Genomic DNA, 230,686 nt, shown 5'->3' on the forward strand with positions numbered 1-230,686 from the left:
AATACCGAATCGGCAGCTATTTTAAATGTGGCGCTATCACCTTCGCCCAACAATGCTAAGCCAGAAACAATATCACCCTTCGTCTGGGGTTTAGGCATCAGCGTTGGTATAGGCTGTCCGTTATCATAAGAGTTATTGATAATTGAATCCTTATCGGTTTTGAGGATCATGTTCAGTGTCAAAAAGTCACCTTCTTTGATTTTAGGATTGCCTTTTGAAGTGTGGATATTATAAAGCAAGCCGCCTTCGCCCTGCTTAAACCCACCGTTGCAACTTGCAAATCCAATAGCCGCAAGTGACAGAAACATCAGTTTTCTTTTCATCATTACTTTTTTACTGTATTAATAGTTTTTTATATTCAGGTAAAATTTGTTTAAATTGTTGTATAACCTGTTCAAGGCTATCCTCAGAATGGCCGCCGGCCGCATTGCGGTGACCGCCGCCATTAAAGTATTTTTTGCAAATCTCGTTGGCCGGGAACTCACCTTTTGAGCGTAACGAAAGTTTTACCCTGTCGCTACGTTCAACTATAAAAGCTGCCAAACGGATGCTTGCCATTGATAAAGCGTAATTCACCACACCTTCCGTATCACCGGTTTCAACGTCAAACCGTTCCAGGTCATGTTTGCTAACGGCAATGATAGCTGTATTAAATTCGGGCAATACCTCCAGGCAATTAGCCAGGCAATGTCCTAAAAAGCGCAACCTGTTTTCAGATGCGCTATTATACACCAGCTCATGAATGCGCCAGTTAACCGCACCGGCATCAATTAAGTCGGCTACTATGCGGTGAACTCCGGATGTAGTGTTGGGAAGCCTGAATGAAGCCGAATCGGTCATGATGCCTGTGTAAAGGCAGGTTGCCACATCCTTATTTACAAGTTCTTTGTGGTGAAGCTCGTTTACTATAAAATCATATACCAGCTGCGCAGTAGCACAGGCATTGATATCCCAGTGCCTGTAATCGTCAAAATCGGCAGGCTCCAGGTGATGATCGATCATGATCTTGTAGGCATTACTCTCGCCAACCAGCTCACCCATGTCATTGATACGGCTCAGCGCATTAAAGTCGAGGCAAAATATAAGTTTCGCTTCGGCTATCAGAGTAGCAGCTTCTTCGCGGTGCTCGGTATAAATAATAACATTCTCATTACCCGGCAGCCAGCTTAAAAAGTCAGGATAATCTGTAGGGGCAATAACCCTGGCGTGATGGCCCTGCTGTATCAAATAATTATATAAGCCCAATGACGACCCCATAGCATCACCATCAGGTTTATGATGGGTAGTGATCACTATTTTTTGAGGTTTCGTTAAAAGGTCAGTAAGCGAAGCTAAATCTAACATCAATTCTTAAAAAAGAGTTGCAAAGCTAAATAAATAAATGAAATACAAACCATCTAATTTAATTCAAAAAGCTTTATCTTACAGTTACAAAAGCCTATTTTTGCCGCAAATTTTAAATGTTATCATAAGCATCAGTAAGCTTATATTTTAAAACCAACGTAACAAAGGCATTTAATCTATTAATAACCCAAAAAAGAAACAATTATTTCAATGAAAAACAACAGAACATTTACCATGATAAAGCCTGATGCCGTTGCAGACGGGCATATCGGTGCTATTTTAGACATTATTACCAAAAACGGCTTTAAAATCGTGGCGCTTAAATACACTAAATTATCTGCCGAAAAAGCGGGTCAGTTTTATGAAGTGCACAAAGAGCGTCCTTTTTATAACGGACTGGTTGAATTTATGTCATCGGGCCCTATCGTAGCGGCTATTCTTGAAAAAGACAACGCTATAGCCGAATTCCGTAAACTGATCGGCGCTACTAACCCGGCCGATGCCGCTGAAGGTACCATCCGTAACCTGTATGCAAGATCAATTGGTGAAAATGCCGTGCATGGCTCAGACTCTGACGAGAATGCCGACATTGAAGGAAACTTCTTTTTCTCGGCTTTTGAAAGGTTTTAAGTAACCTATTTCGGGTGTAATTATATAAACCAAAAGTTACACCCGAAATTTTTACGTTTTTTTTGTAATTATGGTTACGTTTTTTGTAACTTTACAATATCCACCTAAACAATATTACATATTTTAATCAACCAATAATATCACAAAACATGAAACCATTATTCAAATACATATTTTACGTACTTATATTGGTAATGTTGGTTATTGGATCACTAATGCTTTACAGAACACACCCCGAAGCCCAGCTTGCGCTTACCATTCCCGGCCTGTTCATTCTTGCTTATTCAAAGCTTACAGATGATATCAAATTAAAGCATAACAGCTTACGCATGCTTAGAGGAAGATAATTTCCTCAACAAGCACACTTTTAGCTTCGTTATTTATCTTTTCAATTATCTGGCTGCGCATCAGCATCAATTCATTTTTTATTACTGATGATTCTATCCGCAGGAATAATTTCTTATCGCGCACAAATAACTCTTTGGTGCGATTGGCTACTGACTTGCCTACCAGGTCGGGCCAGGCAGTAATAACACCGGTTTCGTCAAAACGCCGCTTAATCTTATACACATTAAGCATTTGCTCAATAGCTTCCTTAAGTGTTTTGTCGTTGGTTTTACGCATCAATCGCTCCTCCCTTTACTTTAAATAGTTTAACAGGTACCCCTATTTTATTAAAAACGCTTTCAACCCGCTCAACCCCGGTATCGGTTATAAAAACCTGGCCAAAATCGTTGTTTGATACCATCTGCATTAATTTGGTAACCCGTCCGTCGTCAAGCTTATCAAAAACATCATCAAGCAAAAGCAAGGGTTTAAATCCTTTTTGTTGGTATAAAAATGTATATTGAGCAAGCTTAAGTGCGATTAAAAATGACTTTTGCTGCCCCTGCGACCCAAACTTTTTCATGGCCATACCATGGATATTGAATTGCAGATCATCTTTGTGAATGCCCGCCGTGGTACGCTCCAACACTCTATCCCGGTCAAAACTCTTTTTTAATAAACTATCTAAACCATCGGCAAGCAGTTGCGATTCATACACGAGGTCGACATGCTCGGCATTATCGCTCAAAAAACTGTAATGCTTATTAAATATAGTAACAAAACCCTCCATAAAGGCCCGGCGCCTTTCAAAAATGCGGTTGCCCGAAGCACTCAATTGCTCATCAATCACTTCAAACAAGCCTGCATCATATCGCCCAGTATCCGCTACCTGCTTTAAAAGCGCGTTACGGTTGGTAAGGATTTTATTATAGGCGATCAACTCATCTAAATAATGGTTATCTGTTTGCGATATTACATTATCAATAAACTTGCGGCGTTCTTCGCTCCCTTCGATTATGATACTGGTATCATTTGGTGATATCATTACCAGCGGTAACAGTCCGATATGATCGGCCAGGCGCTGATAATCTTTTTTATTGCGCTTAAACTGTTTCTTTTGATTACGCTTTACAGAACAGGCAACAGCTTCGGGCTGATTGTTTTTATTAAAGATACCGGTAATGATAAAAAAATCGGCACCCTGCTTAATCTGCTGGCTGTCTATCGGGTTAAAATAGCTTTTGCATAAGGACAGGTAATGAATAGCATCAAGCAAATTGGTTTTGCCGGCGCCATTATTACCTGTAAAAGCATTAACCCCCTCGCTGAAAACCAGTTCGGCCTCATCGTAATTTTTAAAGTTAATAACTGACAGCTGTTGCAGGTGCATGGGATGGCAAATTTAGCTATTTCCGTTCATTTGTTCACTGGTTCATTTGTTCATTAGTAGGTTAGCGGCTACTTTATCAAACCCTTTGTCGCATTTTTGACTTTAAGAAGGCTTGATATCCAACATAAAAGCACCAATGAACGAATGAACCAGTGAACCAATGAACCTCTTTAAAGATTTAATACAAAAGGTATTGCCAGTAAATTTGAAAACCGTATTTTTGCAAACTTAATTTTAGAACAACAATGTCAAAAACCCAGGCGAACACCAAAGTTGCAGCACCAGAAAACAATTTTGGTCAGAGTGGCAAATTTGTACGCGAGAACCAGAAAAGCTTACTATTTATCGTAGGGGCCATTATTGCCCTTATTGCTATCTACTTCATTTACATTAAATTATACTTAGGTCCACGTGAAGTTACTGCCGCTAACCAAATGTACAAAGCGCAGGATTTTTGGCAGCAAAAAAACTGGGACAAAGCCATTAAAGGCGATGCCGGTTTCCCTGGTTTTGAAAAGATCATCAGCGATTACAGCAATACAAAAGCTGCTAACCTTGCTTATTTTTATCTGGGCACTGCTTATTTAAATAAAGGTGACTACCGCAAAGCCATTGATAACCTAACCAACTACCGCGGCGACGACAACATGGTAGCAGCTGAAGCTTTTGGCAGCACAGGCGACGCTTATGTTGAATTAAAAGATTACGAAAAAGCAGAAACTTATTTCAGCAAAGCCGCTGATAAAGCAAAGAATAAATTTTTATCGCCGCTTTATCTTAAAAAGTTAGGTTTAACTTATGAAGCTCAAAAAAACAATAAAGAAGCTGCTGAAGCTTATAAAAGAATAAAAACCGAATATCCTGAAAGCGCTGAAGCTCAAAATATAGACGAATATATAGCCCGCGCCGAAGCGAAACAATAATTTTAATATCGGATTTGAGAATTTCGATTTCGGATTTATCTGGTTTTAAATACCTTTAAATTCGGAATCGATTTTTTTTATAGGCAGATTTTGATCGTCAATCACAAGGCTTAACAAATCCGAAATCGAACCTTCGAAATAAAAAATATCCGAAATCGAAATTCCCAAATCCGAAATCAAATGGCTACCCATCTTAAAAACCTTTCCGATTTTTCGAATACCGAAATACCATCAGCAGCACCATACCGCTTCGGTATAGTTGTGGCCGAATGGAATGCCGAAATTACCAATGCACTTTACCAGGGTGCATACCAAAGCCTGGTAAGCAATGGCGCACTGGCCGAAAACATTTTCTCATACCAGGTGCCGGGAAGTTTTGAGCTTACATCGGGAGCAGAGCTGTTATTAAAAAAAGGCAGCCTTGATGCGGTAATTTGCCTGGGCTGTGTAATCCAGGGCGAAACAAGGCATTTTGATTTTATTTGCAACGCAGTAGCAAACGGAGTAAGTAATGTTGCCATAAAATACTCAAAACCTGTTATATTTGGGGTATTAACTACTGATAATCAGCAACAGGCTATTGACAGGGCCGGCGGTAAACATGGTAATAAAGGCGATGAAGCGGCTATCACCGCCATTAAAATGGCAGCCCTTGCTGAAACATTAAACAGTTAAAATCCGTTAAAGCAATTAATTTTAGCTCAACATGAAAAAATTAGTTTACATAGCACTTTTAGCCACGGCAGTTGCAACAGCATCATCCTGTTCAAATAAATTATGCCCGGCATACGGTTCATATCCTAAAACAGGCCGTTAACAGTTAATTGTCATTTTTAAACCTGTTTAAACACACTACACAGTTTTTGTGTTATAATTACGTTATAGCATTTTAACTATTAATAATATGAACTGGATTTCGTTGGAGACGGCCGATCAGCTAATGGCGATCAAACAACAAGAAGGCTATAGCCTTATATTTAAACATAGCACGCGCTGCTCCATCAGCATGATGGCCAAAAGGCGTTTTGAGCTTGACTGGGATAATCTCCCTGAAAATATGCCCCTTTACTTTTTAGACCTGATCAAATACCGCGACCTGTCAAACCAGGTTGCACAATTATTCCAGGTACACCACGAATCGCCCCAACTGTTACTCATTAAAAATGGCGAATGCATCCTTGACCAGTCTCACAGCGGCATCTCTGTTGATGAAACTTTAGAGGTGCTGAATTAGATTTGATGACGATGGTCCATAGACCATGGTCGATGGTTTCATCCTGGCGTATAGATATTCATCTTTTTTATCAAGAATATATCATATCTTCTATAGACTATGGACCATCGTCCATGGACTAACAACTATAATAAGTTTTTAACTACATTTGTACCATGATTGAATTGCCGGTAGTTCCTGCTGTTAGCCAGCCTGTACGTAAGCCTGATTGGCTTAGGGTTAAGCTTCCTACAGGAAAAGAATATGCTCACGTACGCAGCCTTGTTGATACACATAAACTGCATACTATATGCGAAAGCGGTAACTGCCCTAATATGGGCGAGTGCTGGGGCGCCGGCACAGCCACTTTCATGATCCTTGGTAATATTTGCACCCGTTCGTGTTCGTTTTGTGCAGTTGCAACCGGCAGGCCTTTAGCTGTTGATGTTGATGAGCCCAACCGCGTAGCAACTTCTGTAAAACTAATGCAGGTAAAACATTGCGTTATTACCTCTGTCGATCGTGATGACTTGAAAGACGGTGGTTCCATCATTTGGGCCGAAACTATCAACGCCATTCGCCGTCAAAGCCCCGACACTACTTTAGAAACCCTGCTGCCCGATTTTAAAGGTAACTGGGATAACCTTGCCCGCGTTTTAGAAACCAGGCCCGAAGTAGTTTCGCATAACCTGGAAACTGTAAGGCGCCTTACCAAAGAGGTGCGGATCCAGGCAAAATATGACCGGAGTCTTGAAGCCCTGAAACACATTTCGGAAGCGGGTTTGCGTACAAAATCGGGCATTATGCTTGGCCTGGGCGAAACCGAGGAGGATGTTTTGGAAGCAATGGATGATTTGCTGGCGGCAGGGGTTCATATACTTACCCTGGGGCAATATTTACAGCCTACACGTAACCATCATCCGGTAATTGACTGGATCCATCCCGATCAATTTGCACGTTATAAGGAGTTTGGCCTTCAAAAAGGGTTCAGGTATGTTGAAAGCGGGCCGCTGGTACGCTCATCTTATCATGCAGAAAAACACTTGTTTGAAATGTAATAATTCCTTTATATCTTCATCGGGTTGAGTAAAAAACGAAAAATATCGATGTCGGAAGAAGAACTGGTGTTATCATTGCGACACCGGGAAAAAATCGCCGTCGAAGCTTTATATGATATGTATTCGGCCTCGTTATTCGGGGTAATATCACGCATTATAAATGACACCAATATAGCCGAAGATGTTTTACAGGAAACTTTTGTGAAAATCTGGCATTCCTTTTCAAGCTACAGTACTGAAAAAGGCCGTTTATTTACCTGGATGGTTAATATCGCGCGCAACCTTGCGATAGATAAGATCAGATCGAAAGATTTTAAGAATCAGAATAAAAACCAGGATATTGAAAATAACGTAACTTTCATTGACGAGCAAAGAAACACGGTTTACAAACCTGAGTTAATGGGTATTAAAAATTTAGTGCAAACACTGAAACCCGAGCAAAAGCAAATCATCGAGCTGGTGTATTTTAAAGGCTATACCCATGTGGAAGCTGCCGAACAATTGGGCATTCCGTTAGGTACCATTAAAACCCGGTTAAGAATGGCTATCCAGGAACTCAGAAAACATTTTAATTGAAGTGGAAGATTTAAAAGCATATATTGAAACAGGGATACTGGAGCTTTACGTATTGGGGGATGTTACCCATGCCGAAAAGCTACAGGTTGAAGAACTGGCTTCAAAGCACCCCGCTATTAGGGCTGAGCTTGACCAAATTGAACGCTCAATGGAACTGTATGCCGGAGAAAACGCGATTGAACCATCTGAACATTTACGCAGCCGCATATTAGGAAGCTTACTTACCAATTTTGGCGACGATAATGACTTTCCTACACAAACCCATACAGAACGGGAAAAAGTTGTGGTTACACAGCCCGATAAAGAAATCAATTTTTATAAATATGCGTTTGCGGCATGCCTTGTTTTATTGTTAGCAAGCGCGGTGGTTTTGTATAATCTTTACAACCGCCTTAATGATATCAATAGCCGGCTAAATGCCATGCAGTTGCAAAACCAGCATTTTAGCACTACGGTTAGCGCAAAGGACAATGAACTGAACCTTTTAAGGGATACCTCATTTAAATTGATCCGCCTGAAAGGAACTAAAAAATCGCCTGAGTCGGTGATGACCGTAGCCTTTAGCCCATCCAAACAAAAAGTGGTGATTGACATGGAAGGCCTTAAACTACCTGCAAATGATCAAACTCACCAATACCAGCTTTGGGCACTGGTGGACGGCAAACCTGTTGATCTGGGTGTATTTGACGCTACAGCAGATTCAAGCGGATTCAAAAATATGAAAGCAATAGCCTCGGCCGATGCCTTCGCGGTAACGCTTGAACCAAGAGGCGGTAGTGCAAGTCCAACACTATCACAAATGGTGGTAATGGGCAAATATTAAAGCCAAAAAGGCCTCCCAGGGCTCAATAATGATTAAAAGCTTACATTTTTTCGGATTTATTCCGAAATGATGTAAGCTTTTCGATTTTTATACGTTAATTACTTGTATTTTGTGTAAACCTAAACTACACTGGGTTAATAATTTAACATTTTTTTAACGAAAACCAAAACCAATTATTAGTTTTTTTGTAACTAATAGGAACGTGTAAACGTCTTATGATTAGTTGGGACATAAACGAGAAACAGTGAACCTGATAACCCTAACTCCCGGATTTGAGTATTTAGTTCTTTATAAGATCAGTTAATAGTTAATTAAAACGGCTGTATGATACTTGCAGCCGTTTTTTTTATGCCCTTAACTTTGCCATAGTAACAGGCAATTGTGCAACAAGCTTACCGGGTAAAACAACATGCATCCGGTTTGGCAATGCGAGTTCATCGCCGGCCTTACCGTGAATATAGGCACCAATGACACAGGCTTGATCTGGCGGATACTTTTGCCCAAGCAAAGCAGCTATTACACCGGTAAGTACATCGCCCATACCTCCGCTTGCCATAGCAGCATTTCCTGATGAGTTAAAATAAGCTTTGCCATTGGGTGTAGCGATGATGGTATAATCATTTTTCAGCAAGATACACAGGTTTAACTCCTTTGCCTTTTTTATAGCGGTTTGCAGCCGCTGCCACCAGTTGGTATGTTCGCCAAAAAGCCTGTCAAACTCTTTCATGTGCGGGGTTAAGATACTCCCCGCGGGTAGCCGGGTTAATAATGCTTTATTTTCTGCAAGCAGGTTCAACGCGTCGGCATCAATAACCAACGGTTGTTTATAGTTTTTGATAATTGCTTTTAATAATGTTAAAGCATCTGCGTCTTTGCCTAAACCAGGCCCCACAGCTATCGAGCTAAATTTATCCCATTCAATATCAGGCAGTTCATCACCGTTCCTGACTATGGCCATAATCTCGGGCTGATAACTGTTTAGTGCGGTTAAACCACTTTCGGGGATGCAGGCAGTTGTCAGGCCCGCCCCGGCATGTACTGCAGCTGATGAGCTTAATAACGCCGCCCCCATGGTTTTTGCCTGCCCTGCAATAATCAGCACATGACCAAATGTGCCTTTATTACTGAAACGATGACGCGGTTTTAATACGTGCCTCACATCTTTTTCTTCAACAAGCTGGTATGTTGAATTTAACGACTGGATAAACTTTTCATTAATGCCAATATTCACGGCTTCCCAGCAATTGATATAAGGTGCCGATTCCGGCAACAGGAAATTGATTTTAGGCTGCTGAAAAGTAATTACAAGGTCGGCTTTTATAGCAACGGTATCCCTGGCTACTTCCCCTTCCGAAAAAAAACCTGTGGGTACATCAACAGCAACAACTGTTCGGCCCAAATCATTAATGAACTTAACCAGCCGTTCATAATCGCCGGTGAGCGGTTTGTTCAAGCCGCTGCCAAGCAGGGCGTCAATAATTATCGGGCTGCTATTCGCCGGGATCTTTTCATCTTTGGCAAGTTCTTTTATAGATACGCAAGTTTGTTTTAGCCTTTCAAAATTGATGTTAAAATCCTCCGATGCCTTATCAGAAAACCGGGCTATTACAACGTTGAGCTTATTATAATGATGATCACATAAAATACGCGCAATGGCAAGCCCGTCGCCGCCGTTATTCCCTGTACCACAGTAAAAAGTTATCGGCTCGTTTTTATCGGGGAAACGGTTAACGAACCAACCCACAAAAGCTTTTGAGGCGCGTTCCATCAAATCAATAGAAGCAACAGGTTCATTAGCGATAGTATAAGCATCGCCTTCGCGAATTTGTTCGGCAATTAATAAAGGAAGCATATATCCTAAAGTAAGGATTTAATGGTTTTGTTTTAAGAGAAATTATTGGCAGATCAACCGAACTGCAGAACAAATAACAATATCCAAAAATCCGGCAGCGAAATTTATTTTAACAGACGGACAGGCAAGCTGTTTTACAATATTAAAGTGGCCGTTTCACGGGATTTTAGTTATTAGAATGCAGGTATTTAACGTTTTTTTTTGTTTGTTTTCATATTAGTTGCTTTTATAATTCAGACCCTGCGAAATATTTGAATAGATAAAATCAATATTTATTACCTTTGCATAGCATTTATCTATATTACATGACTATCACACAACTGGAGTATATTGTGGCTGTTGATACCTATCGCAGCTTTGTTTTGGCAGCCGAGAAATGTTTTGTTACCCAGCCAACATTAAGCATGCAGGTACAAAAACTGGAGGATACGCTTGGCGTTAAGATCTTCGACCGCAGCAAACAGCCCGTTGTGCCTACCGAAATAGGGATCGAAATAATTACCCAGGCACGTGTAATGCTGTCTGAGAGCGAAAAGATCAGGGAAATTATATCCGACAGGCAAAAGGAACTTTCGGGAGAATTACGGGTAGGCATCATCCCTACCGTTTCGCCCTATATATTACCCAAAATCATCCATGGCTTTATTGAAAAATATCCGCAGGTAAAATTGATTGTATGGGAACAAACTACCGAAGAGATCATTCAACAGCTAAAACTTGGTATGCTTGACTGCGGCATCCTTTCTACTCCGCTTCATGAAAACAACCTTACCGAGATTCCTGTATTTTATGAAAATTTTGTAGCCTACGTATCCAAAAACAGCAAACTTTCTAAAAAGAAGAATATTGTTCCGGATGATATAGATATGGAGGAGATCTGGATCCTGAACGAAGGCCATTGTATGCGTGAGCAGGTTTTGAATATTTGCCAGCGACGTAAATCAACCCGTGGCTTTCAGCATTTTGAATACAATACCGGCAGCGTTGAAACCCTAAAACGCATGGTCGACCAAAATAACGGGGCAACCATCCTCCCCGAGTTGGCCCTGTCTGAGCTTAGCGAGAAACAACTGGATAAGGTACGCTATTTTAAATCGCCCGAACCCGCCCGTGAGGTAAGCATTGTGATACAGCGTAACTTTTTAAAACGCCGTATGATTGAAGCGCTGAAAGCTGAAATACTGGAATTTGTGCCCAAGCGGATGAAAAGCAAAAAGAAAAAAGAAGTGATGGATATTTAGTTCTTTTTTATACTTTTTACTCTTTTATTTATTTATCCGAAATTGAGTGGCCTGGAAACTGTTAACGCGGTAACCGACAGCGATGATAGCATCTAAACTGTAAAATGCAGTTACATAATTCTTACCATCATTTGCAGTTGTTTCCATTTTGGAAACAACTGAAGTTTCGTCAAGTTCAGCGCTCTCAAAAATATTTCTCAGATGCTTGCTAATAGCAGGCACTTCTACTCCAAACAATCCTGCCATGCGCTTTTGAGTGAGCCAAAAAGTTTCGCCATTGAACATAACCTCCACTTTCACATTACCCGAAGGTGTGCTATAATTATAATATCGTTGTGCTTAGTGCTTTCGCTCATGATAACTACAGATTAATAAATCCATCCTTGCTAAGTTAATAAAGCCATTATAAAAACGATCATATAACTTTAACTCTCTGAATAACAGAAACAACTATCACTCTATTTAGATTTATTATAAATAATTTGCATTATAACACTTGCCTGACTATTTTTGCGCAGTTATTTATATTTAGTCTAAATAAAATGAATCGCGCCCAACCATCTTTCCCAAAAATCTTTTCTTTTTCATTTGTTGCACTACTATTACTTATCGGCACCATCCCGGCCCTTGCCCAGCAAGCCAGGGGCATCCTTAAGGGTAAAATTGTCACTATAAAAAATGGCCCGGCCGAAAACGTTTCGGCAGTACTTAAAGGCACCAGGTATGGTACCATAACTGATGAAAACGGCTTATTTGAAATTAAAGCCCCGCAGGGAGATTACACCCTTGTAGTATCCGAAGTTGGCGCAAAAGGACAGGAAAAATCAGTAACCGTAACAGCCGGGCAAACAACTGTGCTGCCTGTTATTACTGTTGATAATACTATTCATGGTTTGCAGGAGGTAAATATCAATGCTAATAAAACCAATAAATTTAAACGCTCACGCAGCGAGGACGTTGCCAAAATGCCTTTAGGCAACCTCGAAAACCCACAGGTTTATAATACCATAAGCAGCCAGCTGATGCAGGAACAATTGATATTTTCTGTTGATGACGCTATCAAAAATGCTCCTGGTATCCAAAAAATGTGGGAAGCTACCGGTCGTGGCGGCGATGGCGGCGCCTATTATAACAGCAGGGGCTTTATTGTGCAAAGTACCATACGTAACGGCATTGCAGGTATTATAACCAATGGCATTGACGCGGCTAACATCGACAGGATTGAGGTTATTAAAGGCCCCTCTGCTACTTTATTCGGGAGTTCTTTAACCTCATACGGCGGCCTGATCAACCGTGTTACTAAGAAACCTTATGATACATTTGGCGGAGAAGTAAGCTTATCTGGCGGCAATTTTGGTTTTTACCGTGGCAGCGCCGATATTAACACTCCGCTCGATAAAGATAAAAAGGTACTCTTCCGTTTAAACACCGCTTTTAATCATGACGGCAGTTTCCAAAACAACGGCTTTTCGCGCAATGTGGTTATTGACCCAAGCATTGTTTATAAGGCTTCCGACAGGTTAACCATTAGTGCCGATGCTGAATTGTCATATGGTACCAATATCGGAAAATCTATTTTCTTTTTCCCTTACGGACAAACCATCGATGCCCTGGGCTACAGTCGTGCCGATCAGCTCAAGCTCGACTACAAACAAAGCTATCATGGAGACGACCTGACTCAAACGTCACAAAACAGGAATTTTTATGGCGAAGTAAAATACAAGATCTCCAACGCATGGACAACCCGTACCAACTTGAGCCTTACCCATAGCTATTCGGACGGTTTTGGCCCTTACTACTACCTGTTGCCAGGTGACTCAATTTCCCGAAACGATCAGTCAACCCGCAAAAGTAAAGATGACATGATCGAGATTCAGCAGAACTTTAACGGCGATTTCAAAATAGGTAAATTCCGTAACCGGTTTGTAGGCGGCCTGGATTTCTTCAGGGAAAACTCGCAGCAATATTTTTTTGGCAGTACGCTCGATACTGTATCTGCAACAGGCAATCAAAACTATAGCAATTTCAACAAAGCGGCGATGGATGCCCTTTATGCTACCGGCATTTATGGTTTTACCTACCCTTCCATGTTTAAACGGAATACCTACAGCGCTTATATCTCTGATGTGTTTAATATTACGGATCAACTGATAGCATCGGCAGGTTTACGCGTAGACAGGTTTGACAACAAAGGCAACTACGACCCAACAACTAAAACCACTTCAGGGGCATACAAACAAACCGCATTTTCGCCAAAATTCGGTTTGGTTTACCAACCCGTTAAAGACCACATATCGCTGTTTGCCAATTATCAAAATAGCTTTAACAACAAAACCGGTACTACCGAAAACAACCAACCGCTTAAGCCTGAGCAAGCCAATCAAATTGAAGGTGGCGTAAAACTTGATCTCTTCGATGGTAAATTGAGCGGTACGGTAAGTTACTATGATATCAAAGTGAAAAATATCGTACGCCCTTCCACCATAAACCCTATTCTTTCGGTACAGGACGGAACCCAATACAGCAAAGGCTTTGAAGCCGAAGTAATAGCCAACCCAATAATCGGCCTTAACATCGTAGCAGGTTTTTCATATAATGATTCAAAGCTTACCAAAAGCGCCGACGCCGGTGTTGAAGGTCTTCGGCCCGCAACCGCCTCGTCGCCATACCTGGCTAATTTTTGGGTAAGCTACAAGTTTCATCAAGGTGCAGTAAAAGGTTTTGGTTTGGGTTTCGGCGGCAACTATGCCAGCGATAATAAGATCGTAAACAGCCGGACCATTGGGGTATTTACCCTGCCGGCTTACACTGTATTAGGAGCATCAGCATTTTATGATACTAATAAATACCGGTTTGGTGCTAAGCTTGACAACCTTACCAATGAAAAATACTGGATAGGTTACACCACCATTAACCCTCAAAAACTAAGAAGTTTTGCATTAAGCGCAACCTATAAATTTTAAAACAGCCATTAAATAAAAAGCAGGAGTGTATTACAGTTCCTGCTTTAAGTTAACAACCGTATCATTCCTGTTAATCCTGAATAAAATGTCCAAATCCATACACTCTTTCTGTAAACTTCCTTTTCTTTTATTATGGGCAGTTTTGCTGCTCTTCAATATAAAACCCGCGCTGGCCGAGGTAAAGCCCGGCACCATTACCGGTACCATCACAACGGCCGATGGTCAAACCGTTCCCGGTGTAACCGTAAGCCTTAAAGGTAACGGCTTATCTGCAGGGACGGTTACCGGCGAAAGCGGAAGGTTTACCTTTAACAAAGTAAAACCGGGCAGCTACACCATCAAAGTAACATTTGTGGGCCTGGCTTCTGAAGAAAAAGCAGTTGAACTGGCCGATGGACAACGTACTACCGTAAACTTTATGCTGCGCGAAAACGCCAACCAGATTGGCGAGGTCTTAATCTCGGGCAGGAAACAAAAGTATAAGATTGATGACCCCTCACCCAGCCTGAGGCTAAACGAGCCTTTACTTGAAGTGGCACAAAATATCCAGGTGGTATCTTCCGATCAGATCAAGGACCAGCAGATCTTTAACATGCTCGAAGGCGTATCGCGCAATGTGAGCGGCTTAACCATGCAGGAGCATTGGGGTAATTATGCCCGTGTAAATGCCCGCGGCGACAGGCTGGCACCATTTCGCAATGGTATGAACATTGAAGCAACCTGGGGCCCGCTAACCGAGGATATGTCATTTGTTGACAGGATTGAATTTGTAAAAGGCCCTGCCGCATTTATGCTGGCCAACGGTAACCCATCGGGCTTTTACAACGTAGTTACCAAAAAGCCTACCGGCACTACCAGCCAGGCATTTAATTTTACCGCCGGCAGCTTTAACAGCTACCGCGCCACTGCCGATTTTGACGGCGTACTTACTAAAAATGGTAAACTGCAATACCGCCTCAACCTGATGGGCCAGCTTTCAAAGTCATGGCGCCCGTATGATTTTACCAACCGCACAGCTATCGCTCCTGTATTACGCTACAAATTCAACAGCAAAAATACCCTCACTGCCGAGTATACCTACCAGTACCAGCGCATGAATGCCTTTGGTACCGCGTACCTGTTCTCCACTGATGGCTATGCAACACTACCACGCAACTTTACTAACGCGCCTTCAAATTCACCATCATCGGGCATACAAGACCAAAGCGCGTTTTTAACTTATGAGCACGCCTTTAACAGCAAGTGGAAAGTTACCGCGCAGGGTGCTTATTTTTATTATAAGCAAACGGCATACAGCTATTGGATAAACAGCATCAGCAGCAACGGCGATGTTGACCGTAACCTTGGTTTATGGGATGCCGTTAACAAAAACAAATTTGCCCAGGCTTTTTTAAACGGCGAATTTAATACAGGCAAAGTTATTCACCGCCTGTTAAGTGGGGTTGATATCGGCGACAAGTATTACATCCCGGATTATTTTCAATCAGGTTCACTTGATCCTGATCCTGCAAACCCTTTCAATATCCACAATCCAAACAACGGGCCTGTTACCTTACCTGTGTTTGACAGGTCGGTCCCGCTTAGCGAGCGCGGTAAAAACGCTGTAAATACCGAAAAATATCAATCATTTTATGTACAGGATGAGTTGGGCTTTTTTGATCAGAAATTGCGTTTAACTGTAGCCGGTCGTTACACACATGCCACTACTACCGATCCTTATGCCGGCGATACCAAAGGGCATAAATTTACGCCCCGTTTTGGGTTAAGTGTCAACGTTGATCCTACTACAACTGCTTATGCGGTATATGATCAATCTTTTGTGCCGCAAACAGGTAAAATATACAGCGGTCAAAAAGTTAAGCCTATTACAGGCAACAACATGGAGCTCGGTTTAAAACGCGACTGGTTTGATGGAAAGTGGAATACCACCTTATCTGCTTACCAGATTCTTAAAAACAACCAGTTGGTAACCGACCCCGACAAACATGATGAATCTGCCGCAAATTACGTTTTGCAATTAGGTCAAACTAAAACCAAAGGTATTGAATTTGATGCCCGCGGCGAAATCATAACCGGCCTGAGCCTGATGGTTAACTATGCTTATACCGATTCGAAGATCTCTAAAGATACCGACCCCGCAAATGTTGGCAACCCTGTTCCCGGCTTTGCAAAACATGTTACCAATGCCTGGTTAACATACCGTTTGCAGCATGGCAGCTTAAAAGGTTTGGGCTTTTCAACCGGCTATCAGTGGCAGCTTGACCGCCTGCCATGGAGCCTCGGCACCGGCACATCAGATCTGCCAAACTATTTCCGTTTAGATGCAGGCGCATCCTACCAGGCCAAGAAGATGAGTTTTGCGTTAAATGTAAATAACGTACTTAACAAATACCTTTACTCAGGTGGTCATGAGGGGTTGAGCACCGACGGCAAAACTGTTTACAGCTGGCAGGCAGAGGCACCAACAAACGTACGTTTAAGTATCGGTTACAAATTTTAGTGAATGACACCTTTTAAAAAAACACTATTGTTTATACATCGCTGGCTCGGATTTATATCCGGGCTGGTAGTATTTATAGTTAGTATTACCGGCTGTATTTTTTGCTTCCAGGACGAGATCCAGGATGCCATACACAGTTACCGTAAGGTTGAAGTACAAGAGAAACCCTACATAGCACCATCAATACTTAAGGCCGAAGCACTGAAAGGCCGCAAAGGCGCTACGGCCAGTTATATTTACTATTACGGTATCGGTCGTCCTGCGGGGGTGTTGGTAACGGACAAAAAAGAGGGCCTCCTTTTTGTATATCTGAATCCTTATACAGGTAAGATCACCCATACCGAAAGCCCCACCACAAACTTTTTTATTATTGTTGAATATATTCACCTGTACCTGTTGCTTCCAGCTAATATCGGCACTCTGGTAGTAGGCATATCGGTAATAATTTTTGTGGTGCTGATGATCACCGGCATAATACTCTGGTGGCCCAAACGTAAAAGCGACCGTAAACGCAGCTTCACTATTAAGTGGGGTGGCCGCTGGCGCCGTGTTAATTACGACTTGCATAATGTTTTGGGCTTTTACGCCACCAGCGTGGCTATCATATTGGCCATAACAGGTCTGTCAATATCATTTGACTGGATGCGTGAAGCTATTTACGCAGCCGCTAATTTGGGCAAAGCGCATCCCGAAGAAAAGGTAGTTTTCAAGTCCGATTCGTTGTTGAACGGCAAAATGGATACTACCCAGGTTATCAACAAGGCATATTTATCAGCCAAAGCCGCCTCGCCAAATGCCGAAATGTTTTTAATTTATGACGATGCTGCTAAAGCCAGTGCCATAGGCATAACCGCATATGCGCAAGCTTTACACTACTATAAAAGTGATAGCTATTCCTTCGATAAATACACCGGCAAATTATTGAACCGCACCGCGCATGAGCAAAAAAGTGCCGGCATGAAAATGAATAACATGAACTATGATATTCACGTAGGCCAAATATTAGGCCTTCCCGGTAAGATCATCGCATTCCTGGCCAGCCTTATTTGCGCAAGTTTACCCGTCACCGGCTTTATCATCTGGCTCGGCAAACGCAAAAAATCCAAATCAAAAAAGGTAAAATCGGTGGTGCATAGAAGGACGGTAAGGCAGCATTTGCCAACCGACCGTTGATTTTTTTGATACACTGATTATTCTTTCGCTTCCCGGTATAACTCCCCCTTTTAGGGGGCTGGGGGGCCAACCACCACCTCATCATCCAACGGATGCCCGGTGCAGGTCAAAATCCATCCCTGTGCAAGGTCCGCTTCAGTAAGGACATCATTTTTCACCATTTCAACTTTACCACCGGTGCATTTAACCATGCAGGTAGAGCATATTCCTCCCCGGCAGCTATAAGGTAAAGGGATATTGTTTTGCAGGGCGGCCTGCAGTATGGATTGGTTTTCGCCCACCACAATATCATGTAGCTCGCCACGGTATTTTATTTTGATGTTTTTAGGTGGAAAGTTAGTAAAGCTGCTTGTTACGGCAACTGTTTCGAGCACAAAATTTTCGCGGCGGATCTTTGCCTGATCAATCCCCATATACACCAGGTCGAACCGGATCATTCGCATAAAAGCAAACGGGCCGCAAAGGTAAAACTCAGCATTTGCCAGGTTAAAACTGGTGTATTGCTTCACCAGCTTTTCTACCTTATCGGGGTTGAGGCGGTTACCTTCGCTGCTAAGCAGGTAAATGATCGTCAACCTTTCGGGGTGTTCGGCTGCCAGTTTATCCAGCTCGTTTTTGAATAAAATGGAAGCGGCATTTTGATTACTATAAATGAGGGTTAGCCGGCTTTTACCCTCCCGGTTTAAAATATATTTTAGTTGCGAAAATATAGGGGTAATGCCGCTGCCGCCCGCAAATAAAAACAGATCCTTTTCCTGCTGATGGTCATTGATGATAAAACGACCGGCAGGGGCTAATGCTGTTAACTCATCGCCCTCCTTTATTTTGGTGAGCATAAAACGCGAGATTTCACCATTGGTAATGCGCTTGATAGTTATTGCAAGGTATGGTTCATCGGGCGATGAGCTTAACGAATACGAGCGCCTGATCTCTTCCTGCCTGTGGTTAAATATCAGTGTGATGAACTGTCCTGCGGTATAAGGGATAAGATTACCATCAATACTGCTCAAATAAAAAGTAGCAGTATCTGAGGTTTCCCATTTTATGCGTTCAACTTTTAGTTTTAAAATCTCTTCGGTCATCAATTGATGGCGTTATTGTTTATCTGCAAGCATTTTGCGGATAACGCTGTTCTTTTTGCCGTAAGTATAGTAGATAACCAAACCAATTGCAAGCCATACGACCAAACGCAACCAGGTATCGCTGGGTAGAAACGTCATCATGGCAAAACAGGTCAGGATACCCAGCACCGGCACCAATGGCACAAGGGGTGTTTTAAACGGCCGGTGAATATCAGGTTGCTGCTTCCGTAAAATAAGTACACCGCCACAAACCATAACAAATGCCAGCAGGGTACCAATGCTGGTCATTTCACCAACCACGCGTATCGGAACAAATGCGGCAAAGAGGGCTATAAAGGCGCAAAGCATAATATTCGATTTCCAGGGTGTGCGAAATTTGGGATGCACTTCTGAAAAAACCTTCGGCAGCAAACCATCTTTCGACATAGAGAAAAACACACGCGATTGGCCTAACAGGTCCACCAAAATCACCGAGGTATAACCTATTAAAATAGCCAGCACAATAGCTTTGCTCAACCACTGGTAATGCGTTTTTTCAATGGCGATGGCAACCGGTGCGCCCGAGCCTATAAATTCCTTATAATTGGCCATGCCGGTCATTACGTGTGCAAATACAATAAAGAGTACCGTACAGATCAGTAGCGAGCCGATGATCCCGACAGGCATATTGCGCTGTGGGTTTTTGGCCTCCTGCGCCGCAGTTGATACCGCATCGAAACCTATAAATACGAAAAACACTAACCCTGCGCCTCTCAATATGCCCGACCAGCCATAATCGCCCCAAACACCCGTATTTTGCGGAATATAGGGGTGATAGTTTTGCGGGTTAATAAATGACCACCCAACCGCGATAAACACCAGCACCACGCCCACTTTCAAAGTTACAATAATGGCATTAACCAATGCCGAACCCTTTGTACCCCGGATAATGATACTGGTAACCAAAATCACAATGAGCGCAGCAGGCAAATTAATGATCCCGTTAATGATATCGCCATTGGCAGCCTTAGCTGTTTCAAAAGGCGAAAGCGTAAGCTGTGGAGGCAAATACAGGTCAAACCACGACAAAAACTTAGTAAGGTATTGCGACCAGCTGATGGCCACTGTTGCTGCGCCCACGGCATATTCAAGCGCAAGGTCCCAGCCTATGATCCATGCAAAAAGCTCGCCCATGGTAGCATACGAATAGGTGTAAGCGCTCCCCGCAACAGGTATCATAGCCGAAAACTCGGCATAGCAAAGGGCAGCGAAAGCACAGCCAATAGCAGCAATTAAAAAAGAAATGGTTACCGCTGGCCCCGAATGCTGTCCCGCCGCTATACCGGTTAAGGAAAATAAACCAGCCCCTATAATGATGCCTATCCCAATTAAAATAAGGTTAACGGGCCCAAGCGAGCGTTTTAATGAATGTTCCCCCTCCTCCTTCGATTCGCGGAGCAGGGTTTCTATGGGCTTTTTGATCATGATATAAAAAAGTCCACAAAGTTAGTAGATTATTAGAGGGATTAAACGTGGGTGTATAATTGGGAGGTAAATAAATAAATTTCTTGCGCTCGTTTACAACCTACCGTGTACCCATATTAAGCACTCGTTGCAAACGAGCGCAAGAGATGAATTTTTGAGTCTGTTACCAATAAAAAAGCGGCAGGACCATCAGATCCTGCCGCTTTTGTTTATGAGCTTAAATAATATTAAGCGGTTGCTTTTGCGTAAAGCTCGGCAACGTGGTTCCAGTTGATCACATTCCAGATAGCTGCTAAGTAATCCGGACGACGGTTTTGATATTTCAGGTAGTAAGCATGCTCCCAAACATCGATACCTAAAATTGGGGTACCTTTAACTTCAGCGATGTCCATTAATGGGTTGTCCTGGTTAGGAGTTGAAGTTATAGCTAATTTTTTATCAGCAGTAACAATTAACCATGCCCAGCCAGAACCAAAACGGGTTGCACCTGCTTCAGATACTTTAGTTTTGAAATCGGCAAATGAACCGAAAGTGCTTTTGATAGCATCAGCTAAAGCGCCTGTAGGCTCGCCGCCACCGTTTGGTGATAACAAGGTCCAGAACAAAGTATGGTTGTAGTGGCCACCGCCATTGTTACGCACAGCAGCAGGGAATTTAGAGATATTTTTAATGATATCGTCGATATTGCTTTCAGCCTCAGGCTTACCTTCCAAAGCTTTGTTTAAGTTGGTAACATAAGCCTGGTGGTGTTTGCCATGGTGAATTTCCATGGTCAGTTTATCAATGTGCGGTTCCAGAGCATCGGTAGCGTAGGATAACGCCGGTAGGGTAAATGCCATAATTTTAGTTGTTTATTTTAAAGTTTACTGTTTGTTGTGACGTAACAAATATAAGCGTTGATTGAAGTTTTTGTTCTAAATAATTGTCATGTTTTCTTTAGTTCATAGTTAATGGTTCATGGATCATAGCTTATATAGCTATTTTTATTATTATGAACTATGATCCATGAACCATCAACCCTACTTCCGCTTACTTTTAAAAAAATCCTTCACCAGCTGGCTGCATTCAGCTTCGCGGATACCGCCGGTGATCACTGTTTTGGGATGGGTTATTTTTTGGTTGATGCGGCCGAACCCGAGTTTGTTATCATAGGCCCCAAAAACGATCTTACTTACCTGGAACCAGTACGAAGCCCCGGCACACATTACACAGGGTTCCATAGTAACGTACAGCGTACAGCCTTGCAGGTATTTGCCTCCAATTAAATTAGCGGCCGCAGTAAGGGCCTGCATTTCGGCATGGGCCGATACATCGTTAAGCCGTTCGGTAAGATTGTGCCCTTTTCCTATAATGCGGCCATTGTAAACCACAATTGCCCCAATCGGGATCTCATCCTCCTCCAATGCATAGCGGGCTTCTTTTAACGCTTCGCCCATAAAATATTCATCGGGCGATATAGAGGCCTCATCCTCGAAACTGATATATCTCATTTAAATAAGTTTGCTGCCGTTTGGCACAGGCTTTTCAACAGCGGTTAATACAATGTCTCCGTTCTCGTCGGCGAAACCAGTAACCAGGAACTCCGACATAAAATTGGCAATCTGCTTTTTAGGAAAGTTGACCACACCTACAATTTGCCTACCCACCAGCTCTTCTTTGGTATAATGCTTCGTGATTTGCGCGCTCGACCACCGGATGCCGAAAGCGCCAAAATCAACCTTCACTTTAAAAGCCGGCTTACGGGCCCCGGGGAAATCAATTGCCTCCAATACAGTGCCTACACGTAGTTCTACTTTTTCAAAATCATGCCAGGTGATGGTTTCCATAGGGGCAAAGGTAAAAAAATATGTCTCTCCCTCTTCTTCAAAAGCTACCCTTGCCTCAATTTTAAGTAAAGGGTTTGATATGGACATTAGTAAACAAAATCAATGCGTCATGTATCATGAACTAATGAGTTATAACAATGAAACGCGACAACTCTGCCCTTGAGGCCGGATGTAAAAGCGTTGTTCCAAACCGCTTAGCCATTGCCTCTAACTCGTCAATTAATATTCGTCCCGTCCTTCACCTCATCGCTGGCATTTTTAAGAATGATATCGTTGGCCTTCAGGTTTCCAAACACTTCGGTTGAGTCATGTCTGGATAATCCTTCCTTTATATCAATTAATGCTGCCTTGCCGTCTTTTACAGCTATTACATATTCCCTCTCGGTTGACCGGATGATGGCATTGTTGGGCACTAACAACGATTTGGCGCCCGAAAGCATCGGGATCTTTACTTCGGCATACATCCCCGGTTTTAGTATTCCATTTTGGTTTTGTACGTCTATTTCAATAGCTTCAGAACGCATACTCCCTAAAGCATTGGCCGAGCGACTGATTTTGGCTGTTTGTTCCTGCCCCGGCATAGCATTAAAAGTGAATTTTACCTGCTGCTTTAAGTCAACTTTGTCTACGAAATCTTCGGGGATGTAAACCTCTAAACGCAGCTTGCGGGTATCCTGCAAAATAAGCATAGGCAGGTCTGTACCTTTACCCGGGGCTACCAAAGCTCCCGGAGATACGTTACGCTGAATGATCATGCCATCAAAAGGAGCACGAATGTTCAGGTAATCCTGCATGGTGCGTACAGATGCCACGATCGAGCTTTCTGAACGGGCCATTGCGTCATCAGCTTTCATTTTTGCTAAAGCGTTATCCAATTCAAGCGGAGAAACTGATCCAGGTTCTTTTGCAGCCTCTTTTAAACGCTGATACTTTTCCTTACTGGCAACTGCGTTCTCTTTGGCCTGCATGTAGCGGGAATCGGCAGCCTGCAATTGCGATTCCATTTCCGGCGCTTCTAAGGTTACCAGTAATTGTCCTTTTTTTACCAAGGTACCACGGTCAACAAAAACGGTTTTTACAAACCCGTTTACTTTCGGAAACAGGTTTACCTCGTTATAGGGTTTTAACTGGCCTGGAAGGCGGGCTTCGCTTGACAGTGCTTTTTCCGACACTTTGCCGGTTTCATATCCGCTTGCTTTTTGGGTGGTTTTTTTGGTTTCTGTAAGGTCCACCGGCTTTTGATTGCCTGCACATGCGGCCATCAGGCTGATACTGCTTAGCAGTACAATATATTTTAGTTTCATAATATTAGCTATTGGAGGTTTCAAGTTGTTGAGGTTCATTAACATTTACGTCCTTCATTAAGGACGGTGAATCATAAGTGGTTTTTTGCTGTACCCAGGCAAATACTTGCGGTAGTATAAACAGGGCAGCTAATGTTGAGGCAAATAAGCCGCCTATCACTGCGCGGCCCAATGGCGCGGTTTGCTCGCCGGCTTCCCCCATCCCGGATGCCATCGGGATCATACCTGCCATCATGGCCAAACTGGTCATGAGGATTGGCCTTAACCTGATGGACGCACTGGTAATGGCTGCCCTTGCAGAGTCTTTATAATCTAGTCTCAGGGTTTCAGCATTGGTTACGATCAGGATGGCGTTTGCCACCGATACCCCTGTCGACATGATCATGCCCATGTAACTTTGCAGGTTAAGTGTTGAACCGGTAAGCAGTAATGCTGTTAGCGATCCCAATATTACTGCCGGTACGGTAGATAGTACTGTAAGGGATAATTTAAACGACTGGTAATTGGCGGCCAGCAATAAAAAGATCACCAAAATGGCAAACATCAAACCGTTCTGCAAGCTGTCGAGCGTTTCTGTCAATAAGCTCGACATACCCTTAACTTCAGCAATCAGGCCTTTAGGTGGTGCTCCGACAGATTTGATCACCTGCTGCACCGCGGCAGTAGCAGTGCCCAAATCCTTCTTGTAAATATTGGCGCTCACGGTTAAGAAGCGGCGCGGACCGGTACGGTCATATTCACCAGGAACGTAATTAACTTTAAAGCTGGCGATATCACCCAGTACAGGTGTACTTTGGCCTTTCACCAGTGGAATCTCTTTCAACTCATCCATTGTATTCATCACATACTCTGGAATTTGCACCTGTACCTGGTAGGTATAGGCCGATTTATTATCCAACCAAAGGTTTTTCTCGGTAAAACGGCTTGATGATGTACTTGCGGTAACCGAGCGGGCAACATCTTTAATATCCAGGCCTAATTGAGCAGCTTTCAACCTGTCGAGCGTTATTGCCACCACAGGAAACTTTAAAGGCTGACTGATCTGTACATCCCGCAGATAGCTGATCTTTTTAAGTCCGGCCAAAACTTTGTTCGAGTAACCTTCTATCTGCATCATATCCTTACCCGCCACCCTTATTTCGATAGGTGTAGATGCACCCTGGCTCATGATCTTTTCGGTCATGTCGATAGGTTCAAAAGTGATGCGGAGATCGGGCATGCGCGATGCTATGTTTTTACGGAGCACATCTTTAAGCTCATCCATATTGATGTGGTAATCCTCATCGAGATTAACCTGTAATACCGCTTCATGTGTACCTGTATTAAATACATAAAGGTTGCTGGTGCCATAGCTGCTTGGCACAATGCCTACGTAAGCTGATGTAATAGCTACATGATGGTTCACCGTGCTGTCAATGATTTGCAAAACCTGTTTCAGCCCGTCTTCCGTACGTTCAAGCCTTGTGCCATCCGGTTCTTTGATCCTGATCTGAAACTGGCCGTTGTTGAGCTTCGGCATCATATCTTTTCCAATGGTAACAAAGCAAACACCGGCCAACCCCAAAACAACCACGAGATAAACAGGCACTATTAATTTTTTGTTAGGCATCCAGCGTTCAATGATATGCATAAAACGGATTTTTATCCGTTCAAACAGATCATTCTTTTCGGGATGTTTCTGCTCCTGTTGCAGGTGATGATTTACCTGCCCTTCTTCGGGCCGGTCTAAAGCTTCGCCGGCATGGGCATGCAATTTCCCATGTTCATAATGCTGATAGGTTTCGGCTTTGATAAGCCAGTTTGATAAAATAGGCACCAGTGTTTGCGCTATGATGTACGATACGATCATCGTTAAGCCAATAGATAGCGACAGGGGTAAAAACATCGCCTTAGGTACACCGTTCATCATAAACGATGGCGCGAATACAGCAAGGATACACAGCAGGATGAGCAATAGGGGGAACGAGATTTCCTGGCAGGCATCATAAATAGCCTGGGCTTTGCTTTTGCCCATCTCCAGGTGCTGGTGAATATTTTCGATGGTTACTGTAGCCTGGTCAACCAAAATGCCTATGGCGAGGGCAAGCCCACTCAATGTCATGATATTGATGGTTTGGCCGAATAAGCCTAAAAGTAACACACCTAACAAAATAGATACCGGGATAGTGATCACCACGATCAAACTACTTCGCCAGTCGCGCAAAAACAACAATACCATCAGGCCGGTGAGCAATGCGCCCAGACCGCCTTCTGTCATAAGGCTCTTTACCGCGTTTATCACAAATATGGATTGATCAAACTCATACGAGATTTTAACGTCATCGGGTAAAAGGCCCTGAATTTCCGGAATCTTCTTTTTCAAAGCCTGTACCACGCTCCAGGTACTGGCATCGGCGGTTTTTACTACCGGTAAATAAACAGAGCGTTTACCATTAATCAGCGCATAATCAACCGTAACGTCGGTAGCATCGGCAACACGGGCAACATCTTTTACCAAAATGGGTACGCCGTTTTTGGTAACTACGGGGATATTGCCAAATTCATCTGTTTGGTTAATCAACGTGTTAACCGTAGTTACAAACATCGTGTTGCCTAACCTTAAATTACCCGAAGGCGACATCACATTGAACTTAGCCAACGCACTTACTACCTCATCGGGCGTCAAGCCGTAACTTCTTAATTTGTTTGGATCAACGTTTAAGGTAATGGACCTGGCGTTTGAACCAAACGGCGGCGGGGCCGATAAGCCGGGAACAGTAGCAAACATAGGCCTCACTTTAGTAGCAGCCATATCATAAATATCCTTCAGGCTGCGATTGGGGGCGGATAGTACCAATTGCCCAACGGGCAACGATGAAGCATCAAACCTTACAACCTGCGGCGGCAGCGCTCCCGGCGGGAAAAAGCTCATTACGCGGCTTACCTGCAAAGCCACCTGGGCCTGTGCTTCGGCCATGTCTGTACTCTCGTAAAAACTCAGCTTAACCATAGTTAAACCCTGGATGTTTTTACTGGTAACGCTTTTGATACCGTTCACGTACAGAAACTGGTCTTGCAAACGGGTTGAAAAGAAACCCTCCATTTGCTGCGGTGACATACCGCCATATGATTCAATAACATAAATGGTGGGGAGGTTTAATTTCGGGAAAATATCTATCGGTATTTTTATAGCACTAAGCACTGCAAAGATGAGCAGGCTCAAGGTAACCACCACCGTTGTGATGGGCCGTTTAAGTGCGGATGTGACCATTGACATAGCTAAATTATTTTAAAAGGTTTAATACAGTATTTACCTGGTTGCCGGTAACGGCCTGCTGGAACAGGGCATTTGAATAGGCATATTTAGCCTGTACATAGTCAGTTTCGGCGCGGTAAAGGATATTGAGCGCGGCGTTAAGCTCAATGATATCGGTTAGCCCATTTTTGTATAATGACAGCTTTTGCCGGTACCCATCAGAAGCTGCTTTAAGCTGATTGGGGATCTCAACCAGGCGTTCGCGGGCGGTTTGCAGCTCTACGCCCGACTGGTTGGCATTGATGGCCAGCATTTGTTTTTGCTCATCCAGCTTCCGGAGTGTATAATCTGTATTGGCGCGTTGCGTTCTTAGTTTCAGTTGCCTGCGGCGCAGATCAAACAGGTTGTAAGAAATGCCTATACCTACCAGGTAATTATTCCTGTCGAACCCCCATCCGCTGCTGAGGCTGTTAAAATGGTCGTTAGCATCAACACTTGATCCCCTGCCCCAAACGGCGCCTTCCAATAATATTTTAGGATTGTAGCTTTTTTTAACGAGCGTTTCCCGCTGCAAACTGTTTTGATATACCGATTTATAATAATTGATCAATGGATGATCGGTGGTGTCGATGACCAAAGGGTCGAGGCCGGTTGCGGTATTGATAAGATTTGTTTCGGCAGCAGTATCGGGTACTATTGTCTGATAGGGTAAGCCGCTGACAGCCGAAAGCTGTAACTGTACCTGCTTCACCTGGTTGTTCAGTTCGATATAGTTCAAACGGGCTTTTGACAGTTCGGCCTCGGCAATGCTGGTATCAACGCCTGCCCTTACCCCACTTTTGGCGAGCGACTGTACCGACCGGCGGATCTCCTGATTGCGTTTTATGTTCCGCGCCTGGATGGTGAGGAAGTTTTCCAGTTCCGTTAGGAGCAGGTAATTGCCAATGGCATAAGCCTGCAACTGATATTTGGAATCAGCAAACTGGTTTTGCTGTACCTGAATATCAGAGTTGGCTACTTTATTTTGAGCACCATAGGCACCAAAATTGTAGATCTCCCAGTCGAGCGCGGCTACCCCAACGTTGGCTGAAACGGTGGTGGTATTGCTTTCGGGCCGTACCCCCCTGGAGTTGGAAGGAATGATACCAAAGCCAAAATACGGGCCGGCAACATTGTTGTTAGTGCCATAATCTGCCTGGTAATTTAGTTTCAGGTTAGGGAGCCAGCTGCTCCTGGTTTCAGCGGCCTGCGCTTGCCTTACTGCAATAGCTGCCGAATCGGTTAGCAATGTGGGTGCGTTTCGGTTTACGCTGTTGAGCAGCGTTTTTAAGCTAACCGGCGTGTTACCTTGTTGCTGCGCATAAGTACAGGCTGTTATTAGCAGGCCTAAAAACAGGCAGCAGAACTTCTTTGAAATTCGCATATCTTGATGTACGGAATATGCTTACCGGGAAATGCCCGCACACTGATCGCTACAGATCAGTAAGTACTGCAAAAATGCCGGTAAACGATGGATAATTAATTGAAAAAATGATCGATGATGTATCTAAAGGCAGAGCGCCTTTAATCATTCAAATCAAATGCGAAAAGTGCAAAGGGAAAGATAAGAGTATCGATACCCGGGTATAATCCTGAAGTTTCGGATTAATTGCTTCGGATTTAATTTCCATAGCTGCAATGCAAAAAACAGCAGGATAAAACTGCCTACAACAGCGCTGATCAAATCGGTAACAGATTTCTTCTCCTCAAGGGTTGATTTGTCTGGTCTTTGAACGTAGCTTGATTCGCTGAAGCTGCTGTGCAGGTTCTCCATCTTTCGTTTAAAAACCGAATTGAATCCAGTTGAACGTGTACGGCCCGGTTGCGTTAAGCGGGGAAGGAAAAAAACATGACTGCTCGCGATAACCAAATAAAAGGCCATTACCGATAATATCCGCAACGATCTCAAAAATTCAGTATTTCGCTTATTCAACATATTGCTTATGCTGTACAAAAATGAAAAAAATAACCTAATTGTTTTGCAAAAGTATTGTTGCATTTATATTCTGTACACCAGGATGAGAGAGCTCCACTACTATTAAGTCGAGGCAGCCCCCGCCAGGTAATTATCCTACCCTTGATGGCGACCAAGCCTCAAACTTATTGCAGGAATGCGGTTGCATCAACCTTGACGAACTGCGGTTTTATTAACTGTAGTGTGCCATTTCGAAAGCTTATTCATCAGTTCATCAAGCTTTACAGGCTTGCTCAGGTAATCATTCATACCGGCCTGCAAACAATCCTGTTCATCGCCGGCCATAGCGTTGGCTGTTAGTGCAATGATAACAGGCTGCTTAATATCGTCTTTACGGATTACACGGGTTGCTTCAAGCCCATCCATAACAGGCATCTGCATATCCATTAAAATAAGCTCGTAATCGTTTTTGTACAGGGCCTCTATTGCTTCGAGCCCGTTTTGGGCCATACCCGGCTTATAGCCCATTTTGTTTAAAATGTGTTTAATAACGTGCTGGTTAACCTCGTTATCTTCGGCAATAAGGATATTGAAGGGATATTTATCGCTAAAGTCAACCGAAAGTTTGCTCTTAATTTGTTTATCATCGTTTTGGACCGATTTATTCCTGAGCGCCATAAAAACCTGTTTGCCCAGCACCTGTTGTTTTATCGGCTTGCTCATAACGGAGGTAAACAGCATTCGCTGATCTTTTATAAATTCTTCACCAACCGAGCTTAGCAGTATAATAGGAATGTGGCTATACCCCTCCCTGATGATGCGGGCCAGCATAACCCCATCCATTACGGGCATGTTCATGTCGGTAATAACCAGGTCAATGTCTTTGTTTCTCTGCAGGATCACTAAAGCCTCGGCGGCAGACTCCGCCGGTACCGATTTAAGGTTCCAGTTTTCAAACTGGCGGTTTAAAATAGACAGGTTGGTGTGGTTATCATCAACTATAAGTATCTTTTTGCCGCGCAGTTCCTCAAGATCAAAACTGGCAGGCTGCTGGTGGGAAATCTCGCCGGGATAGGCGTTTATGGTAAAGAAAAACCTGGTACCGGCACCGGGCTCGCTTTCAACGCCTATACTGCCGCCCATTAGCGCTACAAGCTTTTGGCAAATGGCCAAACCTAAACCGGTACCTCCGTATTTGCGTGTAGTAGATGAATCGACCTGCGAAAATGCCTTGAACAGACGGTGCAGCTTATCATGCGGAATGCCTATGCCGGTATCCCAAACATCAAATCTTAATTTCAGCAAGCCATCGGATTGTTTGTCAACACAGCTAACCTTAATGCCCACTTCACCTTTCTCCGTAAATTTTATGGCGTTGCTTACCAGGTTTATAAGCACCTGTTTAAGCCGCAGCGGATCGCCGATGATACCCGGCGATATATCTTCAGCAATTTCATAAACCAGGTCGAGCCCCATTTGTCCGCCTTTAATGGCAAACATATCCATCACATCTTCAATACACTGTCGCAGGTTAAAATCATCCTGTTCAAGATCAAGGCTGCCCGCCTCTATCTTTGAAAAATCAAGAATGTTATTGATCACATGGATGAGCGTTTCGCCGCAACTGATGATGGTTTCGTTAAACATACGCTGCTCATCATTAAGTTCAGTTTCATTCAATAAAGCCGACATCCCGATAACCCCATTCATAGGCGTACGGATTTCGTGGCTCATGGTAGCCAGGAAAATACTTTTTTCCTGATTAGCCTGATCGGCCGCGAGGCGTGCCTTTTGAAGTTCCTGGTTTGAATAGTTTAGTTCCTGGTTTGCAGCTGCCAAAACCTCCTCATTGTGTTTGCGCTCAAGCGATAACTGGGCTTCCCGCTGCAGATCGGCCATTTGCAGGGTTTGTACTATTCTAAGTTCATTATACTTGCGCAACTGGTAGGCCCAAAGCCCGCAAATGAACATGATAACCCCGGTAAGCAATACATGTATGATAAACGTTTGCAGGTCAAAGTAATTGAGTTGGGTAAAAAATATGTTGCCATAGCCAATATCCTGCAGGTAGCTGAAAACAGCATGGTGTACAATAACAACTAAAAGCAACGGCAATTGTAGCCTCCAGTTTTGGTAGGTAATAAGCAGCACGCTTGAAATAAAAGCAAAAAAGTGCATCTCAAACAAGCCGTGCATCTGGTAAATATACTGGGCCATAAAAATGCCTAATACAGCTGCCAGCACATATTGGTATAAAGAAGAATTAGGCAGGGCTATTTTAGCGGTATAGTATGCCAGCAGGCAAAGGCCGCCAACGCCAAAGGCTATAAGCCAGGTATCATAAAAAAAAGCAAGTGCTAAACCAACTACAAAATGTACAGGCAGGAAATAATCCATCAACCTGTCTGAGCGGTCTTTGATCTCGGTTTGAAAATTAATGTTTTGAGCTATGTCTGCAGTCACTATGATTGATATTTAGGGGATAATATTAATTATGACAGTCGGGCAGTCGACAGCCGTATGAGGTTAATGCAAGTTTATTAAATGTTAGGCGTGTATTGTCGTTCAGTAAACCTTTAATAGCTACTTTGGCGAAGCTTGTTTTTTCATCGGTACAGTAACGGCTTACGTTATAATTGCCGCGGTAGTACAGCTTGCTGCCTGTATCAATAAGGGCAGCCTGGGGTGTTGAGTAAACCCCGCAGGCCTCAGCAACCGATGGATCAAATATCACCGGGAGTTTCATCCCAAACTTGTCCTGGATTTCGCTTTCGGTGAAGTGTTTGCTGCTCATGATCACAATGGCAAAATTCACCTGCCTGCTATATTGCCGGGCAATAGCCTTAAACTGTTTGATATTAAATCTTGAACATGGACAATCTGGGTTGAAAAAGTGCAGGAACAGCGGTTTACTACGATCCGGGTAGTGCCTGGGATTGATGGATACTACCGTACCCTGCTTTACTGCTTTATAGTTTTTCGGTACAGGAGTAGGCAACTGGTATTGCAGCTCATTATACCAAAATAAAGCGCCAACAGCGATTAAAAGTATCACAAGCCAACCAATAACTAACGTTTTTTTCATGTACCAAAGGCTGGCATACTTCAACAGAACAACTGGGAATCAGCACAACACCACCAGTAAAAATACTGTTTTATGTGTATAAAAAACACTTTTTCAGTATTTTAAACATACAGGTTTTAAATTTAACCGTGGACTAAACCCTTTCTTAATCTTTAATTAAGCTAACGAATAGGCTATTCAGTTTATTTAATAGCCTGTTTTTTTCTTCTTTCGGTTAGGTAATGGCGTAATGGGATATCGTAACCTACCATAACCAGGTAAGCAAATGTTACCAGTACAATTAATCCGGGCATAATGATATATGCCAGGTGAACAGCATCGGGTTTATTCGTTGCATAGTAGCTACCAAACATCCACATCACAAAGTAATGCGTCATATACAAGGGATAAGAAATACTGCCCGAAAAAACACATATTTTACGTAAGCCGTTATGAAGAACAGCACCTGCCCCCAATGCTACCAGCAATGGGAAATAAATAATAACTACAAAAGGCTCAGTAAGCCAGTTCCATGATGAAAATGGCATCAGGAAAGCCAGCATTAATAAAACCGAAAGACCAATAAAACCGATCTTGTTTTTGATAATCAGGTTATAACGGTAAACCAGCAAACCCGCAGTAAAAGAATAGGCTATGCGCACACCTCCATCCCAAAAAGTGTCGCCGCTCCAGCCGCCCATTAAATTACCCGAACGACCGGCCACGCAGCAAATCGCTATCGCCGAAATTATAACAAGTATTATCAGGTAACGCCGTGTAAAACGGTAAAGCACAAGCGCATAAACAATATTGGCCACATATTCCCAAAACAATGACCACGCCGGAGCATTGAAGCTAAATAAGTTGAAATATCGCTCGGTCATAGTAGCGTTAGGGATCATTAATATCGAGCTAAGAAATAAAAGGAATATACTGCCCGCACTACGGGTTATGGGCTGGGCATTAAATGGATCAAATATAAACCCTAATAAACCCAATACCGAACCAAAAACAACAAGCGGGTGCAACCTGATCAACCTCGATTTGAAAAATTCCTTTATACCCATTTTGCCAATCCTGTCGTCATAAGCATAGCCAATTACGAAGCCTGACAGGCAAAAGAAAAAATCCACCGCCAAAAAACCGTGACCTATAAAATCCTTACTGTAATCGGAATAAGCAATCTCCATAAAATGGAAAGTAACAACTGCTATAGCAGCTACACCCCGCAGGCCGTCAAGAATTTCAAAATGCTGTTTGGTTTTAAGGATGGTGGGGTTTAGTTTTTCCATGCGCTATATCGATTTACCAGTATGTCGGTAAAGAAAGGAAAATTTAGCCGTATGTTCAAACTATGCGCTTAACAGCCAAACTGGGTGAGGTGATGGTCAATATGTTTATAAAACATATTGCTCCATTCGGTAATGGTTAAGGAGCCAAACGAATGCGACTCGCGGCCGTCAAAAGCTTTTTCGCCCAGCTGCTGTGTTTTTTGAATATAGGCTATCAACCGGGCTTTTTCGGTAATGAAATCCCTTTCGCCGGTAATAAGAAATGCAGGCGCTGTAGGGTTGTTGTGTTTATATGGAATTTCGCTCACCACCTTGTTTTTAACCAGCATTTTCAGGATCAGTTTCATGAACAAGCCGGGTTTGGGGTGCTTATCTTCATACACCATTTCGTACGTTACACAGCAGTGTGCCAACATTTGTGCTACGTTCATTTTACCCCACCCCGGTGAGGTTTGAGGCGTGAGCTTGTTGATCCGGCTGATTACATCATCAGCTACCTGTGCAGTGAAAATATTGGGTAAGGCCATGAGGGAAAGATAGGTATTTTTATACAGAGACGTATTACATGTATATGTAGTTAAACCGGAAAATCTGCGAAGCGGGCGGTGCATTAGATGCCGCCCAACACAAATTCCCGATTTGAATTCCGATCTTAAAAAAAATAAAAAATATTTTTTTCATTTTGTCCAATCTGCCAGGCACGGTTGTCATTGGGTTTTAACAACATAAATTTAAAACAAAATGGAACAGAGAATCAGCATGTGGGAAAAAGGCCAAAATGCCTTAAAACCATTATTCGGTATCAATACTTATCTTAAAAAGTCGCCCCTTGAGTTATCCCTTCGTGAGTTGGTAAATTTCAGGGTATCGCAGATCAATAAATGCGCTTATTGTCTTGACATGCACTATAAGGATGCACGTGCCAAAGGTGAAACCGAACAACGTTTATATGGCCTGAGCGCCTGGGAAGAATCACCTTATTATACCGATCGTGAAAGGGCCGCCTTCGCCTGGGCCGAAGCCGTTACCGCCTGCCATGTAACCGACGAAGTGTACAACATAGCCAAGGCGCAGTTCAGTGATGAAGAACTGATAGACCTTACGCTGTCCGTTACCACCATTAACACCTGGAACCGCATCAACCTATCGTTCCCAAATACGCCCGGCACATACCAGGTTGGCCAGTTTGCATAAACAGCTTATATTAACGCCATTAAAACATAGCCTTATGAATGAATTTTTGTTAGTAATCCACAGGGATCTGAAAAGTAAAGATGCCAGTCCCTCGCCCGGACAAATGCAGGCAGCTATAAAACCTTTCCAGGATTGGATAGGCGGCATCGCGGCCCAAAACAAACTGGTTGGTGCTCCCAAACGCTGGGATGGCGATGGCCGGACAATTAAGCAAAATACCGTGATCAATGGTCCTTATGCCGAAATTAAGGAATCGATAGGAGGGTTGTTTATAATCAGGGCCGAAGATTACGATGAGGCCGTTGAAATTGCCAAAGGCTGCCCGATATTGCAATGGGGGGCCACCGTTGAAGTACGAATGGCTGTGCCTGCCGTATAAAATAAAATGCCTTTGTACTTTTGCAAAGGCATTTTTATTTTAACCTATGCAAGCCCAAGAACTTTTACCTCACCTGTTCCGCACCGAGTACCGGAAAATTGCAGCAGTGCTTTGCCGCCTTTTTGGTATTGAACATATTGAAATTGCCGAAGATATTGTGAGCGACACCTTCCTTTCAGCCACTGAAAATTGGAGCCTGAAAGGTTTACCTGATAATCCGACGGCATGGCTTTATACCGTTGCAAAAAATAAAACCAAAAATTACCTGAAACGGGATACGATTTTTAAGCAAAAGCTTTTGCCCGAAATAAAATATACTACCGACAGCACAGGCGAAATAGAGATCGACCTGTCTGCCAAAAACATAGCTGATAGCCAGTTGGCCATGATCTTTACGGTTTGCAACCCGGTTATTTCGGCCGAGTCGCAGGTAGCGCTTGCCCTTAACCTGCTTTGCGGTTTTGGCGTACAGGAAATTACCGATGCTTTTTTAGCAAACAAGGAGGTGATATACAAGCGGATAAACCGCGCAAAGGAAAAACTGAAAGAGGCGGAGATCCAGATTCAGCAGCCAAGCCCGAGCGAGATCGGCAACCGGCTGGAAACTGTTTTAACAACCATTTACCTGCTGTTTTCTGAGGGATATTACTCAATCTCCCAAAACGTCACCCTCCGCCGTGATCTTTGTACTGAAGCTATGCGGCTTAATTACCTGCTTATTGAAAATCCGGCCACCAACACTCCTGCCGTAAATGCACTTTTTGCGCTGATGTGTTTCCACGCGTCGCGGTTTGAGGCCCGCACCAATGATCATGATGAAATGATCCTTTATGATGATCAGGATGAATCACTTTGGGACAGGGACCTGATCAACAAAGGTATCCATTACCTGAACCAGGCTTCAACCGGAACTTCAATAACTAAATATCACCTCGAAGCCGGCATTGCTTATTGGCATACCTTTAAGGAAGATGCTGCCGAAAAATGGGAAAATATATTACAGCTATACAATAGCCTCCTCATGCTGGAGTATTCGCCCATCGCCGCGCTGAACCGTACTTTCGCCCTTGCCAAAGCCAATGGAAAACCGGCAGCTATAGCCGAAGCCGAAAAACTGAACCTGAGCAATAACCACTTTTATTATTCGCTGCTGGGCAACCTGTATACCGGCATAGATAATCAAAAAGCCTTAGGGCATTACGAAACAGCTATGAACCTGGCTACTTCTGCAAATGATAAGGCAACTATGGCGGGAAATGTTGAGCGGTTAAAAAATTTGCAGGAATAGCCTCTTTACAATAGTTGAAAGGGTATTGGTTCATGCATACCGCAAAGCTGCTGGCATATTTACAACGATAGTGCATTTAAAACCAACCGGACACCGACTGAATAATTGGTGTCATTTATGAGCTTTTAAAACCGCACAATCCTTTTACAAAACAAACTTTGGTAAAATTCAATTAATCACCTATTTTTGCTGCAATCATATACATAACATCATGGGACAACATAAAGAAGAAAAAGAAAACTTTGATTACATATACTATTTGGCAGGATTAATCTCTGGCTTATTTGTAGGCGGTATTATTGAAAAAGGCTTTACCTGGATTTTTGTAGGTGGTGTTTTAGGTTTGTTAACTGCTGCTGCATATATCGCCGTGTTAGTTCGTGGCCGTAATGAAGAGGCCTGATCCTGACCTCCCTTCATTTATAAAAAATTGGAACCAGTTTTACGGCATTGTTGCCGCATGGCTGGTTTTTTTAGTTTTAGTATTCTGGCTCATTACCAAATTCTTTGAATGAGTTTAACCGACTGGATTGTTTTAGGCCTTACCATATTTTCTATAGTGCTTTATGGCATATGGAAAAGCGGCAATAATAAAAATATCGACCAGTTTTTGATGGGCAGCCGCTCATTGCCCTGGTACCATGTGGGCTTATCGGTAATGGCTACCCAGGCAAGTGCTATTACCTTTCTTTCGGCACCGGGCCAGGCTTATTCAGACGGGATGCGTTTTGTGCAGTTCTACTTCGGGCTGCCCCTGGCCATGATCGTACTTTGTATCACCTTTGTCCCCATTTTCCATCGCCTTAAGGTTTATACTGCTTACGAATTTTTGGAACAGCGTTTTGATCTGAAAACCCGTGCGCTTACATCGTTCCTCTTTCTGGTACAGCGTGGCCTTTCAACCGGCATTACCATTTATGCCCCGTCTATCATCCTCTCAACCATATTAAATATTAATACGGTTTACACTACACTGTTTATAGGCGGGCTGGTAATTGTTTATACTGTTTATGGCGGTAGTAAGGCTGTGTCATATACCCAGCTATTGCAAATGAGCATTATTTTTACGGGGATGTTTTTGGCAGGAGTACTGGTTGTTTACCTGTTGCCCGGCAATGTAAGCTTCATGAGCTCGCTCAAAATGGCCGGTAAAATGGGCCGTATGAACGTGATAGACTGGAAATTCGACCCCAATAACCGTTATACCGTTTGGAGCGGATTGATCGGGGGCTTCTTTTTACAGCTTTCCTATTTTGGTACAGATCAAAGCCAGGTTGGCCGTTATTTAACCGGCAGCTCGGTAGGGCAAAGCCGCCTCGGGCTAATCATGAATGGCCTGATCAAGATCCCGATGCAATTCCTGATCCTGCTGATAGGGGTACTGGTTTTTGCGTTTTACCAGTTTAACCGCCCGCCAATGTTTTTTAACCAGTATGAGGTTAAACAAATTCGAAAAAGCGTTTACGCTGCGGAATACGACCATCTCAATCAGCAATATGGCCAGGCTTTTGAGCAAAAAAAGATCAAGGCTAACGAGTTGATAAAAGCCATCGACAGCAAAAATGAAGACCGGATCAGTTATGCCAAAGATCAATTAAAGGTGGCCGACAGTAAGGCCCGCCTCATCAGGCAAAACGCCATTGAACTGATGAAAAAAAATAACCCCAAGGCCGATGATAACGATACCAACTACGTATTCCTTAGCTTTGTTACCCAGTATCTGCCCAAAGGTTTGATAGGATTACTGATGGCCATTATTTTTCTGGCCTCTATGGGCTCAACCGCGAGTGCTTTAAATTCATTAGCATCAACCAGTGTGGTTGATATTTACAAACGCATTGTTAATCCCAACGCCACAGATCAGAATTATTTAAATGCATCGCGCCTGGCAACGGTGTTCTGGGGCCTGGTTTGCATTGGGATGGCCCTTTACGCCAGCCGCATAGGTAATCTGTTAGAAGCCGTGAATCAATTGGGCTCTTATATTTACGGAACCATCCTTGGAGTGTTCATAGTGGCCTTCTATCTCAAAAAAATAAAAGGAACTGCGGTATTTATAGCGGCAGTTATAACGGAAGCAATTATTTGTATCCTGGGCTATTTTGATGCAATCGCTTATTTGTGGCTCAATGCTATCGGTGCTCTTTTGCTCATCGTAATCGCATGGGTTATCAGCGTAATGGTGCCTCCTAAATCAGCATCTACTCAGGAAATCTCAAATTAGCCGAATCATTTATCTGCAAATTGTTTGTTTTGCCCCTCTGGGCAATTTGTTATTCTTTATATAAATGCTACAGACCTTAAGCCCCTCTGGGGCATTTTTTAGTTTAAATGCAAATAAAAAGGCCCGTTTCTCATACGGAAACGGGCCTTTTGTATTTTAGAGCCCTCTCCTTTGGAGAGGGTTGGGTGAGGCTTTTACCGCTTAGCCTGATCCAGTGCTTCCTGGTTTAAGCGTGCATATTCTTCATCTTTATCAGCTTTGGCTAAAGCGATACCGGCTTCGGCAGCGGCAATTGCACCGGCTTTATCCCCTTTACGTAATAACAAACGCGATTCCCATAGCTTATACCACGGACCTTTAGGCTCAATTTTTTCGGCTTCGTAAACCCAGCCAAGGGCTTTATCAACATCTTTATGGTTTTCGTAGTAGTACTGTATGGCGTTGAAGTAATATGGCTTGCGGTCGCCTTTCATCAACTCGTCAATATTGGCCGTGATTTTGGCATCGTCGTCGGTTTCCATGTGGATATAGGCCGCGGTTTTGTCCCAAACCAAAACCAGGTCGGTTGATTTGGTAGTTGAATTGACAAAAGCCATAGTAAAAGTTTCGCGTTTTTCACTCACGCGGATAGGCTTGATGTTAAAACGCAGAAAATCCTGGTCTTGCTTATAGCTGTAAGCGCCCCATTGTTTTACCACTTTATTAAGGATGATGGTCCACTCGCCTTTATTGGGGATACTGAACAGGGAATAAGTACCCGCAGGCACAGGGTTACCTTCAATAACAACTTTTTCGGTAAAAGTGATAGTTGTTGCCGCGTTGGCGCCGGTGCGCCAAACTTCGCCGTAAGGGATAATGCCCCCGAATATTTTGCGGTCTTTAACATTTGGACGGGAATAAGTGATGGTTATTTTCCCTAATCCGAAATCCTGGATGATGGTTTGAGTTGAGCTGGCCTCAGGTATGCGGGGTATCTGAGCGTATGATTTTGAGCTAAAACAACAGCATGCTATCAGCATACTGAACAGGAGTACGTAGGTTTTTTTCATGATTATAGTTTTCGAATCTAAGATACCAAATGTTTTAATGCGGATATTATTGTGTATGACCTAAAAATATTTTCAAGGTTTAGAAGCCTTAATACAAATACGTAATAAATGAAGGCATCGTTGCTGTAAAGCTAAAATTGGCAGCGCTTTATTACCTTTGCACCCATGATTGACGTTATATTAAAGAAGGGTAAAGAAAAAGCCGTACTGCAAAGGCATCCCTGGGTATTTTCGGGGGCGATTGAAAAAGTAAAAGGCAAACCCGCCAATGGCGATGTAGTGCGCCTGGCGAATACGCAAGGCGAATTTATGGCCTATGGCTTTTATAACGATCAGTCGAGGGTTACTTTGCGCTTACTGGAGTGGAACAAGGATGTACAAATAAACGAAGCATGGTTTCGCGAAAAAGTAGCAACCGCAGTTAAAAGCCGTGATAACATATTGGCTAACGGTACCAATACCTGTCGTTTAATTTTTAGTGAATCGGATTATTTGCCAGGCCTTATTGTTGATAAATATGCCGGTCATTTGGCAGTGCAGGTACTTACATCGGGCATCCAGAATGTAATGCCCGTTATTATTGATGAACTAAAAAAACTGCTCAATCCCGAAAGTATTTCAGATAAAAGTGATAATGCTTCCCGTGCCCACGAAGGGTTGGCCGAAGCCGAGAATAAAGTACTTGCTGGCAGTCCGCCGCCTGAGCTGGTTGAGGTATTAGAAAACAACGTTATTTACGGTATCAATATCACCGAAGGCCAAAAATCCGGCTTTTATTGCGATCAGCGCGATAATCGCCATGTGTTGGCTGTACATACTAAAGATAAAAAGGTACTGGACTGCTTTTGTTATACCGGTGGTTTTACATTAAACAGTCTTAAAGAAGGCGCGACATCAGTAACCAGCGTGGATAGCTCAGCGCTGGCTATTGAAACTTTGGCCGAAAATATCAGGCTAAATAAACTGGATGCAACCAAACATAGAGCCATTAAATCCGACGTGAATGTGCAGTTACGCAAATTCAGAGATGAGGGCGAGAAGTTTGATGTAATCGTACTCGATCCGCCTAAATATGCGCCATCACGCTCGGCGCTCACCCGTGCATCACGTGCTTATAAAGATTTGAACCGTTTGGGTATGCTGCTGCTTAATGAGGGCGGCTTGCTGGCAACCTATTCCTGCTCGGGTGCTATGGATATGGAAACCTTTAAACAGGTAATTGCCTGGGCCGCGCTTGATGCGGGTAAACAGGTTCAGTTTATCTACCAGTTCCATCAACCCGAAGACCATCCGGTACGAGCTTCCTTCCCCGAAGGCGAGTATCTGAAAGGTTTGCTTTGCAGGGTGTTTTAGCCCCCTAACCCCCTAAAGGGGGAACGTTAGCCGAAGGCCTGTTTTGCTGCGCAAAACAGGCCTTCGGCATTTAACGCTGTCGCGGGCTTTTAAGTGCGAATAATAAACCATGTCATTGCGAGGCGCGGAACGGGAATGAGCGAGGGTGCGACGTGGCAATCGCATGCTATACAGGGCGGCCTTGCTTTCGTGCGATTGCCGCGCTATCGCTCGCAATGGCATGTTTTTTGTTCATTTCATAAACCGGTCATTATGTGCACCACAGGTTACGCTGCCGCTAAACCTGCGGCAGTTTTTAAATTACACCTTCCATTCGCTTAAAAAAGCGGTTAATTTTTGAGCGGTTAATAAAATTTTAGCCCAATTAACCCCTTTTTTAACCCCCGTTTTAATACCACCCGCTATATCATTGCTGTGCCAAATGGAAAACATGATATGTATTAAGCGGGTTTAACCATCCCTGTTTAATGTTTTTTGCTTCCCTTTTGGCAAGAGTTATAAACCCATTAACCAATTATTTATGTACGAAAATTTTACCAATTATGATGGATGCCATCGCATCCGTTATCGTGCTAAAATTAAAGGGATGCTTCAATGCTGCATAACCGCCCTTTTATTTTTAGCCATGTGTACTTCGGCTTTTGCTCAGGGCAGCAAAATAACCGGTGTAGTAAATGACGAGCATGGGCAGCCCCTGCCTGGCGTTAGCGTTAAGCTTAAAGGTACGCCCAATGGTACAACTACTAATGTTAACGGCCAGTTTAACATCAACGCCGAACCAAGCCAAACGCTGGTATTTACTTTTCTGGGGTACGTTGCACAGGAAGTAAACGTAGGCAGCCAGAAATCGATCACCATTAAGCTTCAGCCAAACGCCACCAACATGAACGAGGTGGTAGTGGTAGGTTACGGTACCCAGCGTAAAGCAACGGTGACCGGATCGGTTGCATCGGTTACCAACAGCGAGATTGTGACTACTAAAAACGAGAACGTGCTGAATATGCTTGCCGGTAAAGTGGCTGGTGTTCGTATTACTCAGAACACGTCTGAGCCGGGATCATTCAGCAATGCATTTGATATCCGTGGTTTTGGTAACCCATTGGTAGTTATTGATGGAATCCCCCGCGATAACATCAGCCGCCTTGATCCCAATGATATCGAAAGTGTTTCGGTATTGAAGGATGCATCGGCTGCTATTTACGGTGTACGTGCTGCAAACGGTGTTGTTATCGTAACTACCAAGAAAGGCAAAAAAGGTACCGTTGACCTTAACTACTCTGGTACTTATGGATGGCAGATCCCATCATACATGCCAAAACCTGTTGGCGCTGTTGATTTCATGACCCTGGTTAACGAGCAACTGCTGCATAACGTTAACGGCGGGCAAGTAAAATATACCGATGCCGACTTTGCTGCTTACAAAAACGGCTCAAAGACAAGTACGGATTGGTATAGCCCTGTTTTTGCTAATAGTGCTCCTCAGCAACAACATAACCTGAATGCAACAGGCGGCAGCGAAAATACCAGTTATTTTGTGAGTATGGGTATTACCGATCAGGACGGCTTTTTCAAAAGTGGCGACCTGAACTACAAGAAATATAACCTGCGCTCAAATCTTACTACCAAAATCAATAAAAACCTCACCATTGATGTAAATCTGAGCGGTACGCTTGAACAAAAAAATCAGCCTTACCAGGATGCCTGGTGGATCATCCGCTCGTTCTGGAGGCAGGTACCTACGCAAAGCATCTATGCCAATAATAATCCGGCATACCTGAACAATGGCCAGGTTGATGGTTCAAACCCTGTTGCTATGGCGGATGCTGACGTGAATGGGTACAAACTCATCGCCAATAAATGGTTACAATCTTCGGTAGCCGCAACCTACAATGTACCGTTTGTACCTGGTTTAAGTGCAAAGGGCTTATATAACTATGATTACTATTTTTCAAGCAACAAGATCTATCAGCGTTCATACAACCAGTATAACTATGATGCCAACAGTAATACCTATCAGGCCATAGCTAATCAAACGCCTGGTTCACTTACCCGTCAGTTTTATGAAAAGCCAAGCAGCTTAATGCAGCTTTCATTAAACTATGCCAAACAGTTTAAAGGCGGGCATAACGTTACAGCACTGGCGCTTTATGAAGAAAGCGAGCAAAAAGGGGATAACTTTAACGCGCAGCGTCAGCTTTCACTGCCTGTTGATCAGTTGTCGGCAGGTAATGCTTTAAATCAAACGGCTACGGTTGATGGTGGCTGGCCTTATGATTTTGTAACCAAATCATTTGTTGGTCGTGTAAACTATGACTATAAATCGAAATACCTCGTTGAGTTTAGCTTCCGGGACGATGCAAACTCTAAAAACTCACCGCTTAAACGTTGGGGCTTTTTCCCGGGTGCATCTGCCGGTTGGAGAATTTCACAGGAAGGTTTCTGGAAAAATGCCAAAGCGCTTTCGTTTATTGATGACCTGAAGATCCGTTTATCATATGCCAAACTGGGTGACGATGCCGGCCTTAACGCTTACCAATACCTTACCGGTTATAACTATCCTGCTACCGGCGACAATAATAGGTTGCCCCCTGGTTCGGTATTTGACGGCACTTTTGTTAATGGCGCACAAAGCCGTGGTATAGCCAACCCTTACATTTTCTGGTATGTTGCTAAAACCTATAACGCCGGTATCGACTTGCAGGCCTGGAACGGTTTGTTAGGCTTAACTGTCGATGCCTTCAGACGCGACAGGAGCGGATTGCTTGATACCCGGGCCGATAATCTCCCGGGAGTGGTAGGTGCAGGTTTACCGCAGGAAAATCTTAACAGCGACCGTGCCCAGGGTTTCGATATCGAGATAAACCATCGTTACCATATTGGCAGCTTTAACTACTTCATTAAAGGTACATTCGGCTATACCCGTACCCAATGGATCAGCAAGGTGCATTCGGCTTATGGCAACTCGCAGCTTAACTGGCATAACAATAACGACAACCGTTACAACAACATATTCTGGGGTTACGGTGCCAATGGCCAGTTCCAGAATTATCAGCAGATCCTGAACAGCCCGCAGTTTGTATCACGTAACGCGGTAGTTGGTGATTACATTTTGCAGGATTGGAACGGCGACGGCGTGATCAACGATCAGGACGTGCACCCAATAGCACAAAACGTAAGTAACAATAACTACAGCACGCCTTCAACCACATTTGGGTTAACATTGGGTGGTTCATACAAAGGTTTTGATATCAATACCGTATGGCAGGGTGCTGCAGGTATCAACGTATCATATATCGAACAGTTGAATATCCCGTTATGGGGTGGCGGCAGCGCGTTGTCTATGTTCATGGACAGGTATCACCCAACCGATCCTAAAGCCGATCCTTATGATCCGAACACCGTTTGGACTCCGGGTACTTTTGCCCTTACCGGTACAACAGCCAACACCAATTCACTGTCAAATATCCACAGTGCAGCATATGTAAGGTTGAAATCTGCTGAGATTGGCTACAGCATTCCTGCCGGAGCAGCTAAAAAGGTGGGTATTAAAGGCGCAAGGATCTTTGTAAACGGGTATAACATTTTAACCATTACAGGCCTGAAATACCTTGACCCTGAACACCCATCGGCCAATTATGGCTATTTATACCCCTTAGATAAAATTTATTCAATCGGTGTAAATGTTAAACTATAATCCATTACAGATCATGAAAAAATACACATATACGATATTGGCTTTTTTACTTTGCTGGACAACGGCATGTAAAAAGCTGGATACCCTGCCCCCAAGTATTGTTAAGGACGATGACGTTTTCGCTACCGCCGCGGGAATTCAGGCCTACATGTCAAGGCTGTACAGTGAATTACCTATTGAAGATTTCAGGTATTCGCCCGAAAGAGGTTTAAATATGTTCTGGATCATTGCACCAACAAGCGCCACAACCGGCGAGGCCCTGAGCCGTGACCAGAATGGATCAATGCAGGAAAATACAGGCCTTTCAACCTGGGGCGATTGCTACAGGGTTATCAGGGATGCCAACTATTTTGCCGAAACGCTGCCCAAATACGCAAGCAACTTCACCAACGACCAAGTAAACAACTGGTTAGGTGAGGCAAGATTTGTGCGTGCTGCTACTTACTTTGCATTGGTTAAACGTTACGGTGGTGTGCCACTTGTTGATAAAGTGCTTAACTATCCGGAGCAAAGCATCGAGGAATTAAAAATACCACGTTCATCTGAAGAAAAGATCTATGATTTTATCGGCACCGATCTGGATTATGCTTATACCAATCTACCTGAAACCAACCAGGCAGGCAGGGCCAGCAAATATGCGGCTGCCGGTTTCAAATCAAGGGCAATGCTTTATGCAGGTACGGTAGCTAAATACAACCAGATATCGTTGGTTGATGGCAGCGGTAACAGGCTTTGCGGCATCCCGGCAGCAAAAGCGGTTACTTACTTTAAAGCAGCTTATGATGCAGCGGCATTACTTGACGGTAAATACAGCTTATACAAAAAAGCGTGGGCCGCGGGCGATAAAAATGCACAATATCAAAACTATGTGAACCTGTTTTTTGATGCATCGAGCCCCGAAAACATATTTGTACGCCAATACCACTACCCTGAATCGGTGCATGGTTATGATGCCTACAATGTGCCACGCCAGTTAATGGGCGCTAATGGCTACTCGTCAGAAGTTAACCCTACGCTTGATTTTGTGGAGCTGTTTGACGGTTTTCCTAAAAATGCTGATGGTACCATCAAAACTACAACCGGTGGTAAATACGATCTGTACACCAACACTATGGATATATTTGCCAATGCCGAGCCAAGGTTAAGGGCAACCGTAGTTTTGCCGGGTGATGTAATGAAGGGTGTAAGCATTGAAATTCGCAGGGGTATTTATACAGGTTCTTCAGCTGGTGGAATCAATCCGCTGTTGCCTGCAGGTTCAACTGCTCATTATCCAACTGATAACATTGTTCAATCGGCCAACGCCAGCCAAACGCCATACAAATTGCCAAACGGTACAACCATGAACCCTGCCGGTTTAAGCGGTTATTTCACTGGCGACGGTACCTGTTCGGTTTCAGGTTTCTCTATCCGTAAATACATCGTACCGGATAAACCAACATCTGAGGTGTTGGAAAACCGTGCCGATCAAACATGGATCGAGTTACGCTATGCTGAAGTATTGCTTAACCGCGCCGAGGCGGCGATAGAGTTGAACTCATTGGGCCAGTCAGACAAGAGCTATGTACAGGATGCCTTTACGCAAATTAACGCCATCCGTGAGCGTGCCGGGGCCGACCTGTTAACCGGTACAACCGACGTAACTATCGATGTAGTACGTAAAGAACGTAAGAAGGAGCTTGGCTTTGAAAACAAACAATACTGGGATATGCGCCGCTGGAGGGTTGCCGATAAGGAGCAAAACAGCACCATTTATCGTACGCTGATGCCTTTTTATTCGGCTAATGATGGTAAGTACTTCTTTGATGCCCGTTTAGACGAGCGTAATTCAAGGTACACTTTTGATGTGCGCTGGTACTACGAGCAGATTCCACAGGGCGAGATTCAGAAAAGCCAGAATTTAATTCAAAATCCGGGTTATTAATTTTAATTGAGAGATGAAAAAACTATTTTATAGCATAGCATTAAGTGTATTGGTTGCCGCAGGCAGCTCATGCAAAAAGGTTGATAATTATGCCGCCCCCGATGTTACCTTAAAAGGTACAGTAACTGATGCCGGGAATGGCAAAAGCCTGCAAACAGAACAAGGTTCAGGCACCCGCATTAAATTATTGGAGATAAGCTGGAGCGACAACCCAACCCCGTTTTATATATCCTCATTCCAGGATGGTACTTATCAAAATACCAAACTGTTTGCAGGCAAAAATGTAATTTCGGCAGAGGGTGCTTTTGTGCCATTGGTGCAGGTTGATAATACCGGCAAAACCATTGTTGATAAAAGCCAGACCGTTGATGTTAAAAGTGTGACCACCGTAAACTTTTCGGTTGAACCATTTTTAAGAATAGAATGGGCAGGCGATCCGGTTTTAAACGCTGATGGCACCATTACCACCAGCTTTAAAGTTACCCGGGGTACTGCCGATCCTAATTTTCAGCAAAACGTGAGCGATGTGGCTGTATTTGTTAATTCAAACAACTACGTAGGCAATAATAACTACGATAACCGCTACACACCTAAGCTGAGCGGTAATGATGCAAATAACTCGGTTGGTAAAACTCTTAGTCTTACCACGCTTGGTGGCGCATTGCCGGGTAAAAGGAGCTATTTCATCCGCGTAGGTGCAAGGGTTTCCTATGGCCTTAATTACTATAATTATACCGACGTTAAAGAGGTAAAGGTTCCGTAAAAACAAATAATACCTGTGTGAGGGAGGGGCCGTGGGAGTGGTTCCTTCCAACACAGTTTTATAAAATATAACTATGAAGAATACGCTGCTTTTTTGTTGCGGACTTGCATTTGCTGCCGGGGCTTTTGCACAGGATACTAACCCGAAACCGGCATCCCTGAAAGAGAAAACGGCTTTCCAAACCAGCAGTCCCTGGAGGCCCGAAATTGATGTGCGATCAGATATTGCCATTGTTTACGGCACTAACGATCACCCTAATATGACCTTTGAGCAACGCGTTAAATCATGGCGCGACCGTGGCTATGACGTAAATTTCATGACCGGTATTGCCTGGGGCGACTACAAAGATTACTTTTTGGGTAAATGGGATGGTAAAAACCACCTTGGCGTAGGGCAGGTAACCCAAAGAGGCGATACAATTTTCCACGGGAAGGATATGCCTTATGTAGTGCCCGATGATTCGTTTATCGAATACATGAAAACTGCCGTAGTCAAACGGGTAATAGATGTGGGTATCACCAACATCTTTTTAGAAGAACCTGAGTTTTGGGCCCGCGCAGGTTATAGCGCAGGCTTTAAAAACCAATGGCAAAAATATTACGGCTTCCCATGGAAACCACAGAATGCATCTCCTGAAAATACTTACTTATCAAACAAGCTAAAATATAACCTGTACTATGAAACCATCAAACAGGTATCATCATACGCCAAGGAGTATGGCAAAAGCAAAGGGATGAACATTAAGGTGTTTATTGCTACACACTCGCTGGTAAATTATTCGTCATGGCAAATCGTTAGTCCGGAGGCAAGTCTGGCATCACTACCGGGTATTGATGGTTACATCGCCCAGGTTTGGACGGGTACCTCGCGCGAGCCTACTTATTTTAATGGCTTAGAAAAGGAGCGTGTATTTGAGAACGCGTTTTTGGAATATGGTTCGGTAGTATCCATGACAGCGCCGACAGGTCGTAAGGTGTTTTTCCTGACCGACCCGATTGAAGACCGTGTGCATGACTGGAGCGATTACAAACGCAACTATCAGGCTACTTTTACCGCCAAACTGTTGTACCCGATGGTTGCCGATTACGAGGTAATGCCATGGCCCGAAAGGATCTATACACACCCCTACCCGGTATTGGGGACTAATGAAAAAACACTGATCCCTCAGTTTTACTCCACCCAGATGCAGATCATGGTAAACGCGCTGAATGATATGCCTGTTTCAACCAACAAAGTATCTGGTGTTAACGGAATCGGTGTGCTAATGAGCAATACCCTGATGTTCCAGCGTTTCCCTACACATAACGGCTTTGAAGATCCGCAGTTCTCTAACTTCTATGGTCAAACACTGCCACTGGTAAAGCGCGGCGTTCCGGTACAAACCGTACACATGGAAAACCTGGGTTATGCGGCATCGCTTAAGGATATCAAAGTTTTGGTGATGAGCTACTCCAACATGAAACCGGTATCAGCAGAAGTTCATGAGCATTTGGCCGAATGGATTAAAAATGGCGGTGTACTGATCTACACCGGTCGCGATGATGATCCCTATCAATCGGTAATGGAATGGTGGGATACCAAAGGCAATAATTTTAAAGCGCCATCACAGCACCTGTTTAAACTGCTGGGTATAAACCCAACCGGGAATGATCAGCGTTTTGCTGTTGGTAAAGGAGCGGTTTATGTGTTGAGGCAAAACCCGAAAGAGTATGTAATGCAGGCTAATAGTGATGATAATTTCATCAAAACTGTAAAACAAGCTTATGAAAAAGATGCCGATGGCGGTAAGCTAAAATTTAAAAATAGCATGTACCTGGAGCGCGGCCCGTATGATATTATTTCGGTAATGGACGAAAACACTGACAGCAAATCATACACTGTTAAAGGCCCCGTTATCGACCTTTTTGATCCGCAGTTACCTGTGTTGGATAAAAAAATCATCAATCCTAATGAGCAGGCCTTGTTATACGTAGTTAAACGTGTTGCGGATAAGAAACAGCCAAAAGTATTGGCATCGGCCTCAAGGATTTATGATGAAGCTATAACAGAAAACAGCTACAGTTTTGTAGCCAAAAGCCCGATTAATACATTAAACAGCGCCCGGATCTTATTGCCGGCGCAACCGAAAGAAACAGTAGTTACCGATAATACAGGAAAAACCATTGCTGATGTAAAATCCTCGTGGGATAAATCATCAAAAACCCTGTACCTGGGCTTTGCCAACAGTCCCGATGGTATTAAGGTGAGCATTAAATGGTAAAAGAGTCTTTTGAGAGAGAGTTGATTTATGCTTCCGTACGTGAAATTTCACGTGCGGAAGTTTTTTTGAAAAGAGATTCCGTAATTCGCTCAAAAAATTTGTCCTTGTATTGATAACGGCTATTCGGAAGATTTTTTAATTCCCTCCCTTGGAAGGGGTGCGGTGGAAAGTGTTGTGGCGGGGAGGGGTTTGTAGGCTTTGCTAATGAATATGCATGGTGATTAACCCCTCCCTACACCCTCCCGAGGGAGGGAATCGCGCGATCCCCGTTTTAAATTTCTTTGAGTACCGATAATACTGTATTGATTTGAAAATAAAGTCCCCAAATAATAAATGAAAAAATTACTTCTCCTGGCGTTTGCCTTTTTACCGGCAGCACTTTCGGCACAAGAAAAGGTGCCGTCACCTGTCGATCTGATCAACCCGCTTATGGGCACGCAATCAAAGCCATCGCTCTCCAATGGGAATACTTACCCGGCAGTAGCACTGCCATGGGGTATGAATTTCTGGACACCGCAAACCGGTAAAATGGGCGATGGGTGGCAGTACACTTATGATGCCGATAAGATCCTCGGTTTTAAACAAACCCATCAACCATCGCCCTGGATGAATGATTATGGCATGTTCTCGGTTTTCCCGGAAACCGGTAAATTAAAGCTTGATGAAAAAGAGCGCGCCAGCTGGTTCTCGCATAAAGCCGAAACCGCAAAACCATATTACTACAGCGTTTACCTGGCCGATTATGATGTAACAACCGAAATTACACCAACAGAGCGCGCTGCAAGTTTCCAGTTCACTTTTCCTAAAAGTGATAGCTCGCACATTGTGATCGATGCTTTCGATAAAGGTTCTTATATAAAAATCATCCCTGGTGAGCAAAAAATTGTTGGTTACAGTACCAAAAACAGTGGCGCCGTACCTGCCAACTTCAAAAACTACTTTGTTATTTATGTAGATAAACCATTCGCGCTGGCCTCTGCATGGCATGACTGGAAACAAGATGCCGGTCAACTGGAATATACCGGCGATCATGCAGGAGCGGTAATCACCCTAAAAACTGCTAAAGGTGAAAAAGTTCATTTGAAAGTAGCTTCATCCTTTATCAGCATTGAGCAAGCCGAACTTAACCTGAAACGCGAGTTGGGCAACGATGATTTTGCAGCAACCTGCCAAAAAGCAAAAGATACCTGGAACAAAACCCTGAGCCGCCTTAACGTTGAAGGCGGAACTATCGACCAAACCCGCACTTTTTACAGCAGCCTTTACCGTATGCTGTTTTTCCCTAACAAAATGTATGAGGTTGATGCTAACGGACAAAATGTGCATTACAGCCCTTTCAATGGTAAAGTTGCACCGGGATACCTTTTTGCAGGTACCGGTTTCTGGGATACTTTCAGGGCACTTTATCCTTTCCTGAATTTGGTTTACCCGTCTATCAACAAAGAAATGCAGGAAGGCCTGATCAATGATTACAAAGAAGGTGGCTGGCTGCCAGAATGGTCGAGCCCGGGCTACGCTGATTGTATGATCGGTAACAACTCAGCATCGGTAGTTTCTGAAGCTTACCTGAAAGGCCTGCGCGGTTACGATATCGAAACCTTATACCAGGCGCTTAAACATGGTGCCAACAACGAAGGGCCTAATGCTACCGGCCGTCGTGGTGTACGGTATTATAACACTTTAGGCTATGTGCCATACAACGTAAAGATCAACGAAAATGCTGCCCGTACCCTCGAGTACGCTTATGACGATTTTGCTATTTACCAGTTGGGTAAGGCTTTGGGCAAACCTAAAAAGGAAATAGAGATCTACAAAAAACGCAGCCAGAACTACCGCAATATTTTTGATCCGCAAACTAAACTGATGCGCGGTAAAAACCAGGACGGTACTTTTGAAAAGCCTTTTAATCCGTTTAAATGGGGCGATGCCTTTACCGAAGGTAACAGCTGGCACTATAGCTGGGGCGTGTTCCACGATATTCAGGGTTTAATAAACCTGATGGGCGGCAAGCAGCAATTTGCAGCCAAGTTGGATTCGGTGTTTGAAATGCCGCCGGTATTTGATGATAGCTACTACGGCGGCGTGATCCACGAGATTCGCGAAATGCAGATTGCAGGTATGGGCCAATACGCGCACGGGAACCAGCCTATCCAGCACATGATCTATCTTTACAATCACGCAAATCAACCATGGAAAACTCAGTACTGGGTTCGTGAAGCAATGAACAGGCTTTACCGGGCAGCTCCTGATGGTTACTGCGGCGACGAGGATAACGGTCAAACATCTGCCTGGTACATCTTCTCGGCCATGGGTTTTTACCCGGTTACCCCGGCCAGCGACCAGTATGTTTTAGGTGCTCCGCTGTTTAAAAAAGTAACTGTTAATTTAGAGAACGGCAAAACCATCACCATTAACGCACCTAAAAACAGCGACGAAAACAGGTACGTAAATACGCTTACTGTTGATGGCAAACCATATACCAACAACTGGTTAAGCCACAAAGGTTTGTTAAACGGTGCAGTGCTTGATTTTGATATGCAGGCCACTCCGAATAAAGATCGCGGTACAAAAGATGCCGATGTGCCTTATTCAATGAGCAACGAGAAATAAACACCCCTCCCAACCCTCCCCAATAGGGAGGGCTTTTTTGTAGGGACGCATCACATGCGTCTCCCGCCATGCTGATCAATTAGCTATGATAGGAGATACGGGTGATGCGTTTCTTGTTTAATGAGAATTATACTATCCGAAAAGCTTTACTTTTATCTTTTTTGTAACTTGCCTTATCAATGAAAGGGCAAAAAACACATCATTCAGTACTACTCATATGTCTTTTGGTACTGCCTATAGTCTTTGCTTTTTCCATGCGTCCTTCAGGCAAATACAATCTTGATTTTTTTACTACCCATAACCAATTTTACCTCTGCGATTCGGCCTTTACCGGTACCACCGGTGATACTACCTTTTGGAACACCGACGCCCAAAATGCGCGCTTAGGGACTACCGAAGATATCATCGGCATAAAAATAGCCAGCTATGGCCACGTACGGGCCGAACTTAATGTGCTCAACACAGCCGACGCAGAAAAAGATTTCAGCAAATACGACCATGTTGTTGAGGGCAGTGTAAAACTAAGTTCGGGCATTATGGAAGTCCTGAATTTTCCGGATACCAAAATTATCTTAAAAGCCATTGTTACCCCGGCAAGATATCGCATACGCATTTATTCGTATGCTGTAAAAAACGTAAATCCCGATGAGGATGAAGGTACCGATCACTATAAGATTACCCTTTGGCCCGGAGAAGGTAGGGAAAGGAAAGTATTGAAAGCCTACAGGGCGGACTAATCCATTTATGCCCGCCCGAAACAAAGGTACATTAATCACGCACTATTTATCGCTGATCATTATCGGGTTGCCTCCCTTTCCGCCGCCAATAATAATCACCTTGGCATTGGGCGAAAGCGCTATTTCCTTTTGTGCTTTTATGGCTTCGTATTGCAGTTGCTTATCCGATAACCCGGTTGAAAGGATACGCTGATAATCGGCAATACCCTGCGCTTCCACCCGCTTACGTTCGGCTTCCTGGCGTTCCTTTTGCAGTACGAACTCCATCTTCTGGGCATCCTGCTCGGCATTGATCTTTGATTCGATGCTGGCGCGTACCGAGGCTGGCAGGGTAATGTTGCGCACCAGGATCTGCTGCAGTTCAAGTCCGCGTTTTTCAAAACTGGCGGTAATGTAACGGTTTATTTTATCCTGGAACTCCTGCCGCTTGGTCGAATACAGATCGACAGCAGCATAAGCAACCGCGTTATCGCGGATGGCCGTGCGCGAAACCGGGCGAACGATCTTATCCACATAGTTTTCCCCTATGTTCTGCATAATGTAAGGGGCTTTATCGGGTTTTACTTTATACAGCACGGAAAGATCAATGGTAACTTCCAATCCATCTGATGAAAGCACACGGATAGCATCATCCCCCTCCTTCTGGCCCTCGTTATTTACCGCGCTCATGGTATAGGTCTGGGTCTGGACATCAAAAGTGGTGATCTCCACTACGGGGTTTACGATATGCAAACCGCTTTCAAGTACCTGGTCCTGCACCTTACCAAACAGGGCCTGCACCCCAACCTTGCCTGGTTCAATTACCTTAAATATATTGAGCAACAGGCCAAGTACAACCATGGCTATACCTACCGCGGTTACCACGCCACTAAAGCGGCCGGCCGGTTCGGGCGAACGTTTGAGCACTATACCCACAATGAGTACAATAACTCCTAATACTGCTATAAACATGCAATGAAGTTAAGCTTTTTTTGCATGCTGCAAGCTTATTATAAAAGAATGTTTTTTAGTGGGATGGCGATTGTAAAATGCCGGGGATCGATGGTCGGCTTAGCATGATCGGCACAAGTTAGCCGGCGCTTGTTCCCTTTACACAAAACTTGCGCCATTAGATATTTTTTTTGCCGACTTAGCATAACGGCACAAGTTAGCCGGCGCTTGTTCCCTTTATACAAAACTTGCGCCATTAGAGCGCCATTAGAAGTAGAGAAGACTTACGAAGTTTTAAAAACTTCGTAAGTCTGGAGCCTAATTAATATCGGGTTACTTAGCCCCTTTGCCTTTTTTATTTTGCGGGGCTTGCTGGGTCTCTTTAACTTGTTTCAAAAGCCTCAGCTTCATGAAAATCACAACTACGCCAACAACCATGGCACCGGCCATGATCAGGTAGTTTTTTTCGGTGAACATTTTATAAGCAACAATAAAGCACAAAGCTACACCCATGGTGTAAAGCACATTGAGCACCAGTTTAAAGCCCATTATTAGTATACGTTTAATTCAGGGTCAATTTCGGCCTGCCATGCAAGGATCCCTCCTCTTAGGTTTGACAGATTGGTAAAACCCTGCTGCTCCAGCTGCATAATAGCAGCCGCGCTGCGTTTACCGCTGCGGCACATTACTACTACCGGCTTGTCTTTACTTATCTTGTCCGATTCTATCAGCACTCCGCCAAGCGGTATAAGCTGCCCGCCAAGGTTTGAAGTTTCGTATTCAAAATCTTCCCTAACATCAATCAGTTGAAAATCTTCGCCTTTATCAATTTTCTCTTTTAATTCCTGTACGGTTATCTCGTTCATGTTAAATGTAATTATAATTCAAAGGTAGTTTTTTTCTTAATCAAATATTTAGGCTTGTTATTTGTAACAATCAAAGTATATAAGCGTTTCATATATGTTTACACAATAATTACTTAATGAAAAAAGTTACCCGCTTTTTCTGGTTCTGTTCAGGAGCACATATCGATACCTTAAAAAAGTACCCAATTGAGCATAATAAGTATGTTGGTATTGGGGCTACCATATTTTTCACGGCACTGTTTGCCGCGTTATCCGGCGGTTATGCCATGTACTTTGTTTTTAATGGCGATGCCTTTGCTGTAGGTTTTGCTATACTATTTGGTTTACTGTGGGGAACGGCCATTTTTAACATGGACCGCTACATTGTATCCAGTATCAACAAAGAAGGCACAACCAACCAGCAGATCCTGCAGGCGTCGCCCCGTATTTTGCTGGCTATTATGATAGGTATCGTAATCTCGCGCCCGCTTGAACTCAAGATCTTTGATAAAGAAATTCGCCAGAAGTTGAAAACCGCTTACCTTAAAGGCCAGCGCAGCAAAATTGATACCCTTGAAAAAACCTACATGCAGAAATACGCCATGGAGCTGGGTAAAAATACCGATTTGAAAAAGGAAAAAGATTCGTTAGAGCGGGATATCAACCGCTCACGTTACCAGCTTAACCAGGAAGTTTTCGGCGATAAAACCAACCAAACATCGGGCATTACCGGTTATGGCACTTATGCAAAGCAAAAGCAGGCCATACTGGAAGAAAAGGAAGCCCGCCTTAAAACCGTTACCGATAATTTAGGGCAAATGGACCAGTACCTTGGGGCCCGGAAAGATTATGAAGGCTTAAATAGTACCCGTCTGTTTACGGAGCATCAACTGGATAGCCTGGCCAGCATAGCCGGCTTCTCGGACCGTAACTGGGCATTAGGCCAGCTCACCTACACTGAAAACGGCAAGCGCGACCTCGATACTTATCTCGCTATTTCGTTTATCGGCTACCTTTTCATTTTGTTTGAATGTTTGCCGGTATTTGTAAAACTGATGTCGCCCAAAGGGCCTTATGATACGGCTATCGCCAAAACAGCCGAAGCCAATATTCATCTGGCCGAACGGGATAAGGAACGTGATATAGCGGTTACGGATAATATTTACGACCACAACCTGGATACGGATGTCGAGCGGCGAAAAAAGATCATTACCTCACAATCTGATTATGATTTTGAGCGGCATAGTTATGAGTAAGTGTTTTTTTGTAAAGACGCTTAATTAATAAGTTAAAAGCATGGGTTTGTGCGATTCCCCTCTTGAGAGCATAGCCGTCAATTTAAGCAGCCATTTCCAAAATCCCCTCTCGAGAGGGGATTTTGGAAATCCTGTCAGCTGATAGCTTAGAGCTATATTCATAATTTGCAATTTCCAACCTAATCCCTCATCTTGCGCAACAGATCATCAACCTATGTTTGAGCAATTTTCCCATTCAAACTTCCATACTATTTGCGATAAGCTCGCCGCGGGCGATCCGGATCTGGCCCTGATCATCCAAAATCATGGTTATCCGCCTTTATGGTCACGCCCAAATAGCTTTGAAACGCTGGTTCATATTATACTGGAACAGCAGGTGTCCCTGGCTTCGGCACTATCGGCCTTAAATAAATTGCGCGAACGGGTACAGCAGATTAGCCCGGCACGGGTTTTACTGCTTACCGATGAAGAATTCAGGGCATGCTATGTAAGCCGACAAAAAACCATCTATATAAAATACCTGGCCGAAGCCATTGTAAACGGGCAGATCAACCTCGCCGAAATGGAACAAATGCCCGATGATATTATCCGTACCAAACTAACCGCCCTCAAAGGCATTGGCAACTGGACGGTTGATGTTTACCTGATGTTTGTACTGCAGCACACCGATGTTTTTCCTATCGGGGATCTGGCCGCGGTGAATGCCCTTAAACGGGTAAAAAATCTGCCAAAAGATATTACCAAAGAAGAATTGTTAACGGTGACCGAACAATGGAAACCATACCGCACGGTAGCTGCGATGATTCTGTGGCATTATTATCTGAGCCAAAGAGTACCAGCCCCACCCAAACCCTCCAGGCAAGGCGTTAAAAAATAAAGATATTCGGAGGCTTAAATGATAACACAGAATACAAGCCGGATATTTTTATCAGATCCTTCGCGTAACCCCTCTGTTTTATTAAATAATTGATATTCAAATAATTATATAAAAAAATTCGAAATTGTGTTAACCCTGTTAACCCCCTGTTGGTGCTGTCCATGGTCGGTGTTGTTACACGTGAACCTGCAAAAGCATATAAACAAAAAATGCGCTGGCTTAGCCAACGCATTAAAAATATGCTTATCAAAGGCACCCCCTTTAGGGGGCGGGGGGGGCATTAAATAGCCCATTCCTTTCCTGCTCCTGGTAATCCTGTACGGTTTCGATCGCATTATCAACCACATCGCTCAGGGCGGTAATGAATGTTCCGGGGCGGGCCAGGCTCATGGCGTGTTTAATAGCGTCAACTTCTTTAGGCACTACTTCAACCTGCTTGTTAGGATCAACTGATTCAATTCCCTCCCTGAGTAAACCAATAATATTTTCGGCGGTGCGGCCGCGCAGGTGTTTTTCCTGGCGCAGGATGATATAATCAAACATTTCGGCCGATATTTTACCCAGTTCGCGGATATCGTCATCCCTCCTGTCGCCTGTGCCGGCTATGATACCAATTTTAAGCGGCGAATCGATATGTCTTAAAAACTCCTTGATGCCGGTGTACCCATCTGGGTTGTGGGCAAAATCTATCATGAAACGGAAATCCTTAAACTCAAAAATATTCATGCGGCCAGGCGTTTGTGAGGCCGATGGAATGAACGTTTCGAGCGAGATCTTGATATCTTCGGTTTTAAATCCCCATAAAAAGGTAGCCAGTGTAGCGGCCAGCACGTTCTCGATCATGAACGGTACGGTACCACCAAACGTAAGCGGGATCAGGATAGTACGCTGTACGCGGATCTTCCAGTCGCCTTTTAAAATGGTGATAAAACCGTTTTCGCAAATGGCGGCAATACCTCCTTTTTTGCAATGCGATTTGATGATCGGGTTATTCTCATTCCGACTGAAATAAGCGATGTTGCATTCGGCCTTTTTGCCAATGCGTACGCAATACTCGTTATCGGCATTTAAAACGCCCCAGCCATCCTTCTTAACTGAGTTAAGCACTACGCTTTTCACGCGTGAAAGGTCTTCCAATGAATGAATGTCCGACAAACCCAGGTGATCTTCCTGGATGTTGGTAACTACCCCTATATCGCAAAAGCCAAAACCGAGGCCCGAGCGCAGGATCCCCCCGCGGGCTGTTTCCAATACCGCGAAATCAACCGTTGGATCTTTTAGTATGAACTCCGAGCTTACCGGGCCGGTTGTATCGCCCTTCAGCATCATATTGTTTTGTACATAGATCCCATCCGAGGTGGTGAAACCTACCCGGTGACCGTTATTTTTAACAATGTGTGCTATCAAACGGGTGGTAGTGGTTTTACCGTTAGTCCCGGTAATAGCTATGATAGGGATGCGGGCCGATTTACCGGCAGGGTAAAGCATATCAATCACATGTCCGGCTACGTTGCGGGGCAGGCCTTCGCTCGGAGCAATATGCATCCTGAAGCCCGGTGCGGCATTAACTTCCAGTATCACTCCACCTGTATCGGTAAGCGGCTCGGTAAGGTTTTGCGCCATGATGTCGATGCCGCAAATATCCAGACCAATGATTTTAGAGATGCGCTCACAAATGAAAATATTTTGCGGGTGTACATGGTCGGTAACATCAACAGAGGTGCCGCCGGTGCTCAGGTTAGCAGTTGACTTTACATAAACCACCTCATCTTTTTCCGGAACGGTTTCAAGCGTGTAGTCTTTTTTTGCCAACAGATCGAGGGTGTCACGGTCGACCGTTATCTCGGTAAGCACATTTTCATGTCCATAGCCCCTCCGTGGGTCGGTATTTTCCAGGTCTATCAATTCCTGGATATTCAGCCTGCCATCGCCGGTAACGTGGGCCGGTTTGCGGAGGGCAGCAGCCACCATTTTATTGTCAATCACCAGTACTCTGAAGTCGAAGCCGGTAACATAACGCTCCACAATTACACGGCGTGAGATTTTTGCCGCATGCTCATAGGCTTCAATAGCCTCTTCTTCAGTTTTTATGTTGATAGAAATGCCGCGGCCGTGGTTACCATCAAGCGGTTTAAAAACCAGCGGGAAGCCCACTTTGCGGATAGCATCCGGCACAGCCGATGCCGATGAAATAGTTATGCCTTTAGCAACGGGGATGGCCTGCTCCTGTAAAAGCCGTTTGGTTTCTTCCTTGTTGCTGGCTATATCAACGGCAATGCTGCTGGTTTTTTCGGTCATGGTAGCGCGGAAACGCACCTGGTTTTTGCCGTAGCCTAACTGCACCAACGATTGGTTGTTGAGCCTGATCCATGGGATATCCCTCGCGATCGCTTCTTCTACAATTGACCCGGTACTTGGCCCCAGGCGGGTATTTTCCCTGATCTCGCGCATTTGCTGAATATCGGCATCCAGGTTGTAATCCTCGCCTTTTATCAGCGCTTCGGTTATTCGCACTGCCGATTCGGCGGCAAAAACGCCAACTTTTTCTTCCAGGTAAGCGAATACTACATTGTATACGCCTTTAGTTTTAGTTTCGCGGGTGCGGCCAAAGCCGGTATCCATACCTGCAAGGGTCTGGATCTCTAAGGCAATGTGCTCAACAACGTGCCCCATCCAGGTGCCGGCAATCACCCGCTGAAAAAAGCCGCCGGGTACACCGGGCGAGCAGCGGTGGCTGTATAACGATGGCAACAGCTTTTCAAGCCGTTCGTAAAATCCATCTATTTCGTTGGAGGGGCGGTGCTCCATCTCCTGCAGATCAAGCCGCATTTGTATTAATTTTTTGCGCCTGATGCTCCAAATGTTGGGGCCGCGTAGTACCTGGATATTCTCGATCTTCATTATGTAGGATGCTATTTTTTTGTCAGTCTGATTTTCCCCTTAAAACTATAAAACATAACACGGGAATAAAATTTTTGATGGCGAAAAGCCATTATTTATTATTAGTTCCTGTGTTTGTGCATGTTTTTGTCTTAATTTGTATATAGTTGTATTAAGATATTGTGAAATAATCATGATTGTCCCGAAAGGTAAACTAATAATTATAGGTGGCGCGGTTGATATGGGGAGTAATGTTACTCTTCAAGAGCACATTTTGCAACCAGATTATATCAAATTTTTTGAACAAGGCATATTAAGGCGCATAATTAACGAATCTGCTAAGCACGAAGGCTCACAAATTGAAGTGATCACGACAGCTTCACAGATTCCGGAACTTGTTGGCCAGGAATATATGAAAGCCTTCGGCCAGCTCAATGTTACCAATGTTAACGTATTGCACATCAAAAGCCGTGAAGATGCAGGGAACAAGGCATACTTGGACAGGATCCGTAAAGCCGATGTAGTGATGTTCAGCGGCGGCGACCAGCTCAGGCTAACAGCCATTTTTGGCGGCACCGAATTTTTACAGATCCTTAAACAGCGTTACCAAAAAGAGAATTTCGTTATTGCCGGAACATCGGCAGGTGCTGCGGCAGCTTCAACACATATGATCTACCGCGGGCAAAGTAACGAAGCCCTCGTAAAAGGCGAGGTGCAGATAACCGCCGGCCTGGGTTTTATCGACTCGGTGATTGTTGACACTCACTTTGTACAGCGTGGCCGCATAGGCCGGTTAATGTATGCCGTGGCAACTAATCCCGGTATTTTAGGGATAGGTTTGGGCGAGGATACAGGTTTGCTTATTACCGAAGGTTATATGATGGAAGCTATTGGCTCGGGCCTCATCATTTTGGTTGACGGACGCAACATCGTATCAACCAATATTTATGATGTGGAGCTTGGTTCACCGATATCTATCGAAAACCTGCGGGTGCATGTCATGTCGATATTTGATAAGTACGATCTGGTGCAGCACCGTTTAATCATAAAAAAGAGCGTAAAAGTTGAAGAAGGTGTTTTTATACATGCACCGGGCAGCAATCTTTTACAATAATTTAAACTGCATAAAGTTCTTATAAATACCCTGGCCTTATTTATGCAGGTACATCTACTTTAATTTATAATTATGAAAATAATTATTCACGGCGGTTTTTTCAGCGAATCGCATACCAACCAGGAAGTAAAGCTGGCCAAACAGGAAGCCCTGAACGGCATAGTGCAGTTAGGATACAAACACCTGCAACATCACACTGCTGCCGAAACGGCCGTTTATACCGTAAGGCTGCTTGAAGATTGCGAGCTTTTTAACGCAGGTACCGGCTCACAGATCCAGAGCGATGGCAAGATCCGCCTCAGCGCCTCTCTGATGGATGGCAAAACCCAACGCTTTTCCGGCGTTATCAACATTGAAGACGTTAAAAACCCTATCTGCGTAGCCGAAAAACTGCAAGCCTATGATGATCGTGTATTGAGCGGTAAAGGAGCATGCGATTTTGCTATAGAAAACGGTCATAAATATTTTAACCCCGAAATCCCGCAGCGCCGCCACGAATACGAACAGAAACTAAGCGATTCCATCAGGCTTGGTACCGTGGGCTGCGTTGCATTGGATGTACATGGCAACCTGGCTGCCGCTACCAGCACCGGGGGCAAAGGTTTTGAAATCCCCGGCCGTGTTAGTGATTCGGCCACTACTGCAGGAAATTATGCCAACGAGTTTGCCGGCGTTTCATGTACCGGCGTAGGTGAAGATATTGTAAGCGGCTCGGTAGCTGTTAAAATTGTTACACGCGTAACCGATGGAATGTCCCTTATGGCCGCCACCGAAAAAACCCTCGATGAAATGAAACCTTACGATGGCTTTGCCGGTGTGATAGGCATTACTACTGATGGGCAGATCTATCACTCAGATACACACCCTTACATGGTTTGGGCCCTGCACGATGGCGATATTGAAGTTTTTAACTAAAACCTAAATTTATTTTTTTTCGTAGAAAGGCATAAGTTCAGCACCTGTAAAATAACGGTGGCATTTAGCCGTTTATGTACTTGCTGCTTTTTTACAGGTATTGTTTTCCCGTTAACAAATAATTACATTTGTTAAGCTGATTAATTTAAAATAAACAGTTTAAACCCAGGAAAAAGATTAAATGAGATATTTCCTACTTATTATTTTATGCGCTGTTGGGTTCGATGCATCAGCGCAATGGTATTACAAGCCTTTCAATAAGCGTACCCGGTCTCCGCAAATGGCTTATGCACAAAGCCATTCTATTAAAAGACTGCCCGCTCCTATAATGGCTAAAGTAAAGATCCGCCCGTTTACTATTGAACATACCCCATATGTACTGGCCATGATCGAGGAATCGGTTATGAAAACCGCGCAGCACAACATGCGTTTTCATGTGTACAATGCCGCCAGCTACAACTTTAGCGACCTGGCCCAAATGTATATGAAGCAAAACCGCCTGGCCGAGGCCAAATGGTTCCTGCTGCAAAGTATTTCCATATCGCGTCAGCAAAATGACGACAGGCATACCATAGCTAACCTGCTTGACCTTGCAACCGTAAAAGCTGATTACGGCGATTATGCACAGGCCAAACAGGACCTGGCCGAAGCCCGCCAACTGGCCGTTACGCGCGGTTTGACTTTTGACCTGGCTACTGTAGAGAAAAAAACGCGCTATTTACAGGACAATAAATTTAACACGCTGCACACCGAAACCCACTTTGCCGAAACCGCCGACGCTGGTACAAAAACAGTTAACAAATAATATTTTTTTGTAACAAAAACGTAAAATGGTGCTGCCTGCATACTATTAGTAAAACATAATCGTATTATTGTTATTAGTAATTAAGAGACAGCATATTGACTGTCTCTTTTTTATTTTACATTAGCAAACTAATAATAGGCACAAGTATTGATGTTTTACACCAACCCCGATTTAACTACAGTAAAAGATATGTTTAAGAAAGTATATTTGTTATTGGTGCTGGGCGCAGCCCTCGCCTGTAAAGCATCACCATCCAAACCTGTTAAAGTATCAGGTTCAAATGATTTACAGCCCGATGAACAGCAAAGCCTTGTTTGTAAGCAGGTAGCATCATTAATCTCCAACTACAACTATAAAAAAGTTCCGTTAAACGATTCCGTATCCGCAATCATTTATGACCGGTATATCAAATCACTCGACGAAAACCACAGCTATTTTTTAGCATCAGATATCAAGGATTTTGAAAAATATAAAACCGTACTTGATGATGATATTAAAGCAGGCAACCTGGCCGACGCTTTTTACATCTTCAACGTTTTTCAGAAAAGGTATATTGAACACGTAAAATATTCAATTGAGCAGATCAGTAAAAACTTCGATTTCAACAAAACCGAAACCTTTATTTATGATCGCGACAAACTACCATGGATCGCTACGCAAAGTGATATGGACGCCATGTGGACCAAGCGGGTTAAATACGATTTGCTGAACCTAAAGCTGGCCAGTTCAGATATGGCTAAAAACAAGGAAACGCTTAAAAAACGTTACGAAAACCTGTTAACCCAAAGCAACAAGCTATCAAACCAGGATGTTTTCCAGTATTTTATGGATGCCTTTACCGAGGCTATCGACCCGCACACCAACTACTTTAACCCATCAAACGCTGCTAATTTCAACATAGAAATGTCGCGCCAGGTTGAAGGGATCGGTGCTTCATTGCTGGTGGAAAATGAGTATGTAACTATTAAAACCATTGTACCTGGCGGGCCGGCAGATAAAAGCCACCAGATAAGTGTCGACGACCGCATTGTTGCCGTAGCGCAAGGTAAAACCGGCGAATTCCAAAATGTGGTGGGATGGCGCGTTGATAATGCTATCGCCATCATCCGCGGCACTAAAGGCACCACGGTAAGGCTTGAAATATTGCCTGCCGGTGCAAACGCGTCTGCAAAGCCCAAAGTAGTTGAAATGGTACGCGAAAAAATCATCCTGAAAGATCAATCAGCCAAAAAGGAGATCCGTACTTATAATAGCAATGGTAAAACAGTTAGGATAGGTGTGATATCTATCCCTGCATTTTACATTGATTTTAATGATTACAAGGCAGGCAACCCCAATTACAAAAGCACCACGCATGATGTTAAGGCGATCCTTGACTCGCTAAAGAAAGAAAATGTTGACGGCCTGGTGATCGACCTGCGTGAAAACGGCGGTGGTTCGTTGATGGAAGCCATCGAACTTACAGGCTTATTCATTAAAACGGGACCGGTGGTACAAGTGCGTGATACAAAAGACCAGGTTGAAATTGATAAAGATGAAGACCCAGATATCACCTACAGTGGCCCTATGGCGGTACTGGTTGACCGTTTCAGCGCCTCGGCATCGGAAATTTTCTCAGGTGCAATACAGGATTACGGTCGCGGGTTAATATTGGGTACCCAAACTTATGGTAAAGGCTCGGTACAAAGCGCTATCGATCTTGACAGGGTGATTGGCTCTTCGCTTCGCGACAAAATCGCGGGCGTAGTTGGCGGCGCTAAAAAAACAACCTCAACAGGCAGCCAAAGCACTTACGGGCAGCTTAACCTTACCATAGCTAAATTCTATCGTATCAGTGGTAATTCAACCCAGCACAAAGGGGTAACACCTGATATTACCTTCCCATCGGTTATTCCGTTGGATAAATATGGTGAAGATACAGAGCCATCAGCAATGCCTTTTGACATCATCGCTAAAACAGATTATACTAAAACCGGTGATTTTACCGGTGTATTGCCGCAGCTTAAAAAACTGCATGATCAGCGCATGAGCAACAGCGATAGCTACAAATATTTATTGGAAGATATTGCCGATTTCAAAAAGCACGATGCTGATGACAGCGTATCGTTAAAAGAGTCGGATTTGAAGAAACAGCGTGACGACGATGAAACAAAAACATTTGAGCGTAACAATCTGCGGCGCGTAGCCTTAGGTTTGCCGGCCCTTAAAAAAGGTCAAACCAAACCTAAAAATGAAGACCTTGACTTTGTAAAACGCGAAGCCGGCCAAATCATGACCGATTATATCAGCCTTGATAATAAATATACAAACGTATCGCAACCGGCTAACTAAGCAAATTATTAATAATATTTAGCGCCCGGTATTGAAAGATGCCGGGCGTTTTTATTTAGGCACGAATGCTTTGCACTTTGATGATAATTTTATCAAATTACGCGAATTTGCATACTTAGAACCTTACGTCGAAAATAAAATTCATGTAATTAGATTTAATTCGAGGGATTAGTGTCATATTATAAAACCCTATCGGCTAATATTCTGGCATTTTGTAAATTTGGCCTCTTATAAAAAATCGATACAACGTTGAAAAATAATATTCTTATTGTTGATGATGTGCATGCCATATTTATTCAACATGCCGAAGCCAAAGGTTACGCCTGCGATTACCGCCCCCTGATTAAGCCTGACGAAGCCATGCAAATCATAGGCGACTATGCAGGGTTGGTGATCCGATCAAAATTCAGGGTGGATAAGGCGGTGCTTGATGCCGCCGCCAATCTGCAGTTTATAGCCCGGGCCGGTGCGGGTATGGATAATATTGATGAAGATTATGCCATTCAAAAAGGAATAAAACTCATTAACGCACCCGAAGGCAACTCGGATGCCGTTGGTGAACATGCCATAGGTTTACTGCTGTCATTAATGAACAACCTCAACCGCGGCGATGCCGAAATTCGCGGGGGCAAGTGGCAGCGCGAGGCTAACCGGGGTTACGAGTTAAAAGGTAAAACAATAGGTATTATTGGCTACGGCCACATGGGCAGCAGCTTTGCCCGGAAGCTTTCGGGTTTCCAGGTAAATGTTATTGCTTACGATAAATATAAAACCGGCTTCAGTGATAAATATGCGCGTGAGGTAAGTATGGAAGAAATTGTAAAGCACAGCGATGTATTGAGCCTGCATATCCCACTAACTCCAGAAACCAACGGATTGGTTGATGATGAATACTTGTTCCACTTTAAAAAGCCTATATTTTTCTTAAACACCTCACGCGGCAAAACTGCTAAAGTAAGTGCCGTGCTGAACGCCATACGCGAAGGCAAAATTTTAGGGGCAGGGTTGGATGTATTGGAGGTTGAAAAATTCCCGGCCCTTGCCGAACAACAATGGTTTGAAGAATTAAAACAAAGCGGCAAAGTGTTGCTAAGCCCTCACGTTGCCGGCTGGACATTTGATTCATACCGGAAGATCAGCGAGGTAATGGCTGAAAAGTTGGCCGATTTGAAAGGATAGGTAGGTTATCGGGGCCGCCTATTCTTAATAATTCGACAGCGTAAGGAACGTCCCTGTGACATGGTAGAGAAATCTCCTACATCATGCTTACTTTATAATGCATAGTGTAAGAGATTTCCGTTTAGATATATTTCCGGGCCGGTTCGTAGAAATGATAACTGTATTATTTGAGATGATCGTTACGTTGTTTCCTTGTACAATACCATGCCGGCATGGTAAAACACACCATCTCTGAAATCGCCTTCGGCGGTAAAGCCTGTATCATCAAGATATTCAACGTGGTTCCCCAATACACTGTAGTAACCTGTGTAGGCATTTTGTTTGTCGCCGCGGGCCTCGGTATAACGGCCATTAGACAAAAATTCGTGACGGATAAACCCATCGCGGGTTACCCATACACCTATATAATGATAAGCATTTATTGTTGTATTGCTGTTGAAAGCGTTAGTTCTTTCCATGTTTCTAATTCGTTTTTAACGAATGTCAGCTTTTGTTCTGCCAGGCCATAAGCATCCTCACCCAAAAACAAATTAAGCGGCGGGTTAGCTTCAGTAGTTATGCTGATCATAGCCGCGGCTGCTTTTTCAGGGTCGCCGGCCTGTTGCTGGTCCATGTCGTTCTGGTGAAAGTTAATTGCATCGCGTACATTCTGATAGTCGGCTATCTGGTTTTGAGGCACTGCCAATGAACCGGTTGAAAGGAAATTAGTCCTGAAATAACCCGGCTGTACAATGGTAACCTTAATACCGAATGGCGCCACTTCTGCTGATAATGTTTCGGAGAAACCATTAACGGCAAATTTGGTGGCACAGTAAATACCGGCGCCTGCAAACGCACCTGTAAATCCACCTATCGATGACACATTTAAAATATGACCTGATTTTTGAGCACGCAAATAAGGCAACACCATGCGGATCACATTCAATGATCCAAATACGTTAACCTCAAAGTTATCACGGGCCTCGCGGTCGGTCAATTCTTCAATACCGCCCAATAAGCCGTAACCGGCGTTATTGACAATAACGTCAATTTTTCCGAAGGTTTTTACAGTAAGTTCAACGGCTTCCTGCACACTGTCTTCGTTGGTTAAGTTAACGGCGAGGGGCAAAAACTGCTCGTTTTGCATGTTAACTGCTTTGGTCAAATCGCTTAAATTGCGCGATGTAGCGGCTACTTTATAGCCTTCATTCAATAGTTTTTTTACTAAGGCAAGTCCCAGTCCTTTTGAGGCACCGGTTACAAACCATACTTTGTTGTTTTCCATATGTTGTATTTGATAGATTTTGATTTTACTTGTTACGATTTCAGTGATCGTTTATGATTTTCACCTATTTCGTCTGTTTTGATTTCACCGATTTTATGGTGGTATTATCTTTGTCAATCGCGTTTGCCCCACAGTGGCTGTACTACTACTTCGTTAACTGTAATGCTGGCTTTCTTTAACACTCTTTCCATTTATTGTTTATATAGGTAGATATAGGGTAAACGGAATAAAATTTAGAAATCAGTTGAGCAGGTTACATCCTCCCACTGCCTGATTTCATTGTGTAAAGTATCAAGCTTTGCCAAAGCGCGATTATATGCATCGCCACCTAATAAAAGGTACAATGGCGGGTTTTCTTCATAAACTGTGTTGATAATAGCAGTAGCCGCTTTTTCCGGGTCGCCGGCTTGCTTGCCGTCCATTTTGAGGTATTTGTTATGAATGGCACGTACTTCTGTATAATCATCAATTTGGTTGTCAGTAATTGAAAGCGATCCTGCAGTAAGAAAGCTGGTGCGGAAAGCGCCGGGAGCAACCACGGTTACCTTGATGCCCAATTCTTTAACATCCGCAGCAAGTACTTCCGAAATACCGATCACGGCATATTTGGCCCCTGCATAAATTGCCCAGCCGGTATTAGCTGTAATACCTGCGATAGATGAAATATTGATGATATGGCCCGAGCGCTGTTTGCGCAGGTAAGGCATTGCCGCACGGATTACGTTCAGCGTACCAAATACGTTTACATCAAATGCCATACGAGTTTCGGCATCACTAAGTTCTTCAATAGCACCACCGATGCCATAACCGGCGTTGTTGATCACTACATCGATACGGCCAAAAGCCTCATAAGTGTGTTGCAATGCAAGCGATACACTGCTATCGTTTACCAGATCGACCTGTAGGGGTAAAAAATTATTGCTTGTTGTATTAACCGCAGTGGTTAATTCCTGTAAATTTCTGGAAGTAGCGGCAACAAGCTGTCCTGCATCCAGTAGTTGTTTTACTAAGCTGAGGCCAAAACCCTTCGAAGCCCCGGTAATAAACCATACTTTGTTGTTGTCCATAAAAATTGTTTGCTTTGTTTGTTTGAGATAAAACAAAGTTACAGCAGCAACAAAGGGGGCACATTACATTAATCAAACCAAAGGTTACAAAATTCAAACATTTCGAAACGAGCTTGGCGTTTGTTGGGTTTGTTTCTTGAAAAAGTTATTAAAATGTGTAGGCTCCTCAAAGCCCAGGCAATAACCAATTTCAGAAATGTTCCAGTCTGTATGCCTTAATAATGATTTGGCTTCGCTCAGCAGCCTGTCGGCAATATGATCGGTAGTGGTTTTGCCAGTAGTTTCGCGGATTGCCCTGTTCAGATGGTTTACATGCACCGAAAGCCGTTGTGCAAAATCATTGGCCGATCGCAATGCAAACCGCTGTGAAGGGGTTTCAATAGGGAACTGCCTTTCAAGCAGCTCGGTAAATACCGATGTTATGCGTGATTTGGCATCAACATGCTTATAAACATTTTCGGATGGTTCCGTTTTAAGCGCATAATAAATTACTTCCGTAACATAATTACGGAGCAGATCATATTTAAAAGCATACTCGGTATTGATCTCGGATAGCATTTTCTGAAAAAGAGCGGTTACATAAGCGTCCTGTTCATCATTTAAGGCATAAACTGGCTTGGCATTAAGGCCAAACATCGGAAACTCGCTTAAGCCGGTTCTGAATTTCTCCAGAAAAAACTCCTCGGTAAATATGCAGAAGAAACCTGTGCGGTCATCAGACATGTGCTCAAATGTATAAGGCACCATGGCGCTGAAGAACATCAGTGTTGAGCCCGAAAGCTTGATACTTTTATCGGCGTAATGAATGATGTTATCGCCGCGCATCAGGCTGATCTTATAAAAGGTACGGCGGCTGTAGGTTACCTGCTTCGCGTTGGGGCCAATACAATCTTCAATCCTGAACACATTAAAGTGACCGATGCTTTGCTGAAGGTTACCGGGCAGCCAGTTAACCTTTCTTTGATAAAAATCTTGAAGTGTTTCTGCTTTCGACATAAAACAAAGTTACAAAAATCAAACCGATGGGTCAAAATAGGGGTAATTTAATATTTTGAGATAAACAAAAAATTCTGTAAATCGAAGACTTACAGGATTTTAGTTGTTCTTGACTTTCGTCTTAGCGGAATGAACGGACTGTACATCACACTGGAATAGCTTCATTTAGAGATATATTAAGTTGCATAACATCAATAGTACCTGATTTGATAAACACTTCTAATTAAAAGAGTTTGGAAAGAACTTATGCAACTTTTATTGTCATTTTAAAAAATCTTCTTCTATAATAGCGTTATTTAAAAATACTCCTGAATTACTCCCTGTTGATACAGCATATGGTACAGAACGAAGAGGATTGGTGCTGTCTCCACAAGCGAATATATTGTCTACTGTTGTCTTCTGAAATGCATCTACTTTGACAAGTCCCTGTTCTGTCAATTCACAACCCAATAATTCGGGGATTTTACAGTGTTGTTCAAAAGGTGGTCTTGAATAGATAACTTTTAATTGAAAAGTTGAATTGTCTGAAAAAATTATTTCTTCAACTACTCCGTCTTTGTGTTTTAATGAGGTGATTTCCTTTTCAATTATTGAAATATTGTGTCTTTTGATTTCATCGGTTTGCTCTTGTGTCAATTCCGATTTACCATTGGTAAATATCGTTAAATCCTTTGTCCAGTTATTAATAAGTCGGGACAAGTGAAATGCACCATATCCATTTGCGAAAATCCCTGTTTTTTCATTCTTTACTTCATACCCATGACAATAGGGACAATGGAGTACCGTAATTCCCCAACATTCAGAAAATCCCTTAATGTTTGGCATTGTATCTTTTAGTCCTGTTGCAAAAACTAATTTTTTAGCCGAAAATATTTTTCCTGATTGAGTTGAAATCTCAAAGCCTTTATCAGTTTTTGTTCCGCTAACGGCAAGGTCAATTAAGAATTTTACCGTGTCATATTTCAACACTTGTTGTTTTGCTTTTTCCGCAATAACGCCTGGTTTTTCTCCATCTTGCGTAATGAAGTTATGTGAATGGGGTGTTTGCCGGTTACAGGGCAAACCGCTGTCAATGATTAGAACATTTCTTAATGCTCGTCCCAAAGACATTGCTGCCGAAAGTCCTGCATAGCTTCCGCCAACTATGATTACGTCGAAATTTTTGTTATCTTTCATTTCGTTAAAATTTAAAAATGCTGTTAATGGAAAAGGCAAAGTTAAAACTGATAAAACAAGTCCCCCTTGTTTAATTAGCTCCCGTCTTGATATTTTTTCATTTCAGATTATACTTTTATTGTTCTCCGTCGCTCTCCAAATACGGCGGAATCAATTTGTACATTACAGGGGTTACTATTCGCGACAGTATAGTTGAACTGATCAGTCCGCCGATCAATACAATCGCTAATGGCGCTATAAGCGGATTGGGGTTCAGTGCAATTGGAAGCAAGCCGCAAATGGCAGTGATGGATGTCAATACCACCGGCAGGAAGCGGGTTTCGCCTGCCATCGCAATTGCTTCATCAATGCTATGGCCATCCAAGCGCAATTGGTTGGTAAAATCAACCAGCAAAAGTGAGTTTTTAACCTGTATACCTGACAGACCTATAAAACCGATGATGGATACCATTGACATTGGGTTGCCTGTCATGAGTAACAGCACCACACCGCCTAATATGCCCAGGGGAATGATCGATAACACGATAATGATCCCTTTAAACGTTTTGAATTGCAACAGCAGCACGCCGACGAAAAGGAATGTACTTAGTATGATTACCGACAGAAAGTTACCGCCCAAAGCATCGCCTTCCGATTCTGCTTCTCCCGAAAGTTTGTAATAATAGCCCGGCGGCATTTTTAATTTATTCAATTCTGGAACAACCTCCTTTAGGATATCATTGGCCAGGACGTGCTCTTTGGTTAAGGAAGTTACCTTTGCGAAGCGTGATTTGTTGAAATGATTGATCGCTGTGGGCGATGTTTCAAATGAAATGGTGGCGATCTGATCAACCAGTACCGGCGTACCCTGAACGTTATTCACATAGAGGTTTTTTAAAGCATCCAGGTTAGAAAACTTATCCCTTGGCAGTGTGATCACAACATTGCGCGAATCGCCCCGGTCATCGATATAGTCCCCAACTGTCAATCCGGCAACGGCCATCCTAATCACTTTATCCACATCGCTGGTAAGCACACCTAAGGTGCGGGCCTTCTCTTTGTCAATTTTTATTTTAACATCCGATTTGTAGGTATTCAGTTCGTTGTTGACAAAAAAAGTTCCAGGATTTTTTTTCAGGATCTCTTCAACTTTAAACGAAAGTGATCGCAAGGTATCCTGGTTTTCTCCAAATACCCTGACAACGATATTGGCTTCTATCGGCGTGCCTTGTTCAAAATCTTTCACTTCAATCCGCGCATAAGGAAAGTCTTTAAATTTCTGCCTGAGTTGTTTGATCAGATCTGTTTTCGATTTTGGACTTGCCTCTTCGTCCAGTTGAACAAATACCTGGGCAAAATCAGGCTTTACATCCTGCTGGTGTACATTGTAATAGATCTGGGGATTACCTTTACCTACATTTGAGGTATAATAAACGATCTCCTTGTGTTTCTTCAATTCACCTTCTACCAGCCTGGTCACCCGGTCGCTTTCGGGAATATCCGCTTGCAGGGGCAGTTTGATATTGATCAAAAACATTGGCTTTTCAGAAGTAGGGAAAAGCTTGAATCCGGTTAGGGTAAACAGGAAAAAGGCAAGTCCGCTTAAAGCTAATGATATCCCGATGGTGGCTTTAGGCCACTTTAAGGCAACAGGCATCACCCGGGCATAAGATACGGTCAGAAAACGTTGCAGGTGCTTTAAGAAGAAATTGCCATCGCCATGGGTATGCGTTTTGAGCATGCGGCTTCCTAAAAAAGGTACAAGCGTCAAAGCCACGATCATAGATGCCAAAACGCTGGTCATCACGGCCATTGGAAGGCTGCGAATAAATTCACCCGCTGCATCCGGCAAAAAAGCAAGTGGCAAAAATGCGATAACCAACGTGGCCGTACAGCCAACTACGGCCACACCGATCTGTTTAGTGCCTTTCAGGATAGCGTCCTTTCGTGAATGGCCTTCCCTGAGCCAGCGCTCGATGTTTTCTACTACAACAATACTGTCATCCACCAGCAGTCCCAACGCCACAACCAATCCTACAATGCTCAGTTGATTTAACGAATACCCCAATAAATTCATGGCAATGAGGCCCAGCGCCAAAGAAAGCGGTATAGAGATCATCACGATCAGGGAGGCCCTGAAGCCTAATGGTAATAATGTGATCACCACTAAAAGTATTGCCAGTCCAAAGTCGAAGCCCAGGTGCCCTAAACGCTCGGATACCATATTGGCCTGATCGAAGTTTTTGACCAAACGGATATTTTCAGGTAGTGTTTTGCCGAATTCATCCAATACCGGAAGGAACTCTCCTTGTACGCTGGCAATGTTCACGTTGTCTTTCATTGCTGCCGTAACCAGGATAGAACGGTGCCCGTTCAAACGGGTAATGTGATTTACAACGCCATCCTTATAACTCACATTGGCTACATCTTTCAGGTATATGATTTTTCCGTTAGCATTATAAATAACGGTATTGGCAACGTCATCAACATTCTTAAACTTACCGCTGGTTTTTACGTTGAAGATCTTACTGTCCAGGTTGATACTGCCACCGGGAATATCCGCGGCCTCGCTTTGCAAACTGCCGATCACCACATTGAGCGGTATTTTCAACTGGGCCAGTTTATCCAGTTGCATATCAATACGGATCTCCTGTTCGGGCATGCCGAAATATTTTACTTCTTTCAGGTTGGTGATCTTTTCTAATCGTGTTTTCAGCATATCCGCCTGATCGCGGAGTAATTTACCGGATGCGTTATCTGAAACCAAAGCAACCTGCAATACTTTTACATCAGAAGAGGCAACCTTTTCTGTTTTGATCAGATAAATATCCCTGGGCAGTTCGCTATTCTTTAAAGCGTTGATCTCGGTAGAGATCTCCTGATACTTGTTGTCTACATCCACGCCGTATTTAAACTTTGGCTGGATAACCGCAACTCCATCTTCTACTGTAGTGAGGATCTTTTCAATGTTTTCCAGTCCGTAGATTTTATTCTCGATGGGTTTTACCACCTGTTCTTCCATATCCTTGGGGCTGGTACCTGGATAAATAACGGTAATGATATACTGCGGAGGATGCGTAGTTGGATCTTCCGAGCGGGGCATGGTAAACAGCGTTAATACGCCTACTACGGCAACCAGCAAAAATATGATCAGAGTGAACTGGTAGTTCTTAACTGCGAAATTTGTGATTTTCATAACTGATAGCCTTATTTGATGATTTTAATAATGGACTGTTCGTTGAGGTACGCACTGTTGGATACCACGATCTGATCAATACCTTCGAGTTTATCTTTGAGGTATACATTGTCGTTGTCGAACTTCAGGATAGTAACCGGTATCCTTTTTACCCTGCTGGTGCCGACAGTGGTAAACACGAAGCCTTTATTGCCGTCGGCTTCCACCAGTGAGTTGTAGGGAATCACCATAACATTTTCGTCCTGGTGGGTGGCTATTTCTGCTTTGCCAAACATACCTACTGCAGGCTTTATGCCATTTAAATTCAGCTTTAACTCTACCTGGAAAGAACCAAGCTCGCGATCCGCGGCCTGCGATTTGCGAAATACCACGGCATGAAACTTTTGGCCAACGTACCCATCGAGCGTTACTTTGGCTGTTTGTCCCGATTTAATGATGGCCCATTCTCGGTCAGTTACCCCAACCTTTAGGGAATAGCTGTTGTGCTGTTCGGTAGAGTTGATGAGCAACACCGGCATCCCTTCGGCAATCACTTCGCCTTCGTTTGCTATCTTTTTGCTTACAAAGCCATCAGATGCCGCGTATATTTTGGAATAACGATCATTAAAGGCAACCGCTTCCCTTGCTTTTTGAGCAACATCCAAAGCGGTTTTGGTATTCTGCAATTGCTCTAATGTGTAAACACTGTCTTTGTAAAGGTTCATTGCACGACTGTAATCACGTTGTGCCTTTTCCACAGCCAAGCTTGATTGCGCCAAACCTGCAGATATTTCTGTAGCATTGAGGGTTGCCAGCAATTGGCCTTTTTTAAAGAACTGGCCTTCCTGTACCAGGATCCGGCTGATCACGCCGCCTATTTTAAAGGCATATTTGGCTTCGTCCTCTGTACTTACCAGACCTGTGGCCGTGATTTGGTCGGGTACGCCTAATGTTGCCACCGAGGCGATTTTAACCGGTATGATATCCGGCTCGCCTATTGGATTTTCTTCCTTGTGTTTTTCTTTACAAGAAGCGATTAAGGTAAATGCTGCTATTAAAATGCTGAATAATTGTATATTTTTCATGATATTTTATTGTTGAATAGTGAAACTGGCATTGGCGCGTTCGATGGCCGTATAGGCTATCCAGGTGTCGTAAAGAGCAATATTGGCGTTAAGCTGGGCATCTATCCACTGGTTTTGAGCGTCCAGCAGTTCGATGTAAATAGCCATTCCCTGCTTGTATAACTTCACCATATCATTGTAGTAGGTCTGGCTGGTTTTCAATTGGGATTGGGCTGCCTCATACTGCGCAATGGCGGTTTGCATACCAGCCTGCTTAACTTTAAGCTCGGTAAGCAATTGCTGCTGTACATAATCGGTTTGTGATGCCAAGGCCTCGCGATCGGCGAGTGCCTGCTTTACCCGATAATTGTTTTTTCCTGAAGAGAACAGGTTCCATTCAAGGGATACACCGAATAGATAATAGCGGCTTTGGTTATTGAACTTCCAGTCAAAAGCCTGCGAGCCAAGGTCAATAAAAGTCCCTAATTTAGGGATGATATAAGATTTCGCCATCCCAGTAAGGTTGCCATTAATGTCTTTAGCGATCTTGAGTTTAGCCAATTCCTCTCTGCCGTTAATGCTGTTTCCCAACAATTGTTCCCTGGCGGGTAGCGTGTTAATATCCTCTAAAAGGATGCTATCTGTAAGTGGGCGGTTTATCAGGAAGTTAAAATAGTAGCGTGCCGATTCGGCTGTTTTCTTCGCTCCGGTGAGTGAAGCGTTGATCCGGGATACTTCATTCTGGCTCCTGAGCACAACGGTCCGGTTTACTTTGCTGTTGTCGTACAGCTTTGTATTAATCCTTTGACCTTCTACAACCAGCCTGAGCGAGGATTCATAGATCATGGTAGCATAAACGGCTTTAGAGTAATTGTAGTAGGCCGTTTTGATTTCTTTAACCAGTTCGCGTTTATAAAGCAGTACTTCTGTTTTTTGCAGATCGACCTGCTGCGCTTTGATCCGTTTATTATAAACCAGCTCCGCGTTTAATATGGGGAGGGTTGTACGGAATTTGGCATCATAAAAATTGTCTGGATTGAGCAAAATGCGCTGGTTTTGCAGCTGAGGAAAGGCATTGCTGCCGGTCAATTTGTTTAGCGTGGAATAAACTCCGTTAAACAGGTCACCTGTCGGAAAATCGATCGTTCGTCCACCGTCGGCTTTAGTATAAGTGGTTGAAAAAGTCACATCCGGCCCAAACATGCTTTTCGCTTCCTTGAGGGCATATATATTTTGTTCGAGCACAAAGCCCTGTTGTTTTATGCTTTGATTGGAACTGAGCCCCTCGCGGATGTAATCATCCAGCTTGCTTTGGGCTTTTACTGATGGGGCGGGTAAAAAGGCTGTTGCCAACAGGACAAAACCGTATATTTTTTTGTTTTTAGTTTTCATTTTTATACATTGTTATAAATTTAAACACAGTTCAACATGTGATCAAAAAAAGGGTTATCCTTTTTCAAGCAGCGCAACGAAACACTCGTAACCCCTTTCCATTAATTCTTCATTCGTTTTGCCGACAAAATTTACCGTCCGGTCTTTACAGAAAAGCGCACAGATGCCATGCATGGCCGAAAGGATCATAAAGGTGAGATCTTCCGTATCCATGTCTTTGAACTTGCCCTTCTGCTGGCAGTCTTTTATCACAGTGGCCAGGCTATCGATAGCTTCCTGTGCGATCTTAAAGCCACTCTCTTCAGACGATTTTGCCGGTTCTTCAACGAGAAACATCAGGTTATAATAATCCTTATTTTCTTGCGCAAATTGGATAACGATGCGACCCATCGCTTTCAGGCGCTCAAAAGGATCACCCACTTTGTCCAAAACTTTGAACTGGTTGAGCAGTAGTTGAAACCCTTCTTTATGTAACTCCTGGAAAATCTCACTTTTATCTTTGAAATAAAAATAAAGCGAACCAGGGCTGTAATTGATCTCATTGGCAATACTACGCATGCTGGCTTGCTCATAGCCTTTTTCAAGGAATATCTTACGCGCACCATTTAAGATCCGTTTATGCATTTCCTGCTTCTCTTCTAATTTTCTTTCTGCTATGCTCATTTCAAGTAATTATAAAGTACAAATATAGGAGTGCCGGCCTGCCGGCCAAATCTCGCTTCAGTTTCGCCGTTTAGTTTTGCATTCCGGGACTGATTTGCCCCATGATGTTTACAGCGGCTTTGCGGTTCAATAACTTAAATCCAAATAACATAAGCCTGTTTTTCCAGCCTTGTACAACTCTTGGTTTCCTCTTCTTTTCCAAAGCTTTAACGAGCTCTTTCGCAACATCCTCAACAGAAGACATTACAAATTTTGGAAAATCGCTGATATGCCCGCCGGCGTTTGCGTGAAAGTCGGAATTTGTGGCACCCGGGTTAAAACCCATTACGAAAATATCTTTTTTCTTAAACTCGAACCACAAGGATTCTGAGAAACTGGCAACAAAGCTCTTGGTAGCTGCATAAACAGCGCCTCCTGGTAAGGAAGAATGAGCAAGCAGAGAACCTATATTTACCAAAGTATCTCCTGATTTGGCATTTTGCAAAAAGCCATAAGACAAGGTCACCAATGCATCCATATTGAGCTGCATACCGGCCAGTTGATCTGCTAAGGGAATTTCGGTGAATTTTCCGTACATACCTGCCCCTGCGTTGTTAATCAGGATATCGTATTTTTCAGTTTTTAAATGGGTTACCAATTTTTGCAGGTCGTCTTTGTTCGTCAGGTCCGCAACCAAAATGGTATGGCCGGTGCCACCCAGATCTTTTACTGCCTTATTTAATTTTTCCTCGCTACGGGCTACCAGCGTTATCCGGTAGTTTTGAGAAGCCAGGCGTCTGGCTGTTTCCAGCCCTATGCCGCCGCTTGCTCCTGTGATCAATGCTTTTTTCATGATTATTTCGATTAGTTTTTTAAACACTACAAAATTACTGAACACTGTTCAAATTTTCAAGATTAATTTTTTCTCTTACATGAAAATGATAAAGGCATATAAACATATACAGCTTCAAGACATTAAATACGGTTAGTCTGTAATCTTTCCCCGTGATTCAAGGCTCCACCCTTAGGAGTATATATTATTGAAGTTAGTCTGTCTACATAAGTTCCGCAAGGTCCCATCGGGTCCAAGAAAGCAACCCTTACTGTAATTAAGCGTGTTAAAGCAGCCTCTGCGGCCAAAAATGACCGGCTTTCTACCCAATCATTTTTCGACATCCTGAATGCCTACTGAGATGGGAAGATCATTATTGTTAGGTTTTTTAGTTGTCTACTCCTATCAACTTTTGTAAATTAGCCAAAGGCTACCTGAACAAAAAATGCTCGGATATTTACAATTCAATTCTAATGCTGCTTTGCAGGCAATAAATAAGGAATTTTTTAAAATTATTTATCTGAAAAAAAATGCAAAAGTGGTTGTTGATTTTGCAGAAATTGAGTGCAAAAGCAATACGCTTTTTTTTATCAATGGAAATCGGTTTTTTAAAATTATCGATGGAAATTCGTTTGTTGAAGGGCTTATGTTGCACTACGATGCTGATTTTTATTGCGTGAAAATTCACGACAAAGAAGTTTCTTGTGATGGTATACTTTTCAATAATGTTTTCGAAATTCCTTATATCCCTTTATCAGAGGTAGATAGCATTGTTATAGAAAATATTTTTTCCGAAGTAAAGGCTGAAATTCAAAATGGCGGTCTTGCTTCCGAGGAAATGCACAGGATATTATTGGTGAACCTCATTATAAAATCTACCCGGATTTTCACCAAAGAAAATACCGGAAAATGGGAAGAAAAATATAAGGACAACGTAAACTTTCTTAGAAATTTCAGCCAATTGGTAGAACAACATTTCTATTCCAAGGAATCAGTTTCAGATTACGCTGAATTATTAAACATTTCGCCTAAAAATTTAAATAAAAAGATAGTTGCATTGAGCAACAAACCGCCCAATCAAATCATAAAAGACAGGATTGTATTAGAAGCCAAACGTTTACTCGCTCATACCGATTTAACTTCAAAAGAAATCGCCTATAAATTAGGGTACGAAGACGACGCTTATTTTACACGGTTTTTCTCAAATCAGGTTGCATTATCACCTATACAATTTAGAAAATCTTACCAAATTTAGTTACGGGAAAAAAGTGCAATTCAAAGTGTAGAACGTCCATTTTTAAGCTTATGTTTTTGTTTGACCTTCGTGCTACAGTTTTCAAACAGTAACAGCAATTTAAAAAAATGGAAAAGATTACAATTATTTTAGTACATGGTGCCTGGAGCGACGGTGCACATTGGAAATACGTAATATCAAAACTTGTAAAGGCAGGATATAAAGTTCGAGCAGCACAAAACCCATTAACCTCATTAACTGATGATGTACAGAAAACGACCGACTTGATTAATCTACAAGAGGGAAAGGTTTTATTGGTAGGCTATTCTTACGGTGGAGCAGTAATTACTAATGCCGGGAATAATGATAAAGTAGCCGGATTGGTATATGTTGCCGCTTACGTGGACGCGTGTTGATTATTATATCCACAAAGCAAACACTTTTTTTTCTCCCCCACAATTTTTCTGCTTGATCCCGGAAATCCGCTTTGGTCAACGTATTAAACGAAAAAAGCCTCACTAAGTGAGGCTTTTCGCGGACCGGACGGGTCTCTTAGCGGAATGGACGGGACATGAACTTTGTTCATTGATCGCTCATTGTCAATATTTTACCAACTGTTATAAAAGTGACTCTCTTAAAACTCACTTTTATTTTAAGCCGTTTGATTTCAAATGACAAATACAAAAGTAAGGAATGAGGAGGTTATTACAAAGGAAATCCACCTTAAAATCCTTTAATTTAAACCTTATTTGTCGATTAACAGATAGATAACGTTCCGTTATCCTTTATGATACAAGAAATGTAAAATTAGAAACAGAGCGGAAATTGAACCATCCTTATAAGTCCTTAAATTATAATTGGTTATAAATTCTTAAAAGATTATTCAACAATCAGTGCAAAACTGTATTTGACCATTGATCGTTGTGTTGCAAACATACTTATAAGCTTAGGAAAAGAAAATTCCTGAATAAGTTATTTGTTGTCTTACACCGTAGTGACCAAAGATAGTGCCATTTGAGGATTCGTTGTAATTTTCTTGTGCCGAGTGTAGTGAATCATGAGAGATTTTAGTGTTTCGTGAAACGGTTTTCGTCTGACCAAAACATGACTTGCTTAGATGATGATTTTGTTCAATATAATGATCTAACCTTCACGCCAACACCGCCTCTGCGAAAAAAACTGTTTCCAAACCGCCTATTAGCCCGAGCTCCATCTTCTACAAAAAAGCTACAAGAACACCGCTATCTCCAAACCTTTATCAAAAACGCTTGAAGAGTTTAGCATTGCCAGGCAGTTGCCAAGCCTCTTTACAAGTGCAGAACAGCCCAAGGAAACCGTCAGCAACATGAAGGGGTACCGGATGACGGTACGACATGACGAGCGCAGGCAGCAAGCGGACTTGGAAGACATCCTGAAGCGTATTGTTAACGCGAAAAACAACGATAAGTAATTATTTCTTAAAAGGATTTAATACAGATTGGTTTTAAATTTCATGCATAGCAAACAACGCTATGTACATTTCGGCACAGAAAACAGCCTAAATGTATTACGACTAACGCATTTCAAAAGAGAAAACTTTACAATTTTATCAAAAATCTTACTAACGAAAAAAGAAAATAAATATCTTTGAACCAATTAAATACAGTTAAAATAGGATAATGCATTTATCCGCTTATATAGTTAATTAAAACCGATAATCTTATCACTAACGATTGATGCCACACTTTAAAGCAAAGAAGGTTCAGCTTGTTTTTGCGCTGTTAATTTTAAACTCCTCCTCATTATTTGCACAAACTCAGCCTTATTCTATTATTGACAATTTACACCCTGTCACACCGACGGCGTTTCAGTTTACCAAGTATACAGAAATGCCCGTGAGTGAATATACGGGTATTCCAGAAATTTCTGTTCCTCTCTACAACGTCACTGTGGATGATGTCACCTTGCCCCTCAATCTGACGTATCACGCGGCTGGAAACCGTGTGAACCAGGAGGCAAGTTGGGTTGGATTGGGCTGGGACTTACAGGTCGGAAGCATTGTCCAACAAATTAACGATCAAGATGACTACGCAAGTACTGACGTAAGTAAGAGGCGTCTACCAGATTTCTACAACAACGGCATACCGTATGAATTTCCGTTCAGATTTAGATATTGCGATTTAAATGGAACTGGAAATACTGTTTGTAATTTCGGCTGTTCCGGTCCGATTTCTATCAATGCACCCACTACCCAACATGGTTTTGTTATCTATACAGACAGTTATGCGCCATTTAAAGGTTACTACAATACTACGAGTGATTTTTTTGGAGATCACAACAGTTTAGGTATTGATTCAGAACCGGATATTTTTACCGCTTCCTTTTTTGGACACTCGATCAAGTTCATAGATGACTGGACTGCGACTGGCCATGTTCCCGTTGTTCTAAATAAAAAAGGTTATGTGATTAACAGAGTCAATGACACATGGCAAATAATTGTCCCGAATGGCGATCAATTCTTTTTCGAGGTTAAAAGTACTGTTCAAACGAAAAGCTCTTCTGAACTTCCAACGAGGGGTACGGTTTCTTATTATCCATTGCCTTCATCAAACATGTGGCTATTGACTAAAATCATTACAAGGAACAAAAAACAAATACTATTTAATTACTCACAAACCACGCCGAACAATTGTTATCCTACTTTTACACAAAAAAAGATAATCGCAGCTTTAAGCAGTACCTATTTAACAAGCAGTCAATATGAACTTGAATCTGCCTGTGTACGAGGGGTGATTAGCAACGATTTACCATCAACCGGCATTTGCAGTTCCTGGGTTGAATCTACTGAACCGACAACGACCCTAAGTTCAATAGTGTTTCCGAATGGTAACATAAGTTTTTCTACTTCTAACCGCGACGACGTCTTGGGTGGAAAAAAGCTTGACCGAATCACGGTGAACTCTGCCAGCCAAGTAATAAAGTCATTCGACTTCAATTACGATTATTTCAACTCTTCTGGTGTCGGTGGAAATGTTTATAATGGCGTGGCGATGTCCGGCTATGGAAATTGCCCATTTTTGCGCCTTAAGCTTAATTCGTTGCGAGACAACAGCGGTGCAGCTTATTTATTCAATTACAACACAACACTATTGCCAGCCAAAAACAGCTATGCCATTGATTATTGGGGCTTTTATAATGGGCAAGGCACCAACACGTCGGCAGTTCCAAATCCTACGCAATTTAACCGTGCCGATCTCGGAGATAATGGAGATAACCACTCCGCGAATGTCAATTTTTGTCAAGCAAGTATTTTGCAGCAAATTGTGTATCCGACAGGAGGAAAGCTGAATTACACTTATGAGCTGAATCAGTTTGATAATTATATTGTTCCTGATTTTACCACTAATACCAATACGGTTTCTTCCGGGTTAGGGTTAAGAATCAAATCGACTCAATTGGTTAACAAAAATAACGTACAACTAAAAAAGACTACATACTCATATGAAGGAGGTAAGGCTATGTTGCCACTTCAGTTCTTTAGGCATTATAACTACACAGTAGTTCCTCCAGGAAACCTTCCCACTTATGGACAGGCTCTGATATCACGCACTTTTTCGATGGATGAGATTAATATGAACGGTTTCTTCTCTTCGAGTCCATTGATGACCGTAAATGGGGTTGGCTATTACAAGGTGACCAAAACAGATGTTGATGGAAATAATATCGCAAAAGGCTCGACCGTTACCATTTTCTCAAATCACCCGGAAACCATATATACCGGCGTCAATTCATTTAACCAGCTCTCTGCGACTCTTCCATCGATAAAAAGCACTGTTTATGCAGACAATGGATCTGTAAATGCAATGTTTGTCTATGACAGTAACAACACGCTTTTAAAGAAAATTAGCAACTCATATACAAACATCAATTCCGCGCTTTATTATGGTGCCCGCCTCTTTGGGTACGGTCAATTAGTACGATGGTCTAGCTACTCAGGTACTGAATATCAAAATGGAAAATTGCAGTCATTAGTAGGTTATTTCCCTCTGTATGATTTCGAATCGCTTTTGTCTTCCAGTACCGAGACAGATTATTTTGGCACAGACAGCCTAAAGATTACCAGCACTAAATATTATGATAGCAATAATCTGTTAGCTACTGAACGAACTACTTCGTCAGATGGCAAGGATGACGAAACTGACTATGTACGACCATTTACTGCCAGCATTGATCTTTCCTATACTCCGCACGCCGACATAGTTGCCCTTCGAAATGCCAATAGACTCAATGAGCTGCTTGTTGTATTAAAGATGAGAATTGATCCTATCAAAGGGCCAAGATTTACCTCTCGATTGGATCGTAAATTTAAATCATTTGGCAGTCTAATCTTGCCGATCAGAGACAGCCTCGATACGCATCCCGGCCTTGGGTTACCGTCCGTTACTAAATATGATCAATACGATCTCGGCAACGGAAATATTTTGCAATTCACGGATAAGCAACAGACCAATAGTGTCATTTGGGACTATAACAAAGAATATGTTATCGGGCAGATTAAGAATTCAGATTATGCTTCTGTTGCCTACACATCATTTGAGTCAGACGGTACAGGAAGGTGGAAGTATGCCGGATTTCCACTTAAGGACATTTTAGCCCCTGCTGGTAAAAGTGTGTATAGCTTATCAACAGGCGCTGTATATCGCGACAGTTTGAGCACTTCAAAAACGTATATTGTTTCCTATTGGAGCAAGAATGGCCAACAAACGGTTAGCAACTCAACTTCAGTTACTCAAGGCTATACATATAACGGTTATACATATTACGAACACGCTGTTACTTATCCGACAGGAGGAACAGTGACAATTTCGGGAACGGGGACAATTGATGAGCTTCGCTTATATCCTACTGATTCGCAAATGAGTACGTTTGTGTATGAACCTTTACTTGGAATAACAAGCCAAACCGACGTTACCGGTAAAATCACCTATTACGAATACGATGCATCTAAGCGCCTGATGAACATCAAAGATCAAGCAGGAAATATCGTCAAACATATAGACTATCACGTTATCGCCCAGTGATACAAATTTAAACTTAACCTTATCTAAGCCATGCCATTCAAAAATAAATATATGTGGACAGCAATCGTCATGCTGTCGTTTTTCTTCGTCGTTGGAAGGAGTTATGCACAAGCTCCCGTAATCAGTTATACTCCACGCAACAGAACACTTACAGCAGGGGTATCGATCAGCTTTAGTCCAACGAATACCGGCGGAGCAACTTCGACCGGGCAAACTACGACCCTTGCCGGAACCGGTTCCGCAGGATCAACTGACGGAGTAGGAACGGCTGCAAGCTTCAATCAGCCGCTAGGCGCAACGGTTGATCCTTCTGGCAACATATATATTGCAGAGGGCGGAACTCACATAATTCGCAAAATTACACCAAATGGTACTGTAAGTCTTTTCGCGGGCAGATATTATACTGGAGATGCTGACGGACAAGGAACATCGGCTGCATTTTGGCATCCGGTAGGTCTTGCGGCTGACCAAGTGGGAAATATATATGTTGCAGATGAAGACAATAACAAGATAAAAAAAATAACCCCTTTTGGCATGGTTACCACGTTTGCTGGCAGTGGCTCACAGGGTGGCGCAAACGGCACTGGAGCTGCGGCAAGCTTTTATTATCCATGCGGGGTTGCTGTTGATGCCTCCGGGAATGTATACGTTGCAGATACATTTAACAATAAAATTCGAAAGATTACCCCGGCCGGTGTTGTAAGTGACTTAGCGGGAAGTGGATCGGCGGGGACGGCTGACGGCCAGGGGGCAGCCGCAGCGTTCAGTCAGCCTTTTAGTATCGTCGTTGACGCATCAGGAAATTTGTTTGTAACAGACCGTGTAAACGCTCGAATAAGAAAAATTACCCCATCCGGATTCGTTAGCACCCTGGCTGGTAGCACAAGTGGCTATTTAGACGGCACTGGTGCCGCTGCAAAATTTAACGCTCCGACGGGGCTTGCTATCGATAAACAGGGAAACTTGTTTGTCACCGATGAGGCCAATAATAGAATTAGAAAAATCACCGCTGCCGGTGTAGTAACTACGGTTGCCGGGACAGGAACAGCTGGTGCAAACAATGGCGCAGGAAACGTAGCAACCTTTAATCTCCCGTTTGGTCTCGCTGTTGACGGTTCTGGTTTTTTATACGTTGGTGATTTTACGACGAACCTTATTCGAAAAGTCGTTTCTTCTGCCTTTACTATTTCTCCTTCCCTATCGCCAGGGTTGGCATTCGATGGTAGCAATGGTGCGATCAGTGGCACTCCTACCGCATCCGCGCCAACCAATTATACTGTAACTGCCTACAACGCTTATGGAACAGGAGCCGCCCCGCTTTCGATCACGGTGGTCAATAACGGCGCGCCCAGTCCTAGCGCGGATATGAACTATATCGCAACGATGGTCCCCAAGCTTGCAGGTATTACTACCAACGACGCGCTATACGCCATTAGTAATGATGTGACTATGGTCGAAACAAACATAGAATACCTCGATGATTTGGGCCGTCCGATCCAAGAGGTGCAGGTTAAAGGAAGTCCGTCACAGCGCGACATCATACAGCCTATTGCTTACGATGGCTATGGGAGAGAAACGATTAAGTACTTACCATACCCGGTTAAACCGACCGCCACAAGCGACGGGCGGTATAACGCCACAGCGATTTCCGATCAGGCTTCGTTTTACGCGAATCCAAGTAGTGCAACTTGGAATGCTCCTGGTGTTGCTAGCACTAACTTCCCAACTTCTGAAACCAAAATTGAGACATCGCCTCTTGATCGTCCTTTGGAGCAGGGAGCTCCGGGTGATAATTGGCAATTGACTGGCAAATCGGGAACAACAAATGCCGGGCACACTACCAAATTTGCATATGCAACCAATAACGCATCCGGCGTTTCATCCGGTACCGGCTTTTGGGCAAAATTATATGGCGTGGATTACCCAGCTCCGGGTCAATTTAAAACAGCGTTGAAAGACCTCGGTGGATATCAACTTAACCAGTTATTTGTAACAGTTACGAAGAATGAAAACTGGTTGCCATCGCAGACAAATCAAAAATGGAACACTACTGAAGAATACCAGGACAAAGCGGGAAAAGTTGTTCTACGACGGGTTTTTAATCACAATGATAATACTAATCAAGACGAAATTTTATCTACCTACTATGTATATGACGATTATTCTAATTTAACCTACGTCTTGCCCCCAAATGCTGACCCTGATGCGGGGAACATTACTCAGGATAAATTGGATGCGTTTTGTTATCAATACAGGTACGACGGACGTAACAGAATGGTGGAAAAAAAGATTCCGGGCCAAGGTTGGCTGCTGATGCTTTATAACAAAATGGATCAATTGGTCGGATTGCAAGACTCCGTGCAAAGGATGAAAAACCCTCAAGAGTGGAATTTTGTTAAATACGATGGTTTCCAGCGAACAGTGATCTCCGGCTTCTATACCTTGCCGGGAAGCACTGTTGGTGTAGATTACCGTGCTCAACAGCAAGCTCTTGTTGACGCTCAAACAAGCGAATGGGAAACAAAATTGCCTGGCGCTGACTATACCACGCGTACTTATCCCACTATTGGTTTTTCAACCCTATCAGCGAATTACTTCGATAATTACGATATTCCTGGCAGACCAGGAATTTATACGCCTTCCAGTTATAACAAAATGACTCGAGGACTTCCGACAGGGTCAAAAGTTGCTTTGTTAACGAGTTCGCTACCGCTCTTATTAAAAACTCAGTACTACGATCAGAACTGGAATATCGGACAAAACTATGTTCAACACTTTAAAGGAGCGAATGTTACAATAAGAAATTATGACAGCTTCGATAATACTTACGATTTTTTAAGACAGCAGACCAATTCTGTACGTAATCATTATATATACGTGAGTGGGCAGACAAATGCTGTAATCAAATACAATATTGCCAAGGAATCAATTTACGATCATGTTGGCAGGCAAAAAGAAAGTTGGCAGCAGATTACGAATCAAGACGGGACATCGGCACCGGTTTCGGATACCAAAGTACAGCTCTCAAAATTAGACTATAACGAAATAGGGCAATTGCTAACAAAACATTTGCACAGCACCAATGGCACCAGTTATTTACAAGATGTTGGGTTTCAGTATAACGAACGGGGTTGGCTTTTAAAAAGCACCGCTCCATTATTTGAAGAACAATTGCAATATAACGTTGTAAATGGCATTAGTGGCATTTCGCCAACAGCGCAATATAACGGAAATATTGCGAGCCAAAGTTGGGGCACTGCGTCTGCACAAAACGTGAATAGTTATACCTATTCGTACGACAAATTAAATCGACTAATTAGTGGTACATCAACGGAAGGAAATACCGAGATCGCGGCCTATGACCGAATGGGTAATATTCGTGCGCTGAATCGGTATAATACTGGCGGAGTATTGGTTGATCAGTTAACTTATAATTATACCGTAGGAAGCTCTAATACGAACATATTACAAACCATTACCGATGGGACGCTAAACGATAGCGGTGTTAAGCACGGTACTTCAAACTATAACTACGACGGCAATGGTAATATGCTTGTAGATCAAAGCCGAATTTCCGGAACAGTGAATTTCTCATATAACAGGCTTAATTTACCGCAAAACGTTACCGGAGCGAAGACCATAACCTATACATATGATGCGTCAGGCCAAAAACTTAGAAGAGTAAGTGCAGCGACCAGTAATACAGATTACGTTGCCGGCATTCAATACGATGGTGCAACATCTGCGCTTTCGTTTATTCGAAACGACGAAGGAGAGTCGCTTCCCATTGACGCGGTATCTTATAACTATGAATATTACTTATTCGATCATTTAGGGAATATACGAGTATCCTTCGATTCTAGAACCGGCGTTGCACGAAAAGTCCAAGAAGACAATTACTATCCTTATGGACAGGAGATCAACTATAGTGTATCGGGAACTAAAAACGAGTATTTATATAACAAGAAAGAATTAGAGGAGGAGATAGGCGATTACGATTATGGTGCAAGGTTCTATGACCCACTAGTGGCAAGATGGACGTCCATTGACCCAATGTCTGAAAGTGGTCACCAATTCAGTCCCTATAGTTACGTTGAGGGCAATCCTATGGGGAATACCGACCCTAACGGGATGGAGACAGACATTGGTACCGGTTGGAGTTTAGAAAAACTTCAAGAAATATTTGGATCAAATTCGGTACAAATAGGATACTTGGAAAGCGAACAGGCAACTTCGTCGAGTAAGCCTCCGGGCACAGACAAATCACCTAATGCGCAACGAACAAGAGGATATTGGCGAACCCTGTGGGACGACATGTCAAATTACGATGATGCAACTAGCATTACGCAAAATTGGAATAGAATCATAGATAAGCCCCAAACGGCTCTTTTGTATGCGGGTGATGCTTATTATAATGCGATCCAAGTATTTACCACAGATTTTTGGGTGAACCAATATCATGGCATGGTAAATTACTTCAATGCACCTGCCGAAGTAAGGGCAAAAATAGACTCGAGGGGGCTTCACGGACAAATCGTCGGATTTGGAACCTTTGCACCAATTAGTGAGTTTGCGAGCTTTAAGAACACTCCGTTTGTGGATGTCGGCCCCACATTCAGTGAATATAAGGCTTCTCGTGGCGGCACTAAAACATTGGCTAAAATAAAAGTTGAGGAAGGTTACCAACTTATTAGCGACGAATTTCATCACGCTTTCATAACTCAACGTATGCAAAAAGCGTATAATATTCCAAACTATTTTGTTAACAATCGGTTTAATGTGATAAAGTTAAACACCGTTCAACATGCGCTCATAGATCCATATAGATATCAGTTTCTTAGAGCGAGTTTCAAGCCCCGTCTAGGACTCTTTACGGGCGAATATAATTGGTTTACAAAATTTAAATAAACATTATGTTTAACTTATTCAAATCGAAGAAGAAACGCCTCCCTGTTGAAACTTGGGAAATGGTGTTGATTAAAAATGCATTAAAGAAGCTTCCCAAAGAATTTGAGTCGTTGATTAACCAAATTGATGAAAAACTATTTCTTTATTCTTTGGTGGGTTACAGTTCAGCTTTCCCGGATTATGTTGCTTTTTCCTTTGCCCCTACGTTAATTAACAAATTTGAGAAGAAAAAAGAAGCTGATTATGAAATAACCGATATACGGGTCTTCGACAGCCACACCTCTCATTTTAAGACACTAACTATCCACGTTTCTGAAGGAGTAATCTGTGGCTACACCTTGTCTGGTCCAAAGGATGTTAAAATTGATGCTGCTAATGTCGACGTTAGTAGATATGTTAAAAAGCGAAATGACAACGTTTATTACGACAATGCAAAAAAACTCTTGGCTGCTCAAGATCTTGAGCTTGTTAGCCAAGGAAATGTGTATGAAGTTATATTGAACGGTAAATTATATTATCACATCAAAGAACTTGAAGATGGAGATTTTATAGGCGTTGATTCCGACGGAATATTATATAACGTTACTCATGATCCATTCGAGATTACACCGCTTAATAAGAGTCTAAAAGAATTTTTAGGCGCTTAGTTTGCTGTGACTATCGCCTGAAAGAAGCCGTCTCATAAGTCAATTACGAGGCGTTTTTTTTATTTAAGTCACTTTAGATAAGTTATTATGGAATCCGGACAGCGTCGGCTTACTTTCTGACTGTAGAGTTGGTTTGCAGTAATTTGGGGGGATAAAAGCCTTTTTTCTCAGGCTTTCCATTTTCTGACATTATGAGCAATGGAAAGTAAGCCGATTTCGACATCGATTTTGGACATGCCTTTCAGCAAAATGCGACTGAAGCCGTGATTATGCTTCAGGTTGGCGAATACCGGTTCTACATCGGTGGTCCGTCGTTTTCGGTATTTGATGCCTTGCTCTGTGTTCAATCTTTCTTTGGCTGACTGCTTGTGTTTTCTCAGGCGGTGGTTGATCTCAACAACTCTGTCTCCGGAAGCTTTATGACATACGCCCCGCATCGGACAGCCGTCACAGTTCCGGGCCTGGTAACGGCTGATGAATTGGATGTAGCCGGATGTGGTTATTCGCTGCCCGGTGCTGACGTGCTGCATTCGCTGGCCCATGGGGCATACCAAGTAGTTCTCCTGTTCGTTGTCGTACAGGCTGTCATTGCTGAACGCTTTGATGCCTTCTTTCTGCTCTTTATCAAAGGTGTTATACTTGATGTAGGCTTCAATACCTTTCCCGTCCAGCACCCCATAGTTCTCATCCGAGCCATAACCGGCATCGGCTACTACCGCTTTTGGCTTTTCGTTATATAAGGCTTCGTACCGTTCGATGCGGGATGGCAGGGTCTGGTAATCTATTGACGTTTGGTGAAGTGAGTAATGGAGAATGAACGCTGCTGGGTACTGATCTGCAGGTTGTAAGCCGGTTTGTGCCGCCCGTTCAGCATATGGTCTTCCTTCATCCGCATAAACGTGGCGTCCGGGTCGGTCTTGCTGTAGCTGTTACGACCGGCTAACAGCTTTTCCTGCTCATTGTATTTCCGAAGGTTCTACGGCCAGTGCTTTTAGCGTAGTTCAGCTTTTGCCTTACTTTCCCCGATACCTCCTCCTGGTCATCCAGTGCCGCGTTGATCCTTGGCGATAGTTTCCTTTACCTTCTGCGGGTTGATATCGCTGTATTCAAGCGGGACGGTATCTTTAAGCTCTTCTACTGCCACGCTTTGGGCATAACTCCATAACTTAACTCATCCAGCTGGGATTTCATCTTTTCTTTATTGGATTTGATGCTTTTGCCCTATACAAAAGTGTACTTGCTTGCTGCCGATTTGATCTTGGTCCCATCTGTAAATACGGTTTCTTTCAGCCATACGATCCCTTCCTCCTGCAACAACAATACGATCTGCGAGAATATCTACTTGAGAACGTCCAACAGCTTCTCGCTGGGGAAACGGTTGATGGTATTATGATCGAGCTTCTTCATCCCCAAAAGCCACATGAAGTGGACGTTCTGTGCCGCCTGCTCTTCCAGCTTGCGTGAGGAATAGGTGTTGGTCAGGTAACCGTAGACCAATAGCTTCAGCATCAGCCGGGGATGAAAACTCAAGGCACCGCCACCTTTGTACTTCCGGTTGATCGGTTTGACATCCACCGCATCAACCACTTGTTTAACGATACGTACCGGATGACCTGACGGTATCAACTCTTCCAGTTATACGGTAAGGACGTTAACTGGTCAGGGTCATATTCCTTAAAAACTGCTTTGCCTCCCATGTCCTTAAGTTACTAAAAATATCACGTCAAACAAAAAGGGGCTGCCCTTCCTTTTGAGACAGCCTCTTTTTGTGGTTTTCGACAACCAAATAGAATTTCCAAATTGGGAACAATTCGCATTAAGTCCAAATCCTCTTGAAATGGAACCATGTTAACATATTGGTTGGTCAGATTATTTCGGTATTATTTGTATTCTAAAACGCAATATTAAAGTATTAACTTTAGATTAAAGTCTAACTTATGCGAGAACAATATTTTAAACACCGGGCGCCATTCGATTTTAACAAGGATTCTAATGATATAGGCCGCCCATTTTTCTGGAATAAAAAAGTTGAAGATAACCACTTTCTTAACTTGCTTTACCGAAAGAGTGAACAAGAATTCGATGAACTGTATAAATACCAACTGCAATTCTTTCTATCTGAATACGATGATGCAACTGAGCAGGAGTTCTTCAGGTATGTGTGGGATGTCACACAAGATTCTATTGCACAGTTAAGGCAAAAAGACAGGTATACTTCAAGTCATGCCCAAAACTTCCGATACAAGTTTCACCTTAACCGATTTAAAGAATATCTTCAAAGCATCGATGAGTGGAACCTTGGCCGTACCCATGCTGAGATCATTGCAGAGAAGGAAGGCCAGATCAAAATACTCAAAGAACAAATGCAACGCCTGATGGATGAGCGCAGGAAGGCTGAGAAGTTGGATACCGACTACCCGATCAATATTGCCAGCGGTCATTTCCTGACTGTGGTTGACCTGTTCAAAAAGATCGAGACACTAAAGGTGGGTGATAAGGAATTGGTATTTTCACAGATGCCCATCACCTGGGCCAAACTGATCTGCCGGTACTTCCAGGAAGACGGCGAACCGATAAAATTAGAGCGCGTGCGGCGCTACTACCCGCGCGACGCAAGCAATCCGAGTGGCAGGTCATCTGCTGTCCCCTCCGAAAACCAGCATTTTAACATCGTTCCAGCAAAACGCAGGTTAAATTAAGTTCGGATTTTAGGTTTGCTTTTCTTTTGCAGGCAAAAGTTAACAATTGCCTCGAAATTATTCAGCATGCTCTTTTTCAGCACGATGCTTTGGCTGCCATTACCATAGCTTGGTTTATGGTAATGAATGATATCGCTTTGCTAACATCTTTGCTTCGTACCCGGTACCGGCGGTACAAGTATGAAGTAACGATTTAACGAAGGAGGCTATTATGCAAGCAAGTGAACTGATCACTAAAGGAGATCTGAATGAATTTAAAAGCGAACTGTTAACAGAAATCAGGAAACTGGTTCAACTGGACGGACAGGGGCAGTCAAAAAAATGGCTTAAAAGTAACGAAGTACGGAAGCTGCTGAAAATATCACCGGGCACCTTACAGAACCTGCGCATCAACGGGACATTGAGTTATACCCGTATCGGCAGCATCATGTATTACAAGCTCGATGACATCAACAAGCTACTGGAAGGGGGGCTGCAATGAGTAATCCTAAAATTGCGGCCAGTGAACTTGCCGGTTATAGTAAGCTGCTCAAACGCATGAGCATGGACGGGCGGCTGAATACTACACACATCAGCTTGTTCAGCGCATTATTTGTCCAATGGCAGCGCGCTGGCTTTAAAAGCCCGTTTCCTGTTACCAGAAAGACGCTTATGGCCTTTAGCCGGATAGCGTCGATTGCAACCTATCACAAATGTATCAAAGAACTCGATGAATATGGTTACATCAGCTATGAACCGTCTTATCATCCCAAACTTGGCAGCCAGGTTTACTGGCCTGCCGGTTGGGAAGGGAGCGAGCGGAAGTCGGGCACACCCGACTTTTCCGCTCGCCCTGCGGGGCTAACGCGGTTTTGCGTATACCTGTGGTATACTTTTCCCCCGCTTTTATGCTTCAGATACCGAAAACAGTATACCTGGAGGTATACTCAATTATTGCAATACGAAAGATCTTATGAGCAAGGATGAAAATATAAAAACGATCCGGTTCCCGGTGAAGACAGATGAAAAGCTGGTCATCATCGCTAATAAATGCGGCCTGTCAAAGCTTAACCTGTTCATGTTCATGGTAGATTATTTTTATAAGACCAAGAAAGATCCGAGGGATTTGAACGATGAGCTATTGAAAAATGCGATCAACAGGAAGACGGACAATATCGTTGCGTTTATCAGGACACAGGAGCAGGAACTTTTGATGCCCTTAAAAAAAGATTCGGAGCGTATGATCAATTCACAATTGAAGATCGTGGATTATTTTAACCAATATATCATCGCGCATAATAAGGAGCAGAAAGAAGCTCATGCAGTCCAAAGAAAAGCAATAGAAGAGATCGTGAAATATCTCCAAACTATGGACAGGCTGCAATTGGAAAAAAGAAATCTGAAAGTCCGTTTCAAAACAATCCTGGAGCATTATGTTTCCCATCGGGAGAATTTAAATGTATTTGCGAAGCAGGCAGATAAGGATGAGCTGGTACGTTTTGCCAGGGAACAGTTAGAAAACCTGTGACAGCGATCATGAAGCAGCCTGTAAATGGGTATGTTATTTAAACTTAACCAAGAAAAAAATGCACATCAATATTACAACCAGTGAAACCGGGAACAATAAAGGCAGCAGCAGCCAGTTGGTAGCCTACCTCGAAAGAGAGAACCGTATCGCCGAAGCGCAGGATAAACAATATAAGCTGGAGTATTGGTTCAACCACGAACGGAATAATAGCCAGCCCTATGAAGTAAGGTCAGGCATCGATAATAATATAGCGAAGCTTTCAAAGGACGATGCCAAGTTTTTCCTGGTGAACATCAGCCCGAGTGAAAAAGAGTTATTATACCTGAAAGAGAAGTTTGGAAAGGAGGGTGCGAAAGATTATTTAAAAGCTTACGCCAATGAGGTAATGGATGCTTATGCTAAAAACTTTAAGCGTGACCGGGTAGAAGGTAACCAGGACCTGGTTTATTATGCCAAGCTGGAAAACAAAAGGTATTACACTTATAAAGATCTGGAAGTGAGGAAAGGCATGGCCAGCCGAGGAGATGTCAAGCCGGGCGAGCAGATGCATGTACAGGTCATTGTCAGCAGGAAGGATGCCAGTAACACCATCAAGTTAAGCCCGCTGAATAATTCAAAAGGGACGAATGCTGAACATAGTAAAATCGTCGGGCAGTTTGACCGGGTAGCTTTTAAGCAGTCGGCGGAGCAGATCTTTGACCGGATGTTTAATTATGAAAGGGAGATCAAAGAATCGTTTGGATATGCGAATGCTATGAAAAATGGAAGCTACGAACAAAAGGTTGAGTTCAGGGAAAAACAGAGGGTTCAGGAGTCCGGTAACCTGTTCCAGCAAAGCCATAGCAAAGGGATCCTGGAGGTGTTGCTTGATGGTGCCGCCAAAAACTATGGTCCGCCGACAGTAGACGACGGAAAAAGGCGCAAAAAGAAAAAACGACCGGGACAGGATTATGATCGGGGACAACAGCTATCACGGTAAGTAAGGATCATGTGGCCATACGGCTGCGGCAGGCGGCTCCATTACACCACGAGCTTCGCTCCGGGTTTCATTGCGCCGCCAGCCTTGCCGCCGCGCGTGCAGGAGTGTATTCGTTCCTCATACACACCTGCCTGTCCCGCCCGCTGATTATTGGTTAGTCACAGCACCGCAGTCACAAAGTTAGCTACGCAGGAAAACAGTCAAGGCTATATAAACCGGCTATCGCCGGGCCTTGACAGTTTTCCTGCTAACAGCTCCCGTTGTTTAAGCGGTGATATGACTGGGTGTGTTTGTGATTATCTGGCCAGTCGGCTATGGTGTAGAGGTAAATCTAATTCTGAAAATGTCTGCTGTAAACGTCGATAACAGCTTTCTTAAGTTCAATAGGTAAGTCCCATTGCGTTTTCCAAATGAGTTTGGCTGTATTATTACCACCGGAATCGGATTGAATAACATCAAACAGATCAAAAATTCCTTCAATCTTATGAAGTTCAAAGTAAGGTTTAAATCGCTGATCTATTGTAGCAAATTCTTTATCGTTGATAAATGCAAATACCCTATCCTGGTAATTGTTTTCACCAGCATGCTCTTCCATTAACCCTTGTTCTTTAAGATTTCTACTTTTTCACGTTCACTTTGTAGGAGGCGTTCATAAAGCTTTTTGTTTTCTTCGATAACTTCAAGCCATTTATCTATTGGATTAAAAGTGCAATAATTTGCATGAAAAGTACCATTGCTATTACTGAAACTGTTGTCATTAAAAGTGTTGAAATATGTCACAGCGGCCTGCTCATCGAAATTTTTGATGGCCTCTTCAGGTACTTTCAACACTTTAGCTACCTGTGACAATAATTCTGGCTCCAACACCTCCTTAGATTCCAAAAGAGATATTCTCTTTTGACTCCAATCATCACCCAATTCAATAGCAAGTGCTTCCTGCTTTAATCCGAGCATTTCTCGGAAGCGTTTAACGTTTCGACCTTGATGGATATTCTTTGGTATGTCGGTAGTATTCATAAGTGAGTAGTAGAGTTCGTTCAAAATTAAACAAAATAATAAAAAAGGAAGATTTATCTAATATAGAAATAATACCGGGTTAAATATGACCTTGTTTGTATCAGATAGAAAGCCGCAGAATGGTTTAGCAATTTTCCGTTGATGATATTTGTGCTATTAGAGAAACATAATATTAACGAACGCTGAAGATTAGCTACGCGATTTCTAATGAAAATAATATAAGGTTGACAGCCAGAGAGGCCACGGCGAAAGTCGGGCCTTTTCTTTTTTAACCACTTCTTCATTAGAAGATCTTTCAACCAGGTCTGTGAAATAGATGCTGCAAATAAGGTATTCGATCATTGAGGATTCTTTAGAACTTCAAAGAATAGGTTAGCACTTTTTTCCTTTGGAGATTTGTATCGTCGGCCAATCAAGACCGGTATAAAGGAATTGAGTATGTATTGCGGTAAATATGCCCCGTGGGAACACTACCCCAAAAATCTTCGCTTTTCTGAAGTACAATATCCATTAACTGTCGTCAATCAGTTTTTTGATCTTGATTGGCCCAAAGGACATTTCGAAGACCTTAAAACCTGGCGATATTATGTGATAAATTACGAAAGCTTTAAAAATGAAAGATTTGGGCCAGGTAAATTATTTGACACCTATGAGGCTACACTCAAACTACTTGAAGCCCTCCATTTATTATATCTTGATAACGAGGATGACGACCGTTCGGTTGCAACCACTGATAAGCAAGTAAATGAAGAAAAACAGCTATGGTATTGGTTCGCGGAAAAGCTGTCACCGGAAGAATTGATGAATCCTTATATAGCAGTGAAGCGCGTTTTTAAGGAAATCAAGCCTCAACAATTCAGAGATTACCTGAATGAATGGATACACTTTGCTCTTTCCACGCATGCCGTTGAGGATAGTATGTCAATGAACGAAATTATTCTCGTTTACAAATCTGTGAAAAGACTGTACTCCGCCGCGTGGATCATCAGGCAACGCGAAAGCGATAACCCAACTTTGAAAAAAGGGCCGGTCAATGAAGCGGACATCCGTCAAGGAGGTGGGATAATGATCGTAAAAAAAACAGAAGAGGGCATCATTCGTATAGAACAAACCGTGGCGGAAAAACTGGCATTGAAAGAAGTAGCTGATGCCATACGAAAAGCAGTCCCATCCATAAAAGCCGTCATCCATATCAACAGCTTTAAGGATACTGACACCTTCATGCTTTACATTTTAATAGATGATACCGGAACGCCCATAAGCGAGGATCTTAATAAAGCAATTGAAAAAGCTGCCGAGCCGCTCATTCATATTCTTACAGTAATCCAAAGCGAATCAATTCTACGGTCGCAAAATGATGACGACAAAGCCTTTTTAAAATATGTTTTGGCCAGGGGTATTATCGTCCAGGAAAGTGAAGATCTAAAATTGAAAGAACAATTAACGGTAAATCTTAGGCAAACTGAGGACGCAGGCACACCTTACTATGAGCAAAAATTTTCAGAGTCGAAAATGCTTTATGATAAAATCGACGATGAAATAGAAAAGGAGAATTTACGTGAGGCCCTCAGGTTAATAGCCAGCTCTTTAACTGCATTACTTGAAGCGTTATTATTCTATAAAACCGGGTACAAAACAGCAAATCCCGACATTGATCGATTATCCTGGTTAACCCAACTTTTTACTAACGAAATTGAAAGACGCTTTGACCATCTGGCTAATGCAGAACCTGAATTGTATGAGTTAATAATAAGTAGCCAATCAGATTATTTGGATGCGCCGCCTAATGCGACCCTTGCTGAAGTGCTCAAACTAAAAATTGAACTGGTCAACCAGCGTATGATCGTGCGTACCTTAATGTCTGGAATAAAAGCAAATGATGCATTGAAAAAAAGTAAATGATTGCAAAATGAATACTATACAAATCAAACTTACCGATACACAGCACAAGGAATTGCAGGAGATAGCGAAAGCCTTAACCAATCAATATCAAATTAAGAAGATCATTTGTTTTGCTGCAATAAACAGATCAAGCGAGGAAGCTACTGTTTTTGATCATTCAAAAGTTGTTTCTGAAACCAATTACTATTTACTGGTAATGACTACCGATATCACCCGTATAGAGCATGCAATGCAGGATTATATCAGTAAATTATTCCCTGGTACATTCGTCGTCGCACATGGGCTTGAAACAGTGATGAACCTTGTTTACAAATACGACACTTTCTTTTTAAATGTCTGTTTAAACGGCGCACTAATTTATACTTCCGACGGCTTTACGATGATTCCTGATTTTGACGAAGCCAAAGTGGAAGATGCCATTTTAAAAGACCGAGAAGCTTTCAAAAGGATCTACAACCTTGCATTGGGCTTCTTAGAAAGTGCATGGAATTGCCTGGAAAACGACTTCGACAATAATGTTATCTTTTTACTTCATCAGGCAGTTGAGCAAGGATGCAGGGCATTGATAAGGCTGTTTACAGGATACCGGTCTGACATCCATAATATCGGCCGGTTAATTGATTTCTGCAATTGCTTTTCACCGGAACCGTCAGCGTTATTCCGGCGACATTTTGCAAAAGAGAAGCATCTGTTTAAGGTACTTTCCGCAAGCTACTCGGATGTCCGATATAAAGATAACTACCAGGTAGTTGACCATGAAGCTGATTTATTATGCACACAAGTGCAAGCCTTTCTTGATCTAATAGAAGAACTGGCAAAAAAAGAGACCGCACCGGGTACTGCTAGGACCACAGTTGAGGCATCGGCAGAGGTCGTGGATTATTCCCCGGCCCTGCCAGCTTCGCTGTGATTATCGTTTTGCCTTTCGGTGAAAGATTTTTGTCCGATGAACGAAAAAATTAAAAATGATTCAATTGGCATGCTGTTTCAGCAGGCATTGGATAAAAGCTTGCATCTGATCTGAGCAAGAATCATAAAACAATTTGCGCTATACTTTTAATCATTTCATTGAGTTTCTCGGAGAGAGCGAGCGTGAAATGTCGATCCGGGAATTAACTACTTCCCGGATTGAATAGTTCCTGCAACTTTTCGGTTCATCTACAACGGATTAAAGGAATTGACATAGGAGATTTTTTGAACACCTACATAATTGGCATTTGGAATAATTTTTTGCCCGCCTCTTACCGATATTGCCGTGTGTACATCGAACCAGTTAACATTCGTTTGTCGTAAGTTCTTGATTGATAGTATATGCTTTCGATTTTACTAAATCCGCCGGTGAGTATTGATCCTGATCAGAATTTAATTTAAATATAAGTTGGTTTGTTATGTAAGTGTGTATTGATTTTGCTTTCAATAGTTTTTTGCATAAACTAATCTGCAATACTGCCAGTTTCAGACCATTACTAATTTAAGTGCTAAGAACTTAGGGAATTTATCCAATTTTCTTATTTACGATGAGCTATCAATAGTTCAATGCCAAATGCTAATCAGACTGGCAACTGTCCATTTCGCTCTGTGTAATAGCGCCTCCTGGTCAAACGCTGGAGATAAATGTAAATGATCATTTCATGCATTCGCTGATCAGTTTCAAACATCCGGTTTACATGCATATGAAAAAGGTCGGCAATCATTCTTTCCATTAGGTGCTGTGGGGTGACCCGGACGCAGGCGTTAAAGGCATTTCTCAACTCTTTCCATCGTTTTGCCCCTGCAAGTTTTTCTATTACCAGTACTTTGGTATGTTCGCTAAAGGCGGCGAAACCGTCATTTATTTTCCTAAAAGCTGCCGGTATAATACCGAATTCAGAAGCAAAGGATTTTTCCATTTCGGCATAGAAAGCGAGTCTGGCAGCATATTCGTAACCGTTTTCCAGCAATATTGAATCCAGAAGACGAATGGACCAGTAATACCGATGTTCAGCGGATACATTTCTGGCCATCAGCCGAAGTGTGCCCGTACTGTCTCTAAAAAAAAACTTTTCAGCGAGATCGATCCGTTCCGTCCCGTAGCGCTCCACTTCTCGGAGATAAGGTTTTAGAAGAAACTCCTTAACCTGGCCGGAAAGAATAGAGGCTTCCAGTATGAGCGACAGGGCGTTCATCAGCAAGTATCCCTCTCTTGGATGCTCTAGCTTCACACGTAACCTGATATGGTGGCTGGGGCTGTTATAGCGAATAAAAAACCATTGCACGATCTTCTGTCTATTTTCAGTGATAAAACGGGCTATATGGTTAGTTAACAAAAGATTGGCAAAGATATGATGACAATATATCTCAAAATAAAGCCATTCCTGTCCAGGTAGGAAATATTTTTTTACGCCGGCCGGCTCCGGGGAATGCCCTGCAACTGTTATAGGCGCGTAAATCTGCTCCGTGTGGTAAAAGCTGTAAATGAATTCCGAATTATAAGCTTTACCCATTTTATCGCCGACGATCCCTTTGCGCAATGGTATATATTCCGTAATATATATTCCGGTTTTGTTTTTGATAACCGCGAGGAATGCTTCGAGGTCTGTATCGCTATGTGCGCGGAATGTCAGCTTTTGGTCACTGTTGCCGTAACTAAACATGCCGATACCTTGTTCATGAAGCCACTGCCTCAGCTTTTCAGTACTATTTGAAACACCTCCAGGGCGAAATATATCCGGAACCAGCCACCTGGCGGGTGAAAGGATGACCTTTTTAAATTGTACCCGAGGGTAGCGACTCAAACCGGGGAAAATAGCCCGAAGATCCAATCTGAGCGAGGACCTGATCTGCTGCTGCTGCAGGTCGGCGAGGAACCTGAACAATGACAAGTCGGAGCGGACGTAGTTATAGGCCGATGCGATCCTGGGCACAACCCGCCGGTTTAACTTTTTGGACCTCAAGATAATCTCGCCTTGGCGGACGGCAATCTGTAGGTCATCCAATTCAATATTCTTATCACCTGTCGAATAGGAAAGAATGCAAAACTCGAAAGGATAAAGTCTGCCGCGCCGGTTTACATTATCTATTTTATCTTCCGCCCTGTAAGCAACATCGAAGAAGATAACCCCAGGATTTGCTGCCTCCTCCGTCTCAGCGATGTTCCTGCCAAAAGCCTCAAATCCGCCACCAAGCAGTGAGAACCTGCCCAGCATGGCATTGGCCGTATTGCCGCCGATGTGTTCACAAACCAGCAAGTCATCAGCGAAGCTTGTCACAGCGCTCAGGGTATTTGGCAAAGCCGGTGCCTTCTGCGTTCCGGGTTGAAATGATTCTAACCGTATGCATGGCCTTTCCTGCCAGGAAGAGAGCAAGAATTGCTGAAGTTCGCCGTAGGAAATCCTGTCTGTCCCGTTCGTGTTTTGCAGCAATGCTTTAATTTCGTTTATCATAGTTTCGTGCGTATGGAAGCCGGATTCCAGGCCTCCATAGCCCGGGCCAGTCTCTGGATCCAGTGCGGCGGATAAGGGTACTTCTCTGTCTCCGAACCTTTCCAGAAATCCATCCCTGAATTTTTTGACGTCATTGTTTTCCTGTAAGGGAAGTATAGCGTTAAGAAAGCCGATGGCTTCATTAAGCTGTTGAGCCGCCTCGGCTCCCGGTTCTCCGGATATCCATTGTCGTTCCGCAATGGTGTAGGCTGTTCCCATAACCTGTGCCGGAAGCCTGTGCCGTTTGAAATAGTCCGGCCCGGTTATGTTCGGGCTATAGTCGTCGAGGATAAGCTGGATGCTGATCAGTTCCGCGATTAGCTTTTTCGCCGCTGTTTTGCCGTCGCCCTTGTGATTTTTGATAAAAGAGAGGAGTTCAGGTTTACCGCGGGGTTCCCGGACGAAAAGCAGCAGGTCATAAAGAAACGGGTTGTATGGGACGGAACTGAGTTCGAAAGTGAAGCCGTTAAAGAAAATATATTTAATCTCCGTCCCTGAAAGATAGATAGTTCGGTTAGCCTGGAACTGACTCGCGATATTGCCCGATGCCCTCAGCCCGGCTTCCCAAGTGGCATGGAAGCTCCAGTCGACGAACGTATGATAAACGGGAGGTGCAAGGATGATAGGTGTGCCGGTGCGGCTGCTACGTCCGTGCGGCACCAGTGTTAGCGAAGCGAACCGCCCGAAAGGCGTTGCCCGATACCTGGCACGGTTGAAATATTTATAAATGGTAAGCTGCTCTTTTGGCGCAAGCAGGGGAAGGTCTGTAGCCTGGCAGTCTTTGATGATAAGGTAAAATTCCGGAGAAGCTTCAGCGATCATGATTTTAAGTTCCTCCCAAACCTCCTCCAGTTGCGTGTTTTCCGGGAAGGCGGGGACCCTGCAAATGCTAAAGGAAAGGGGACGGAGACTGGTCATAATGGCAATACGCAAGGGGTCAATACCTGATGGATAAGTTTACGACAAATAACCTGTTGTTGAGCCCGTAGGAAAGCTCATGCCTGTCAGGATAATAGATAGCAAGCCTGGACGCTATATTTTTTAGTCCTTGGTGGCCTTTTTCAGGATGCAGGCTTGAAAAAGAAGGAATATTACTGCTAAAAAAAGACAAACCTTCCGCGTCAGAGCAGATTCTGATAATGGCTGGGTTATCCCCGTCCAGTAGATCGCCGTGTTTGAATATGTTTTCCGTGAGTGTAATAAGGACAATGGGTATAATCGGTATATACTCGTCCGAAATCGTGGTCTCCAGGCTGATCTGTAAGCGGTTGTTAAAGCGGAGTTGGTTCAGTTTGATAACATTCCTGATCTGTTTGATCTCTTCACCGAGAACCAGGAACTCGCTGTTTTTTTCATCCAAAGAAAATGACATGATCTCCGAGAGGGTCATAATGGCATCCTCAAATGCTTCAGGTTGTTTTTTTGCCGCGAACCTGATAAAACTCAGTGTATTGAACAGCAGGTGCGGATTGATCTGCGCGCGTAAAAAGTCCTTTTCTGTCCGCAGTAGCTCACTGTTTAGTTTCTCGACGCGGAGTTCCTCTGCGTGCACTTTGGTCTTATTGTCCAGGTAACTGATTAGAAAATAATAGCCGGTGCCGTATAACATGAAATAAATACCCCGCCATACAGTACCGGCGACGAACTTCCAGTCGAGGGGGCGTCCGCCTAGTCCGGTGAACAGGTAAACCACTTTTTCTGAAAGGGTTATCAGCAGGATATAAACGGCAAGCTCTCCCATAAGTAATAAAGGTATACGCCAAAGAGATTTCACAGAGTGGGCGAGTCCGAATGGCAATACGATAAGGGCGTGCAGGTAAAACAGGGATACATTGATCGAGTAAAAAAGGATATAAGTGGGAAGAGGTCTGAAATGACCCAGCAACACACCAGTGATCACCACTTCATAAAATATAAATATGGCCCAGCACAAAAGGTGAAGTCTCCCGTGCCTGATCTTAAACACTTGCCTATTATATAATATTTCCTGCATCTACTATAATAAAATCAAAATAATAACCCTTTAAAAATATTATTGAGCGTCAAAAAAAAACATAATGAAAGCTCAAAAAAAGAAAATTGATCTGAGGAGAAAAAAACATTTCACGTTTTCAAGAGAACAAGCCCTCGCCTCTCTCCTGACCACCCGACCGATCCTACAACTGCCACGGCCACCACCGTAACCACGACGATGCAATAACTTTAGCCGTCATTCAGTGTGCGTTTCGCGATATAGTCGCGAAACGCGTCCCTGAAAGTCTTGCCTATGGTGAAACTCATTTTATTATCGAGAAAAACGACATGTCCATCAAGATGACTGATATGATTAAGTGATATGATCACTGATTTGTTAATCCGCATGAACTGTGTCAAATGAGCAAGTTTTTCCAGGATGTCCTTTAGCCCCATATAGGTGACATACTTTTCTCCTTCCGTATGTATCACTACATAATTCAGCATACCTTCGATAAATATGATCTTTCCGGGCGCAACTTTTATAAAACTGTTTTTTGAGTTGCCCTTGATAAATAATACCTGTTCAGCTTCAGGAGCGGCCGCGGGTTTTTCCACGGTGGTAAGTTCATATATTTTTTCCATGAACAAGGCTCTGCTGACAGGTTTTACCAGGTAAGCATTCGCACTAACACCGAATGCTTCTAGGGCGAACTCACGGTGGGCAGATACAAAAACCAGGAAACGACAGTATTTTCTAAGCAATTTGGCCGAATCTATTCCGCTGATGCCTGGCAGGTTAATGTCGGAGAAGACGATGTCAACACCGCCGTTCTGCCGCAGGTAGGCTATTGCCTGGCGAGCGTCAGCGAATGTTTCCGCGATATGCAGTCCGGGTACATCACGTACCAGGTCGGCCAGTTCCGATACCGCGTGCGGTTCGTCGTCGATGATAATACAATGAAGGTCCACTCCTGCCAAATTAACATAAATATCACGAAGTATATAATATATAATAAAATAGATACTTGATATAATTTTTTTCAGTAGGAATCGCTGAGCTGAAGATATTCATATTGTTATAGTCACCATGTTTTTTTTGGTACATCAGCGCATTATGAAGTACATCTATACCTTATTCTTTTTAATGTTTTTTAAGTTTTCATACGGGCAGTTCTCCATCTCGGGGGTTGTAGCCTCCGGGCGGGGTGGTGTACTTGCGAAGTCTACTATCCGATTGTACCGTGACACTGTTTTGAAACAGGCTTTCTTATCAGATGCATCAGGGGCTTTCACTTTCGGGGCGCTGCCTGCAGGACATTATCGTATTACCGCATCCTTCACCGGGTTCCGGATGGCCGATACGACCCTTAATCTAACAAGCAATGCTAGGTTAAGGCTTCAACTCCAGGCGCAAACCACGCAGCTCGACAGTGTAAATGTGACCGCCGGAAAGAACTTTATGGAAAAAAAAGTGGACCGGATCGTTTACCATATTGACGGCCTGCCCATCTACGCGAACAAAACAGTGAGCGATGTTTTAAAGAGCATCCCCCGGCTGAATGTAACCCGGAATGCCATTGAGATCAGGGGGAGCGGACCGGCGGCCGTGATGATCGACAACCGCATGATCTACCTATCCAGCCGCGACCTGCTGGAGTACCTGAACATATACAAAGACGATATCGCCAGTGTAGAGGTGATCACCAACCCGCCCGCCAAATATGACGCTCAGGGAGCGGGCTTGATCAATATTGTTACCAAAAAGAAGAAAGGTTACGGCCTTTTTGGTTATATTGAATCGTCGGTGACCAAAAATACTTACTGGGAAAACGATGAAACCCTGAATTCAGGTTTCCGTGATAAAAACTTCAGCCTGGTTACTTCCCTGGGCGGCTCCTTTGGTTCGTATAGGGAAACCACGAACGCGACCACTACTTTCTCTACTCCCGGAAAAACCGACTGGAGCGACGATGCAGCCAACAAGAACAAATACGATAACAAACGTTTTAATGTGGTGGCCGAATGGTTGCTTAGTAGACGTTCCAAACTATATGCTTCTTATAGCCTCACCAGCCTGAACAGCAGAAGCTTTCAGGGGCATACGCTGGGGTATAAGACAGGGGGGCAACCAGACTCGACCGGATATACCTCTGGTCTGAGTACCAATAAAGGGGTTACCCATGTTGCCAACCTGGGACTAAATAGTTTTTTTGGAAAAAATAACAATAATCTCGATGCATCTTTTGACTATGTGCATAAGACAAGCCGGTTGCTGACCGCTACCTCGACCATAAACTACTTTGACGCTGACCGGGTAACGCCTACAGGAAATGTTTATGATCTTTTTAGTTCGGGTGATACCCCAAAAATGTGTTTAGTGGCAAGGCAGACCTGTCATTCCCCAAGCTTTTCAGCGGTGTGAACCTGGAAACGGGCCTGAAGTACACCAAGTTCGGTAATGATAGCCAAACCGATTATGACCAACTAATCAATGGCCGGTCCATTTATGAAGGGATAGTGACAGAAAACGGTTTTCACTACCAGGAACAGGATATCGCCGGGTATTTTTCAATGAATAAAGATTTTAAAAAATGGAGCGCGAAAGCAGGCCTTCGTTATGAAGAAACACTTACTGATGGGTATTCCGTCACTGAACGGAACAAGCGGAATTTTGGTAATTTTTTCCCGAGCGCTTTCCTGCAATATAAGATAGCTGACGGTTCTTCCGCTGATCTCTCTTACACCAGGAGAATAGTACGGCCCTCGTTGTTTGATGTTAATCCCTTTAAGTTTTACACCAGTATCTATTCGGATTATGTGGGCAATCCATTGCTCAACCCCAGCCTGCAGGATAACCTGAACCTAAATGTCATGGTCAGGAGTATCTTCCTATTCAGCATGTTTTACAATATCACGTATGCGCCCGTGGTTTCCTTCCCTTTCAATACGGACCAAAACACGATCGAGACAAGGAAGATCAATAGCGGCAAGCTCGACAGCTATGGCTTTAATTTCGATGTCAGCCTGAATCCGAAGTCCTGGTGGCAAAGTAATTTCAGCGCCAGCTTGGGTAGCTACCGATACCGTTCGGATTTTAATTATGACCTGGACGGTACTCCTGTAAATATCACCATTTCGACGAGGCAATCCGCTCAATTTCCAAAGGGTTTGTCTGCAGACTTGGGCTTTTCGGCGACTTTACCGGGAGGTGGTTACAATATCGCCAGGCAAAAAGGTTATTCGAGCCTGGACCTGGGCCTGAGCAAGACGCTGCTGCGTAACCGGCTGATTTTATCACTCTCCGCTCAGGATATCCTCAAGTCATCCACACAACGGTCAACTGTCCTAACGTCTGAGTTCCGTTCGATCAACAGCAATTATTATGATTTCAGGCAGGTTATGCTTTCCGTTCGATTCAAGTTTGGCAGGGAGCTGAAGGTTGTCCGAAAAAAAAGCGCGCCTCAGGAGCTGAACAGGCTAAAATAGTATAACCTATGCAGATAAAACGGTAAACAGAGAACACAGAAAACCTGCAGTGCATAATTGCATTGGACCAGATGGCCATCTGATCCGAGCCCTGACAGGAACCGTCATTTTATAAGAACAACAAACGATCAAGGGTTGAGTAACATCGTTAAACTTTCTCAGAGTGTTTCATTTTTTATATATCACCCATGTTAAAGCAAAAACTAACATCGCTTGTAGAAAAGAACAAACTTGGTGAAGCGGGAAGCTTTGAGGTCATCACCGACTCCAGTGCCGCCCAGCTTGTCGGAGGCGTTCTTTCCTGCCCGAGCCTGTCAACCTGCGGTACGTACAATGGTGATTGCAGTAACCTGACCGCATGCGGAACGTACAACACGCCTCCGCCGTGCTCAGCCCTGCAATCAGCCTAATCCATCGGAACGATCAAGGGTTGAGTAACATCGTTAAACTTTCTCAGAAACTAACTTATTTATTCATTTACCATGTTGAAGCAGAAAATCAAATTATTGGTAGCCCAAAACAAGCTCGGACAGCTACAGGGGTTCGAGGTGATTCATGATCAAAGCGCTGTTCAGATCATAGGCGGTGTGGTGTCATGTCCAAACCTGAGCACCTGCGTTACCTACACAGGTGATTGCCCTAGCCTTGTTAAATGCGGCTCCTTTACCGATGCAAGCTAGCACCGGGAAAACCTTCTGAATCGCCTGCGGAGTGCGTACTCTCAAAGGGTGCGTTCCGCAGGTAAATCACAATACTTAAAACTTTATTCAATTATGTTAAAGAAAAAACTTCAGAGCCTGGTTGCCAAAAATAACCTGGGCGCGCAAAACAATTTTGAGATCATCCACGATCAGAACGCCGCGCAGATCATAGGCGGTGTACTGGCCTGCCCGATGTTGAGCACCTGTGGTACTTACACCGGAGATTGCCCTAACCTGACACAGTGCGGTACGTATAGTGACAGCACTCCGGCTGCATAAAGTTAGGAACAGACAAATTAACCAAACTAACATGTGTGCAGAAAACAGCACACATGTTTTAACCAACCTGACCCATGAAATTATCTAATTATATATTGGCCACCGATGTGCTTGATGATGTCAGCCTCGATAATAAACGTATCATTTTTTCAACCCGGACAGCGACATCTATCCTGGTAGAAGAAAGTATCTACACCAATCTTAATGCCGGCAAGTTTGAGGCGATCAGTCCAGAGATGCGCAGTGTCCTGGAAGAGAAAGAGTTCATTGTTCCTGAGGAACAGGATGAGTTTGAATATATAATGGCCGTTAACTCGAAGGTAAAGGAAGAAGGGACTTTCCTGAGCATGACCATCCAGCCTTCAGCTAACTGCCAGTTGGGTTGCCATTATTGCGGGCAGACCCATTCCAAGCATTATGCCAGCGATGCGGTGATCGATAAATATTATGAACGCATTGTTTACCTTCTTTCGCAGAAATCCTATGATGGCATCGCTATTACCTGGTATGGCGGGGAGCCGCTGACCGGTTATTCGTCGATCAAAAAAACTTCAGCCCGTTTGATCAGGCTTGCCGAAGAACGTGGCATACGCTATACCGCGGATATGATTACCAATGGCCTGAGCCTAAAACCCGCATTGTTCAAGGAACTAGTTGAAGACTGCAGGGTCATGAACTACCAGATCACGCTGGATGGCACTGCGGAGTCACACGACCAGCGACGGATAACAAAGACAGGTGACGCCACATTTGATATCATTTTCAAAAACATAAAGGACGTAACCGATCTGCCAGAATTTAAAGAGAAAGGTTGTGGCATTTCGATCCGTGTCAATATCGATAAAACAAATTACCAATACGTAGAGCCCTTGATCGATTATGTCAATGAGCACCGGCTCCAAGGAAAAGTTAGCATGTATTTTGCGACCATCGTTGATTTCGGTGGAAACGACGCCGGTAAAGCGAGTCTGGGCAAAGATTTCTTCGCGGAAAAGGAAATAGAATGGCTGCTGAAATGCTACGAGTACAATATCGCGGTTAACGTGATGCCGAAAAGGACCTATTCCGTGTGCATGGCCGAAAAGCAGGATTCTGAGGTTTATGATGCTTTTGGCAATATCTATGCCTGCTGGGAATTTCCATATTCGGAAACTTACGGACAGGGTGATAGCCTGATCGGAAACCTGTTCTTTCCGCATGAAACCTATAACACCAATGCAACCCTGCGAAACTGGAACGAAATGCTGACCTCGGGCCAAACCTGGTGTAAAACTTGTAAACACCTGCCGATCTGCGGTGGTGGCTGCCCTAAATCCTGGTTCGAGGGTACCCCGGCCTGCCCGCCATTCAAGTCCAACTATAAAGACAGGCTGCTGCTTGATTATTTTATCCAGAAAAAGAAAGAAGAAAGCCGGTTAGCGGTCAGCTAAACCCGGTACGGGCAACAGTTAAATATTTAAGATTGGGGATGTATGAGATTTCCGTTTACAAAGCAACTGGACACTTTTGACTGTGGCCCTACCTGCCTTCAGATGGTGTCGGAATTTTATGGAAAAAAGATCGACCTTGATTTTCTCCGGGAGCAGTGTTATATTACCCGGGAGGGCGTGAGCCTGCTCGGGATTAGCCAGGCGGCAGAGAGGATCGGTTTCCGGACGCTGATGGTAAAGATTGGTCTTGATTCGCTGGCAGAAGATGTGCCGATGCCGGTGATCCTGCACTGGAACCAGGAGCACTTTGTTGTCTTATACAAGATCAGGAATAAAGGCCCCAAAAAAGTGGGAACTGCCGGACTGGAATTTATAATTGCAGATCCGGCACATGGCCTGACCCGTATAAAATCCGAGGATTTTCTTAAGTTTTGGCAAACTTCTGAAGGCAATAAAGGCATCGCGCTGCTGCTGGAACCGACGGCCGCGTTTTACGACCGGCACAATTATGAGTCGGTGGATAAAAGCGACCTCAGATTCTTACTGAGCTATCTGAAGCCCTTTCGAAAATCAGTCCTGCTGCTCGCATTATGCATGATGGCCTCTGTCGGCATAACCATTTGCCTGCCATATTTGACGCAGGGGCTTATCGATAAAGGGATCGTTGGTAAAAACTATGCTTTCATCGTTTTGTTCGTTTTGTCCCAGTTTATCTTGTATACAGGCGGCACAGCACTTGACGTCTTCAGGGGATGGATCCTGCTCCATATGAACGCAAAGATCAGCCTGAACATCATATCGGACTTTTTAAAAAAGCTTATGCGCCTACCGATCCGGTTTTTTGACAGCAAATCGGTTGGGGATGTTTCCCAGCGGATCAATGATCATCACAAGATCGAAACGTTCTTAACATCGGATATTATCAGTACGTTATTCTCCAGTTTGCAGATCATCGTACTTTCATCCATGTTGTTCACCTATAAATTTTCGATATGGGCAACTTTCATTTGTTTTAGCGCTTCGGCAGTGCTGTGGATGTTCCTGTTCCAGAAAAAACGGAAGCAGCTGGATTACGTGCGGTTTACACAAAGCAAAGCCACCCAAGAAAAACTTTTTGAGTTGATAGTGGGCATGCAGGAGATCAAGCTTTATAACGGAGAACAGGAAAAACGCTGGGAATGGGAGTTTCTGCAGGTGCGCCAGTATCGTTTGAATATCAAGGGGCTTAAACTGGAACAGTACCAGCAAACAGGCTTTTTCTTTCTTTCCCACATCAAGAATGTGGTGATTTCCTTCCTCTCTGCGGTCGCCGTAATGCATGGGGAACTGACTATCGGCGTGATGCTAAGCATCTCTTTCATCATCGGTCAGACAAATGGCCCCCTACAGCAACTTATCCAGTTTTTCAAATCCGCTCAGGATGCGAATTTAAGTTTTAGCAGGTTACAGGAAGTACATCATAAGGATGACGAAGAACAGGGTAGCCTGCCTGAATCGGAGCTGGGTACATTCGCCCCATTGCATGACGGAATCTATTTAAAGCGTCTGAACTTCCAATATCAGGGCCCGCGTTCCCCTTTTGTTCTGAGGGATCTTGACGTCCTGATACCAAAAGGGAAGATCACGGCGATTGTTGGAGCGAGCGGAAGCGGTAAAACAACCCTGATGAAGTTGCTGCTGGGCTTTTATCAGCCAACCGATGGTGCCGTTATGATAGGGGATCAGGAGTTAAGCGAATTGTCCCCAAAATTGTGGCGTAGTCATTGCGGGACGGTTATGCAGGACGGCTACCTATTCAATGATACGATTGCCAGGAACATCGTCGTTGATGGGTCATTTCCGGACACTGAGCGGTTTAACCGCGCGGTTTATGTCAGTAATATCGATGAATTTGTGAATCAGCTCCCGTTGGGGTATAATACGAAGATTGGCCCCAGTGGTGTTGGCCTGAGCGGAGGCCAGAAACAAAGAATCCTGATTGCCAGGGCTGTTTATAAAGACCCCGCTTATCTTTTCTTCGACGAGGCGACCAGCAGCCTGGACGCCGGCAATGAAACCGCCATCATGGACCGCCTGGACACCTTCTTTATTGGTAAGACTGTGGTCGTTATCGCCCACCGTTTGAGTACCGTGCGCCATGCCGATCAAATCATCGTACTGGAAAAGGGGATGGTCGTAGAGACTGGCAACCATGAATCCCTGACTACAAACCGGGGGGCCTATTATGACTTGGTCAAAAATCAACTGGAACTGGGGGCCTGAAAAACAGCATCACCCAGTTGAGGCTCACCTGGCCTCCGGTACCTTGATCTCTGGCAACACCACCCGTGGCTCGGGTACGGATAGGCAAGACCCACTCGGCTGACCAGCTTTATCATGGACACCTTTAACAGGCATTCTGTACTTTCCTTCACTGCGGTACACCGGCATCCGGTCATCCTGCTTTAGTACTGCTACAGGCATTTTGCTTCCAACTATAGTAGTTTCGTTATTATTATTATTATTATTATTATCATTCAGAAAATCATTCGAATTGCTTTTCGATATGTTAGCCGGGTGAAGGGTAACCTGGTTTTCTATAAAATTACGATAATCAGACAGTCCAGGCAGCTTCACCTGTTGACCCATCGCGGAAGTTGCCGCCGTTCCTGTCAATAAGATGGCAATTGTTAATTGTTTCATTAGATGTCGTTTAAAGACTCTAATATAACTATCTGAAAAGAAAAGAGGAAGAGTAAAACCGTTTAATTTCGTACAGGATAGAACAATAAGGATAAGTTCCAATGCTGTAGACTTTAATTCATTTAGATTGCGTTATGTTTTGATAGGTTAATCAGTTGTATTTTTGATTTAAACAAAGGATAGTGAATTCACCATAAATATTCTGTATATCATTGTAAGACAAATCAATAAAGGTGCAATCTTCAGGCATGTAGGTGAAAGTGATATCTGCAGAAATGCACTGGTTTGTATTTCCAAGCCAGTGCTACTTAATAAAATGAAAACACTTAAAAGTATAAACGTACTCAGTATTTTATTTAATCAGTGTCTGGCATATAACCTATTCTCTTTTTTGGTTGCTTTTCAGATTCGGAATTATCTAAGCGCTTCGATAGTTCATCTAAATAAGAGAACACAACTTCGATATTCTTATCCTGGACGTCAAGCTTTGTTCTGATACGTTCTATCTCCTGCTTCAACTCTGTATTGTCTATAAGTATTAGGCGCAAACGAATAAAAATTCGCATGATCCTGATATTTACTTGAATCGCTGATGCGCTGTTTAAAACACTTGAAAGCATACTGATGCCTAATTCAGTGAAAACCATCGGCGCATATTTAATATTATAACCTTGTTTCAAGGTGCCATTTTGGCTCCTTGAAATTAGCGCATATTCATCCGGTGTTAGTTCAAACATAAAGTCTTCACCAGGAAACCTTTCTATATTCCTCCTGACTTGTCTCTTCAATTGTTTAGTCTCTACTTGATAAAGCGCCGCCAAGTCGCTGTCCAGCATTACTTTTTGACCTCTTATGTAGTAAATCTGTTTTACTACGATCTCCTCGGATATTAATTCACTATTTACCATTGTCATCTTTAAATTATCAAAACCTTATTATGAGTTAAGAAACACGGGATAGCAGACTATCCCATATTCGATCATAGATCAACTTGCAGCTAACTTTTGTTTCAGCAGGCTCATATCTTCACTGATCTTATGATCCATCACCTTAGCATAGATCTGTGTGGTTTTGATATTGGTATGCCCCATCATCTTAGCAACGCTTTCTATCGGCACTCCATTATTCAGCGTGATGGTAGTAGCAAACGTGTGCCTGGCAATATGGAAAGTGAGTACTTTACTTATACCGGATAAATCAGCTATTTCCTTGAGATAGGCGTTCATCTTTTGATTGCTTAATACCGGCAATACCTTGTCATCGCATTGACATTGCGGGTTTTCGTGGTAGCGTTCCATAATTTCGAGTGCGGAAGGAAGCAAGGGAATCCGGGATAGCGTATCGGTTTTTTTGCGATTTGTGTAAATCCAACTTTCGCCATCAATTCCCCTTAACACTTCAGAACGTTTAAGCTTACTTACATCTACATAGGCAAGGCCGGTATAACAACTAAACAGGAAAATATCCTTCACCAATTTTAGCCGCTCCATAGGCATCTCCTTTTCCGAGAGGGCTTTCAGCTCGTCTTTTGTTAGCGCTATTCGGTTAACCTTAGAAGTCTTCGGTTTATAGTTGAGATAAGGATCGACGGTCAACCATCCGTTGCCGAGGCATATTCTTACGATCTTTCCAAAATTTTTGATGTATTTGATCGCAGAGTTATTACCGCATTTGCGGATACTTCTCAGATAGTATTCAAAATCATTTAAGAAGGAAAAGCTAATTTTGGTAACAGGCAGGTCCGTTACGTTGAATTGCCATTGCATAAAATCTTTGATATGCATCAGACAAGTTGCATAGCGCTGCAAAGTGCTTTTCTCAAATTCCTGTCCTACCAGGTTTTGCATCTTTTGATTATGATCTGCGAATACTGCTATAATTGTTCTTACCTTATCGACCTTTCCGATAAACTTGTTTCTCAAAGTTTCAGCAGTGATTAATTCATCGTGCAGGGTCATGATCCGGTGGCAATCAAAGGCCTTGGATTGTAATCCATCGAGATAATTGTTTAAGGCACGGGCATCTTCTTTCGTTCCTGCAAGTCTTCCGGCTTTATTGTTCCAGCGGGACGGATCACAGATTCTCCCGGTAGTGGCTTCTGATCGTTTACCGTCAACAGTAAACCGGAGATAAACGGGCATTGGGCCTGATTGATAATTCTTTGGCTTTTTCAAATAGAAAAGCAGATTAACGTTTGTTCTCATGGAAATGAGGATTAATAGTGAAACAAAATTAATTTTCTCATCACTTGAGCGCAAGATGTTCATTTATAGAACATGCTGCATATCAAACAGTTGTAGAATAGTTGGTGAGTCGTTGAGCCGCTTTGATTGACTCACCGAATTACGGATCAAGCAGAAAAATTGTGGGGGAGAAAAAAAGTGTTTGCTTTGTGGATATAATAATCAACACGCGTCCACTTGTCATCAACATACGAAACCCTTGTCCATTTAATCTTACCAAAAGGCCTTTTAGACTATTTTGAACTTACCGATGTCCGTTCATCAGAGAATGGAGCGTTGAACATTTATCTGGAGGAGAAGAACCTTGCTCCATCCGGTTATGATAAGTCACAGTTAGAGTCAAAAGGCTTTTTACCAGAGACAGCTATTCAGGATTTTCCTATCCGCGGCCATAAAGTAGCCTTGTGTATAAAAAGACGCAGATGGGAAGTAAAGGCGAGCGGGGAGATCATCTCAAGAGATTGGGATTTAGTAAGAAAAGGGGCGCGAATGACAACTGAATTCGGCACTTTTTTAAAAGGAATATTTGGATAATCACCCGATCAGCAGCCATTTATTAGGCCGGTTATACCAGGTAGATGGCAAGCAGCTCGGTCAGCAATACAAAGATCACCTAAGTGATTTTCATAGCTGGAGCCAAAAGGATCATGCGGAAGACTGGATGTTGTTTGCAGATAACACAGGCCCTTATCTGAGTATAGATGAAACTGCGTTAAGCAATGGGGAACTCTATACCATTGTTACCAACAAACAAGCCAAAGGGAATAAAAAAGCCATAGTGGCGATGATCAAAGGCACACAGTCTGAACAAATCATCGCTGTACTGGAGAAAATACCCTTAAGGTCAAGGAATAAAGTAAAGGAGGTAACGATGGACATGGCGGCAAACATGATCAAAGCTATACGCAGATGTTTTAGCAATGCTGTGCGGGTCGTGGATCGATTCCATGTACAAAAGCTGGCTTATGACGCTGTTCAGGAAGCAAGAATAAAATATCGCTGGGAAGCTCTTGATGCGGAAAGTAAGCTGATTGAACAGGCCCGGAAAAACAAACAATCCTATCAGCCCGAAGTGCTCAGTAATGGCGATACTTTAAAACAATTACTCGCCCGAAGCAGATACTTGCTGTTCAAGCATCGATCTAAATGGACGCTATCACAAAAGGAAAGGGCTGATCTGCTTTTTTCAAGATATCCGGAACTGCTCAAAGCTTATAATCTTGCTATCAGCTTAGGTAATATATTCACTAATTGTAAAACCAAAGTGATCGCCTTTAAAAAACTGGCTATATGGTATAATGAGGTGGAAGACTCTGGTATTAATGCTTTTAAAACCGTTGCAAGGTCCGTTCAGCAACATTATGAATCTATCTTGAACTTCTTCGATAACAGAAGTACAAACGCATCTGCAGAATCTTTCAATGCTAAAGTTAAAGCTTTCAGAGCTACTCTCAGAGGTGTAAGAGATACTTCATTCTTTCTATTCAGACTTGCTAAAATCTATGCTTAAACTTTCATCCCCCCAACTTTTCGGTCTGAGCCATTACTCACCAAGATTATGATTCCAGATGAATAATTTGGTTAGGCCTGAAAACAAAAAACCCCTCAAATGATATCATTTGAAGGGTTTTGCTCAATTTTAATATTGATTTTGCGGAATGGACGGGACTCGAACCCGCGACCCCATGCGTGACAGGCATGTATTCTAACCGGCTGAACTACCACTCCTCCGTTTGGGTGTGCAAATATACAAACCATTTTAATTTACACAAATTGTTTTTTCAAAAAAGTTGGCTTAATACAAATTCAGCAGTGTTTTTTGATTAACATACCTCCTTCCAACAATTAGTAATTCATTGGTTTTCAGATTTAAATAGCGAAAATATTAAAGGAGGCTGCTCTTTAATTTTTTTTGAAAAAAATATTCTATTGCACGTCAAAGTTAAAATATTGACTTGCGATATCGCCCTCTGCCGTAATTCCTTGTACAATTCCTATATATTTCCCTGTTTGATCAGACGTATAAAACGACAACTGATTTTTATCTTTGGCTGAAGTATTGATATCCGGCCCCCAATAAAGCAGGTTTCTGAAATCGGGCAACCGGTTTTTAGCTCCCTGTTCAGTGTCATATACCGGAGAATAGAACTCACGCTGCAATTGCAGACCTTCATAATCGAGCACTACTGCCTTTGGGTCTATTTCAACACCGCCAAGATCGCCCTTATAAGTTGTAAAGCTTAAGATTCCTTCGTAAACAGATGGTCCCCAATAATACCGGTACGGAACATCTTCCAGCTTACGAACTTTCAACGGGTCAATACCCATAACCTTATCTATGTTAAAAACAGGCACGTCGTCAAGCATCACTAAGGGGTCGCCATCTAAAAATCCATTACCATTTAATACTTTGATGTGATACCGTTTTTGCGACCTGTTAACCCAAACCTCCCTTACATACTCTCTCAATACCTCTTCCATTGTAGTAAAGCGGGTATAGTTATCCAAAAGGTAGGTTTTATAGGGGGTTGTATAAAAACCCGAACTATCAACCTGCGGCTCATAAAAGTGCTTGATCTTATTGCCTAAATAAATATTTTGAACCTGCGTGCCCAGGCTTCGTTCTTCAATGGCACTTTGCATGCCCCGGGTTAGGTTAAATTTTAATATTGGGGATTTTGCGAATTGTTCAGAAAAAGGGCTTAAAATATCAATATGATAGGTGGTATCCCGTTCTGAATTGGTTTGAACTACTATTTCGCCGGGACCATAAAGTTGTCTTGTATTAAAAATCAACCTGCCTGCAGAATCGCTTTTTGCGGCATACAGCTGTACCCGTTTTCCCGGGACACTTAAATAAGCTACTACATCTTTGGCAATACCACCGGTTTGCGTATTGGTTATTTTACCGGTAATCAGGTGCCCGTCATACTCTGGCAAAAAACTAAATGCCGCCTGTTTATTACCAAATACATTATCCCATTGAAACCTTCGCCACCCTTGTGTTAGCATGAGGTTATCAAGGGCCGTGTCGGCTTCAGCATCGGAATTTTTGAAATAGTAGCCTGGCGATTCAATATTTCCACGTAAATCTGACTTGAGCCACAGATAGCTGAATATTTCGCCGGCATCAATATTTTGTAATGAGTCAATCTTATAAACCGACATTGACAGGTTAGCAGGTTTTACGCGCCCCGAAAAATCTTTGGCAGCGATGTCCACACTTACCTTTTTACGGCGGGTATATGAAGGCTGATCAGCGGAGGCCTCGATAATGAGGTTTTGTTTGGGACGTTTAAAATAAAGCCTTTCGCACACGGGTTGTCTGGCGCTATTGAAAACTGTTAAGTGCGACACTCCTTCGCCCAATTTAGCTTTATCAAGCGTAAAAATGGCACTGCCGTTGTTAAAAGGTGCTGTCATGCCGGCTTTAACCGATTGGCCTGTATGAGCAAACAGATATAATTCGCCAGCTTCAACGCCGGCGCCTTTTACTGTGATCTCCACCCGTGTGCTACCTGCATCTTTTACAGCCATTACATAACCCCGACTTTCAACGGCAGGTAACTCTTTGGTAACAGCCGGGGTATTGCCCGATTTAATAACAGCCGTATAAACATTCCCGGCTATCGGGGTGAATAAAAAGCTGCCAATACCAAATTTCAATGGCCGGAAGCGCGCTACCGTATCGTGCTTCTGATCAACAATAAAACCTCTGCATTCACTTAAGCCTGTACCGTCTGATGCCGTAACCTTAAAAGCAACTTTACTGTTAATACCCGCAACAAGGTTCCCTCCTTCCGGGAAAAACTGAGCATCATAGTTTGATGGCAACGTCTTAGCCTCGGCTTCGGGAGATTTTAACGGATTGATAATGACTATAGCCTTTTCAAAATAATAATCAGGACTAAAATTTTTCATCCAGTTGGTATAGGCTCTTAACTTATAATTACCATTGCTTGCCGATACTGGTATATAAACAGAGCCACTCCCGAGGCCGTTTTTCATTTCTATTTTAGTTTGGATTATGGCATTTTGCTTGTTGTCCAATACATCAACATATACAACTTTGCTAAGAGCAAGCGGCTTATGATAAGTAGCATCAACGTTATATATTTTAAACCATAAAATTTCGCCGGTCATATAGGCGCTTTTGTCAGTATGTACAAAAATCTTTTCCTGTACGGTAGCCTGGCTGTATTTGGTAAAGCTCTCGGAAATTTGATTTATAGTTTGTGCTAACCCGTTTAACGATAAGAGCAGCATGCCTAAAAGCACTGGAACGACAGCAAGTTTTTTAATTTCTTTCATAGCCAAACCTTATTGATTTATTTTCATGGCATCATTCATAAACTTTTTTATCTCTCTTTCCAAAATGAGGGAGTTTGTACCCGGCCCCTGATCCTGCAATCGGTACATTCAATTGATGAATAAGTATATCCTATTACGTTCATTTTGTCGGTTATATCAGCTACGGGTATCCCGCTACCATTAATAATCATGTTTAATACGTCATTTTGCTGCGTTTTAGGGTTGGAAAAAAGTGCAGTATCAGGCGGACCGCAATCATACGGGTACGTTGCCACCCACTCGCGAGGGAGATCGGCATTATCAATAAATACCCGTTTTGATTGAACATTAGTTACACTTATATATCCAATAACAGGTTCGGCCGGATCTTTAAGGTTGTGAATATTACCCGTTAGCTGTGATGGTTGCGCATCGAATATACTCCCCAATTGCTCGGTGTTTTTCTTCATATTTTCCCAAAACTGATAAGCCTCTTTTGTTAAAGCGTACTGCTTCAGCAAAATAGAATAACGCATTTCAATTTTTTCAGATGTTGAGGCTATGGTTGTTACCGGTTGCTGGTATATTACATCTTGTGATAGCTTAGCTGATGAGCCTATAACTATGGTACTGGATTTGGCCCCCGCAAAGCAGTAATAACTGCTTTCACTGGGTGGCCGAAAAACAACTGCTTTAGCCACAGGATCAACCATATAGGCCGATTGATATTTAGCATGAAAGCGCCATGTTTCTTCATAACTCCACCTGTAATATCGGGAGCTATTGGAGGCATCGTGCGTATTTGCATAAACCTGCACGTTACCATTTTTAATATTAAACCCTATGCTATCAATTGGCTGTGTCTTTTTTACTTCAACATAGTCAGACGCATATTCTTTATTATCGTTAGTGACAATATGCACACGGTACTTTTTTGACACATCCAGGTTAAGCGCAGGTATAAAATAAGTCCCATTTCCCCGGGATGTAAGTGAATATGCTGTTCCCCCTTCGGCTTCAACAGATACCGCGCAATTATCAACTCCGTTTGTGCTTACATTGCCCGAAATCTTAACCGTTCTGCTTAATTTTATTATAGTTGAATCGCTGCCATTGTTTATCACCCCTTCAACAACCAAGTACTGATTGGGAGAGTCAACAAGTTTAGGGTTATAAGGCTTTTTACAGGCATTATATATGCCTCCCAGCAATAATAAAATCAATATATATCGTTTTCCTTTCATCGCTTTCAATTAAAACCTGATATTGTAATTAATAAATGGAATAGGTTTTGCAAATATGGACAGCTTATACCCGTTAATGACCCCGCCCTGCTCTGTAAAGAATGTTGAATACGCGTTTTGCCTGCCGGTTAAGTTATACACCCCTATTGTAAATGAGTTATGGGTTAATTGGTGCACTTTATGGTTGCCCTCTATGTTCATTGAAAAATCCGACCTGAAATAATCCGGGATGCGGTATTGGTTCCTGTCCGAATAAAATACCCGCTCGGAGCCACCATACTCATACTTGGCAATAGGCAGGGTAATAGGCCGGCCCGTGCTGTAAGTAAGATTTAAAGAAACACTGAACCTATGTGAAAACCTGTAGTTACCAATAAAATTAAAAGCATGTGGCTTATCAAAATTTGCAGGATAATAAGCCCCTCCATTAATCAAATCGCCGGCGTTAGGATCATTTTGCCTTAAAAACGTGCGCGAATAAGTATAGCTGATCCACCCATTGGCTTTCCCGGTGGCTTTTTTTACTAAAAACTCAATTCCATATGCTTTGCCTTTTGTACCTACCACATCCGTTTCAATATGATGGTTTAATACGAGGTTAGCACCGCTCTTATAGTCGAGATAATCCCTTAATCGCTTATAATAAACCTCAACCGAAGTTTCGATAGTATTTGATTTTAAATTATGATAAACACCTAATGATACCTGATCACCATATTGAGGTTTGATATTGGGATCACTCAGTTGCCAAACATCAGTGGGAGATATGGCTGTTGTGTTTGATAACAGGTGAATATACTGCCTGAGTGTGTTATAGCCGCCCTTGATCGATAGATTATCGCCCAGTTGATATCTGGCCGAAAGCCTGATTTCGGGCCCCGAATAAGTTTTAATAAACTTACCACTTGCGTAATAGGTACTATCCAACAGGTTGGCGCTTGTTTTGGGCAGGTTAGGCGCATAGTTATACACTGTTTGCGGCCCCAGAAAATTGTAGATCGAATACCTTACACCACCGCTTATCGACAGATCGTCGGTCACGTCAAACTTATCGCCGAGGTATAAGGCGCTTTCCAGGGCCTGTTGTGTGGAAACGACATCAGGAGCTACCAATGATTGGGCGCCAAGAGGCTGAAAGCTGCCCGGATGGAGCTTATAATAAATGGAACTTAACCCAAAATCCACAGTGTTTTTGCGGTTAAGGTAATAGGTAAAATCCGTTTTAAAATTACTTTGGTTGATATCAAAATTCAGCTTATAAGCATTTACCGGGTTATCGGCGCTTGAAACATCATATTGGTACTTGTCTATTCCGGCCGTAATAACACTGAATAATTTGTTATTAAAATTATGCTTCCATTTTAGGTTGATATTCCTGTTGCTGTAACTATAAGCAGTATCGCTATTAAGCCTGAATTTATCCCTGCTTACATAGCTGGTTAGATACAGGTTGTTTTTATCATCAATCTGGTGGCTTATATCCAGGTTAACATCATAAAATGAAGCCGAACTGTGCTTGTAGGCATCGGGCAGGAGTTTAAGGAGCCAGTCGGAGTAAGTGGTACGACCTCCGAATGAAAACGAGGTTTTTTCTTTAATAATTGGGCCTTCTACGTTAAGCCTGCTGGTGATTAAACCAATGCCTGCCGAGCCGGTAAATTTCTTTTTATTACCCTCACGATTGGTAACATCCAACACCGATGATAAACGCCCGCCGAACCTTTCGGGGATACTGCTTTTATATAGTTCGATATCTTTAACTATGTCGGGGTTAAATGATGAAAAGAAGCCGAAAAAATGCGAGGGGTTATAAATGGTGGCGTCATTCATCAGGATCAGGTTCTGATCGGCCGAGCCCCCGCGTACATTGAAACCCGTCGTTGCCTCTCCTACCGACTGAACTCCGGGCAGGGTAAGTACCACCCTTAATATATCGGCCTCGCCAAATACGGTGGGCACCTGTTTAATACTCTTAATATCGAGCCGGTTCACCCCCAACTGCACGTTGCGTACGTTGGCTACTTTTTCGGCGGAGATCTTTACCTCTTTAAGGCTGGTTACCTGCTCCTGCATTTCAATGATGATCTTCCCATCCGAGTAAAGGATGATCTGCCTGCGGGTATCGCGCATGCCAATGCCCCTAACGCTTAAAACCTGCCTGCCTTTGGGTAATTTGATAGTGAAATAGCCAAACTGGTCGGTAGCTACACCCGTTTTGGTATTGGTTACATAAATGCTGGCTCCTGTTACAGATTCGCCTGATTTGGCTTCCTTTACATACCCCGAAAGCGTTGCCGTACCCGTCTCAATAGTGTTGGTTTTGACTCCTATTTCGTATAGCTTATTTTCGGTTGTTGCTTCGGGTATCTTTTTATCTTTATCAAGATCAGCATTAGCCGGTGACACACTCATATTTGCTGCAGTTGCGTTGGCAGCTGTAATGCCAAAATAACCTACCGCCAGCCCGGTCTGTATTTCGCGCCCTTTAGTTAAAAACACCTGCTGCTGTTTGGTTATAGCGAAACTAAAACCAGTGTTTTTAAAAGCCTGGCTCAATATAGTTTCAATAGGTTTATTGGTTGCCTGCAGAGTTACTTTCAAACTGTCAAACTGCGTGGCGTCGTAAAAAAAATGAAAGCCTGATTTTGCTTCCAGTTCTGTTACAAACTGCTCAATAGTAGCTTGCTGAAAGTTTACGCTGATTGATTTTACCGGGCCCTGCTGGGCCTGGCACAGTTTAATTAAAATCAAAAAACAGAAACTTAGAAAGTAAATTTTTTTCATCCGGTTATTTTATTTTCCTGCCGTATACATTAATGCTATACCATTTTTTGCCCTGTTATAAATAATAAGGCACACCGCATTAATTAGTTAAATGATCATAATAAGTAGTTACATCCACTATAGCCTGTTCCTGATTTTCGCGAAAGTCGATATGATTTGCTTTTATATATTGCCGCAACTCCTTCTTTTTATCCTTCAAAATATCTAACAGTCCGCCCTTTCCGCTAAAACTGAAATAGCTATCCCCTTTTTTAACGTAATAATCTTTTGTTTCGCTAAAAAAAGATTCAACAGTGTTATTTCCGGTATTGGTTTGGATGCTCTTGGCCCTTTTTACAATGATACCGATCTTTTTCCCCTGGTATAATTGATCGTAAAAACCGGTAGCAAGGCGGGCCTGGCCTGTCGAGTCGGTAACAATGCGTATAAAATGGTGGTTAAGCAGCCAAAACTCCGGCACACGTTCGCTTAGCAATGAAATTTTTGTAAAGTGGTTATAAAGCAGTATAGCTACCAAATCTTTATTCAAATCATATAACATCGGAACATCGCGATAAACCGCTGCCCCGTATTTTACATCCCCAGGTGTAAATGTCTTATTGTCAAAAACATATGCATTACCTTTTATTATAGGATCGTAAAACTCATATTCGGGCCCGTTATACAGGTGCGATTGTTGCCCTATAGCAGTGTGATAATTAGCAATTACGAGGCCTAAACCCGTGCTATCGGTACCCGTTTGTGCAGAAACATGACCGTTTGCCATTATGCCCCAGGTGATAACTAAGGCCAGGAGTGATTTTTTTACCATTTAGGTTTTTATAAAAACGGAATTTACATGACTTTCACTTAATTACCAAACCCCTCTCCCTTAATGCGCTAAAGCAAGTGTATTAATTGTGTTACATAAAAAGGCGACTGGGGGGCTACAACGTACTATTACGAATGGTTAAAACAGATGCAACAACCATTGTTAAATAATTGCGTATTACGCAACTAAATTATCTCCCCGCTTCTGTAACAACCGCCCCCTGTCATCGTCTTATTTTTGTGTAGACAATTTTACAATATCACCTCAATAAAACATCTACCTTAGATTAAGCGTTTAATTGCCGGTTTGTCTCCGGCTCAATACCTGCAGCGCCGCGCAAAACCCAATAGGCTACACAGGTTTTACCTAAAAATAACACATACTAAAATGGCTATTAACTTACAAAAAGGGCAGAAAATTGATATCGGCCTTTCAAAAATGACAGTTGGCTTGGGCTGGAACCCAAACGAAGGCACAGGTTATGACTTCGACCTTGACGTATCGGCTATCATGATCGATGCTAACCGACTGGTACCCCAGGATGAATTTTTTGTATTCTATAATAATGTCGACTCGCCCGAGCAATCTGTACATCATACCGGCGATGACCCAACAGGCGGCAACAGCGATGGCGGCGATGATGAATCGATCACTGTTGACCTGACTAAAGTAGATGCCCGCATCCAGGAGATCCTGTTTGTGGTAACTATTCACGAAGCACAGGCACGTCGCCAGAATTTTGGACAGGTGCGTGACTCGTACATCCGCATACTTGATAATCAAACAGGCGCTGAAGTTTGTAAATACGAACTGGGCGAGGATTTTTCTATCGAAACAGCTATTGAGTTTGGCCGGCTTTATAAACGCAATGGTGCCTGGAAGTTTGAAGCATCGGGCGTAGGCTATAAAGAAGACCTGGCCTTCTTTTTAAGTAAATATTTCAAAGGACAAATAATCAAATAAGGCAATGGCTATAAATTTGGTAAAGGGTCAAACAATTGACCTGCGTAAAAATGATAAAGGCGAAAGTTTTGACTTGTCGTCGGTAACTATAGGTTTAGGCTGGGATGTTAGGAAAACCCACGGTGGCGGCTTTTTGGGCAAGCTGTTTGGCGGTGCCGAAGAAGCTGAATATGACTTGGATGCAATAGCGTTTTTGTTAGATAAAAACGGCAAAGTGGCCAATCGTGGCTATGCCAAACAAACCGCTAATGGGCGTACTATCAATATGTTCGAGGGAGATGTGATTTACTTTAACTCGATGCGCCACCCGTCGGGGCACATCTGGCTTACCGGCGATAACCGCACCGGGGCCGGCGAGGGCGATGACGAGCAAATCATCGTAAAGCTTGATTCGCTCGATCCGAAATATGACCGCATCCTTTTCCTGGTAGCCATTTATCAGGGCCGTAAAAACAATCAACACTTTGGCATGGTGGAGAATGCTTTCATCCGCGCGGTTGACAGCCATGGTAAAGAGATCGCTAAGTTCAGTCTTTCCGGCGATTCAACCTATAACGGTATGTGTTCGATGACCTTTGCGGAAGTATACCGCAAAGACGGCACCTGGAAATTCCGTGCCATCGGCGAGCCGCATAGTACTGATAGTCTTTCGGAATTGCTTCGAAACTATTAATATAAAAACATGTCATTGCGAGGGGGAACGACGAAGCAATCGCACGTAAGCATAGCCGCTCTGTATAGCAAGCGATTGCCACGCTACGCTCGCAATGACATTTTGGTTAAGTTTAATTCTACCTAAACATAAATGTACCAGCACTATTCATTTGATCTGTGGCTCACGCTGATCAAGTCAAACCCGTACTTTAAGATAGAACGCACTAAAATCTTTCACCGGGATTTTAATCCCGGCGGTAAAAGCATCGACGATGTGGCAAGGGCTTTCAGGCAGGTTGACCTCATGTGCAATGCCGTGAACGAACGTACTGGTAAAAACATTGACGCGGATGAAATGTACCTGATGGTGATCAGCACAATCAATGACAACCAGTATCCGCTTGCCGATGTTAATATCGATAAGCTGTATGCCGACATGGAAACCCTGCTGTTTTACTATCTGCCAGTGCTTTACTCACCTGTAACAATTGAGGTGCTGCAGCATCTAAAACAAAAAGGTGATTGCTCATTGAGTATTTTAAGTAATACAGGCTTTATAAAAGGACAAACGCTCCGCAAGGTAATGGTTAAATTGGGGTTGGATACGTTCTTTAACTTTCAGATCTATTCGGACGAGGAGGGGATGTCGAAACCAAACGGGGATTTATTTAAGCTGATGGTGCAAAAAGTTAAAGAGTGTAATAAACCAAAGCAGATAGACCGATCAGGTATCATACATATAGGCGATAACCCGGCGGCAGATATAGCGGGGGCTAAAGATGCAGGCCTTGATAGCCTGCTCATCAATTCAAACAACTTATCCATTTTAACCTTATTAAGTTTATGAAAGCTACCTACTCATTACATCATATAAACAGCGCAACACATTTTGGTTTCGATGCCGATGATTACAGTCGCTTTAAATTTGGCGATGGCGAGGTATCCCGCTACTTCGGCACCGATCTGGCCGATGGCTTTATCAGCGAAATCTTAACTAAACAGCCAATAGAAAAACAGATCGTAGTTATATCAAGCCCATACTCATTTATTCCGACGGCTACTTTTGCAATGAAAAACCACTTTGTGTGCAGGCTTAACCGCTGGCTGGCCCATCATGGTTACCCGGTTGTACAGGAAACGAAGGTTCATCGCACCATAACTTATAAGGAAGATTATGGCGAGCTGGACGCCGAGCAAAGGATTAATTTAATAGGTAACGATTCGTTTCATATTGATAAGGATTTTCTTAAAGACAAAACCCTGCTTTTTTTAGATGACATCAAGATCACTGGCAGTCATGAGCGTATGATCATGAAAATGGTAAATGAATACGGTTTACAGAACGATATTTACATGCTGTACTTTGCCGAACTGGTGAACAAAAACATCCACCCCAATATTGAGAATTATCTTAACTATCATCATGTTAAAAACATTTACCATTTAAATGATATCATTAAGGGCACTAATTTTTGCATCAACACCCGCATAGTAAAATATATTTTAAATTACGATCACGAAAGTTTTTGCATCTTTATACAAGATCAAGGCAGCAATTTCATAAACTTGCTGTATGATATGGCTTTGGGTAATGGGTATCATACCATTGAAGCCTATACACCTAACTTAAACTTTATTAAACAGAACCTATTAATAAACAATAATAAACTAATTCAGCATGGCAATTAACTTGCAAAAAGGCCAAAGGGAAACCATTGGTGCCCCCAAATTTACTATAGGCCTTGGTTGGGATACAAACAGCTCATCAACAGGCTCGGCCTTTGACCTGGACGCTTCGGTGTTCATCATGGGCGATAACAAGAAAATACTGGCCGACGAATTTTTCGTTTTCTATAATAACTCAAAATCTCCGGATGGCGCTGTTGAGCATACTGGCGATAACCTGACCGGTGCCGGCGATGGTGATGATGAGCAGATCATTGTCGATCTTTCAAAGATCGATCCGCGCGCTACTGAGATCTGCATTGTGGTAACCATTCATGAGGCCGAAAGCCGCCGCCAAAACTTTGGTCAGGTACGCAACTCTTTTGTCCGCATTTTTGACTCGGCTACTAACGTCGATATTTTGAAATACGAACTGGAAGAAGATTTTTCGATAGAAACCGCGGTTGAATTTGGCCGTATCTACAAAAAAGATAACAACTGGAAATTTGAAGCTGTGGGTGCCGGTATGAAGGGCGGCTTACAGGATTATTTAAACAAATACAACTAAAATTATGGCTATCAATCTTCAAAAAGGGCAGCGGATCAGCCTGGAAAAAAGTAACGGCAGCAAATTGCAAAATGTATGTGTTGGGATAAACTGGGGCGCGATAGAAAGAAAAGGCCTGTTTGGCTTTGGCACTACCAAAGAGGCCGTTGACCTTGATGCCAGCTGCATTTTATATGATGAAAGCAAACGTTTGGTTGATGTAATCTACTTCGGCAACCTGCGTTCAAAAGACCACGCTGTAAGGCACAGCGGTGATGACCTAACCGGCGATATGGCCGGCAACGACGGCCTGGACAATGAAGTGATCACCGTTGATTTTGCTACGCTGAGCCCAACCATAAGCTATGTAGCCTTTGTGTTAAACAGCTTCCGCGGTCAGGATTTTGGCACCATCCCGTTTGCCTCTATCCGTATTTATGAAGGTACGCCAACCCGTGTTAACGAAATCTTCGCTACTTATGATATTGCGCACAGCAAGGATTTTGCAGGCCATGTATCCATGGTGATGGGCGTATTTTACAAAAAGAATGGCGAGTGGAAATTTAATGCCATTGGCGAACCAACCCGCGACCGTAAATTGGAAGAAACGGTGAAAACTGTAACCGCAACTTACTTGTAAAAGTTTAATTCATTGATCTTAAGTATTAAGCCGAATGGCGCTTAAGATCAGCTAATAAAGTACTACTAAATCATTAATAATAAGATTATGGAAAGTGCACCAAACAATGATGAACTAAATCTGAATATACCACCGCTGATCACTCCAACCAATCTGGATCTTCCGGCGGCAGCCGCACCAACCGGCAATGTGCCTATGAAGGTGGATAAACAAGGTAATGTCAACCTTGACGCTATACCAAACCAGGACCTCCAAAAATATGGCGAGATGGGTAAGGATATTAATCCGGCGGATGTTAACTCGATACTGAATTATGGGGTTGAGGTGCAAAACTCCATGGAGAAATACAGCAACAACTTTCTTACTTCAGTACGCACCTATAACTCTGGCGAGGTAGGCGGGCTTATTAATGAATTACTTACCGAGCTCAATTACATTGACGTTGATGAGCTTAACCAAAACGCGTTCACCTCATTTATATCACATATCCCCTTCATGAAAAAGCTGGTGGTTGATACCAAAAAGCTTTTCCAGAAATACGATACCGTGGTTAATAACATCGATAAGATCACCAATAAGATCAAGGCAGGCCGCGTTAATTCATTAAAGGATAACAGCTCGCTGCAAACCATGTTTGACAGCAACGTTACTTATATCAAGCAAATGGAAGACCTGATCATTGCCGGGCAGCTCAAATACAATGAGCTTAACGAAAAGCTGGCTGTGATGGACGGCAACCCAACAGCTTATCAGGATTATGAAATTGCCGATCTGCGCGATTTTGTGAACCGTTTGGATAAACGCCTTGCCGACCTGAAGGTAGTTCGTTTTATCATGCTGCAGTCGCTGGCGCAGATCCGCGTGGTACAGAATAACAATACCACCATTGCCGAAAAGGCGCAATCTATTGTATCAACCACAATCCCGGTTTGGAAAAACCAGCTCACCATAGCTGTTGCCCTCAACCGTCAGAAAGAGAATGTGGAGATGCAGAAAAAGATCTCGGATACCACCAATACCATTTTACAAAAGAATGCCGAAATGCTGAAACAAAACAGTATTGATGTAGCCCGCGAAAATGAAAAAACGGTAGTATCGTTAGATACACTGAAAAAGACCACTTCATCTCTTATTGAAACCCTTACTGAGGTAAAACGGATCCACGATGAAGGCACGGCCAATCGCCGCACGTTAAATACCGAGCTTCAAAACCTGGAAACAGAACTGAAGAAAACGGTAACGAGTGTGAGTTAACCCCACCCTAACCCTCCCCTGAAGGGGAGGACTTTAAATCATAAGTGTTAACTGAAAGAGAGCATGACACCTCCACGCAGTCATGCTGAACTTGTTTCAGCACCCCATAAGAAAGGTAGTCCATTTGCTTAGCATCGAGGCTTAGCGAGTGAGGTGTTGAAACAAGTAATCAACATGACCATATTTTTAATTACGTTATAATGAACCTGTCAAAACATGGCGGACAGGCCTTTATGCGCAAGTCTTCGACAGGTTCAGACTAACTGGCCTTTTCCATCACCCAATCACAACTGGTCTCCTCCCATACCTGTTTATAACCTCGACCAAAATCAGATTAGGTACCCAGCTTAAAAAGGCAATGATGAGGTAATTGTTATGAAAGTTTACGCCATTACCCAAAACGGTAAATAGCCAGATATAAAAACGCAGAGTAACCGCGCCGAAGGCGAGGGCATAGCTCCGGTTCATCATTTTGATGTGAAATCACCTCAAAAAGTGTTCAAGTATTAAATGAGGATAGGTAAGAAATTTTCACACAAATTTTTCCAAATTAATCGAACCACACGAATTGCAAACCGACATCAAAAATTCGTGTAATTCGATTAATTGTCGTCGATTTTAAAATCAATTCGTGTAAAAATTTTCACTCCCGTTTATCACACGTTTAATCCTCTTAAAGAGGATTTTCCTGGCTAAAACTCTTAAAATTAAGACAATAAATATCACCTATAGTATATAACAAACTATATAGTTAAAATCTATAATACATAAATTATAAGTATTCGGGCGGCAGCTTTTAATTTCTATATTTGCATAAACATTAAAAGAAATATCAAAATATGTTAACGATAGGACAAAAATTCCCCGAATTTTCTAAAACAGCGGTAGTAAGCCTTGAAAAAGGTAAAGAGTTTGAAACCCTTACTTCTGAGTATTTAACCAACGATGATAACGTTTGGACTGTAATGTTCTGGTGGCCAAAAGACTTTACTTTTGTTTGCCCTACTGAAATTGCTGAATTCAACAAAAACTTTGGCGAATTCCGCGACCGCGAAACCCGTTTGATCGGTGCTTCTACAGATTCTGAATTCGTTCACGCTGCCTGGAGAAGAGATCATGACGATCTGCGCGATTTGAAATTCCCTATGCTTGCTGATACGTCAAAATCATTAGCTGAAGACCTTGGTATTTTAGAGCCAACCGAAAAAATTGCTTACCGTGCTACTTTCATCATCGACCCTCAAGGTATCATCCGCTGGGTATCAGTTAACGACCTGAGCGTTGGCCGTAATGTGAAAGAAGTATTACGCGTACTTGACGGTTTACAAACTGACGAACTTTGCCCTTGCAACTGGGAAAAAGGTCAGGAAACTTTAACTGTATAATTTAAGCAGAAAGCCGAAGGCTGAAAGCTTAAAGCGAAAGGCTCAAAGCAAAGGAAGCAAAAGCTTTCCGCTTTGGGCCTTTTCTTTAAACGCCAAGCATCATTCTAATTTCTGCTAATTAATTCAACTAACAAAAAGCTTTGGGCTTTATGCCTTTAGCATTCCGCTACAAACAACAGCTTTAGGCCTTCTGCCTTCAGCTTTAAGCTCAAAAAAATGAACGAAAGTACCGAAGTGATCCAGGAGATACTTGAAAGTATCGGATTAGATAAAAATTACCGCACAGCCAGCCTGAGCCTTTTAGAAACCGGCGAATCACGCTACCTGCGCGATCTTAAACTAAATTTTGTCAGCACCCTTACCTCAGCACATTTAAGCAATAAGGAATGCGCCCTGCTTGGTTTGGCTACTGCAGTAAACAACAATAATCTGCCGCTTACCAACTTCTTTACCAAATACGCTAAAGAAAGTGACGCTACCGATGCTGAAATTGGCGAAGCTGTTGGCTGTGCTTCATTACTGGCATCAAACAATGTGTTTTACCGTTTCAGGCATTTTACTCAAAAAGAAAAGTACACCCAGATCCCTGCCCGTATCCGCATGCAGTTAATGGTGAAACCTGTTACCGGTAAAGAGTTTTTTGAACTGGCCAGTTTAGCAGTATCAGCAATTAATGGCTGCGAGATGTGCGTGAATGCACATGAGGATTCGCTTATAAAATTAGGCACCACCGAGGAGCGTATTTTTGATGCAGTGCGTATAGCATCATTGATCACCGCTACAGGTAAAGTTATATTTTAACAAGCTTAACTTATTTTAACAATGAAAAAGGCATGAAATAATAAAATTTCATGCCTTTTTCATAAATAGTATTTTATTGCCCAATAAAATTTGCGTTTATTAATTAAAATCCAGTAAATTTATACCTTAAGATTAAACAAACCCCGGTCGCAATATTCAAATATGTTGTTTATGCGGGAGGAGTTACTTAAATTTTAATTGTTAATTTTTTTTGGGGAAAGCCGTTCCGGTAATAGTGGAACGGCTTTTATTGTTTTAGTGCGAATCCGCAACAGCTTTCAGCTTTTTGAACGGCTGCAGGTAAAGCAACGGTATCGAAAATAACATCACCAGTCCCGATATCCAATAAGCATCATCATACGTTAACAACAATGTTTGCCTGGTAACCATCCCTTCAATAGCCTGGTATGCCATATGGGTAGCGTCAATCATTGATTTGCCTTTGGCCATAAATCCCTGGGTTAGCATATGCAAACGGTCATTAAACGGATTGTTATACGGATTGATATTCACCAGCAGGTTATTGCGGTGCACGCCCTGACGTATATGAATAATGGTAGTAAGCGTAGCAATCCCGAACGAACCGCCCAACTGGCGCATCATATTGTTCAAGCCCGATCCCTGGCCCAGTTCAGGGCCCTTCAGATCGGCCATAGCCAGTGTCGTAAGCGGTACGAACAATAAAGCCATGCCCACCCCACGGATTAACAAGGGCACTAACACGTCTTTTTCGCCGGTAGCCAATGTTGAGCTGCTCAGCATATGTGTAAATACATAAAACAAAAACATCCCTGCTGTAGCCATAAACTGGGCCGGTATGCCTTTATTGAGCATCTTACCTATGAATGGCATCATCACAATGGTACACAAACCACCGGGGAACAACAGCTCACCGGTTTGCTGGGCGTTAAAGCCAAGCAGGTTTTGACAAAATACCGGGAATACGAACACCGATCCATACAAACCAAACCCGAGTATAAAGGATGTGAACATCCCCACAGCAAAACTTCGGTGCCGCAGGATGCTGAAATTTACAATCGGGTGCTCGGTACTCATCTCGCGCCAGATAAACAATATGGTGCCTAATACAGCCGATATGGTTAGTATCAGGATATACGGTTTAGCAAACCAGTCCTCGCTTTCGCCTTTTTCAAGTACCGTTTGTAAACTGCCCACGGCAATGGCCAGCAGGATAATACCCCACCAGTCAACAGGTTTGCCTTTGGCATCCTTAGGTGTTTCCCGCACAAAGGTGTAGGTACAAAACGCAGCCAGCGCTCCTACCGGGATGTTTACATAAAAGATCCATGGCCATGAGTAATTTTCAACTATCCAGCCACCAATGGTTGGGCCCACAGTTGGACCTACTACGGCTCCCAAACCAAATAGCGCGGTTGCAGTACCTATCTGCTCACGAGGCCAGGTTTCAAGTAATATGGCCTGGGCTGTCGAAATCAAACCACCGCCGGCAATACCCTGAATAATCCTGAATAATACCAGCTCATCCATACTGTGCGCGTTACCACATAAAAATGATACGATGGTAAACACTATGATAGATGCCATGAAATAATTTTTACGCCCAAAACGGCCGCCCAGCCAACCCGACATGGGCAATATGATCACGTTTGCTACCGCATACCCGGTAACTACCCAGGCCACATCCTCAAGGGTTGCGCCAAGGTTACCTTGTATGTGAGGCAACGCTACGTTAACGATAGTGGTATCAATCAGCTCCAGTAATGAAGCTGTGATCACCGTAATGGTGATGATCCACTTTTTAAAGCCAGTTTCAGCCATAATGTTATTCTTTAATTACAGATACGTTTACGCTCATACCAGGGCGTAATTTTGCAAGCTCCTCTTTGGTGCCGTTAATTTTGATTTTCACAGGCACACGCTGTACAACTTTTACGAAGTTACCGGTAGCATTATCCGGTGGCAATAGGGAGAATTTAGCACCTGTTGCAGGCGAAAAATTGTAAACCTGGCCTTCCAGCTTCATGTCTGGATAAGCGTCAACTTCAATTTCAACTTTTAAACCGTTTTTGATATTGGTAAGCTGAGTTTCTTTGTAGTTAGCGGTAATGTAAAGGCTGTTATCATTCACAATTGAAAACAAAGTTTGACCAGCCTGTACCAGCTGACCTAACTGTACATTCTTTTTAGAGGCTAAGCCACTTGCCGGAGATTTTACCAGCGTGTAGCTCAATTGCAGCTTTGCATAATCAATATCAACCTGCCTTTGCGATACACCTGTGTGGGTAACCGCTAACTGGCTGCGGGTTGTACCAATTTGCTGAACAGCAGCTTTGTACTGATCCTGCGATGCCCTGTAATTAGCTTTTGCAACATCCAAATCGGCCTTAGCCTGGTCAAATTGTTGCTGGGTTACCGACCCGTCTTTTACCAGGTTGGCGTAACGGTCGTAATCTTTCTGTACTTTTTCTAAATGGGCCAGGTTTGATGAAACCTGGGCTTTTGCACTTGCAGAGTTTGCTTCGTTAGCGAAAATTTGCGATTGATTTACATTAATGCCTGCGCTTGCGCCAACTTGTGCCGCCTGAGCCTGCTCTAATTTTACCTTATAATCGCGGTCATCAATTTTAACCAGCGGCTGACCTACGTTTACATGGGTGTTTTCTTCAAAATAAATTGAATCAACATATCCGCCAACGCGGGCAACTACAGGGCTAATATCGCCGTCAATCTGGGCGTCGTCAGTATCGATGTGCTTGCTGAAATAGATGTATTCTTTTATACCGAAAATTACGCCGCCAATAAGTACAATGCCTAATATGATGGGGATAACTTTGTTTTTCTTTTTCGGTTGTTCCGGTGTTTCTTGTTCCTTTGCCATTTTATTTAAAGGTTTGGTATTATTATTTGTTGATTTTTCCTGTTGATTTTTGTAGCGTGTAATAAGCCAGACCAGCATCGGCTTTAGCCAATTCTAAGTTGATCTGTGCCTGGTAAAGCAATGTTTCGGCATCGGCCCTGTCTGTAGCTGAAGCGATATTGCTTTTGTATTTTGACTCGAGGATCTTGTTGTTTTCACCAGCCTGATCAATAGAGGTTTGTAAAAGTTTAACCTTTTCAAGTGCCTGGGTGTAGCTTTGGTAGCTTTGGTTAACCTCGTTTTTCACACGATCTGTGGTGATACTTTTGTTAATATCAACCTGCTGGCTCTGAATCTGAGCTTCTTTTACCTTATTCTTGTTAGTCCACAACGAGCCGAAGTTCCATGACAGCGTTAAGCCGGCCGATAGCGGGGTAATAAAATTACCGCTTTTAGGTATAGGGTTGGAGCTAACATCTACGTAGTAGCCTGCAACCGAAGCGCCTAAAGTTGGCAGCTCATTAGCTTTAATGCTTTTGATATTGGTTTCGGCAACGCGGCTGCGTAATGCGAATTGCTTAAATTCAGGGCGTACAGCCATTGCTGTATCAAGGTAAGCTGCCAGCGGCGCTACCTGCCTGTCGGCCTCGTTGATCTGGTCGATATTTAGCTGTGTACCTTCGGGTAAGCCTAACAACACATTAAGGTTATAGTTAATGATACGACGGTTAGTTTCCAGGTCAACACCGTTAACTTCAATGTTTGAGCGTTGTAATTGAAAGCGCAGTACATCATTTTTGGTAACTAACCCCTGCTCAAAAAAGCGTTGAGCCTGTTTAATCTGGGCATCAACAGTAGTTAAATTTTGTGCTACTACTTTTTTACTTTGCAATACTTTGTATAAATTGTAGTATGAGCTGATGATGTCATAAGTGATCTGATCTTTATCATTCTCCACATCCAAACGGGCAACCTGTGTAAGCAGGTCGGTTGATTGGCGGGCGTACTTCAATTTGCCACCGGCAAATATGGTTTGGTTTAAAGTAAGGATCCCCAGATAGGCATCAGCGCGATTAGGCAGGTTAAAACTTTCCGAACCTAAAGCCAGCCTGTTCGCCGGAATTTCGGCGTGGTTATAACCGTAGCTTACTTTACCTGTTGGCAGGGCCTCATCTTTAGCCTGATTATATTCAGAAACAGCCTGTTCAACCTTCGAGTTTGATAGCTTTAAGGTTTTGCTGTTTTCGAGGCCAAGTTTAATAGCCTCGTCAAGTGTGATTGTCCTGTCTTGTGCATTTACAGCAAAAGGCAGGCTTAAAACTATGAGGGCGATACTGCCGCGAAAAACGGGCCGTAACACCTGCTTTAATAGCTTAAGGTGATTGGTTTTGTTATTTTGAGTTGTCATGTTCTTTTACTAAATAAGCTTTTAAAAGTCTTTTCATGTATGTTTTAACACGTGGTTTCAGTTCATTTTCCATAAACTTTTCATCACGAATATCATGTCCCAGTATTAATGATGATATCTGCGGCATGTTAACTATATAATTTTTGGTGCCGAAGAGGGTGGCAATTACGAGGGGGATATCAACATCTTTATAAAACAGGCCGTTGTTTACGCCCTCTTCCATAATCCTTTTTACCTCATAAACATTTACCATCAGTATTTCGATGATCTTATCCGTAAGATCTTCGCGTTTGTTCATGGATACTTCCCTGTTGATGAGCTTTTGAAAGCAATTGTTGGCGATAATACGCTCAACGTAATTGTCAATACATTTATCCAGTTTATCCCAGGCCGACATGCTTTCATCATTACCGATGTTTTGCAGCAGCGTGCGGAACGAATTGATTTTGCGTTGAAAAATTGCCAGGAATAGCCCTTCTTTTGATCCAAAATAGTAATTGAGCATAGCCATGTTTACACCGGCTTCGCCCGATATGGTACGGGTGGAGGCACCGTCATAACCCAAATCCGCAAACACCTTTTCGGCTACGTCGAGGATGTGGTCTTTTTTATCTATTTTATCTTTTTCCATTGTTTTAACGGCACAAAATTAATCAAACGATTGATTAAGCGTATCGCTTCGGGGCAGAAAAAGTTAATCGGTTGATTAAGATTACCATCGAATGACAGATTTGTTTGACAGCCGGTTAATAAAACTGCAAAAAATAAAAGTGTTTGTTGAAACATTTAATATGAATCATTAAAAACCTTAACAGATTGATGGTCACGGTAATCGTTTTGTTATATTGTTGATACAGGAAATACAGAATATCTATCTTTCAATATATTTGTTGCTATGAAGCGTATCCACCTCATTGCAGTATTCCTGTTTACAACTGCATTTTCAAAAGCCCAAACCAACCCGCCTACCGATCTCGGTACCATTCAGCAAAACCTTAGAAAGCTTGATGTGCTTGGCAGCGTATTGTATGTTGCGGCGCATCCCGATGATGAAAATACCCGGCTGCTGGCTTACCTGGCCCAGGAAAAGCATTATCGTACCGGCTACCTGTCGCTAACCCGCGGCGATGGTGGGCAAAACCTGATAGGCAATGAACAAAGCGAATTACTTGGTTTGATCCGTACGCAGGAATTGCTGGCTGCCCGCCGGATTGATGGCGCCGAACAATTTTTTACCCGTGCTAATGATTTCGGCTTTTCAAAAGGACCGGAAGAAACGCTTAAAATCTGGGATAAGGAAAAGGTACTGGGTGATGTAGTTTGGGTGATCCGCAAATTCAGGCCGGATGTGATCATTTGCCGCTTCCCAACAACCGGCGAGGGGGGCCATGGGCATCATACCTCTTCGGCTATATTAGCGCAGGAAGCTTTTACAGCCGCAGCCGATCCAAACCGTTATCCTGAGCAATTAAAATATGTAAAGCCATGGCAGGCCAAACGCCTTATGTGGAACACCTTCAGCTTTGGCAGCGTTAATACCACTGCTCCCGATCAATTTAAAATTGATGTAGGTGTTTATAACCCAATCTTAGGTAAAAGTTATGGCGAAATTGCTGCTGAAAGTCGCAGTAATCATAAAACCCAGGGCTTTGGCTCGGCCAAACAACGCGGCGAATCATACGAGTTTTTTAAAACTATTTTGGGCGATGCCCCTCAAAACGATTTGATGGATGGTGTTAATACTTCCTGGAAACGGGTTAAGGATGGCGATGCAATTGCGGCCCTGGCAAGCGTGATCAGCCGTAACTTTATCAGCGAAGCGCCCGAAAAATCAGTACCTGCATTGGTGCAATTACTGGCAAAAGTGGAGAAAGTACCAGACATCTACTGGCGCGAACAGAAAACTAAAGAACTAAGCAGCCTCATTGCCGCATGTGCAGGTTTATGGTTTGAGGCTTATGCTACCGAACCAACTTACTCACTGGGCGATAAGATTGGCGTACGGGCACAGGTGGTTAACCGTTTTAATTATCGCGTTAAAATAAACAACATTGATGCCAATGATAGCTCTTTGGCTTTGCAAAGCACGGAGATCCCATTTAATCAACTGCAAACGTTTGAAACTACTGCCGCTGCTTCCATGCTAACGCAGCCTTACTGGCTGGCTGCACCCCATCCAATAGGTGTTTACACGTTGCCGGATAACACGCTTGCCGGTAACCCCGAAAACCCTGACCTGCCAAAAGTTACTTTCCAATTTATTATTGAGGGTAAGCCCATCAATATCGACCGCCGAATTGTATATAAATACGTTGACCCGGTTAGGGGCGAGGTTTATCAGCCTATTGAAATAACACCGCCTGTAACCGCTAACGTTGAAGACAAGGATTATATTTTCAGTACGCAACAAGCACAAACAATACTGGTAAAGTTGAAAAGTTTTACCAAAGCAAGCGGTACCATCAGCCTGAAACCCGCTGCCGGCTGGAAAATAAATCCCGAAAAAATTGACTTCACCGATAAGGACAAAAATGAGGAATGGTCGGTAGCATTTACAGTTAGTCCAACCGATACCAAAACCAAAACAACCGATCTGGAAGCGGTGGTTAACGCCAATGGCAAACCATTTTCACTTAGTCTTCACCGGATCAGGTATGACCACGTGCCGGCCATTACTTTGTTTCCGACTGCGCAAACAAAGCTTGTTTACCTCGACCTGAAAAACAACGGCAAAAGAATAGGCTACATTGCCGGTGCCGGCGACCAAATGCCCGAAGCTTTGCGCCAGGTAGGCTACGAAGTACACATGCTAAGCGAAAACGAAGTAATGAACGGTGATCTTTCAGGCTACGACGCCATCGTAACCGGCGTACGTGCATACAATGTGAAAGAGCGACTTGCTTATCAGCAATCGAAGTTAATGGCATATGTTAAGAACGGCGGCAACCTGGTAGTGCAATACAATAACAACAATGGCATCGTGGTAAAACAGATAGGCCCATATCCGTTTACCGTAGTGAACAGGAGGGTTACTGATGAAAATGCGGAGATAACTGTCTTAGATCCGCAAAACCCGGTGCTGAATTACCCTAACAAAATAACTAATGACGATTTCAACGGATGGATCCAGGAACGCGGTTTATATTATGTAAGCAATATCGATCCGCAATATAAGCCCATTCTCCAAATGCACGATAAAGGCGAAGAACCACTTAACGGGTCACTTATAGTTGGCGATTATGGTAAGGGCAGGTTTATATACACTTCCCTGGCATTTTTCAGGGAGCTACCTGCCGGTGTGCCCGGAGCTTACAGGTTGTTCATTAACTTGCTGAGCAAGCCAAAGTAAAAGAATAAACGCGTATTGCCGGGCGAAGACATCAGGGTCCTCTATGAGAGACCCTGATGGAACGTTAAAAAATCATGATGACGTATAAAAATATTTTAGCGATAGTGCGTGGGCCGCGTTAGTGATAGTAGCGGATACCGGCCATGTGGCTAATGCCTGTGCAGTATGAGCGGATAGCACGGCCGCAGGCAACGCCCATATTTATGATATTGATCAAAAAACACATTTAAAAATCAACAACTTACAATAACGAAGACAACCGACCGGAGGGAACTCATTAATACCTATATAATTATGAATAATCCCAAACTGTACAAGCAGCCACACAGAACTGCTCTTCTAAGCGGAGATTGCTTCGTACCTCGCTATTAAGGCTATCTTTATCTTTTCCTTTATTAAACGCGACTATTCGGCAAAAAACACTTTATGTTATCAACAGGATGTCAATTTCATCATGTTAACAATTTTTTAATATAAAACTCTTTCAATTACAGTAAATTCTATTTACGTTTGAATTTTTTCTTGATGTAGCTTCAAATAATTTTTACCCTGAAGCACATGTTACGCGTCGACAGTTCCAAACCATGCCAAATTATTTATGCCATTGCCAGGCATGACTACCTGTCGTATGTTATTGAACCACACATTGTTCAGCTTAATCCCAATGGTGAATTTTCATTAACACACCAGCGTTTATTTTCCAATACAGCCAAAGAGTTTTGCGAGTTTCTGGATGATACTGATATCAGATTGATCAAATTGCTGGAGGAGATGGAGCAGGGTAACGTGATCAAAAGGTATTATAAAAAGCCAATCCGCCCGTTCGAGTTTTTCTCCAAGATCTTCAATGAGCAGATGTTCGATATGATCCGCCCCAAACTGGAGAAACGCATTGCCGAGGCCTTATCGTTACTTTGCGGCAAGCAGGTATACCAGATGAGCAAGGAAGGTTATCCCGGCGAGCGTAAGCTTCAGCTGGCTACCGAGGCGGCATCAGTGTTATTTCATTTCAGGCGCAGTGAAGAAGAGATCAGGTATTTCCCTACCATCAAATACCAGGGCATGCGCATTGAGTTCATGTTTAAAAATGCTGAGATCATTTGCAACCACCCGGCCTGGATGCTGCTTGACGATACCCTGTATTATTTTGATAAGGAGATTGAGGGTAAAAAGCTGCAGCCGTTCCTGAATAAGCGCTTCATTGCCATCCCTAAATCATCGGAACAATCATACTTTGAAAAGTTTGTTGCCCCGCTTATCGAAAAGCATAATGTTTACGCTGAGGGTTTCATCATTAATACCGAAAAGTATGATGCCTGCCCTATACTGAAACCTATTTATATTGAAGGCGGCACTTCACAGCTGCAACTTTCTTTTAAGTATGCCGGCTATGTATTTCCTTATGGCGATGGCAGGCACATTTCTGTGCGGATGGAAAAAACGGGCGATGATTACCTGTTTCACCGTATTAAACGTTCAACCACCTGGGAAAAAGGCAAAATGCACCAATTGGAGCAATTGGGGCTTAAAATAGCTTCCTCATTGTTCCAAAACCTTGAAGTTGCCGGCCACGATGAAGATGATGATCGCTCGTTCTCGGTTTTTGAATGGCTTAACCAGCATCATGGTCAGCTTATTGAACAGGGTTTTGAGCTGGAACAGCCCGAAGGGCAAAAACGCTATGTATTTGGCAGTAGTAAAATTGAGCTTGAAGTAACAGAAAATAACGACTGGTTTGATATTAACGCCATGGTGAGCTTCGGCCCCTACCGCATTCCTTTTATCCAGCTTAAAAATCATATCCTCAATCATAAAAAGGAATTTACATTACCATCGGGCGAGATAGCCGTGATTCCCGAAAAATGGTTTTCACAATACGGCAACCTGCTGCACTTTACCGAAGGCAGCAATGATTTAAAACTTCGCCGTCATCATATTGGCCTCATCACAGACCTTGCCGAAGGCGAAATGGCCAACGTCACCATGACCCGCAAGCTGCAAAAGCTTACTAATTTTGATGAGCTTGAGGATGCGCCAATGCCTGTTAATTTTGAAGGTAATTTGAGGCCGTACCAAAAAGCGGGCTATAACTGGTTTCACTTTTTAAAACAATACCACTTTGGCGGCTGCCTTGCCGATGATATGGGTTTGGGTAAAACCATCCAAACTTTATCGCTGCTGCAAAAGCACAAGGAAGATACTGAAGAGGCTGGAGGAAAAGCCACTTCGCTGGTGATCATGCCAACCTCGCTGATCTATAACTGGCTTAATGAGGCCCGCAAATTTGCCCCGCAGTTAAAGCTTATGGTACATACAGGCACCATGCGCTACCGCAGTGCCGAAGTGTTTGCCAATTACGATGTGGTGATCACCACCTATGGTATCAGCCGCATTGATATTGAAATGTTTAAGGGTTTCTTTTTTGATTACGTGATCCTGGATGAAAGCCAGAATATTAAAAATCCGTCGTCAAAATCATACCAGGCGGTTAAACAGCTCAAATCGCGCTTTAAACTGATCTTGAGCGGGACCCCGGTCGAAAATTCGGTTAACGATTTGTGGACACAAATGTCGTTCATTAACCCTGGTTTATTGGGCGCGCAACAATTTTTCCAAAACGAGTTTGTGGCTCCTATAGAAAAGAAAAAGGATGAAGATAAGGCCCGCAAACTTCAGGCTCTGATCAAGCCATTTGTGTTACGCCGCACCAAAGAGCAGGTAGCAACAGAATTGCCACCCAAAACTGAAAATCTTTTCTACTGTCAGATGACCGAAGAACAATCCTCGGTTTATGAAGAGGTAAAATCCGAATACCGGAATGAGTTGCTGAAAAGCCTGGAGGATGGCACGTTCGCTAAAACACAGATCCAGGTATTACAGGGCTTGATCAAGCTAAGGCAAATTGCTAACCACCCTATCATGATTGACAAGGATTATGAAGGCGACAGCGGTAAATTTGAAGATGTGGTGCATACCTTAGGCAACGTGCTTGATGGCGGCCACAAAGTGCTCATATTTTCGCAGTTTGTAAAACAGCTTAGCATTTACCGCGAACATTTTGAGCGGGTTGGCATTCCTTACGTTTATCTGGATGGTGCTACGCAAAACCGGGGCGATGTGGTTAAGCAATTTCAGGAGGATGAAAAAACGCGTGTGTTCCTGATCTCGATAAAAGCGGGGGGCGTAGGCCTTAATCTTACCGAAGCCGATTATGTGTTCATCCTTGATCCATGGTGGAACCCGGCTGTTGAGCAGCAGGCTATCGACCGTACGCACCGCATTGGCCAAACCAAAAACGTGTTCATCTATAAATTCATCACCAAAGATTCGGTTGAAGAAAAGATTTTGGCCCTGCAGCAACGTAAGCTCAGCCTGTCAAGAGCATTAATCACTACCGAAGAAAGCTTTATTAAATCGCTTACCGCCGAGGATATTAAAGAGATATTGGGGTAACCGCCCCCCTAAAGCAACAGGGCTTTAAAGAAAAAGCGATGAGTAATTGGGGCTCATCGCTTTTTTTAGTCATGTTAACTTGCGATCGTTTGCAACGAGCGCTTAATGTGGTTTAGCGTTTAAAACGCGAATCGGGCGATACAATCGCAAGACCATGTTAAGCACTCGTTGTAAACGAGCGCAATATACGATTTAGAGGGGGCTTATTTTAACTTACTCAACGCCGCTTTCACTCTTGGTATCAGCCCTTCAATTTCATGAAGTGGGGTGGCACCTACCGATGCACGGAACCAGTTAACCTCGTCGCCAGTGCCAAAAGCAGAGAATGGAACAAATGCAGCTCCTGCTTCTTTAATCAAATAAAAGTTTATATCTGCCGAATCTTTCAGCACTTTACCGTCCGGAGTGGTTTTGCCGCTGTAATCTATTTTCAGGGTAAGGTAGATAGCGCCCATCGGTTCAATCGAGTCTACATTTAAACCGCTGGCTTTCATCTCCTGGAAACCTTCGTGCAGGGCAGTTAAGCTTGCCTGGATCTTTCCTTTTAAATCGGCAAGGTAACTGTTTACATCAGCCCCATCGGTTAAAAATTTGGCCATAGCCATTTGCTCGGGCTTTGGCGACCAGGCACCCATATGCCCTACTATGGCTTTCATATTTTCTATAACCAATGCCGGACCAAAACCCCAGCCCACGCGTACACCTGTTGCTGCAAAGCATTTTGAACCGCCATCTACAAAAATGGCGTAGTCCTTTAATTCAGGACGAAGGGTTACCGGATCGTAATGTTTATGCTCACCAAAAGTTAACTGCGAGTAGATTTGATCGTATAATAAATACAGTGGTTTCTCACCCGCTGCACGGCTCTTGTTTTCGGCAATTACAAGGTCGCAGATCTCTTCCAGGTCCTTTTTGCTGAACATAGTACCGGTAGGATTTAAAGGCGAACACAACGCCAGCAAAGCCGCTCCTTTTAAATGCGGGCGAATATCATCTGCCGTAGGCATAAAATTATTTTCAGGAGCGGTAGGGATAATCACTGCATCGGCATTCAGCAGATCGCTGTAATGGTTATTGTTCCATGACGGTGCAGGGAAAACCACTTTTTCGCCGGGGTTAACTACCGCCAAAAATATAGAATAGATCAGCGGGCGCGAACCTCCGGAAATCAGGATTTGATTTGGCGCATAATCAAGCCCTAAGCTTCTTTTTAAAAACCCGCTTACGCTTTGGCGCAGATCAAGCATGCCATCAGCAGCCGGGTAGTTGGTTTGATTATGATTATAGGCGTCAATAATCTTTTCCTTTAGAGGAGTTGGAATAGGATAAATATTGGAATCGAAATCGCCGATGGTAAGGTTGGCGATATTCTGGCCTTGTCGTTTTAATTCGTTGATCTCGCCCGCAATCTTGATGATCTCCGAGCCATGCAAATTTTGAGCTAATAAGGAAACACTCATGGATTTATGTATTTATGAGCGGCAAAGATAGGAAGAAAGCTAAAAGCAAAAGGCCTAAAGCTGAAAGCTTTTTTGCTTCCGGCTTTAGGCCTTTTGTTAATCTTATCGCTTTCAGCTTTTAGCCTTCGGCTTTAAGCTCTCTATAAATACGCTTTACGCAATTTAATTATCCGCATCCAGTGCATGAGTTTCATTACGGGGTAAACCGGGTCTATCTCAAACCATTTGGCGCCAAAATTGGCTTTGTTGGGGTGTTTGTGGTGATTATTCTGAAACAGCTCGCCCAGCATTAAAAAATCAAATGGAGTTGTGTTTTTTGATTTATCGCCATTATCAAAGTTTTGATAACCGTATTTATGACCACACCAGTTTACGATAGCGCCATGGATTGGGCCCATTAAAAAGTGAATAGGGATCAGCAGGTACATCCACCAGGCGGTAGCGAACTCCACATAAAATAAAACATACAAAATACCGAACGAGATACGGGATACAATTGATGAACCAATTAAATCGACAAAACGCCATTCAGGAATATTACCTTTAAAACGCTCCTCCGGATCCTTCAGTTTCCTTACATGCAGGCTGTAGCTTTTAGCAGTATAAACCATCATCTGGAAAACATCTCTAAAAAAATGAGGCGAATGCGGATCCTTTTCGGTATCGCTATATGCATGGTGCTCACGGTGCATAATGGCATAGGCCCTTGGGTTTAAAAATGACGATCCCTGGCAAACATAAGTGAGCAGGTAAAACATTCCTTCGTAAAATTTATTGGTAGTGAACATTTTGTGAGATGCATACCTGTGCAGGAAGAACGTTTGAAAGAATAGCGACAGAAACCAGTGCGCTATGAAGAATATGATAATAACCATTGAATTGTAGAAAATAGACTTATTTATAATCTTTCCAAAGATACAATTTAAAGCCTTATAAAGTTTTTAATATGTGAATAATGATATCAGCGTCAATAAAAAATGCCGTTCCTGGCATAGAAACGGCATTTGTTTAAAAAAGTTGTTTTACCGGGATTATAATAATTCAAACTGTTCGGCCAATAAGCGGTACGATTCCAGCCTATCCTCAAAATTTTCAGTTATTGTAACAGCCATAATTTCATCCACCTCATAATCATTGGCAAGCCAGCTTAATTTGAGCTTTAGCTCAGTAGGCGAACCCGCAATTACCCGGTAACGGTTATAACGGATGCGCTCCTGTTCGGTTGGGGTATACTCCACATCTTTTACATCCTCATAGCTTAGCGGCACTATTGGCCCACCTTTTTCAAACTGCAGAAAGCGATGGTCCATCACGGCCTGGTGCTGCCTAACCTTTTCCTCATCTTCAGAACAAAAGATAAACACAGCCACGTTGGCTTGTGACTGTTGTAAGTCATCCGACGGTTGAAAACGTTCCTTGTACATTTTAACACTTTCGGGGCCACCGTTAGGGTTAATAAAATGAGCGAAGGAAAAACCCATGCCAAAATGTGCCGCAAACAAGCCGCTTTGCCCGCTTGAGCTTAGCAACCACATGTTAGGCACGGTTTTAATCTGCGGGATAGCCCTGATACGCGCTTGTATGGTTCCCGGTTCGTAAGTATCATGAAAGTAATTCTGCAGATCGGCCAGTTGCTCAACAAAGTCCTGCTCCCTGAACTGATTTGAAGGATTCAGCGCGGCGGCTGTAATCCTGTCGGTACCCGGCGCGCGGCCCATTCCAAGGTCAATCCGGCCGGGAAACAGCGCTTCCAGCATCCGAAAGTTTTCGGCAACTTTTAGTGTACTGTGGTTAGGCATCATAATACCACCCGAACCCATGCGCATGTTTTTAGTTTCACCTGCCAAATGGGCTAATAACACTTCGGGCGTTGAGCCTGCTATAATACCCATATTATGATGTTCTGAAATCCAAAAGCGGGTATAGCCAAGGGTATCGGTATATTTTGCCAGTTGTATGGTTTCCTGTATGGCCTGCTCGGCAGTAGCCCCTTTTCTAATCGGCGACTGGTCGAGCACGCTCAGTTTAATCTTGTTTGTGCTCATATCTATTGTGAACACAAAAATAAGCATCGGGTTGGAGGTGGGCTTTATAGCCGGGCTTTTATGGCATTGCAATTACTATTACTGCTGCATCAATTTTGCCCCTGGTAATAAATAAGCCCCGCCTGGTGAGCGGGGCTAAACATAATTAACTATTTATAATTGATTTGAAAAAATCCGTATTGATTACGAGCATCCCATTGAGTTGCCGCAGTTTAAGCATTTGTAACAGGTACCCGAACGAACCGTGGTATGCCCGCAAACGTTGCAGCTTGGCGCATCACTTTGCACACCCATACTAACATCGAAAGATAAGCCTTTTCTTTGAGCATTAATAGAATTATCTGAAGATTGCGTAGATGGCTGGTACGCATTGGTTTCATCGGCATTAAAATCCTCATCACCCATTTGCGGGTTTCCCAATATGCCGTTTTTATCGGTTATAATGTGTACAAGGTCGGTGCGGTCCTGGTATTCATAGCCCAGCATCCTGAAAATATAATCGATAATGGAGGTTGCACTTTTAATATTGGTATGCCCTACCACCATTCCCGCCGGCTCAAAACGGGTGAATGTGAATTTTTCCACGTACTCCTCCAGCGGAACACCATATTGCAGACCGATGGAAACAGCAATGGCAAAACAGTTCATCAATGAGCGGAAGGTTGCACCTTCTTTATGCATATCTACAAAAATCTCGCCCAGGGTACCATCCTCATATTCGCCGGTACGCACAAATACGGTTTGCCCGTCAATACTGGCCTTTTGTGTAAAGCCCCGGCGTTTATATGGCAGGTGCTTCTTTTGCACCACGCGCGAAAGCTGGCGCATAAAATTGGTATCCTTCGATTTTTCCATGATGGCCATGGCTGCTTCAATAACCTGCTCGGGTGTCAGATCGCTCAGTTTTACGTTGGCCGCTTCCCCTAATACTTCTTCAACCGTATCCAGCTTGTCATCGGCTTCTTCCTTAACGTCTGATTTGGTTGACAGCGGTTGAGATAGTTTACAGCCATCACGATAAAGTGCGTTGGCTTTCAGGCCCAGCTTCCACGAAAGCTCGTAGCAATCTTTGATCTCATCAACTTTGGCTTCGTTTGGCAGGTTGATGGTTTTTGAAATGGCACCCGAAAGAAATGGCTGCGCTGCTGCCATCATTTTGATGTGCCCATGGGCATGGATGTAGCGCTCTCCTTTTGCGCCGCATTTGTTGGCGCAATCAAAAATAGGATAGTGATGTTGTTTCAGGTACGGCGCTCCCTCGATGGTCATAGTACCGCAGATATACTCGTTAGCTTCTGCAATTTGTTTTTTGCTGAAACCAAGTGCGCGCAGTACATTAAAATCTGGCGCGTTATATTGCTCGGCCGTGATGCCCAGGCGTTTCAAACATTCTTCGCCCAGCGACCAGATATTGAAAGCAAAACTGATCTCAAAGGCAGATACCAGGCCTTTGTCCAGTTTTTCCAGTTCATCATCATTAAAACCTTTGGCTTTAAGCGTATCTATATTGATATGCGGAGCACCTTTTAGGGTTGCTGCACCTTTGGCATAATTAACAATGGCGGTAACCTCATGTTCCTGGTAACCTAAATTGCGCAAAGCCTCCGGTACGGCCTGGTTAATAATTTTAAAGTAACCGCCGCCCGATAGCTTTTTAAATTTCACCAGTGCAAAATCCGGCTCGATACCCGTAGTATCGCAATCCATCACCAAACCGATAGTTCCCGTTGGAGCGATAACGGTGGTTTGGGCGTTGCGGTAGCCATATTTTTCGCCCATTTCAACAGCCTTGTCCCAGGCATTGCAGGCAGCTGAAAGCAGGTAATCGGGACAATGTTTTGGGTTAATACCCGGAGGGGTAATTTCCAGTCCCTCGTAGTTTTCGGTAGAGTTATACGCAGCATAGCGATGGTTGCGCATCACCCGCATCATGTGCTCCTTATTATCATTATAACGGCTGAAAGCACCCAGCTCACGAGCCATTTCGGCTGAAGTTGCATAGGCAGTGCCGGTCATGATGGCGGTGATAGCGCCGCCAATAGCACGCGCTTCATCGCTGTCATAAGGAATGCCGTTCACCATCAGGGCCGAACCCAGGTTGGCATAACCAAGGCCAAGCGTGCGGTAATCATAGGATAATTGTGCTACTTCTTTTGATGGGAATTGAGCCATCAATACGGAGATTTCCAGTACAATGGTCCACATGCGGCAGGCATGTTCAAAACCCTTTACATCAAATACACGTGTTTGCGAATTAAAAAAATGAGCAAGGTTGATGGATGCCAGGTTACAGGCCGTATTATCCAAAAACATATACTCCGAACAGGGGTTAGAAGCGTTGATGCGCCCCCCTTCCGGGCATGTATGCCACTCATTAATAGTGCTATCAAACTGCACTCCCGGATCGGCACAGGCCCAGGCTGCAAAAGCGATATCGTCCCACAGTTTTTGCGAGGATATGGATTTAACGGTTTTGCCGCTCATCCGGCTGGTTAAATTCCAGGCCGAGCCGGTTTTAAGCGCTGTGAAAAAGCTATTGGGAATGCGTACCGAGTTATTGGAATTTTGACCGGATACCGTACGGTAGGCTTCGCCTTCATAATCAGACGAATAACCTGCGGCTATCAGGGCTGCAACTTTCTTTTCCTCTTCTACTTTCCAGTTCACAAACCCCTCAATTTCGGGGTGGTCCAGATCAAGGCAAACCATTTTGGCTGCCCTGCGGGTTGTCCCGCCCGATTTGATGGCTCCCGCCGCCCTGTCGCCAATTTTCAGGAACGACATCAGGCCCGATGAATAACCACCGCCCGATAGTTTTTCACTCTCGCCGCGGATCTTAGAAAAGTTTGTGCCTACGCCCGATCCGTATTTGAAAATGCGGGCCTCACGAACCCAAAGGTCCATAATACCGCCCTCGTTCACCAAATCGTCATCAACAGAAAGGATGAAACAGGCATGAGGCTGCGGGCGCTCATAAGCTGAAGTTGACTTGCTCAACTGTTCCGTTACCGGGTCGACATAATAATGCCCCTGTGGTTTGCCGGTAATGCCGTATGAGGTATGCAGACCGGTATTGAACCATTGCGGTGAGTTTGGAGCGGCCTGTTGCCCAACAATAGTATAAACTATTTCATCATAAAAGATCTCAGCATCTTTTGGTGAAGCAAAATAACCATATCGCATGCCCCAATCCTTCCAGCAGTTGGCCATACGGTGGGCAACTTGTTTAATGCTTTTTTCAGATCCGGTTGAGCCGTCGGGTTGAGGTACGCCTGCCTTACGGAAATATTTTTGAGCCAGGATATCAGTAGCCACCTGCGACCAGCCCGCCGGCACCTCAACATCGTTCATTTCAAATACAGCATCGCCTGAGGGGTTACGGATCACCGACGATCGCTTTTCATATTTAAACAGGTCGTAAACACTGGTACCTTCTTTGGTGAAATAGCGTTCGGCTTTGAGCCCCTTTTCCCCGCTTGCCGCGGGCGCCTTCCTGGTAATGTTTTTAGCCATAGCTTTACAGATTATGATAAAATTAACTGAGTACGTGCAACACTAAAAAGGTTCAGGGGTTTTAAATCAAATCTATTAGTATGCTAAACAGCATAATAGCCGGAGTTTTCCACATGCCTGGAATAACATGCATCCCTTGTTCTTATACAAGAGAAATTAATTGATTTTTAAATACTTGCAGTGTTGATAATTAAGAATTGATGTACTTTTTAAGAAAAAAGACATATAGTTTTAACCATGCTCAATCACTGTGTTTTAGCCTGCCGGTGCCAGTCTTGTGAGGTTGCCTGAGCACGGGTAACTTGTGCCTTCTACCAGCAAAGTTAAAGCACAAGTCTCCCACACACAGCCCCAAACTCAAGACTTGCGCTAAAAAGGAGGTTGCCTGTGTGTAAGGTTGACTCTTGCCTTCTAAAACAAAAAGCCTCCGGATTACTCCGGAGGCTGGGTTAATTGTTATATTAAGATCAGTCAACAATTACATCTCTAAAAAATGGTCGAAAGTATCGCTGCGGATACCTAACCTTAGGGTTTCAAGCGGAATGATATCCATTGGGGCGATATTACCCAAACTCACATTTGCACCTATCAATTTAATGAACCAAACTTGCTGTGCTTTTTGAGGCGCTTCCCAAATAATAGTCCCTTCAGGGATCTGGGTCAGGATCTCATCAATTAACCCCTGGCGTACTTCTCCCGAATCACGATAAATCCCTACATTTCCGCTTTCACGTGCTTCAGCAATTACTTTCCATGAGCCGGCCTCAATTTCGGCATTCATCAGTTTGATCCATTTATAAGGGGCGAAGATCTTTTGAACATCTTTTGAACCCACTTCGGATATTACCGTAACCTGTTTGGCCAGCTCGCTGATATAATTACATTTTACATCATGCTCAATAGTGATCGAACCATCGGATACTTCGCAATGTTCCAACTGGTATTTATCCAATAAACGGCGGTAATCGTCAAACTGGTTACGTACAATAAAGGCCTCAAACAGGGTGCCCCCAAAATAAACAGGGATCCCGGCCTCTCGGTAGAGCTTTAGTTTTTGCTCAAGATTAGGGGTTACATATGATGTAGCCCAACCCAGCTTTACAATGTCGGTATACGGCCCACCAACTTCAATAAAATCTTCAACCTGGCGCAAGCTAAGGCCTTTATCCATAACCATGGTTATGCCTTTATCACGGGGTTTAGTTGTACGATCAGGAAGATGATTAATAGTGTAGTTCATTGTAAGTATTTGTTATAGCCTATAACTAAAAGTTCTAACGAGGCAAAGGTCGCAACAAATATGCAGATGTGCAAATTTCAAATGTTAAATGATTTTAAAGCTCATGGTAAATTCATTGTTGGTAGTAAGTTGTTGATTGAGTTGATTAGGTGAGTGGGTTGATATACCGTCATCTTGCGGCCGCGCGTTATCTTAAAACACGAAAAGACACATATTATATGCGTCTTTTCATGTTTTACCATATTTTAAGAGATAGAACCATTCACCTAATCAACTCAATCAACCATTCTCCCTACTTAGTATACCTGTTGATAATATCCACAATCACTTTATTCTTTTGCAATTGTGGCAGGTAATCAAACAGGATGTAATGTTTTTCCGGATCGGCTGCTAAAGCATACTCCAGGTTATTAAGGGCTTCATTGTATTCGCCTTTGGCAAACAGGTAGGCCACCATACGGTAGTAAAGCTCAGCAGCTTCGGGGTTATTTTTGATAGCCTGGGCTATAATTTCAATAGCTTCATTGAGCTTTTGCTGCTCATAAAGTATCGATGAGTAATCCAGCCAGGCATCAATGTCAAGCGGATTTAGCTCAACCACCTTTTCGTAAGCCTTTTCTGCTTCATCTAAATGCCCGAGCTTATATTCGGCATCGGCAATAGCAAACCAGTAATCGGCATTGGCGATGTCAAGGTCAAGCGCCTTTTTATAAAAGTGCAGGGCCTCAAAATACCGCTCCTCAAAATCAAGGGTTACACCTATCCCAAACCAGGCATCGGCCAGCTTTGGATCCATCTTAACCGATTTTTTGTAGAAGGCACGCGCATCATCCATTTGCTCCAGCTTTTCGTAGCATTCGCCAATGGCACAATACGTATCGGCATTGGGCTGCTCATACTCAAAGGTGTGGCGGTACACTTCTATAGCTTCAGCATATTTTTCAAGGTTAACCAATGCATTGCCTTTGTTAAAATAGGCCGACGCAAAGCTGTCCTTAATTAATATGGCATAATCATATGCATCGATAGCTTTTTCAAACAAGCTCAGCTTGGTATAAGCGTTGCCTAAGTTATACCAGGCCGCATAGCTGTAGGGCTCGTTATCGATATATTGCTGATAAAACTGCACACTTTCCTGCTGGTTATCCATTACGTCGTAGCAAAAAGCCAGCTCGTAAAGGGCATCCTGGTTTTCCATATTTTGCTTAAGGCAAAGCTTAAGATAGGTTATAGCAGTATCATAATCGCCCATATTTTGATAAACGTAGGCTATGTGCAGCAGGATCTCGTCGGTCTCTTCGGCAAGGTCAAGCGCTTTTTCGTAATTTTCCAGCGCCTCGGAGTAACGCTCCAGGCTTTCATACAGGTTACCACGGATGATATAAATATCCGCGTCAGATGCTTCGAGCATAGCAGCTTGATCCAGTGCGGCAAAAGCCTCCGGAACCTTGTTGCTTACCACAAGCAGTTGGGCCTGTTTAATCAGGAAAATTGCCGCAAAAGGGTGCTGGCTCCGCGCGTACTCTGCTACCTGTAATGCCCTGGCCGGATCATTCTTTTCGATGTAGTAGTCGATAATGTTCTCAAACGCCTGGGCATCAAAAAAGTACAAGTCCTGATTTCTGATCATTTCCTCGTACCGTTCTACCGAGAATTTTGGGTCTTCGGTAAAACCAAATTCAAATTCTTCTTCCATTCAATTTTGTTTGCAGAACATCCGCTTTAGGTTGACAAATTGCCTTGTAAAGACTTATTGAGTTCAAATTACAATAAGTAAGCATCCAAAATGCAATTTAGTTTTCAACATTCAAACATTCTTAACAACTGTTCAATACAAAGCATTGATAATTAATGACAATGGATACAACAGGCAAGCGATGAGTGATTCTGAAAAATTGCCCTAAAGATTTCTACCTTTGGCAAAAGTAACAATTATGGAGCCTAATATTTCAGATATCCTAAAACGTTTACATATAAACGATATTAATGACGCCTTTAGTACAGGCAGTGCCTGGGGCAGCAGTGACGGTGCCGCAGTAAAAGATATAACATCTCCGGTCGACGGCAAAAAAATAGCATCAGTAAGGCTGGCAACGGAAGCAGATTATAACCAGGCAGTTGAGCAGGCAGTCAAGGCATTTAAAACCTGGCGTAAAACCCCGGCACCTAAACGTGGCGAAATAGTGCGCCAGATTGGTGAGGCTTTACGCGCAGCCAAGCAGGACCTGGGCACCCTGGTATCCTACGAAATGGGCAAAAGTCTGCAGGAAGGTCTGGGCGAGGTTCAGGAAATGATAGATATTGCCGATTTTGCCGCTGGCTTAAGTCGCCAGCTGTATGGTTTAACCATGCACAGCGAAAGGCCCGACCACCGCATGTATGAGCAATACCACCCGCTGGGCATAGTAGGAATTATTTCGGCATTTAACTTCCCGGTAGCGGTCTGGAGCTGGAATTCCCTGCTGGCCTGGGTTTGCGGTGATGTGTGCATCTGGAAACCATCCGAAAAAACGCCTTTAACCGCAATTGCCTGCCAGCATATAGCGCAGGAGGTTTTTAAAAAGAATAACATTGAAGAAGGTGTATCATGCCTGGTAATAGGCGAGCGTAACATTGGTGAACTGATGGCTGCCGATACCCGCGTTCCCTTGGTATCTGCTACAGGCTCAACCCGTATGGGTAAAGCGGTGAGCGCCGCGGTTGGTGCAAGGCTGGGCAAAAGTTTGTTGGAACTTGGCGGTAATAATGCCATCATCATCAGCGAAAATGCCGATCTGGATATGTCGCTCATCGGCGCGGTGTTCGGGGCGGTGGGTACTGCCGGTCAGCGTTGTACCAGTACCCGCAGGCTTATTATTCACGAAAGCGTTTACGAAGCATTTAAGCAAAAACTGATTAATGCTTATAAGCAGATCAGGATTGGAAACCCATTGAATGAACACAACCATATGGGCCCTTTGATTGACACAGATGCTGTTGCCTTGTATCTTGAGTCGATTGAAAAATGCAAGGCCGAAGGCGGCAACTTCGTGGTTGAAGGCGGCAAACTGGAAGGTGTAGGTTATGAATCGGGCTGTTATGTAAAACCATGCATTGCTGAGGTTGAAAATCACTTTAAGATAGTGCAGCACGAAACCTTTGCACCTATCCTTTACCTTATCAAATACAATACTATTGAGGAGGCTATCGATTTGCAAAATGGTGTTCCGCAAGGACTGTCATCGGCTATTATGACCAATAATTTGCGCGAGGCAGAACAATTTTTATCCTACGCAGGTTCTGATTGCGGAATTGCTAATGTTAACATCGGCACATCCGGGGCTGAAATAGGCGGCGCTTTCGGCGGTGAAAAGGAAACAGGCGGCGGCAGGGAATCAGGATCGGATGCATGGAAAGTTTATATGAGGCGGCAAACCAATACTATTAACTATTCAAAAACGCTGCCTTTAGCCCAGGGGATAAAGTTTGATTTGTAGTTTCTGAACTGACAAAATCCCCCAAAACTCTGGCTCAGACAAATTAAACATCAAATTCTGATCTAAACCTGGAGTTAAACAAAGCGCCATTGCTATTGTTATTAAAACATGACAAAGCCAGCAAACGAAAAAGATAAACCTTCGCCATCAGATACCCCGACCCACAGGCCAAATGACAATGGGCATAAAAGCAAAGTGCGCAAAGAAGATAAACAATATCACGCCGATAATCCGCATGGCGGCGATATTGCCAAAAAGCATGAAAAGGAAGAACAACCGGTTCATTCAGTGAAAAGTGTACCGAAGAAATGAGTTCTAAGTCTTGAGTCGCAAGTTTGAAGTCGCAAGTCCAAAGTCTCAAGTTTTAAATTAAGGGTTTCGCAGAGTATCGGTTTCAGAATCAGAACTTAAGACTTAGAACTTCGTACTTAAAACTCAGAACTACGACTTAACAATCCCTGCTGAATTAAACTGCAAATCATACAGCTTACGGTAGTGGCCGTTCTCAATTTTAAGCAATTCCTGGTGGGTGCCCATTTCCATGATCTCACCGTGATCAAGTACGATGATCCTGTCGGCATTTTGAATGGTGGAAAGCCTGTGGGCTATCACTATAGCTGTGCGGCCTTCCATTAATTTATTGATGGCATTCTGGATCAGGATCTCCGTTTCCGTATCAACAGATGATGTAGCTTCGTCCAAAACTAAAATTGCGGGATTATAAACCAGTGCCCTGATAAACGAGATCAGCTGCGACTGCCCGGCCGAAAGTGTTGAGCCGCGTTCCATCACATTATAATCGTAGCCACCCGGTAACCGTTCGATAAAATCATGCGCGCCAACATCTCTGGCTGCGGCTATGATCTGGTCGCGGGTTATAGTAGGATTATTGAGGCTGACATTATTGGCAATGGTATCGCTGAATAAAAAAACATCCTGTATCACAGTTGCTATCTGCGAACGCAGGTAGTTTACATCATAATCATGGATATCATGCCCATCAACCCTTACACAACCTTTGCCAATTTCATAAAAACGGTTCAGGATATTAATGGTTGATGATTTACCTGCGCCGGTTGCCCCTACCAAAGCCAATGTTTCGCCTGGCTTGATGTGGAAGCTGATATTTTTCAGCACCCAGTTTTCATCATTATAGGCAAACCATACTTTATCAAAGCTAATATCGCCCTGCAGCCTGCCTGTTGTGAGTGTGCCTTTATTTTCGGCCACCTCGTCGGTATCCAATACTTTAAAAATCCTGTCGGCACCTACCATGCCCATTTGCAGGGTATTAAATTTATCGGCCAGCTGGCGGATAGGCCTGAACAGCATATTCAGCAACACGATAAAGCTGGTGATCAACCCGGGAGTAATGCCTTTACCCGATACGGTAATAGCAGCCATTTGACTGTCAGACAGCATCCTTTTACAACCATACCAAACCAACAGGCCCATACAAATGGCAAAGAGGATTTCAACTACAGGGAAAAATATGGAATAATACCAGTTTGAGCGGATATTGGCATCGCGGTACTTTTCGTTTACGGCTTTAAATTTACGCATCTCCTGGTCTTCACGGGCAAAGATCTGGATCACGCTGATACCTGAAATATGTTCGGCCAAAAAGGTATTGAGCCTTGCCACCTGCGTGCGTACCTCCTGGAAAGATGATTTAATAGCCTCTTTAAACACATAGGTTGAAGCAAACAGGAAGGGCATCGGAATGAGCGTAATCAGGGCCAGTTTCCAGTCCTGCCAAAGCATGTAGCCAATCACGGCGATTACCAGCAGCATATCGCCCATGATAGAAATCAACCCTTCCGAAAAAATATCAGCAATAGTTTCCAGGTCAGACACGGTACGCGTAATGAGCATACCGATAGGCGTACGGTCAAAATATTTTAATCTTAAACCAGTAATGTGGTTAAAAATATCGATCCTCAAATCACGGATCACATATTGACCCAGCGCATTGGTTAAATAAGTTTGGTAGTACTGCGCAATAGTTTGAATAATCAATTGAGCTATCATTAGCTCAACCATAAAAACCAGGCCGTTATAATCGTCGTTCAAAATGTTGACATCCAGCGTACGCTGGATCAGGATAGGCTGCAGCAAAGCATTGGCAGCTATAAAAATAGTCAGGAAAGTAGCTATAACAAAGGTTTTGTTATACGGCTTAACGTAATGCATTACGCGGCCAAGCAGCTTCCAGTCGAGGGCCTTTCCGGTTACGCCCCCCCTGCCCCCTGAAGAGGGTGCCTGCTTATTAGTATTTTCTTCCTTTTTTGCCACTATTTCAAATGTAAGGTATAATTATAAATCTTAAAATTCTATTCTGCACCATTATTCCCCCTTTAGTGGGTTAGGAGGAACGGATATTTCACCTCCGTCAAGTACAAGCCGCAGGCCGGAACACTGGTGCCGGCGTTTGAGCGGTTCTTACTTTCAATAATTTCGCGAATGCTTTCGGGAGATATTTCTTCCCGGCCGATCATCATTAATGTACCCACAATGGCGCGTACCATGTTACGCAAAAACCTGTCGGCAGTGATATGGAAAACGATGCCACTGTCGGTTTTCACCCATTCGGCACTGGTAATTTTGCAGTTATTGGTTTTTACCTGGGTGTTTGATTTACTGAAACAACTAAAATCAATATAGTCCATCATGATAACTGCTGCCCGGTTCATCAGGCCGATATTGGGCACATCACGCAATTGCCAGGAAGCCCCCTGTAAAAAAGGGTCTTTACTAAAGTGAACATGATATTGATACGAGCGCGATGTGGCATCAAAACGGGCATGCGCATCGGCATGAACGGGGATAATATTTTTTATAGCGATATCAGGTGGAAGCAGGGCGTTGAGGCCCCTCACTTTATGTCCATAGTCAATAGTCGATAGACCATAGCTTGAGGATTTACTATCGACCATGGACCATGGACTATGGCCTTCAATATCGAAATGCGCGAAGAACTCTTTGGCGTGCACACCTGTATCTGTACGGCCGCAGCCGGTTGTTTCTATAGGCTGTCGTAAAATTGTGCTTAAGGCCTTGTTCAGCAACTCCTGTACACTTACGGCATTTTGTTGTATTTGCCAGCCGTGATAGGCGGTGCCGTTGTAGGCCAGTTCAATAAAATAACGCTGATTTGTGCTCACGACGGCAAAGTTAATAATCTGCCGCCTATGGCAGGCTCATAATTTGGTCATAGTATTTCAGGGAGCAATAAATCGGCTACACTCTATAAGCAAAACAATTATATTTGCCCATATAATAATTAAATACTATGCTTCAACGCATCCAAAGCATTTACCTTTTGTTCGCCAGCCTTGTGCTGTTCGCCCTTTTCTTTTTTCCGCTTGCCCACAATGTTTATATTAATGATAAGCCCTCAAGCATTATGGTTACCGGTATTTACCAGGATGTGAACGGCGTACAGCAGCATACCCAAACATTTGTGGCACTCACCGCTATAACAGCTATTGTTGCCCTTATTCCTTTGGTCATCATTTTTCTATATAAAAACCGAAAACAGCAAATAGCCTTCTGTTACAGTGCTATACTGGTACTTATCGGCTATAGTTTCTGGATGGCACAAACTGTTAAAGGCGCAGCAGGCAGCATTACGCTTGACACACGCACGATGGGCATTGGCCTGTTCCTTACTTCATTAAGTATCATACTGATCATCTTCGCGCAAAAAAGCATAAAAAAAGATGAGAAGCTGGTAAAATCGGCCGACAGGTTGAGGTAAACCCGGGTTAGTGTTAAGTCGACAGTACTAAGTCGGAAGTCATAAGTTTGGTTTTCTTTTTATCTACCTGGAGCTTATGGCTAAAACCTAAGTTACTTTTTTGTAATCCCGGTGTAAAACAGGCAATGATTTATGACTTTCATGCTCACTAAAACTCCTTGTTATCTAAAAATCGACCTTTAGAAACCGGAGAAAAAAGATAATCCTTGTTATGAAATTATTAATTAACTGGTTTTTTTTCAGTCAATTAGTAACGTATTCTCAATAATACTACTAAACTTCATTTTATCTCAGCCTACCTATTGGAATTGTAAAACATTAACGCTATCTTTGCGCCCGATTTGACGATGTTGTCAAATTCGTTATTTAAATTCATGAACAACCCATTTATTGAACTGGGAATCCGTCATGATATTGTTAATGCCATCTCTGAGTTAGGATTTGAGAATCCTACACCAATCCAGGAGCAGTCAATCCCGGTATTGTTAACAGGCAGCAACGATTTTGTCGGATTAGCCCAAACCGGGACCGGAAAAACTGCTGCCTTTGGCCTACCATTGTTGGAACTGCTTGATTTCGAAGAAAATCATCCACAGGCACTTGTTTTATGCCCAACACGCGAACTTTGTTTACAGATCGCGAACGACATTAAGAATTACGCCAAAAAAATGAACAACGTACACGTTGTTGCCGTTTATGGTGGTGCAAGCATTATGGATCAGTTACGCCAGATCAAACGCGGCGTACAGATCGTAGTAGCTACACCAGGTCGTATGCTTGATATCATTAACCGTAAGGCTATTGATTTTTCGGCTGTGAAGTATGTAGTATTGGATGAGGCTGACGAAATGCTCAATATGGGCTTTCAGGAAGACATTGATAGTATCTTATCTACCACACCCGAAGAGAAAAAAACCTGGCTATTCTCGGCCACCATGCCTGCCGAAGTTAGGCGGATCGCAAAAAAATACATGACCGATCCCTTCGAGCTTACTATGGGCGCAAAAAACACCGGCAATGCCAATATCGAGCATGAGTACTATATAGTACGTGCCCGTGACAAGTATGCCGCGTTTAAACGTATTGTTGACTTTAACCCTGATATTTTTGGTATCGTATTTTGCCGTACCAAAATTGAAACACAGGAAATTGCTGAATCACTGATCAAAGACGGCTACAATGCTGATTCATTGCATGGTGACCTTTCACAACAACAACGCGATAAAGTGATGAAACGCTACCGTGAGCGCAGCCTGCAATTATTAATTGCTACTGACGTTGCAGCACGTGGTATCGACGTTAACGATGTAACTCACGTTATTAACTATTCATTACCCGACGAGATTGAAAACTACACTCACCGTAGCGGCCGTACAGCCCGTGCAGGTAAAACCGGTGTATCAATCTCTATCGTTAACGCCAAAGAATTAGGCAAAATCCGCCAGATTGAGCGTGTTATTGGTAAAAAATTCGTGAAAGCTGAGATCCCTACAGGTTTTGATGTTTGCGAAAAACAATTGTTCTCTATCGTTCACAAGGTACATAACGTAACTGTAAACGAAGAGCAGATTGAGCAATACCTGCCGCGCATTTATGACGAGTTTAAAGATTTCACCAAGGAAGATTTCATTAAACGCTTTGCTTCAATTGAGTTTAACCGTTTCCTTGATTATTATAAAAACGCTCCCGACCTGAATGCCAGCATTGAAGAAGGCCGTAACAGGTTTGAAGATCGCGGCGAACGCGGCAACGGCGTAAGAGGTAACTACACCCGTTTATTTATAAACCTTGGTTCGGTTGACGAGTTTAACCGTGGCGATTTGTTAGGTTACATCTGTAACACTACCAAAATAAGCGGCCGTACCGTTGGTAAGATCGATGTTAAAGGTGTTTACTCATTCTTTGAAGTGCAGAACGAAGATGTTGATAAAGTGATGGCCAGCTTTAAAGAAGCCGAATATAAAGGTCGTCCGGTAAGGATCGAGATCTCAGGCGAAGGCACCAGCGAACGTCGTGAAGGCGGATACCGTGGCGGGGATCGCCGTGAAGGTGGCTACCGTGGTGGTGACCGTCGTGAAGGCGGATACCGTAGTAACGAACGCCGCGAACACAGTGGTGGCTTCCGTGATTTTTCAGGCAAGCCCCGTGAAGATCGTCCTGAGCGCAGAAGGAGATTTTAATCATCCATGATAAAAAAACCACCATGTGCAAAGCATGTGGTGGTTTTCATGAGCTTCCTTTAGTAAGAAGCATTAGTTTTAGTTTAGTTTTGTTAACAAAGCCTTTTTACCGCTGCATACGGGAACAAAGGCTTTTGTTTTATATATAAGTCCGGCTTTTTTTCATTCATAAGCGAGCTTCAACCTATCCATAAAACTTATGAGCTTTCGGCTTTGAGCATTCAGCTTTCAGCCTACATTAACGGCTAAATTCAACAATATCCGAATCAGGATAACAAAGCGTTAGCTTACTGTCGGTAAGTTCCTTAATAAAAAACTTGGTATAAGGCCTGCTCCCCTGGTATGAGGTGTAAATAGTATCATTTTTTACAAAATAATCCTCTTTGCTCGCCTGCCCGTCGTCCATAATAAAATCTTTATCCGTTATCGAAAGCTTGGTAGCACCATCTTTTGATTTCCAGTTACCTTCCAGCTTTTTATTGGCGGCCGGCGGCTGAGAACAAGCGTATATCAATAACATCCCTGCAACTGCAGCAAATATGGGAGCAAACTTTTTCATGACGGATCAGGATTTTTTAGAACGGCTTACGCCTTTGTTGAATTTAATTATTGGGTAGGTTTATCAATCAGTTCAGATTTTTTCAGATAAACCCGGTGACCTTTTTTATTCACATAAAAATAATGCGAATATTTATCAATGTAAATGGTTTCGCCATTAGGACCGGCCTTGCCGGCATATTTCTTATCAGCTACCGTAGCAGCACCTTTAGCCGCAATCTCGGATGTTTTATGGCCTATTTTTTTTGTGGTTTTGCTGATCTTACCACCGAGGGTTGAATCCTTATGCGTTTGGGCAAAGCCCGGGCTAACCATAAATGTACCGGCAGCAAACAGGGCTATTTTAAACAGATTTTTCATATTGACGGTAATTAAGTTTTTTTAATAAAATCAACTCAATTTCTCGGCCAAATTTCTCATTTCTAACACAGGTGAGCGTTTTTGATATAAAATGGCATAAACAGCTTCGCAAATAGGGATGCTCACGCCGTATTGCTTATTAACCTCGTGTAGGCAATTTACTGCATAGTACCCCTCGGCAATCATGTTCATTTCCAGTTGGGCCGATGTTACTGTATATCCCTTGCCTATCATGTTACCAAAGGTGCGGTTACGGCTAAATTGCGAATAAGCAGTGACAAGCAAGTCGCCCAGGTAAGCCGATTCTTTAATATCCCTGTCGATAGGATGTACAGCGGCGACAAAACGCTCTAATTCGCGAATAGCGTTTGATATCAGCACCGCCTGGAAATTATCTCCATAGCCCACACCGTGGCAAATACCACTGGCAATGGCGTATACATTCTTCAAAACAGCCCCGTATTCTGTACCATAAATATCGTCAGAAATGTTTGTTTTGATATACCGGGTATTGATCATTCCCGCAAACTGCGAGGCAAGTTTTGTATCTCCGGAAGCTATAGTTAAATATGACAATTTTTCGAGCGCCACTTCCTCGGCATGGCACGGACCGCTGATCACCATAAAATCATCAAACGATATATCGTATTTTTGATGGAGAAATTCGGCAATTATCAGGTTTTCATCGGGCACGATACCTTTTATAGCCGACACTATTTTTTTACCTTTCAGATCGGCAGTAGTAATATCTTTTAGCGCATCTTTCAAAAAAGCAGCCGGTACATTAAGCAATACAATATCAGCAGCCGCTATAAGCGGTTTCAGATCGGTAGATATATTCTGTTCGGGAAGTTTGATCTCAACCGAACTCAGGTAATGCGGGTTACGCGCAAATTTTTTCAAATGTTCCACAGCTTCGGCGTTACGCATCCACCAAAAAATTTCTTTTGGGGTGGGGTTGTCGATAAGCATTTTGATATTAGCCGTAGCCCAGCTTCCTCCGCCAACAACTGTGATCTTGTTTAATTTTTTATCCATCAATAAATAATAGAAATATCGCTGCCTGGTTTTAATCGGCCAAGCAAATTAATGAAATATTATGCAGATTGGCGAATGAGAGAAAAAGTGGGCCTACCACTTTTTTGAGCCTTTTTGCAATACAATAACCTGCCTCCGGGCCGATGCTTCCGTTTTTCTTTTCTAAGATAAAGAGTTTAAGATAGTTTGCATGCCCCAGGGTTTCTTTTTGTCCGGATGGTCTGTTAAAGAATCACAGGGGAGCGCAAGATGCTATTAGTTGTTAAACATCAATTCAAAAACACTTCATCCAAAAACACCCAGCCCGGCTTGCCTTTGGCGGGATGCCACGCCGGCACGCTTTTAAGCGGTTGGGCAACCAGTTTGATGCAGGATATCTTTTGTTCGGATTTTAACTTACATTCCAATGGGATCAAAGCAAATAGGTCAGACTTTTTTGGTGCCCCTGTTTTAAGTGTACTTAATAGCTTGAGATGGTTTTGATCAGAGCCTCCCCAAACCTCAACCCCGGCAGGCAAAAAGATCTGGGAACCTGTATTACGCATGACATTGAGGCCAACCGAACGCAGATCAATTGGTTTATTAAACCACATGATCACCGCCAGATCCTTTTGCGATGCAACCCATTTTCCGTTGCCAAAATTGTCGCCGCCTAAATCTTTATCGATAATTGTTTTAGCGCCATCGCCTTTGTATTTGTCGTCAGGATATTTGATAAAGCTGATACTATCAGGCGTGTAGGCACATTTATAAACATTGAATTGTACGGTATCGCTGCCAATCCATCCGGCTTTGAATGCTCTTGTCCTGATCACCGTACTTCGTGTAAATACGATGCCTGGTTTGTAAGATGCAGCCTTGATACTATCAGGCACCGAACCATCAGTAGTGTACCGAATATCCGCACCTTTTATAGGGTTGCTAAGTTGCAAAGCATAACTCTGCTTAAATATAACCGCCGTATTTTTTAACTGCGGACTGGTGAGCTTAAGCGCCTTACCATCATCCTTAAAGCCGGTTAACAGGCTAAGTTTGGGGTTTTGTTTTTGAAGCGATTGCAGGTCGGCCGGGTTCAGGCCGCTATCCCATACCGCCAGTTCATTAAGGCTTTTTATGGCGATGAGTTGTTTTACGTCGGCTGTAGTAAGTTTAACGCCTGCCAACGAAACACTTTTGAGATATTTTAAACCGGATAATTCTTTTAGCCCCTTGCCCGTAACATCGCTGAAATTGAGGTTTAGCCTGCGCAGATTTTCAAATTTGGCAATGGTTTTTAGGTCGGCATCTTTTACGGGTATTTTATTCAAATCAAGTGATACTACCTGTTTTTTAACCGGGCTTAATTCGTCAAGCACCTTAACATTGTACGTGCTTTTATTGTAGATATTAACCGCCAGTGCCGGCGACTCATTAGCTAACGGGTAAACTGCCCGGTAATTATTATTGAGCTTTTGAATATCCTTTTCATTGGCTGCCGAAAAATCGTAGTCCTCCTCTTCGCTTTCTGCTGGTTTTAGATGGGTGGCAGCTATCATCCGTAAGGAATCAGAAGCAGGCAAATCAATTACTTTTTTGCTAAAACCGGCCTTGCTTTTTATCCACAGGTAAAGCAGCATTTTTTCATCATCGGTAAGCTGGGTTTTACCGGTTGGAGGCATATGTTTCTTTTCGGTTTCGGGCAGGTGTACGCGTTGCAGTAACAGGCTCATGGCCGGATCGCCGGCTATAAATAGCTTACCATTTTTGCCGCCTTTCATGATAGCCGCCGAATCGGTAAGCATTAAGCCCCCCTTCATTTTATCAGCATTATGGCAGCTTTGGCATTTAACCTCAAATATGGGGCGGATCACATCGTTATAAACCAGGGCCTGGTCTATCGGTACCACGTTTTTGCTTTTATCCATTACCGGGCCTAAAACAAAATCATTGCCGTGGGTAAGGTTGCCGCCAAGGTGCCCGGCAACAATTAAACAGAAAACGGTTATTATAGCTCCGGCTTTAGCCAACCTTACCGTATACTTTGAGGTATGACGGATGAGATATACGCCGTATCCGGCAAAAGCAACGCTTACACCAAACCATTTATGCCATTGCAAAGTATCGCCCTCATAACCTGGCTCCCTTGAAAGGAACAAACCCATGATCACCGTTATTGATGACAGTAATGCACCCAGCAGCAGCAGGTAACTTGTAAAGGTTTGATACAGTTTTTCGTTAATAAACTCGGCCCGGTAACGGAAAAACTCCATCACCGTGGCCAGCATCAGTATCACGATAGGGAAATGCAGGATCAGCGGGTGCATGCGGCCAACAGGCTGCAGCCAGCGGGGCACAACCAGGCTATCGCCGGCTATAAGCAGCACTACAATAAAAGTATTAAGGGCAAATAATGTCCCTTCCGCAAAACCTTTGTGGCTGCTTTTCATATACGCCGGGCTGTATGTGTATTAATTAAACCCTTGTGAATTTATAAGGATATACCTTGCCCGATGCCCATTGTGCTACGTACAAATTTTCGTCGTTATCCACACAAACATCATGCGGGTTCAGGAAAATCTTTTCGGCCTGGGCCATGGGCTGCAGCACGCCATCAGTGTACACAGGCTCGGTGCCACCAAGGTTTGATATAACCTTGTTGTTTTTATCTAATATGGTAGTAAAGCCGGTATTTTCCTTGCCCAGATCGGGCGAGCGAAGTACTGCAGCATACAAATAATCTCCCTTAATCACCGGACGGCAAACGCAGGCTCCAGGTAGCTTAATTACTTCCTGCAATTTTCCATCCATGCTAAAGCGTTTAAAGCAGTTGCGGGTGCGATCTGTAACCAATAATGTTGGCGTGGCGTAACGCCTGTCTATCACTATCCCGTGCGCGTTATCCAAATGTTCGTCGCCTTCGCCCTTACCGCCGAAGAAGCCTTTTAGTTTACCATCCTTATCATAATGGGTAACATACTGTGCGCCGTAGCCATCGGCAATAAAAATGTCACCATTACTGTCGATGGTGGTTTCAGTTGGAACAAACTCTTCGGCTTTTTTGTAAACGCCGGTTTCGAGCGGCACATCAATGGTCATTAATATACGGCCATCAAGCGTGGTTTTATAAACCTGGTGTTTTACGGTATCGGTTATGAACAGTACTTCGGTACCGTTTTCATTAAACAGGGTGAGGCCATGTGCGCCGGGAAAATCGTGGCCCCAGGTACTCAGCAGCTTGCCCGATTTATTATAAATGAGCACATTGTTTTTGGTTTCGTTGGTGAGCAGCAAAATGCGGCCTTTTGAATCCTGCACCATTTCGTGGCAATCATTCACCGGGTTTTTCTGTGAATCGGCCTTGCTCCAGTTTTTATCCATGCGGTAGCGCATATTGCCATGACCATAAATTGGCCCGTCGTCTTTCGCTAACAAATCTTTGGCTATAAAAAAGCCTGCTGATAAAACTGAAGTGTGCTTGATAAATTCTCTTCTTTCCATACCGTTGATTTTTATGATTGCGTTGATTTCGCTGATTTTATTTCTTTTGATTACACCGATTGTTGGGTGATTTCACCGATTACACCGATTTTGATTCCTTCTCCATCGCGTCATTGCGAGGAACGAAGCAATCGCGATCTTTACAAAGCGGATTTGTATGGCCGCTCTACCTCTCGGGGATTGCTTCGTTCCTCGCCATGACGGGTTTAATTTTTTAGCCCTCTCCTTTGGAGAGGGTTGGGTGAGGCTCCTTACGCTATTATCCCCTTCACCACATTCCCCGCTACATCCGTCAGCCTATATCTTCTGCCCTGGCTTTTAAAAGTTAATTTTTTATGGTCGATGCCTAATTGATTTAAAATGGTGGCATGAAAATCATGTACGTGCACTGGGTCTTTTACAATATTATAACCAAACTCGTCGGTTTCGCCGTAAACTATCCCTGGTTTGATACCGCCGCCGGCCATCCAGATGCTAAAACAGCGGGGATGATGGTCGCGACCGTAATTGGCTTTTTCCAGCTTACCCTGGCTGTAATTGGTTCGCCCGAACTCACCGCCCCAGATTACCAGTGTTTCATCCAACAGGCCGCGTTGTTTCAAATCAGTAACCAGTGCTGCGGATGCCTGGTCGACATCTTTAGCTTGCCCTGCCATTTCCTGTGGCAGGTTGCTGTGCTGGTCCCAGCCCTGGTGATAGAGCTGCACAAAGCGAACGCCGTTTTCAGAAAGTTTGCGGGCCAGCAAACAGTTAGCTGCATAAGTACCGGGAATTAAGCATTCGGGCCCGTACATTTTCACAATATCATCCGATTCCTTGCTTACGTCCATAATTTCGGGTACGGCGGTTTGCATGCGGTAAGCCATTTCATATTGTTGTACCTTGGTATTTATCTCCGGGTCACCGAACTCCTTATAATTCATGTCATTGAGCTCGGCCAGTTTATCCAGCATTTTGCGGCGCTCGTGACGGTTCAATCCTTCAGGATCATTCAGGTACAGTATTGGGTCTTCGCCGCTGCTGAACTGTACGCCCTGGTGAATGGAATCTAAAAAGCCATTGCTCCACAATTTGGAGTAAACGCCCTGCCCGTTTCCCTTGCCTTTAGACAGCAATACTGTAAAGGCAGGCAGATTTTTATTCTCGCTGCCAAGACCATAACTTACCCATGAACCCATGCTTGGGCGGTTGCCCTGCTGTGCCCCTGTCTGGAAAAAAGTTAGCGCGGGGTCATGGTTAATGGCATCGGTGTTAAGCGATTTAATAATACAGATATCATCGGCAATTTTGCCTATATGTGGGAACATATCGCTGATCCAGGCGCGCGACTCTCCGTATTGTTTAAAATCATAAAATGAACCTACCAGCGGGAACGAAGCCTGTTTGGCGGTCATCCCTGTTAAGATCTGGTTGCCGCGGACAGATGCAGGTAGCTCCTGCCCCATCATTTCGCGCAGTTTGGGCTTGTAATCAAACGATTCCAACTGCGATGGCGCTCCATCCTGAAATAGGTAAATTACCCGCTTTGCCTTTGGCGCAAAATTGGGAATGCCGGGGATAAAATCAGCTTCGGCTTCATCGCCCTTGCCACTAAACAGATCGGGAATGAGCAATGAGCCCAGCGCCACGCTGCCAATGCCCAAACTGAGCCTTGATAAAAACCTGCGCCGGTTAATGTTAAGCCTGTTTTCTAAAAAATCTTTTTCCATGTGCTCAGGTTTTTGTTATTGCTTCTTCCAGATTATACATGGTATCAACCACCTTCATCATGGAGGCTAATGTTACCTCATCCAAATTGGCGGGTACCGGGTATTCGCCTACCGTTAGTAGTTTTTCGGCATCAGCCTTTTTCATGGTTTTTAGTTCATCAGCATAATATGATGTTAAAATGGCCAGTTCTTTTTGCTCCGGATGGCGGCTCAAAATCAACCGGAATGCTTTAGTGATCTTTTCTGTAGATGTGCTTTTGTCCTGCAAAAGCTTTGCAGCTAAAACCCTCGCGCTTTCTAATACTGTAGGATCGTTAAGCATAACCAAAGCCTGCAAAGGGGTATTGGTACGCAGGCGTTTTACTTCGCACTGGTCGCGGTTGCTGGCATCAAAAATGCCTAATGATGCAGGCGGAACGGTACGTTTAATTAGGGTATACATTCCCCTGCGGTACAGGTTTGGCCCGTGCACCTGTTTATAATTAGCCAAAATACCCCTGCCCGAGGTGGCATTTTCCCAAAGGCCGGGCGGCTGGTAAGGGTTAACACTCGGGCCGCCAATGGTTGGATTAAGCAGGCCGCTGCTGGCCAATACCAGATCGCGCACAAACTCGGCCGGTAAACGGCCTCTTGGGCCCCGCGCTAATAAAGTATTATCAGGGTCTTCTTTTAGTTTTTCGGGTGTGGCCGCTGCCGATTGCCGGTAAGTGGCCGACATTACCATCTGTTTTACCAGCCGTTTAATATTCCAGCCATGATCGCGGAAATCAACGGCAAGCCAGTCCAGCAGTTCTGGGTGCGATGGCAAATCGCCCTGCATGCCGAAATCTCCAGAACTTTTTACAATGCCTTTGCCGAAGAACTCCTGCCACATTTGGTTTACAAACACACGTGCGGTGAGCGGGTTATTTTTGTTGAACAGCCATTCGGCCAGGCCTAAGCGGTTTTTTGGGTAATTATTACTAAATGGTAATATGGATTTGGGCGTACCGGCCTGCACCTCATCGCCATGGGCATCGTAGTTGCCGCGTTTAAGGATGTACGTTGGCCGCACCTTGCCACTATCCGCCATGATGGATACAATGAGCTTATCGGTATCGCGCTTGTTCACAAAAGTCAGGATCTTTTTAACATCCTCATTGCTGATCTTCATCATCGGGTTTTTAGCATAGGTTTCGGGCCCGCCCACGGTTGACTGCAGTCCCACTTCCTTCACATTGTTAAAAAAGGCATAAACCTGGTAGTATTCTTTTTGCGAAAAAGGGTCGTATTTATGATCGTGACAATGAGCACATTCCAACGTGACGCCCAATAGTGCTTTGCCGAAGGTATTGGTACGGTCGGTTACATAACTAACCCGGTATTCCTCATCAATTACACCACCTTCTTCGGTTATTTTATGATTGCGGTTAAAGCCTGTTGCCAGCAACTGCTCCTTAGTGGCGTTTGGGAGTTGGTCGCCAGCTAATTGCCAGGTAATGAATTTATCATAAGACAGGTTTTCATTATAGGCGTGGATCACCCAATCGCGCCATGGCCATTGGGTGCGGTAATTATCATCCTGATAACCGTGCGAGTCGGCATAGCGGGCAACATCCAGCCAGTGCAGCGCCATTTTTTCGCCGTATTGCGGAGTTGCCATCAGCTTGTCCACTATTTTTTCGTAAGCATTGGCGCTTTTATCGGCTAAAAACTCATCCATTAAAGCAAGGGATGGCGGCAGACCGGTCAAATCGAGTGAAATGCGTTTCAGCAGGCGTTCTTTATCCGCTTCGGGATTAGGCTCCAGGCTGGCCCGCTCCATTTTTTGCAGTATGAAGTTATCAATCTCATTTTTAGGCCATGCCATGTTTTTAACCTGCGGAACCGGGTAATTTCGCGGAGCGACAAAAGCCCAGTGCTTTTCATATTTGGCGCCCTGTTTTATCCATTTGTGAATGAGTTCAACCTCATAGGGCGATAACCTCTTTAGATTGGATGACGCCGGCGGCATTTGCTCGGTGGTATCTTTGGTAGAGATTCGGCGATAAACCTCCGATTGCATAGGATCTCCGGGGACAAGTGCATGCGATGATGGGTTATCTTTTAATGCCTTATAGGCGCTCTCCGGAAGATCAAGCCTAAGGTCGGCTTCGCGATGTGACGCATCAGGGCCGTGGCATTTATAGCACTTGTCTGAAAGTATCGGCCGGATATTAAAGTTGTAGCTGATGGTATCGGGCACCTGTTCTTCGGTTATCCCGCCTGATGAATGGCAGGAATAAAGCGTGTACAGCGTGCAAATGGCTATTGTAAGCCACACATAATACAACTTCCGGTACATGGGTTTAAAATTGGTTAAACAGAGATTAAAGTTATATAATTTACAGCACAATTTGCAAATACATATTTGTACCCCAAATTGATTTAGCAGGGGCAATATAGCATGAAAAATGATATGTTCATACATTTTGTACAAATGTTTTTACATATAAGCAGAGGAGGGTATTTTTAAAGAATAAACGCGGAATAGCCGATGAGCCAAAAATTGAATCGACGGGCTAATATTTGTTTTATTTAATGTAAACGAGCAATGTTCTGATTGCTCATCTTTTCCAACTTTTTAATATCCCGGTAAACGATATATAAAGGGATGATCCCAAAAATACCGAAGCCGCAGTCAATGAACCGCCAGTAAACGGGGATACCGCGGATTGGGCCGGCAATAAAAGGCCGGCGGGAATACCATCACACAGGCGATCACGCCAAACTCAATTACCCAAATGTTTTTAACCGGGGCTTTCAGCCATTTGGACTGACAAACCTTTAGCGCAAAGACCACCCGGCCGGAGCGGATCGACGGCTGAAGGTAATTAAATAAGGAAGCCCTCCGGATTGAATTTCGGAGGGCTTTTTATTTATGAATTATTCTTACTTTTTAATCCTGCTTTTCAGCTCAGCCAATGGCATAGTAACCATACGGCCAATTGGTTTTTTACCGCGATAGGTGATCACTTTTAATGTAGTGGCATCTTTAGGCGCATCTATCGGCGCTGTGTATTTAGGATAAAATCTGTCCGGGAACGAATTGTCGAAGCTGTAATAAATGTCCAGTCCGTTTACCTCATTGGTCAGGGTGATTTTTAACGTACTATCAGGATTCAACACCGCGTCAAATGAGGGGTCATAAGCGCTTGGGGCTATCTTGGTTTCGGCTTCATCAAAGCGCGGGAAGTGCTTCTCTACCCTGCCGAAAAACCCGTCCCAGTTTTTAGTTCCTTTTGGCGACCATACGTCCTCGGCAATGGCCATGCCACGAGGCCATGTCATATATTCGGCCTGGCGAATGTTGTATACCTGCTCTGTCCATAAGTTGGCCTGGCCACCTTTAATGAGACGTGCATCCACACTGTCGGGCACCGGCTCCCAAGAGTAGGTTTTGTTTAGGCGAAGCGTGGCGTAAATCTTTGTTTCGTTCACGCGGTCGCTTTGCATGTAATCTAAATAAGCAAACGTAGTTGGGCTCATTACCACTTCATGACCAGCTTTAGCAGCGGTGATGCCTCCCTGAATACCTCGCCAGCTCATAACCGCGGCATTAGGGCCCAGACCGCCTTCAATGATCTCGTCCCAACCCATGAATTTTTTACCTTTTGATTCTACTATTTTTTCAAGCCGTTTTTCAAAATAGGCCTGTACCTCGTTCATGTCTTTCAGGTTTTCTTTGGCCATTAATGCCTTTATGGCATCGCTTTGCTCCCAGAAATTTTTGGCGCACTCATCGCCCCCTAAATGGATATAGCCAAAGGGGAACAACTGCGCAATTTCGGTAACTACCTTATCCATAAAAGTATAAACAGCTTCATTGGCCGGGCAAAGGGTATTGTCGACAATAGCGCGGTTATGCGGGCCGCTCCAATCCATGAAAGGTTCGCCCGAGTTTACTACGTATTTATCGGCGCCCGGTGTGCATGAAAGCTCGGGGTAGGCAACTATCGCAGCAAGGCTGTGGCCGGGAACGTCAATTTCGGGCAGGATGTTCACAAACCTGTCTTTGGCGTATTGTACCAACTCTTTGATATCTTCCTGGGTATAAAAACCGCCGTAGGTACGTGGCTCATCTGCTGTAGGTGGAGTAAACGTACCAAACTGGCCTACCTTTTTAACGTTGTGCGATCCTACTTCGGTTAACCTTGGCAGGCTTTTGATCTCCACGCGCCAGCCTTCATCATCGGTAAGGTGCAAATGCAGCAGGTTAAATTTGTATTTAACCATAGCATCGATGTATTGCTTAACCTCGGCCTTGGTAAAAAAATGGCGTGATACATCAAACATCAATCCTCTCCATCCAAACCTTGGATAGTCGGTAATTTCAACCGAGGGTGCGGTCCATTTTATCCCTTTGGCTACTTCTAATCCTTCAATTTCTTTAGGCAGCAGCTGGAAAAACGTTTGTACACCATAAAATAATCCCGCGGCATCATTAGCACGGATCACTACTTTTTTAGGTGTTACTGATAGTTTATAGCCTTCGGTTTTGATTACCGTATCGGCTGTTTTATTTAAGATGAGCCTGATAGGCGCTGTGTGCGCAACACTTTTTACGGTGATGAATGCACCTGTAGCGGTAGATAGTTTTCTTTTAAGATAGGCTGTTACATTTGCCACATCGGCCGAAGAACCGGCCTCTACAACCACCGTTTTGGGCAATACAAACTGGCCGGTAGTTTGGGTAACTTTTACAGGCTGCGGGATAAGCGCCAGGGCTGGTTTAGCTGCCTGGGCTACAGAAAGCAGGTGTGCCATACAGCCGCAAAGCAATAAGGATAATTTCTTCATAAAGAATTGTTATTTAATTGGATGTACGCAAATTAAACTTTTTAAATAATATTAAGAAGTATATTTTCTGAACCTTGATCTTTACGATTTAAAGGTGATCAGGATATTGTTTGAACCGTGATTTTTAGGATTTGGGGATGACCAGGATATTGTCTGAACTCGAATTTTAAGGAATTATTAGAATTTTTTGAATTTGCAAAGCATGCGGCGGTGCCCTCATGGCCGCCGGTCGATAGAACTCCTGTCCATCCTACAAATCCCCCAAAATCCCGGTTCAGACAAATTGGTGAAATCAAAAAATCCGAAATCGAACATTCGAAATCCGACATTCCGAATCACACCCTGATATAAATATTCCGTTTATCAAGCATATAAGCAACCAGCCAGCAAATCATCATAAAGCTGATGGCGAATAGCAATGATCCAATCGGGCCGGGGGCTATGGCCTGGTAAAAAGCTGTATTTATCCAATCCACGGCATTTGTGTTGCTTATCATGATCATGCTCACCGGGATCAACAATATTTCAGAGAGCACATAAATTGGCAGCGGGTTTTTACCCATGATGGTGAAAAATCGGGCCCAGTTGCCTTTGTTCCAGTTATTGATCTCCAGCGCGTAGATCAGCGCCGACAGGATCACCAAATCCAACCCGGTGGTAACCAGTACAAATGAGCTTGTCCACAGCTTTTTATTGATCGGGAAAACCATATTCCAGCATAAGGCTAAAAAGATGAACAGGCAGCCGGTTAACAGCAACTTGGTAGTGGCATCATAACCTTTGCCTTTTTGTTGAATGAATTTACCCGCATAGTATCCAACCACAACGTTAACAATTGCCGGCAATGTGCTTAATACACCTTCCGGCTCAAACGGAATACCCTCACCGTGATACAGGTGATCTACGCCGAACAAAAACTTATCAAGGTAGATACCCGCGTTGCCGGTCATGCTCAGCGGATCGGCAGGGTTGCCGTACACCAGCAGGATGATCCAGTAGATCACTAAAAACAAACCGGATAAAATAAAAACGGTTTGTTTAGAAAAGAAATGGATCATAAGCGAGGTAAAGCAATAACACAGGGCGATTCGCTGCAAAACACCCATAATTCGGGTATGTGTAATAGGTTTTAAATGAAAGCCGCCGCTCATTGAAAAGAAAGGGAACCAGTACATGAGGTATCCTATTAAAAATATAAGCAGCGTTCGCCTGAAGATTTTGCTTAACACAGCCGCGTTGCCCATTTCCTGGTAGCGTTTCATTGAAAAGCTCATGGCATTGCCTACGGCAAACAGAAAAGAAGGGAACACAAGATCGGTTGGGGTGAAGCCATGCCATGCGGCATGTTCAAGTGGCGAAAAAGGGGCTGCTCCGCTGCCCGGCGTATTTACAATGATCATGAAGCATAAAGTCATGCCACGAAATACATCCAGCGATAAAAACCGCGATGATGATTTGTCCATAAATGGGTTTAAAAATGTTTATAATCAGCTTTTCAGAAGCAGGGATGTTAAGGCAAGATAATAAACTTACCGGAAAGTATGCTTTCCGGTAAGTTGCCAGGTTATTTATAATTTCTATGCATTTTTCTGTTACTAACTGAACGCCAGTTTATTTTATTAGCTTTTGGCTTTGCGCATTTTGCTTTCAGCTTTAATTAGTGATAACCCGGGTTTTGTTTCAATTGCGGTGTGCCGCCTTTAGCGCTTAAGTCAATCTCCACCAGCGGTATCGGGAAATATTCGCTTTTACCTTTAATAAATTTACCGCCTTTTACATCACTGGTCAACGTGCTTTGATATGCTATATAAGCATTAAGCTCGGTATCGGCAATGCCCCAGCGCACAAGGTCAAAAAAGCGGTGCCCTTCCATGGCAAGTTCAATTTTACGTTCAAAATAGATGGCTTTAAGCGCAAAATCCTTGCTGGCAAATGCACCGCCGGGATAAGGGCTCACTTTGTAGTTAGCAGCAGCCTGAGTGGTAAACCCGGCCGTAGGGTCATCATCATCTTTGTATTTGTGTACAAAGCCATCGGGATTAGCTGCACGGCTACGCACCAGGTTTACATAACTTTCGGCTTTATCCAGACTACCAACCTGTGCTTCAACTTCGGCAGCCATCAACAATACATCGGCATAACGGATCACGTTGTAATTGATCCCTGAGCCTGGGGCCCATGAGGTGTTATCACCGTTTACATCCTGCTCGGCCTGGCCGTAAACATTTTTGATAGGCGAATAAGGGCCGCCGTACTGCTGATCTCGGATCCAGTCGGCTCCAGGATGTAAGCCCCAGTCAAGATAAGGGATCCCGCGGCGACCGGCAGTCCAGTCAAGGCGCGGGTCAATTGTGCCGGCATCCGGGGTATAATCGTCGGCCGATGCCAGGCCCATATCTGTTTTTATAGCGTGGCTGTTATAATCGTCAAGATATGGTAAACCCGTAGTTGAATTGGTGCGAAAATGATTTACAAGGTCAATTGATGGCTGGTAAAAACCACAGCAACTAAACGGGCTGCTATTGCCATACGGAAAGTTAAGCATATCGCCGTTATTTGCCTGCGACGGGCCGTTAGGATCGGTATTGGCAGCAGCCTGAACAGCAAAAACCGATTCGGCGCTGTTATTGGTAGCCGTTCTGAAGTTGTCGTTGAATTTAGCGTTAAGGGCATATTTTTTACCATCAGAAGTTACGCCCTGTGCAATAACCGCATCAAATACAGCCTTTGCTTCGGTATATTTATGCTCATACAAGTAAGTTTTACCTAAATATGCGCCGGCTGCCCATTTATTGGCACGGCCAACTTCGGTTTGGGTATTAGGCAGATTGTCGTAGGCGTATTTGAAATCTGCTTCAATCTTTGGCCAAATATCTGTGTTGTTAGGTTGATTAACGTCGGTTGTTGTTTCATCAAGATAAGGTACATTATTGAACATCTTTTTCAGATCGAAGTAATAGTGCGCCCTTAAAAACCGGGCCTGTGCCAGTATATTGGTTTTATTTGAGGCTGATATGGAAGTAACCTTATTGGTTATTTTAATGGTATTGTTGGTGCGTGATACCCCCTCATAATCGGCCCGCCATTTACTGTCGAAAAAGCCGTTGCTGGCATCGGCGTTGTATTTCATCATCGGTTCTATCGGTTGCTGATCGCCGGCAATACTGCCCTTTGATGCATCACCACCTACTACACCGCCGTATACCCAGTTATCCGGTGATGCTTCCCAGGCACCGCCGCCACCTACTGCGGCATCACCGCCTTGCTGACCATCAAGCACTGCATAGGCACCTACAAGTAATTCATCAGCTCCTGATTCTGTTTCCAGAAATTGTGGTTCGAGGGCGCCGTTAATAGGCTTATCAAGATATGATTTTTTACATGCGCCAAGCGACAGGGTGCTTAAAAGCGCTATGGAAATAAGTTTTTTAGCTTTCATTGTAATCCGTTTAAATATTGCTGTTATAATGAAAAATTAACTCCGAAAATGAAGGTGCGCGGGCTGGCATAGCTACCCTCGTCAATACCAAAATCTTTGGTGTTGCCGCTTAGTTCAGGATCAACACCGCTGTAACCTGTTAAAGTAAACAGGTTGGTTGCTGATACATAGATCCTTAGCTTTTGGATCCCCGCCTTTTTAAGCCCTGCAATGTTAAAAGTGTAGCCAACCTGCGCGTTACGCATACGTACATAGGTGCCGTTTTCAACAAAATATGAGTTTGGTGTAGCGCCGCTGCTGGTTGATGCGTCAAGTTCCTGGATGGGTGCCTTTGCATTTTGATGAGTTGGCGTCCATGAATCATTAAGTGCGGTATAGCTTTTTGCTGTACCAAATGAAGCATAGAAGTCTCTCCAGTATTTAACGCTGTTCCATAATTTATTGCCAAATGAGCCATAAAGAAATACACTGGCATCAAAATTTTTATAGTTTACACCCAGGTTTAAGCCGGCAGTAACTTTAGGATTTGGATTACCGATAAAAGTACGGTCGGCATCGGTAATGACACCATCACCGTTTACGTCTTTATACCTGAAACGGCCAACCTTTACATCTGATTGGTAGTAAGCATTCGGATCGCCGGTGCGGGTTTGTACAGCTTTGTCGGCTGCGTCAATTTCGGCCTGCGAATTCCAGAAGCCCATGATTTGGTAGCCATAAAACTCGCCTAAAGAATGACCTACCTGGCTGCGGGTAATCGGGTTATCAAACCTGCTTGTTGCAGAACCAGGGAAGTAATCCCTGTCATCAGATACTTTTAATACTTTATTATTATAAGTGGTTAAAGTACCTGTCGCATTAAAGCTCAGATCGCTGCTGGCCCTGAAGTTGCCGGTAACAGAAAGGTCAAGACCATCGGTTTTCATTTTACCAACGTTTTGTGCCGGGAAAGCACCGTTACCCGCAGTACCTAACTGGGTAGCGTTAAATAACAAGTCCTTAATGTCTTTGCGGTAGTAATCGGCAGTTACGGCTATTTTGCCGCCAAATAAGGTTGCATCAAAGCCAAAGTTGGAGTTAATATCTTTTTCCCAAAGCGCGTGAGGGTTGGCTGTTTGGTCCTGGTAAAAGCCCGGGGTCAGGTTAAGTGAACCATCAATAGGATAATACGACTGGCCAATATCATTGCTGAACGTAACGTAAGCGTCTTTACTGCCCATATTGATCTGGTTACCCATAATACCCCAGCCGCCTCTTAGCTTCAGGTCGGTAAGCCAGGTGATATTTTTCATAAAGTTTTCCTGCGAGATACGCCAGCCTGCGCTGAATGCCGGGAAGTAGCCATAACGTTGATCAACAGGAAATTTTGATGAGCCGTCGCGACGGATAGTGGCGTTAAACAGGTAGCGGTCGTTATAAGTATAATCTAAACGGGCAAACTCTGAAAATAACGAGTTGTTAGATTTACCGCTGTAAGTGTTTTTATTGGTAGTACCGGTAGACAGGTTTACATAATCAGGATCAAAAGTATAAAAGCCCTGGATGCTGCCGCCAACATAACGGTCGTGATCTTCAACGGCCTCGGTACCTACCACTATATTAACATTGTGTTTACCAAATACTTTTTGATAGCTAAGGGTGTTGGTCCAGTTGTAGGTATAGCTATTGTCCGAGCCTTCGCTGTAAGTATTGGTTGAAGAGTTTTCAACGTTTTCATACGTAGGGAACGAAAACGAATGGTTGTTGCTGTTGATGATATCGCCGCCAAAACTGGTACGTAAGGTAAGGCCGGGAATAATGTCGGCTTCGGCAAATACGTTACCAAGCAAACGATAGCTTGTTGACTGGTTGTTTTTTGTACGTTCCTGTATGGCAACCGGATTGTTGGCGTCGCCGAGGCCTGTACCGTAACTGCCTGCATAGTTACCTTTAATATCATAAACCGGAATGATCGGTTGCTCACGCAGGGCATGTGCAATAACGCCGTCCGGGTCGTTGGTGCTAACCTGCGAATGTGATGTTCCGTCATTTACCTGCGGCTGCCTGGTTATAGAGTAAGCCAGGTTTTCACCCACCCTGATGTGTTTAGTTACATTATAGGTGGTATTTGAGCGCAGCGTGTACCGTTTAAGATAAGTATCAATCAGTGTACCTTGCTGGTTAAAATAATTTAACGAGAATAAATAGCTGGCGTTATCAGTACTGCCGCTCAACGATATATTGTGGCTATTCATCGGGGCCGATTTAAACAACTCATGATACCAGTCGGTACCGGCTTTGTTGGCCCTTGTTATCCTGTAAAAATTACCCAGGTCTGCAGCTGATGTATAAAAAGGATTTACATAGTATTTTGATGGATCGACAGATGGGTCACCTTCTTTAGCACCTGCCGGGGTAATATAATCAGGCAGTGTAAAAGCCGAGCCTGTACCCGTTGGGTTGTACAAGGCGTCTTTAATGCTGTTATCGCCCGAATTTTTCTTAGCGGTAAGTTTCAAGTCGGCCATTTGTTGTGGCGTTATGGTATTCCAAACGTTGCCGCCTTTTGGCCTTTGCGTACCGTAGTAGGCGTCATATTGAATATTTACTTTGCCCTTACCCCGTTTGGTAGTGATGATGATAACGCCGTTTGCCGCCCTTGCACCATATATTGATGCCGAACTCGCGTCTTTTAACACCTGGAAGGTCTCAACATCATTAGGGTTCAGCGTGCTTACATCATATGTTTCCACACCGTCAACTACGTATAAAGGAGTATTATTTCCGAAAGTATTAAAACCCCTGATGTGTACCTGCGGCTCTTCCCCGGGTTGTCCTGATCCGGTAACGGTAACGCCCGATGCCTGGCCTTGCAATTGCGAGTTTACTGATGACGATGCCTGTTTGTTGAGGTCTTTAACATTAACTACCGCAACGGCGCCGGTAAGGTCTTTCTTTTTCTGCGTGGTATAACCAACCACAACAACCTCATTTAATGCTTTTGATTCTTCAAGCAGGGTTACATTAATGGTGGTTTGTCCGTTTACCGGAATAGCCTGTGTGGTAAAGCCTAAAAAGCCAAATTCAAGTGTGCCGTTACCATCGGGCAGGGTAAGGCTGTATTTACCATCAACATTGGTAACCGTACCTAAATTACTACCTCTGAGTTTTACACTTACACCCGGTAAAGGCTGCCCGTTAATGTCTTTAACCACACCTGTTACAGTTACCGTGACAACAGGTTTTGCATCGGCAGGTTTTATAATGATGATATCATCAACCACCTGGAAGGTTAAAGGCTGTTTTTGCAGCACCTTCTGCATTACGGTTTCAATAGGCGCGTCCTGCACATCCACATTTATTTTCCTGTCAACATCAACCTGATCAAGCCGGTAAAAAACAGTGTATTTACTGCTTTTTTCAATCTGCTTAAACATTTGCTTAACAGAAATATTGTTCACATTAAAGTTGTAAACATTTTGTGAATAAGCGGCAGCGTGTATTTGCATAATGCCCGTTAAGAGCAGAACGGTTACCAGCTTCATAATTTTGATCGTTTTTTGCCACGGGCCGGCGGCCAGAGCGGACTTTCTGTAAAAATTAATCATAAATTTGTTTGTTAATCAGTTAATACGATGCTTCCCCAAGCGTAGGGTATTAGCTTTGATTGCTTTAGGCCCGGGCGTGTTGGTAGCACATCCGGGTTTTTTATGTAAAAGAGAATGTTAGTTTTTGATCATAGTTTCTTTTTTGTTTTTTTAGTCGTTAATCATTATTGTTGTTTCGTGTAATGTTTACTGTGTTGCCGTTTACCGAATAATTGATAGCGGTATTAGCTTTTATAATAGCCAGCACTTTTTCGATGCTTTGGATATTTTTAAAACTGCCCGAATAGCGGATATTGCTCAGTTCGGCATCGGTCATGTTAATAGTGACGTTATATCTTCGTTCAAGCACTTTAGCTATCTCGCTAAGGGTAGCGCCATCAAATACCAGCAGGTTTTCCTTCCAGCCGTCATAACGATCAAGCTTTGCCGAGTCAATTTCTGATACCTGGATCTCGTTCAGGCTTTTGGGTTCGGGGGTTGCGTAGCTGTAATTCTCTTTTGTGGGGTGATAATAGATCCGGAGCACCTGCCGTGGCTTTACATAAATGCGGCTCATTTCATGCGCATTGTTATCTACATTTCCCTCTACAGATACCTCGCCTTTTACTACTGTGGTTTCAAAAAACGGGTCGGAGGCATAGGCCTTAAGATTAAACTTTGTACCGATATCCCTTATGGTATAGTTTTTTGTATTTACAATAAAAGGGACCTCCTTTTTACCCGGAGCGATATCAAAAAACGCTTCGCCTTCCAGGTAAACGGTACGGGTTGTTTTGCCAAAGTCGGCTGTATAGTTAAGCTTGCTGCCCGCGTTAAGCCAAACCTGTGTGCCATCGCTTAAAACAACTTTTTTTATCGAGCCGGGGGTAACAGCTATTTGCCTTACGCTTTCTGCATTTTTTGAATACCTGTTATATAAGGTAGCCGTAACCGCTGCCAGTAAAGCAATAGCCGCTGCCACTTTGCCCCAGGTGATCAGCCTTGCATAGCGCGACGGCTCCGCTGGTTCCATACCGGTCGAAAGTTTATTATAGGCATTATCTTTATTTACAACCGCTGGCTGCAGGTAAAGCATGTTATGCCAGGTTTCATACAGTTGTACAAAATACTGCTCGTTTTCGGGGTGCGCACTTATCCATTGTTTAACCTGCTCAAGCTCCTGCAAGGTAGCTTCGCCGGTTATGTATTTTACCAACAGTAGTTTTACTTCTTCGTTATCCATTTGTAATATTATCGTTAAGACAATCGAAAAAACAGATACCCTCAAAACGAAAAGAAATATTTTTCAATTTTATTCGGCGAGTAACCTGAACGTCCCCTTCATATTACGCGTAACTGTTTTTTTACAGAATGTTTGTGTTTAGCTTTTCATTATTTCCATATTAAATTTGATACAGAATGAAAAACTCTGTAACTTGTTAAAGTTTTTTAAAAAGTATTCGGATTAATTAAGGCGGGATTAATGATCCAGGAAAACAAACTACCTATAACCTCATTTACACAGGGTGACGCGAAAACGTTTGAAACCCTGTTCAGGCTATACTATACCCGCTTAACTTTGTTCTCCAATCGTTTTGTAAACGATTTAACCGTTGCCGAAGAAATTACCGCCGATGTATTCACCCACCTGTGGGAGCGCGGGCATGAGGTCAATTTTTGCTCATTAGTAAGTTCCTATCTTTTTAAAATGGTGCAAAACCGAAGCCTTAACTACCTTAAGCGCCAGAAAATAGAAAACCTTTACGTTAATTACCTCGAAAAAAACAACCTGTTTGATGAGTTGCGCAATACGCTCGAAAACGGACTGGAGGAAAAAGAACTCGCCCTGCAGATAGAAGCTGCCATAGCTACCCTTCCCGAAAAATGCCGCGAGATTTTTGTACTGAGCCGTTTCAGCGATATGAAATATCGCGAAATTGCCGTACAGCTTAATATCTCCCCTAAAACAGTAGAGCGCCAGATGAGCATCGCCCTCGAAAAATTACGCCGGGTGTTGAAGCATGTGAGTTATATGCTTTTTTAAATTGCCGGTAAGTTACTATATATAGCTGTCGAAAGGTTGGTCATCCCAGGTGTCGAAAACCGGCGAACAGTGAAGGTAAAATAACAAAAAGAGGCCTATCAAGCCTGAGCCTGTCCAAGCGTGGACGGCAGGGATATGACCGCCGTTCATCTTAAACTCGCGCCCATTTTTTAACGATGGGTTTAATCATCGGAAATTCCGTTCACAAAAAAGCCCGGGCTAAGCCGGGCGTCTGAAAATCTAATTCATCTGTACATTTGGAATCTGCACATATGCATATCAATTACTTAGTATTATCAGCGTTAAATAATTTTGACTTATCTACTTTCTGAACAGCTTGCCCATCGCTAAGCGTTTTTGAAATAGCCGAATATGGAGCTGATACAACTTCTTCGCCACCTTTAAGGCCGGATAAGATCTGGATGTAACTATCGTTCTGGATACCCGTAGTTACCTGTACCTGTTTAAGCTTACCTGCGTTTAGTACAAATACGTATTCTTTGGCTACCGGACTGATTTGTGGTTTACTCTTATCTTCATCAGCTTTAGGCGGACCGTTATTTTCTTTCTTTTCCTCGCGGGTGGTTACCGATTGGATTGGTACCGACAGCGCTTTGGCCGAATTAGTGCTGATATCAACAGTGGCTGTTAACCCCGGACGGAAAGGTGATGGATTATCGGCTGTTTTCTTTAACAGGGCGGCATATGAATCGGCGTTGATCCTCACTTTTACGGTAAAGTTTGTTACCTGGTCGGCAGATGTACCCACCACGTTTGCCGAACTGCCTATTTCAGTTACCACACCGGTAAATTTCTTGCCTAAAAATGCGTCTACTTCAATTTTTGATGAATCGCCAAGGGAGATACGGTTGATGTCGTTTTCATTCACGTCAACATTCACGTCCATTTTGCTCAGATCAGATATAGTCATGATCTCGGTACCGGCAAATTGCTGGGTACCCAAAACACGCTCACCTTTTTCAACAGATAGCTTTGAAACCACACCATCAACCGGCGAGTAAATAGTTGTTTTCGCCAGGTTATCCTGTGCTTCCTTAACCGATGCCTGTGATTGTGCCAGGCCATATTGCGAACCTACTACATTTTGTTTGGCAGCTTCAAGCGATGCTTTAGCGCCTTCATAAGCAGCTTTGGCATTTTCAAATTCCGAAACTGTCAATACCTTTTTATCATAAAGCTCTTTACTGCGCTTGTAGATACCGGCCTGGTTAGCATAGGTAGCTTCGGCTTGTTTAAGCATCTGGCTTGAATTACCTACGCTCGCCTTTTGGGTATTATATGATGCAATAGCACGGTCATAACCAGATTTTAAAATGTCGGGCCTGATCTTGCAAAGCAGCTGGCCTTTTTTAACCACGTCACCCTCTTTTATTGGCAGCTCAACCACCTCGCCCGATACCTCGGGGCTTATCTTAACCTCAACATGCGGCTTAATTTTTCCGCTGGCCGATACGGTTTCGTTTATTTCACGTGTTTCGGCCTTTTCGGTAGCTACCTGGGTTAGCGCGGGCTTACCTATCAGGCCCGTTACCTTAGCAATGATCAGCAGGACAATCAGTGCGCCAAGACCTATCAGAATATATTTAGTAGTTTTTCCCATGACGGTGAATTTGGATATTTTACGGTTAAGATTTTATTAAAGTGTTATAGGGTTGCCTAAATAATAGTCAATGACTTTGCTTCTGAAAATCACCTGGTATTGCGCCTCAATCATATCAAACTGCGATTTGTTAAGATTGGTTAGCGATGTATTATAATCAAGCGAGTTAACCAAACCTACTGTATAGCGTTGCTGGATAATATTAAACGCATCTTTATTTGCGTTATAGGTTTGCGTTGCCGATGCATAACGCTTATCGGCGGCCTGTAAATCCCATACTGCCTGGTAAATGATTTTGCTCAGGTTATTACGCGCCAGTTGCGCAGTTACTTCGGCGTTTTGGTTTTGCAGTTTTGCTTTTCTAACCGCTGTGCGAGACAAGAACCTATTGAAAATAGGGATCTGTAAGCTCACCCCTACCGATTGGTTAAAATTATCGCTCAGTTGCCTGAAGAATGGGTTGCTTTTATAGCTCACGTGATAATTAGGTGTAACAACCGGTTGCTGGGAGCCCTGAACAAAACCCAGTGTATCAAACCTGCCGGTTGGCGTAACACCAAAAGGCGTGTTCTTGGCATCAGAAAAGTATGAACCGGCAGCACCAAATAACACTACTGAGGGATAATAGTTGCCTCTTGCTATTTTAACACCCTGCGCCGCGGCTTTTTGGCGCTGTTCGGCCAATAACACATCCGGGTTTACTGCAAGAGCGGTTTTAACAACTTCCTGGGCGTTATATACGGTTTGTACATTATTTAACTTGCTGATATCCGGCCTTTCAACTTTAATGTCGGTACCGGGGTCCATCTCCATATATTGCTTTAAGGTCAATAAGGATTGCTCCAGTTGATTTTCGGCATTGGTATAGTTAAGGTCGTTGGTTGATAGCTGCGCTTTTGCCTGCGACAGATCGGCAAGAGTTTGATTACCCACGTCAAAGCTTTTCTGGGCACGGTCTAAAGCTATTTTTGATACATCAATTTGCTGCTGGGCCGCTTTTACCAAATCCTGGTTAGTTAACACCAGCAGGTAAGTTGTAACCACGTTCAGTATCAGATCGTTTTTCACCTTGGCAACATTGGTTTTATCGGCATCCAGCAAAATCTTGTTCTGAATAACTGTATTACGCAATTGCCCGCCCTGAAACAGCGTTACCTGCGAGGTAAAGTTGCCACTAACCGCCAAAATACGCTGGTTACTGAATTGGTTGGTTGAAGGGTCGATATTACGGCCAAAGTTGAATGAGCCTTGTGGGCTTACGGCTAAATTTGGCAGTTGATTATATTTCGACTGTTTAAGATCTTCGTTGGTAATGGCAGCTGTGAATTCGGCCTGTTTAATGGTGAGGTTTCGTTCAAGGGCCAGGTCTACCGCCTTTTGCAAGCCTATTACCTCCTGTGCGCGGGTATTAAAGCCGCATGCCGAAAATATAATTGTGCAAATGAACGTTGCTTTAACTGATAGTAATAATTTTAGTTTCATAAGGTTTTTCTATACAATGGTAAGCAACTGTTCATTACATTGCAGTGTTTATTTTTGTTAAATGTTGTTAATAGGGATAAAACACAAACTACCTCATCTGTATGTACCTGGTTAAAACTCCCTGGCTGCTAAAAAAGCTTTATCCCCAACTTACCTGGGATATAAAATCAACTGACCGTTGCATTTATCTCACTTTTGACGACGGCCCTATACCAATTGTTACACCGGCTGTATTAAATATTTTAAAACAATACAATGCCAAAGCCACCTTTTTTTGTATTGGCGACAATGTACGCAAACACCCCGATATTTTTGAACAGGTAAAAGCCGGTGGCCATGCCATTGGCAATCACACCTTCAATCACCTTAAAGGATGGAAAACCGACACGCAAACCTATCTTGATAATTTTTTACAGGCCGATAAATTGCTGGATACGCCGTTGTTTCGTCCTCCATACGGGCGGATAAAAAGGGCACAGATCCGGGCGCTGAGAACCATAAAGCCTCAGTTGAATATTTTTATGTGGGATGTACTCAGCGGCGATTTTGATGCGGCCCTTAAACCTGAAGATTGCCTAAAAGGAGTGCTTAAATATACCGAAGCAGGATCGATGGTAGTATTTCATGACAGCATCAAAGCTTTTGATCGATTGGAGTATGTACTGCCGCGAGCTTTGGAGGTTTGGAGTAAGGAAGGGTATAGTTTTAAGAGTTTGCAGTAAGCAGGTTGCAGTACTCGGGAAGCAGTTGGCAGTCCTCTGTTGGCGATTGTAAGTTGTTGAACATTCCCATTTATTAAATACTGCTTACTGCACAATGAAAACCGCCAACTGAAAACCGCCAACCGAAAACTGCCTACTTTTTATACATTTGCATCCATGAGCAATGAACTCACCGACAAAGCATTTTGGGCCGGCTATTGGGAATCAAAAAAAGACCTGGCTTTTAATGTGCCGGCTAATTATACTTTTCATAAGCTGCTGAAAAATATTACTGATGCCGGCAAACCGACTTCGGCTATTGAGCTTGGAGGTTTCCCGGGTTATTTTGCCATTTTTTTGAAGAAATATTTCGGGCTAAAAACTACGCTGTTCGATTTCTATGTTCATCCCAAAGTTTTGAAAGAAGTACTGAATGCCAATCAGCTTAATGATCAGGACATCGCGGTTATTGAAGGCGACCTGTTCAAATACCAACCCGAAACCGAATATGACCTGGTACTTTCATGCGGCTTAATTGAACATTTTAACGATACCAAAGGCATTATTGAAAAACACCTCTCTTTCCTTAAACCGGGAGGCACACTGTTTATTACCCTGCCTAACTTTACCGGTGTTAACGGATGGGTACAACGCAACTACGACCTTAATAACTACGAAAAACACAACATCAATAGTATGAACCCTCCATTACTGGCCAGCTATTGCAAGGAACTTGGCTTAAAAAATGTTGAGGCATATTATTACGGCAAATTTTCGGTTTGGCTGGAAGACAGGGCTAACAAGCCCGCCATTGCTAAAGCTGTCACCAAACTGGTTTGGGTAGCAGGCAAGGTTTTCACCAAAATCATCCCGGTAGAATCGAAATTGCTATCACCTTATATTGTAGTTACAGCTACTAAATAAAGTTTATCGCTTCGCTTTAAGGAAACTATATTTCGCCAGTTTATGGTATAAATATCCGCGTCTTTTCATCGCTTCCGAAAGTGTTTTATCATCAGCCGGCCCACCAGTTAACTTAGTAACCCCAATTCTTTGGGAGCCATATATACCCGTATGTCCGCTGAAAAGATAGGCTGTGAAACAGGCTACGGCAAACAACAGAGCATGTTCACCGCCGAAAAGTTCGATCCCCATAAAAGTACAAGCCAGCGGCGTGTTGGTTGCGCCTGCGAAAACGGCTATAAAACCCAAAGCAGCAAACAGGCTAACCGGCGCATCAAGTAAGCCGGATAAAGTGTTACCCAAAGTAGCGCCAATATAAAACAGCGGTGTTACCTCTCCGCCTTTAAAACCTGTACCTAAGGTTACGGTAGTGTAAATGGTTTTCCAGAGCCAGCTCCAGGTATCGGCGCCGCCGGCATGAAAAGCTGAAGGGATTGTAACAACGCCAACATGTTCGGCATCTACGCCTAAGCTTAGGTAATCGGGTTTGCCATTAACAAAAGTAAGCGCGATAATGATCAGCCCGCCAATAAAAGGGATCAGCCACGGTGTTTTTACATACCTGGTAAAAAAACTTTTGATGCCATGTACCATTTTGGCAAAAAGGTAACTGACCAACCCAAAAGCGATAGAAGCCACTATAGTTTTGATGATCATCAACAGATCGGTTGAAACGTAGCCTGAAAACCAATGCGGGATAACAGGGATAATATCAATATGATAAGGCGTATGATGAACACCCCAGGCGGCCACCGTAATATCGCCAACAATGCCCGCAATAAGGCAGGGCAGCAGCGCATTATATTGAACCCTGCCGATAGTTAATACCTCCATGGCAAATACTGCGCCTGTTAACGGCGTACCAAATACCGCACCGAAACCTGCCGCTATACCCGCGGTAAGCACTGTTTGGGTATCAGCTTCATTAAGCTTAAGCCATTTGCCTATCATTTGAGCTAAGCTGCCGCCCATTTGCACCGCCGTTCCCTCGCGCCCGGCCGAGCCGCCAAACAAATGAGTAATTATAGTAGTAATCAGCACCAATGGGGCCATACGCTTGGGGACCCCGCCACCGGGGTTATGGATTTCATCGATAATTAAATTATTCCCCTTTTCGGCCGGACCACCAAAAAGTTTATAAATAAAAAATATCGCGATACCTGCCAACGGCAGCAAATACAATAACCAGTTATGTGCAAACCGAAAATGAATAGCCCAACTCAACAACCACAGAAACAAAGCCACTGCGCTACCAATAACTACAGCTATGGGAATGATAATGACCGTCCACCGGAGGGCGTTTTTAAGAATTGCGAAATGCTGTGAAGAAAAAAGTTGGTTTTGATTTTGCATGTTGCTGATATTTATGTACCCACAAAAAATTAGCACAGGATAAAAGCCTGTGAGTTAATTGTCTGTAGGCGCCATCAGCTTTTTAGGGCGGTTAAGTAGGAAGACACCATTTCCTTTTGTGACGCTAATATAGGTTTCTTTTCGCTAAAAATAAAATACAGGTAAGTTACCTTTAAACAAAGCATAAACAGGAGGCACCTATGGAGCCAGGTATTTTCTCACTTGCGTAAGCTACAAACATGATACTCCTACGGAGTTATAAAAAGCGACACAAAACTCCGTAGGAGTACCCTGTTTATAGAAAAAAGAAGTACATGTATTGGCTCCGTAGGTGCCTCCTTCTTAAAGTTCATTAAAACAAAATAGCCTTACTTAGCACGTGTGCATGAGTAAGGCTATTCTTCCAGGTTGGCAAAACCAACCGGCTCAAGTTATTCTACTTAAGCAATGCTTAGTGTTTCCACATCCTTCAGTGCCAGAAGCATTAATTTACCCTGGTATTCCACCCAGATGTCGGCGAAACTATTCTCGTCGTACCCCATAAATTTTAATGGATGACCAATGTGCAGGTTTTTCCATTTTTTTCCGATGTACTTAAGGAGTTGTCCGCTTTTTAGTGTGTGCTTTGCCATAAGTTTTAACTTTTAGGAGTGAAAAACTAAATTAATTAACGAAACCGATAAAATTTAACTTTTAAAGAATATTTTTTGAATTGTATCAGGTTTATTACAACTGTTGGTTAAACAGCTTAGCTTTATTTTGCTCAATTACCTCAAGATAAAAGTTTTCATATTTGGGCAAAATGGTAGATAATTCAAACTCTTTGGCGTGTGCCAGTGCATTTTCTTTAAATTTAGCTAAACGTTCTTCATCCTCCAAAATAAATATTGCTTTTTCTGCCATACCTTCTACATCTCCTGGCTCTTTCAAAAAGCCTGTTACGCCATCAATATTTAATTCGGGCAAACCACCGGCATTACTGCTGATCACCGGCACTTTACAAGCCATAGCCTCAAGCGCCGCTAAACCAAAACTTTCTGATTGCGATGGCATCAGGAACAAATCGGATACTGAAAGGATCTCTTCAACAGCATCTTGTTTACCTAAAAAGCGCACATTATCGGTAACGCCCAAATCGCGGCAAAGCTGCTCGCACATGGAACGTTCGGGGCCGTCGCCCACCATCAGCAGTTTCGACGGGATCTTTTTAATCACTTTAGCAAAAATCTTCACTACGTCTTCGGTACGTTTTACTTTACGGAAGTTGGAGGTATGTACCAGGATCTTTTCGCCCGAAGGTGCAATCGCTTTCTTAAAATGATCCTTAGGTTTAAGGCTGAACCTGCTAAGGTCAATAAAGTTAGGGATCACGAGGATATCCTTCTTAATATCAAAAAACTTATAGGTATCCTCTTTAAGGTTTTGCGATACGGCTGTTACGCCATCACTTTGGTTGATGGAAAAAGTAACAACCGGTTTAAAGGTGCGGTCTTTACCAACCAAGGTAATATCGGTGCCGTGCAGCGTAGTTACTACCGGGATATAAATACCATAGGTCATTAATATTTGCTTAGCCATAAACGCGGCCGAAGCATGAGGTATAGCATAATGCACATGCAATACATCCAATTGTTCATGACGTACCACATCCACCAGCCTGCTTGCCAGGGCCAGCTCGTACGGCGGAAAATCGAACAGCGGATAATTGGAAACCGAAACTTCGTGATAAAACAGGTTTTCGGAAAAGAGATCCAACCGGGCCGGCTGGTTATAGGTCACAAAATGAACCTGGTGACCACGGTCTGCAAGGGCTTTACCAAGTTCAGTGGCAACAACCCCGCTTCCGCCAAAGGTTGGGTAACAAACAATTCCGATCTTCATTAATATGTTTTAATTGGTGCAAGTTTAACAGCAATTTACATCAAATGTGTTAAGCTTGTGTAAAATGATGGATGGATGATAATTACCGCATATTTATTTTGCGGGCATTGCCAACCATACTTCATACCGACTGTTTAAACACATATTAAACCCATAATAAACAATTGATTATCAACATGAGCAACCATATAAATTTAGCAATAAACGGGATACAACATATCGGTGTGCCGGTAACCAATATTGAAGCATCACAACAATTTTACGCCAGACTGGGCTTTAACAATGTAATGCAGGCCCCTTTTACCGATAACGGCGGTACCGGCACCTGCGTTATGATGCAGCGCGGCAATATGATCATGGAGCTTTACCAATTGCCTGAAGCTTTGCTGGCCGAGATCCGTTCAAGATCAAACGGGCACATAGATCATATAGCCTTTGATGTTGATGATATTGACCTCGCCTTTAAAACTATTAAAGATGCTGGCTTTAACGTGCTTGAACCAGAGCCCGTGTTTTTACAATTCTGGAAAAATGGCTGCAAATATTTTAATATCACCGGGCCGGATGGCGAGCGTTTGGAGTTTAACCAGGTGCTCTGATTTGGAGATTCGGATTTTCGATTTCGGATTTAGTTATACAAGTAAAACAGGTTGTCAGCAACCCACAGCACAGCAACCTGATCGGCAAGTCGCTTTGCAAATGGGATACTGAAAATAAATTATGACTATCAGTTTAGCTATTCAACCATAATTCTTTCTAAAGCTATCTAAACATAATCCACAATTTATTGTCGATATTTATACTATGCTTAAAGCACTTTGTCTCCATATCGCGTTGATCATTTTTACAGCGGGCAATTTGTTTGCCCAGCAGCCTTCGTTTAAAGGCGGACAGCAGGCGTTTAACGATTTTCTGAAGACAAAGATCATTTATCCCGAATACTCGCGGCAAAATTGTATTTCGGGAACCATCAATGTTTCGTTTATGGTTGATAAAGATGGTGTGGTACATGATGCTAAAGTACAGGATGGCCCCGGTATCGACCTTGACGATGAGGCTTTGAGGGTTATCAAACTTACATCGGGCCAGTGGGTGGTCCCGGCGGGGTATAATTTCAAAACCAATATCGTTCAACCCATCCGTTTTGACCCTGATCCCGCACGTTGCGGACCTGCCGGCATCCGCGATATGCAAAGTGCCATTGCCAGCTATAAAGCCCAGCAGGAACTGGAAAACGCCGTGACCAATTACTACAGTAACAAATACAAAGGCAAGGCTGATACCACCAAAGAGGCTATCATTATCAACCTTAAAAAACAGCTTGGCTACGATGATGATTTTATAAACGATGTACTAAGCCAGGCCGGCGAAAAATTTAAACAGGGCGACAAAGAAGGTGCCTGCGATGACTGGAATTTTATCCGCAATATCGGCAGCGATAAAGCCGACAATTTTATCAGGAAGTATTGCGCCAAGGCTCCCTAACCCCCTAAAGGGGAAAATATTGCAGCTTTTAACTTTTCAACCCTGCGCCCGTTTGAGAAGAGCTACCAAAATGGAGAGAGGTGCCCGTTTATCGGGGGGGCCACCATTAAGTGTTACAATAACTTCATGAGTTGGTTTTCATTACAAGGCGAATTGGTGAGTCTCTCGCCTTTACTTACCATGACCTATGAACCATCAACTACAAGCCATCTAATACATAAAATTCATCCCCACCGAGTAATTCCTCAACGGTGCGGCATTATAATAACGATTCCCCACCGCGTTCAGATCATTACCAAGGCTGTATTTCTGGTTCAGCAGGTTATCCGCGGCGGCAAATATTTCAAAGCGTGTTTTACGGCCAATGGTTGGCTGATAGCTAACGCGGGCCTGCAGCAGGTTATATTTTGGCGCATATACGGTGCTTGCATCGTTCAGCGGAATTTTTGAAGTGAAGGTGTGCTGAACAAATAATGCAATACTTTCAGGGAACCTGATCTGCAAACTGCTTACAAATACGTTCTTGGGTACGCCCGTCAGTCTGTTACCCGAATTATTGGCATTGGTAACTATATAATCCCTGAACCTGAAGTGGCTGTAGGTTACAGATTCATTGAATTGTAATCCGCGGATAAAACCATATCGGCCCGGCCTGATGATCCAGTAGTATAGCGAAGCTTCAGTCCCTAATTGATTAGTACCGCCGGCATTGATGTAATGCTCTGTTTCATCCGCGTTAAGGCGGCGTACTATGGCATTGTTTAAGCGATAGTAGTAAACCGATGCATCCAGCATAAAAGTTTCGTCACTGTTGCGCAGGCGGAAGCCAGTTTCGTAGTTCCAGCCGTATTGAGCCTGCAGGCTTGTGTTTACAATATTATCTGTTGGCCGTACCTCGGCAGTTGTAGGACTTGAGTAGCCACGGCTAACGCTTGCCCGCCACGCTAATGCGTTAATGATCTGGTATGACAAAGCCAATCTCGGCATTAATTGCGCGCTAAAGTTGCGGTTAGCAAAGTTGTTTTGATTAAGCGGGTACAGGTTTTTAAAATCATAACCATAATCATTCAAGCTTACCGCGGCTTCGATATGCAGGCGTTTATACACATCGGCGGCATAACGCACAAATACAAAATGCTGATTGGTATGGATGTCATCAATGGTTTGGGTGGTATCTTTTACGCCTTTTTTGTTGCCATAATTGGCAATGTGCGAGTTGGTTTGCTGCCATTCAAAACCGAGGTCAACTTTCCAGTCTAAATTGGGTTTCTTATCGCCGGTTAGTTCAAAATAAGTACGGAAACCATAGGTATTTTCACTGCGTTGCTCATAATTAGTAATGAACGGATTGGCGAACTCAACGTGGTTCCCAAACACGGCCAGCACGTTGCGGATGTGATCATTAAAATGATATTCGTTGGTTAAGCCACCCAGGTACATTTTTGTGGTGATGCCGATATGCTGCTGAATAGCCCCGGGCAAAGTTGGCGTAGGCTGGCGGGCTAATCGCGGATTGGCGGTATACTGGGCCAGGTTTAAACCTCCCGGCGTTTGATAGGCCAGATCGGAATAAATGCCCAGGGCTTTTAAGGTATTTTTGCCGCTGTAGTTCCAGTTATCGGCCAGTTGCAGGTAATTGCGGTGGGTATCGCTGTTTTGCCGGTAGCCATGATAGGTTTGGAAACTTTGGTTGATATTGAGCAGGTAATTGGTAGTTTTTAGTTGCACGGCCGCCTTTTCATGAAACAGCCCGTACGAACCACCATTTACCCCCGCCGAAATATAAGTGCTGTCGTTATACCGGTTAAGCGGACTAAGAATGACTACCCCGCCTGAATTTGCCCCAAATAAGCTGCCATCGGGGCCCTTTAATATTTCAACCTTTTGTATGGCCGCTATATCAATGGCATTTAAATAACTGTTGCCGCCGGCGTCGGTAAGCGGGATATCGTCAAAATAGATCTTTACGTCCCTCACGCCAAAAGGCGAACGTAATAAACTCCCCCTGATGGATAAACGATAACTCCCCGGCGAACGCTCCTCGGTACGTACCCCCGGAACAGTATTTAACGCGTTTACAAATGAGTTATCAGGCTGGATCCTGAGTTGAGCTGCATTAAGCACGCTTACCGATGCGGGTACGCTTATCACAGGCTGATCGCTCAGGTAACCTTTGATGATCACCGGCTTAAGTTCGGTGGTGTCTCTTTGGGGTTTGAGCTTATTTTGTGCGTGGGTTGTAGTAAAAGCAGCAAGTATAAGAGTTATTAGAATAAAGCGTTTTAGCATAGATTGACGATCAGGGATGACCCTCAAAAATAGTTGTTTATCCTTGTAAAAGGATATCGCCCGCTTGTAAATATCTTGATGCTGCTAACTTTTTCTTTCCGGACATCTAATCATCAAGCTTCAAGTATATTACATATTATTGCAGATTTATCGGAGTAGAGTGGAACAATACTGAAAAAAGCCCTTTCTCTCAAAAATTATTAATCCCAGCTATAGTTATTTTTTCTAAATTCGTTCATTCATATCCCTCATAATGAGAAAGTTATTATTTTACCTTGCTATACTTGCATTGTGCTTTTGTGTAGTATCCTCGTGCCAAAAGAATGGCGAGCCTAACGCTCCTGAGGGAGAAATTGCCGTTAGTAAATTAAAGGTAAAAATAAACGAACCCGACTCGATGTTGCTGGTTGGAGCTGATAACAAAGAGGTTATCTGGGTGGTGGCCCCTTCGGGTTTTGATACTATTCGCACTGCAAAAAATGCTGCCCGGATAAAGTTCACCAAAGCCGGAAATTATACCATCAGCGCGAAGAATAGTGATATTACTTCGAAAAGCATAGTCATAACTGTTATCGATTCTGTATATGCGCCTCCGGTGTATTTTATTCCGTTCGATAAAAGTGATCCAATCACCTTTGTACCGCAGTATGTAAAAAGCGCCAAGTCTGATTCGGCATACCTTGCATTTACAATAAGCACCCAAAAGAAATATTGCACCAACTTTGCGTTTACCTATAGCCTTTTTGCACCATTTCCTTTACATGATAAGTATTATATAAATTTCATTGGTGCTGTTATAAAGAACCTGGACAATACCGCTTACACTGGTACGGCGGTATTGACAGCTCATAATAATTATGCATCTTATCAACCCGTATTAAAGGAAGGTATTTATGGGTTTTATGCAGGCTTTGGCCAGGATATAAACACGGACTACGTGGGCAGTATGGAAGTAACCGCAACACAGATCATCTTTCATTGGGACGATTCAACAGGGATAACTATTTCACCAAAGGTGTTAGCGCGATAGGAAACATATAAGGTGCAAACCAAATCTCTATCCCGGAGATTTTCCACCTCTCTCAACTGATTGGTGCAAAAATCATTAAAGGAAAGCGGCTATAGCCGCTTTCCTTTAATGATTTAGTATTTATTAGATCTTCCCAAAGATCTCGGCAAGCTTGTTTTGCAAGTCTTCGCCTCTTAGGTTTTTACCAATGATCTTTCCGTTAGGATCTAACAAAAAGTTTTGAGGGATTCCACGTACCGCATACAGATCGGCTGCTTTACTGTCCCAAAATTTAAGGTCGGATACGTGGTTCCAGGTAAGGCCATCTTTGTGGATAGCTGTCAGCCATTTATCTTTCGCGTTCGGCCTGTCGAGCGACACACCAAGTATGGTGAAGTTTTTGCCTTTATAAGCGTTGTAAGCTTTTACCACATTAGGGTTTTCGCGGCGGCAAGGGCCACACCATGATGCCCAGAAGTCTATCAATACATATTTACCACGGAATGATGATAGGCTAACCATTTTACCGGCAGTATCAGCTTCGGCAAATTCAGGGGCGGTTGCACCTAAGGCCACGGCTTTTAATTTAGGTAAACGTTCGGCAAATTTCTTTCCTGCTTCAGTTGCTTTAATAGCAGGACTGAAGTTGTTGAACAATGGGGCAATATCTACGTAATCGGCACTGTAAGCATATGATTCAAGCGCGTTAAGGCTCACATATGAATCGGGGTTTTCCTGGATAAACTTTTTATTTACCTGCGCATCCTGGTCGTCGATCTTTTTTTCTTCGGCATTTAGTTCGGCCATTTGCTCGGGCGTGGCGGTTTTACGTTTTGCCGAAAGCGTCTCATAGGCATCATTGATCGGTTTTTCGGCCAGGTTATATTTTTCGTTATCGTTATTGGTTTTGGTGCCTTCTATTTTGGCATCAGCAATTTTATCAGTTGCGCTTACGTTGATGGTACCCGGTTCCAGGTAAATTGAACGATAATCTTCTGAGCTATGCAGGCCGGTACCTTTGGGGTTAAACAAAATATAACCGCTTACGGGTGTTGTTGTGCTTGTTTTACCGGTAAATTTGAAGGTTCCTCCGTTCAATACTGCCGAGTCGACAACCGTTTTTCCATCTTTACGATATTGCACATATACTTTCGCCGGTGCGTTGTAGTTGCCAATTTTACCTTGCACAGTATATTGGGTATCCTGGGCAAAAGCTAAAGCAGGGGCGCTTGCAATTGCTGTTAAAGCTATTTTTTTAATTGAGGTCAAGTTCATATCGCAATATAATAAAATTAGCCGGCTATAAAATAACCGGCTAACGCAATGGTGAATTTGACATAGTAATGAATATAGCCTCAAACCGGCTGTATCACCCTATTAATTATATTTTCCGAACAATTGCTCGAGCTTGGCATCAAGATCCTCGCCGCGTAAATTTTTTGCTATGATCTTTCCCTGTGGATCGATCAGGTAATTTTGGGGGATAGATGTAACCGAGTATAGGGCGGCAGCCTGGTTGTTCCAGAATTTAAGATCGGATAATTGTGTCCATTCCAATCCGTCACTTTTAATGGCAGCAAGCCACGCCGATTTGCCGTCGGGCCTATCCAGCGAAACCCCAACTACCGTAAAGTTTTTGTTTTTAAACCTTGCATAGTTACGTACCACGTTCGGGTTTTCCTGGCGGCAGGGACCGCACCATGATGCCCAAAAATCAAGTAACACATACTTGCCCCTGAACGACGATAGCTTTACAGGAGTTCCGTTAACGTCGTTTTGTATAAAATCAGGAGCTTCGGAGCCAATAGCCGTAACTTTTAAGGCGTCAAGCTGCACCTTCATCATTTTACCGGCTTCGGTATCTTTGATTTTTTGAGATAACGAATTGTATAATGGCTCAACTTCGCTAAGGTCTGGGGCCGGTCCGCTCACCGAGGTTAGTGCAAGTAAACTTAAATAACTATCGGGGTTGGCTGTAATAAAGCTTTTCAAGGTTGTTTTTTGCTCTGTTTGCAGTGCTTTATATCTTGCCTGCATGGCACTCCTGAAAGCTGCTGACTTTTGCTGTTCAGGCGTTGCTGCCTTGGCGTCGGCCATTAGTTTTTCGCCTTTTTGATTGATGGCTTTTAACTGGGCCTGGAGTTTTACATTATCTGTATTAAGTTGCGACCCAGTGATCTGCGCTTTATCGATAGAATCTTTGCTGGTGATGGTGATAGTACCTTTTTCCAGGAAAAAATCTATGTCATCGGCCGTCTTTGAAATCAGGCTGCCGTTATCGGCATATTTATAATTACCATCGATAAATTTTTCGAGGGGTAAACCCTTGTAGTTAACGGCTAATGTGGCATTAACGGGGTTAAATATCGTGCCGGTAAATGAAAATGCACCGTTAACCACATTGGCCGAATCGGTAACATTATTAGCACCCAGTTGGTACGATAAATATACTTTGGCGGGCGTGGTGACATTGCCTAATTTACCATTAATAACAAAGGTATCTGTAGCCTGTGCAAGCGCCGTTACCGGCAGCATGGCGGCCATGTAAAAAAATAATTTCTTCATTAAAATATATAAAAACTCTACGCTGCTAACGTCTGAGCAAGGGTTAAAATTGTGAATATCAGTTTAATTTTTGATATGTGCGCCACCAAAGGTCCGGTAATTCGCCCGAGGTTGCCGTTTTATAGTCGGCATAGCTGCAGGGTACCAAATGAAAACGCTCATTGGGCGAACCTGCCGAAGGATAAGGCACCTGCATCCACCAGCGGTCGGATTTTTTGCTTTTTACAAATATTACTTCCTGGTCGTCGTGGGTTAAGCTGGTTTTATAAATAAGGTATTGTGATTTAGGGTTAAGCGGAAAATCGCGCTTGCGGTTATAAAAACCGTCAATAAAATACCAGATCATTTGCGCCAGTTGCCAGGCGGTTTGCCCGTTATTGTCATAAGCCGGATTAAATTCATAAAAACCTATCGAGGTAAGTTTATCATTAAAGCCCGCGTAACGGCAGAGCTGGCAGGCTTCTTCGCCATAAAAACCATTTGGTGTGGCATTGGCATTCCCCATAGCATCGGCAGCACGGATAGCGCCGATATCGAAGCTTACCATGCTGGCATTGCGGATGGCAGGCTCGGTAACAGCAACATTGCCGCTCAGTTCGCCTAAGCGGTGTACATCAAAATAAAGTTTATCCATTACCCGCAGGCTGTCCTGGCTTACAAAATAGGTTTGGTAGCCAAGATTGCTGAAGTTGAACAGGTAATTGGGATCATGCAGGAATATTTTGTTGAGATAGGAAGCAGAAGTAGTTTCAATGCTTTCGCCGTGATTATCTTCATCCAAATCAAAATGCGAATCGATTACCACCAGGTCAACTTTCTGTTCAAGCTCCTCATAACCCAGGTACTGGGCGTAAGTAAGATCCTGTCCCCCGCCTAAAATAACGGGGATGATGTCTTTTTTGATCAGTTCGCTCACTACCGTTTTAACAGCGAAGTAGGTGTCTGTTACCTTTTCGCCGGCACGGATATTGCCCAGATCGGCAATTTTTACAGAATAGCCGCCTTCGTTTAACTGGTATAATTTTTCGCGGATGTAATCAGGGCCAAGTGAACAACCCGGATTGCCAACCGCGTTACGATCATCCATAACACCAATAATGGCAATATCAGTTTTCTCTTCCAAATCAGGAAAATCGACAGAATAATGCACAATTTTATCGCCAAGCTGGCTGGTATAATAGCCTTTTTTAGGAGCTATCTTTTTAAGATCAATCGGCGTAAAAAAATCAGCTAATGACATAAGTGTTTAATGTGCAGATTTCAGATGTGCAAATGTGCAGATTTTTTAGCCTAAAGCTTAAGGCTAAAAGCAGAAAGCTTTTCTTACCATGTTGCTTAAGTTTAAAAAAGAAAGCTTTCAGCCTTAGGCTTTCTGCTTTGAGCTAAAAAATAATCACATTTGCATTATGATCTTAATAACAGGTGCAACTGGTTTTCTTGGGGCCGAACTGGCAAAACTTTTAGTAACTACCACCGGCCGGCGAATCCGTTGCACCAAAAGGGCAAGTTCAGTTATCCCCAAGCTGCTGTTGCCATACCAGGAAAACATCGACTGGGTTGACGCCGATATGATGGATATTTTTGCATTGGCTGATGCGCTCGACGGTATTACCCAGGTTTACCATTGTGCCGCCTGGGTATCATTTAAGCAGGCAGATAAAAAGCCGATGATCAATACCAATGTTACCGGGACTGCCAATTTGGTTAACCTGTGTAATGAACATGGTATAAGGATGGTGCATGTAAGCTCGGTAGCTGCTGTTGGCGCCGCCAAACCCGGTGAGTTCATAACAGAAAACCACCACCTGGAACAGTCAACAGAAAATGATGGTTATGCTATATCCAAATTAGAAAGCGAAATGGAGGTTTGGCGCGGAATAGCCGAAGGTTTGGACGCTGTTATTGTTAACCCCTCGCTGATAATTGGCGTGAGTGCCGGTACCCAGGGCAGCGGCGCCTTATTCAACACGGTACGTAAGGGGCTCAAATTTTATACTTCGGGCACTATAGGTTTTGTTGATGTAGAAGATGTTGCCAAATGTATGGTAGGTTTAATGAACAGCGATATTACTGCCGAGCGCTACATTATCAGCGCCGAAAACCGGGACTACAAAGGTATGGTTACCGAAATAGCAAATGGTTTCGGCATCAAGCCACCCGCTATTTTTGCTAAACCCTGGATGATGGAACTGGCCTGGCGCGGGGCCGCTTTTGTTTCGGCTATAACCGGTGGTGTTCCGGCTATAGATAAAACATCGGCACAAACAGCTTCATTAACCCGCGAGTTTGATAATTCAAAAATAAAAAAAGCGATAGGCTTTGAGTTTAAGCCCATCAGTAAGACGATAGGGGAAATTTGTGAGGCGTTAAAATAATAAGAGCTTTCAATTACCTATAAATTCTACCTGTTCTATCAGCAAATTTTTTCGCACCTTTGCAGCCAAGATGGAACAGTACTTTATTATTGATTTCGATAGCACCTTTACACAGGTTGAGGCCCTTGATGAACTGGCCCGGATCTCTCTAAAAAATCGCCCCGACCGCGAAGATATCTACAAACAGATAGAAGATTTGACCAATGCCTCGATGGAAGGTAAGCTATCGTTTACCGAAAGTTTAGAGCGCAGGGTAAAATTGCTCAACGCCAATCGCGATCATTTAAAGCAACTGATCACCCATCTTAAAAAGAAAGTTTCTACCTCTTTTTCGCGAAATACTATCTTCTTTAAAAATCACCAGGACGAGGTTTTGATCGTATCCGGTGGGTTCAAAGAGTTTATTACGCCAGTAGTTACCGAGTATCATATTAAAAAAGAAAATATCTACGCCAATACTTTTGTGTTTGACGAGGAAGGCAATATTATAGGTTACGACCGCGAAAACCCGCTTTCGCAGGAAGGTGGCAAGGTAAAGCTGCTGAAAGAGCTTCAGTTACCGGGCGATATTTATGGTATCGGTGATGGTTATTCTGATTTCCAGTTAAAGGAATCGGGTATGATCAAAAAGTTTTTTGCTTTTACCGAAAACATCGAACGTAAATCAGTAGCCGAAAAGGCCGACCATATTACCCCAAGCTTTGACGAATTCCTCTATCTGAATAAACTGCCGCGCGCCATCTCCTACCCTAAAAACCGCATTAAATGTTTGGTTGTGGGTAACGTGGATGAAGATGCACTGGATCAGCTCAAAAAAGAGGGCTACAACATGCGCCACCGCGAAAGTGTTGAAGAAAAGTACCTTGAAGAAGCCGGTGTATTGTTTTGCGACGAAGAACACCAGCCAAGCGCCGAACAGGTTCAAAATGCAGGGCGGCTAAAAGTGATTGGTATTTTTGGCAAATGTAACCGCAAGCTGGCCGATGCCGCGGCCGAAAACGGGATCATCATTTTTGACGACCCAAGGCATAACCCACACAGTACCGACTTTTTACCCAAAAGGGTGATGGCTTTCATGAATGAAGGTAAAACACATACCAGTTGCAATTTTCCCGATCTGCAGCCGCCGCGTGTTAACAATGCCCACCGTTTAATTCACATCCATAAAAACGTACCGGGGATCCTGGCTAAAATTAACGATGTATTTGCCCGCCATAATATTAATATTGTAGGTGAGTTCCTGGTTACCAACCCGCAAATAGGTTATGTAATCACCGATGTTAATACCGGCTATGATACCGAAGTGTTGAACGAGTTAAAAGCGATTGAACACACTATCAAATTCAGGCTTTTGTATTAATCTTTCGCTTCAATATAAGGCACAACCAATACAGGGATCAATGATTTGTTGACCACCTGCTCAGCAACGTTGCCTAAAAAGAATTTATCGATACCGGTACGGCGATGAGTGCCTAAAACTATCAGGTCGGCATTAAACTCCTTGCCGCATTCAATAATGCCTTCGGCTGTTGAGCCGTATTGGGTAAATTGAGCTATTTCCAGTCCCTCGCCCCATTCTTTTGCCGTCTGATCCAGCAATGCGGCAGAACGTTCGGTTTGCAATGTTTCCAATTCCGTGCCCGGCAAGCTTAAATTAGGATCAAATGGCATCCCTCCCATTAAACCATCCTGGGTATCGGCGGGCACAATGATAGGTTCAACTATGTGTACCAAACCAACTTCGGCATTATAGGTATGGGCTATATCAAAAGCGTAGGCCGCAGCATAACGTGAAAATTCGCTTTCATCGATACCGATGAGTATCTTCCTGATCTTCATAATAATATTTATAAGGCTTGTACCTTAATAACAACCTAATACAGATATGTTTTAGCAGTATACTATTTTATTACCTTTGAAGTATGCATTTCTCTCCCGAAATTGAAGACCGGTTAAATCAACTGCAGGAAAAGTACGAAGCCATGGGCCAGGATATGAACTCATACCTTGATGGCTTGCTTTATGCTGATTTTTTGACCTATTGGGATTATATTCACCTGGATACCCTGCTTAGTTTACAAAACCCTAAAACGCCTTTCCCCGACGAGGAGATCTTTATCATTTATCACCAGATCACTGAATTGTATTTTAAGCTCGCCTTGCATGAGTGCAGGCAAATTGCTGAAACAAAGCCGCTAACAGCCGCGTTTTTTACAGCGCGGCTAAAAAGGATCAACAGGTATTTTGGTGCCTTAACCCACTCGTTTGAGATCATGGTTGATGGCATGGAGAAAGAGCAGTTTCTTAAATTCAGGATGTCGTTGCTGCCGGCAAGCGGTTTCCAGTCGGGCCAGTACCGCATGATCGAGATCTACGCTACGGATTTTATAAACCTCGTTGCCCAGGATAAACGTAAGGAACTGCAGCATGCAACTATTGAAGCGCAATTTGAATACCTGTACTGGAAGTTTGGCGCTACCGAACTTTCTACCGGTAAAAAGACTTTGACGCTTAAACAGTTCGAGAAAAAATATTCAAAAACATTTATTGAACTGGGCAAAGCTGCCGTTAAGCACAACTTTAATACACTGGCGAAACAATTTGAATCATCGTCAGAACTAACAATTGAATTACGCAACGAATTGCGCCAGCTGGATATCAATGTCAACGTAAACTGGCCGCTTTCACATTATAAATCGGCCGTGCGGTACCTGAACCGCGAACCGGAGGATATTAAGGCAACAGGCGGCACCAACTGGCAAAAATACCTGCCCCCGCGCTTTCAAAAAAGGATTTTTTATCCCTGGGTTTGGACTGACGAGGAGAGAGATAACTGGGGCAAAGCCTGGGTTGATGATGTACTGAGCGGTGTTTAAAAATCGCAACCCGATTGTCATAATTGGGCTGCGGATATGTGACAATCACCAATTAACAGCGTGATTTTTTGGCTTTGGATTCAAAAATAGCTAACTTGCCATTTTCTATAATTTATTAATTTTTAATGCCATGACCGAGACATTGGACATCAAGATCAGCAGGACAACTGCTTCCCGTTTGCAGCAAACGGACTTTGACAACTTACCTTTTGGAAAAACTTTTTCTGACCACATGTTTGTGGCTGATTACGCGGACGGTGAATGGAAAAATCTCTCGGTCATTCCCTACGGCGAAATTGGTCTAAGCCCTGCAATTTCAGCACTTCATTACGGACAAGCTTTTTTTGAAGGACTGAAAGCCTATAAACACGCGGATGGAAAAATCACCGTTTTCCGCCCGGACAAAAATGCTATCCGTTTCAACAAGTCGGCCGAGCGCCTTTGCATGCCTACTTTACCCGAAGAGATTTTTTTGCAAAGTATAGCTACTCTGGTTGACCTTGACCGCGATTGGGTTCCTTCAAAGCCAAACCATGCTTTGTATATCCGCCCGTTCATGTTCGCTACTGATCCGTACCTGGGAGTAACACCGTCTTCAACTTATAAATACATGGTATTGATTGGCCCCGTTGGCCCGTACTTTTCAAAACCATTGCGTGTTAAAATTGAAACGCACTATACCCGCGCTGCCGAAGGCGGTATGGGCTATGCAAAAGCTGCCGGTAACTACGGAAGCTCCATGTTGCCTGCCCGCAAAGCAACCGAAGAAGGTTTTGATCAACTGATTTGGACTGATGCCAAAGAGCACAAGTTTATTGAAGAAATGGGCGCTGCTAACGCGATGTTCCTGCTGGATGGTAAACTGATCACGGCCGAAGCAAAAGATACGATATTAGATGGTGTAACCCGCGATACCGTTATAGCCCTGGCTAAAGAGTGGGGTATAACTGTTGAAGAACGCAAGGTTTCTGTAGCCGAGATTGTGGAAGGTGCTAAAAACGGCAAACTTACCGATGCCTTTGGCGCCGGTACTGCCGCAACCATAGCCCCTGTAGCTTCAATCAGCTACGAAGGTCAGGAGTATTTCCTGAGCGATCCGAAAACACGCGAGTTTTCGAACAAAGTATTTGATACACTGGATGCCATTAAATATGGTAATGTTCCGGATACGCATAACTGGAATTACCTGGTTAGCGAATAATTATCAGTTAACATAAAACACAAAACGCCCCGGATTTTCCGGGGCGTTTTGTGTTTTTATAAATCTCTTTAGCAAATTTTGCCGCCGCTTGGGTCGAGCCGCGTGGCTATTATTCCCGCCTCTGGCCTGCGTTACCCGGCGGCCGGGAGGCCGCTTAATAGTTGCCACTCGGCTGGAGCCGAGCGGCGGCGTAAACGATGAGGTGGATTAATTTAAAAACTACACCCCGCAGCCGGTGTAATCCCTTCTCTATCCATCGTTAACGACGGTTTGCTTTTTTTGAAAGTCACTATCCAGATGCTGTCAAAATCACTGTCAGGCCATTGCAGGTCTTTTACTTTCATGCCTAATGCTTTCAGTAAAGGTTTAATTTGATTGTGTTCCCATACAATAAGGATAGTGCCTTTTTTTGAGGTAAGCTCTTTAGCTACACCGTTATCATCCTCTTCTTCAAAATTACTGTTGATGGAGAGGTTATATTTTACAGCAAACGGCGAGATGGTTTGGAACATGCGCACCCTTGCGGTTGATTTACCCTGGTGCATTGCCGGCACATAAATGTGATCGGGCAAACCGATTTTGGCTTTTAAAACTTCGGGTAGTTTAAGTGAACGGTTAAACCCGGCGCATGAAAGGTTATCACCAATATCGGGCTTTTCGGCATGGCGGATGAATACCAGTTTCAGGTTTTTACCCTGCCCAAAGGCGGCGGCTCCCCAGCCGGTTATTAATAAAATAAACAATATTCTTTTTATCATCACCGGCTAATTTAATATGGTTTATTCAACGCTTACGGTTAAGCCTTCCTGCTGAAGGATCTTACGGTAGATCTCCATTTCGGTAAAGGAGCCTTCAAGTACGGCGCACTTGCCTTCGTTATGTACTTTCCATGCTATCTTTTCGGCTTGTGGTTCGGAGTAATCCAGGTACTTCATCATGCAATGGATCACGTGGTCAAAAGTGTTAAAATCATCGTTCCAGAGTATTAAACGATGCATCTCTTTAAGTCCTGCAAGTAACTCTTCGAGGGTAAATGTTTCTTCCTGTACTTCAGTTGGCATACGTAACTACAAATTTACTCAAAAACAATAATAAAAAAGTTAAAATCGTGTTCCATGGTCTTAAAAATCATGTTACACAAAACCCCTAAAAAATTTCACATGAAAAAAGCATCCCCGGCTTTTGTTTTAGCATTAGCTGCACAATTTTTAACAGCTCTCCATTCAGCAGCCCAAAGTACTCAAAACAACTTACTGGCCCCACCTGCTAATATTAACATTGACGGCGACCTGAAAGACTGGGGCGACAGCCTTCGTTACTATAATGAAGAGAAGAAGCTGAACTACGCGCTGGCCAATGATAAAGATTACCTGTATGCCGCTATCCGCGTTAGCGACAGGCTTGATAAAATGAAAGTGTTAAATGCAGGGATTACACTGAGCATTGATCCTAAAGGGAAAAAGAAAGATAGTTTTATGCTTACTTTTCCGTTGGCAGCCCCGGATGAAAAGCCGGAGTTTGCCAGGCCGAAAGATGATAACGGTGAAATTACCCAGGCCGACCGTGACGAGCTGATGCGCGAACGGATAACCAAGCTACGATATATTAAAGTTGTTGGGTTTAAGGATATTGAGGGCGATATGATCACCACATCAAATACCTACGGTATAAAAACCGCTATAAACTATGATGTCAATGGCGATTTGGTTTATGAAGCTGCAATTCCATTAGGTTTTTTCCATGCCGGTAGTGATGCCTTTAAAAGTGAATGGGCCTTCAATTTCAAGATCAATGGCTTTCAGCGGCCGGCAGGCGCAGGTGGGAGCGAACAAGACGGTGGCGGCCTTGGCGGCAGTAGTCGCGGCGGACGAGGTGGAATGGGCGGAGGCGGCATGGGTGGTAGCCGTGGCGGAAGAGGCGGTCGCGGTGGTATGGGCCGTGGTGCAGCGGGCGGTGCAAGCGAAATGTCAAAATCCGTTGATTTTTGGGAGAAATTTTATTTGAGCAGTAAATAAGTTTGCTTGTCAACAATAAGTCCGAAAGGTTTAAACATTAGCATTGCTTAAATCTTTCGGACTTGCCGACTGTCCCTACTTCTTTCGGACTTTCTGACTGCGGACTTCCGACTTATCCCTACTTCTTTCGGACTTTCCGACTTCGGACTTCCGACTATCCCTACTTCTTTCGGACTTTCCGACTTCGGACTTCCGACTATCCCTACTTCTTTCGGACTTCCTGACTTCGGACTTCCGACTATCCCTACTTCTTTCGGACTTTCCGACTTCGGACTTCCGACTATCCCTACTTCTTTCGGACTTCCTGACTTCGGACTTCCGACTATCCCTACTTCTTTCGGACTTTCCGACTTCGGACTTCCGACTATCCCTACTTCTTTCGGACTTCCTGACTCCGGACTTCCGACTTAACACTACTCCACCTTATACCTATAAACCTGCCTTCCTAAATTACCGTCGGCATCAATACCCTCGATTATTACGCGGTAAGTTCCTTTAGCATCGGCGTTAAAAAAGCTCATTGATGTATTGCCATCCTTATCCGTTAATAAGCCCGGTGCCCAGTAAATAGTGCTGCGAAGGTCCTGCATTTGTACGTTGGTTTTAGGGTCATCATATTTAGGCGAATAAAATTCGCGCGCTTTATAATATCCTTTAGGCGCGTAAGTAACTATACCCGGTGCGTACCTGTTATAAACACTTTCGCCGCCGCGCTTGGTTGTAATAACCAAAAGACCGCCCGCTCCTCTTGATCCATAAATTGCAGTATTGCCAATGCTTCGTAAAACTTCAATAGTGGCAATGTCGTTTACATTTAAGTTATCGAGAAAATCGCTACCCACATAGGTTCCGTCAAGCACAATTTGCATGGTAGTTCCCGGGCTACGGGTTGAATAAGGCGTGCCGTTACGAAAAATCACACCGGTTAATCTGCCCTGTAAAATCTGAGATAGCATTCCACCCCCGTACATCAGGTTCTGACTGGTGAGTGTTTGGTCAGCATTACCCGGTCCGTTAAGGTTGGCCGAATTTTTAAAAGGATTTTCCCGCTTTTCGCGGATCACTACTTCTTTTAATACGATAGTGTGATTACCGACGCCGTATTTTACCTGCTCATCATAAAGCTTTTTACTGTTTAAGAGGTAAGCCGATGCACCATCATTGATGTTGATCTGGATATCGGGTGCGTTTTTATTAGGCCCAACGGGTTGCGGGGTTACATTATCAAGCGTGATATCGAGGTTTTTGCGGTCTTTAGCAGTACGTGCCTGGATCACAAATTTGATGCTATCCCTAAAAACAAGATCTTTAAAAGTAAACTTGCCATTAGCATCTGCCACGGTATCAATAATAAACGTACCGCCCGATGTTGAAAAAAGGGTAACCTTGCCGTTAGGCACAGGTTTACCGCCAAAAGTTTTGAGATGCCCTGTTACCTCTAATGATTTTTCGGGCTTGAAAACTATCGGTGTAAATTTATCAGCAAGCAGCTGTTTCCATTCAAAGCGATGGTAGCCCTGGGTAAGCATCAGTGCATCAAGGTTGGCCTTGGTTTCGTTGTTTACATTGGTAAAATAATAGTTCGGCTTTTCAATATATCCTTTCAGGTCGGAGGTAAGCAGCAGTGTTGAAAATATAGAGCTTTCATTAGCCTCATCAGCAGTAACTTTTGATTCATCAATAACCGATGCTGAAAAACTACCAACAACGGGTTTATCCTCACTGTTTTTTGCGTTGAGATTTATGGTCACTTTTTCGCGCGGTTGGTAGCTCTGCTTTTCTGTGGTGACAGCAAGCTTAAGCTGATCGGGGTTTTGAACAAAGATGAGGCGTTCATTCAGAGGCTCGCCGGTTGCCGAAAACAAGGTGAATTGTACTATACCCGATGGGAATTTATTTTTAGGTATGGCAGCCGAAAAGGATGTTGCCCCATCCTTACTTTTGCCTGCATAACAAAGCTCACCACCCGATTGCGCTATCAGCGTTAAACCCGATAATGAGGCCGTGCCGTTACCGGTGCTTTTACCGGGGACGATGGATACAAATACCTTATCGTCGCGCATGCTGTTGACACTTAATACATAGCCATTATCAACTGCTTTGGGCAAATCGAAAACACCTTCAGAGCCATCGGCATAAGTAATGTGCGCTTTATAGGTTTTACCACTTTCAGGCTCAAAGGTTATAGTACCCATGCCAAAATGACTATCGCCCAATGGCGCAACCTGGTTGTTTTGATCGTCGGCAATAAAGCCTTTAATATCAACCCCTAACCCGTCGGCGCCAACAGCTTTAAAAGCTACTTTTTCAAAAACACCATTAATTAAATTTCCGCTCTCCGGGAAAAACTGAACATCAACCTTATTTGATAACGTTTTTATAGGTACGGCTTTGGCTATAGTATGCTTTTCATCCAATTTAACCTCGGTATTGATATGGCCGGATGTTATTGAAACTGTCTGACTGGTAGTGAAGCTGACCGTGAGGTTCCCTTTATCATCAGTTATACCTTTCCCCCGGGAGATTGATTTTCCGTTTATTTCAACTTCATAGCTTACTGGTTTATTAACGTAGGCTATACCGTTGAGGTCTGTGTATGTAGTAATAGCAGTTACTTTTTGTTTGCCGTTTAAGGTGCTGTAGGCATAGGCGGTTTTGGTGAAAACCTTGTTACTGATTCCGTTTACCACAGTGATGGTTTTATTGAAGAAATAGGCCTCTCCTTCGTTTCGCATCCAGTTGGTATAAGCGCGGATGCGGTAGTTTCCTTCGGCCATGCTATCGGCCAAAGCAAAATCGCCCGCGGCCAGGCCAGCTGTTAACGGCAGTTTAAGGCTGCGTTTTACCGAATCGGTATCATCAATAAGGTCAACATTCAACGTTTCGCTATAAGCCGAAAGCTTATGCGCACTACCTATAGTAACATAGGCTTTAAACCAGATATCCTCGCCAACGGCATAATATGGTTTGTCAAAGTGCAGGTAAACTTTTTCCTGCGGATGATCGGTGCGCCATTTATCAAGCTGGGCAATGATTTTTGTTACCAGTTCATCATCGGGTTTTACAAAAGCTAAGGTAGCACCGGCAATAAAGGTGATCAGGATTCCAACCGATAGGCGTTTTAGGTTCATAGAAAGATAAATCTTGAACTACCAAGATACGCAAAAAAAGTACCAAGTCATATTAAGTCTAAAGTTCGAAGTCTTTAGTCGAAAGTTTGACTTATATTTTCTACTTAGTACTTAAGACTACCGACTTGAGACTCCCGACTTAAGACTCGTGGCTTAAACCTACCACTTATTCTTCCACATCATGCTTTCAACGGGGCGTGTAGTAGGGTTGTTGTATTTGGCGTTGGCCTTACTGTTGTACAGCGTTTCGATCTCGCCTTCAACTACAAAATAAATAAGCTGACCAATGGGCATGCCGGCATAAATGCGCACAGGCTGGGCACATGAAATTTCAAGTGTCCAGGTATTGCAGAAGCCAACATCACCTTTGCCCGCCGTTGCATGGATATCGATGCCCAAACGCCCGGTGCTTGATTTGCCCTCTAAAAATGGAACATGCCGGTGTGTTTCGGTGTACTCCATCGTTACACCCAGGTAAAGGGTATTTGGCTGAAGTACAAAGCCATCCTTCGGAATTTCAAAGCCATCTATCTCATTATGAACTTTGGCATCAAGAACCCTGTTACGGTAAGTTGCTAAATATTTACCCAAATGAACATCGTATGAGTTAGTACCCAGGTATTCGCGGTTAAATGGTTCAATAATAATATGGCCTTGTTCAATTTCTTCGAGGATGCGCTTATCAGATAGTATCATACAGGCAGGTTATTGCTGGCGCTAAATTATGAAAATTAGCCTAATCGGCGCCGGCTTTTACAAACAATATTGGCCGGCGAAATGCGTTCAGATAGGTCGGAAACAACTCCTAAACCTGATATGGTTCAGCTGATTACGAATATGTAGCTGCGCTGATATTATTTAATCTTTTTTGACATATGTTTGCAACCTATTTTGCAATTTTACTTTTATGGCGATAGCATACAGGCAGCGTATTGATGATGACACCGAGTTTGCACTCTGGCGTATCGAGGAGGAGGCTACAGACCTGTACAGCCAATTACAACTTGATCAGCAGGAAAAGGATTTTGTAGAAAGCCTGAGCAATGGCAAGCGCCACCTGCACTGGCTGGGTACCCGCGTGCTGCTGCGTAAAATGCTCCGTACCGATGAGTATATTGACTGTAAAGTTGATGAGCATGGCAAGCCTTACCTGGTAAACCTCCCTTACCATATCTCCTTAAGTCATTCGTTTGATTATGCCGCTGTGATGATCAGCAAAACATATAAGGTTGGGATTGATATTGAGCAGATTAAGCAAAAAGTTGAGCGCATTGCCAACAAGTTTATGCGTAAGGAAGAGTTGAAATTTATAAACGGGCCGCAAAAAATTGAGCAATTATATGTTTGCTGGTGTGCCAAGGAGGCTGTTTATAAATGTAATGGCCAAAAAGAGGTTTCATTTGCCGATAACATTTTTTTGGAGCCTTTTCAGTTTGAGCATCATGGCGTGGTGAATGCGCAATTGAATAAAAAAGATACCACCATTGATTATACCGTGGGCTATTTGCAATATGAAGATTATATGATAGGCTACGTAAAGGGCGAGTGATGAAAAACAAGAAAGTATTTTTTCAGGATTGGGGCCTGGTTGATTACCAGCAGGCCTGGGATAAACAGGAAACCCTTTTTAGTGAAACGGTGAAAACCAAAATAGACAACCGTAATCGTGAAACGGCTTACGAAGCAGCTGCTAAAAACGCAGGGACTACTGTAGCCGACGATACTATCGAAGCCGACGAAACCTTTAATTACCTGGTTTTTTGCGAACATCCGCACGTGTATACCCTGGGTAAAAGCGGTAAGCCCGAGCATTTATTATTAGATGAGGCAGGCTTGAAAGAAAAGCAGGCTGTTTATTACCCGATAAACCGGGGCGGTGATATTACCTATCACGGGCCGGGGCAAATTGTTTCATACCCGATCCTCGACCTTGATAATTTTTTTACCGATATTCACCTGTACCTGCGTACGCTGGAAGAAGCCGTGATCCTTACCCTCGCCGATTTTGGCTTGCAGGCCGGTCGTTATGAAGGTTATACAGGTGTTTGGTTTGATGCTGATAATGACAAAGCCCGTAAAATATGCGCCATGGGTGTACGCTGCAGCCGTTGGGTTACTATGCACGGCCTCGCACTTAATGTAAATACCAATCTCAGTTATTTTAAAAACATAGTGCCCTGCGGTATCGATGATAAGGCTGTTACTTCCATGCAGCAGGAGCTTGGGTATGAGGTTGATATTAATGAAGTTAAAAAAATCCTGAAACACCATATTTCCGTACTTTTTGGTATGGAGATATTATAATGAAGGGAATAATTTTAAGTTTATTTACAGCATTTATATTGTCAGCCTGTACGGGTAAAAATAGTCCCGCGCCGGTTGACTATAATCCTCCGTCAAAACCAATTACAGTGATACAGGATACTTTAACATACCTTGCCCTCGGCGATTCATATACCATAGGCCAGTCTGTACCCCCGGAGCAGGCATTTCCTAACCAACTGGCTAATCAGTTACAAGGCTTTAAAGTAAATGCCCCAACCATTATAGCCCGCACCGGCTGGACAACCGATCAGCTGATTTATGCCATTGATAACAGCGATATCAAAAGCAATACTTATGATTTTGTAACGCTGTTGATAGGAGTTAACGACCAATACGGCGGCTTAAGCCAGGAAAATTACCGCATTAAATTTCAGCAGGTTTTAAATACAGCCATCAAATTTGCCGGAGGAATCAGAGAACATGTATTTGTACTGTCTATTCCCGACTATGGCGTTACACCTTATGCTCATGGTAATGATGCCGTAATAGGCCCCGAAATTGACCAGTTCAATAATATTAATCGCGGAATAAGTAGTAATGCCAACGTTAATTATGTTGAGATAACGAGCATCTCCAAATTGGCCGCTAATGATCTTACCTTATTGGCTGATGATGGTTTGCATCCATCCGGTAAAATGTATGGGATGTGGGTTGATAAGCTGAAGGTGGCGGTAGGGGCTGTTTTTACTAAAAAATAAGATTTGTATTTTGTTGACAATTGTCGTAAATTTATAGACAATTTGCAAAAGGTCATGAGTGCTCCAAAGCCCTATAAATTTCTTGATGATGATGAGGTTAATTTAACCTTCATGGTAAGGGAGGGGATCTCATTCCCTTATCTCACCAAATTATCAAATCATATCCATTTTAATATAGATGACTGGGCTTCGTATCTTCATCTTTCCGAACGTACAATTCAACGCTACAAAAAGGAGAACAAAACTTTTGACCCTATTTATTCTGAAAAGATAATAATGATTGAGTTGCTTTATAAGAAAGGTATTGAGGTTTTTGGCGATGAAAATAAGTTTTATGCCTGGATGGATTATAAGAGTATCCCCCTGGGAGGAGTAAAACCTAAAGAACTTTTGGATACAGCGTTTGGTATCAACATGATCAGAGATGAATTAGGACGTATTGAACACGGCATACTTGCATGATCGTTTATAGGCTAAGTAAACAGGCTTATATTAACGACTTAAGTGGCCGGGGAGCCGAATTAAACGGCGGGCGTTGGAACAGTAAAGGAACCGCTGTAGTTTACACCTCATCATCACGAGCACTGGCTGTGCTTGAAGTTGCGGTACACACACCACTTGGGTTTATGCCTTCTGATTATTTTATGGCAACGATTGGGCTATCTGAAAATTCAGAGTTCTTAACGCTGGATATTGATCAACTCCCCGAAAAATGGAATAGTAACCCCTTGATAAAAGCAACACGGCAAATAGGGGATAACTTTGTAAAAGCCAATAAATACTTAGCACTTCAAGTGCCATCGGCCATCGTCGCAGGCGATTTTAATTATCTGCTTAATCCGCTACACCCAAATTTCAAATCAGTAAAAATTATAGCTGCTGATTTTTTCGAATTTGATTCAAGGCTGTTTAAAAAGTAAACAATCAACACTCAGGCAAACTGATAGGGATATTAATTGCCAGTCCGCCGTCACTTGTTTCCTTGTATTTTGAGTTCATATCAAGCGCTGTTTGCCACATGGTTCTCACTACGGCATCAAGGCTCACCTTTGCTTTTTCGGGGTTGCTTTGAAGCGCCAGTTGTGATGCTGTTATTGCTTTAATAGCGCCCATCGTGTTCCGTTCAATGCAGGGAACCTGTACCAGGCCGCCAATCGGGTCGCAGGTAAGGCCGAGATGGTGTTCCATGGCTATTTCCGCAGCCATGAGTACCTGCCGTTGTGTGCCGCCCATACATTCTGTCAACGCCGCCGCAGCCATGGCCGACGATACGCCAATTTCGGCCTGGCAACCACCCATAGCCGCCGATATGGTTGCGCCTTTTTTAAAGATGCTCCCGATCTCGCTGGCGGTAAATAAAAAGTTAATGATCTTTTGTTCGGTATTGCCATCGCAAAAAGCAATATAATATTGGAGCACTGCAGGGATAACGCCCGCGGCACCATTTGTTGGGGCAGTTACGACACGACCAAATGAGGCGTTCTCTTCATTAACGGCTAATGCAAAACAGCTAACCCAATCCAATGTATTTTTAAAGCTGTCGCCGGTATTTCTGATGGCTGCTACCCATTCATCATAATTGCTGTATTTATTATTGCCGATGAGTTTTGCATTTAATTTGGCGGCACGCCTTGCAACGTTTAATCCGCCGGGCAGTTGGCCGGTGGTATGACAACCTCTGTAAATGCATTCTTTTAATGCCCTGAAAATATTTAATGCGCCCGTGCGTGTTTCCTGCTCGCTGCGCCAGGCCAGTTCATTTTCGGCCACAACCTCGGAGATGCGGAGACCTGTTTTGATGCACCAGTGCAGGAGATCAGAAGCTGTATCGATTGGAAAGGGGAGGTCGACCTCTGCTTTTGATTGGCCCGAATCGCCTTCTTTTACCACAAAGCCGCCACCTATGGAATAATAGGTTTCTGATATAGCTTTACCTGTATTTAAAAAAGCCTGAAATGTTACGGCGTTTGGATGATAGGGTAAGCTTTCATTGAAAAGGAACATCAGATCATCTTCTGCATAAAAACTTACCGGCAAAACACTGCCAAGTATCAACTGATGTGAACTTTTGATGTGCTCAATTTTAGGGGTTACCTGGTCAACCTCAAAAGTAACCGGGTCGTCGCCGCTTAAGCCTAATAATATAGCTATATCCGTACCGTGCCCATGGCCGGTTTTGGCCAATGAGCCATATAATAAGATCTTAACCTGCTGCACTATTGGCAGTACCCCCTGTTGTTCAAGCGACTGCACAAACTGCTGTGCGGCGCGCCATGGACCAAGCGTATGTGAACTTGATGGGCCAATGCCTATCTTAAACATGTCAAAAACCGAAATCTGTTCTCTTTGCATCAAGTCAAAATTAATGATAAATTATAATTACATGCGCTGTAATAAATACGTTGCCCCCTATAGTTTTGATAGAAATAATTTATAATTTGCAGTGAACTTAAACAAATAAAAACCATAAACTTAAACACTAAACAAAACTATGGATTCTTACACTTCTTCTACCGACATGTCGGGTGGTGTGGTAGCGGCAATTTTTGCGGTATTATTTATTCCTTTGCTTATAATTGGGCTCATCTGCCTTATTAGCCAATGGAAAATTTACACCAAAGCCGGTAAACCAGGCTGGGCTGCGATAGTCCCTGTTTACAATTATATAGTATGGCTCGAAATTATCGGAAAACCCATGTGGTGGTTAGCTATATTACTGCTTGTGCCTTGTGTTAACTTTATTTTCCTGATTTGGATGTTGAACCTGTTGAGTAAAAGCTTCGGTAAAAGCGAAGGGTTTACTGTAGGTCTTTTCTTTTTACCTTTTATATTTTTCCCAATATTGGCATTCGGCGGCGCCCAATATTTAGGCCCTTCAGCTAAAGAAGCGCAAGCTAATTCATTTAACCCGAATGATTACCGTGATCCATTCAATAATCAGAACAATCCTCCTCCACAAAACTATTAATGTGGTTAAATAATATGATATATGCTTCCTGCAGCCGGTTAGGGTTTATCCACTGGTTGCAGGGGCATTTAATACCTTGTCCTTTTAAATATCTTACAGGCATTGATTGCCCGGGCTGCGGTTTTCAGCGATCGGTTATAGCCCTTATCCGGGGCGATCTTCAAAAAAGCTTCCTTTTATATCCTGCAGCAATTCCGCTCATACTGTTTTTTATCTACGGCATAGCCGATGTTATTTTTAAACTCGATACTGAAAAGTCGGTTATAAAGAAAACCGTATTTATGATCAACGGCAGTATTGTGCTTATCAGCTATTTTTTAAAGATGTGGCATCTTTATAATTTATAATCATGTTGCTTATTGATAAGGCTCAGACATGGCGCTTACATGGCTGTAATCTTTAATAATAGCCTGTAAAAACTGCAGGTCGTTCATATCAGGAGGTAACGTGGATATTTTCAGATGTTCTTTTAATTTGAGCGCCATATTGTAAACCACAACGGCATTATGCGTTTTCATGTAATTATGTATCACGTCGGCTATCAGCCTTACATCATTATCGTTTAGCTCAGCTACTTCTTTAAAAGTAGGTTCATAATCGTCGCCCGATGGCCTGAATGTTAAGCTGTCTATTTTGGTACGCGGATGTGTTTTTACCATAGCTGTTCCGGCAACCACATCACCTATACGCTGGCCGTTTTCAGTCACCAGGGCACAAAGCAGTGCGCCAAGGTTAAGGGTAATGCCAAAATCAACCATGCGCATCAGCCATCTTAACAGGTACTGTCCAAAGCGGGGACGGTTACCATTGAGGCTAATCACCCGTATCTTCATTATCCGCTTGCCAACGCTTTGGCCATTAAGCAGCGTTTCGCAAATCAAATCGTAAAATACAAATATCGCCGCCATGATAATTGCGCATGTTACCAGCACGCTTTCGGGCATTTTTCCGATGATCAGAAAAATAAAGATGAAATAGAAAGCAATGAAAATGGCGTAATCAATTATGCGGGCAACTATCCGTTCGCCAATACCGGCTATTTCATAGTCTATATCAATATTTTGTGTTGTGTGTACGGTTATGGTTTGCATCTTAACAAAGATAAATTTGTTAGTGTAAAATATGATTGCATATTAAAGATTTGTGAGTATTTTAACAAAAAATAAAACCTGCTTTTTAAAATGCGTGAGGCGCTGTTTATCAAACAAAATACCGAAAAATGGAAGGCCTATGAAACCAATAAGCCAACCGATCCGGATGAGCTTGCTGCCGCATTTATAGCCATTACTGATGATTTGGCATACGCCAAAACTTTCTTTCCGCAGTCAAATACAACAAAGTACCTTAACGGGCTTGCATCAACGTTTCACCAGGATATCTACAAAAATCAAAAGGAAAAAAGTAACAGGTTTGCAGCTTTCTGGCGATACGAACTGCCGCTGCTTTTTTTTCAGCATCGCAGGCAGTTATTGTATTCGCTTATCTTCTTTGCGGTTTTTACCTGTATGGGAGTGCTTTCGGCCAAATACGATAATCATTTTGTACGGCTTATCCTTGGCGATGATTATGTGAACATGACCAATGATAACATCGCGAAAGGTGATCCTTTCGGTGTATATAAAAGCAGTTCTTCGGGGCTGATGTTTTTACAGATAGCCATCAATAATGTGTATGTCGAACTGCGCTTTTTTGTGATGGGCTTATTTTTTTCTGTTGGTTCATTATACGCCAGTTTAATGAACGGCGTTATGCTTGGCTCATTTCAGTATTATTTTTTTAGCAAGGGACTGGGAATCCAATCCATACTGGTGATTTGGATCCATGGTACGCTTGAAATGTCGTCGTTTATTGTGGCCGGTGGTGCCGGTTTAGTACTTGGTAACAGTTTGTTGTTTCCCAAAACGTATACCCGGCTGCAATCATTAAAAAAAGGGGCGCTTGAGGGCTTGAAAATTACAGTAGGCCTTATTCCCATCATATTATTAGCCGCTTTTTTTGAAAGCTTTGTAACGCGCCATACCGAAATGCCTGTTTGGTTAGGTATTATTATATTAGCCTCATCATTACTGTTCATGATATGGTACGTGATACTTTATCCTGCAAAACTGAATAAAAACCTAAACTATATTAATACCGATCATTAAATGAAATATATTATTGAACTGAGGAGGATCCGTGATTTTGGCGAAATAATAAATGACACCTTCACCTTCCTGAAACAGAATTTCAAACCGCTTTTTTCGTCATTACTCGTTATCTGCGGCTTTTTTGTGCTGGTTGGTACTGTTGCCACTGCATTTTCACAATTATCTGTTTATGACAGTCTTGATCCAGGCGCTAAAGGCGACTATAACAGCACCCTCAAAGTGGGTATAAGTGCTGCAGCAAACGGTTTTGTGATGATGCTGGCACAATTTTTTATATACCTTACCACCCTGTGTTTTGTCGCAGTTTATCTTGAAAAAAAAGGAGATAAACCAACGGCACAAGACGTTTGGGGTTATTTTAAATATTACTTTTTCCGTTCGTTAGGGAGTGGTCTTTTATTATTCATCCTGCTCATTTTCGGTTTTTTATTTTGTATAATACCAGGCATATATCTTACGCCGATATTTTACCTTATTTTGCCTACCATGATCATGGAGAATGCCTCATTTGGATACTCATTCAATAAAGGCTTCCGGCTTATAAAAGATCACTGGTGGATGGTTTTTGGGATCATATTTGTTTGCTCGCTGATAGTAAGTGTAAGTAATTCAATTGCCAGTATACCTTTAATGCTTGTTGCCTCATTGCGGATCCTCGTTTCTTTTAAATATCTTTCAATAGCAGCAGTGATATTTTTCAGTATGCTTCAAAATATTTTACTACTTACTTATGCTATTCCAACCATAGCCATTGCCTTGTGTTATTTTAGCCTCCAGGAAAGAAAAGACGGAACCGGGATCTTAGAGCGTATAGAAGCATTTGGCACACATGCCGATAAAGCCGACGATCTGCCTGCCGAACAATACTAATTGAGTTATGCCTAAACCGATACTAATCCTGTTCATACTGTTATGCTTTGCCCTCGAGCCGGCTGCGGCTAAAGTTGGCGGACAGGCTATCCCCTTAAAAACAGATACCGTTGCTAAAAAAAAGCCCCCGGTTTTGCGTATGGATAGCTCGAAGGTTAACGTACGCCGTTTTAACGAAGACGCGCTTGATAAATACCGGGCCGACAAGGAATATCAGTATAACGATAAAAGTATAGGCAATGAGCTGTCGTTTTGGGATAGGTTTTGGATGTGGTTTTGGCGTACCTTATTTGGCAGCTTAAGTATAAGCCCCGGCTTTGGAACTTTTTTAAAGTACTTCTTTTTGATGCTGGCTGTAGGTGCGATCATTTTCTTCATCATGAAACTTTTGGGTATGGATATGGGCAACCTGTTACTGGGCAAGTCCCGTAAAACACCGCTGGCCTATACCGAATCGGCAGAGAATATCCACGAAATTAATTTTGATGAGGAGATTGAAAAGGCAATTTCAAATCATAACTACCGGCTGGCTGTTCGCCTGCTTTATCTGCGGAGTTTAAAACAGCTCAGTGATAACGGTCTTATCCAATGGCTGCCCGAAAAAACCAATTCAGCATATGTGTACGAATTAAACAATCCATCCGTACGGCAGTCTTTTGTGTCGTTGACCCGGCAGTTTGAATATGTATGGTATGGCGGTTTTAATATAGATGGTGCTGCTTTTGGCAATATAAACCAGTTGTTTCAAAACTTTAAAAAGCAGCTGTTATGAAGGACCTTAAGATTTACTTTATAATAGCTACAGCTTTGTTTACTGTTTACATAGTAGCAAACATGAACAAGCCCAAAGATATTAACTGGACGCCTACGTTCAGCAATACCGATAAAATCCCATATGGTACGCGGGTACTTTATGAGCGTGCCCGGGATATTTTTCCCGGAGCCGTGATCAAACCTAAACGCCAGGCCATTTACAATACTATTACCGAAGATTCCATCAAAGGATCATCATACATTATCATAGCCGGGGGGCTCAATATTACCAAGCCCGATTTTAAACAGCTTAAACAATATATTACTGCCGGTAATGACGTTTTTATCGCCGCCGGATTTTTAGGGGCCGATTTCGAAAAGGAACTTAAAATAAGCATCACTAATAAATTTGCGGTTAATGGAAATGCTCATACGTTAATGCATTTTGTAAACCCGGCCCTGTCGCCCGAGGTGAATTATTTTGTTGATAAAGGTTTAACGGCAGGCTATTACGATAAATTTGATACCGCACATGCAGTAGTTATAGGTGAAACGGACGACCATAAGGCCAACTTACTGAAGTATCCGATGGGGAAAGGCAACCTGTATTTAACGCCCAATCCGGGTATGTTCACTAACTACAGCTTGTTAAAGCCTCAGGGGGCCGAATGGACTTCTACTGCTTTATCCATGGTAAAGAAAACGCCGGAGATAGTTTGGGATGAATATTATACCCAGGGTACCGGTGAGAATGACTCGCCGATGAGGGTATTCCTTGGGAATGCGCAGTTGAAAGCGGCTTACTATCTGACGTTGTTTAGCTTGCTGATATTTGTGCTATATGAGGCAAAAAGGCGTCAGCGGATCATTCCAATTATTAAACCGCTCGAAAACTCAACTGTGGATTTCGTGAATGTAGTAGGGCAGGTATACTACGAACGAAGGGACAACATCAACATCGCCCGGAAAAAAATGCAGTATTTCTGGGCTTTTATACGCGAAACCTACCGGATAAAAGCAAACCGGCCAGGTCCCGAATTTGTAGAAGAACTGGTTAACCGTACCGGTGCAACCGAAGATCTTGCCCGTGAATTGTCCGGTGCATTTATCTTCATCAGTACTCATGACATTGTAACAGATCAGGAGCTCATCAGGCTCAACCAACTTATTGAACAATTTTATATCCAATCCAGGTAAATATGGAAAACGAATTTTTTGAACAACGTACCGATCTATCTAAGTTAAGCACTGCTGTTGAGCAAATAAAAGCCACGCTGGCAACCATCATCGTAGGTCAGCATGATTCTATCGATCTGCTTATTGCGGGGATCCTGGCCGATGGGCATATCCTGATTGAAGGTGTGCCGGGCGTTGCTAAAACACTTACCGCAAAGCTTATTGCCAAAACTATAGATGCCCGGTACTCCCGTATTCAGTTCACACCAGATCTGATGCCATCAGATATCCTGGGAACCTCTGTTTTTAACCCTAAAACAACCGAGTTTGAATTTAAACAAGGGCCCATCTTCGGTAATATTATCCTGATAGATGAGATCAACCGTGCACCGGCAAAAACACAATCGGCTTTGTTTGAGGTAATGGAAGAACGGCAGCTTACCATTGACGGGCACCGCTATAAAATGGAAGAGCCATTCACCGTTTTTGCAACACAGAACCCGGTTGAGCAGGAAGGTACCTACCGCCTGCCTGAAGCCCAGCTTGACAGGTTTTTGTTTAAGATAGAAGTGAAATATCCGACACTTGAAGAAGAAATAACTATCCTTAGTCGTCAGCATCAGCAAAAAACAACCGATCAGCTAAGCCAGGTACAACCTTTACTCGCCGCTGCCGATATTAACCAGTTGCGCAACCAGGTAAGGGCCCTGCATGTTGAAGATAAGATCTTGGAGTTTACGGCTAAAATCATCCACGAAACCCGTAACAGCAAATCCCTGCAGCTGGGTGGTTCGCCGCGTGCGTCGCTGGCTATTGTTAATGGCGCCAAAGCGCTTGCTGCAACCAGGGGGCGTGATTTTGTTACCCCCGATGATATTATTTATGTTGCCGCCCCTGTGCTGCGCCATCGTATTATGTTAACGCCTGATAAGGAGATGGAAGGCGTAACGCCCGATGAGGTGATAACCCAGATAATACAAAAAATTGAAGTGCCACGATAGTAAAGCGCGTGAAAAAACTATTCCGACTATTTTATACCAACTTGTTTTTAACTAACCGTTTATTCGGCGCGGTTGCTGCCTGCGTGGTATTGTATTTACTTTCGTTTTTCTTCCCCTGGCTGGGCATTGTGCCCGACATCGCTTTTTACTTCTTATTGGCATTATTAATTGCCGATCTGTTTATACTTTACCGTGTTGCCGATGGCGTATTTGCCAAACGCCTTGCCCCCGAACGCTTAAGCAACAGCGACGAAAACGAACTTAGTATTTATATCGAAAACCGGTATAGTTTCAGGATTAACACCGGAATTATAGATGAGATCCCCGCACAGTTTCAGAAACGTGATATTTGGTTTGCTACAACCCTTGCTCCCGGCGAACGTAAGAAGATTAATTACATACTGAGGCCAACACGCCGCGGCGAATATGAATTTGGCTTTATCCGGGTTTTTGTGCGATCGGCTATTGGTCTGGTATCTAAGCGTTACAATTTTGAGCAGGCTGAGACTTTGCCCGTTTATCCTTCGTTTTTACAAATGCGTAAGTATGAGTTGATGGCTATATCAAACCGGCTCACCGAGATAGGCATTAAGAAAATCAGGAGGATTGGCCACAGTATGGAATTTGAACAGGTAAAATCCTATGTTCCTGGCGATGATTATCGCACCATAAACTGGAAGGCCACTGCGCGGCGCGGCGACCTGATGGTTAACTCCTATACCGACGAAAAATCGCAGCACGTTTACTGCATCATTGATAAATCACGGGTTATGCGGATGCCTTTTGAAGGGCTAAGCTTGTTGGATTATGCCATTAACGCCAGCCTTGTACTATCAAATGTTGCCCTGCTTAAAGAGGACAAAGCCGGGTTAATTACTGTGGGCGAGAAAATAGGTTCGGTTGTCCCTGCTGATAAGAATTACGCACAGCTTAATAAGATAATGGAGGTTTTATACAAGGAGAAAACCCGTTACCTGGAAACCAATATGGAGGCGCTTTATATCACAACACGCAGGGTATTAAAGCAGCGCAACCTCGTCGTTTTCTTTACCAATTATGAAAGCTTACCCGCATTACAACGGCAATTGCCATTTTTACGCCGGATAGCTAAATTTCATTTGCTGTTAGTAGTTTTTTTTGAAAATACCGAGTTAAAGGCCCTGAGCGAACAACCGGCCAAAGACGTTGAAGGCATCTACATAAAAACCATTGCCGAAAAGTTTGCTTACGATAAAAAGCTGATGGTTAAAGAGCTGGCCAGCCACGGCATTCAATCGATACTAACATCCCCCCAAAATCTTACCATAAACACAGTAAACCGCTACCTGGAAATAAAGGCGAAGCAAAAGATATAGATAACCATACATCACCCGAATTGTCATTACGCAATTACCCATTGCGCTAATATTACTTATCGGGATAATTTTTAACATCAGGGAGTTTAGTCTACAGAGACAATTTAAAACTGCCGGCAAACAAAATGTACCCTATATTTACATTGCCAGCAATAGCCCAATCAAAACTTTCAACTTTTTGTTAGCAATCTTTTTTTGAATTGTAAGCCTATTCCCTCAACTTCGCAGTCCGAATTTTGATTATGAGTATTCATTATAAAATAATAGCTGCAGAGCTTTCTGTAGCTGAGAAACAGGTTACCGCTACGGTAGGCTTGCTTGATGAAGGAGCTACCGTTCCGTTCATTTCCCGTTACCGTAAAGAACTTACCGGCAGTTTGGATGAGGTACAGGTTGCCACTATTCGTGATCGTGTACAGCAACTGCGCGAGCTGGACAAACGCCGTGAGGCTATCCTGAAATCGCTTACAGATATGGGCAAACTAACGCCCGAGCTTGAAAAACAGATCAACGAAGCAGAAACGATGGTTACTTTGGAGGACCTTTATCTTCCGTACCGCCCAAAACGCAAAACCCGCGCTACTACAGCCCGTGAAAAAGGCCTGCAGCCATTGGCCGATGTTTTATTGGAACAAAAAAATATCGACCCCGAACTGATAGCTGCCGAATACATCAGCGATGAAAAAGGCGTAGCCAGCGTTGAAGAAGCTTTAGCTGGCGCAAGGGATATTATTGCCGAAACCATAGCCGAAAATGCTGAAATACGTACCAAAATCCGTGAACTGTTTGTTGAAAAAGGCACTTTCGCATCAAGAGTGGTTGAAGGCAAAGAAGAGGCAGGCATTAAGTACAAAGACTATTTTGAATGGACTGAGCCTGTTAAAACAGCGCCATCGCACCGCGTATTAGCCATGCGACGCGGCGAAAAGGAAGAGATCCTATGGCTCGACCTGAAACCTGAAGAAGATGAAGCACTGGAGATACTGGAAAATTCAGTTATCAAGGCAAACAACCCGGCTGCCGGACAAATCCGCCTGGCTATCACCGATGGCTACAAACGCCTGTTAAAACCATCGATGGAAACAGAGGTGCGCCTGCTTACCAAAAAGAAAGCCGATGAAGAAGCGATCCGCGTATTTGCAGAGAATGCCCGCCAGCTATTGCTGAGCGCGCCGCTTGGTCAAAAACGCGTAATGGCGCTTGATCCGGGTTTCCGCACAGGTTGTAAACTGGTTTGTTTGGATGAACAGGGCAAACTGCTTGAAAATACCACCGTTTACCCGCACACGGGTGCGGGTCAGGCGCGTGAAGCCGAAAAAACAGTACAGCACCTGTTCCAGAAATATAATATCGAGGCTATTGCTATAGGTAACGGCACCGCTGGCCGCGAAACAGAGGTATTTGTTCGCAACCTGAATTTACCGGGCGTGACTATTGTAATGGTTAATGAAAGCGGTGCTTCTATCTATTCGGCATCTGAAGTGGCGAGGGAAGAATTTCCGGATTATGATGTCACTGTAAGAGGGGCCGTATCTATCGGTCGCCGTTTGATGGACCCATTGGCCGAGCTGGTAAAGATCGACCCAAAATCGATTGGCGTAGGTCAGTACCAGCACGATGTTGACCAGAACAAGCTGCAAACCTCATTAGATGACACGGTAATCAGCGCCGTGAACGCCGTGGGCGTTGAGTTAAACACTGCCTCAAAACAGATCCTGGCTTATGTATCAGGCCTTGGTCCGCAACTGGCGCAGAACATTGTGGAATACCGCAACCAGAACGGCGCTTTTAAACGCCGCGAGCAACTGAAAAAAGTTCCGCGTTTGGGCGATAAGGCATTTGAACAGGCAGCAGGGTTCCTCCGCATCCACAATGCCGAAAATCCGTTGGATACCAGTGCAGTTCACCCGGAGCGTTATGGCTTGCTTGAACAAATGGCTACTGATATGAAGTGTACGGTGAAAGACCTGATGAGCAACCCAACCCTGCGCAAAAGCATTCCGCTGCAAAAATATGTTTCCGAAACCGTTGGTTTGCCAACCCTGAATGATATCATGGCCGAACTTGCCAAACCGGGCCGCGACCCGCGCGAGCAGTTTGAAGCTTTCAGCTTTACAGAAGGTGTAAATGCTATCGGCGATCTGAAAGTTGGCATGAAGCTGCCGGGCATCGTCACCAACATTACAGCCTTTGGTGCTTTTGTCGATATCGGCGTTCACCAGGATGGCCTTGTTCACCTGAGCCAGATCACCAACCGTTACATTAAAGACCCTAACGAGGTACTGAAAGTACATCAAAAGGTTGAGGTAACTGTTACCGAGGTTGATGTGAACCGCAAGCGTATTGCCCTATCCATGAAAGAGAACGACAAAAGCGAACCCAACCAGCGCAGAAACGATGATCGCCGGCCGCAGGGTAATAACAATAAGCCTAACTTTAATAAAAGGGTTGAAAAAGAACCGGAAACCGATATGGCTTTGAAGCTGGCTGCGTTGAAAGGTAAGTTTAAGTTGTAATATGCGTTCGTGCCAGCAACAACAATTCAAATGGGTGTCATGCTGAGCTTGTCGAAGCATGGTGGGTAGGCCTCTGCGCACGACCCTTCGACAGGCTCAGGGTGACAAGCCCTCTCTTTAACGTGATTCGCTCTTAAAGATTTCTCCTAAACAAAAAATCCCCAACCATCAGGCTGGGGATTTCTATTTAATATCTGATTATAGCTTACGCTACTGTTCCCTCTTTCAACTTCTCAGCATTTTCAGCAAACTGAAGCGATTCAAGGATCTCCTGTAAATCACCGTTAAGTACGCCCGGCAGGTTATAAATAGTTAAACCAATGCGGTGCTCAGTTAAACGGCCTTGTGGATAGTTATAGGTACGTACCTTGGCCGACCTGTCGCCGGTTGACACCATGGTTTTACGTTTTTTAGATGTTTCTTCCAGGTGCTTTTGCAGCTCCATTTCATACACTCTCGAACGTAGTACCTGTAAAGCCTTATCGTAGTTTTTTAATTGTGATTTCTGATCCTGGCACTGGGCAACAATACCTGTAGGGATGTGGGTTAACCTCACAGCCGAATAGGTAGTATTTACCGACTGACCACCAGGCCCTGAAGCACAGAAAAGATCTTTACGGATATCACTAACCTGAAGGTCGATATCAAACTCATCAACCTCGGGCAGTACTACTACAGAAGCTGCTGAAGTATGTACACGGCCTTGTGTTTCGGTATCAGGCACACGTTGTACACGGTGTACGCCCGATTCATATTTCAGGGTTCCGTAAGCGTCTTCGGCGTTTACGTTAAATACAATCTCTTTATAACCGCCGCTGGTGCCTTCGGTATAATCCACCAGCTCGGTACGCCAGCCACGTTTTTCGCAATAGCGCATATACATGCGGTAAAGATCGCCGGCAAAAAGGGCAGCCTCATCACCACCGGTACCACCACGAATCTCCACAATAGCATTTTTCGAATCTTCAGGATCTTTAGGGATCAGCATCAGGCGAATTTCTTCCTCCTTTACTTCCTGTTGAGCAAGCAGTTCGTCAAGTTCCATTTTGGCCATCTCACGAAACTCTTCATCTTTTTCGGTAGCCAGGATCTCTTTATTGGTTTCGATATTGCTCATAATGTTGCGGTATATATGATACTCATCAACAATTTTGGCAAGGTCTTTATATTCTTTGTTTAACTGGGCAAAACGCTTCATATCCTGCATCACTTCAGGATTGCTCAATTCACCTTCAACGTTTTTCCAGCGCTCGTATATCAGCTCTAATTTATCTAACATATTTTATAAATAATGATGCAGCTAAAACTGTTTGATATTGAACCGGCTTATGAAAGATTTGAAGTTTCGGGCGGCTTACAGGCTTACTGCAAAAAAGTGCACAAAAGTACGCATTTTACTGCATATTTTAATTCAGCGGATTGTAAGTTGTTTTATAGCCTATAGATCATGGTTCATAGTTCATAGATCGCTGCGACCTATGGTTCATAGTTCATGGACCATAGCAAAAGTCTAAACCCGATTAACTCGGACAAAGCGGTGGCCTTTAAACTACAGAACACCATGAACCATGATCTATTAACTATGAACTCTCCCCATGAACTAAACAAAATATTCCAGTTTCAATTCATTACCATCAAAAACGGCATAAGAGAAGTATGAAATCCACTCGCCAAGGTTAATATAACGGCTTTGAGGGGTTATTTGAATATCAAGCGGCATGTGGCGATGGCCAAAAACAAGGTAATCGTAAAAGTTGTTTTTTAATTCTTCGCGGCAAAAATTTACCAGCCATTCCTGCTCCCCCGGTTTTGGATTTTCTTTTTTTGCATTGGTATCCCGGCTGTGGCGGCTCCATTTATTGGCTATTCCCACGCCAAGGTTTGGGTGAATGCGGGCAAACAGCCACTGGCAAAACCGGCTCCTGAAAAAACCTTTTAAAAACTTATAAAAGTTATCCCCCGGACCAAGCCCATCGCCATGATGAATGAAAAATTTCTTTCCGCCGCGCTCAATTTTTAATTCATTGCTGATAATAGTTGCGCCCAGTTCATTTACAAAATAATCAAACATCCACATATCGTGGTTGCCTTTAAACAGGTAAAGCTTTACACCGGCATCGGCAAGTTCGGCAAGTTTGCCAAGGAAACGGATGTAGCCTTTGGGCACCACGGTTTTGTATTCAAACCAGAAGTCGAAAACATCGCCAACCAGGAATAGTTCGGCGGCATCATGCTTAATACTGTCGAGCCAGCGCACTATTTTATCTTCGCGTTGGCGGCTTGAAGCATATGTGCCTGTGCCTAAATGAACATCAGAAGCAAAATAGAGTTTGTCGCGAACCGGCATATCCGGCAAAAATACGTTTTAACAGCCAAACAGAAAAGATAAAGATTGTTACACAACAACCAGCAAACAACAGCGTACCTTAGTGGTTATTCAGCATACATTAAACATTAAAATTATGGCAATCCCCGAAAACCCAAATCTTGACGATGCGCGGGAAGATAAAGACCCCGGCAATGAATATGAGCAGAATGAAGGTCAGGATACCGGCAACGAAATAATTGATAACAGCGAACCGGATGTTGCCGGATTAAATACAGCCAGCCGCGCATCCGAATCGTCATTTACTTTAAATTTTGAGGATGGCTATGCTCCTGCTCCGGATAAAAATGACGAAGACCAGCAATCGCCAAAGCACTGATATATTAAGCAATGAAAAAATTATTACTGCCGGCTTTGATCATGGTTGTTTTTGCCGGTAAGGCATCTGCACAGTCAAAAGGCTTTACGATGACTGATTTCAAGGCCAATATAGGCAAAACAGGCACTTTGTGCGATACCGTTTACTCGTACAAAGCAGTGAGCGACACGCTTACCCTTTTGAACATGGGCGCAGTTTACCCAAGGCAAAAATATACCATAGCTGTAAAAGGCAGCACAATAAAGCTTGACCTATCTGCCATAAAAGGAAAATACGTATGTGCAACCGGCACATTTGAACTTTTTAAAGGCCAGCCCGAAATCGTAGCCGACAAACCAGAGCAAATCACGGTTAACTAACAAGCTATCAACGCCTTATAAACGAGAAAAGCAGATCGATGATCTGCTTTTCTCGTTTATAAGAGGATCCTTATTAAATCTATAGCTTTAAGCTTTATACATTCAGCTTTTGGCTTAAAAAGCTTTATACAAACCAAATACCAGCTGTCCTTCAGTAATTGGCTGCTTGGTTACCAAACGGCCCACATTAAGCGTACGACCGGTTGTGGTTACATCATATCCCGGTGATTTAACATAATTGCCTTTAAGGGACAAGCCCCAGCCGGCGCCCATATCAAACCTGATTGCCGCGCTGCCGCCATAAGCAAAGGCATAACCTTTGGCACTTTGCTGGGTTATACTGCCGCTTTGTGCATCAACGCCGGTAACAGATATGGTTAACAATGGCGATGTTTGGCTTTTGATAGCGCCTGCCGATGCCCTTACATCAAATGATAAACTGTGCCATACAAAAGTATATTGCGGGCCTACCAGCAAGTTAAAGCTGCGGTAACGTTTATCAGCAGTAACAGTTCCCTCGTCGGCTTTGAAATCGGTAGTATACCCCTGTGATAGTATCAGGTCGTCATCATATGAAAAATTGCTTTGGTCCTGGTACGAAAAAGTGTAGCCGATCCCGAAATTCCTGTACAGGTAATATGCACCGTCAAGCTGGAAGGTAACGCCCCTGTTTGCAAAGCCCGATTTATTATTACTGTAATCTGTTTTTTTGAAATCACCCAAAGGATATGAAATACCCATGCTTAACCCAACATAAGGTTTAAGTTTTACTTTGGTTTCGTCATCTTTATCGTTGGTATCCTGAGCTTTTGAAGTAAACGCCAGCAGCATTAAAAGGCCTGCTGTAAAAAAAGTAAGGGTTTGTTTCATGTTTGTTATTATGTAACTGTATTACCGTAAGTTGCCGCTGCATCCTTAACCGCAAAGCAAACGTGTAAAAAAACGCATTATTATTGATACTGTATGATAATCAGATCCCCTTTCGGGGTTAAAAATCACACCGGTTATCAACTGAAAAAAGTTAAAGGGGTTAATTTTTAATAATTTGCCCTTATTTTACAACAGTTTTTTCACGCCGCTAATATAGCCTGCCCCGGGCAATTAAACAGCAACCTGGTGTAAAATTAACAACTTTTAACCTTTTGATCCGTTATTGCCTTGCGGCAATGTAACCTGAATGGCTATCTTTAGTTGCCTGTAATTTAAACAACCATGACAAAAACGTTCTGTTTATTAGCATTAGCTGTTTTATTTTGCAGCTATACACATGCACAAATGACTATAAAAACACTTCCATATCCCAAAACAAAAAAAATTGATGTTATTGATACCTATTTTGGCACACAGGTGCCCGATCCATACCGCTGGCTGGAGAATGATCATGCCGACGATACCAAAGCCTGGGTACAGGACGAAAATAAGGTAACGTTCAACTATCTCGATCAGATCCCGTACCGGGCCGACATACACAAACGCCTGGAGTTTTTATGGAACTACGAAAAATATAGCGCCCCCTTTAAGGAAGGCAAATACATTTACTTTTATAAAAACGATGGTTTACAAAGCCAGAATGTGCTATATCGCCAATTAGGCGATAACGGCGCCCCCGAAGTTTTTCTTGACCCCAATAAATTCTCTGCCGATGGTACTACCTCGTTACAAGGCATCGAGTTTAGCAAAAACGGGGAGCTGGCAGCCTACCAGATCTCCGAGGGAGGCTCGGACTGGCGCAAGGTTATCGTTATCAATACCGAAGATAAAAGCGTTGTTGGTGATACCCTGAAAGATGTAAAATTCAGCGGACTGGCATGGCATGGTACCGATGGTTTTTATTACAGCAGCTATGATAAGCCGACAGAAGGCAGCCAGCTTTCGGGTATGACACAGTTTCATAAACTTTATTACCATAAGCTGGGCACACCTCAAAGTACCGATAGGCTGATCTTCGGCGGTGATAAACCCCCCCGCCGTTACATAGGAGCTTATCTTACCGAGGATGAACGCTTTTTGGTGATCACAGCCGCCACTTCAACAACCGGCAACGAACTTTATATCCGGGATTTAAGTAAACCCGGCAGCCAGATCATTAACGTTGTGAACAATTTTGATAACCAGCACAGCGTTTTGGATAATGTGGGGAACAAGCTTTATATTCTCACCAATATCTACTCGCCCAATTTTAAAATAGTTACTGTTGATGCCGGCGAACCGGGTATCACCCATTGGAAAAACCTGATCCCCGAAACTAAAAACGTATTAAGCGCCACCACCGGCGGAGGTAAAATTTTTGCCGAATACCTGCAGGATGCCACCTCCCTGATCAAGCAATATAATATGGATGGCAAGCTTGAACGTACTATCCAGTTGCCATCAATAGGCTCCGCGTCGGGTTTCGGCACAAAAAAAGAAGAGAAGGTTACCTATTACACTTTTACCAATTATATATACCCGCCAACTATTTTTAAGCTGGATATTGAAACCGGCGCCTCCTCCGTCTATAAAAAATCGGGGGCAAAGTTTGATCCTGAACAGTATGAATCAAAACAGGTGTTTTATACCTCAAAGGATAAAACAAAGATCCCGATGATCATCACCTATAAAAAAGGGACGGTGCTTAATGGGCAAAACCCAACGTTGTTGTACGCCTATGGAGGCTTTGGCGTTAGCTTAACCCCTGCTTTCAGCACATCAAACATCATATTGCTTGAGCATGGTGGTATTTATGCCGTACCCAACCTGCGTGGTGGTGGCGAATATGGCGAGCTCTGGCACCGCAAAGGCATCAAGCTAAAAAAACAGAATGTATTTGATGATTTTATTGCCGCGGCCGAATATCTTATCAAAAATAAATACACCTCGAAAGATTACCTCGCGGTTTCAGGCGGCTCAAACGGGGGCCTGCTTATTGGCGCTATGTTAACGCAACGTCCCGACTTGTTTAAAGTAGCTTTCCCTGCTGTAGGTGTGCTGGATATGCTCAGGTATAATAAATTTACCGCCGGGGCTGGCTGGAGTTATGATTATGGCACCGCCGAAGATTCGGAACAAATGTTCAAATACCTATATAACTACTCACCGTACCATGCCCTTAAACCGGGTATTTACCCTGCTACCATGGTTACCACGGCCGACCATGACGACCGCGTGGTACCTGCCCACTCCTTTAAATTTGCGGCACGCCTACAGGAATACCAGCAGGGTATTGCGCCAACACTCATCCGCATTGAAACCAATGCCGGCCACGGAGCAGGACAAAGTACAGCCCAGCTCATCAATGGCCAGGTTGATAAATGGGCTTTCATGTTCTGGAATATGGGGATAAAGTGGTAACGATTTTTTAATTTCAATACTCAATTTATAAATGAAAAAATACCTGTTAGCTGTTGTTCTGTTATTCGTTGCCTCGGCAATAACATTCGCGCAGCATAAAAAACCAAATTTAAACATTGTATTTATAGGCAACAGCATAACCCAGGGTGTGCAACTGGCCGATGCGGTAACTGAAGCGCCGCCGGCCACAGCAGCAGCTTATCTGCAAAAACAAAATAACCTGGACACAGTAAGTTTCAGTAACCAGGGCCATAGCGGCTACACCACGCTCGATTTTTTGCCAGGTACAGGTACTTTTGCCAAAGTTGAAGAAGCCGCCAGCGCGTTTACCAATAAGGATGCCTTACTGATATTTTCGATAAAACTGGGTACAAATGACAGTGCCATACAAGGGCCGCATGGCGCGCCCGTATCGCCCGAAGATTATCAAAAAAATTTAAAGACCATAGCTGATAAACTTTTAGCCGATTTTCCGAAAGCGGTTATCATTTTCCAGCATCCGCTATGGTATAGCCCTAACACATACAACGGCGCAAAATATTTGCAGGAAGGTTTAAACAGGCTGCAAAGTTATGTACCAATGATAGATGCGCTTGTAAAAACATATGCAACCACAAATCCCAAACAGGTTTTTGTGGGCGATACCAAAGCGTTCGCCTATTTCGAAAAAAATCATTTAACCGATCTCATCCCTGAGAACGGCAAGCAGGGCACATTTTACCTCCACCCCAATAAAAAAGGAGCCGAAGCTTTAGGTGAGTTTTGGGGCACGGCTATCAATAAAATAATAAAGCGCTATTTTAAATAAATTACTTGGCGCTTTACATCTCTTAAATGAAAGCTAAAGCACAAAGCCGAAAGAACATATTGGTTTTCAACACCATTAAGTTACTTCGTGTCAAATTAATTAATAGGCGCTATATAGTCCTGTTGGCACACCAATCACCTCAAAATCACCACATAGCCCGATAAAACAACATTGTTCATCTTTGTATTTACCACGTAATAATATGTGCCGGATGGCATCGCTTTACCCTGGTAAGTACCGTCCCAGGGCTTAGGATATCCTACCGAGTGAAATAAAGGTTGCCCGTAGCGGTTGTAAACATCAACAGTGCTGTTTTCATATGCTACAAGGCCTTTAATC

Annotated in this window: 186 protein-coding genes, 1 tRNA gene, 1 pseudogene and 1 riboswitch (2 of these 189 cut by a window edge); of the genes and pseudogenes, 95 read left to right on the forward strand and 93 right to left on the reverse strand. The window is 43.4% G+C overall.

Annotated elements, in window-relative coordinates; all coding sequences use genetic code 11:
* Both MusilaSJ_RS12620 and MusilaSJ_RS12625 read right to left on the reverse strand, forming a co-directional pair.
* A protein-coding gene (locus MusilaSJ_RS12620; RefSeq protein ID WP_274990272.1) for an FKBP-type peptidyl-prolyl cis-trans isomerase crosses the window boundary here: on the reverse strand, positions 1-326 show its 5' portion. 652 nt of this gene lie to the left of the window's left edge; the window shows 326 of its 978 coding nt (coding positions 1-326); it begins with the start codon at positions 324-326; its stop codon lies off the left edge, out of view.
* A 7-nt stretch (positions 327-333) separates the two neighbouring features.
* On the reverse strand, positions 334-1,344 hold the full coding sequence (locus tag MusilaSJ_RS12625) for a DHH family phosphoesterase (protein ID WP_274990273.1): 1,011 nt from the start codon (positions 1,342-1,344) through the stop codon (positions 334-336).
* A 210-nt stretch (positions 1,345-1,554) separates the two neighbouring features.
* On the opposite strand from MusilaSJ_RS12625, the gene MusilaSJ_RS12630 reads away from it, so the two are divergent.
* Both MusilaSJ_RS12630 and MusilaSJ_RS12635 read left to right on the forward strand, forming a co-directional pair.
* Entirely contained in the window at positions 1,555-1,974 is a 420-nt protein-coding gene (locus MusilaSJ_RS12630; protein WP_091172728.1) for a nucleoside-diphosphate kinase, read from the forward strand.
* Positions 1,975-2,123: 149 nt separating this feature from the next.
* Positions 2,124-2,321, forward strand: a complete 198-nt coding sequence (locus MusilaSJ_RS12635) for a hypothetical protein (RefSeq protein WP_091172734.1) — start codon at positions 2,124-2,126, stop codon at positions 2,319-2,321.
* Here MusilaSJ_RS12635 and MusilaSJ_RS12640 read toward each other — a convergent pair.
* Both MusilaSJ_RS12640 and recF read right to left on the reverse strand, forming a co-directional pair.
* On the reverse strand, positions 2,308-2,598 hold the full coding sequence (locus MusilaSJ_RS12640; RefSeq protein ID WP_090530976.1) for a DciA family protein: 291 nt from the start codon (positions 2,596-2,598) through the stop codon (positions 2,308-2,310). The two genes, MusilaSJ_RS12635 and MusilaSJ_RS12640, sit on opposite strands and share 14 nt — an antisense overlap.
* On the reverse strand, positions 2,591-3,691 hold the full coding sequence (gene recF, locus MusilaSJ_RS12645) for a DNA replication/repair protein RecF (protein WP_274990274.1): 1,101 nt from the start codon (positions 3,689-3,691) through the stop codon (positions 2,591-2,593). The genes MusilaSJ_RS12640 and recF overlap by 8 nt, the downstream gene beginning before the upstream one ends.
* 245 nt (positions 3,692-3,936) lie before the next feature.
* Between recF and MusilaSJ_RS12650 the strand changes: the two genes are divergently transcribed.
* From MusilaSJ_RS12650 to MusilaSJ_RS12675, 6 genes are all read left to right on the forward strand, one after another.
* Positions 3,937-4,614 carry a tetratricopeptide repeat protein gene (locus tag MusilaSJ_RS12650; protein ID WP_112651600.1) on the forward strand — a complete coding sequence of 226 codons (678 nt, stop codon included), beginning with the start codon at positions 3,937-3,939 and terminating at the stop codon, positions 4,612-4,614.
* Positions 4,615-4,794: 180 nt separating this feature from the next.
* Entirely contained in the window at positions 4,795-5,289 is a 495-nt protein-coding gene (gene ribH / locus MusilaSJ_RS12655) for a 6,7-dimethyl-8-ribityllumazine synthase (RefSeq protein WP_274990275.1), read from the forward strand.
* Positions 5,290-5,518: 229 nt separating this feature from the next.
* Positions 5,519-5,848, forward strand: a complete 330-nt coding sequence (gene ytxJ / locus MusilaSJ_RS12660; RefSeq protein WP_274990276.1) for a bacillithiol system redox-active protein YtxJ — start codon at positions 5,519-5,521, stop codon at positions 5,846-5,848.
* Positions 5,849-6,003: 155 nt separating this feature from the next.
* On the forward strand, positions 6,004-6,885 hold the full coding sequence (gene lipA / locus MusilaSJ_RS12665; RefSeq protein WP_274990277.1) for a lipoyl synthase: 882 nt from the start codon (positions 6,004-6,006) through the stop codon (positions 6,883-6,885).
* A gap of 48 nt (positions 6,886-6,933) precedes the next feature.
* Positions 6,934-7,461 carry an RNA polymerase sigma factor gene (locus tag MusilaSJ_RS12670; protein WP_342457028.1) on the forward strand — a complete coding sequence of 176 codons (528 nt, stop codon included), beginning with the start codon at positions 6,934-6,936 and terminating at the stop codon, positions 7,459-7,461.
* Between the two features lies 1 nt (position 7,462).
* Positions 7,463-8,284 (forward strand): anti-sigma factor, encoded by an 822-nt coding sequence (locus MusilaSJ_RS12675; protein ID WP_274990279.1) that lies wholly within the window; start codon positions 7,463-7,465, stop codon positions 8,282-8,284.
* 346 nt (positions 8,285-8,630) lie between these two features.
* On the opposite strand, the gene MusilaSJ_RS12680 is transcribed toward MusilaSJ_RS12675, so the two are convergent.
* The gene (locus MusilaSJ_RS12680) at positions 8,631-10,136 is read right to left on the reverse strand and encodes an NAD(P)H-hydrate dehydratase (protein WP_274990280.1); all 1,506 of its coding nucleotides are present in this window, start codon (positions 10,134-10,136) and stop codon (positions 8,631-8,633) included.
* A 305-nt stretch (positions 10,137-10,441) separates the two neighbouring features.
* On the opposite strand from MusilaSJ_RS12680, the gene MusilaSJ_RS12685 reads away from it, so the two are divergent.
* Positions 10,442-11,377, forward strand: a complete 936-nt coding sequence (locus MusilaSJ_RS12685) for a hydrogen peroxide-inducible genes activator (protein WP_274990281.1) — start codon at positions 10,442-10,444, stop codon at positions 11,375-11,377.
* A 24-nt stretch (positions 11,378-11,401) separates the two neighbouring features.
* Here the strand turns inward: MusilaSJ_RS12685 and rhuM are convergent, their stop codons facing one another.
* Complete coding sequence (rhuM, locus tag MusilaSJ_RS12690; RefSeq protein WP_274990282.1) at positions 11,402-11,662, reverse strand: RhuM family protein; 261 nt, start codon at positions 11,660-11,662, stop codon at positions 11,402-11,404.
* A gap of 257 nt (positions 11,663-11,919) precedes the next feature.
* On the opposite strand from rhuM, the gene MusilaSJ_RS12695 reads away from it, so the two are divergent.
* The 3 genes from MusilaSJ_RS12695 (at position 11,920) to MusilaSJ_RS12705 (ending at position 18,013) form a co-directional block, all read left to right on the forward strand.
* A complete protein-coding gene (locus tag MusilaSJ_RS12695) occupies positions 11,920-14,340 on the forward strand; it encodes a TonB-dependent receptor (RefSeq protein WP_274990283.1) in 2,421 nt (806 codons plus the stop codon).
* 85 nt (positions 14,341-14,425) lie between these two features.
* On the forward strand, positions 14,426-16,840 hold the full coding sequence (locus tag MusilaSJ_RS12700) for a TonB-dependent receptor (RefSeq protein WP_274990284.1): 2,415 nt from the start codon (positions 14,426-14,428) through the stop codon (positions 16,838-16,840).
* Positions 16,841-16,843: 3 nt separating this feature from the next.
* Positions 16,844-18,013: a PepSY-associated TM helix domain-containing protein gene (locus MusilaSJ_RS12705; RefSeq protein ID WP_274990285.1), complete on the forward strand. Its 1,170-nt coding sequence runs from the start codon at positions 16,844-16,846 to the stop codon at positions 18,011-18,013.
* Positions 18,014-18,063: 50 nt separating this feature from the next.
* On the opposite strand, the gene MusilaSJ_RS12710 is transcribed toward MusilaSJ_RS12705, so the two are convergent.
* The 13 genes from MusilaSJ_RS12710 to MusilaSJ_RS12770 all read right to left on the reverse strand — a co-directional run bounded on the left by MusilaSJ_RS12710 (position 18,064) and on the right by MusilaSJ_RS12770 (position 33,761).
* Positions 18,064-19,095, reverse strand: a complete 1,032-nt coding sequence (locus tag MusilaSJ_RS12710; protein WP_274990286.1) for a ferredoxin--NADP reductase — start codon at positions 19,093-19,095, stop codon at positions 18,064-18,066.
* Positions 19,096-19,107: 12 nt separating this feature from the next.
* Positions 19,108-20,559: an amino acid permease gene (locus tag MusilaSJ_RS12715; protein WP_274990287.1), complete on the reverse strand. Its 1,452-nt coding sequence runs from the start codon at positions 20,557-20,559 to the stop codon at positions 19,108-19,110.
* 227 nt (positions 20,560-20,786) lie between these two features.
* Positions 20,787-21,398, reverse strand: coding sequence for a superoxide dismutase (locus tag MusilaSJ_RS12720; RefSeq protein WP_090531021.1), 612 nt, complete (start codon positions 21,396-21,398; stop codon positions 20,787-20,789).
* Between the two features lie 180 nt (positions 21,399-21,578).
* The gene (locus MusilaSJ_RS12725; RefSeq protein ID WP_176844544.1) at positions 21,579-22,049 is read right to left on the reverse strand and encodes a nucleoside deaminase; all 471 of its coding nucleotides are present in this window, start codon (positions 22,047-22,049) and stop codon (positions 21,579-21,581) included.
* Complete coding sequence (locus MusilaSJ_RS12730) at positions 22,050-22,385, reverse strand: tRNA-binding protein (protein ID WP_274990450.1); 336 nt, start codon at positions 22,383-22,385, stop codon at positions 22,050-22,052.
* Positions 22,386-22,600: 215 nt separating this feature from the next.
* A complete protein-coding gene (locus MusilaSJ_RS12735; RefSeq protein WP_176625570.1) occupies positions 22,601-23,689 on the reverse strand; it encodes an efflux RND transporter periplasmic adaptor subunit in 1,089 nt (362 codons plus the stop codon).
* A gap of 4 nt (positions 23,690-23,693) precedes the next feature.
* Positions 23,694-26,945, reverse strand: coding sequence for an efflux RND transporter permease subunit (locus MusilaSJ_RS12740; RefSeq protein WP_274990288.1), 3,252 nt, complete (start codon positions 26,943-26,945; stop codon positions 23,694-23,696).
* 7 nt (positions 26,946-26,952) lie between these two features.
* Entirely contained in the window at positions 26,953-28,347 is a 1,395-nt protein-coding gene (locus tag MusilaSJ_RS12745; RefSeq protein WP_274990289.1) for a TolC family protein, read from the reverse strand.
* Positions 28,348-28,500: 153 nt separating this feature from the next.
* Positions 28,501-28,737 (reverse strand): hypothetical protein, encoded by a 237-nt coding sequence (locus MusilaSJ_RS12750; RefSeq protein WP_090531034.1) that lies wholly within the window; start codon positions 28,735-28,737, stop codon positions 28,501-28,503.
* Between the two features lie 348 nt (positions 28,738-29,085).
* Entirely contained in the window at positions 29,086-31,341 is a 2,256-nt protein-coding gene (locus MusilaSJ_RS12755; protein WP_274990290.1) for a response regulator, read from the reverse strand.
* Positions 31,342-31,366: 25 nt separating this feature from the next.
* Positions 31,367-31,963: a DUF6436 domain-containing protein gene (locus MusilaSJ_RS12760; RefSeq protein WP_274990291.1), complete on the reverse strand. Its 597-nt coding sequence runs from the start codon at positions 31,961-31,963 to the stop codon at positions 31,367-31,369.
* A gap of 182 nt (positions 31,964-32,145) precedes the next feature.
* Positions 32,146-33,234: an acyltransferase family protein gene (locus tag MusilaSJ_RS12765; RefSeq protein WP_274990292.1), complete on the reverse strand. Its 1,089-nt coding sequence runs from the start codon at positions 33,232-33,234 to the stop codon at positions 32,146-32,148.
* Between the two features lie 68 nt (positions 33,235-33,302).
* The gene (locus tag MusilaSJ_RS12770) at positions 33,303-33,761 is read right to left on the reverse strand and encodes a DUF1569 domain-containing protein (RefSeq protein WP_274990293.1); all 459 of its coding nucleotides are present in this window, start codon (positions 33,759-33,761) and stop codon (positions 33,303-33,305) included.
* A 214-nt stretch (positions 33,762-33,975) separates the two neighbouring features.
* Here MusilaSJ_RS12770 and MusilaSJ_RS12775 point away from each other — a divergent pair, with 214 nt between their 5' ends.
* The 5 genes from MusilaSJ_RS12775 (at position 33,976) to MusilaSJ_RS12795 (ending at position 38,319) form a co-directional block, all read left to right on the forward strand.
* Positions 33,976-34,428, forward strand: a complete 453-nt coding sequence (locus tag MusilaSJ_RS12775; RefSeq protein WP_090531050.1) for a carboxymuconolactone decarboxylase family protein — start codon at positions 33,976-33,978, stop codon at positions 34,426-34,428.
* 34 nt (positions 34,429-34,462) lie between these two features.
* The gene (locus tag MusilaSJ_RS12780) at positions 34,463-34,807 is read left to right on the forward strand and encodes a YciI family protein (RefSeq protein WP_274990294.1); all 345 of its coding nucleotides are present in this window, start codon (positions 34,463-34,465) and stop codon (positions 34,805-34,807) included.
* A 46-nt stretch (positions 34,808-34,853) separates the two neighbouring features.
* The gene (locus MusilaSJ_RS12785) at positions 34,854-36,095 is read left to right on the forward strand and encodes an RNA polymerase sigma factor (protein ID WP_274990295.1); all 1,242 of its coding nucleotides are present in this window, start codon (positions 34,854-34,856) and stop codon (positions 36,093-36,095) included.
* A 211-nt stretch (positions 36,096-36,306) separates the two neighbouring features.
* The gene (locus tag MusilaSJ_RS12790; RefSeq protein WP_274990296.1) at positions 36,307-36,498 is read left to right on the forward strand and encodes a hypothetical protein; all 192 of its coding nucleotides are present in this window, start codon (positions 36,307-36,309) and stop codon (positions 36,496-36,498) included.
* Positions 36,499-36,606: 108 nt separating this feature from the next.
* Entirely contained in the window at positions 36,607-38,319 is a 1,713-nt protein-coding gene (locus MusilaSJ_RS12795; RefSeq protein ID WP_274990297.1) for a sodium:solute symporter family protein, read from the forward strand.
* Between the two features lie 194 nt (positions 38,320-38,513).
* Here MusilaSJ_RS12795 and MusilaSJ_RS12800 read toward each other — a convergent pair whose 3' ends face one another.
* Positions 38,514-39,368 carry a DUF2911 domain-containing protein gene (locus MusilaSJ_RS12800; protein ID WP_274990298.1) on the reverse strand — a complete coding sequence of 285 codons (855 nt, stop codon included), beginning with the start codon at positions 39,366-39,368 and terminating at the stop codon, positions 38,514-38,516.
* A 165-nt stretch (positions 39,369-39,533) separates the two neighbouring features.
* Here MusilaSJ_RS12800 and MusilaSJ_RS12805 point away from each other — a divergent pair, with 165 nt between their 5' ends.
* From MusilaSJ_RS12805 to MusilaSJ_RS12835, 7 genes are all read left to right on the forward strand, one after another.
* Positions 39,534-40,721 carry a class I SAM-dependent rRNA methyltransferase gene (locus MusilaSJ_RS12805; protein WP_274990299.1) on the forward strand — a complete coding sequence of 396 codons (1,188 nt, stop codon included), beginning with the start codon at positions 39,534-39,536 and terminating at the stop codon, positions 40,719-40,721.
* A 520-nt stretch (positions 40,722-41,241) separates the two neighbouring features.
* Positions 41,242-44,415 (forward strand): SusC/RagA family TonB-linked outer membrane protein, encoded by a 3,174-nt coding sequence (locus tag MusilaSJ_RS12810; protein WP_274990300.1) that lies wholly within the window; start codon positions 41,242-41,244, stop codon positions 44,413-44,415.
* A 13-nt stretch (positions 44,416-44,428) separates the two neighbouring features.
* Complete coding sequence (locus MusilaSJ_RS12815) at positions 44,429-46,339, forward strand: RagB/SusD family nutrient uptake outer membrane protein (protein WP_274990301.1); 1,911 nt, start codon at positions 44,429-44,431, stop codon at positions 46,337-46,339.
* A gap of 13 nt (positions 46,340-46,352) precedes the next feature.
* Entirely contained in the window at positions 46,353-47,102 is a 750-nt protein-coding gene (locus MusilaSJ_RS12820) for a DUF3823 domain-containing protein (RefSeq protein ID WP_274990302.1), read from the forward strand.
* A gap of 73 nt (positions 47,103-47,175) precedes the next feature.
* Positions 47,176-49,362, forward strand: coding sequence for a type 1 glutamine amidotransferase family protein (locus MusilaSJ_RS12825; protein WP_274990303.1), 2,187 nt, complete (start codon positions 47,176-47,178; stop codon positions 49,360-49,362).
* A 333-nt stretch (positions 49,363-49,695) separates the two neighbouring features.
* Positions 49,696-51,972 carry a GH92 family glycosyl hydrolase gene (locus tag MusilaSJ_RS12830; RefSeq protein WP_274990304.1) on the forward strand — a complete coding sequence of 759 codons (2,277 nt, stop codon included), beginning with the start codon at positions 49,696-49,698 and terminating at the stop codon, positions 51,970-51,972.
* Positions 51,973-52,151: 179 nt separating this feature from the next.
* Positions 52,152-52,709 carry a hypothetical protein gene (locus MusilaSJ_RS12835; protein WP_274990305.1) on the forward strand — a complete coding sequence of 186 codons (558 nt, stop codon included), beginning with the start codon at positions 52,152-52,154 and terminating at the stop codon, positions 52,707-52,709.
* A gap of 42 nt (positions 52,710-52,751) precedes the next feature.
* Here MusilaSJ_RS12835 and MusilaSJ_RS12840 read toward each other — a convergent pair whose 3' ends face one another.
* The 3 genes from MusilaSJ_RS12840 to MusilaSJ_RS12850 form a co-directional block, all read right to left on the reverse strand.
* Positions 52,752-53,660 carry a prohibitin family protein gene (locus tag MusilaSJ_RS12840; protein ID WP_274990306.1) on the reverse strand — a complete coding sequence of 303 codons (909 nt, stop codon included), beginning with the start codon at positions 53,658-53,660 and terminating at the stop codon, positions 52,752-52,754.
* Positions 53,661-53,972: 312 nt separating this feature from the next.
* Positions 53,973-54,188: a DUF6358 family protein gene (locus tag MusilaSJ_RS12845; RefSeq protein ID WP_090531097.1), complete on the reverse strand. Its 216-nt coding sequence runs from the start codon at positions 54,186-54,188 to the stop codon at positions 53,973-53,975.
* Positions 54,189-54,190: 2 nt separating this feature from the next.
* Positions 54,191-54,505: a rhodanese-like domain-containing protein gene (locus MusilaSJ_RS12850; protein ID WP_274990307.1), complete on the reverse strand. Its 315-nt coding sequence runs from the start codon at positions 54,503-54,505 to the stop codon at positions 54,191-54,193.
* Between the two features lie 116 nt (positions 54,506-54,621).
* Here MusilaSJ_RS12850 and MusilaSJ_RS12855 point away from each other — a divergent pair, with 116 nt between their 5' ends.
* Both MusilaSJ_RS12855 and MusilaSJ_RS12860 read left to right on the forward strand, forming a co-directional pair.
* The gene (locus MusilaSJ_RS12855) at positions 54,622-55,740 is read left to right on the forward strand and encodes a DUF4407 domain-containing protein (protein WP_274990308.1); all 1,119 of its coding nucleotides are present in this window, start codon (positions 54,622-54,624) and stop codon (positions 55,738-55,740) included.
* Between the two features lie 214 nt (positions 55,741-55,954).
* Positions 55,955-56,617, forward strand: coding sequence for a DNA-3-methyladenine glycosylase family protein (locus MusilaSJ_RS12860; RefSeq protein WP_274990309.1), 663 nt, complete (start codon positions 55,955-55,957; stop codon positions 56,615-56,617).
* A gap of 261 nt (positions 56,618-56,878) precedes the next feature.
* Here the strand turns inward: MusilaSJ_RS12860 and cphA are convergent, their stop codons facing one another.
* Complete coding sequence (gene cphA, locus MusilaSJ_RS12865) at positions 56,879-59,518, reverse strand: cyanophycin synthetase (protein ID WP_274990310.1); 2,640 nt, start codon at positions 59,516-59,518, stop codon at positions 56,879-56,881.
* 172 nt (positions 59,519-59,690) lie between these two features.
* Between cphA and MusilaSJ_RS12870 the strand changes: the two genes are divergently transcribed.
* From MusilaSJ_RS12870 to MusilaSJ_RS12890, 5 genes are all read left to right on the forward strand, one after another.
* Positions 59,691-60,611 carry a cyanophycinase gene (locus MusilaSJ_RS12870; protein WP_274990311.1) on the forward strand — a complete coding sequence of 307 codons (921 nt, stop codon included), beginning with the start codon at positions 59,691-59,693 and terminating at the stop codon, positions 60,609-60,611.
* A gap of 72 nt (positions 60,612-60,683) precedes the next feature.
* Entirely contained in the window at positions 60,684-61,526 is an 843-nt protein-coding gene (locus MusilaSJ_RS12875) for an isoaspartyl peptidase/L-asparaginase (protein ID WP_274990312.1), read from the forward strand.
* A 181-nt stretch (positions 61,527-61,707) separates the two neighbouring features.
* On the forward strand, positions 61,708-62,331 hold the full coding sequence (locus MusilaSJ_RS12880) for a tetratricopeptide repeat protein (RefSeq protein WP_274990313.1): 624 nt from the start codon (positions 61,708-61,710) through the stop codon (positions 62,329-62,331).
* A gap of 189 nt (positions 62,332-62,520) precedes the next feature.
* On the forward strand, positions 62,521-64,662 hold the full coding sequence (locus tag MusilaSJ_RS12885; protein WP_274990314.1) for a carboxy terminal-processing peptidase: 2,142 nt from the start codon (positions 62,521-62,523) through the stop codon (positions 64,660-64,662).
* A 249-nt stretch (positions 64,663-64,911) separates the two neighbouring features.
* Positions 64,912-65,841, forward strand: coding sequence for an NAD(P)-dependent oxidoreductase (locus tag MusilaSJ_RS12890; RefSeq protein ID WP_274990315.1), 930 nt, complete (start codon positions 64,912-64,914; stop codon positions 65,839-65,841).
* 179 nt (positions 65,842-66,020) lie between these two features.
* Here MusilaSJ_RS12890 and MusilaSJ_RS12895 read toward each other — a convergent pair whose 3' ends face one another.
* The 10 genes from MusilaSJ_RS12895 to MusilaSJ_RS12940 all read right to left on the reverse strand — a co-directional run bounded on the left by MusilaSJ_RS12895 (position 66,021) and on the right by MusilaSJ_RS12940 (position 77,449).
* A complete protein-coding gene (locus MusilaSJ_RS12895) occupies positions 66,021-66,299 on the reverse strand; it encodes an Atu4866 domain-containing protein (RefSeq protein WP_274990316.1) in 279 nt (92 codons plus the stop codon).
* Positions 66,260-67,105 (reverse strand): oxidoreductase, encoded by an 846-nt coding sequence (locus tag MusilaSJ_RS12900; protein WP_274990317.1) that lies wholly within the window; start codon positions 67,103-67,105, stop codon positions 66,260-66,262. Before MusilaSJ_RS12900 ends, MusilaSJ_RS12895 begins: the two co-directional genes overlap by 40 nt.
* A 233-nt stretch (positions 67,106-67,338) precedes the next feature.
* The gene (locus MusilaSJ_RS12905) at positions 67,339-68,172 is read right to left on the reverse strand and encodes an oxidoreductase (protein WP_274990318.1); all 834 of its coding nucleotides are present in this window, start codon (positions 68,170-68,172) and stop codon (positions 67,339-67,341) included.
* 93 nt (positions 68,173-68,265) lie between these two features.
* Complete coding sequence (locus tag MusilaSJ_RS12910) at positions 68,266-69,168, reverse strand: helix-turn-helix domain-containing protein (protein WP_274990319.1); 903 nt, start codon at positions 69,166-69,168, stop codon at positions 68,266-68,268.
* A 261-nt stretch (positions 69,169-69,429) separates the two neighbouring features.
* Positions 69,430-70,344 (reverse strand): NAD(P)/FAD-dependent oxidoreductase, encoded by a 915-nt coding sequence (locus tag MusilaSJ_RS12915; RefSeq protein ID WP_274990320.1) that lies wholly within the window; start codon positions 70,342-70,344, stop codon positions 69,430-69,432.
* Positions 70,345-70,459: 115 nt separating this feature from the next.
* Positions 70,460-73,519 (reverse strand): efflux RND transporter permease subunit, encoded by a 3,060-nt coding sequence (locus tag MusilaSJ_RS12920; RefSeq protein ID WP_274990321.1) that lies wholly within the window; start codon positions 73,517-73,519, stop codon positions 70,460-70,462.
* 11 nt (positions 73,520-73,530) lie between these two features.
* Positions 73,531-74,583, reverse strand: coding sequence for an efflux RND transporter periplasmic adaptor subunit (locus MusilaSJ_RS12925; RefSeq protein WP_274990322.1), 1,053 nt, complete (start codon positions 74,581-74,583; stop codon positions 73,531-73,533).
* 6 nt (positions 74,584-74,589) lie between these two features.
* Positions 74,590-75,954: a TolC family protein gene (locus tag MusilaSJ_RS12930; RefSeq protein ID WP_274990323.1), complete on the reverse strand. Its 1,365-nt coding sequence runs from the start codon at positions 75,952-75,954 to the stop codon at positions 74,590-74,592.
* A gap of 54 nt (positions 75,955-76,008) precedes the next feature.
* A complete protein-coding gene (locus MusilaSJ_RS12935; protein WP_274990324.1) occupies positions 76,009-76,617 on the reverse strand; it encodes a TetR/AcrR family transcriptional regulator in 609 nt (202 codons plus the stop codon).
* A gap of 70 nt (positions 76,618-76,687) precedes the next feature.
* Entirely contained in the window at positions 76,688-77,449 is a 762-nt protein-coding gene (locus MusilaSJ_RS12940; protein ID WP_274990325.1) for an SDR family NAD(P)-dependent oxidoreductase, read from the reverse strand.
* 424 nt (positions 77,450-77,873) lie between these two features.
* Between MusilaSJ_RS12940 and MusilaSJ_RS12945 the strand changes: the two genes are divergently transcribed.
* The 5 genes from MusilaSJ_RS12945 (at position 77,874) to MusilaSJ_RS12965 (ending at position 89,277) form a co-directional block, all read left to right on the forward strand.
* Positions 77,874-78,683: a helix-turn-helix domain-containing protein gene (locus MusilaSJ_RS12945; RefSeq protein WP_274990326.1), complete on the forward strand. Its 810-nt coding sequence runs from the start codon at positions 77,874-77,876 to the stop codon at positions 78,681-78,683.
* Positions 78,684-78,790: 107 nt separating this feature from the next.
* The gene (locus MusilaSJ_RS12950) at positions 78,791-79,078 is read left to right on the forward strand and encodes an alpha/beta fold hydrolase (RefSeq protein WP_274990327.1); all 288 of its coding nucleotides are present in this window, start codon (positions 78,791-78,793) and stop codon (positions 79,076-79,078) included.
* A gap of 1,299 nt (positions 79,079-80,377) precedes the next feature.
* Positions 80,378-83,722 (forward strand): hypothetical protein, encoded by a 3,345-nt coding sequence (locus MusilaSJ_RS12955; protein WP_274990328.1) that lies wholly within the window; start codon positions 80,378-80,380, stop codon positions 83,720-83,722.
* 30 nt (positions 83,723-83,752) lie between these two features.
* Complete coding sequence (locus tag MusilaSJ_RS12960) at positions 83,753-88,630, forward strand: DUF6443 domain-containing protein (RefSeq protein ID WP_274990329.1); 4,878 nt, start codon at positions 83,753-83,755, stop codon at positions 88,628-88,630.
* A gap of 5 nt (positions 88,631-88,635) precedes the next feature.
* Positions 88,636-89,277, forward strand: a complete 642-nt coding sequence (locus tag MusilaSJ_RS12965) for a hypothetical protein (RefSeq protein ID WP_274990330.1) — start codon at positions 88,636-88,638, stop codon at positions 89,275-89,277.
* A 167-nt stretch (positions 89,278-89,444) separates the two neighbouring features.
* Here the strand turns inward: MusilaSJ_RS12965 and MusilaSJ_RS12970 are convergent.
* Positions 89,445-90,974, reverse strand: a pseudogene (locus MusilaSJ_RS12970) (IS1182 family transposase).
* A gap of 240 nt (positions 90,975-91,214) precedes the next feature.
* On the opposite strand from MusilaSJ_RS12970, the gene MusilaSJ_RS12975 reads away from it, so the two are divergent.
* The 5 genes from MusilaSJ_RS12975 (at position 91,215) to MusilaSJ_RS12995 (ending at position 94,462) form a co-directional block, all read left to right on the forward strand.
* On the forward strand, positions 91,215-91,976 hold the full coding sequence (locus MusilaSJ_RS12975) for a hypothetical protein (protein WP_274990331.1): 762 nt from the start codon (positions 91,215-91,217) through the stop codon (positions 91,974-91,976).
* Between the two features lie 211 nt (positions 91,977-92,187).
* Entirely contained in the window at positions 92,188-92,457 is a 270-nt protein-coding gene (locus MusilaSJ_RS12980) for a helix-turn-helix domain-containing protein (RefSeq protein ID WP_274990332.1), read from the forward strand.
* On the forward strand, positions 92,454-92,942 hold the full coding sequence (locus MusilaSJ_RS12985; RefSeq protein ID WP_274990333.1) for a hypothetical protein: 489 nt from the start codon (positions 92,454-92,456) through the stop codon (positions 92,940-92,942). The genes MusilaSJ_RS12980 and MusilaSJ_RS12985 overlap by 4 nt, the downstream gene beginning before the upstream one ends.
* Positions 92,929-93,483, forward strand: coding sequence for a BfmA/BtgA family mobilization protein (locus MusilaSJ_RS12990; RefSeq protein ID WP_274990334.1), 555 nt, complete (start codon positions 92,929-92,931; stop codon positions 93,481-93,483). Before MusilaSJ_RS12985 ends, MusilaSJ_RS12990 begins: the two co-directional genes overlap by 14 nt.
* A gap of 58 nt (positions 93,484-93,541) precedes the next feature.
* Positions 93,542-94,462: a DUF5712 family protein gene (locus MusilaSJ_RS12995; RefSeq protein WP_274990335.1), complete on the forward strand. Its 921-nt coding sequence runs from the start codon at positions 93,542-93,544 to the stop codon at positions 94,460-94,462.
* Positions 94,463-94,793: 331 nt separating this feature from the next.
* Here MusilaSJ_RS12995 and MusilaSJ_RS13000 read toward each other — a convergent pair whose 3' ends face one another.
* Positions 94,794-95,057, reverse strand: a complete 264-nt coding sequence (locus tag MusilaSJ_RS13000) for a hypothetical protein (RefSeq protein ID WP_274990336.1) — start codon at positions 95,055-95,057, stop codon at positions 94,794-94,796.
* Complete coding sequence (locus MusilaSJ_RS13005) at positions 95,057-95,479, reverse strand: helix-turn-helix transcriptional regulator (RefSeq protein ID WP_274990337.1); 423 nt, start codon at positions 95,477-95,479, stop codon at positions 95,057-95,059. Before MusilaSJ_RS13005 ends, MusilaSJ_RS13000 begins: the two co-directional genes overlap by 1 nt.
* A 438-nt stretch (positions 95,480-95,917) precedes the next feature.
* Here MusilaSJ_RS13005 and MusilaSJ_RS13010 point away from each other — a divergent pair, with 438 nt between their 5' ends.
* Both MusilaSJ_RS13010 and MusilaSJ_RS13015 read left to right on the forward strand, forming a co-directional pair.
* A complete protein-coding gene (locus MusilaSJ_RS13010) occupies positions 95,918-97,381 on the forward strand; it encodes a hypothetical protein (RefSeq protein ID WP_274990338.1) in 1,464 nt (487 codons plus the stop codon).
* Positions 97,382-97,388: 7 nt separating this feature from the next.
* Positions 97,389-98,291: a HEPN domain-containing protein gene (locus MusilaSJ_RS13015; protein ID WP_274990339.1), complete on the forward strand. Its 903-nt coding sequence runs from the start codon at positions 97,389-97,391 to the stop codon at positions 98,289-98,291.
* A gap of 640 nt (positions 98,292-98,931) precedes the next feature.
* Here the strand turns inward: MusilaSJ_RS13015 and MusilaSJ_RS13020 are convergent.
* From MusilaSJ_RS13020 to MusilaSJ_RS13030, 3 genes are all read right to left on the reverse strand, one after another.
* Positions 98,932-101,664 (reverse strand): lantibiotic dehydratase, encoded by a 2,733-nt coding sequence (locus tag MusilaSJ_RS13020; RefSeq protein ID WP_274990340.1) that lies wholly within the window; start codon positions 101,662-101,664, stop codon positions 98,932-98,934.
* Positions 101,665-101,779: 115 nt separating this feature from the next.
* The gene (locus MusilaSJ_RS13025) at positions 101,780-102,583 is read right to left on the reverse strand and encodes a sensor histidine kinase (protein ID WP_274990341.1); all 804 of its coding nucleotides are present in this window, start codon (positions 102,581-102,583) and stop codon (positions 101,780-101,782) included.
* Between the two features lie 461 nt (positions 102,584-103,044).
* Positions 103,045-103,767, reverse strand: a complete 723-nt coding sequence (locus tag MusilaSJ_RS13030) for a LytR/AlgR family response regulator transcription factor (RefSeq protein ID WP_274990342.1) — start codon at positions 103,765-103,767, stop codon at positions 103,045-103,047.
* 145 nt (positions 103,768-103,912) lie between these two features.
* Between MusilaSJ_RS13030 and MusilaSJ_RS13035 the strand changes: the two genes are divergently transcribed.
* The 6 genes from MusilaSJ_RS13035 to MusilaSJ_RS13060 all read left to right on the forward strand — a co-directional run bounded on the left by MusilaSJ_RS13035 (position 103,913) and on the right by MusilaSJ_RS13060 (position 110,956).
* Positions 103,913-105,220, forward strand: a complete 1,308-nt coding sequence (locus tag MusilaSJ_RS13035; protein WP_274990343.1) for a TonB-dependent receptor — start codon at positions 103,913-103,915, stop codon at positions 105,218-105,220.
* Positions 105,217-106,284, forward strand: a complete 1,068-nt coding sequence (locus tag MusilaSJ_RS13040) for an outer membrane beta-barrel family protein (RefSeq protein WP_274990344.1) — start codon at positions 105,217-105,219, stop codon at positions 106,282-106,284. Before MusilaSJ_RS13035 ends, MusilaSJ_RS13040 begins: the two co-directional genes overlap by 4 nt.
* Before the next feature lie 482 nt (positions 106,285-106,766).
* The gene (locus MusilaSJ_RS13045) at positions 106,767-106,964 is read left to right on the forward strand and encodes a hypothetical protein (protein WP_274990345.1); all 198 of its coding nucleotides are present in this window, start codon (positions 106,767-106,769) and stop codon (positions 106,962-106,964) included.
* Positions 106,965-107,057: 93 nt separating this feature from the next.
* Positions 107,058-107,264: a hypothetical protein gene (locus tag MusilaSJ_RS13050; RefSeq protein WP_274990346.1), complete on the forward strand. Its 207-nt coding sequence runs from the start codon at positions 107,058-107,060 to the stop codon at positions 107,262-107,264.
* A gap of 74 nt (positions 107,265-107,338) precedes the next feature.
* Positions 107,339-108,694: a radical SAM/SPASM domain-containing protein gene (locus MusilaSJ_RS13055; protein WP_274990347.1), complete on the forward strand. Its 1,356-nt coding sequence runs from the start codon at positions 107,339-107,341 to the stop codon at positions 108,692-108,694.
* Positions 108,695-108,736: 42 nt separating this feature from the next.
* A complete protein-coding gene (locus MusilaSJ_RS13060) occupies positions 108,737-110,956 on the forward strand; it encodes a peptidase domain-containing ABC transporter (RefSeq protein WP_274990348.1) in 2,220 nt (739 codons plus the stop codon).
* 24 nt (positions 110,957-110,980) lie between these two features.
* Here the strand turns inward: MusilaSJ_RS13060 and MusilaSJ_RS13065 are convergent, their stop codons facing one another.
* From MusilaSJ_RS13065 to MusilaSJ_RS13075, 3 genes are all read right to left on the reverse strand, one after another.
* Positions 110,981-111,376, reverse strand: a complete 396-nt coding sequence (locus tag MusilaSJ_RS13065; RefSeq protein WP_274990349.1) for a hypothetical protein — start codon at positions 111,374-111,376, stop codon at positions 110,981-110,983.
* Positions 111,377-111,732: 356 nt separating this feature from the next.
* On the reverse strand, positions 111,733-112,290 hold the full coding sequence (locus tag MusilaSJ_RS13070; protein ID WP_274990350.1) for an ORF6N domain-containing protein: 558 nt from the start codon (positions 112,288-112,290) through the stop codon (positions 111,733-111,735).
* Between the two features lie 72 nt (positions 112,291-112,362).
* The gene (locus MusilaSJ_RS13075; RefSeq protein WP_274990351.1) at positions 112,363-113,580 is read right to left on the reverse strand and encodes a site-specific integrase; all 1,218 of its coding nucleotides are present in this window, start codon (positions 113,578-113,580) and stop codon (positions 112,363-112,365) included.
* A 216-nt stretch (positions 113,581-113,796) separates the two neighbouring features.
* On the opposite strand from MusilaSJ_RS13075, the gene MusilaSJ_RS13080 reads away from it, so the two are divergent.
* Together MusilaSJ_RS13080 and MusilaSJ_RS13085 are read left to right on the forward strand one after the other, a co-directional pair.
* On the forward strand, positions 113,797-114,153 hold the full coding sequence (locus MusilaSJ_RS13080; RefSeq protein WP_274990352.1) for an ISAon1 family transposase N-terminal region protein: 357 nt from the start codon (positions 113,797-113,799) through the stop codon (positions 114,151-114,153).
* Positions 114,146-115,129, forward strand: a complete 984-nt coding sequence (locus tag MusilaSJ_RS13085; RefSeq protein ID WP_446725117.1) for an ISAon1 family transposase — start codon at positions 114,146-114,148, stop codon at positions 115,127-115,129. The genes MusilaSJ_RS13080 and MusilaSJ_RS13085 overlap by 8 nt, the downstream gene beginning before the upstream one ends.
* Positions 115,130-115,273: 144 nt before the next feature.
* Here MusilaSJ_RS13085 and MusilaSJ_RS13090 read toward each other — a convergent pair.
* The 5 genes from MusilaSJ_RS13090 to MusilaSJ_RS13110 form a co-directional block, all read right to left on the reverse strand.
* Positions 115,274-115,347 (reverse strand) — tRNA-Asp (locus MusilaSJ_RS13090).
* A 198-nt stretch (positions 115,348-115,545) separates the two neighbouring features.
* Positions 115,546-117,930: a hypothetical protein gene (locus MusilaSJ_RS13095; protein ID WP_274990353.1), complete on the reverse strand. Its 2,385-nt coding sequence runs from the start codon at positions 117,928-117,930 to the stop codon at positions 115,546-115,548.
* A 47-nt stretch (positions 117,931-117,977) separates the two neighbouring features.
* Positions 117,978-119,153, reverse strand: a complete 1,176-nt coding sequence (locus MusilaSJ_RS13100) for a DUF4249 domain-containing protein (protein ID WP_274990354.1) — start codon at positions 119,151-119,153, stop codon at positions 117,978-117,980.
* 9 nt (positions 119,154-119,162) lie between these two features.
* Positions 119,163-121,937 (reverse strand): TonB-dependent receptor, encoded by a 2,775-nt coding sequence (locus tag MusilaSJ_RS13105; RefSeq protein WP_274990355.1) that lies wholly within the window; start codon positions 121,935-121,937, stop codon positions 119,163-119,165.
* 79 nt (positions 121,938-122,016) lie between these two features.
* The gene (locus tag MusilaSJ_RS13110) at positions 122,017-122,748 is read right to left on the reverse strand and encodes a hypothetical protein (RefSeq protein ID WP_274990356.1); all 732 of its coding nucleotides are present in this window, start codon (positions 122,746-122,748) and stop codon (positions 122,017-122,019) included.
* Positions 122,749-123,135: 387 nt separating this feature from the next.
* On the opposite strand from MusilaSJ_RS13110, the gene MusilaSJ_RS13115 reads away from it, so the two are divergent.
* From MusilaSJ_RS13115 to MusilaSJ_RS13145, 7 genes are all read left to right on the forward strand, one after another.
* A complete protein-coding gene (locus MusilaSJ_RS13115) occupies positions 123,136-123,711 on the forward strand; it encodes a TerD family protein (protein WP_274990357.1) in 576 nt (191 codons plus the stop codon).
* Positions 123,712-123,715: 4 nt separating this feature from the next.
* Entirely contained in the window at positions 123,716-124,384 is a 669-nt protein-coding gene (locus tag MusilaSJ_RS13120; protein ID WP_274990358.1) for a TerD family protein, read from the forward strand.
* Between the two features lie 132 nt (positions 124,385-124,516).
* On the forward strand, positions 124,517-125,212 hold the full coding sequence (locus MusilaSJ_RS13125) for an HAD family hydrolase (protein WP_274990359.1): 696 nt from the start codon (positions 124,517-124,519) through the stop codon (positions 125,210-125,212).
* Positions 125,209-126,054, forward strand: coding sequence for a phosphoribosyltransferase family protein (locus tag MusilaSJ_RS13130; protein WP_090531238.1), 846 nt, complete (start codon positions 125,209-125,211; stop codon positions 126,052-126,054). Before MusilaSJ_RS13125 ends, MusilaSJ_RS13130 begins: the two co-directional genes overlap by 4 nt.
* The gene (locus MusilaSJ_RS13135) at positions 126,044-126,598 is read left to right on the forward strand and encodes a TerD family protein (RefSeq protein ID WP_090531242.1); all 555 of its coding nucleotides are present in this window, start codon (positions 126,044-126,046) and stop codon (positions 126,596-126,598) included. The genes MusilaSJ_RS13130 and MusilaSJ_RS13135 overlap by 11 nt, the downstream gene beginning before the upstream one ends.
* Before the next feature lie 4 nt (positions 126,599-126,602).
* Complete coding sequence (locus MusilaSJ_RS13140) at positions 126,603-127,217, forward strand: TerD family protein (protein WP_090531247.1); 615 nt, start codon at positions 126,603-126,605, stop codon at positions 127,215-127,217.
* A gap of 87 nt (positions 127,218-127,304) precedes the next feature.
* Positions 127,305-128,471 carry a toxic anion resistance protein gene (locus MusilaSJ_RS13145; protein ID WP_274990360.1) on the forward strand — a complete coding sequence of 389 codons (1,167 nt, stop codon included), beginning with the start codon at positions 127,305-127,307 and terminating at the stop codon, positions 128,469-128,471.
* Between the two features lie 276 nt (positions 128,472-128,747).
* On the opposite strand, the gene MusilaSJ_RS28095 is transcribed toward MusilaSJ_RS13145, so the two are convergent.
* Entirely contained in the window at positions 128,748-128,942 is a 195-nt protein-coding gene (locus MusilaSJ_RS28095) for a DUF2306 domain-containing protein (protein WP_446725136.1), read from the reverse strand.
* A gap of 368 nt (positions 128,943-129,310) precedes the next feature.
* Between MusilaSJ_RS28095 and MusilaSJ_RS13150 the strand changes: the two genes are divergently transcribed.
* A complete protein-coding gene (locus MusilaSJ_RS13150; RefSeq protein ID WP_090535023.1) occupies positions 129,311-129,856 on the forward strand; it encodes a peroxiredoxin in 546 nt (181 codons plus the stop codon).
* Positions 129,857-130,072: 216 nt separating this feature from the next.
* Positions 130,073-130,657 (forward strand): carboxymuconolactone decarboxylase family protein, encoded by a 585-nt coding sequence (locus MusilaSJ_RS13155; RefSeq protein WP_274990361.1) that lies wholly within the window; start codon positions 130,073-130,075, stop codon positions 130,655-130,657.
* A gap of 255 nt (positions 130,658-130,912) precedes the next feature.
* Here MusilaSJ_RS13155 and MusilaSJ_RS13160 read toward each other — a convergent pair whose 3' ends face one another.
* From MusilaSJ_RS13160 to MusilaSJ_RS13175, 4 genes are read right to left on the reverse strand one after another with little or no spacing between them, the layout of a single operon-like run.
* Positions 130,913-132,457, reverse strand: a complete 1,545-nt coding sequence (locus MusilaSJ_RS13160) for a DHA2 family efflux MFS transporter permease subunit (RefSeq protein ID WP_274990362.1) — start codon at positions 132,455-132,457, stop codon at positions 130,913-130,915.
* A gap of 4 nt (positions 132,458-132,461) precedes the next feature.
* Positions 132,462-133,517 carry an HlyD family secretion protein gene (locus tag MusilaSJ_RS13165; protein WP_091173137.1) on the reverse strand — a complete coding sequence of 352 codons (1,056 nt, stop codon included), beginning with the start codon at positions 133,515-133,517 and terminating at the stop codon, positions 132,462-132,464.
* A 22-nt stretch (positions 133,518-133,539) separates the two neighbouring features.
* Positions 133,540-134,904, reverse strand: coding sequence for a TolC family protein (locus MusilaSJ_RS13170; protein WP_274990363.1), 1,365 nt, complete (start codon positions 134,902-134,904; stop codon positions 133,540-133,542).
* Positions 134,888-135,535: a TetR/AcrR family transcriptional regulator gene (locus MusilaSJ_RS13175; protein ID WP_274990364.1), complete on the reverse strand. Its 648-nt coding sequence runs from the start codon at positions 135,533-135,535 to the stop codon at positions 134,888-134,890. Before MusilaSJ_RS13175 ends, MusilaSJ_RS13170 begins: the two co-directional genes overlap by 17 nt.
* A 264-nt stretch (positions 135,536-135,799) precedes the next feature.
* Here MusilaSJ_RS13175 and MusilaSJ_RS13180 point away from each other — a divergent pair, with 264 nt between their 5' ends.
* Together MusilaSJ_RS13180 and MusilaSJ_RS13185 are read left to right on the forward strand one after the other, a co-directional pair.
* Positions 135,800-138,253, forward strand: a complete 2,454-nt coding sequence (locus tag MusilaSJ_RS13180) for a PIG-L family deacetylase (protein WP_274990365.1) — start codon at positions 135,800-135,802, stop codon at positions 138,251-138,253.
* A 558-nt stretch (positions 138,254-138,811) separates the two neighbouring features.
* Positions 138,812-141,706: a DEAD/DEAH box helicase gene (locus tag MusilaSJ_RS13185; protein ID WP_274990366.1), complete on the forward strand. Its 2,895-nt coding sequence runs from the start codon at positions 138,812-138,814 to the stop codon at positions 141,704-141,706.
* A gap of 203 nt (positions 141,707-141,909) precedes the next feature.
* Here MusilaSJ_RS13185 and MusilaSJ_RS13190 read toward each other — a convergent pair whose 3' ends face one another.
* The 6 genes from MusilaSJ_RS13190 to MusilaSJ_RS13215 all read right to left on the reverse strand — a co-directional run bounded on the left by MusilaSJ_RS13190 (position 141,910) and on the right by MusilaSJ_RS13215 (position 151,660).
* Positions 141,910-143,166, reverse strand: a complete 1,257-nt coding sequence (locus MusilaSJ_RS13190) for a pyridoxal phosphate-dependent aminotransferase (protein ID WP_274990367.1) — start codon at positions 143,164-143,166, stop codon at positions 141,910-141,912.
* A 140-nt stretch (positions 143,167-143,306) separates the two neighbouring features.
* Complete coding sequence (locus tag MusilaSJ_RS13195) at positions 143,307-144,041, reverse strand: acyl-CoA desaturase (RefSeq protein ID WP_274990368.1); 735 nt, start codon at positions 144,039-144,041, stop codon at positions 143,307-143,309.
* A 156-nt stretch (positions 144,042-144,197) separates the two neighbouring features.
* Positions 144,198-145,211 (reverse strand): LLM class flavin-dependent oxidoreductase, encoded by a 1,014-nt coding sequence (locus MusilaSJ_RS13200; RefSeq protein ID WP_274990369.1) that lies wholly within the window; start codon positions 145,209-145,211, stop codon positions 144,198-144,200.
* A 183-nt stretch (positions 145,212-145,394) separates the two neighbouring features.
* Positions 145,395-148,724, reverse strand: a complete 3,330-nt coding sequence (locus MusilaSJ_RS13205; protein ID WP_274990370.1) for a vitamin B12-dependent ribonucleotide reductase — start codon at positions 148,722-148,724, stop codon at positions 145,395-145,397.
* Positions 148,725-149,202: 478 nt separating this feature from the next.
* Positions 149,203-149,964: a phosphosulfolactate synthase gene (locus MusilaSJ_RS13210; RefSeq protein ID WP_274990371.1), complete on the reverse strand. Its 762-nt coding sequence runs from the start codon at positions 149,962-149,964 to the stop codon at positions 149,203-149,205.
* Between the two features lie 292 nt (positions 149,965-150,256).
* A complete protein-coding gene (locus MusilaSJ_RS13215; protein WP_091172989.1) occupies positions 150,257-151,660 on the reverse strand; it encodes a tetratricopeptide repeat protein in 1,404 nt (467 codons plus the stop codon).
* A gap of 238 nt (positions 151,661-151,898) precedes the next feature.
* Here MusilaSJ_RS13215 and amaB point away from each other — a divergent pair, with 238 nt between their 5' ends.
* Both amaB and MusilaSJ_RS13225 read left to right on the forward strand, forming a co-directional pair.
* Positions 151,899-153,440, forward strand: coding sequence for an L-piperidine-6-carboxylate dehydrogenase (gene amaB, locus MusilaSJ_RS13220; RefSeq protein ID WP_274990451.1), 1,542 nt, complete (start codon positions 151,899-151,901; stop codon positions 153,438-153,440).
* A gap of 108 nt (positions 153,441-153,548) precedes the next feature.
* A complete protein-coding gene (locus MusilaSJ_RS13225; RefSeq protein ID WP_090530730.1) occupies positions 153,549-153,752 on the forward strand; it encodes a hypothetical protein in 204 nt (67 codons plus the stop codon).
* Positions 153,753-153,881: 129 nt separating this feature from the next.
* Here the strand turns inward: MusilaSJ_RS13225 and MusilaSJ_RS13230 are convergent, their stop codons facing one another.
* Together MusilaSJ_RS13230 and truA are read right to left on the reverse strand one after the other, a co-directional pair.
* Positions 153,882-155,633, reverse strand: a complete 1,752-nt coding sequence (locus MusilaSJ_RS13230) for an ABC transporter ATP-binding protein (RefSeq protein WP_274990452.1) — start codon at positions 155,631-155,633, stop codon at positions 153,882-153,884.
* 164 nt (positions 155,634-155,797) lie between these two features.
* On the reverse strand, positions 155,798-156,604 hold the full coding sequence (truA, locus tag MusilaSJ_RS13235) for a tRNA pseudouridine(38-40) synthase TruA (protein WP_274990372.1): 807 nt from the start codon (positions 156,602-156,604) through the stop codon (positions 155,798-155,800).
* 128 nt (positions 156,605-156,732) lie between these two features.
* On the opposite strand from truA, the gene MusilaSJ_RS13240 reads away from it, so the two are divergent.
* Both MusilaSJ_RS13240 and MusilaSJ_RS13245 read left to right on the forward strand, forming a co-directional pair.
* Positions 156,733-157,200: a DUF4293 domain-containing protein gene (locus MusilaSJ_RS13240; protein WP_091167471.1), complete on the forward strand. Its 468-nt coding sequence runs from the start codon at positions 156,733-156,735 to the stop codon at positions 157,198-157,200.
* 374 nt (positions 157,201-157,574) lie between these two features.
* Positions 157,575-159,380, forward strand: a complete 1,806-nt coding sequence (locus tag MusilaSJ_RS13245; protein ID WP_274990373.1) for a DEAD/DEAH box helicase — start codon at positions 157,575-157,577, stop codon at positions 159,378-159,380.
* Between the two features lie 238 nt (positions 159,381-159,618).
* Here MusilaSJ_RS13245 and MusilaSJ_RS13250 read toward each other — a convergent pair whose 3' ends face one another.
* The 12 genes from MusilaSJ_RS13250 to MusilaSJ_RS13305 all read right to left on the reverse strand — a co-directional run bounded on the left by MusilaSJ_RS13250 (position 159,619) and on the right by MusilaSJ_RS13305 (position 179,588).
* Positions 159,619-159,939 (reverse strand): hypothetical protein, encoded by a 321-nt coding sequence (locus MusilaSJ_RS13250; RefSeq protein ID WP_090530718.1) that lies wholly within the window; start codon positions 159,937-159,939, stop codon positions 159,619-159,621.
* A gap of 47 nt (positions 159,940-159,986) precedes the next feature.
* Positions 159,987-160,298, reverse strand: coding sequence for a hypothetical protein (locus MusilaSJ_RS13255; protein WP_188834325.1), 312 nt, complete (start codon positions 160,296-160,298; stop codon positions 159,987-159,989).
* Between the two features lie 30 nt (positions 160,299-160,328).
* On the reverse strand, positions 160,329-161,336 hold the full coding sequence (locus MusilaSJ_RS13260; RefSeq protein ID WP_274990374.1) for an NAD(P)H-dependent glycerol-3-phosphate dehydrogenase: 1,008 nt from the start codon (positions 161,334-161,336) through the stop codon (positions 160,329-160,331).
* 269 nt (positions 161,337-161,605) lie between these two features.
* Positions 161,606-163,762 carry a c-type cytochrome domain-containing protein gene (locus MusilaSJ_RS13265; protein WP_274990375.1) on the reverse strand — a complete coding sequence of 719 codons (2,157 nt, stop codon included), beginning with the start codon at positions 163,760-163,762 and terminating at the stop codon, positions 161,606-161,608.
* Between the two features lie 25 nt (positions 163,763-163,787).
* On the reverse strand, positions 163,788-164,813 hold the full coding sequence (locus MusilaSJ_RS13270) for an NHL repeat-containing protein (protein ID WP_274990376.1): 1,026 nt from the start codon (positions 164,811-164,813) through the stop codon (positions 163,788-163,790).
* Between the two features lie 251 nt (positions 164,814-165,064).
* Positions 165,065-166,522: a DUF1501 domain-containing protein gene (locus MusilaSJ_RS13275; protein ID WP_274990377.1), complete on the reverse strand. Its 1,458-nt coding sequence runs from the start codon at positions 166,520-166,522 to the stop codon at positions 165,065-165,067.
* Positions 166,523-166,526: 4 nt separating this feature from the next.
* Positions 166,527-168,845, reverse strand: coding sequence for a PSD1 and planctomycete cytochrome C domain-containing protein (locus MusilaSJ_RS13280; protein WP_274990378.1), 2,319 nt, complete (start codon positions 168,843-168,845; stop codon positions 166,527-166,529).
* 587 nt (positions 168,846-169,432) lie between these two features.
* On the reverse strand, positions 169,433-171,340 hold the full coding sequence (locus MusilaSJ_RS13285) for a beta-N-acetylhexosaminidase (RefSeq protein ID WP_274990379.1): 1,908 nt from the start codon (positions 171,338-171,340) through the stop codon (positions 169,433-169,435).
* 335 nt (positions 171,341-171,675) lie between these two features.
* On the reverse strand, positions 171,676-172,803 hold the full coding sequence (locus MusilaSJ_RS13290; RefSeq protein WP_274990380.1) for an acyltransferase family protein: 1,128 nt from the start codon (positions 172,801-172,803) through the stop codon (positions 171,676-171,678).
* 194 nt (positions 172,804-172,997) lie between these two features.
* Entirely contained in the window at positions 172,998-174,779 is a 1,782-nt protein-coding gene (locus tag MusilaSJ_RS13295) for a RagB/SusD family nutrient uptake outer membrane protein (RefSeq protein WP_274990381.1), read from the reverse strand.
* A gap of 23 nt (positions 174,780-174,802) precedes the next feature.
* Positions 174,803-178,303 carry a TonB-dependent receptor gene (locus tag MusilaSJ_RS13300; protein WP_274990382.1) on the reverse strand — a complete coding sequence of 1,167 codons (3,501 nt, stop codon included), beginning with the start codon at positions 178,301-178,303 and terminating at the stop codon, positions 174,803-174,805.
* Between the two features lie 220 nt (positions 178,304-178,523).
* A complete protein-coding gene (locus MusilaSJ_RS13305) occupies positions 178,524-179,588 on the reverse strand; it encodes a FecR family protein (protein ID WP_274990383.1) in 1,065 nt (354 codons plus the stop codon).
* A 240-nt stretch (positions 179,589-179,828) separates the two neighbouring features.
* Between MusilaSJ_RS13305 and MusilaSJ_RS13310 the strand changes: the two genes are divergently transcribed.
* Complete coding sequence (locus MusilaSJ_RS13310) at positions 179,829-180,389, forward strand: RNA polymerase sigma-70 factor (RefSeq protein ID WP_274990384.1); 561 nt, start codon at positions 179,829-179,831, stop codon at positions 180,387-180,389.
* A 283-nt stretch (positions 180,390-180,672) separates the two neighbouring features.
* Here the strand turns inward: MusilaSJ_RS13310 and MusilaSJ_RS13315 are convergent, their stop codons facing one another.
* Together MusilaSJ_RS13315 and MusilaSJ_RS13320 are read right to left on the reverse strand one after the other, a co-directional pair.
* Entirely contained in the window at positions 180,673-182,010 is a 1,338-nt protein-coding gene (locus MusilaSJ_RS13315; protein ID WP_090530676.1) for an efflux RND transporter periplasmic adaptor subunit, read from the reverse strand.
* Positions 182,011-182,046: 36 nt separating this feature from the next.
* Positions 182,047-183,492 (reverse strand): TolC family protein, encoded by a 1,446-nt coding sequence (locus tag MusilaSJ_RS13320; protein ID WP_274990385.1) that lies wholly within the window; start codon positions 183,490-183,492, stop codon positions 182,047-182,049.
* Positions 183,493-183,593: 101 nt separating this feature from the next.
* On the opposite strand from MusilaSJ_RS13320, the gene MusilaSJ_RS13325 reads away from it, so the two are divergent.
* Entirely contained in the window at positions 183,594-184,214 is a 621-nt protein-coding gene (locus MusilaSJ_RS13325) for a polysaccharide deacetylase family protein (protein WP_274990386.1), read from the forward strand.
* A 156-nt stretch (positions 184,215-184,370) separates the two neighbouring features.
* A complete protein-coding gene (locus MusilaSJ_RS13330; RefSeq protein WP_274990387.1) occupies positions 184,371-185,117 on the forward strand; it encodes a class I SAM-dependent methyltransferase in 747 nt (248 codons plus the stop codon).
* Between the two features lie 3 nt (positions 185,118-185,120).
* Here the strand turns inward: MusilaSJ_RS13330 and MusilaSJ_RS13335 are convergent, their stop codons facing one another.
* The 3 genes from MusilaSJ_RS13335 to bshA form a co-directional block, all read right to left on the reverse strand.
* Positions 185,121-186,509, reverse strand: coding sequence for a chloride channel protein (locus MusilaSJ_RS13335; RefSeq protein ID WP_274990388.1), 1,389 nt, complete (start codon positions 186,507-186,509; stop codon positions 185,121-185,123).
* Between the two features lie 58 nt (positions 186,510-186,567).
* Positions 186,568-186,632: riboswitch (Fluoride riboswitch) on the reverse strand.
* 317 nt (positions 186,633-186,949) lie between these two features.
* A complete protein-coding gene (locus MusilaSJ_RS13340) occupies positions 186,950-187,141 on the reverse strand; it encodes a hypothetical protein (RefSeq protein WP_091215242.1) in 192 nt (63 codons plus the stop codon).
* A gap of 94 nt (positions 187,142-187,235) precedes the next feature.
* Complete coding sequence (bshA, locus tag MusilaSJ_RS13345; protein WP_090530693.1) at positions 187,236-188,390, reverse strand: N-acetyl-alpha-D-glucosaminyl L-malate synthase BshA; 1,155 nt, start codon at positions 188,388-188,390, stop codon at positions 187,236-187,238.
* A 176-nt stretch (positions 188,391-188,566) separates the two neighbouring features.
* Between bshA and MusilaSJ_RS13350 the strand changes: the two genes are divergently transcribed.
* Both MusilaSJ_RS13350 and MusilaSJ_RS13355 read left to right on the forward strand, forming a co-directional pair.
* The gene (locus tag MusilaSJ_RS13350) at positions 188,567-188,989 is read left to right on the forward strand and encodes a VOC family protein (RefSeq protein ID WP_274990389.1); all 423 of its coding nucleotides are present in this window, start codon (positions 188,567-188,569) and stop codon (positions 188,987-188,989) included.
* 205 nt (positions 188,990-189,194) lie between these two features.
* Positions 189,195-189,875, forward strand: a complete 681-nt coding sequence (locus tag MusilaSJ_RS13355) for an energy transducer TonB (protein ID WP_274990390.1) — start codon at positions 189,195-189,197, stop codon at positions 189,873-189,875.
* 210 nt (positions 189,876-190,085) lie between these two features.
* Here the strand turns inward: MusilaSJ_RS13355 and MusilaSJ_RS13360 are convergent, their stop codons facing one another.
* Positions 190,086-192,164, reverse strand: a complete 2,079-nt coding sequence (locus MusilaSJ_RS13360) for a TonB-dependent receptor (RefSeq protein WP_274990391.1) — start codon at positions 192,162-192,164, stop codon at positions 190,086-190,088.
* 253 nt (positions 192,165-192,417) lie between these two features.
* Between MusilaSJ_RS13360 and MusilaSJ_RS13365 the strand changes: the two genes are divergently transcribed.
* A complete protein-coding gene (locus MusilaSJ_RS13365; protein WP_274990392.1) occupies positions 192,418-193,194 on the forward strand; it encodes a hypothetical protein in 777 nt (258 codons plus the stop codon).
* 123 nt (positions 193,195-193,317) lie between these two features.
* Here the strand turns inward: MusilaSJ_RS13365 and MusilaSJ_RS13370 are convergent, their stop codons facing one another.
* The 3 genes from MusilaSJ_RS13370 to MusilaSJ_RS13380 all read right to left on the reverse strand — a co-directional run bounded on the left by MusilaSJ_RS13370 (position 193,318) and on the right by MusilaSJ_RS13380 (position 196,978).
* Positions 193,318-194,448 carry a TlpA disulfide reductase family protein gene (locus MusilaSJ_RS13370; protein WP_274990393.1) on the reverse strand — a complete coding sequence of 377 codons (1,131 nt, stop codon included), beginning with the start codon at positions 194,446-194,448 and terminating at the stop codon, positions 193,318-193,320.
* A 102-nt stretch (positions 194,449-194,550) separates the two neighbouring features.
* On the reverse strand, positions 194,551-195,738 hold the full coding sequence (locus MusilaSJ_RS13375; RefSeq protein ID WP_274990394.1) for a TlpA disulfide reductase family protein: 1,188 nt from the start codon (positions 195,736-195,738) through the stop codon (positions 194,551-194,553).
* Positions 195,739-195,796: 58 nt separating this feature from the next.
* Positions 195,797-196,978 (reverse strand): formimidoylglutamase, encoded by a 1,182-nt coding sequence (locus MusilaSJ_RS13380; RefSeq protein ID WP_274990395.1) that lies wholly within the window; start codon positions 196,976-196,978, stop codon positions 195,797-195,799.
* A gap of 166 nt (positions 196,979-197,144) precedes the next feature.
* Here MusilaSJ_RS13380 and MusilaSJ_RS13385 point away from each other — a divergent pair, with 166 nt between their 5' ends.
* Both MusilaSJ_RS13385 and MusilaSJ_RS13390 read left to right on the forward strand, forming a co-directional pair.
* Positions 197,145-198,113 carry an NAD-dependent epimerase/dehydratase family protein gene (locus MusilaSJ_RS13385; RefSeq protein ID WP_274990396.1) on the forward strand — a complete coding sequence of 323 codons (969 nt, stop codon included), beginning with the start codon at positions 197,145-197,147 and terminating at the stop codon, positions 198,111-198,113.
* Positions 198,114-198,183: 70 nt separating this feature from the next.
* Entirely contained in the window at positions 198,184-199,473 is a 1,290-nt protein-coding gene (locus MusilaSJ_RS13390; RefSeq protein ID WP_274990397.1) for an HAD-IB family phosphatase, read from the forward strand.
* Here the strand turns inward: MusilaSJ_RS13390 and MusilaSJ_RS13395 are convergent.
* The gene (locus tag MusilaSJ_RS13395) at positions 199,470-199,952 is read right to left on the reverse strand and encodes a universal stress protein (RefSeq protein WP_274990398.1); all 483 of its coding nucleotides are present in this window, start codon (positions 199,950-199,952) and stop codon (positions 199,470-199,472) included. The genes MusilaSJ_RS13390 and MusilaSJ_RS13395 overlap by 4 nt on opposite strands.
* A gap of 83 nt (positions 199,953-200,035) precedes the next feature.
* On the opposite strand from MusilaSJ_RS13395, the gene MusilaSJ_RS13400 reads away from it, so the two are divergent.
* Together MusilaSJ_RS13400 and MusilaSJ_RS13405 are read left to right on the forward strand one after the other, a co-directional pair.
* Entirely contained in the window at positions 200,036-200,989 is a 954-nt protein-coding gene (locus tag MusilaSJ_RS13400; RefSeq protein WP_274990399.1) for a tryptophan 2,3-dioxygenase family protein, read from the forward strand.
* Between the two features lie 130 nt (positions 200,990-201,119).
* The gene (locus MusilaSJ_RS13405; protein ID WP_090530786.1) at positions 201,120-202,190 is read left to right on the forward strand and encodes a branched-chain amino acid aminotransferase; all 1,071 of its coding nucleotides are present in this window, start codon (positions 201,120-201,122) and stop codon (positions 202,188-202,190) included.
* A gap of 212 nt (positions 202,191-202,402) precedes the next feature.
* Here MusilaSJ_RS13405 and MusilaSJ_RS13410 read toward each other — a convergent pair whose 3' ends face one another.
* Positions 202,403-202,948, reverse strand: coding sequence for a histidine phosphatase family protein (locus MusilaSJ_RS13410; RefSeq protein ID WP_274990400.1), 546 nt, complete (start codon positions 202,946-202,948; stop codon positions 202,403-202,405).
* A gap of 21 nt (positions 202,949-202,969) precedes the next feature.
* On the reverse strand, positions 202,970-203,251 hold the full coding sequence (locus MusilaSJ_RS13415; RefSeq protein ID WP_090530789.1) for an ATP-dependent Clp protease adaptor ClpS: 282 nt from the start codon (positions 203,249-203,251) through the stop codon (positions 202,970-202,972).
* A 99-nt stretch (positions 203,252-203,350) separates the two neighbouring features.
* Here MusilaSJ_RS13415 and MusilaSJ_RS13420 point away from each other — a divergent pair, with 99 nt between their 5' ends.
* Entirely contained in the window at positions 203,351-204,205 is an 855-nt protein-coding gene (locus tag MusilaSJ_RS13420) for a DOMON domain-containing protein (RefSeq protein ID WP_274990401.1), read from the forward strand.
* A 413-nt stretch (positions 204,206-204,618) separates the two neighbouring features.
* Here the strand turns inward: MusilaSJ_RS13420 and MusilaSJ_RS13425 are convergent, their stop codons facing one another.
* Together MusilaSJ_RS13425 and dcd are read right to left on the reverse strand one after the other, a co-directional pair.
* The gene (locus MusilaSJ_RS13425; RefSeq protein WP_274990402.1) at positions 204,619-207,336 is read right to left on the reverse strand and encodes a TonB-dependent receptor plug domain-containing protein; all 2,718 of its coding nucleotides are present in this window, start codon (positions 207,334-207,336) and stop codon (positions 204,619-204,621) included.
* A 159-nt stretch (positions 207,337-207,495) separates the two neighbouring features.
* A complete protein-coding gene (dcd, locus tag MusilaSJ_RS13430; protein ID WP_274990403.1) occupies positions 207,496-208,032 on the reverse strand; it encodes a dCTP deaminase in 537 nt (178 codons plus the stop codon).
* Between the two features lie 211 nt (positions 208,033-208,243).
* Between dcd and MusilaSJ_RS13435 the strand changes: the two genes are divergently transcribed.
* The 5 genes from MusilaSJ_RS13435 to MusilaSJ_RS13455 are packed head-to-tail and all read left to right on the forward strand — an operon-like array spanning position 208,244 to position 211,279.
* Complete coding sequence (locus tag MusilaSJ_RS13435) at positions 208,244-208,885, forward strand: 4'-phosphopantetheinyl transferase family protein (protein WP_090530799.1); 642 nt, start codon at positions 208,244-208,246, stop codon at positions 208,883-208,885.
* Positions 208,885-209,640, forward strand: coding sequence for a lipoyl(octanoyl) transferase LipB (gene lipB / locus MusilaSJ_RS13440; protein WP_274990404.1), 756 nt, complete (start codon positions 208,885-208,887; stop codon positions 209,638-209,640). The genes MusilaSJ_RS13435 and lipB overlap by 1 nt, the downstream gene beginning before the upstream one ends.
* A gap of 38 nt (positions 209,641-209,678) precedes the next feature.
* On the forward strand, positions 209,679-210,359 hold the full coding sequence (locus tag MusilaSJ_RS13445; protein WP_274990405.1) for an SGNH/GDSL hydrolase family protein: 681 nt from the start codon (positions 209,679-209,681) through the stop codon (positions 210,357-210,359).
* Positions 210,360-210,413: 54 nt separating this feature from the next.
* Positions 210,414-210,821 carry an Xre family toxin-antitoxin system antitoxin gene (parS, locus tag MusilaSJ_RS13450; protein ID WP_243770626.1) on the forward strand — a complete coding sequence of 136 codons (408 nt, stop codon included), beginning with the start codon at positions 210,414-210,416 and terminating at the stop codon, positions 210,819-210,821.
* A complete protein-coding gene (locus MusilaSJ_RS13455; protein ID WP_274990406.1) occupies positions 210,818-211,279 on the forward strand; it encodes an RES family NAD+ phosphorylase in 462 nt (153 codons plus the stop codon). The genes parS and MusilaSJ_RS13455 overlap by 4 nt, the downstream gene beginning before the upstream one ends.
* Positions 211,280-211,283: 4 nt before the next feature.
* Here MusilaSJ_RS13455 and MusilaSJ_RS13460 read toward each other — a convergent pair whose 3' ends face one another.
* Positions 211,284-212,711 (reverse strand): L-serine ammonia-lyase, encoded by a 1,428-nt coding sequence (locus MusilaSJ_RS13460; protein ID WP_274990407.1) that lies wholly within the window; start codon positions 212,709-212,711, stop codon positions 211,284-211,286.
* A gap of 139 nt (positions 212,712-212,850) precedes the next feature.
* On the opposite strand from MusilaSJ_RS13460, the gene MusilaSJ_RS13465 reads away from it, so the two are divergent.
* Entirely contained in the window at positions 212,851-213,327 is a 477-nt protein-coding gene (locus MusilaSJ_RS13465; RefSeq protein WP_274990408.1) for a DUF5684 domain-containing protein, read from the forward strand.
* 14 nt (positions 213,328-213,341) lie between these two features.
* Complete coding sequence (locus MusilaSJ_RS13470) at positions 213,342-213,674, forward strand: DUF2752 domain-containing protein (RefSeq protein WP_274990409.1); 333 nt, start codon at positions 213,342-213,344, stop codon at positions 213,672-213,674.
* Between the two features lie 9 nt (positions 213,675-213,683).
* On the opposite strand, the gene MusilaSJ_RS13475 is transcribed toward MusilaSJ_RS13470, so the two are convergent.
* Positions 213,684-214,418, reverse strand: coding sequence for an RDD family protein (locus MusilaSJ_RS13475; RefSeq protein WP_274990410.1), 735 nt, complete (start codon positions 214,416-214,418; stop codon positions 213,684-213,686).
* 90 nt (positions 214,419-214,508) lie between these two features.
* On the opposite strand from MusilaSJ_RS13475, the gene MusilaSJ_RS13480 reads away from it, so the two are divergent.
* The 7 genes from MusilaSJ_RS13480 (at position 214,509) to MusilaSJ_RS13510 (ending at position 223,145) form a co-directional block, all read left to right on the forward strand.
* The gene (locus MusilaSJ_RS13480) at positions 214,509-215,471 is read left to right on the forward strand and encodes a stage II sporulation protein M (protein ID WP_274990411.1); all 963 of its coding nucleotides are present in this window, start codon (positions 214,509-214,511) and stop codon (positions 215,469-215,471) included.
* Positions 215,472-216,344 carry a hypothetical protein gene (locus MusilaSJ_RS13485; RefSeq protein ID WP_090534838.1) on the forward strand — a complete coding sequence of 291 codons (873 nt, stop codon included), beginning with the start codon at positions 215,472-215,474 and terminating at the stop codon, positions 216,342-216,344.
* Between the two features lie 7 nt (positions 216,345-216,351).
* The gene (locus MusilaSJ_RS13490) at positions 216,352-217,116 is read left to right on the forward strand and encodes a DUF4129 domain-containing protein (protein WP_274990412.1); all 765 of its coding nucleotides are present in this window, start codon (positions 216,352-216,354) and stop codon (positions 217,114-217,116) included.
* On the forward strand, positions 217,113-218,294 hold the full coding sequence (locus tag MusilaSJ_RS13495) for a DUF4350 domain-containing protein (protein ID WP_274990413.1): 1,182 nt from the start codon (positions 217,113-217,115) through the stop codon (positions 218,292-218,294). The genes MusilaSJ_RS13490 and MusilaSJ_RS13495 overlap by 4 nt, the downstream gene beginning before the upstream one ends.
* 2 nt (positions 218,295-218,296) lie before the next feature.
* Complete coding sequence (locus MusilaSJ_RS13500; protein WP_274990414.1) at positions 218,297-219,274, forward strand: AAA family ATPase; 978 nt, start codon at positions 218,297-218,299, stop codon at positions 219,272-219,274.
* 8 nt (positions 219,275-219,282) lie between these two features.
* Positions 219,283-220,629 (forward strand): DUF58 domain-containing protein, encoded by a 1,347-nt coding sequence (locus MusilaSJ_RS13505; protein WP_274990415.1) that lies wholly within the window; start codon positions 219,283-219,285, stop codon positions 220,627-220,629.
* 242 nt (positions 220,630-220,871) lie between these two features.
* On the forward strand, positions 220,872-223,145 hold the full coding sequence (locus MusilaSJ_RS13510; RefSeq protein ID WP_274990416.1) for a Tex family protein: 2,274 nt from the start codon (positions 220,872-220,874) through the stop codon (positions 223,143-223,145).
* A gap of 205 nt (positions 223,146-223,350) precedes the next feature.
* Here the strand turns inward: MusilaSJ_RS13510 and prfA are convergent, their stop codons facing one another.
* Together prfA and MusilaSJ_RS13520 are read right to left on the reverse strand one after the other, a co-directional pair.
* A complete protein-coding gene (gene prfA, locus MusilaSJ_RS13515) occupies positions 223,351-224,424 on the reverse strand; it encodes a peptide chain release factor 1 (RefSeq protein WP_091167385.1) in 1,074 nt (357 codons plus the stop codon).
* Between the two features lie 321 nt (positions 224,425-224,745).
* A complete protein-coding gene (locus tag MusilaSJ_RS13520; RefSeq protein WP_274990417.1) occupies positions 224,746-225,492 on the reverse strand; it encodes a UDP-2,3-diacylglucosamine diphosphatase in 747 nt (248 codons plus the stop codon).
* Between the two features lie 115 nt (positions 225,493-225,607).
* On the opposite strand from MusilaSJ_RS13520, the gene MusilaSJ_RS13525 reads away from it, so the two are divergent.
* A complete protein-coding gene (locus MusilaSJ_RS13525; RefSeq protein ID WP_274990418.1) occupies positions 225,608-225,850 on the forward strand; it encodes a hypothetical protein in 243 nt (80 codons plus the stop codon).
* A gap of 11 nt (positions 225,851-225,861) precedes the next feature.
* The gene (locus tag MusilaSJ_RS13530) at positions 225,862-226,209 is read left to right on the forward strand and encodes a hypothetical protein (RefSeq protein ID WP_274990419.1); all 348 of its coding nucleotides are present in this window, start codon (positions 225,862-225,864) and stop codon (positions 226,207-226,209) included.
* Positions 226,210-226,323: 114 nt separating this feature from the next.
* On the opposite strand, the gene MusilaSJ_RS13535 is transcribed toward MusilaSJ_RS13530, so the two are convergent.
* Entirely contained in the window at positions 226,324-227,079 is a 756-nt protein-coding gene (locus MusilaSJ_RS13535) for a hypothetical protein (RefSeq protein WP_274990420.1), read from the reverse strand.
* 342 nt (positions 227,080-227,421) lie between these two features.
* Between MusilaSJ_RS13535 and MusilaSJ_RS13540 the strand changes: the two genes are divergently transcribed.
* Together MusilaSJ_RS13540 and MusilaSJ_RS13545 are read left to right on the forward strand one after the other, a co-directional pair.
* Positions 227,422-229,539, forward strand: coding sequence for a prolyl oligopeptidase family serine peptidase (locus MusilaSJ_RS13540; protein ID WP_446725137.1), 2,118 nt, complete (start codon positions 227,422-227,424; stop codon positions 229,537-229,539).
* 31 nt (positions 229,540-229,570) lie between these two features.
* Entirely contained in the window at positions 229,571-230,347 is a 777-nt protein-coding gene (locus MusilaSJ_RS13545; protein WP_274990422.1) for a GDSL-type esterase/lipase family protein, read from the forward strand.
* Positions 230,348-230,481: 134 nt separating this feature from the next.
* On the opposite strand, the gene MusilaSJ_RS13550 is transcribed toward MusilaSJ_RS13545, so the two are convergent.
* Positions 230,482-230,686, reverse strand: the end of a protein-coding gene (locus MusilaSJ_RS13550) for an Ig-like domain-containing protein (protein WP_274990423.1). Its footprint extends 5,171 nt past the window's final position; only the last 205 of its 5,376 coding nucleotides appear in the window; its start codon lies beyond the right edge, outside the window — the gene reads right to left on this strand; it ends in the stop codon at positions 230,482-230,484.

Source organism: Mucilaginibacter sp. SJ, assembly GCF_028993635.1.
Classification (GTDB): Bacteria; Bacteroidota; Bacteroidia; order Sphingobacteriales; family Sphingobacteriaceae; genus Mucilaginibacter.

Coding starts and splice junctions, on each gene's coding strand:
- MusilaSJ_RS12625 (WP_274990273.1), bottom strand. CDS start 1,344: ATGTTAGATTTAGCTTCGCTTACTGACCTTTTAACGAAACCTCAAAAA.
- MusilaSJ_RS12630 (WP_091172728.1), top strand. CDS start 1,555: ATGAAAAACAACAGAACATTTACCATGATAAAGCCTGATGCCGTTGCA.
- MusilaSJ_RS12635 (WP_091172734.1), top strand. CDS start 2,124: ATGAAACCATTATTCAAATACATATTTTACGTACTTATATTGGTAATG.
- MusilaSJ_RS12640 (WP_090530976.1), bottom strand. CDS start 2,598: ATGCGTAAAACCAACGACAAAACACTTAAGGAAGCTATTGAGCAAATG.
- recF (WP_274990274.1), bottom strand. CDS start 3,691: ATGCACCTGCAACAGCTGTCAGTTATTAACTTTAAAAATTACGATGAG.
- MusilaSJ_RS12650 (WP_112651600.1), top strand. CDS start 3,937: ATGTCAAAAACCCAGGCGAACACCAAAGTTGCAGCACCAGAAAACAAT.
- ribH (WP_274990275.1), top strand. CDS start 4,795: ATGGCTACCCATCTTAAAAACCTTTCCGATTTTTCGAATACCGAAATA.
- ytxJ (WP_274990276.1), top strand. CDS start 5,519: ATGAACTGGATTTCGTTGGAGACGGCCGATCAGCTAATGGCGATCAAA.
- lipA (WP_274990277.1), top strand. CDS start 6,004: ATGATTGAATTGCCGGTAGTTCCTGCTGTTAGCCAGCCTGTACGTAAG.
- MusilaSJ_RS12670 (WP_342457028.1), top strand. CDS start 6,934: ATGTCGGAAGAAGAACTGGTGTTATCATTGCGACACCGGGAAAAAATC.
- MusilaSJ_RS12680 (WP_274990280.1), bottom strand. CDS start 10,136: ATGCTTCCTTTATTAATTGCCGAACAAATTCGCGAAGGCGATGCTTAT.
- MusilaSJ_RS12685 (WP_274990281.1), top strand. CDS start 10,442: ATGACTATCACACAACTGGAGTATATTGTGGCTGTTGATACCTATCGC.
- rhuM (WP_274990282.1), bottom strand. CDS start 11,662: ATGTTCAATGGCGAAACTTTTTGGCTCACTCAAAAGCGCATGGCAGGA.
- MusilaSJ_RS12695 (WP_274990283.1), top strand. CDS start 11,920: ATGAATCGCGCCCAACCATCTTTCCCAAAAATCTTTTCTTTTTCATTT.
- MusilaSJ_RS12700 (WP_274990284.1), top strand. CDS start 14,426: ATGTCCAAATCCATACACTCTTTCTGTAAACTTCCTTTTCTTTTATTA.
- MusilaSJ_RS12705 (WP_274990285.1), top strand. CDS start 16,844: ATGACACCTTTTAAAAAAACACTATTGTTTATACATCGCTGGCTCGGA.
- MusilaSJ_RS12710 (WP_274990286.1), bottom strand. CDS start 19,095: ATGACCGAAGAGATTTTAAAACTAAAAGTTGAACGCATAAAATGGGAA.
- MusilaSJ_RS12715 (WP_274990287.1), bottom strand. CDS start 20,559: ATGATCAAAAAGCCCATAGAAACCCTGCTCCGCGAATCGAAGGAGGAG.
- MusilaSJ_RS12720 (WP_090531021.1), bottom strand. CDS start 21,398: ATGGCATTTACCCTACCGGCGTTATCCTACGCTACCGATGCTCTGGAA.
- MusilaSJ_RS12725 (WP_176844544.1), bottom strand. CDS start 22,049: ATGAGATATATCAGTTTCGAGGATGAGGCCTCTATATCGCCCGATGAA.
- MusilaSJ_RS12730 (WP_274990450.1), bottom strand. CDS start 22,385: ATGGAAACCATCACCTGGCATGATTTTGAAAAAGTAGAACTACGTGTA.
- MusilaSJ_RS12735 (WP_176625570.1), bottom strand. CDS start 23,689: ATGAAACTAAAATATATTGTACTGCTAAGCAGTATCAGCCTGATGGCC.
- MusilaSJ_RS12740 (WP_274990288.1), bottom strand. CDS start 26,945: ATGTCAATGGTCACATCCGCACTTAAACGGCCCATCACAACGGTGGTG.
- MusilaSJ_RS12745 (WP_274990289.1), bottom strand. CDS start 28,347: ATGCGAATTTCAAAGAAGTTCTGCTGCCTGTTTTTAGGCCTGCTAATA.
- MusilaSJ_RS12750 (WP_090531034.1), bottom strand. CDS start 28,737: ATGGAGAACCTGCACAGCAGCTTCAGCGAATCAAGCTACGTTCAAAGA.
- MusilaSJ_RS12760 (WP_274990291.1), bottom strand. CDS start 31,963: ATGAAAAAAACGTTAGTTATTGGTTGGCTTGTGATACTTTTAATCGCT.
- MusilaSJ_RS12765 (WP_274990292.1), bottom strand. CDS start 33,234: ATGGAAAAACTAAACCCCACCATCCTTAAAACCAAACAGCATTTTGAA.
- MusilaSJ_RS12770 (WP_274990293.1), bottom strand. CDS start 33,761: ATGGCCTTACCCAATATTTTCACTGCACAGGTAGCTGATGATGTAATC.
- MusilaSJ_RS12775 (WP_090531050.1), top strand. CDS start 33,976: ATGGAACAGAGAATCAGCATGTGGGAAAAAGGCCAAAATGCCTTAAAA.
- MusilaSJ_RS12780 (WP_274990294.1), top strand. CDS start 34,463: ATGAATGAATTTTTGTTAGTAATCCACAGGGATCTGAAAAGTAAAGAT.
- MusilaSJ_RS12785 (WP_274990295.1), top strand. CDS start 34,854: ATGCAAGCCCAAGAACTTTTACCTCACCTGTTCCGCACCGAGTACCGG.
- MusilaSJ_RS12790 (WP_274990296.1), top strand. CDS start 36,307: ATGGGACAACATAAAGAAGAAAAAGAAAACTTTGATTACATATACTAT.
- MusilaSJ_RS12795 (WP_274990297.1), top strand. CDS start 36,607: ATGAGTTTAACCGACTGGATTGTTTTAGGCCTTACCATATTTTCTATA.
- MusilaSJ_RS12800 (WP_274990298.1), bottom strand. CDS start 39,368: ATGAAAAAAACCTACGTACTCCTGTTCAGTATGCTGATAGCATGCTGT.
- MusilaSJ_RS12805 (WP_274990299.1), top strand. CDS start 39,534: ATGATTGACGTTATATTAAAGAAGGGTAAAGAAAAAGCCGTACTGCAA.
- MusilaSJ_RS12810 (WP_274990300.1), top strand. CDS start 41,242: ATGTACGAAAATTTTACCAATTATGATGGATGCCATCGCATCCGTTAT.
- MusilaSJ_RS12815 (WP_274990301.1), top strand. CDS start 44,429: ATGAAAAAATACACATATACGATATTGGCTTTTTTACTTTGCTGGACA.
- MusilaSJ_RS12820 (WP_274990302.1), top strand. CDS start 46,353: ATGAAAAAACTATTTTATAGCATAGCATTAAGTGTATTGGTTGCCGCA.
- MusilaSJ_RS12825 (WP_274990303.1), top strand. CDS start 47,176: ATGAAGAATACGCTGCTTTTTTGTTGCGGACTTGCATTTGCTGCCGGG.
- MusilaSJ_RS12830 (WP_274990304.1), top strand. CDS start 49,696: ATGAAAAAATTACTTCTCCTGGCGTTTGCCTTTTTACCGGCAGCACTT.
- MusilaSJ_RS12835 (WP_274990305.1), top strand. CDS start 52,152: ATGAAAGGGCAAAAAACACATCATTCAGTACTACTCATATGTCTTTTG.
- MusilaSJ_RS12840 (WP_274990306.1), bottom strand. CDS start 53,660: ATGTTTATAGCAGTATTAGGAGTTATTGTACTCATTGTGGGTATAGTG.
- MusilaSJ_RS12845 (WP_090531097.1), bottom strand. CDS start 54,188: ATGGGCTTTAAACTGGTGCTCAATGTGCTTTACACCATGGGTGTAGCT.
- MusilaSJ_RS12850 (WP_274990307.1), bottom strand. CDS start 54,505: ATGAACGAGATAACCGTACAGGAATTAAAAGAGAAAATTGATAAAGGC.
- MusilaSJ_RS12855 (WP_274990308.1), top strand. CDS start 54,622: ATGAAAAAAGTTACCCGCTTTTTCTGGTTCTGTTCAGGAGCACATATC.
- MusilaSJ_RS12860 (WP_274990309.1), top strand. CDS start 55,955: ATGTTTGAGCAATTTTCCCATTCAAACTTCCATACTATTTGCGATAAG.
- cphA (WP_274990310.1), bottom strand. CDS start 59,518: ATGAAGATCGAGAATATCCAGGTACTACGCGGCCCCAACATTTGGAGC.
- MusilaSJ_RS12870 (WP_274990311.1), top strand. CDS start 59,691: ATGATTGTCCCGAAAGGTAAACTAATAATTATAGGTGGCGCGGTTGAT.
- MusilaSJ_RS12875 (WP_274990312.1), top strand. CDS start 60,684: ATGAAAATAATTATTCACGGCGGTTTTTTCAGCGAATCGCATACCAAC.
- MusilaSJ_RS12880 (WP_274990313.1), top strand. CDS start 61,708: ATGAGATATTTCCTACTTATTATTTTATGCGCTGTTGGGTTCGATGCA.
- MusilaSJ_RS12885 (WP_274990314.1), top strand. CDS start 62,521: ATGTTTAAGAAAGTATATTTGTTATTGGTGCTGGGCGCAGCCCTCGCC.
- MusilaSJ_RS12895 (WP_274990316.1), bottom strand. CDS start 66,299: ATGGAAAGAACTAACGCTTTCAACAGCAATACAACAATAAATGCTTAT.
- MusilaSJ_RS12900 (WP_274990317.1), bottom strand. CDS start 67,105: ATGGAAAACAACAAAGTATGGTTTGTAACCGGTGCCTCAAAAGGACTG.
- MusilaSJ_RS12905 (WP_274990318.1), bottom strand. CDS start 68,172: ATGGACAACAACAAAGTATGGTTTATTACCGGGGCTTCGAAGGGTTTT.
- MusilaSJ_RS12910 (WP_274990319.1), bottom strand. CDS start 69,168: ATGTCGAAAGCAGAAACACTTCAAGATTTTTATCAAAGAAAGGTTAAC.
- MusilaSJ_RS12915 (WP_274990320.1), bottom strand. CDS start 70,344: ATGAAAGATAACAAAAATTTCGACGTAATCATAGTTGGCGGAAGCTAT.
- MusilaSJ_RS12920 (WP_274990321.1), bottom strand. CDS start 73,519: ATGAAAATCACAAATTTCGCAGTTAAGAACTACCAGTTCACTCTGATC.
- MusilaSJ_RS12925 (WP_274990322.1), bottom strand. CDS start 74,583: ATGAAAAATATACAATTATTCAGCATTTTAATAGCAGCATTTACCTTA.
- MusilaSJ_RS12930 (WP_274990323.1), bottom strand. CDS start 75,954: ATGAAAACTAAAAACAAAAAAATATACGGTTTTGTCCTGTTGGCAACA.
- MusilaSJ_RS12935 (WP_274990324.1), bottom strand. CDS start 76,617: ATGAGCATAGCAGAAAGAAAATTAGAAGAGAAGCAGGAAATGCATAAA.
- MusilaSJ_RS12940 (WP_274990325.1), bottom strand. CDS start 77,449: ATGAAAAAAGCATTGATCACAGGAGCAAGCGGCGGCATAGGGCTGGAA.
- MusilaSJ_RS12945 (WP_274990326.1), top strand. CDS start 77,874: ATGCTCGGATATTTACAATTCAATTCTAATGCTGCTTTGCAGGCAATA.
- MusilaSJ_RS12950 (WP_274990327.1), top strand. CDS start 78,791: ATGGAAAAGATTACAATTATTTTAGTACATGGTGCCTGGAGCGACGGT.
- MusilaSJ_RS12955 (WP_274990328.1), top strand. CDS start 80,378: ATGCCACACTTTAAAGCAAAGAAGGTTCAGCTTGTTTTTGCGCTGTTA.
- MusilaSJ_RS12960 (WP_274990329.1), top strand. CDS start 83,753: ATGCCATTCAAAAATAAATATATGTGGACAGCAATCGTCATGCTGTCG.
- MusilaSJ_RS12965 (WP_274990330.1), top strand. CDS start 88,636: ATGTTTAACTTATTCAAATCGAAGAAGAAACGCCTCCCTGTTGAAACT.
- MusilaSJ_RS12975 (WP_274990331.1), top strand. CDS start 91,215: ATGCGAGAACAATATTTTAAACACCGGGCGCCATTCGATTTTAACAAG.
- MusilaSJ_RS12980 (WP_274990332.1), top strand. CDS start 92,188: ATGCAAGCAAGTGAACTGATCACTAAAGGAGATCTGAATGAATTTAAA.
- MusilaSJ_RS12985 (WP_274990333.1), top strand. CDS start 92,454: ATGAGTAATCCTAAAATTGCGGCCAGTGAACTTGCCGGTTATAGTAAG.
- MusilaSJ_RS12990 (WP_274990334.1), top strand. CDS start 92,929: ATGAGCAAGGATGAAAATATAAAAACGATCCGGTTCCCGGTGAAGACA.
- MusilaSJ_RS12995 (WP_274990335.1), top strand. CDS start 93,542: ATGCACATCAATATTACAACCAGTGAAACCGGGAACAATAAAGGCAGC.
- MusilaSJ_RS13000 (WP_274990336.1), bottom strand. CDS start 95,057: ATGGAAGAGCATGCTGGTGAAAACAATTACCAGGATAGGGTATTTGCA.
- MusilaSJ_RS13005 (WP_274990337.1), bottom strand. CDS start 95,479: ATGAATACTACCGACATACCAAAGAATATCCATCAAGGTCGAAACGTT.
- MusilaSJ_RS13010 (WP_274990338.1), top strand. CDS start 95,918: ATGTATTGCGGTAAATATGCCCCGTGGGAACACTACCCCAAAAATCTT.
- MusilaSJ_RS13015 (WP_274990339.1), top strand. CDS start 97,389: ATGAATACTATACAAATCAAACTTACCGATACACAGCACAAGGAATTG.
- MusilaSJ_RS13020 (WP_274990340.1), bottom strand. CDS start 101,664: ATGATCGCTGAAGCTTCTCCGGAATTTTACCTTATCATCAAAGACTGC.
- MusilaSJ_RS13025 (WP_274990341.1), bottom strand. CDS start 102,583: ATGGGAGAGCTTGCCGTTTATATCCTGCTGATAACCCTTTCAGAAAAA.
- MusilaSJ_RS13035 (WP_274990343.1), top strand. CDS start 103,913: ATGAAGTACATCTATACCTTATTCTTTTTAATGTTTTTTAAGTTTTCA.
- MusilaSJ_RS13045 (WP_274990345.1), top strand. CDS start 106,767: ATGTTGAAGCAGAAAATCAAATTATTGGTAGCCCAAAACAAGCTCGGA.
- MusilaSJ_RS13050 (WP_274990346.1), top strand. CDS start 107,058: ATGTTAAAGAAAAAACTTCAGAGCCTGGTTGCCAAAAATAACCTGGGC.
- MusilaSJ_RS13055 (WP_274990347.1), top strand. CDS start 107,339: ATGAAATTATCTAATTATATATTGGCCACCGATGTGCTTGATGATGTC.
- MusilaSJ_RS13060 (WP_274990348.1), top strand. CDS start 108,737: ATGAGATTTCCGTTTACAAAGCAACTGGACACTTTTGACTGTGGCCCT.
- MusilaSJ_RS13065 (WP_274990349.1), bottom strand. CDS start 111,376: ATGAAACAATTAACAATTGCCATCTTATTGACAGGAACGGCGGCAACT.
- MusilaSJ_RS13070 (WP_274990350.1), bottom strand. CDS start 112,290: ATGACAATGGTAAATAGTGAATTAATATCCGAGGAGATCGTAGTAAAA.
- MusilaSJ_RS13075 (WP_274990351.1), bottom strand. CDS start 113,580: ATGAGAACAAACGTTAATCTGCTTTTCTATTTGAAAAAGCCAAAGAAT.
- MusilaSJ_RS13095 (WP_274990353.1), bottom strand. CDS start 117,930: ATGAAAGAAATTAAAAAACTTGCTGTCGTTCCAGTGCTTTTAGGCATG.
- MusilaSJ_RS13100 (WP_274990354.1), bottom strand. CDS start 119,153: ATGAAAGGAAAACGATATATATTGATTTTATTATTGCTGGGAGGCATA.
- MusilaSJ_RS13105 (WP_274990355.1), bottom strand. CDS start 121,937: ATGAAAAAAATTTACTTTCTAAGTTTCTGTTTTTTGATTTTAATTAAA.
- MusilaSJ_RS13110 (WP_274990356.1), bottom strand. CDS start 122,748: ATGGTAAAAAAATCACTCCTGGCCTTAGTTATCACCTGGGGCATAATG.
- MusilaSJ_RS13115 (WP_274990357.1), top strand. CDS start 123,136: ATGGCTATTAACTTACAAAAAGGGCAGAAAATTGATATCGGCCTTTCA.
- MusilaSJ_RS13120 (WP_274990358.1), top strand. CDS start 123,716: ATGGCTATAAATTTGGTAAAGGGTCAAACAATTGACCTGCGTAAAAAT.
- MusilaSJ_RS13125 (WP_274990359.1), top strand. CDS start 124,517: ATGTACCAGCACTATTCATTTGATCTGTGGCTCACGCTGATCAAGTCA.
- MusilaSJ_RS13130 (WP_090531238.1), top strand. CDS start 125,209: ATGAAAGCTACCTACTCATTACATCATATAAACAGCGCAACACATTTT.
- MusilaSJ_RS13135 (WP_090531242.1), top strand. CDS start 126,044: ATGGCAATTAACTTGCAAAAAGGCCAAAGGGAAACCATTGGTGCCCCC.
- MusilaSJ_RS13140 (WP_090531247.1), top strand. CDS start 126,603: ATGGCTATCAATCTTCAAAAAGGGCAGCGGATCAGCCTGGAAAAAAGT.
- MusilaSJ_RS13145 (WP_274990360.1), top strand. CDS start 127,305: ATGGAAAGTGCACCAAACAATGATGAACTAAATCTGAATATACCACCG.
- MusilaSJ_RS28095 (WP_446725136.1), bottom strand. CDS start 128,942: ATGATGAACCGGAGCTATGCCCTCGCCTTCGGCGCGGTTACTCTGCGT.
- MusilaSJ_RS13150 (WP_090535023.1), top strand. CDS start 129,311: ATGTTAACGATAGGACAAAAATTCCCCGAATTTTCTAAAACAGCGGTA.
- MusilaSJ_RS13155 (WP_274990361.1), top strand. CDS start 130,073: ATGAACGAAAGTACCGAAGTGATCCAGGAGATACTTGAAAGTATCGGA.
- MusilaSJ_RS13160 (WP_274990362.1), bottom strand. CDS start 132,457: ATGGCTGAAACTGGCTTTAAAAAGTGGATCATCACCATTACGGTGATC.
- MusilaSJ_RS13165 (WP_091173137.1), bottom strand. CDS start 133,517: ATGGCAAAGGAACAAGAAACACCGGAACAACCGAAAAAGAAAAACAAA.
- MusilaSJ_RS13170 (WP_274990363.1), bottom strand. CDS start 134,904: ATGACAACTCAAAATAACAAAACCAATCACCTTAAGCTATTAAAGCAG.
- MusilaSJ_RS13175 (WP_274990364.1), bottom strand. CDS start 135,535: ATGGAAAAAGATAAAATAGATAAAAAAGACCACATCCTCGACGTAGCC.
- MusilaSJ_RS13180 (WP_274990365.1), top strand. CDS start 135,800: ATGAAGCGTATCCACCTCATTGCAGTATTCCTGTTTACAACTGCATTT.
- MusilaSJ_RS13185 (WP_274990366.1), top strand. CDS start 138,812: ATGTTACGCGTCGACAGTTCCAAACCATGCCAAATTATTTATGCCATT.
- MusilaSJ_RS13190 (WP_274990367.1), bottom strand. CDS start 143,166: ATGAGTGTTTCCTTATTAGCTCAAAATTTGCATGGCTCGGAGATCATC.
- MusilaSJ_RS13195 (WP_274990368.1), bottom strand. CDS start 144,041: ATGGTTATTATCATATTCTTCATAGCGCACTGGTTTCTGTCGCTATTC.
- MusilaSJ_RS13200 (WP_274990369.1), bottom strand. CDS start 145,211: ATGAGCACAAACAAGATTAAACTGAGCGTGCTCGACCAGTCGCCGATT.
- MusilaSJ_RS13205 (WP_274990370.1), bottom strand. CDS start 148,724: ATGGCTAAAAACATTACCAGGAAGGCGCCCGCGGCAAGCGGGGAAAAG.
- MusilaSJ_RS13210 (WP_274990371.1), bottom strand. CDS start 149,964: ATGAACTACACTATTAATCATCTTCCTGATCGTACAACTAAACCCCGT.
- MusilaSJ_RS13215 (WP_091172989.1), bottom strand. CDS start 151,660: ATGGAAGAAGAATTTGAATTTGGTTTTACCGAAGACCCAAAATTCTCG.
- amaB (WP_274990451.1), top strand. CDS start 151,899: ATGGAGCCTAATATTTCAGATATCCTAAAACGTTTACATATAAACGAT.
- MusilaSJ_RS13225 (WP_090530730.1), top strand. CDS start 153,549: ATGACAAAGCCAGCAAACGAAAAAGATAAACCTTCGCCATCAGATACC.
- MusilaSJ_RS13230 (WP_274990452.1), bottom strand. CDS start 155,633: ATGCATTACGTTAAGCCGTATAACAAAACCTTTGTTATAGCTACTTTC.
- MusilaSJ_RS13240 (WP_091167471.1), top strand. CDS start 156,733: ATGCTTCAACGCATCCAAAGCATTTACCTTTTGTTCGCCAGCCTTGTG.
- MusilaSJ_RS13245 (WP_274990373.1), top strand. CDS start 157,575: ATGAACAACCCATTTATTGAACTGGGAATCCGTCATGATATTGTTAAT.
- MusilaSJ_RS13250 (WP_090530718.1), bottom strand. CDS start 159,939: ATGAAAAAGTTTGCTCCCATATTTGCTGCAGTTGCAGGGATGTTATTG.
- MusilaSJ_RS13255 (WP_188834325.1), bottom strand. CDS start 160,298: ATGAAAAATCTGTTTAAAATAGCCCTGTTTGCTGCCGGTACATTTATG.
- MusilaSJ_RS13260 (WP_274990374.1), bottom strand. CDS start 161,336: ATGGATAAAAAATTAAACAAGATCACAGTTGTTGGCGGAGGAAGCTGG.
- MusilaSJ_RS13265 (WP_274990375.1), bottom strand. CDS start 163,762: ATGAAAAGCAGCCACAAAGGTTTTGCGGAAGGGACATTATTTGCCCTT.
- MusilaSJ_RS13270 (WP_274990376.1), bottom strand. CDS start 164,813: ATGGAAAGAAGAGAATTTATCAAGCACACTTCAGTTTTATCAGCAGGC.
- MusilaSJ_RS13275 (WP_274990377.1), bottom strand. CDS start 166,522: ATGGAAAAAGATTTTTTAGAAAACAGGCTTAACATTAACCGGCGCAGG.
- MusilaSJ_RS13280 (WP_274990378.1), bottom strand. CDS start 168,845: ATGTACCGGAAGTTGTATTATGTGTGGCTTACAATAGCCATTTGCACG.
- MusilaSJ_RS13285 (WP_274990379.1), bottom strand. CDS start 171,340: ATGAAGAAATTATCCTTATTGCTTTGCGGCTGTATGGCACACCTGCTT.
- MusilaSJ_RS13290 (WP_274990380.1), bottom strand. CDS start 172,803: ATGGACAAATCATCATCGCGGTTTTTATCGCTGGATGTATTTCGTGGC.
- MusilaSJ_RS13295 (WP_274990381.1), bottom strand. CDS start 174,779: ATGAAAGCTAAAAAACTTATTTCCATAGCGCTTTTAAGCACCCTGTCG.
- MusilaSJ_RS13300 (WP_274990382.1), bottom strand. CDS start 178,303: ATGAAGCTGGTAACCGTTCTGCTCTTAACGGGCATTATGCAAATACAC.
- MusilaSJ_RS13305 (WP_274990383.1), bottom strand. CDS start 179,588: ATGGATAACGAAGAAGTAAAACTACTGTTGGTAAAATACATAACCGGC.
- MusilaSJ_RS13310 (WP_274990384.1), top strand. CDS start 179,829: ATGATCCAGGAAAACAAACTACCTATAACCTCATTTACACAGGGTGAC.
- MusilaSJ_RS13315 (WP_090530676.1), bottom strand. CDS start 182,010: ATGGGAAAAACTACTAAATATATTCTGATAGGTCTTGGCGCACTGATT.
- MusilaSJ_RS13320 (WP_274990385.1), bottom strand. CDS start 183,492: ATGAAACTAAAATTATTACTATCAGTTAAAGCAACGTTCATTTGCACA.
- MusilaSJ_RS13325 (WP_274990386.1), top strand. CDS start 183,594: ATGTACCTGGTTAAAACTCCCTGGCTGCTAAAAAAGCTTTATCCCCAA.
- MusilaSJ_RS13330 (WP_274990387.1), top strand. CDS start 184,371: ATGAGCAATGAACTCACCGACAAAGCATTTTGGGCCGGCTATTGGGAA.
- MusilaSJ_RS13335 (WP_274990388.1), bottom strand. CDS start 186,509: ATGCAAAATCAAAACCAACTTTTTTCTTCACAGCATTTCGCAATTCTT.
- MusilaSJ_RS13340 (WP_091215242.1), bottom strand. CDS start 187,141: ATGGCAAAGCACACACTAAAAAGCGGACAACTCCTTAAGTACATCGGA.
- bshA (WP_090530693.1), bottom strand. CDS start 188,390: ATGAAGATCGGAATTGTTTGTTACCCAACCTTTGGCGGAAGCGGGGTT.
- MusilaSJ_RS13350 (WP_274990389.1), top strand. CDS start 188,567: ATGAGCAACCATATAAATTTAGCAATAAACGGGATACAACATATCGGT.
- MusilaSJ_RS13355 (WP_274990390.1), top strand. CDS start 189,195: ATGCTTAAAGCACTTTGTCTCCATATCGCGTTGATCATTTTTACAGCG.
- MusilaSJ_RS13360 (WP_274990391.1), bottom strand. CDS start 192,164: ATGCTAAAACGCTTTATTCTAATAACTCTTATACTTGCTGCTTTTACT.
- MusilaSJ_RS13365 (WP_274990392.1), top strand. CDS start 192,418: ATGAGAAAGTTATTATTTTACCTTGCTATACTTGCATTGTGCTTTTGT.
- MusilaSJ_RS13370 (WP_274990393.1), bottom strand. CDS start 194,448: ATGAACTTGACCTCAATTAAAAAAATAGCTTTAACAGCAATTGCAAGC.
- MusilaSJ_RS13375 (WP_274990394.1), bottom strand. CDS start 195,738: ATGAAGAAATTATTTTTTTACATGGCCGCCATGCTGCCGGTAACGGCG.
- MusilaSJ_RS13380 (WP_274990395.1), bottom strand. CDS start 196,978: ATGTCATTAGCTGATTTTTTTACGCCGATTGATCTTAAAAAGATAGCT.
- MusilaSJ_RS13385 (WP_274990396.1), top strand. CDS start 197,145: ATGATCTTAATAACAGGTGCAACTGGTTTTCTTGGGGCCGAACTGGCA.
- MusilaSJ_RS13390 (WP_274990397.1), top strand. CDS start 198,184: ATGGAACAGTACTTTATTATTGATTTCGATAGCACCTTTACACAGGTT.
- MusilaSJ_RS13395 (WP_274990398.1), bottom strand. CDS start 199,952: ATGAAGATCAGGAAGATACTCATCGGTATCGATGAAAGCGAATTTTCA.
- MusilaSJ_RS13400 (WP_274990399.1), top strand. CDS start 200,036: ATGCATTTCTCTCCCGAAATTGAAGACCGGTTAAATCAACTGCAGGAA.
- MusilaSJ_RS13405 (WP_090530786.1), top strand. CDS start 201,120: ATGACCGAGACATTGGACATCAAGATCAGCAGGACAACTGCTTCCCGT.
- MusilaSJ_RS13410 (WP_274990400.1), bottom strand. CDS start 202,948: ATGATAAAAAGAATATTGTTTATTTTATTAATAACCGGCTGGGGAGCC.
- MusilaSJ_RS13415 (WP_090530789.1), bottom strand. CDS start 203,251: ATGCCAACTGAAGTACAGGAAGAAACATTTACCCTCGAAGAGTTACTT.
- MusilaSJ_RS13420 (WP_274990401.1), top strand. CDS start 203,351: ATGAAAAAAGCATCCCCGGCTTTTGTTTTAGCATTAGCTGCACAATTT.
- MusilaSJ_RS13425 (WP_274990402.1), bottom strand. CDS start 207,336: ATGAACCTAAAACGCCTATCGGTTGGAATCCTGATCACCTTTATTGCC.
- dcd (WP_274990403.1), bottom strand. CDS start 208,032: ATGATACTATCTGATAAGCGCATCCTCGAAGAAATTGAACAAGGCCAT.
- MusilaSJ_RS13435 (WP_090530799.1), top strand. CDS start 208,244: ATGGCGATAGCATACAGGCAGCGTATTGATGATGACACCGAGTTTGCA.
- lipB (WP_274990404.1), top strand. CDS start 208,885: ATGAAAAACAAGAAAGTATTTTTTCAGGATTGGGGCCTGGTTGATTAC.
- parS (WP_243770626.1), top strand. CDS start 210,414: ATGAGTGCTCCAAAGCCCTATAAATTTCTTGATGATGATGAGGTTAAT.
- MusilaSJ_RS13455 (WP_274990406.1), top strand. CDS start 210,818: ATGATCGTTTATAGGCTAAGTAAACAGGCTTATATTAACGACTTAAGT.
- MusilaSJ_RS13460 (WP_274990407.1), bottom strand. CDS start 212,711: ATGCAAAGAGAACAGATTTCGGTTTTTGACATGTTTAAGATAGGCATT.
- MusilaSJ_RS13465 (WP_274990408.1), top strand. CDS start 212,851: ATGGATTCTTACACTTCTTCTACCGACATGTCGGGTGGTGTGGTAGCG.
- MusilaSJ_RS13470 (WP_274990409.1), top strand. CDS start 213,342: ATGATATATGCTTCCTGCAGCCGGTTAGGGTTTATCCACTGGTTGCAG.
- MusilaSJ_RS13475 (WP_274990410.1), bottom strand. CDS start 214,418: ATGCAAACCATAACCGTACACACAACACAAAATATTGATATAGACTAT.
- MusilaSJ_RS13480 (WP_274990411.1), top strand. CDS start 214,509: ATGCGTGAGGCGCTGTTTATCAAACAAAATACCGAAAAATGGAAGGCC.
- MusilaSJ_RS13485 (WP_090534838.1), top strand. CDS start 215,472: ATGAAATATATTATTGAACTGAGGAGGATCCGTGATTTTGGCGAAATA.
- MusilaSJ_RS13490 (WP_274990412.1), top strand. CDS start 216,352: ATGCCTAAACCGATACTAATCCTGTTCATACTGTTATGCTTTGCCCTC.
- MusilaSJ_RS13495 (WP_274990413.1), top strand. CDS start 217,113: ATGAAGGACCTTAAGATTTACTTTATAATAGCTACAGCTTTGTTTACT.
- MusilaSJ_RS13500 (WP_274990414.1), top strand. CDS start 218,297: ATGGAAAACGAATTTTTTGAACAACGTACCGATCTATCTAAGTTAAGC.
- MusilaSJ_RS13510 (WP_274990416.1), top strand. CDS start 220,872: ATGAGTATTCATTATAAAATAATAGCTGCAGAGCTTTCTGTAGCTGAG.
- prfA (WP_091167385.1), bottom strand. CDS start 224,424: ATGTTAGATAAATTAGAGCTGATATACGAGCGCTGGAAAAACGTTGAA.
- MusilaSJ_RS13520 (WP_274990417.1), bottom strand. CDS start 225,492: ATGCCGGTTCGCGACAAACTCTATTTTGCTTCTGATGTTCATTTAGGC.
- MusilaSJ_RS13525 (WP_274990418.1), top strand. CDS start 225,608: ATGGCAATCCCCGAAAACCCAAATCTTGACGATGCGCGGGAAGATAAA.
- MusilaSJ_RS13530 (WP_274990419.1), top strand. CDS start 225,862: ATGAAAAAATTATTACTGCCGGCTTTGATCATGGTTGTTTTTGCCGGT.
- MusilaSJ_RS13535 (WP_274990420.1), bottom strand. CDS start 227,079: ATGAAACAAACCCTTACTTTTTTTACAGCAGGCCTTTTAATGCTGCTG.
- MusilaSJ_RS13540 (WP_446725137.1), top strand. CDS start 227,422: ATGACAAAAACGTTCTGTTTATTAGCATTAGCTGTTTTATTTTGCAGC.
- MusilaSJ_RS13545 (WP_274990422.1), top strand. CDS start 229,571: ATGAAAAAATACCTGTTAGCTGTTGTTCTGTTATTCGTTGCCTCGGCA.